We start from the raw sequence: 230,686 nt of genomic DNA, 5'->3' as shown, positions 1-230,686 counted from the left end.
ATTATTGGCACGGTAGTTTTGCAAAGCTTAACCAGCTCACGTCTGGCGCGCTGGTTAGGCGTGCAACAACAAAAACCTCGAGGCGTACTGATTATCGGGGCCAACAGCGTTGCGCGCGCGGTCGCGCAGGCGTTGATTAAGCTGAAAATTCCCGTGATGGTGACAGACAGCAGTTGGGAATATTATCGTCAGGCCCGCATGGATGGTATCCCCGCCTATTACGGCCACGCTTACTCTGAACACGCAGAAAACTACCTCGACCTCAGCGATACGGCTCAGGTACTTGCCCTATCACCAAACCGGCATCAAAACGCGCTCGCGGTTTATCACTTCGGGCATATTTTTGGTGAGCGCAAAGTGTTTTCCATTCGTTCCAGCGCACAGCTCAAAGGCCGCAGCAACGGTGAAAGCAGCCGTTTCCGTCGTCATGAGATTTTGTTTAATCGCGAAGCGACCTATTCACGTTTGAGTACCTTGCTAAGCAAAGGCGCAGTGATCAAGGCGACCAAACTTAATGAAAACTTTGGCTGGGTGGAATATCTGGAAAAACATCAGGGAGTGATCCCCTTGTTCGCTCAAAAAGAAAATGGCGCCTTACAGCCGGTAAATGAAAATAGCGTTCCGGCGATGCCATGTACGCTAGTTGCATTAGTTCAGGACGATTCGGTCAGCATGTCAAACTAACATTTTATTAGCATGGCTTATCAGCTTACCGGTAGGCCATGCGCACAGCTAATAACAGAGTCATTCGCTATTAAATTATATTATTCAAGAAGATATAACTTAACATTCGCCGTTGTAACTTATTCCCGTTCAAATTGAAAATCGCTCATGTTAATGACATTGACATAACTTCAATAAGTCGCTATTTCTAAAAACCTACTTGTACATCACGTGTACAAGCCAGAAGAGGCGCGTTGCTCAGGTAGCGTATCAGAGGAGCCGGTTTCCATTGACGATACGCGAGGGGGTGTGACGCCGAGGCGCAGCAGCCCACCGGAGAAACTGCTACGTCGGCTACAAGGGCTGAATCCCTTGGGCTGTCACCTCGATTCTCTGTATTCCGGGGGATCGGCAAGGTGAGGCGCTTCTGGGTGTATCGTAGCTTTAATCCCTACGTCTGCTCCCGTATACCGCTCTCTCCTTGTGCCAAGGTAATGGAATTTCTAGCCCGATTAAGTGAATTAACGCGGGCTTCCCTGACACGAGGCTTACATGAATAATACCATCGTCGCAAAATTTGGCGGCACCAGCGTGGCTAACGCTGACGCGATGCAAAACAGTGCCAATATTGTTCTTTCTAATTCGAATGTGCGCGTGGTGGTGTTATCTGCCTCTGCGGGCGTCACCAATTTACTGGTAGAACTGGCTGACGGCTGCGATCAGGAGAAGCGTCATGGCGTCATCGACGAAATTCGCCGCATTCAGTACAACATCCTCGATACGTTGCATCAGCCAAACGTGCTGCGCGATGAGATTGACCGCATGCTAGAGAATATCACCATGCTGTCAGAAGCCGCTGCGCTGGCCACCTCGCCAGCCTTGACCGACGAATTAGTTAGTCATGGTGAACTCATGTCCACCCTGCTGTTCGTCGAGCTGCTTCGCCAACGTGATGTAAACGCCGAATGGTTCGACGTGCGAAAAATCATGCGTACAAACGATCGTTTTGGCCGCGCAGAACCAGACACCCACGCGCTGTACGAATTAGCACAACAGCAGTTGGTGCCACGCATACGGGAAGCGATCGTCATTACCCAAGGTTTCATTGGTAGCGAAGCCAAAGGCCGCACCACTACGCTTGGCCGCGGTGGCAGTGACTATACCGCAGCGCTGCTTGGTGAAGCGCTGAATGCCGCACGCGTTGATATCTGGACGGATGTTCCCGGCATCTACACTACCGATCCACGCATCGTGCCCGCCGCTCGCCGTATCAGCGAAATCGGTTTTTCTGAAGCTGCTGAGATGGCAACTTTCGGCGCGAAGGTTTTACATCCAGCAACCTTATTGCCCGCAGTACGTAGCGATATCCCGGTGTTCGTCGGCTCCAGTAAAGATCCTGCCGCTGGCGGAACATTAGTGTGCAATAAAACAGAACAGCCACCGCTGTTCCGCGCCCTTGCATTGCGCCGCAAACAAACATTGATGACGTTGCACAGCCTAAACATGCTCCACGCCCGAGGTTTCTTGGCTGAAGTGTTCGGCATTCTGGCACGTCACAATATTTCCGTGGATTTAATCACTACATCTGAAGTCAGCATCGCCCTAACGCTGGATACCACCGGTTCTTGCACCAGCGGAGCAAGCTTATTAACCACATCACTGTTAACCGAGCTGTCTTCTCTATGCCGCGTAGAAGTGGAAGAGAATCTGGCGCTGGTGGCATTGATTGGTAACAAACTCTCCTCAGCCTGCGGCGTTGGCAAAGAGGTGTTTGGTGTCATGGAGCCGTTCAATATTCGCATGATTTGCTACGGTGCTAGCAGCCATAACCTTTGCTTCCTCGTTCCCGGTGAAAATGCCGAGCATGTCGTGCGCGCACTCCACAGCAACCTTTTCGAGTAGAGGCTAAAAGCTGAGTTTATGTCGAAACGGTGTAAGGTTTCGACCGCCTGTCAGTAACGGTTTCACATGAAACTGATCGCGTAGGCGTCCGATAAGGGTATGCCTGAGCGCATACCCTTAACCCGCGCTCTTTTTTACAGAGTCGCTTGGCCGACCGGTCTCGGAGCACACATCCCTGTGTGCCCTCAACCTACCGCCATCATCCTTGATGGCGGTTCTATCATGCATTTCACGCACTGAAAATCTAAGGCCAAAGCCTTACCAACTGTTTTAAGTTCAAGTTTTGGAAGAAAGAGCCACGCCAACACGATGTTGGCGTGGAGTTTGGGGCGGCCATGAATGGCCGATACCAAACCGGAGCGGAGATGGCATCTTGGACAAAAGCGCGAGAGTCGAGAGGTTGCGCGCTAGCAACCTTTCGTCGGGAGCCTTAGGCAAAAGTCACATGCAAACTCGGGGTATATGGGCTACCGAAACCACCCCAGAGTCTCACAAAAGCGAAGATGCCTCGCTATTAATCCGCATCATACCCAAGATTAGGCGCCAGCCATCGTTCAACCTCGCTAACCGGCATTCCCTTACGTTGAGCATAGTCTTCAACCTGATCGCGTTGGATCTGTGCAACGGCAAAATATTTGCTCTCTGGATGACTAAAATACCAGCCAGAAACCGATGCCCCCGGCCACATCGCATAGGACTCAGTTAGCTTCATGCCAACGCTATTCTCTGCATCGAGTAGCGTCCAGATCGCCGCTTTTTCAGTATGTTCAGGGCAGGCAGGATAACCAGGCGCAGGGCGGATCCCTTGATAATTTTCACGGATCAACTCTTCGTTACTGAGATTTTCATTAGCAGCATAGCCCCAATGCACCTTACGCACTTTTTCATGCAGATATTCAGCAAAAGCCTCCGCCAAACGATCCGAAAGTGCTTTCACCATGATTTTGTTGTAATCATCGTGCTGCGCTTCATACGCATCGGCTAACGTATCTTCTTCGAGCCCACCGGTTACCGCGAACGCCCCGATGTAATCTGCTTTGCCGCTAGATTTAGGCGCCACGAAGTCAGCCAAACAATAGTTGGCGAAATCCGTTTTTTCCGTTTGCTGACGCAGATGATGCCCCGTAACCAACAGCTCGTTGCGGAACTCATTGCTATAGATTTCAACATCATCACCCACGCGATTAGCCGGGAATAGGCCATAAACCCCACGCGGATTCAGCTTACCGCTGCGAGCCAAATCATCGAGCATGGCATTAGCATCGGCAAATACACGTTTGGCTTCTTCACCCACCACCTCATCTTCCAAGATGCGCGGGTATTTTCCTGCCAGCGACCACGTCATAAAGAACGGCGTCCAATCAATATAATTGCGCAGCACATCAATGCTGGCCGTCACCTGATGTACACCCAAACGATGTGGAACAGGCGGCGTATAATCGGCCCAGTCCAGTGACATCGCGTTCTCGCGCGCGGCTTCCAGCGTCACCGGAGGCGTGCGCGGTTTCTTGCGTGCATGCTGAATACGCACGGTTTCATACTCTTTACGGGTTCGAGCAATAAAATCAGGCTTTTGCGTTGGCGATAGCAGCGCCGCAACTACGCCAACGGTACGTGACGCGTTCGAAACATAGGTCGTTGGGCCACTATAGTTCTGCTCTATTTTGACCGCCGTATGCGCCTTCGATGTGGTTGCACCGCCAATCAGCAACGGCAGATCGAAACCTTGGCGCTCCATCTCTTTGGCTACGTACACCATTTCATCCAGCGAAGGGGTAATAAGACCAGATAGCCCGATGATATCAACGTTTTGCTCACGAGCCGTTTTTAGAATTTTATCGCAAGGTACCATCACGCCAAGATCGATAATCTCGTAGTTGTTACACTGCAAAACGACGCCAACGATATTCTTACCAATGTCATGCACGTCGCCTTTGACGGTCGCCAACAGCACTTTTCCGGCCGATGTGCCTTTCTCTTTGCTCGCTTCAATGAACGGTTCGAGATAGGCCACGGCCTGCTTCATGACGCGGGCGGATTTAACCACCTGCGGCAAGAACATTTTTCCGTCACCAAACAGATCGCCGACCACATTCATCCCGTCCATCAGCGGACCTTCAATCACCTGAATGGGACGGTCGGCCTCAAGACGAGCTTCTTCGGTATCCAATTCAATAAATTCGGTAATACCTTTAACCAGAGAATATTCCAAACGCTTTTTCACTGGCCAGCCGCGCCATTCGGCCTGCGGTTTGGTGCTATCGTCGTCGCTTTTGCTACCACGATATTTTTCAGCCAGATCCAGCAAACGCTCAGTGCCATCTTCACGGCGGTTTAGGATCACATCTTCAACCGCATCGCGCAGATCCGCTGGAAGATCGTCGTAGATCGCCAACTGCCCAGCATTCACGATCCCCATGTCCATGCCGTTGCGGATCGCGTAATACAAGAACACGGCGTGAATTGCCTCACGAACCGGATCGTTACCACGGAAAGAGAATGAAACGTTGGAGACACCGCCAGAAATCAGCGCGTGCGGCAGTTCCGCTTTGATATCTGCGCAGGCTTCGATAAAGTCCACGGCATAGTTGTTGTGCTCTTCAATCCCGGTAGCAACCGCGAAAATATTGGGGTCAAAAATAATATCTTCTGGCGGGAAACCGACGGTTTCGGTCAGCAATTTATAAGCACGGCGGCAAATTTCAATCTTACGCTCGCGCGTATCCGCCTGTCCGACTTCATCAAACGCCATTACCACCATCGCCGCGCCGTAGCGGCGAACTTTGCGGGCATGTTCGATAAATTTTTCCTCGCCCTCTTTCATTGAGATCGAGTTAACAATGCCTTTGCCCTGAATGCATTTAAGACCTTTCTCGATCACCTCCCATTTAGAGGAATCGATCATAATCGGCACACGAGCAATATCTGGTTCACCGGCGATCAGGCTAAGGAAACGCACCATTGCCGCTTCTGCATCGAGCATCCCTTCATCCATATTGATGTCGATGATCTGTGCGCCGCTTTCAACCTGCTGTAGCGCAACTTCCAGCGCCTCAGCGTATTTATCTTCTTTAATCAGTCTCTTAAATTTTGCCGATCCGGTAACGTTAGTACGCTCACCCACGTTAACAAACAGCGTATTGGCATCAATGGTCAGCGGTTCTAACCCAGCTAAACGGCAGGCAACCGGAATATCGGGCAACACGCGTGGTTTTACGCCTTCGACGGCCTGACTGATCGCCGCAATGTGCGCCGGTGTGGTACCACAGCAACCACCGACAATGTTTAAGAATCCGGCCTGCGCCCATTCTGAAATGTGCTCAGCCATCTCTTGCGGGCCAAGATCGTATTCACCAAAGGCGTTAGGCAAACCCGCATTTGGATGCGCGGTAACGTAACATTCTGCGATACGCGAAAGCTCGGCCACATATTGGCGAAGCTCATCTGGACCTAAAGCGCAGTTGAGGCCGAAAGTCAGCGGTTTAACGTGGCGCAACGAGTTATAAAACGCTTCGGTAGTTTGACCTGACAGAGTACGCCCTGAAGCATCGGTAATGGTGCCGGAGATCATCACCGGCAGCGCGATCCCCATGGCCTCAAACTCGGTTTCCACCGCATAGATCGCGGCTTTCGCATTCAGCGTATCAAAGATGGTTTCGATCATGATCAGATCGACTCCGCCTTCCACCAACGCATGTGTTGATTCACGATAGGCTTCAACTAACTGATCAAACGAAATATTACGAAATGCGGGATCGTTAACATCAGGAGAAATGGAGGCGGTGCGGTTGGTCGGGCCAAGTACTCCAGCAACATAGCGCGGCTTGTCTGGTGTACGTGCGGTCCACTCATCGGCACATGCCCGCGCCAGACGCGCAGCTTCATAGTTTATTTCCGCCGACAGGGATTCCATGTGGTAATCCGCCATCGCAATGCGCGTGGAGTTGAAAGTGTTGGTTTCCAAAATATCAGCGCCAGCTTCGAGATACTCATAGTGTATCGCGCTGATAATGTCCGGCTGAGTGAGAACCAATAGGTCGTTATTGCCTTTTAGGTCACTTTGCCAATCGGCAAAGCGTTCGCCCCGGAAATCCTCTTCGGTTAACCGATAGCCCTGAATCATGGTTCCCATACCGCCATCCAGTACCAAAATCCTTTGGGAAAGCTGATGACGTAATCTTTCAACGATTGTGCTCACTGTTGCTCCTAGTCTTTCATTTACCCTGATATCACCTGTCTTTTCGTGCAGGTTTTTTATTCAAAAAAGTGACGTTTCCTCATCCTAACATAGGTTTCAGTTCTGTTGGCGGAGGCGATCTTGAGACTTTTTCAGGTGACTTTTGCGTGCGGCCTCTGACTTTGAACACGTCGGAGCAGTTAAAAACCACGATCGCATCCATAATGTCGAAAACGAAAATAGATTCCATTTTTATAACATTTTTTTAATACGAATTTGTTCAATAAAAATAATTATTTATGACTGTCTCAGGAGAGCACTCAAATGGCGACTACCGTGCCCTTAAAACGTGGCAAGAAACCACGTACCGCAACGCCAGCCACCACTCCCGCAGCCACCGGACAGGTTCAATCCTTACAGCGTGGATTGAGATTGTTGGAATTAATTGCCGAAGCACACGGCAGCGTGGCGCTCACCGATTTAGCCCAACAGGCAGGTTTGCCCAACTCAACGACACACCGCCTTTTGAGCACCATGCAGCAACAGGGATTCGTCCAGCAAGTCGGCGATCTTGGCCTGTGGACCATTGCCTCACACGCTTTCTTCGTAGGAAGTAGTTTTTTGCAGAGCCGCAATTTACTGGCCATTGTCCATCCGATTCTGCGCCGCTTAATGGAAGATTCAGGTGAAACCGTGAATCTGGCCGTGCTCGACGTGAGCGATTTTCAGGCGGTGATTATCGATCAGGTACAGTGCACGCAGCTGATGCGTATGTCTGCGCCGATTGGCGGCAAGCTGCCAATGCATGCTTCTGGTGCAGGGAAGGCGTTTTTGTCGACGGTCAGTGATACCCATCTGGTTGAGTTGCTGCATAAAAAGGGTTTGCACAGCTATACCCCGCACACCCGCAGCAATCCCAATAGCTTGAAGGAAGAGCTGGCGCATATTCGTAAGCAGGGGTTTTCTTTTGACGATGAAGAACATGCTCTCGGCCTGCGCTGTATTGCAGCCTGCATCTATGATGAACATCAGGAAGCCTTTGCTGCCATTTCTATTTCTGGCCCCGTTTCTCGTATCACCGACGACCGCGTGATCGAAATCGGTGCCTTAGTGATTAAAGCAGCAAAAGAAGTCACGCTAGCTTACGGCGGCAGGCATTCGTAATGCCTATGGGCTCCCCAATGGGAGCCCAATTAACCGATTATATCTTTTCAATTTCCACTAAATTGGTGTGCTGAGGGTTCCCTTTCGCCAACGGCGACGGGCGCATCGTCGTGAGGGTATTGATACAGCCGCCGTGATCGACTTTATCCCCCGTCATATCCGCCTGATGCCAAGCCCCCTGTCCCATGGCGCTAACGCCCGGCATAATTCGCGGCGTCACTTTCGCGTTAATCACCACCGTGCCACGCTTGTTGAACACGCGAACTTTATCGCCGTTTTGAATACCTCGTTTCTGGGCATCAATCGGGTTCATCCACACTTCTTGTCTACATGCAGCCTGCAACACATCAATGTTGCCGTAAGTTGAGTGAGTACGTGCCTTGTAATGGAAACCAAACATTTGCAGCGGATAGGTTTGCCGCAAAGCATCGTCCCAACCTTCAAACGTTGAGGCATAAACGGGTAAGGCGCTGATGGTTTCGTCTTTGTCCAAATGCCATGTGGCAGCGATCTCAGCTAATCGTTCAGAATAGATTTCAATTTTTCCCGACGGCGTTTTTAGCGGGTTGGCATCGGGATCTTCACGGAATTTTTTATACGCAACGAAGTGTCCATTTGGATCTTTTCGTTTATAAATCCCCTGCTGGCGCAGAGTTTCATATTCAGGTAATAACGGATCGCGTGCCTGCATTTTGGCATACAGATAGTGCAACCAATCTGACTGAGTACGCCCTTCGGTAAACGCCTGCTCAACGTCTGGCCCAAGCCGTTTGGCAATCTCAGACATCATTTCATAAATGCCTTTGCGCTCAAATTTGGCGCGGGTTGCCGGCTGGCTAAAAATCAGATAGCCCATGTTGCCCGCATAATCGTTTGGTACGATATCTTCTTGCTCGGTGGTCATGAGGTCAGGCAGTAAAATATCGGCATACTTAGCCGATGACGTCATGAAGTTTTCAATCACCACAATTTTTTCGCACAGCGAATCGTCCTGCAAGATCTCATGGGTTTGGTTGATGTCAGAATGCTGATTAACTAGCGTATTACCGGCATAGTTCCAGATGAACTTGATCGGAACATCCAGCTTATCTTTGCCCCGCACGCCGTCGCGCAGCGCCGTCATCTCAGGCCCACGGCGAATCGCATCAGTCCACGTAAATACGGAGATCGAGGTTTTTACCGGATTTGTTAGCACCGGCATCAGCTCAATGGTGATGAGATAGGTCGACTCACGCGCCCCGCTGTTACCACCGTTAATTCCTACGTTACCGGTTAAGATCGGCAGCATCGCAATGGCACGCGCGGTTTCTTCGCCGTTGGCCTGACGCTGAGGCCCCCATCCCTGACAGATATAAGCAGGCTTAGCGGTACCAATCTCCCGCGCCAGTTTGATGATACGATCGGCTGGGATACCGGTAATACGCGATGCCCATTCCGGCGTTTTCTCAACACCATCAGGCCCTTGGCCAAGAATATAGGCTTTGTAGTGTCCGTTTCTCGGAGCGCTCGCGGGCAAAGTATTCTCGTCATAGCCGACGCAGTAGCGATCTAAAAAGGGCTGATCGACCAAGTTTTCACTGATCAAGACATGCGCAATGCCACCCACCAACGCGGCGTCAGTGCCCGGACGGATCGGGATCCACTGATCTTCGCGCCCCGCGGCGGTATCGGTATAGCGCGGATCGATGACGATCATTTTGGCATTGGATATTTCTCGCGCCTGTTCGAGATGATAGGTGATCCCACCTCCGCTCATCCGCGTCTCTGCCGGATTATTGCCAAACATCACCACCAGCTTGGAGTTCACGATATCCGAGGTGCTGTTGCCGTCGTTGCTACCGTAGGTATATGGCATTGCCGCTGAAATTTGTGCGGTGCTGTAGCTGCCATAGTGGCTGAGATATCCACCATAGCAGTTCATCAAACGCCCGATAATCGAGGCATAGGGCGACGAGCGCGTCACATTACCGCCGATAACGCCGGTGGCGTAATTCTGATAAACCGCCTCATTACCATATTTTTCAACGGTGTATTTCAAACTTTGGGCAATTTCATCATAGGCCTCATCCCAAGTGATACGCTTGAATTTACCTTCTCCGCGTTTTCCAACGCGTTTCATTGGATATTTCAAACGCTCAGGATGATTCATCCGACGACGGATAGAACGCCCACGCAAACAAGCTCGGACCTGATGATCGCCATATTCATCTAAGCCGGTATTATCTGTTTCGACCCAATAGACTTCATCGTCACGCGTATGTAGGCGAAGCGCGCAGCGGCTACCGCAGTTTACCGAGCACATTCCCCACGTCACTTTATCAGCGGTCGTGCTCTGTGCTTCTTGGGCATAAACCGCTCGGCTAAAGGGCAGATTTAATGCCCCCGTTGCCAGTGCAAATCCACCTAAGGCACTCCCTTTAACCAAGGCTCGGCGCGTAATTGATATCCCTTCGAGATGGGTTTTTTCTTTATTATTCATTTTGATAATCCTTGTCCGTTCGATTGCTCAATCGGTTATAGCTATCAAATAAAATGCACGGGCAGCTTGGGATTTATCAAAGAGTGGATGTTTTTTGCAGCGAGAAAAGCAGAAGTGTGAGGCAAGATTGATTTGCAGAAATTTGCCCCTCCCTCGCAAGAGAGAGGCATTGCATTACTGAGCGGCGTTAACCACCAGTTGTCCAACGCTGCCGCGGGTTGCAAGCTCTAGCGTTTGGCTGTAGTAGATGAACGGGAAATGCTCCGATGAAGCCTGAGGGAAATAGACCATCAGAGAGACTTCGCCATCAACCCAAACGGTATCTTTCCAACCGCGATCTTCGACCATCGGCGGCGCATTATTGACGCTTTTCACCAAGAATTTGGCACCTTGAATATAGAAGGCCTGCGGCGTATCGGCGCGAACCGTCCAGCGTTCCCAGGTTCCCTGCTGCGCCTGAATATCGGTGCGATGCAGATCCCACGTTGCGCCGTTGATGCCCGGCTGCGAGGCGCTGCCTAAGCTAATGCTGCGCGTATTAACGACGCTGCCTTCCATCATGTCATCAGCCAACAAGCGCGTTGGTAAATTGTCAGTAACCAGCGGCAACAGCCCCGTAGGACGCAGCGTCAATACCGTGGTCGAGACGAGGATAGACGAAGGTTCGAACAAACCGCGCAGGCGGTCCATTATCCCTGCGGCAACGCCTGCGGTGATAGAGACTTCTTCGCCTTTCGACATGTCTACCAGCACTTCTCGGCGTTCACCCGGAGCAAGCGTCAGGCTGCTGGCAACAACCGGCGCAGGCATATAGCCCTGATCGCTGGCAATCACGCTGAACGGGCGGTTATCGCTCATCGTTAACGTATAACGACGAGCATTAGAGGCGTTCAGCAAGCGCAGACGAACCCAACCACGAGAAACTTCAACAAACGGCTCTTGCACACCGTTAACCAACAGCGTGTCGCCATAGAAACCACCCGATGAAGGCGCCTCATACTCTGGCGTACCAAAATTATCTAAGCGTTTATCTTGGATAATGACGGGGAAATCATCGACGCCATAATGATTCGGCAACGGAAGATTTTTGCTGTTTTCATCTTCAACCAGCCACATCCCAGCTAAGCCGTTATAGACATGCTCAGCCATGTGCTCTGGCGTATTGGCGTGATACCACAGAGTAGCGGCAGACTGGCGAATAGGTAGCACCGGCGACCAATCGACGTTAGGCGACATTAAACGCGCCGCGCCACCGCTTAACGCACCAGGAACCTGTAATCCACTGATTTCCATCGAAACAGGATCGGGCAGGCGGTTGCTGTAGATCAGCTTGACGTCATCACCGCTATAAACACGCACGGTTGGACCAAGATAGAGTCCATTAATACCCCATGCGCTAGCCTTACGGCCGCTCATGAAGGCCCAATGTGAGCGCTGTAGCGTTAGGAAGAGCGGCTGACCGCGTTTGGATTCCAGTAGAGGAGGAATGGGCAGCGAAACTTGCGATCCACTCGCATGCGCCCTCAGAGGCAATGCACCTGCACACAGTGCCAGACCCGAAGTCTGAATAAACCGACGTCGACTGAGTGACATAACTTCTCCATGAATTTGCTATGCAAACTGAAATTCCAAAGGGGGAATTCAGCATCAACGATTGAATTCAATCGTTTAAATAAGAAACCTGCCAAACGCTGGCAGGCCAAAATTATCGTATTTTAGGATCAGGACTTCGCTTCACGCATTTGGGCTTCACGCGCAGCAACTTCTGCGTTTAGCTCGTTAATTTTAGCTTCCATCAATGCGTGGCAGTGGGCCGAAAGTTCACGTACCTGATCTTTGCCGTACTGAGTCACATCGATTGGCGGCAACATTTCAACAATCACCAAACCGTTATTCCAACGATTAAGTTTAACTTTATCGTGGGTATTCGACGCACACACCGGAATAATCGGCACCCCAGCGGCAATAGCGGCATGGAAGGCACCGGTTTTGAACGGCATCAAACCACGACCACGGCTACGAGTACCTTCTGGGAACATCCAGAAAGAGATGGTTTTAGTGCGGAACTGATTTACCACCTGTGCAATCGTATTATGCGCTTTGGCGCGGTTCGCACGGTCAATCAGCAAATTGCCCGTCAACCAATAGAGTAGTCCAAAGAACGGAACCCAAATCAGGCTTTTCTTGCCAACGGTAACCGTATTGGTCTGCACGGCATTCGATATGGTGACCATATCGTAGTTGTTTTGATGGTTAGCAATATAAATGGAGTTGCCGTAGTTCTTTGCTTCTGCAGGAATACGCGTTTCCACTTTCAAACCAAACAGCGGTGACAAACGGCCAAACATGTGGCCAAACGTCGCCACGTGGCGTGGATTTCGTGGGCTAAATAAGCAATAAATACAACCAAAGATGCAGGCCAAAATACAGTACAGCGTGACCAGCACAATGCGAATGATGGATAACATAACAACCTCGTAAACATTTAGCCGGGGTTAGTATACCGACTTAGCTGCAAAACACACCGGAGATTACTGGGCGGCAGCATCAAAACCATTATTTTCAATGATAATTTTCCCCCATTAGCGCCCTCTTGTTAATGAGGAAATAAAACATTACGCGCCCGTTTTATCCTCCCCCTGCGAAGGGGGAGGCTGGAGGGGGTCTTACAACCCTTTACTCTTCGCTATCGCCCGGCCCCACTTTGAGCTGCTCTGGCATTTCCACATCAACGCGTTCGATACGTTGCAGGCCACGCGGTAACAGCGTGCCTTTACGTCCACGTTCAGCGCGGAATTTCTGCAATTCCTGTGGTTTCATTACCAGTTTACGCTTGCCAACATGCACCGTGATTGACGTTTGTGGTGGCAGTACAAACAGCCACGCCAGTTTATCTTCACCCGATGCGGCCTGCGCGGAAGGAATGGACACAATCTTATTGCCCTTGCCTTTCGATAGCTGCGGCAGATCGTTGACAGGGAACATCAACATACGGCCAGCCTGAGTGATCGCCAGCAGCATGTCGTCTGGTCCGTTAATTTCCAACGGTGGCAGCGCTTTGGCATTTTCAGGCAACGTAATCATAGCCTTACCCGCACGATTACGCGCAATCAAATCATTGAAGGTACATACGAAGCCATAGCCGGCATCCGACGCCATCAACAGTTTTTGGTCATCAGCGGCCATCAGCACTTGCTCAATGGTTGCGCCCGGCGGTGGTGTTAATTTACCGGTTAACGGTTCACCCTGCCCTCGAGCAGATGGCAACGTGGTTGGATCAAGCGCATAGCTGCGCCCCGTAGAGTCGATAAACACCACCGGCTGATTGCTCTTGCCACGCGCGGCGGCGCGGAAGCTATCACCGGCTTTGTAACTTAATCCCGTAGGATCGATATCATGGCCTTTCGCACTACGCACCCAACCGCCTTCCGATAGCACAATCGTCACCGGCTCAGATGGAATAAAGTCGTGCTCGCTCATAGCTTTCGCTTCTTCACGCTCCTGCAGCGGAGAACGGCGATCGTCGCCATACGCCTGTGCATCAGCCTGAATTTCTTTCTTAATCAGCGTATTCAGCTTACGTTCAGAAGCCAGCAATGCCTGCAGATGATCGCGCTCTTTGGCTAATTCGTCCTGCTCACCGCGAATTTTCACCTCTTCCAATTTGGCAAGGTGACGCAGTTTTAATTCCAGAATCGCTTCGGCCTGCGTTTCTGAAATCGCAAAGCGTTCAATCAGTTTCGGCTTGGGTTCATCCTCAGTACGAATGATGTGGATCACTTCATCAATATTGAGGAACGCCACCAGCAAACCTTCCAGAATGTGCAGGCGCTTCAACACTTTTTCCAAGCGATAGTTCAAGCGACGGCGTACGGTATCACGGCGATACGCTAACCATTCGGTCAGAATTTCAAGCAGGTTTTTGACCGCTGGACGATTGTCCAAGCCGATCATGTTCATGTTGATACGGTAGCTTTTTTCCAGATCGGTGGTAGCGAACAGATGCGTCATCACCTGATCCATATCCACGCGGTTAGAACGCGGCACAATCACCAAACGAGTTGGGTTTTCGTGATCGGATTCGTCACGTAAGTCCTCAACCATCGGCAATTTCTTCGCTCGCATTTGGCTGGCGATTTGCTCCAACACCTTAGCGCCTGAAGTCTGGTGCGGCAGCGCACTGATCACCACTTCGCCGTCTTCTTTTTTCCAGATCGCACGCATGCGTACTGAACCACGGCCGGTGCGATAGATCTTACGGATCTCCTCGCGCGGCGTGATGATTTCAGCTTCCGTTGGATAGTCAGGACCTTGAACATGTTCAAGGATATCGTCCAACGTCAGATTTGGTTTTTCGATCAAATCAACCAGCGCAGCGGCCAGCTCACGCACGTTGTGCGGAGGGATATCCGTTGCCATACCCACGGCAATACCCGTGGTGCCATTCAGCAAAATGTTTGGCAAACGCGCAGGCAGCGTTTTAGGCTCCTGCAGCGTGCCGTCAAAGTTTGGCGTGTAATCAACCGTTCCCTGACCCAGCTCGCCCAGCAGCACTTCGGCGTATTTAGACAGGCGAGATTCGGTGTAACGCATGGCGGCAAACGACTTCGGATCGTCCGGTGCCCCCCAGTTTCCCTGACCATCGACCAACGGATAACGATAGGAGAACGGCTGAGCCATCAAAACCATGGCTTCATAACAGGCGCTATCGCCATGCGGATGGTATTTACCCAGCACGTCACCGACGGTACGCGCTGATTTTTTAAATTTGGCGCTGTTGCTTAAGCCCAGCTCTGACATCGCATACACGATACGACGCTGTACCGGTTTTAATCCATCACCGATAAAAGGTAACGCCCTGTCCATGATGACGTACATGGAGTAGTTGAGATAGGCGTTCTCTGTAAATGTGTGCAGCGCTTGGCGCTCGCTGCCGTCATGGATCAGATCGCTCATTAATAATCCTCTGGCCGCCGCCCTAACTGAATATATAAAACAGTCCGCAGCGGGACTTCACGACTGTCTTGGTCTGTACATACTCTAAAGAATTCACGTAGCCAACGCACATGCAACTCGAAGTATGACGGGCATAATTGCCCGCGATAGTAACTCATCTTTTATAGGACTGTCACAGGGATATAGGATCGCCCTCTATCCATCATGCAATGCGATACCTCACAAAACCGATCTTCATCACAGATAGCAGCGTTTTAAAGTATCGCAAAGCATAAAAAAACGGGCCGCCAAGGCGACCCGTTATCAGGATGATAGGCGTACGGACTAAACGTCCAGATCGGCCATATCACCTTTTTCCTGCAACCAGTTACGACGATCTTCGGAACGTTTTTTCGCCAGCAACATATCCATCACCGCCATGGTCTGCGCGATGTCAGTGTCATCGATGGTGAGCTGTACCAATCGGCGCGTATTCGGATCGAGCGTAGTCTCACGCAGTTGGAGCGGGTTCATTTCACCCAGTCCTTTGAATCGCTGTACGTTCGGCTTACCTTTCTTGCGCTTGAGCTGTTCCAGCACGCCCGCTTTCTCTTCTTCATCCAGCGCGTAGTAAACTTCTTTGCCCAGATCGATACGGAACAACGGCGGCATCGCAACATACACATGCCCGCCGCGCACCAAGGCTTGGAAGTGGCGTACAAACAGCGCACACAGCAACGTGGCGATATGTAAACCGTCGGAGTCAGCATCCGCCAAGATACAGACTTTACCGTAGCGCAGCTGGCTGAGATCTTCACTATCAGGATCGATACCAATGGCAACGGAAATATCGTGCACTTCCTGAGAGGCCAGCACTTCGTCGGAAGAGACTTCCCACGTATTCAGAATTTTACCTTTCAGCGGCATGATCGCCTGATATTCACGGTCACGCGCCTGCTTGGCAGAGCCACCCGCGGAATCCCCTTCCACCAAGAAGAGCTCGGTGCGGGAAAGATCCTGCGCGGTACAGTCAGCTAATTTACCCGGCAGCGCTGGTCCACTGGTCAGCTTCTTACGGACAACCTTTTTCGCAGCACGCATACGGCGTTGAGCGCTAGAGATTGCCAGCTCTGCCAGTTGTTCCGCCACCTGTACGTTTTGGTTAAGCCAAACGCTGAAAGCATCCTTAACAATGGCAGAAACAAAAGCCGCGCACTGACGCGAAGACAGGCGTTCTTTGGTTTGTCCTGCAAACTGCGGATCCTGCATTTTCACCGAGAGCACATAAGCACAGCGCTCCCAGATGTCATCGGCTGATAGCTTCACGCCACGCGGCAACAGATTGCGGAATTCGCAGAATTCACGCATCGCGTCCAGCAACCCCTGACGCAGACCATTAACGTGCGTACCGCCTTGCATGGTTGGGATCAGGTTAACGTAGCTTTCGGTTAACAGCTCACCGCCTTCAGGCAGCCATAACAGCGCCCAGTCAACGGCTTCGGTATCACCTGAGAATGAACCGGTGAACGCCTGTTCTGGCAACGTAATCAAACCGTTAACGGCTTCCATCAGGTAGTCAGTCAGACCGTCCTGATAGCACCAACGCTGTTCGGTGTTATTCAGTTTGTCTTTAAAGACAATTTCAACGCCTGGGCACAATACTGCTTTAGCCTTCAGCAGATGGTTGAGGCGAGAAACTGAGAATCTTGGGCTATCGAAGAACTTTTCATCAGGCCAGAAATGCACGCTGGTGCCCGTATTACGTTTACCGCAGGTGCCGGTAACGTGCAGGTCTTCAACTTTGTCGCCGTTCTCGAACGCCATTTGGTACACCTGTCCGTCGCGGCGCACGGTGACCTCAACACGCTTAGAAAGGGCGTTAACTACCGAGATACCTACGCCGTGCAGACCGCCGGAGAACTGATAGTTTTTATTCGAGAATTTACCGCCTGCATGCAAACGACACAGGATCAGTTCAATAGCGGGGACACCCTCTTCAGGGTGAATATCCACTGGCATACCACGCCCGTCGTCAATCACTTCAAGTGATTGATCGGGATATAAAATGACCTCAACGCGAGATGCGTGGCCAGCCAGCGCCTCATCGACACTGTTATCTATGACTTCCTGACCCAAATGGTTTGGGCGCGTGGTATCGGTGTACATACCCGGACGACGGCGCACGGGTTCTAGGCCGCTGAGAACTTCAATAGAGTCAGCGTTATAGCTGGATTGAGTCATGGTATGAATCGTATAAGTCGTTAGTTAGCGTCGACCAAACGGCACACGCTGGTGTGTCGTTCAGTGGTGATAGACGTACCACGCAGAGTTACTCGGTGGTAAGCCCTAAAAAATCGACGATCTGTGGGAAGAATCGCTCGAAACCAACGAAGCTGTGTGAACCCTCAGGCTCAATGGTCTGACGGCATAACGCGTAGTAAGCCACAGCTTGTCGATAGTCCAGAACTTCATCACCGGTTTGCTGTAATAACCAGAGGAGATCTGGCGATTCCAATGGGTCAACCTGCATGACTTTCAGATCGTAAACGTGGCGAGACTCTAACACATATTGCTGGCCGGTGTAGGGATTCTCGTTTTGCCCTAAAAAGTCGATGAGCAGTTCATACGGCTTCACCGCAGGGTTCACAACAACCGCAGGCAAGGTAAAGCATTGTGAAAGCCACGTCGCGTAATAACCCCCTAAAGAAGAGCCCACCACGCCCAGCGGACGCCCCGCACGCGACATCACAATCTCCTCCAACATTTCAGCCGCATCGGAAGGATAAGGAGGAAGTTGAGGGATCAACATGGTGATTTCAGGATGGTGAACAGCAAGCCACTGCTTAAATGCGGTGGCCTTGGCGGAGCGAGGTGAACTGTTAAAACCGTGGAGATATAAAAGCGTGGGCATCATTAATAGCCGTCAGAGTCGAGATCCGGTCTGAATTCTGTACCTTCTAAGCGGTGCAGTTCAGTCGTGAGCGTCCCATCTGGATGTAGATCCAGATAACGCCAGCCGGGCGATAGAGTATCAATTGTGAAGTTAGTGCATAAAGGTTTGAACTGAATACAGGTCGACGGCGTAGCTAACAAACGACGCCCCTGCCATTCTAGATCCAAATCCTGATGAATATGTCCGCACAGCAACGTTTTCGCCAGAGGGTGATGTTGCAGAACCTCCCCTAGCATATGCGCATTGCGTAAACTGTGCTGATCGAGCCATGTGCAGCCAGAAGGCAGCGGATGGTGGTGGAGTAAAATCAACGAATGACGCGCTGGATACAGCGACAGAGTACGATCCAACCATTCGAGTTGATACTCGCTAAGTTCACCGTGGGGAACACCAAAAACTTGGCTATCAAGCAGGATAATCTGCCAATGATCGCCCAGCAGCATATGCTTAGCTGGATCCACGCCAGCATCAGCTAACGTATCGACCATCGCGGGTTGGAAATCATGATTGCCCGGCAGCCACAGACAGGTTTTATTCAGCGTTGCGATACCTTTTGCGAAATGCTGGTATGCCGCCACAGAGTGATCCTGCGCCAAATCTCCCGTTGCGACAACGATGTCATAAGGGCGGGATTGGGCATGGATCGCCTCTAGCACTGCGTGGTAGCTGCGGTAAGTATTAACGCCCAATAACGTCTCATGCTCACCCGCAAACAAATGCGTGTCTGTGATTTGTAAAATCCTAACCGGAGCCCCACGTGCTACGGTTAGTTGAAACAGGCTTTCCAAATGGTGTCCTTTGTGACTTTAGTCTGCCAAAAATCTGTAAAAATAATCATTGCGCTGGTTGTTAGGGCTCAGTGCAGTAAAACAGGCTCTAATATACGGGAATTGCCATAACACCGTGCGTTAGGCAATGGTGCAACCAATCCGCAAGAAACTGGTTAATTTGATGCTTTTCGTCGCGCTGATGCAACTTTTTATTCGGATAATCATAGCGTGCTTTGAACCGAGAGATCTGTTGGCTTGCACACACTTCCGCAACCATAGCGTCATGATACAGACGCACACTCATCGAAGGTAAGCCCCAAGGGCCCGGTGCTGGCTCCGTCTGGGTAATTTCAGCCATTGATGTATAGCGCGTCGATTCGATAATTTTTATCTGATAACTCGCACCGTTGACCCGATATCCCTGCGATTCACCCACTTCATCCTTGCGCGGCAGTAAACGGCGCAATTGCGCATAATTAGTCTCGCACAGTCTCATCATTAGAGGAAAGTCTGGGGAATAACGCTTTATCATATTAAGAATTCCACTCGCGGCGAAGCGACTCATGGTGCAACGCCAGCCACTGTAATGCAATAACCGATGCGGCATTGTCTATCACGCCCTCTTCTACCCAGCAATACGCTTGCTCACGGCTGACCACATGCACGCGAATATCCTCGTGCTCTTCAGGAAGCCCGTGAATACCCGATGCTTTTGCTGCGTCAATCTCACCGACCATAATCGACAAGCGCTCGCTGGTGCCGCCAGGACTCGCCAAATAGCTCAGCACAGGCTTACAACGTTGGACGTGGATCCCCGCTTCCTCCAGTGCCTCACGGCGCGCAACATCTTCCACTGACTCGCCGGGTTCAATCATTCCCGCCACCATTTCGAGCAGCCACGGCGTTTCGCTTGAGTCGTATGCCGGAATACGGATTTGCTCCACCAGCACCACTTCATCGCGTTTTGGATCGTAAGGAAGCAGCACCGCCGCATGGCCGCGTTCAAAAACTTCACGCACAACCTCACCGCTCATGCTGCCATCAAATAGACGATGCCGAAAACGATAGCGTTCTAGCGAAAAAAAGCCGCGGTAGAGTGATTCCCGTGCAATAATTTCAACATCATTTTGACCAAATGTGACGGGTGATGATTTATTTTCGCTCATACGGCTAAATTCCTAAATGTAGTGTGATTATTAGCATGGATATTATTGATTTAAGGTCAAAGTGAAAATACTCAATCACTTTACCCTTTATTTAGGTAAATTAAGGGGGATGGCACGTAAAGCCACGCTCCTTAAGATACGGTCTCTGTTAGAATCGGCGGCTATATGACTTTAGTCAGCGTTACAATAGCAACTTTGCTGCACAACAAGGAATGCAAATGAAGAAACTGCTCCCCCTTCTTATTGGCCTGAGCCTTGGTGGCTTTACCACGTTAAGCCATGCAGAAAACCTGCTGCAGGTATATCAGCAAGCCAAGGAAAGCAACCCAGATCTGCGTAAAGCTGCGGCAGATCGTGATGTGGCTTTTGAGAAGATTAATGAATCCCGCAGCCCGCTGTTACCTCAGCTCGGCTTGGGCGCAGACTATACCTATACCAATGGGATGCGTGATAACGACGGCTTGAACTCGAATAATTACGGCGCGTCGCTACAACTGACCCAAACTATTTTTGACATGTCTAAATGGCGTCAGCTGTCTTTGACTGAAAAACAGGCGGGTATCCAAGACGTCTCTTATCAGTCTTCAGAACAGACTTTGATGCTGAACTCTGCGACTGCTTACTTCAACGTACTGCGCGCGATTGACGCGTTGTCTTATATTGAAGCAAACAAAGAAGCGATTTATCGTCAGTTAGACCAAACCACCCAGCGTTTTAACGTAGGTCTGGTTGCTATCACCGACGTGCAGAACGCCCGCGCTCAATACGATCTCGTTTTAGCTAACGAAGTCACCGCGCGCAACGATCTGGATAACTCTCTGGAAGCACTGCGTCAGATTACCGGTCAGTACTACGGTCAGTTGGACTCTCTGAACGTTGATCGCTTCACCACCAGCAAGCCAGATAACGTTAACAGCCTGCTACAAGAAGCTGAAAAACGTAACCTGTCATTATTGAGTGCTCGCTTGAGCCAAGACTTGGCGCGTGAACAGATTAAATACGCACAGACAGGTTATATGCCAACGCTGGATCTGACCGCATCTTCTGGCGTGAGCAACACAGATTACAACAGCTTGTCCAATAGCCAAAAAGCCCAGAACTCAAACGGCGCTAGCAGCTATCAGGGCCAGAACACCATTGGTTTGCAGTTTAATCTGCCGTTGTACTCTGGCGGAGCGACTAACTCTCAGGTTCAACAAGCGCAATACAACTTTGTTGGCGCCAGTGAATCTCTGGAAAGCGCACACCGCAGCGTAATTCAAAACGTTCGTTCTTCCTTTAACAACATCTCCGCCTCTATCAGCGGCGTTGAAGCTTATCGTCAGGCTGTGATTTCGGCGCAAAGCTCTTTGGAAGCAACCGAAGCAGGTTATCAGGTGGGGACTCGTACCATCGTTGACGTGCTAAACGCGACGACTACGTTGTACAGCGCAAAAGAAAGCCTGTCTAACGCACGTTATGATTATCTGATCAGCCAGCTCAATATTAAATATGCCTTGGGTACGCTGAACCAGAACGATCTGATGGCCTTAAACGGCGGTCTAACCAAGCCTGTTTCTACCACGCCGGACACCATTGCTCCGCAGGGTAAAGATCAAGCGGCACAGGTTAACAGCGATTACAACACAGCCGCTTCAGCCCCTGTGGCTCAACCGGCTTCAGCATCAACCACAACATCTAGCAGCAGCAAAGGTAAAAACCCTTTCCGCAACTAATGTTAGACGTTTGATGTCGTTAATCAGAAGGGCGGATTTCCGCCCTTTTGTTTTTTTGAACCATAAGCCCCTGTTAGCATCTAGCTCACGGAATTTATTCCCCTTTCTCGCTTTAATAGCTGCATATCTTTAATTGATGGATTTTATGAGTGCAGCCAGATACTTCTCTCGACCGTTGGATCTATTTCTTCTCTCACGGCAATCTGCCAGAGACAATGCGTCCTGCACAGCCCATTTATCAATCATGGATCCGCTGCCAAAAGCTGATGCAGCCTATGCCGTGGAAAATGCCACATCGTGCCGCAGGCGCAACGTTACGCTCTATTTGCCAACGTAAAAACGATCTGCTGGTTCTGGGCCAGGCCGCATTGGAAGATGCCTACGAATATATGGAATCTCGCCCCTGCGTTTTGCAGATCCTAGACGAAAGCGGCTGTTTGCTTTGGCAGTGTGGGCACATCAAAACGCGCACGGCTCTCGCGGAGCTTGGGTTTGATATCGGCAGCTATTGGGCAGAGGGACACATCGGTACCAATGCACCTGCCTTAGCGATGCGCGATGGAAATCCGGTGCAGGTTCACGGCGACGAACATTTCAAGCAAGCCTTACGTGCGTGGCACTGCTGCGCAACGCCGGTCTACGACAACAGTGGCCGGCAAAGAGCGGTGATTGTCATCGCATGCCTGAATCACGACTATGCCGCCAGCGATTTGCCTTTAACATTGGCGATTGCCCGTGAGATCGGTAACTCACTGCACACGGATGCTCTGCTCTCGGAAACCAATCGCCACCTTAATGAACTATATGCTTTGCTAGACGGCGTGGAAGACGGCGTTTTAGCGTGGGATCACAACGGCTGCCTGCAATATCTTAACCATCGCGCCGCTGGCATCTTGCTATTAGATGAGCAAAACAGCCTCGGCCGTCCTCTTCCTTCATTGATCACGCTGCCTTCTCTACTTCAACACGCCATTGAGCAACGCCTGCCGCTCAATCATGTCGAGATGACGTTTGAAAGCCGTAAGCAGTTCATCGCAACGCTGATAACGTTGAAACCCGTGCCTGACGGTGAACACTGTGGATTCATTGCGTTACTACATCCGTTGGACCAGCTACGACGCCTGGTGAACCATCAGCTTGGCAAAGTCAGCCAAACCTTTGAACAAATGCCTGCGGCATCGTTAGATATGCGACGGTTACTGCGATATGGTCGCCAAGCTGCACGAGGCCAGCACCCTATTTTACTGCTGGGCGAAGAGGGCGTCGGTAAAGAGCTGTTAGCGCAGGCGATTCATAATGCCAGCGAACGGGCAAACGGTTCGTACATCGCCATAAACTGCCAAACGTTGGTGGAAGGTCAATTTGCCAAAGAACTGCTCGGCAGCGATGCAACCGAAACCGATTCGGGTTTACCCAGCAAATTTGAGCTGGCAAACGGCGGCACACTCTATCTGGAACAAATTGAATATTTGCCGCCTGAAATGCAGTCAGTACTGCTACAAATTATCAAAACCGGCGTACTTATGCGGCAGAACTCCAGCCGCGTCATTCCAGTCGACGTACGGATCATTGCCGCAACCGGCGCCAATTTGCCGCTGCTAGTGAAACAGGGTCGTTTCCGTCGTCAGCTGTTCTACACGCTGCAATCCTTCGAACTTCAGATCCCACCACTTCGCCAACGGCAATCCGATATTCCGCTGCTAGTGACTCACCATTTGAATACGCTAGGCCAGCACTTCCATTGTCGTTACCACATCGATGAAGCCGTGCTATCACAGCTTCGCGATTATCCTTGGCCAGGTAACGACCAGGAATTAAAAGGCGTCGTTGAGCGTGCCGCGATGATTTGCCAGCACAACCATATCCGCATGGCAGATTTACCCGAGCATTTGATGACGGAAAAGTTGGCGGTTGAGCCAGAGAGCCAGCTGCTTATGCCCGTGATGTCGTTGCAAGACGCCGAGCGTCAGGCGATTATCCGAGCAGCGCACGCCGCACAGGGTAAACCACATGATATGGCAAGAATGCTGGGGATTGGGCGTACTACGTTATGGCGCAAACTAAAACAATATCAGTTAGAGATGGACCAGTTTAAGAATGAGTGATGTGGTCAGGTTAAGACCCCCACCCAGCCTCCCCCTTTGCAGGGGGAGGGGCAGTTCGAGCTAATCTTAAACCTGTGAGCTATTTGCTCTGCCTCAGTAAGGAGAGAAGCAGATCGAGTGTGACGTTTAGGCTTGCTCAGCCTTTACTAACATATTCGCTTCATAAGCCTTGGCTTTTTTACGATCGAACTGGTGTTCCCATTTAGCAATTACCAGTACCGCTAAAGCATTACCCACTACGTTTAGCGCAGTACGTGCCATATCCAGAATACGGTCAACACCGGCAATGAACGCCAAACCTTCTAACGGTATACCCACGCTGCCGAGCGTAGCCAATAGCACCACAAATGAAACGCCTGGCACACCGGCAATACCTTTAGAGGTCACCATTAACGTCAGTACTAAAACGATTTCTTGGCCGATAGACAACTCAATGCCGTACAGCTGTGCAATGAAAATAGCCGCAATACTTTGATAAAGCGTAGAGCCATCCAGATTAAACGAGTAGCCGGTTGGTACCACGAAGCTAGTGATAGATTTTGGTGCACCGTAGGCTTCCATCTTCTCAATAATTCGCGGCAATACCGTTTCGGAACTCGCAGTGGAATAAGCCAAAATCAGCTCATCTTTGAGGATCTTAATTAAGGTCCAGATGCTGAACTTACACAGTTTGGCGACCGAGCCCAAAACGACTAATGCAAAGAAGATAATTGCAAAGTAAACCAGCACAACCAGCTTGGCGAGCGGTACCAAAGACGCAAAACCAAAGTTCGCGACGGTCACAGAAATCAGGCCAAATACCCCGATAGGCGCGTAGCGCATAATCATATGGGTCACTTTAAACATGCTTTCCGAAACGGCTTTGAACACCTTCAGCAGTGGCTCTTTGGTCTCTTTTGGCAGCGAAGACAAGCCCAGACCAAACAGCACTGAAAAGAAGATGATTGGCAAAATATCGCCTTTGGCCATCGACGCAAATAGGTTGGAAGGGATCAGCGCCAGAATGGTCGAAACCAGACTGTGCGAACCGCTTTGCACCTGTTCTGTCGTCTTTTCGTATTGCGAAATGTCGACGGTGGCTAGCGTTGACATATCAATGCCGTGCCCCGGTTGGAAGACGTTCGCCAGCGTAATCCCCACGATAATCGCCACCGTGGTGATCACTTCGAAGTAAATAATGGTTTTAAGACCGATACGGCCTAGTTTTTTGGCGTCACCAACGCCAGCGATACCCACGATAAGTGTCGAAATCACTATCGGGATAACAATCATCTTGATCAAACGAATAAAGATATCACCAGCAGGGCTCAGAATATTATTCACCAGCCAAACGCGAGACTCTTCCTGATTGTGCAAAACAGCGCCAACAATAATACCCAAAATTAATGCAGCGACGATTTGCCAAGCGAGCGTAAACTTAAATTTTTTCATTCCAGAAAATGTTCCTCAATTATAATAGAGCCTACCCAGCTTCTTATATTTATCTGCAGATGTAGTTTTATAGTCTAAAGGATTGACCTCGTTCCTATCACGACCTGTCCAACCGTGACCTATATTCTGTACCATTTTGCACGGGCTTTCCGCAAGCCAATATTAAATCGGAATGTACGCTGAAACCGCGTCAGAATAGACTTCCTCTAAAATAAAATCACAAATAACCAATTGTTATAAAAGAAAATATTAAATCAATACAACACAAAACACACGTGCATATCCGTGCGATTAATTATGCATATGTTTTAGTATAATTTTGAGCTGAAACGAATAATTAGTCGATAGATAGCGAGGTATTATGCACCATCATGGTGCAGTCATAGATATATTCCTACCTCATTATCTTTAATATGGAGAAAAAATAAACTTATCACACCCTATTTTCTATTCTCTGATAATTCTAATAATAGATTCTTCTCTTTATTTTCTTATGCCTCGATTATTAGCGGATATATTGTTACCCCACGTAATTTCATTCATTTTCTTATAATTGAGCACCACTCCATTTATCAATCTTAGATGAGCAAATACTAAGCCCACTCTTCTCTCTATCGCCTTGCTAGATATCAATATTTTTATTGCGTGATCAATCGCGCAAAAAAGACACAAATAGAGCGCGCAAAACAGATTTAACCTTATATTGACATAATATTAACATCCGCAAGGAGGATAACGATGAGCCAGATCCATAAACATTCGATTCCTGCAAACATTGCAGAACATACCCTGATTAATCCACAGATGTACCGTGAACTCTATCAACGTTCAGTTAGTGACCCCGATGGTTTTTGGGCCGAGTACGGAAAAATTGTTGATTGGATGAAGCCCTATAGCAAAGTAAAAAATACTTCATTCGATCCCGGACATATCAGCATTCGCTGGTTTGAAGACGGCACCTTGAACTTGGCAGCTAACTGCCTTGACCGCCATTTAGAAGAGCGCGGCAACCAAACGGCGATCATCTGGGAAGGTGATAACCCGCAGGAAAGCAAAACGGTTACCTATCGCGAACTGCATCACGATGTCTGTCGTTTCGGCAACGTGCTTAAAAAGCTCGGCGTGAAAAAAGGCGATGTAGTCGCCATCTATATGCCGATGGTGGTTGAAGCGGCGGTGGCGATGCTTGCATGCGCACGCATTGGTGCCATCCATTCCGTGATTTTTGGTGGTTTCTCTCCAGAGGCCGTTGCAGGACGCATTATCGATTCCAATTCAAAGGTGGTGATTACCGCCGATGAAGGCCTGCGTGCAGGCCGCCCTATTCCACTCAAGAAAAACGTCGATGACGCACTGAAAAACCCAAATGTTAAAAGCGTTGAACACGTGGTGGTCTTCAAACGCACTGGCAAGCAGGGGGAATGGAATGAGAAGCGCGATTTCTGGTGGCATGACCTGATTGAGCAGGTTGATGCTAATTGTCCAGCCGAAGAAATGAATGCCGAAGATCCGCTATTCATTTTATATACCTCTGGTTCAACCGGTAAGCCTAAGGGCGTGTTGCATACTACCGGTGGCTATTTGGTTTACGCCGCAACCACGTTCAAATATGTCTTTGACTATCATCCTGGCGATATCTATTGGTGCACCGCCGATGTGGGTTGGGTCACTGGTCATAGCTATCTGCTGTACGGCCCGCTTGCGAACGGTGCGATTACGTTGATGTTTGAAGGCGTACCTAACTATCCCGGCGTAAACCGTTTATCACAGGTCGTGGATAAGCATCAGGTAAACATTCTATACACTGCGCCGACCGCAATTCGCGCATTGATGGCGGAAGGCGACAAAGCAACCGAAGGCACACAGCGCACCTCTTTACGCATCATGGGGTCGGTGGGCGAACCTATTAACCCAGAAGCATGGGAATGGTACTTCAACAAAATCGGTAATGGGAAATGCCCGATTATGGACACTTGGTGGCAGACCGAAACCGGTGGTTTCATGATCACACCGCTACCGGGAGCCACCGAGCTTAAAGCAGGTTCCGCAACGCTGCCTTTCTTTGGTGTACAACCTGCATTGGTGGATAACAGCGGCGTACCGCAAGAAGGTGCCTGCGAAGGCAATCTGGTTATGGTTGATTCATGGCCGGGTCAGGCTCGCACATTATTCGGCGATCATGACCGCTATGAGCAAACCTATTTCTCCACCTTTAAGGGCATGTATTTCAGTGGGGATGGTGCACGTCGAGATGAAGATGGGTACTACTGGATCACCGGACGCGTTGATGACGTGCTCAACGTTTCAGGACACCGTTTGGGAACAGCTGAAATTGAGTCGGCTCTCGTCTCTCATCCAAAGATCGCAGAGGCTGCGGTGGTCGGCGTTCCGCATAATATTAAAGGACAGGCGATCTACGCTTACATCACGCTCAATCACGGAGAAGAGCCAACGCCAGAGCTCTATACCGAAGTGCGCAACTGGGTGCGTAAAGAGATTGGCCCGATAGCCACGCCGGATATTTTGCACTGGACTGATGCACTACCTAAAACCCGTTCTGGGAAAATTATGCGCCGCATTCTACGCAAGATTGCCGCCGGTGATACCAGCAACTTGGGGGATACCTCAACGCTGGCAGATCCGGGCGTTGTCGAGAAGTTGTTAGAAGAAAAACAATCAATGGAAGTTTCATCTTAATTAGTCGTATGACCTGTCGCCGCCTGAGCGCGGCAACGAGTTGACTTCATGGGCATATCCCCTCAAAAGGCTATGCCCACGGGGCAGCTTTTATTCAATCAATGCCTTACTAGGAGTCGCTCTGATGAATGATGCCATTTATCAAAGGATTGAAAATAACCCGCGCTTCAAGGAACTGGTGCAAAAACGTGAAAGATTCGCTTGGACACTTTCATGGATAATGATGATCCTGTATTTCGGCTTTATCCTACTCATCGCTTTTGCGCCCGGCTGGCTAGGGACACCGATATCTGAAGGTTCTAGCGTAACCCGTGGGATCCCTATCGGTATAGGCTTGATTGTGGTTTCTTTCCTGTTAACTGGTATCTATGTTATTCGGGCAAACGGCGAGTTTGATCGTCTCAACCATCAATTATTGCAGGAGGTTGAGCAATGAAATCTCGCCTTTTAACCCCGTTATTTTTAGCAATACTGCCTTTCTCCGGTCATGCCGCCGACGCCATTACGGGCGCAGTTGAAAGACAGCCGCTAAACATTCAAGCCATCATTATGTTTGTCATATTTGTTGGCGCGACGCTTTACATCACCTATTGGGCCTCCAAACGTACTCGTTCGCGTAAGGACTATTACACCGCGGGTGGCAACATTACCGGCTTGCAAAATGGCCTCGCTATGGCGGGTGACTTCATGTCAGCCGCATCCTTCTTAGGTATTTCCGCGCTGGTTTATACCTCTGGCTATGATGGACTGATTTACTCTTTAGGCTTCTTAGTTGGCTGGCCAATCATGCTGTTTCTGGTTGCAGAACGCCTGCGTAATTTAGGGCGTTATACCTTTGCCGATGTGGCTTCTTATCGTCTTAAACAAAAACCGATTAGAACACTTTCAGCCTGTGGATCGCTGGTGGTTGTTGCCCTCTATTTGATTGCACAAATGGTGGGTGCCGGAAAGCTTATCGAGCTGCTGTTTGGCCTGAACTACCATGTCGCCGTCGTTTTAGTCGGTGTGCTTATGGTGATGTATGTACTCTTTGGCGGCATGCTGGCGACAACCTGGGTACAAATCATTAAGGCAGTTCTACTACTGGCTGGCGCATCTTTCATGGCCATCATGGTGATGAAATCAGTCGGTTTCAGCTTCAACACGCTGTTCAATCAAGCGATGGAAGTTAATCCCAAAGGCCCCGCGATTATGCGACCCGGCGGATTGGTTTCGGATCCCATCAGTGCATTGTCTCTTGGCTTAGCCTTGATGTTCGGCACCGCAGGTTTGCCTCATATTTTGATGCGTTTCTTTACCGTTAGCGATGCGAAAGAGGCTCGTAAGAGCGTGTTCTATGCCACCGGTTTTATGGGGTACTTCTATTTTCTAACCTTCATCATCGGTTTTGGCGCTATCGTATTAGTCGGCTCGAATCCTGCCTTTAAAGATGCAGCAGGCGCACTGATCGGTGGTACCAACATGGCAGCGGTTCACTTAGCCGATGCTGTAGGAGGAAGTTTCTTCCTTGGTTTCATCTCTGCAGTCGCCTTTGCCACTATTCTGGCGGTAGTTGCAGGACTGACGCTAGCCGGAGCATCTGCGGTATCTCATGATCTCTATGCCAACGTATTTAAACAAGGTACAGCAACCGAACGTGATGAGCTGAAAGTCTCAAAAATCACCGTATTGGTGCTTGGACTTGTGGCTATTGGTTTAGGTATTTTGTTCGAGAATCAAAATATCGCCTTCATGGTCGGCTTAGCATTTTCTATTGCCGCTAGCTGTAACTTCCCAATACTTATCCTTTCAATGTATTGGTCAAAGCTCACTACAAGAGGTGCGATGGTCGGAGGCTGGTTAGGTCTGTTGACCGCGGTGATACTGATGATTTTGGGGCCAACGATTTGGGTCAAAGTGCTCGGCCATGCTGCTCCAATCTATCCCTATGAATATCCGGCGTTATTCTCAATGGCCGCCGCTTTTATTGGGACATGGCTATTTTCTATCACGGATAATTCAGAAGCTGCAGTGCAAGAACGCGGACGTTTCTACTCACAGTTTGTGCGCTCACAAACGGGTGTAGGGATCTCACAGGGCACGTCTCATTAATCTATTAGGGCTCTTCGGAGCCCTATTATCAAAATCACTCCATATCTTGCCGCTGATCAAATACCTCTCTAGCCTCCGTGTCGCTCATTGTCCTATCGCTGGAAAATACAACTAATCCATTGTTAACAAAAGCAAACCTAGCGGTTATCTCTTTTAATACACGTTCTTCAACCTGTGATAATCCTCCATGATTCATTTCAAACGCATGTACTAATAAATCGCAGTATAGGCCAGGAAACAATATACGAAGTAGGCTAGAAAGTAGGCCTGGGCGACTAAGGAATTTGTTGGTTCTAGACATTACTTGGCTGCTGAGCTCACGTACTAGCTTCTCTGCCTCAAAGAAGTTACCAACGAGTAAACGCTCTGTCGTAAATGCCGCGGAACCTGACACTTCCCGCTGTGTATCAACGTTACGCACCGTCATTTTATTTTTACGAATTTGAACATAGATGAGAGCCATACAGCATATCCTTGCTTATTAAGCCTGCGCTAAAAATGCAGGATACAGGGTGAGAGAAAAAATAAAACTTACGATTGAATTTAGCTAAGGCGGGCAACCTTTAAGGTTATTTTGGGATTTATAAAAGCAAAAAACCCCAGTCTTTCGACTGAGGTTCTTTACTTGATTTAAAGCCTAGCAGTTTACGCTGGGCTTCCTGCCCAGCGCCCTTCGGGCCAACGCTTTGCGTTGTTCAACATCGTTCCCGACCATGTTGTCCTACTCTATCGAGACGCTTACCGACAAAATTCAAACAAAACAAAAAGGCCATCCTTTCGGATGGCCTATTCGTTTTATTTAAAGTCTGGCAGTTCCCTACTCTCGCATGGGGAGACCCCACACTACCATCGGCGCTACGGCGTTTCACTTCTGAGTTCGGCATGGGGTCAGGTGGGACCACCGCGCTGTTGCCGCCAGACAAATTCTTTTTAAGCCGAACATTAACCACTAATAAGAGTGGTGCTGATACCCAGAGTCGAACTGGGGACCTCACCCTTACCAAGGGTGCGCTCTACCAACTGAGCCATATCAGCACAACTAATTTGGAGCCTGGCAGTTCCCTACTCTCGCATGGGGAGACCCCACACTACCATCGGCGCTACGGCGTTTCACTTCTGAGTTCGGCATGGGGTCAGGTGGGACCACCGCGCTATCGCCGCCAGGCATATTCTGTTATTTGTACCGCTCTCTGTATTTCTACAGCTAGCCATACAAACCAATCTGTTCACAAGCCTACTCTTTGTGTTTTCGCGTCTCTGCGTCTTAAAACACCTTCGGTGTTGTAAGGTTAAGCCTCACGGATCATTAGTACTGGTTAGCTCAACGTATCGCTACGCTTACACACCCAGCCTATCAACGTCTTAGTCTTAAACGTTCCTTTAGGAGACTCAAGGTCTCAGGGAAGACTCATCTCGAGGCAAGTTTCGCGCTTAGATGCTTTCAGCGCTTATCTTTTCCGCATTTAGCTACCGGGCAATGCCATTGGCATGACAACCCGAACACCAGTGATGCGTCCACTCCGGTCCTCTCGTACTAGGAGCAGCCCCTCTCAATCTTCCAACGCCCACGGCAGATAGGGACCGAACTGTCTCACGACGTTCTAAACCCAGCTCGCGTACCACTTTAAATGGCGAACAGCCATACCCTTGGGACCTACTTCAGCCCCAGGATGTGATGAGCCGACATCGAGGTGCCAAACACCGCCGTCGATATGAACTCTTGGGCGGTATCAGCCTGTTATCCCCGGAGTACCTTTTATCCGTTGAGCGATGGCCCTTCCATTCAGAACCACCGGATCACTATGACCTACTTTCGTACCTGCTCGAGCCGTCACTCTCGCAGTCAAGCTAGCTTATGCCATTGCACTAACCTCACGATGTCCGACCGTGATTAGCTAACCTTCGTGCTCCTCCGTTACTCTTTAGGAGGAGACCGCCCCAGTCAAACTACCCACCAGACACTGTCCTCAATCCCGATTAGGGACCGGAGTTAGAACATCAAACATTAAAGGGTGGTATTTCAAGGTTGGCTCCACGCAGACTGGCGTCCACGCTTCAAAGCCTCCCACCTATCCTACACATCAAGGCTCAATGTTCAGTGTCAAGCTATAGTAAAGGTTCACGGGGTCTTTCCGTCTTGCCGCGGGTACACTGCATCTTCACAGCGAGTTCAATTTCACTGAGTCTCGGGTGGAGACAGCCTGGCCATCATTACGCCATTCGTGCAGGTCGGAACTTACCCGACAAGGAATTTCGCTACCTTAGGACCGTTATAGTTACGGCCGCCGTTTACTGGGGCTTCGATCAAGAGCTTCGCCTTGCGGCTGACCCCATCAATTAACCTTCCAGCACCGGGCAGGCGTCACACCGTATACGTCCACTTTCGTGTTTGCACAGTGCTGTGTTTTTATTAAACAGTTGCAGCCAGCTGGTATCTTCGACTGGCTTCAGCTCCATCCGCAAGGGACTTCACCTACGCGCCAGCGTGCCTTCTCCCGAAGTTACGGCACCATTTTGCCTAGTTCCTTCACCCGAGTTCTCTCAAGCGCCTTGGTATTCTCTACCTGACCACCTGTGTCGGTTTGGGGTACGATTCAATGTTACCTAGAGCTTAGAGGCTTTTCCTGGAAGCTTGGCATCAACTACTTCATCACCGTAGTGACTCGTCATCACGCCTCAGGGTTAATAAAAGCACGGATTTACCAATGCTTTCCCCCTACACGCTTAAACCGGGACAACCGTCGCCCGGATAGCCTAGCCTTCTCCGTCCCCCCTTCGCAGTAACACCGAGTACAGGAATATTAACCTGTTTCCCATCGACTACGCCTTTCGGCCTCGCCTTAGGGGTCGACTCACCCTGCCCCGATTAACGTTGGACAGGAACCCTTGGTCTTCCGGCGAGCGGGTTTTTCACCCGCTTTATCGTTACTTATGTCAGCATTCGCACTTCTGATACCTCCAGCAACCCTCACAGGCCACCTTCAACGGCTTACAGAACGCTCCCCTACCCAACAACACCTAAGTGTCGCTGCCGCAGCTTCGGTGCATAGTTTAGCCCCGTTACATCTTCCGCGCAGGCCGACTCGACCAGTGAGCTATTACGCTTTCTTTAAATGATGGCTGCTTCTAAGCCAACATCCTGGCTGTCTATGCCTTCCCACATCGTTTCCCACTTAACTATGACTTTGGGACCTTAGCTGGCGGTCTGGGTTGTTTCCCTCTTCACGACGGACGTTAGCACCCGCCGTGTGTCTCCCGTGATAACATTCTTCGGTATTCGTAGTTTGCATCGAGTTGGTAAGTCGGGATGACCCCCTAGTCGAAACAGTGCTCTACCCCCGAAGATGAGTTCACGAGGCGCTACCTAAATAGCTTTCGGGGAGAACCAGCTATCTCCCGGTTTGATTGGCCTTTCACCCCCAGCCACAAGTCATCCGCTAATTTTTCAACATTAGTCGGTTCGGTCCTCCAGTTAGTGTTACCCAACCTTCAACCTGCCCATGGCTAGATCACCGGGTTTCGGGTCTATACCTTGCAACTTGACGCCCAGTTAAGACTCGGTTTCCCTACGGCTCCCCTATTCGGTTAACCTTGCTACAAAATATAAGTCGCTGACCCATTATACAAAAGGTACGCAGTCACCCCATAAAAGAGGCTCCCACTGCTTGTACGTACACGGTTTCAGGTTCTATTTCACTCCCCTCGCCGGGGTTCTTTTCGCCTTTCCCTCACGGTACTGGTTCACTATCGGTCAGTCAGGAGTATTTAGCCTTGGAGGATGGTCCCCCCATATTCAGACAGGATGTCACGTGTCCCGCCCTACTCATCGAACTCACAACATATGCATTTTCAAGTACGGGGCTATCACCCTGTATCGCCGGACTTTCCAGACCGTTCCTCTGACACATACGCTGATTAAGGTTCTGGGCTGTTCCCCGTTCGCTCGCCGCTACTAGGGGAATCTCGGTTGATTTCTTTTCCTCAGGGTACTTAGATGTTTCAGTTCCCCTGGTTCGCTTCGTTAAGCTATGTATTCACTTAACGATAGTGTGACGAATCACACTGGGTTTCCCCATTCGGAAATCGTCGGTTATAACGCTTCATATCAGCTTACCGACGCTTATCGCAGATTAGCACGTCCTTCATCGCCTCTGACTGCCTAGGCATCCACCGTGTACGCTTAGTCACTTAACCTCACAACCCGAAGGTGTCTTTTTAGTGAACACGGTTACGAACCGGTTCAAGACAGCATTCAAGATTGCAAAAAATTGAGAGACTGCTTAATGCAAACTGTGTCAGTGTGTCTCACAGTTGCTTAAGCTTTCAAATTTCAGCTTGTTCCAGATTGTTAAAGAGCAATATCTTAAACACGACTTAATAAAGTCATCTTTAAGATATTCAGGTGATAATGTCTTTCACTCATTATCGGAATGGCGTCCCCAAGGGGATTCGAACCCCTGTTACAGCCGTGAAAGGGCAGTGTCCTAGGCCTCTAGACGATGGGGACACGAAAATACCGACAAAGCTTGCGCTTTCTCGTTTCGTATCAGCATGAGTCTTAAAACTCACAACATCAACAGGTGCTCTTGCTCATTAATTTCATCAGACAATCTGTGTGGACACTGCACTTAACGCTATCTTTAGGTAAGGAGGTGATCCAACCGCAGGTTCCCCTACGGTTACCTTGTTACGACTTCACCCCAGTCATGAATCACAAAGTGGTAAGCGCCCTCCCGAAGGTTAAGCTACCTACTTCTTTTGCAACCCACTCCCATGGTGTGACGGGCGGTGTGTACAAGGCCCGGGAACGTATTCACCGTAGCATTCTGATCTACGATTACTAGCGATTCCGACTTCATGGAGTCGAGTTGCAGACTCCAATCCGGACTACGACATACTTTATGAGGTCCGCTTGCTCTCGCGAGTTCGCTTCTCTTTGTATATGCCATTGTAGCACGTGTGTAGCCCTACTCGTAAGGGCCATGATGACTTGACGTCATCCCCACCTTCCTCCGGTTTATCACCGGCAGTCTCCTTTGAGTTCCCACCATTACGTGCTGGCAACAAAGGATAAGGGTTGCGCTCGTTGCGGGACTTAACCCAACATTTCACAACACGAGCTGACGACAGCCATGCAGCACCTGTCTCAGAGTTCCCGAAGGCACCAAAGCATCTCTGCTAAGTTCTCTGGATGTCAAGAGTAGGTAAGGTTCTTCGCGTTGCATCGAATTAAACCACATGCTCCACCGCTTGTGCGGGCCCCCGTCAATTCATTTGAGTTTTAACCTTGCGGCCGTACTCCCCAGGCGGTCGACTTAACGCGTTAGCTCCGGAAGCCACGCCTCAAGGGCACAACCTCCAAGTCGACATCGTTTACAGCGTGGACTACCAGGGTATCTAATCCTGTTTGCTCCCCACGCTTTCGCACCTGAGCGTCAGTCTTTGTCCAGGGGGCCGCCTTCGCCACCGGTATTCCTCCAGATCTCTACGCATTTCACCGCTACACCTGGAATTCTACCCCCCTCTACAAGACTCTAGCTGACCAGTTTCAAATGCAGTTCCCAAGTTAAGCTCGGGGATTTCACATCTGACTTAATCAACCGCCTGCGTGCGCTTTACGCCCAGTAATTCCGATTAACGCTTGCACCCTCCGTATTACCGCGGCTGCTGGCACGGAGTTAGCCGGTGCTTCTTCTGCGAGTAACGTCAATCACTGTGGTTATTAACCACAATGCCTTCCTCCTCGCTGAAAGTACTTTACAACCCGAAGGCCTTCTTCATACACGCGGCATGGCTGCATCAGGCTTGCGCCCATTGTGCAATATTCCCCACTGCTGCCTCCCGTAGGAGTCTGGACCGTGTCTCAGTTCCAGTGTGGCTGGTCATCCTCTCAGACCAGCTAGAGATCGTCGCCTAGGTGAGCCATTACCCCACCTACTAGCTAATCCCATCTGGGCACATCTGATGGCGTGAGGCCCGAAGGTCCCCCACTTTGGTCCGAAGACATCATGCGGTATTAGCTACCGTTTCCAGTAGTTATCCCCCTCCATCAGGCAGTTTCCCAGACATTACTCACCCGTCCGCCGCTCGTCACCCAGAGAGCAAGCTCTCTTGTGCTACCGCTCGACTTGCATGTGTTAGGCCTGCCGCCAGCGTTCAATCTGAGCCATGATCAAACTCTTCAATTAAAAGCTTGATTTGCTTAAACAAGTTAAGCGATGCTCGAAAATTAACTTTCGTAATAATTCACTAAATGAATTACTGCTTGGTCACTCTTCAAGACTTTAATATTTTATCGTCCGAGGACGTTAGATATTGTCTTGTGAGTGCCCACACAGATTGTCTGATAAATTGTTAAAGAGCAGTGAGTTAGGAGACTAAGCTTGCTAACTCGAGGTGGCGTATAATACGCTTTCCTCTTTCAGAGTCAACCCTAAATTTCAGGATTTTTTCTCTTGCGATTTCTTATCGAAACCGCCGATACGGTGTGAAGTGATTCACATGTTCCGTGTCGATGGAGGCGCATTATAGGGAGTTCTCGCGGGCTGACAACCCTTAATTTCCATTAAATTGATCGTTTGCTGCATTCCACAGCAAAACCCCGCTTTATACCCATTTGTTCACAAGTTTATCCACAGAACGATATTGGTGACAAATTTGACGAGCATCACGCAAACGTTTTCGTTACAATCTGGATGCGTTAAAATCTTTCGACCTCTTCCAACGAAGGGGCGTTATTTGAATAAAACAGGCATGCCGTATTCACATAACGCTCTTTATATTGCGATTCCATAGCCGAGGGATATAACTACCATGCATTCCAGTTCACAAAACACGAGCTCAGCTTCCGCTAACCGTCCGATTCGCCGTGCGCTGCTCAGCGTATCTGATAAAGCCGGTATTGTTGAGTTTGCTCAAGCGCTCAGTTCTCGTGGCGTTGAGCTGCTTTCAACTGGCGGTACTGCCCGCCTGTTAGCGGAAGCAGGTTTACCCGTGACCGAGGTTTCTGATTACACCGGATTCCCCGAAATGATGGATGGCCGAGTTAAGACTTTGCATCCCAAAGTACATGGCGGGATTCTTGGCCGTCGCGGCCAAGACGATGACATTATGGCTCACCACGATATTAAGCCCATCGATATGGTCGTTGTGAACCTTTATCCCTTCGCTCAGACCGTAGCTCGCCCAGATTGCTCTTTAGCCGACGCCGTTGAGAATATCGATATCGGTGGACCAACCATGGTGCGCTCGGCAGCCAAGAATCATAAAGACGTTGCGATTGTAGTTAATAATCGTGACTTCGATGCCATCATTAATGAGATGGATAGCAACGAGGGTTCTTTAACTCACGCGACGCGTTTCGATTTGGCGATTAAGGCATTCGAGCACACTGCTGCCTACGATGGCATGATCGCGAATTACTTTGGAACGATGGTTCCTCCTTATTATGGTAATACTGAAGAACCTTCTGGCCGCTTCCCTCGCACGCTGAATCTTAGCTATATAAAGAAACAAGATATGCGTTACGGAGAAAACAGCCATCAGGATGCGGCCTTCTATATAGAAGAGAATGTCACTGAAGCTTCTGTTGCTACCGCTAATCAGCTTCAAGGCAAAGCGCTCTCTTACAACAACATTGCCGATACCGATGCAGCATTAGAATGTGTGAAAGAGTTTAGTGAGCCCGCTTGTGTGATCGTGAAGCATGCTAACCCATGCGGTGTTGCCGTTGGTGGTTCTATTTTAGATGCCTACGAGCGCGCTTATAAAACCGACCCAACCTCTGCCTTTGGCGGCATCATTGCCTTTAACCGCGAACTCGACGCCGAAACTGCTCAGGCGATTATTAGTCGTCAGTTTGTCGAAGTCATTATTGCCCCACATATCAGCGAACCTGCGCTTGAGCTGCTGGCAGCCAAACAAAACGTGCGCGTCTTAGCCTGTGGTGAGTGGAATGCGCGCCAAAATGGATTGGATTTCAAACGCGTTAACGGCGGCTTACTGGTTCAGGACCGCGATTTAGGCATGGTAAAAGAATCCGACCTGCGCATAGTCACCACTCGCCAACCAACCGAACAGGAAATGCGTGATGCGTTGTTCTGCTGGAAAGTAGCCAAATTTGTGAAATCCAACGCCATCGTTTATGCCCGAGACAAAATGACCATCGGCATTGGTGCTGGCCAGATGAGCCGCGTGTACTCTGCCAAAATCGCCGGAATCAAAGCCGCTGACGAAGGATTAGAAGTCGCGGGTTCCGTAATGGCATCAGATGCCTTCTTCCCATTCCGCGACGGTATTGATGCTGCGGCATCCGTCGGCATCACCTGCGTTATTCAGCCAGGGGGTTCTATTCGTGATGATGAAGTCATCGCCGCTGCGAATGAGCACGGGATCGCCATGATCTTCACGGATATGCGTCATTTCCGTCATTAATCATTTTTCTCTTTATTAATCTCTTCTGTTTTTCGTGCGCCTGCGGGCGCACCTTTTGAGGTGAGCGCATGAATATCCTGATTATCGGTAACGGCGGCCGTGAGCACGCACTAGCATGGAAAGCGGCTCAATCGCCGCTGGCAGATAAAGTCTACGTAGCCCCAGGTAATGCGGGGACAGCACTGGAGCCAGCCCTAGAAAACGTCGATATCTCAGCAACCGATATCAACGCTCTTTTGGCATTTGCCCAGAGCCATGATATTGGCCTAACGATAGTTGGCCCTGAAGCACCGCTAGTTATTGGCGTCGTTGATGCGTTCCAAGCTGCGGGGCTGAAGATTTTCGGCCCATCACAGGCAGCAGCCCAGTTAGAAGGATCAAAAGCCTTCACTAAAGATTTCTTGGCCCGCCATCGCATTCCCACAGGCCAGTATCGTAATTTTACCGACGTTGAGCCCGCGATTAGCTATATCCGTAGCCAAGGCGCGCCAATCGTTATCAAGGCAGACGGCCTAGCCGCTGGTAAAGGCGTGATTGTTGCAATGACGCTAGAAGAAGCAGAAGCCGCGGTGCACGATATGTTGGCAGGCAACGCATTCGGCGACGCAGGCCATCGCATCGTCGTTGAAGAGTTTCTCGACGGCGAAGAAGCGAGCTTTATCGTCATGGTTGACGGAAAGAACGTGCTACCAATGGCGACCAGCCAAGATCATAAACGAGTCGGCGATGGCGATACGGGACCAAATACCGGCGGCATGGGTGCATATTCACCGGCACCGGTGGTAACCGATGAGATCCACCAGCGCGTTATGGATGAAGTCATCTGGCCAACGGTACATGGCATGGCGAAAGAGGGTAACCCATACACTGGTTTTCTTTACGCAGGCCTGATGATTTCAGCCCAAGGTGAGCCAAAAGTTATCGAATTTAACTGTCGATTTGGCGACCCTGAAACTCAGCCTATCATGCTACGTATGAAATCAGACTTAGTAGAACTTTGCCTAGCCGGTGCTGAAGGTAAATTAAACGAGAAAGAGTCACTGTGGGATGAACGTGATGCGCTAGGCGTCGTGATCGCTGCAGGAGGATATCCTGGAGATTATCGAACCGGTGATGTCATTCATGGCCTGCCGTCGGTTTCAGCAGAGGGCGAAAAAGTTTTCCATGCTGGCACCCAAATGCAGGGCAACGATGTGGTGACTCATGGCGGGCGCGTATTGTGCGTCACTGCCTTAGGACATGGAATCGAGCAAGCGCAGAAAAATGCATATCAGCTAGCAAAACAGGTCGGCTGGAAAGAGAGTTTCTATCGTCAGGATATTGGCTACCGGGCTATTGGGCGCGGTCGTTAATCACACCAAGACCGAGGATCATTAAGGTGGTTCTCGGTTTTCTTTACAGCGTATCTACCGTCGGTTCCCAACTGCAAAAATCTTCATTGGCTGCCAGCAATAACTGCCGGCCTTCCGGCGCATCAAGCCATGCAATCCCGAGAGGCTGAGACGAGCGTGCGGCGCGACTTTCTATCCAATTCAGCTGCCACGCTTCTAGCTTCAGGGATTGAGTTTCCCCTGCACAGCTAGTGAACTGACCATTCTGCCAACGGCCTTGGATGAGGTTAACTTTGCCGACTCGCAGTGCTTCTGATATCTCAACCATATGGCGGGACTGATACTGGCTACGGGCTATATCGTCAGACGTGAGTAACTGCCGCTGATTGCCAATCTGGCGCTGCATAAAGCTTATTTCGCTCTTCTCATCTAAACGAAGCTCAAGAACATTTTGCTCATTGCCCTGCACGGTTTGCCGTACTAGGTTCAATTTGCCATCCTGATAAGCGTAATAGCTGACTACTGTGCCTTTCCCTTGCAAGGGACTATAGACACTCATAATAGCCGTTGGCTGATGATTAGCGTTGTCTTTGCGCCAAATGCGCATCATGCCTTGATCGGCGATATAACCAGTTGCGGTAAAGCGAGGGGAATCGTTTTGCGTACTGCAACCAGAGAGCGTCACAGAAAGCCCTGCCGCGATCAGTAATGCCGCCACAGGCTTACAGATGAACAAAAGGGGCGTCAACGCCCCCCTGTTTACTTCTTTCACAAACAGGCTGTGAATCACGCGGTCTTATTTAACTGCGTCTTTCAGAGCTTTACCAGAAACGAACGCTGGTACGTTTGCTGCTGCAATTTTGATTTCCATACCAGTTTGCGGGTTGCGGCCAGTGCGCTCGTTACGATGATTCACTTTAAAAGTACCGAAACCAACCAATTGTACTGCATCACCGTCTTTCAGAGACTCGGTAATCGCTGCCAGAGTAGATTCCAGAGCTGCCTTAGCCTGAGTTTTAGACAGGTCAGCTTTTTCCGCGATTACATCAATCAGTTGAGTCTTGTTCATAAGTTATCCTTACAGTGTGTTTATCGTTTGCAAAGCATCGAGTGCGACGGATATGCCGATTGACAGCACTCTCCTGCATACACGCACCGATAGCCACTTTTTTTACGCCCCCCAAATGTAGAACAACCGGGGTACGAATGTGAAGCCTTAAGGGACGACAAATCAGGTGTTAAATCACGTTTTGCCGTCTTATTGCGCTAAATTTACACCGATATTACTGACACCTGCCTCACGCAGGTCAGATCTTAATCCTTTGATGAGCTCTAAATCGCGCTCCTCGCATTCAACGAGCAGGCGGAAAATCTCCCATTGGATGTCTAACTCATCTTGCATTGCTGGTAATTCTTTCAGCTCTTCATCGGTCATTTCGCGACCGGCCTGAGTCATTTCCAGCATGCCGACGGTACGCAGTGATGTTTCACTGACCGTAATCGCATGTTCTAGCATCTCACCGCTTAAACGGGAGTGCACAGCTTCACCCAACGCAATACAAGCGTCAATCGCAGGGTAAACACCGTAAATATCATAGTCGTCAGCTGACGGAATTGCCTCTTCCAGTTTTTCTAACTGGTTGTCGAAATTCACTTTAGCGTCTTTTACCGTCAATGTTTCCCAAATCAGATCCAAAATTCGGCGGTAAACCATAGGATCGCCAAATCCGGTTTGCAGGCAGAATGCCTGATAATTTGGGTACATACGTTCACACAAACTGGCGATGAACGTAAGATGTTGCCAGCTTTCCAGCTTTTCTAGCCGTTTGTGAATCGGGTTACGCAGCATGCTAAGTCTCTTAGAGAAAAGTAAGTCTCTGAAAAATAATTCCGGCGCAGTGTAACTGAAAAATCAAGAGATCCCTATATCTACACGCGATTATCAGAATCTTGGAGTAACCAGCGTTGAAAAGCTGGTCGATTAGAGGCGATGGCATCCGCCCAACGCGTGGGTTCAGGTAAGCGATAACCACGCATACAGCTTTGAATAAACGCTAAAGCTGTAGGCAAACTGATGCGATGCCCCGGTGATATAAACAGCGGGTTACAGCGTGCTTTACTGCGCCAAACCCAACCAATTTGCTCTTGTTTGTCATTAAGCGGCTGCAAGGCCCCTACGGTATCATCTAAAGGGGCAAACTGGCCGCACAAGCGACTTTTAGCAACGCCGATAGTGGGAACATCCGCGAGCAAGCCAAAATGGCTAGCAACACCTAAGCGACGCGGATGCGCAATCCCCTGCCCATCGACCACCACCAGCTGTGGCCGATGTTGCAGCATACCCCACGCTTTGAGCAACGCAGGATATTCACGAAACGAAAGAAAACCGGGGATATAGGGCATTTGGGTTTCGATACGTGCGATCTGGTATTCCACCAGCTCAAGAGAGGGATAACGTAACACCGCGATAGCCGCTCGCGTGACGTCGCCCCCCTGCTCAAAACCCACATCAGCACCGGCGATAAGTGTCGGTTGTTCAAATCCTAGATCGTCGCTACGGACAATCTGACTCGCCTTTTCCACCTGCTCTTCGCGCAGTGCCTGCATATCCATGCTTTAAGTCCTATCGATGATACTTCGCTGAAAGCCGATGAACAGCCTCAACAAACGTTCCTGCATTCTCTGGTGGCACATCTTGATGAATGCCATGGCCAAGATTGAATACGTGGCCAGTCCCTTCCCCGAAACCTTCCAGAATAGTCGAGACTTCCTGCTCAATTCGGGCCGCAGGCGCATACAGCATGGAAGGATCCATATTGCCTTGCAGTGCAACTTTGTCACCGACACGGCGACGAGCATCGGCGATGTCCGTGCTCCAATCCAAGCCTAGCGCATCACAGCCGGTTGCAGCCATAGCTTCTAGCCACTGACCACCACCTTTGGTGAATAGCGTCACTGGAACACGACGACCGTCATTTTCACGGATCAGACCATCAACGATTTTATGCATGTAGTGTAGTGAGAACAGGCGATAGTCACGGCCTGTCAGCACACCACCCCAAGTATCAAAAATCATGACTGACTGAGCGCCAGCGCGGATCTGCGCGTTAAGGTACAAGATCACGCTATCGGCCAGTTTATCCAGCAGCAGATGCAACGTTGCTGGCTCGGCATACATCATCTTTTTAATTTTAGTGAAAGCTTTGCTACTGCCGCCTTCCACCATATAGGTCGCGAGCGTCCACGGACTTCCAGAGAAGCCAATCAGAGGAACCTGTCCATCCAGATTTTTACGGATGGTGCGCACCGCGTTCATCACATACCCTAGTTCATCTTCAGGGTCGGGAACGGGCAGTTTTTCCACATCAGCTTTACAGGTAATCGGCGACGAGAAACGAGGGCCTTCTCCCGTTTCAAAATAGAGCCCAAGCCCCATCGCATCAGGTATGGTCAAGATGTCTGAAAATAGAATTGCCGCATCTAGCGCATAACGGCGCAGCGGTTGAAGTGTGACTTCACAGGCTAACTCAGCATTTTTGCACAAAGACATAAAATCACCGGCCTGAGCACGGGTGGCTTTATATTCTGGCAAATAACGTCCGGCCTGACGCATCATCCATACCGGTGTTATGTCTACAGGCTGGCGCAATAGTGCGCGCAGGTAGCGGTCGTTCTTCAGTTCAGTCATCCTTTGGCTCCCTAAATAATCTCATCGCATTGTAGCATGCGTTATTCGCCTTCTGTCTCTTCTCGACAAAGTGCCACGGTATCTTCGATTAAACGCCGTGCTACAGTACCTGCAGGCGGCAGTTGAGGTAGATTGTCATAGCGATACCAGCCCGCATTCAATAACTCTTTTGGATCGTGTTTAAGTTCTCCGCCTGCGTAATCTGCCATGAAAGCCACCATCAATGAGTGCGGGAACGGCCATGGCTGAGAAGCAACATAACGCAGATTTTTAATTTGAACGTGGCTCTCTTCCATAATTTCACGCGCGGCGGCCTGCTCAAGCGTTTCGCCTACCTCAACAAAACCTGCCAATACGGTATGTATGCCGTTCCGATGACGTTTATGCTGTGCCAAAAGGATTTCATTACCGCGGCGAATAGCCACGATAATGCACGGCGCAATTTGCGGATAATAACGCTGGCGGCAGTTAGGACACATACTTGCCCACTCTGAACGGCTGGAGTACATCTCATGTCCGCAATAGCCGCAAAACGTATGGGAGCGGAAAAACTCGGCCAGTTGGACACCACGGCCAACAAGCTGGAAAAGGCCACGATCAACGTCAATCAGTTGGCGAACTGACACCATATCTTGCCGACGAGCATCTTCTATTAACCACATGGGATGCCCCTCCCACTCGCCAATTTGGTGCGCCGATTTGGTGCTTAATTGCCATTGCAGGGCAGAACCAAAAGGCAAATCTCCACGGGGTAGCCAGACCTTGCCTTCATGGCTAATCACCCACCAGCCGGTGTCATCATCTTTTAACTGTTGTTCCATATCTTTGACATTAAACCTCTGCTAATCTGGCATTCGATTGTTGCTAATTTGTAACATTTACCTCATGGAGTTGAATATATGCTCAACCGTCTCGAACATCTGACTCAACGCGTAGGTGGTAGTAATGAATTAATCGACCAATGGTTGCAAGCCCGCAAGCAACTACTCGTGGCCTATTGTGCACTGGTTGGTATTAAACCAAATAAAGAAAAGCATACCCCGCTCAATGAAAAAGCGCTGGAGAACTTCTGCCACAATCTGGTTGATTATCTCTCAGCCGGCCATTTCCATGTTTACGATCGTATCGTAGAGCTGGTTGGCGGCGATGACAGTCCGCACATGGCAGTAACAAAAAAAATCTATCCCGCGTTACACGATAATACCAAGCTAATTATGGCGTTCCACGATCGCTTTACCGATGACGAACTGAGCGAAGAAGAGTGTTTAGCTCTCCATGACGCCCTTTCACACATCGGGGAAACGCTAGCCGCCCGTTTTGCCTTAGAAGACAACCTGATCCAAATTGCCTATGACATCTGGCAGGCCAATACGCCCGCTGCGGATAATGATGATTCATTGGCGCGCCCAGCATAACGCCTGAAAGTAGCATAGACATTACAGCTTAGTTAACAGCTTGCAGTTTTGCTCTCCCGCTCCTACACTGGGCACTCTTGTCGGAGTGCCTAGTAAGCGGGATCCTTTCCCACTTCAGGCTGAGACCGTTAATTCGGGATCCGCGGAACCTGATCGGGTTAATACCCGCGAAGGGAACAAGAGTAATCCTTTGCACCCACCAGCATTTTTCTATCGCTGATGGGGTGCCTGCTATCTATTACTCCCTCCGAGCTCCAGACAAGCAATTCTCCAACTTGATTTTTAATCATTGTTAAACCAGAACACTGGTAGGAATTTGCTATGTCTATGAATAAAAAAGAAACCACCCAAGCCCCGCTTTCTCGCCGTGAACAGCGCGCACAGGCTCAGGCTTTTATCGATCATCTTCGCGGTGAAGCCTATCCTAACTCCCAACGCATCTACCTAACCGGCTCGCGTGAGGATATTCGCGTGCCGATGCGCGAGATCCAGCTTAGCCCAACGCTGCTCGGTGGCAGCAAAGATAACCCACAGTATGAGCCCAACGAGCCGATTCCGGTTTACGATACAGCGGGCCCTTACGGCGATCCCAATGCCGATTTAGACGTGCGCAATGGCCTAAAGCCGCTTCGTCACCAATGGATTGCCGAGCGAGCTGATACCGAGCTACTAAATCAGCTGAGCTCCGCCTATACCCAACAACGCTTAGCCGATGACGGACTCGATCATTTACGCTTCGACAATCTGCCGCAGCCACGTCGTGCGAAAACAGGCAAGTGTGTAACGCAGCTTCATTACGCACGTCAGGGGATCGTCACGCCAGAAATGGAATTCATCGCTATCCGTGAAAACATGGGCCGCGAACGTATTCGTGGCGACGTGCTGCGTCAGCAACATCCTGGGCAAAATTTTGGCGCGCTGCTGCCAGAAGATATCACGGCCGAATTTGTCCGCAGCGAAGTTGCCGCCGGACGCGCCATTATCCCTTCTAATATCAATCATCCCGAATCAGAACCCATGATAATTGGCCGTAATTTCTTGGTGAAGGTGAATGCGAATATCGGTAACTCCGCCGTGACCTCTTCGATTGAAGAAGAAGTAGAAAAGCTAGTTTGGTCAACCCGTTGGGGCGCTGATACCGTTATGGACCTGTCCACTGGCCGCTATATTCATGAGACTCGCGAATGGATTTTACGCAACAGCCCAGTGCCAATCGGCACCGTTCCGATCTATCAAGCATTAGAAAAAGTGAACGGAATTGCCGAAAACCTCAACTGGGAAATCTTTCGCGATACGCTGCTAGAACAGGCAGAACAAGGCGTTGACTATTTTACCATTCACGCCGGTGTGCTGTTACGCTACGTACCAATGACGGCCAAACGCCTTACCGGGATCGTCTCTCGTGGCGGCTCCATCATGGCCAAATGGTGCCTTTCGCATCATAAAGAAAACTTCCTCTTCGAGCGCTTCCGTGAAATTTGCCAAATCTGCGCAGCCTATGATGTGGCGCTATCATTGGGCGATGGACTGCGTCCGGGTTCGATTCAAGATGCTAACGACGAAGCTCAATTTGCAGAACTCCATACGCTCGGCGAACTCACCAAAATTGCGTGGGAATATGATGTTCAAGTCATGATCGAAGGTCCAGGGCATGTGCCAATGCAGATGATCCGCCGCAACATGACCGAAGAGCTAGAGCACTGCCACGAAGCCCCTTTTTATACGCTGGGGCCACTGACAACGGATATTGCTCCGGGTTATGACCATTTCACCTCTGGGATCGGCGCCGCCATGATTGGCTGGTTCGGTTGTGCCATGCTCTGCTATGTCACCCCGAAAGAGCATTTGGGATTACCCAACAAAGAAGACGTCAAACAAGGTCTCATCACTTACAAGATCGCAGCGCATGCCGCCGATCTTGCCAAAGGGCATCCGGGCGCTCAGATCCGCGATAATGCCATGTCAAAAGCCCGCTTTGAATTCCGCTGGGAAGACCAGTTCAATCTGGCGTTAGATCCTCATACGGCAAGAGCCTATCACGACGAAACGCTGCCGCAAGAATCAGGCAAAGTGGCACATTTCTGCTCAATGTGTGGGCCAAAATTCTGCTCAATGAAGATCTCTCAGGAAGTGCGTGACTATGCTGCAAAACAGGAGGGATTAGCTCAACCGGTTGAAGTGGGTATGGCACAGATGTCTGAAGCCTTTCGTGCGAAAGGTAGCGAGATCTATCACACCGCCAGCAATCTACAAACGGAGAAAAGCTAATGACTCAATTATCCTTCCCAACTACCGAACAGCGCCTTGGTCTTTATCCCGTCGTCGATAGCGTTGAATGGATTGAGCGCCTGCTCAAAGCTGGCGTACGCACGATCCAGTTACGAATTAAAGATCAACCTGAACAAGCGGTAGAATCTGATATCGCTCACGCCATTGCCTTAGGCCGACACTATCAGGCACGTTTATTTATTAATGATTATTGGCAACTCGCCATTAAACATCGTGCTTACGGCGTCCACCTAGGCCAAGAAGATCTGGATATCGCCGATCTTCAAGCAATCAGCGACGCGCAGCTTCGTTTAGGACTCTCCACACATGACGATGCCGAAATGGATCGTGCTCTGTCTTATCGCCCTTCCTATATCGCATTAGGGCACATATTTCCCACCCAAACCAAAGTGATGCCTTCTGAACCGCAAGGACTTATCGATCTTAAACGGCAGGTTGCCCGTATTCCTGATTATTCCACCGTCGCTATCGGCGGGATCAGCATCAATCGCGTTCCGGCAGTGCTGGAATGTGGCGTGGGCAGCGTTGCCGTAGTCAGCGCCATTACGCAGGCACCGGACTGGCTGGCAGCTACTGATACTTTGCTACAGCTTATTGAGAATCGGAGAGCCAACGATGCTTAGCGATCACGATTTTATGCGCTATAGCCGCCAGCTGCTGCTCGAAGAAATTGGCTCTCAGGGGCAGGAAAATCTCAGCAAGGCTAGCGTCTTAATTGTTGGATTGGGTGGATTAGGCGCTCCGGCCGCCATGTACTTGGCGGCCGCAGGCGTCGGCAAGATCCTTCTCGCTGACGACGATCGTCTGCATATCAGCAATCTCCAGCGCCAGATCCTATATACCACCCGCGATCTAGATCATTCTAAAGCGGAAACAGCAAAGCAACGCCTACAGGATCTGAATCCTCAGGTGGAGTTCATCACCCTATCTGAACGCTTAGCCGGTGATGTTCTTCGGGAGGCTGTGGCACAAGTTGATTTAATCCTCGACTGTAGCGACAACATGCCTACGCGTCAGGCGGTAAATTCCACCTGCGTGTCCCAAAATAAGCCGTTGATCAGCGGCAGTGCCGTGGGATTTGGCGGACAACTCATGGTCATTGAACCGCCGTTTGCACAGGGCTGTTATCGATGCCTATGGCCAGATGACGTGGAGCCACAGCGCAATTGCCGTAATGCTGGCGTACTTGGCCCAGTTGTTGGCGTGATCGGTACACTCCAAGCACTAGAAGCCATCAAGATGCTCGCCGGTATGCCTTCTGCTTTAGCGGGAAAACTGCGGCTTTTCGATGGGCGTCAGCAAAGCTGGCGTACGTTTGGCCTGAAACGCGCTCCTGCCTGCCCAGTATGCGGAGCACATAGCCTATGAAGATCACCGTCAACGATGAAAAAATAGCGCTCGATACTCCCACCAGCATCGAGGATTTACTGATACAACTAGGCCGACACCAGCAAGGTACCGCGCTGGCGCTTAATCAAACGATTCTCCCCCGCGAGCACTGGGCAACACAGCAGCTTGCCGAAGGAGATGACGTTGTGGTGTTCCAAGCTATTGCTGGAGGTTGAGATGTTACAGATTGCAGATAAAACGTTTTCTTCACGCCTTTTTACCGGAACCGGAAAGTTTTCTTCAGCGGAAAAAATGCTCGCAGCGCTGAATGAGTCTGGCTCTCAGCTCATTACGATGGCTATGAAACGCGTTGATCTTAAAAGTGGCAACGACGCCATTCTTGCTCCGCTTCGCAAACTTAATGCCAACCTGCTGCCCAATACTTCTGGAGCCAAAACTGCCGAAGAGGCCGTATTTGCGGCTAAGCTGGCTCGCGAGGCGCTAGGGACTCACTGGGTGAAACTTGAAATTCATCCCGACGTTCGCTATTTGCTACCAGACCCAATAGAAACCCTCAAAGCAGCAGAAATATTAGTGAAGGCAGGTTTTGTCGTTCTACCGTATTGCGGTGCCGATCCTGTTTTGTGCAAGCGTTTAGAGGAAGTCGGCTGTGCCGCCGTCATGCCACTTGGTGCACCTATTGGTTCTAATCAAGGAATTATTACCCGAGAATTTCTGCAAATCATCATTGAGCAAACGAAGATCCCAGTGATTGTCGATGCTGGGATTGGCGCCCCCAGCCATGCCAGCGCAGCGATGGAACTGGGCGCAGACGCCGTTTTGGTTAACACCGCTATCGCTGTTGCTCGTGATCCCGTGGCGATGGCAAAAGCTTTTAGGCTCGCCGTTGAGGCTGGCAGGATTGCTTACCAAAGCGGTTTGGGTTCTCCAAGCCATCATGCCAACGCCACCAGCCCACTGACCGGGTTTTTGCATTCATCGAAACTGGAGGTTTAGATTGTGGAAACCTTCACACAACGCTGGCAACAGCTGAACTGGGATGATATCGGGCTAAGAATCAACGGCAAAACGAATACCGATGTTGAACGTGCATTAATGGCCGTACGGCCCGATCGTGAAGATATGTTAGCTCTGCTATCACCGGCAGCAGCTCGCTATCTCGAACCGATGGCGCACAAAGCACAGCAGCTTACACGCCAACGCTTCGGCAACACGGTAGGGTTTTATGTTCCCCTTTATCTCTCAAATCTGTGCGCTAACGATTGCACCTATTGCGGCTTCTCCATGAGTAACCGCCTTAAGCGCAAAACGCTGAATGAAGCTGAGATAGAACGTGAATGTGAAGCCATTCGCTCTATGGGATTTGACAGTCTTTTGCTAGTCACCGGCGAGCATCAGGCAAAAGTCGGGATGGATTATTTCCGCCAACATTTACCTAAAATCCGGCGTCATTTCAGTTCGCTAATGATGGAAGTTCAGCCATTGGCACAGGAAGAATATGCAGAGCTCAAAACGCTAGGGTTAGACGGCGTGATGGTCTATCAAGAAACCTATCATCCCTCGGTCTACGCTCAACATCACTTAAAAGGAAATAAGCAGGATTTCTTTTGGCGACTTGAAACTCCCGATCGTTTAGGCAAAGCGGGGATCGACAAAATCGGGATAGGTGCACTCATTGGGCTATCGGATAATTGGCGAACCGACTGTTTTATGGTCGCGGAGCATTTAACGTGGCTCCAACAAACCTATTGGCAGAGCCGATACTCTATTTCGTTTCCGCGTTTACGCCCGTGTACCGGCGGCATTGAACCGGCATCAATTATGGATGAAGCTCAGCTGGTGCAAACCATCTGCGCATTTCGTATTTTTGCCCCCGAGATTGAGCTATCCCTTTCTACGCGTGAATCTCCTGAATTCAGGGATAACGTCGTGCCACTCGCCATCAATAACGTCAGCGCATTTTCAAAAACCCAGCCTGGAGGCTATGCAGATAATCATCCAGAACTCGAGCAGTTCACACCTCACGACGGACGAACCCCTACGCAGGTTGCAGCATCGTTGGTTTCATCAGGGCTACAGCCGGTGTGGAAAGACTGGGATGGATATTTGGGAAGAGCACCGCAGGTTTAATGGCAACGCTGCAACAAAAGGTGTTTATCAATAGCGTGCATTCCAGTTCAAAAACTATCGGGTAGAAATAGAAATTAGGCAGCATAAAGTACATCCACTGATGCAGCTTAAGCATTAGTCAGAGCTGATTCATCCCTCTAAGCTCTGCTGACCAAAACAGGCTAGCCGGGTCTCCGAAGCTCGGTTAGCCTGCCTCTTCTAAAGATACTTTCTAAATTTCAGACATAAAAAAACCGCTCCCGAAGGAGCGGTTTTTATTAGGCACGAATCAACGATTACTCGTCGTCGCCACGCATGCTTGCGTTCAGCAACTCTGCCAAGTTAGCAGTTGCTTCTTCCGCACTCACCTGTGGAGCAACAGGAGCTTCGCCCTGAGCTTTACGGCGAGCACGATCCTGATGATAAGCGTAACCAGTACCAGCTGGGATCAGACGACCCACGATTACGTTTTCTTTCAGGCCGCGCAGTTCATCACGCTTACCAGCAACGGCAGCTTCGGTCAGAACGCGAGTCGTTTCCTGGAACGAAGCCGCAGAGATGAAGGACTCAGTCGCCAGGGAAGCTTTGGTGATACCCAGCAGGTCACGGCTGAATGTTGCCGCAATCTTGCCGTTCGCTTCCAACTCACGGTTCGCGATTTTAACGCGAGAGAACTCAACCTGTTCGCCTTCCAGGAACTCAGAGCTACCAGCGCTATCGATGGTTGCTTTACGCAGCATCTGACGCACGATGACTTCGATGTGTTTATCGTTAATCTTAACGCCTTGCAGACGGTAAACGTCCTGCACTTCGTTGGTGATGTAACGAGTCACAGCATGAACGCCACGCAGACGCAGAATGTCATGCGGAGATTCTGGACCATCGGAAACCACGTCACCGCGTTCTACACGTTCGCCTTCGAACACGTTCAGCTGACGCCATTTCGGAATCATCTCTTCGTACGGTTCGCTACCATCCAGCGGAGTAATTACCAGACGACGTTTACCTTTGGTTTCTTTACCGAAGGAAATGACACCCGTAATTTCTGCCAAGATCGCAGGTTCTTTCGGACGACGTGCTTCGAACAGGTCAGCAACGCGTGGCAGACCACCGGTAATATCCTTGGTACCGCCGGATTCCTGAGGAATACGCGCCAAGGTGTCACCCGCATGGATCTGAGTACCATCTTCCAACTGAACGATCGCTTTACCTGGCAGGAAGTATTGAGCAGCCATATCGGTGCCTGGGATCAATACATCGTCGCCTTTAGCGTCAACGATTTTCAGTGCTGGACGCAGATCTTTACCGCTGCCGGTACGCTCTGCAGAATCCAGAACAACCAGAGAAGACAAACCGGTCAGTTCGTCGGTCTGGCGGGTAATGGTCTGAGTATCGATGATGTCAGTGAAACGGATGAAACCGCTAACTTCTGAAACAACCGGCATGGTATGCGGGTCCCAGTTAGCTACAGTTTCGCCGCCGTTGACTTCAGCGCCATCACCTTTAGCCATAACAGAGCCGTAAGGCACTTTATAGCTTTCTTTAGTACGGCCGAATTCGTCGATCAGTTTCAGCTCGGTATTACGAGAGGTAATAACCAGCTTCTTATCGCTATTCAGAACGAACTTAGCGTTGTTCAGTTTCAGATGACCTTTGTTTTTCACCTGAATGCTGGACTCTGCTGCCGCACGAGATGCCGCACCACCGATGTGGAACGTACGCATCGTCAGCTGTGTACCAGGTTCACCGATGGACTGTGCCGCGATAACCCCGATTGCCTCACCCTTGTTGATGATGTGGCCACGAGCCAAGTCACGACCGTAGCAGTGTGCACACACACCGAAGTCGGTTTCACAGCTAACAACGGAACGAACCTTGATGATGTCAACGGAGTGTTCTTCTAACAGATCACACCATTTTTCATTCAGCAGGGTGTTACGTGGAACCAGAATATCTGCGGTGCCTGGCTTCAGAACTTCTTCAGCCGTTACACGACCCAATACGCGATCGCGCAGTGGCTCTTTAACGTCACCACCTTCGATAACCGGAGTCATCACGATGCCGTTGTGGGTACCACAGTCATCTTCGATAACGACCAAGTCTTGCGCTACGTCTACCAGACGACGAGTCAGGTAACCGGAGTTCGCAGTTTTCAGTGCGGTATCCGCCAAGCCTTTACGAGCACCGTGAGTAGAGATGAAGTACTGGAGTACGTTCAGACCTTCACGGAAGTTCGCGGTGATTGGCGTTTCGATGATGGAGCCATCTGGCTTAGCCATCAGACCACGCATACCGGCCAGCTGACGAATCTGCGCAGCAGAGCCACGAGCACCGGAGTCGGCCATCATAAAGATACTGTTGAAGGAAACCTGACGCTCTTCCTCACCCTTGCTGTTAATAACCAGCTCGGTAGACAGGTTTTCCATCATCGCTTTAGCAACACGTTCGTTGGCCGCAGCCCAAATATCGATGACTTTGTTGTAACGTTCGCCCGCGGTAACCAGACCAGACTGGAACTGTTCCTGAATCTCAGCAACTTCTGCTTCGGCTTCAGAAATGATTTCCACTTTCTTCTCTGGAATAACCATATCATCGATACCAACGGAAGCACCTGAACGCGCAGCGTAGGCAAAACCGGTGTACATGATTTGGTCAGCAAAGATAACGGTCGGTTTCAAGCCCAGAATGCGGTAACAAGTGTTCAGCATCTTGGAGATCGCTTTTTTACCCAGCGGCTGGTTAACGATGCTGTATGGCAGGCCCTGAGGCACAATCATCCACAGAATCGCACGACCAACGGTGGTGTCGATCAAACCGGTACTTGTTACCCATTCGCCTTCTGCATTTTTCTCGGTTTGCGTAATACGCACTTTAACGCGAGCATGCAGAGAAGCCAGACCAGCGCGATAAATACGCTCTGCTTCTTTAGGGCCACTCAGAACCATGCCTTCGCCTTTAGCGTTAACACAGTCACGAGTCATGTAATACAGACCCAATACAACGTCCTGAGAAGGAACGATGATTGGCTCGCCGTTCGCAGGTGACAGGATGTTGTTGGTAGACATCATCAACGCACGCGCTTCCAGCTGGGCTTCCAGCGTCAACGGTACGTGAACAGCCATCTGGTCACCATCGAAGTCGGCGTTATATGCCGCACAAACCAGCGGGTGAAGCTGAATAGCTTTACCTTCGATCAGTAACGGTTCAAATGCCTGGATACCCAAACGGTGCAGTGTTGGTGCACGGTTCAGCATCACTGGGTGTTCGCGGATAACTTCGTCTAGGATATCCCAAACGACAGCTTCTTCGCGCTCAACCATTTTCTTCGCAGCTTTAATGGTGGTAGCAAGACCACGCAGTTCCAGCTTGCCGTAGATGAACGGCTTGAACAGCTCCAACGCCATTTTTTTAGGCAGACCGCACTGATGCAGACGCAGGTATGGACCTACGGTGATTACAGAACGACCGGAGTAGTCAACACGTTTACCCAACAGGTTCTGACGGAAACGACCCTGCTTACCTTTGATCATATCGGCCAAAGATTTCAGAGGACGTTTGTTTGAACCGGTGATCGCACGGCCGCGACGACCGTTATCCAACAGGGCGTCAACCGCTTCCTGAAGCATACGTTTTTCGTTGCGTACGATGATGTCCGGCGCAGCCAGATCCAGCAGACGTTTCAGACGGTTGTTACGGTTAATGACGCGACGATACAGATCGTTCAGGTCAGAAGTTGCGAAACGACCACCGTCCAGCGGTACCAATGGGCGCAGATCTGGCGGCAGAACCGGCAGAACTGTCAGGATCATCCACTCTGGTTTGTTACCAGACTGAACGAACGCTTCCAGCAGCTTGATGCGCTTAGTCAGTTTTTTACGTTTGGTTTCGGAGTTGGTTTCGTTCAACTCTTCGCGCAGCTGTTCGCATTCCGCTTCCAGATCCATGTTTTTCAACAGACCTTGGATAGCTTCAGCACCCATCTTCGCGTCGAATTCGTCACCGAACTCTTCCAGAGCGTCCAGATACTGCTCTTCAGTCAGGATCTGACGACGCTCCAGATTGGTCATGCCGCCTTCAACAACGACATAAGACTCAAAATACAGAACGCGTTCAATATCACGCAGCGGCATATCTAACAGCAAGCCGATACGGGATGGCAGTGATTTCAGGAACCAGATGTGTGCAGTCGGAGAAGCCAGTTCGATATGGCCCATACGCTCACGACGTACTTTAGTCTGAGTAACTTCAACACCACATTTTTCGCAGATAACACCGCGGTGTTTTAAACGCTTGTACTTACCGCACAGGCATTCGTAATCTTTTACCGGCCCAAAGATACGGGCGCAGAAAAGGCCGTCACGTTCTGGTTTGAACGTACGGTAGTTAATGGTTTCCGGCTTCTTAACTTCGCCGAAAGACCAAGAACGGATCATGTCTGGCGAGGCCAGAGCAATTTTGATCGCGTCAAACTCTTCGGTCTTAGTTTGAGCTTTCAGAAACTTCAGTAAGTCTTTCACGGATTGGCTCCTGTCGGAGTTAGACCTGTTGGGCACTCGGATACCACCCAAATGCCCCTGTGACCAGTGCAACCACTGACTAAGCGCCCTGCTTTCACAGGGCGCCTAGCGGCTGGTGTTACTTGCAATTCGAATGAACGAATTACTCGTCTTCCAGCTCAATGTTAATACCGAGCGAGCGGATTTCTTTCAACAATACGTTGAAGGATTCCGGCATGCCTGGTTCCATACGGTGGTCGCCATCCACGATGTTTTTGTACATCTTGGTACGGCCGTTTACATCGTCGGACTTGACGGTCAGCATTTCCTGCAGCGTGTAGGCAGCGCCATACGCTTCCAGTGCCCATACTTCCATCTCACCGAAGCGCTGACCACCGAACTGAGCTTTACCACCCAGCGGCTGCTGAGTAACTAAGCTGTAAGAACCGGTAGAACGCGCATGCATTTTGTCATCAACCAAGTGGTTCAGTTTCAGCATATACATGTAGCCGACAGTAACCTGACGCTCAAACTGCTCGCCGGTACGGCCATCAAACAGCGTGATCTGACCAGAGGTAGGAATGCCACCTAATGTCAGAAGCTCTTTGATTTCTTTCTCTTTCGCACCATCGAAGACTGGTGTTGCGATTGGCAGACCTTTTTTCAGGTTCTCAGCCAGACGCATAACTTCGTCATCGGTAAAGGTGTTCAGATCAACGGTCTGACGCGTGTTATCGCCCAGATCGTAGGCTTTCTGAATGAACTCACGAAGTTTGGTCACTTCCTGCTGCTGCTTCAGCATGGCGTTAATTTTCTCACCAATACCTTTTGCAGCCATACCCAAGTGGGTTTCCAGGATCTGACCGATGTTCATACGTGATGGTACGCCCAGCGGGTTCAGTACGATGTCAACCGGAGTACCGTTTTCATCGTAAGGCATATCTTCGATCGGGTTGATCTTAGAGATAACACCCTTGTTACCGTGGCGGCCTGCCATCTTGTCACCAGGCTGGATCTGACGTTTAACAGCCAGATAAACCTTAACAATTTTCAGTACGCCTGGAGCCAGATCGTCGCCCTGAGTGATCTTACGACGCTTAGCATCCAGTTTCTTCTCGAAATCAGATTTCAGTTCGTCGTACTGCTCAGCCAACTGCTCGAGCTGGTTCTGTTTAGCTTCATCAGCCAGACCCAGTTCTAACCAGCGGTCGCGTGGCAGCTTAGCCAATTTCTCAGCTTCAACACCACCAGATACCAGCACGTCATGGATACGGGCAAACAAGCCAGCTTCCAAGATCTGCAGTTCTTCAGTCAGGTCTTTCTTAGCCTGCTTCAGCTGCATCTCTTCGATTTCAAGCGCACGTTTGTCTTTTTCTACGCCGTCGCGAGTAAAGACCTGTACGTCGATAACGGTACCAGAAACGCTGTTTGGAACGCGCAGAGAAGAATCTTTAACATCAGATGCTTTCTCACCGAAGATAGCGCGCAGTAGTTTCTCTTCTGGAGTCAGCTGAGTTTCGCCTTTAGGCGTTACTTTACCAACCAGAATGTCACCACCTTTCACTTCTGCACCGATATAAACGATACCGGATTCATCCAGTTTAGAGAGCGCAGCTTCACCCACGTTAGGGATGTCAGCGGTGATCTCTTCAGGCCCCAGTTTGGTGTCACGAGACACACAAGCCAGTTCCTGGATGTGGATAGAAGTAAAGCGATCTTCCTGTACAACACGCTCAGACACCAAGATGGAGTCTTCGAAGTTGTAACCGTTCCATGGCATGAATGCCACGCGCATGTTCTGACCCAGAGCCAATTCACCCAGATCGGTAGACGGGCCGTCAGCCAGCACGTCGCCACGTTCAATTGGTTCGCCCAGATTGACACACGGCATCTGGCTGATGCAGGTGTTCTGGTTAGAACGGGTGTATTTGGTCAGGTTATAAATATCAATGCCTGCTTCGCCCGGGTACATCTCATCTTCGTTAACTTTGATAACGATACGAGAAGCATCCACGTACTGGATCACACCACCACGTTTAGCAACAGCGGTAACACCGGAGTCAACGGCTACAGCACGTTCCATACCAGTACCAACCAGCGGCTTATCAGCACGCAGAGTTGGAACGGCCTGACGTTGCATGTTCGCACCCATCAATGCACGGTTGGCGTCATCGTGTTCCAAGAACGGGATCAGGGAAGCACCGACAGAAACCACCTGCTGGGTGGAAACGTCCATGTAGTCAACCTGATCGCGGCTGAACAAGCTTGATTCGCCTTTGCTACGGCAAGTAACCAGATCTTCTACAAAGCGGCCTTCGTCGTCCAAGTTGGAGTTCGCCTGAGCGATGACGTAGTTGCCTTCTTCAATAGCAGACAGGTAATGAATCTCATCAGTTACAATTCCATCACGAACGCGGCGGTATGGAGTTTCCAAGAAGCCGTATTCGTTAGTCTGTGCATAAACAGACAGGGAGTTGATCAGACCGATGTTTGGACCTTCAGGCGTTTCGATTGGACATACACGACCGTAGTGAGTCGGATGAACGTCTCGAACTTCAAAGCCTGCGCGCTCACGAGTCAAACCACCTGGGCCCAACGCGGAGATACGACGCTTATGCGTAATTTCTGACAGCGGGTTGTTTTGGTCCATGAACTGAGACAGCTGGCTGGAACCAAAGAACTCTTTAACGGCTGCAGAAATTGGCTTGGCGTTGATCATGTCCTGAGGCATCAGCATATCGAGGTCGCCCAGAGACAGACGCTCTTTAACTGCACGCTCAACACGTACCAGACCCACACGGAACTGGTTCTCAGCCATTTCGCCCACGGAACGGATACGACGGTTACCCAAGTGGTCGATATCGTCCACTTCGCCTTTACCGTTACGGATATCGATGAGTTTACGCATCACTTCAATGATGTCGTCTTTGCTCAGGATACCGGAGCCTTCAATCTCTTCACGCAGCAGAGAACGGTTGAACTTCATACGACCAACCGCAGACAGATCATAGCGGTCTTCGGAGAAGAACAGGTTCTCGAACAGGTTTTCAGCTGCTTCGCGTGTTGGTGGCTCACCAGGACGCATCATGCGATAGATTTCAACCAGCGCGCTTAAGCGGTCGCTAGTTGGATCGACGCGAATGGTCTCAGAAATATAAGCACCGTGATCCAAGTCATTGGTGAACAGCGTTTCGATACGCTTGTAACCCGCTTGGCTCAGCTTAGCCAGCAGATCCAGTGACAGCTCCATGTTGGCTGCACAGATCAGCTCACCGGTATTTTCGTCGATGAAATCTTTAGCGACGACTTTACCAGCAATGTACTCAACTGGAACTTCGATCAGCGTAATGCCGTCTTTTTCCAATTGGCGAATGTGGCGTGCGGTAATACGGCGGCCTTTTTCAACATAGACCTTGCCGTCAGCTTCGATATCGAAGGACGCAGTTTCGCCACGCAGACGTTCTGGAACTAACTCCATCTGCAGTTTATTGTCACGAATCTCGAAGACAACTTTGTCGAAGAACAGGTCAAGGATCTGTTCAGTCGTAAAGTTCAATGCGCGCAGAATAATGGTCGCAGGTAATTTACGGCGACGGTCAATACGCACAAACAGGTTGTCTTTCGGATCGAATTCGAAATCTAACCATGAACCACGGTAAGGGATGATACGTGCGTTATACAGCACTTTACCCGATGAATGGGTTTTACCCTTATCGCTGTCAAAGAACACGCCTGGGCTACGGTGTAACTGAGATACGATTACGCGCTCAGTACCGTTGATAACGAAGGTACCGTTATCAGTCATGAGTGGAATTTCACCCATGTAGACTTCTTGTTCTTTGATGTCTTTAACGGTGCCTTCCGGCGCCTCACGCTCGTAAATCACCAGACGCAGTTTAACGCGCAGCGGAGCGGAGTAAGTTACGCCACGGATCTGGCATTCTTTAACATCGAATACCGGCTCACCGAGACGATAGCTGACATACTGCAGCTCGGAATTACCACTGTAACTCTGGATTGGGAATACGGAACGGAATGCTGCTTCCAGACCGTGCTGCCCTTCCGGATCTTGCTCGATAAATTTCTGGAACGAGTCAAGCTGGATAGAAAGGAGATAAGGTATGTCCAAAACTTGTGGACGCTTACCAAAATCCTTACGAATACGTTTTTTCTCGGTATAGGAGTAAACCATAGGGTTCCTCAGCTCGCTGATCAGTGACCCACTCTGTCCGTCCTAGTAGGACAGTTCATGCAACACCATTTTGTGACCGAAAGGCAGAAACACCTTTCGCAATACTTGTTTCTATCACTCTTAAACCATTTCGTTACGCTTTACTTCGGAACTCCCAAAGTGGAAAGCCGCAATATATTAAGTCGAAGATAGAAACAAGTATTGAGGGAATACTAGTGGCCAAACAGTGTGAAATACCACGAGCATCCTTTACAGCGCAAAAAGGCTGGTGACCAAAAAGTCACCAGCCATCAGCCTAATTGCTTAGGCTGCTACCAAAAGAGTTGGCTTATTTAACTTCAACTTCAGCGCCAGCTTCTTCCAGAGATTTTTTCAGGCCTTCAGCGTCATCTTTGCTAACGCCTTCTTTCAGTGTAGCTGGTGCAGATTCAACCAGATCTTTAGCTTCTTTCAAGCCCAGACCAGTTGCGCCACGTACAGCTTTGATCACTGCAACTTTGTTAGCGCCAACAGCTTTCAGAATAACGTCAAATTCAGTTTTTTCTTCAGCAGCTTCAGCTGGACCCGCAGCAACAGCTACAGCTGCAGCAGCAGAAACACCGAACTTCTCTTCCATCATGGAGATCAGTTCAACAACGTCCATTACAGACATTTCGGAAACTGCATTCAAGATATCGTCTTTAGAGATAGACATAAAAATTGTTCCTAAAATTCAGAAATAGATTATACGTAAGCAAACGCGTTAGAAAAGAAAGGCTGATTAAGCAGCTTCTTTCTGATCGCGCAGAGCAGCGAGAGTGCGAACCAATTTGCCTGCAGAGGCTTCTTTCATGGCTGCCATCAGGCGTGCGATTGCTTCTTCGTAAGTTGGCAGAGTTGCCAGGCGGTCGATCTGAGCCGCTGGAATCAACTCACCTTCAAAGGCTGCAGCTTTAACCTCAAATTTTGCATTCGCTTTCGCGAAATCTTTGAACAGACGAGCAGCTGCGCCCGGGTGTTCCATAGAAAATGCAACTAAGGTTGGACCAACAAACGTGTCTTTCAGGCATTCGAATGGAGTGCCTTCAACGATGCGACGCATCAAGGTGTTGCGAACAACACGCATGTAAACGCCAGCTTCACGACCTGCTTTACGCAGTTCAGTCATCTTATCTACTGTTACGCCACGAGAGTCAGCAATAACAGCAGAGTGCGCGCCTTTGGCTACTTCGATGACTTCAGCAACAATCGCTTGTTTGTCTTGAAGATTTAATGCCATTAGCTTTAGCTCCTGGATTTTGGCCGGGGAGGATTCCCCGGAACTCACATCACCTAAAACCGAAAACGGTCTAGGCGTTAAATACGGTGAGCAGAATCCAGTAATCAAAAGATTTTTTAGGTTCTGTCACCGTCTACGCAGGACGATTAAGCATCTTTCGATGCACCTGCGGTCTTGGACGGAGGTCTGGATAAGGCCAGACTCCAACCGAAAATTCGTTCGCTTTATATTCATTAAAGAATGCGCGGGCGTCAGATTTTATACAAATCTCGCGCCCGCGTAAAGCGAAAACGCAATTAGCTATTCTCTGAGAGAATTAGTTAGCTACTGCGGTCAGGCTACCCTGTTCGATTGCTACGCCAGCACCCATGGTGGTGGACAGGCTGATTTTCTTGATGAAAACGCCTTTAGCAGTCGCAGGTTTAGCTTTCTTCAGAGCAACCAGCAGAGCTTCCAAGTTTTCTTTCAACTGGTTAGAGTCGAAATCAACTTTGCCGATGGTGCTGTGAATGATGCCGTTTTTGTCGTTACGATAACGAACCTGACCTGCTTTAGCATTCTTAACTGCTTCAGCAACGTTAGGAGTTACAGTACCAACTTTAGGGTTTGGCATCAGGCCACGTGGACCCAGAACCTGACCCAACTGGCCAACAACGCGCATTGCATCTGGAGATGCGATAACAACGTCGAAGTTCATTTCGCCTTTTTTGATCTGGTCAGCCAGATCTTCCATACCTACCAGTTCTGCGCCTGCAGCTTTAGCAGCTTCAGCGTTCGCACCCTGAGCAAATACAGCAACGCGTACTGAACGACCGGTGCCGTGTGGCAGAACGGTAGCACCACGTACGTTTTGGTCAGATTTACGAGCATCGATGCCAAGGTTGACAGCAACGTCAACGCTTTCAACGAATTTAGCAGTGGCCAGCTCTTTTAACAGAGCAACGGCTTCGGTGATGTCATATTGTTTAGTAACATCAACTTTGTCACGGATCACGCGCATGCGCTTGGTCAGCTTAGCCATTTCTTAGTCCTCCACTACCAGGCCCATGGAACGAGCAGTACCTTCGATGGAGCGAATCATCGCTTCAACGTCAGAACCAGTCATGTCCGCAGCTTTGGTTTCTGCGATTTCACGAACCTGAGCACTCGTTACTTTACCTACTTTGTCTTTGTTCGGCTTGCCAGAACCAGACTTGATACCAGCTGCTTTCTTCAGCAGTACTGCTGCTGGAGGCGTTTTGGTAACGAAGGTGAAAGAACGGTCAGAATAAACGGTAATAACAACAGGGATCGGCAGACCTTTTTCAATGCTGTCAGTCTTAGCATTGAACGCCTTACAGAATTCCATGATGTTAACGCCTTGCTGACCCAGAGCTGGACCAACTGGCGGACTTGGGTTTGCCATACCGGCTGCAACTTGCAGCTTAACGTAGGCTTGTACTTTCTTGGCCATGGTAAATATCCTCGATTGGGTGATAACGCCTCAAAAAGGCTCCCCGTTATTTGCAAAACGTTTACACGCGATACATCCGAAAATGTGGTGCGCATAAAAACAAAAGGCGCGAAATTGTAGTTCAATTTCGCGCCTCTGGCAATCAGCAATCATAGCGATCGCTTAATTTTTTATCAGCCTTTTTCTACCTGGCTAAAGTCTAGCTCTACTGGGGTCGCACGACCAAAGATAGAAACAGAAACTTTCAGGCGGCTTTTTTCGTAGTCAACTTCTTCAACCACACCGTTAAAGTCGGCAAATGGACCATCGCTGACGCGAACCATTTCGCCTGGCTCGAACAGAGTTTTCGGACGAGGCTTATCACCAACCTGCTGCAGACGGTTCATGATAGCATCAACTTCTTTGTCACTGATTGGCGCTGGACGATCAGAAGTTCCGCCGATGAAGCCCATCACACGCGGCACGCTACGCACTAAGTGCCAGCTGGCATCTTCCATTACCATCTGAACTAACACGTAACCAGGGAAAAATTTACGTTCGCTTTTGCGACGTTGCCCGCCACGGATTTCGACAACTTCTTCTGTCGGAACCATGACTTCACCGAACAACTCTTCCATGTTGTGCAGTTTAATGTGCTCGCGCAGCGATTGGGCTACACGGCCTTCAAAACCGGAAAACGCCTGAACGACGTACCAACGCTTTTTAGGGGCTTCAGACATCTTAGAACCTCAGGCCAGTAATAAACGAAACTAAACGGACCAGAATACCATCCAGTCCCCACAGAATCAGTGACATGACGGCGGTGACCGCAGCCACGATCAATGTTGTGTGCAACGTTTCCTGACGCGTTGGCCAGATGACCTTGCGCATTTCGGTACGCGCTTCACGGGCAAATGCCACGGTAGCCTTACCTTGAGTTGTCAATAATGCTACGGCACCAGCAATTGCGATAATCACGACTACAGCCATCGCGCGCAGTGGCAGACTCACATCACGGTAAAGGAAGTTACCTACGATGGCCACGATCAGCAGCACGGCGACAACCAGCCATTTTAGCGCTTGTAGGCCGCGCCCGCTCCCTTGAGCATCGGTATTCGCACTCATAAACCAACCTGTCACTAGATTGTGAAAAACAACTTCGCCCCGCAACGCGAGGCAAACCAAACCGAATGGGTATCTTACAAGAAACAAACGCGATAAGCGCGGTTACCTCTTCAAAGAAAGAGCGAGATCAGATAAATGATCCGCTATTCGGCACGATACGCCGTACTATCAGAGCCCATCTCACCTGTAATTATGACGCTAAAACTACTGATGAGATAGGTTCTAGTATCACTAGCGTAGAAAAAGGGCATCAAATGATGCCCTTTTATCGCGTGTCGCGTCAAATCTTATTCGATGACTTTAGCAACAACACCTGCACCAACGGTACGGCCACCTTCGCGGATTGCGAAACGCAGACCATCATCCATTGCGATTGGGTGGATCAGGTTAACAATCATCTGAATGTTATCACCTGGCATTACCATTTCTACGCCTTCTGGCAGTTCGATGGTACCGGTCACGTCAGTTGTACGGAAGTAGAACTGTGGACGGTAGCCTTTGAAGAACGGAGTATGACGGCCGCCTTCATCTTTGCTCAGAATATAAACTTCTGACTCGAACTTGGTGTGTGGCTTGATGGTACCTGGTTTAGCCAGAACCTGACCACGTTCGATGTCTTCACGCTTGATACCACGCAGCAGAACACCAACGTTCTCGCCTGCACGACCTTCGTCCAGCAGTTTACGGAACATTTCAACGCCGGTACAAGTTGATTTAACGGTATCTTTGATACCAACGATCTCAACTTCTTCACCAACTTTAACGATACCGCGCTCTACACGACCGGTAACAACAGTACCACGGCCAGAGATAGAGAATACGTCTTCGATTGGCAGCAGGAATGGCTTGTCGATAGCACGTTCTGGTTCTGGGATGTAAGAATCCAGAGTTTCAGCCAGTTCTACGATCTTAGCTTCCCACTCAGCTTCGCCTTCCAGCGCTTTCAGAGCAGAACCACGGATGATTGGAGTATCATCACCTGGGAAGTCGTACTGAGACAGAAGTTCACGAACTTCCATTTCTACCAGTTCCAGCAGCTCTTCATCATCAACCATGTCGCATTTGTTCAGGAATACGATGATGAAAGGAACGCCAACCTGACGACCCAGCAGGATGTGCTCACGAGTCTGAGGCATAGGGCCGTCAGTCGCAGCAACAACCAGGATAGCGCCGTCCATCTGTGCAGCACCGGTGATCATGTTTTTAACGTAGTCAGCATGCCCTGGGCAGTCAACGTGCGCGTAGTGACGTGACGGGGTGTCATATTCAACGTGAGAAGTGTTGATGGTGATACCACGAGCTTTTTCTTCTGGCGCGTTATCGATCTGGTCGAATGCACGTGCAGAACCACCGTAGGTTTTAGCCAGAACGGTAGTGATTGCAGCGGTCAGCGTTGTTTTACCATGGTCAACGTGGCCGATAGTACCGACGTTAACGTGCGGTTTTGTACGTTCAAACTTTTCTTTAGACATCGATTGTCCCTCTAAGACACGGATAAATCGGTGATATCACCACATCAACCAAGCAAATGATTTGTATGCACTAGCTGAATATTTTACAGAATGAAATCAGAGGAGGAGAAAAGAAGTGGTGCTGATACCCAGAGTCGAACTGGGGACCTCACCCTTACCAAGGGTGCGCTCTACCAACTGAGCCATATCAGCAATACTTGGAGCGGGCAGCGGGAATCGAACCCGCATCATCAGCTTGGAAGGCTGAGGTAATAGCCATTATACGATGCCCGCATCCTAGAACTCGGCTACCTGATTGTTCTGTAGAGTTTTGTATCGATGAAGTGAGATCTTCACTGATACATTTTGAGATGTAGGATTAAACCACACCTCAGGCCCTATCTCTAAGGCGAATAAATGGTGGTGGGGGAAGGATTCGAACCTTCGAAGTCTGAGACGGCAGATTTACAGTCTGCTCCCTTTGGCCGCTCGGGAACCCCACCACTTGGTGTTGCTTTTACTTGATGGTGCCGGCTACCGGAATCGAACTGGTGACCTACTGATTACAAGTCAGTTGCTCTACCAACTGAGCTAAGCCGGCATCAAGTGGGTCGCATTCTAGGTAGTGTTCGTGCTCTATGCAACAAAAAAATTCAACTTTGCGCACCTTCGGTCAGAAAACAGTCAAAAACGTCTTTTAGACAGTTCAATTGCTCATTAAATAGCAAGATTTTAGTCCCTGCAGGCCGCTTCGCATCATTCAACATCTCGTGTTTCACAGCCACGGCAGCGTGATCAAAAACAAAGGTTTTGATCACAGTCACACTTTTCTGGTGCATTCATTTTATGGCTTCTGCACCAATGCAAAGCAAAAGCTACACTTATCAGGCTGACTCCCCCACGTAATGAGCAGATCTGCGTCTTGGCCTGCTCTTTGCTTATACCAAGTCATGAAACGTTTGGAGGAATCATCTATGAAGATTGTGCTGATTAACGATGCTACTTTGCCAGTATACCGCAGCGAACTTGCTCTGCTTCTAACGGATGCGGTCGCTAACGGTGCCTCTTTAGGGTATGACACGCAGATTGATCATTATGACGCTGAATGCTACTTCCATAGCCTGCGGCCCCTGATTGCCAAAGGAGAGCTGTTATTGTGGATAGCCCGTGATGAGCATCGTGTGATTGGTACAGTGCAGCTTTCTCTTTGCCAGAAGCCTAATGGTCGCAACCGGGCTGAAATTCAAAAACTCATGGTCCACAGCAGCGCACGCCGCTTAGGGGTTGCGCACCAGCTGATTGTCACGCTTGAAAAGTCAGCTATGCAGGCACATCGAGGCTTACTCTATTTAGATACTCAAGCGGGATCGGCAGCTGAAGCGTTCTATCGAACCGAAGGTTATCGATGCATGGGGGAGATCCCTGACTATGCCTGCACCCCCGACGGTCAATATCACCCTACTGCTATCTACTACAAACGCCTCTTCGCCGTTGCCCAACCGGCAAAAGCCAGCTAAGTTCTCCTAGCGGTGGCACATTTATTTTTAGCCTCCGCTTTTTTCCTTTCTTACATTCCTCTCATCTCTTGATTGCATTACAACCATTACGTAGATTGAGTCAAAGTTTTAAAAAAAAACACTGCGACAATAACGAAGCTGATTATAATGTGCAGCTCGTTATCCATCTGGAGTTGGCGTCTGTCGCCGTTCCCGACCCGCGCTAACAGGCAGAATTGGGCATATGAAGAAAGATCAATCTTTGGCGACACCGTATCTACAGTTTAGTCGCCAACAATGGGCTGCACTGCGTAACTCCGTTCCATTAACGCTGACGGAAGAACAAATTGCTAATCTAAAGGGTATTAACGAAGATCTTTCGTTAGAAGAAGTTGCTCAAATCTATCTGCCACTTTCTCGCCTACTTAATTTCTATTTCAGCTCAAACGTTCGCCGCCAAGCCGTTCTCGAACAGTTTTTAGGCACTAATGGCCCGCGCATCCCTTATATCATTGGGATTGCCGGTAGCGTAGCCGTTGGGAAAAGTACTACGGCTCGCGTATTACAGGCGCTATTGAGCCGTTGGCCAGAGCACCGTAAAGTTGAACTACTGACAACCGATGGTTTCCTGCATCCTAATAAAGTGCTGCAAGAACGCGGTTTGATGAAGAAAAAAGGATTCCCACAATCGTACGATATTCAAAATCTCGTGCGCTTTGTTTCTGAGATTAAATCTGGAGCTCCACGAGTCACCGCTCCGCAATATTCTCATTTGATCTACGATATTATTCCGGACAGCTGCAAGGTCATTGAGCAGCCGGATATACTTATTTTAGAAGGATTGAATGTTCTGCAAAGCGGCATGGATTATCCACACGATCCACACCGTGTTTTCGTGTCTGACTTCGTAGATTTCTCAATTTATGTAGATGCGCCAGAAGATTTACTACAAGGCTGGTATATCAATCGATTCTTGAAATTCCGCCAAGGTGCATTTTCCAATCCAGACTCATACTTCCATCACTACTCTCAGTTACCAGAATCAGAAGCTGTTGAAATAGCGACAAATCTATGGAAAGAAATCAATGGATTGAACTTAACACAGAACATCCTTCCGACCCGTGAACGCGCTAGCCTGATCATGACTAAGGGTGGAAATCACGCCGTTGAAAGCGTGCGTCTGCGTAAATAATCCATTGAGATTTGCTAGAAAGAGGGCATCATTTCTGATGCCCTCTTGGTTATGCGCCACGCAGTGAAATCTCACCACCGATGAATGGCGTCACTTCACCTTCTCGGTCTAGAAGCAGCGCTCCCTGAGCGTCGATACCTCGAGCAATCCCGTAAATTTTTTGCTCACCAATCAGAAGATTAACTGGACGGTCAATAAAATTATCAAGCTCACGCCAGCGCTCGACAAAAGGAGCCAAACCGCGTGTTTCAAAATCAATCAAGGTATCACGCAGTCGCTTCAATAAACGGGCAACTAATTCGTTGCGATTGATTTTAACGCCGGCTTCCTGAAGATTAATCCACTGTTGATTAACTATCGAAGTATCAGGAGAACGCATAGATAAGTTGATGCCAGCGCCAATAACAATATTTGCAGCATCACCGGTTTTCCCTGTCAATTCGACGAGGATACCCGCTAACTTCTTATCATTGAGATAAAGATCGTTTGGCCACTTCACCTTCACATCTGGAGCACCAAGCTCTCGCAACACTTCAGCCATCACGATCCCAATCACCAAACTTAAGCCCATAGCCGCCGCAGGGCCTTGTTCTAAACGCCAGAACATTGAGAGGTAAAGGTTAGCACCAAAAGGTGAAAACCAGTGTCGACCACGACGACCACGACCCGCTTGCTGATATTCAGCTACACATGCATCGCCAGAACGCAGTTCGTGTATACGATCGAGTAGATACTGGTTAGTGGAGTCAACCACGGGGAGTACCGTTACGCCACCTTCGGGTAGCTGTTTTGTAATCTCTTGCTCATCAAGCAGCTGCATCGGCGATGGTAGGCTGTAACCTTTACCTGGAACCGTGAAAACATCGATTCCCCAATCACGGATTGTCTGGATATGCTTATTGACGCCCGCTCGGCTCATTCCCATCAGCTCACCAAGGTATTCCCCTGAATGAAACTCACCATCAGAGAGAATATTGATTAAGCGTAAGGGAACGCTGATATCTTTCATGACAAAACCTCAACCGCATTAACTTCACCAGTAGCCGATATAAAACGAACCTCAGGTTCTAGCCACACATCAAATTTCTCTGCAACTCTGTTGCGTACAGCTTGCGCTAGCATAGCAACGTCAGCACTCGTAGCATGATCTTTATTAATTAAAACCAATGCCTGCTTCTGATGTACCGCGGCTCCACCAACCTGAAACCCTTTAAGGTCACAGCGGTCGATAAGCCAACCAGCAGCAAGCTTCATATCACCCGATGCTTGTGGGTACATAGGGGCATCAGGGAATATCGCTTTAATCTGCGCTGCAACGGCTGCCGTCACGACCGGGTTTTTGAAGAAACTACCCGCATTACCCGTTTCATGTGGATCAGGCAGTTTTGTCTTTCGCATATGGCAAACTGAATCAAAGACCTGCTTCGGCGTTACCGTTTCACGAGGCAGCAGGGTTAAATCACCATAGTTCAATACTGGCTGCCACAGCTTCTCTAGACGGACACCTACAGCGATAATCGCGTAGCCATCGCGGTAGTTGTGCTTGAAAATACTTTCCCGATAGCCAAAGTGACATTCATCAGCGGTTAAACGAAAGACTTCATTCGTGCGTAAATTCAATACATCGACGTAATCACAAACTCTTTGGAATTCGATCCCATAAGCACCAATATTTTGAATGGGTGCAGAGCCCGCGCATCCTGGGATCAACGCAAGGTTTTCAAGACCAGACATGCCCTGTTCCAGTGAATATTTCACCAGCTCATGCCAATTCTCTCCCGCCCCCACATGAAGTCGCCAGCTATCACGGTCTTCCGTAATAGTGATACCTTTAATACGATTCAGTAGTATGGTTCCAGAAAAGTCCTCTAGAAATAATACGTTACTGCCCTCACCCAAGATCAAAACAGGATCATGTCGATCGACTGCTATGCGCCAGAATTCCGCTAAAGAATCCGGTGATGTGGCAACAATAATATCTTTGGCTTTGGCGTTAATTCCAAATGTAGTGAATTTGGTAAGCGATGCACGGCTATTAGACATGAAACAAGGATCTCATCCTGACTAAACTACGCTTAGTCTAACCGATCCTTCTTTGAATTTTTGGATAAATAGATGTGTAGCCAGAAGAGAATAAAAGTGGCGGCATTATCTTATACCGCCGTTAATTGCACCTCAGCGCTAAAGTGCGTTTGCTACCTCAGTTAATTGTGCTGCTGTACTCTTTAAACCTGCCCCCGATAAATACCAAAGATCAGGCGTCAGATAAACGATCTTTCCATTTTTAAAGGCCGATGTAGAACGCAGATTGTCATCTTCAAATTTTGCTTTATCCAACGGTGTTTTGCCAATAGCCGCGCTGCGGTCCACAATGAAAATAATATCCGGATTTGTCTGAGCGATGTCGTGCGTTGTTAACGGCACGCGCTTCTTATTATTATTATCTGATTTTGGCAGGGTAACCTTTGCCGGTTTCATCCCTAATACATCAAAAACAATAGGTTGGTGAGTCACGCCAAAATTGCCATTGTTATGTATCAACGTTAAAGCAGTAAGATTCTCCGGCGCTTTATCAGACTTTATAGACGCTATTTGATGAGATAAAGCCTCGATATAACGAGCAACGTCATCTTTTTTATCAAATATCTGGCCTAATAATTCCGCATTTGTCTTCACGGATGCAAAATATGTATTCTGATCAGTAGCTAAACTAATCGTTGGCGCGATAGCGGAAAGCGCCTCATATGAATTGCCTTGACGGCCTGTGATAATAATCAAATCAGGCTGTAACAGTGCAATCGCGTTTAAATCAGGGTCTTTCATTCCCCCAACTTCAGTGATTGAAGATGATACTTTACCTTTTATATAGCTAGGTATTGATTTTGGCAAACCAACGACGTGGCTTGTCAGCCCTAGCTCTTCCAGTGAATCATAGGTACCAAAATCAAACAGAATCACACGCTGTGGGTTCTTATGGATTTGAGTGACGCCAGCAGCGTGTGTAATGCTCAATGTGTCTGCTGTCGATGCAGTTACATGAGCGACCACAGTCTTTGTCGGCTCTTTTGCTACTGAACAATAACTGGTAAACGACAAAATAGAGGAAATAATAGCCAGAGAAATATTTTTCATAATGCGCATCCAAGCGGAAATAAGAGATTCGCATTCTAGATAGAGCAGGAAATATGTCAATGCAATTGATAATTAATATCAATAATAACTAGGCATTTATTCTTTTCAAATTCCCATAGCAAAAAACCCCAGTCTTTCGACTGAGGTTCTTTACTTTATTTAAAGCCTGGCAGTTCCCTACTCTCGCATGGGGAGACCCCACACTACCATCGGCGCTACGGCGTTTCACTTCTGAGTTCGGCATGGGGTCAGGTGGGACCACCGCGCTATCGCCGCCAGGCATATTCTGTTATTTGTACCGCTCTCTGTATTTCTACAGCTAGCCATACAAACCAATCTGTTCACAAGCCTACTCTTTGTGTTTTCGCGTCTCTGCGTCTTAAAACACCTTCGGTGTTGTAAGGTTAAGCCTCACGGATCATTAGTACTGGTTAGCTCAACGTATCGCTACGCTTACACACCCAGCCTATCAACGTCTTAGTCTTAAACGTTCCTTTAGGAGACTCAAGGTCTCAGGGAAGACTCATCTCGAGGCAAGTTTCGCGCTTAGATGCTTTCAGCGCTTATCTTTTCCGCATTTAGCTACCGGGCAATGCCATTGGCATGACAACCCGAACACCAGTGATGCGTCCACTCCGGTCCTCTCGTACTAGGAGCAGCCCCTCTCAATCTTCCAACGCCCACGGCAGATAGGGACCGAACTGTCTCACGACGTTCTAAACCCAGCTCGCGTACCACTTTAAATGGCGAACAGCCATACCCTTGGGACCTACTTCAGCCCCAGGATGTGATGAGCCGACATCGAGGTGCCAAACACCGCCGTCGATATGAACTCTTGGGCGGTATCAGCCTGTTATCCCCGGAGTACCTTTTATCCGTTGAGCGATGGCCCTTCCATTCAGAACCACCGGATCACTATGACCTACTTTCGTACCTGCTCGAGCCGTCACTCTCGCAGTCAAGCTAGCTTATGCCATTGCACTAACCTCACGATGTCCGACCGTGATTAGCTAACCTTCGTGCTCCTCCGTTACTCTTTAGGAGGAGACCGCCCCAGTCAAACTACCCACCAGACACTGTCCTCAATCCCGATTAGGGACCGGAGTTAGAACATCAAACATTAAAGGGTGGTATTTCAAGGTTGGCTCCACGCAGACTGGCGTCCACGCTTCAAAGCCTCCCACCTATCCTACACATCAAGGCTCAATGTTCAGTGTCAAGCTATAGTAAAGGTTCACGGGGTCTTTCCGTCTTGCCGCGGGTACACTGCATCTTCACAGCGAGTTCAATTTCACTGAGTCTCGGGTGGAGACAGCCTGGCCATCATTACGCCATTCGTGCAGGTCGGAACTTACCCGACAAGGAATTTCGCTACCTTAGGACCGTTATAGTTACGGCCGCCGTTTACTGGGGCTTCGATCAAGAGCTTCGCCTTGCGGCTGACCCCATCAATTAACCTTCCAGCACCGGGCAGGCGTCACACCGTATACGTCCACTTTCGTGTTTGCACAGTGCTGTGTTTTTATTAAACAGTTGCAGCCAGCTGGTATCTTCGACTGGCTTCAGCTCCATCCGCAAGGGACTTCACCTACGCGCCAGCGTGCCTTCTCCCGAAGTTACGGCACCATTTTGCCTAGTTCCTTCACCCGAGTTCTCTCAAGCGCCTTGGTATTCTCTACCTGACCACCTGTGTCGGTTTGGGGTACGATTCAATGTTACCTAGAGCTTAGAGGCTTTTCCTGGAAGCTTGGCATCAACTACTTCATCACCGTAGTGACTCGTCATCACGCCTCAGGGTTAATAAAAGCACGGATTTACCAATGCTTTCCCCCTACACGCTTAAACCGGGACAACCGTCGCCCGGATAGCCTAGCCTTCTCCGTCCCCCCTTCGCAGTAACACCGAGTACAGGAATATTAACCTGTTTCCCATCGACTACGCCTTTCGGCCTCGCCTTAGGGGTCGACTCACCCTGCCCCGATTAACGTTGGACAGGAACCCTTGGTCTTCCGGCGAGCGGGTTTTTCACCCGCTTTATCGTTACTTATGTCAGCATTCGCACTTCTGATACCTCCAGCAACCCTCACAGGCCACCTTCAACGGCTTACAGAACGCTCCCCTACCCAACAACACCTAAGTGTCGCTGCCGCAGCTTCGGTGCATAGTTTAGCCCCGTTACATCTTCCGCGCAGGCCGACTCGACCAGTGAGCTATTACGCTTTCTTTAAATGATGGCTGCTTCTAAGCCAACATCCTGGCTGTCTATGCCTTCCCACATCGTTTCCCACTTAACTATGACTTTGGGACCTTAGCTGGCGGTCTGGGTTGTTTCCCTCTTCACGACGGACGTTAGCACCCGCCGTGTGTCTCCCGTGATAACATTCTTCGGTATTCGTAGTTTGCATCGAGTTGGTAAGTCGGGATGACCCCCTAGTCGAAACAGTGCTCTACCCCCGAAGATGAGTTCACGAGGCGCTACCTAAATAGCTTTCGGGGAGAACCAGCTATCTCCCGGTTTGATTGGCCTTTCACCCCCAGCCACAAGTCATCCGCTAATTTTTCAACATTAGTCGGTTCGGTCCTCCAGTTAGTGTTACCCAACCTTCAACCTGCCCATGGCTAGATCACCGGGTTTCGGGTCTATACCTTGCAACTTGACGCCCAGTTAAGACTCGGTTTCCCTACGGCTCCCCTATTCGGTTAACCTTGCTACAAAATATAAGTCGCTGACCCATTATACAAAAGGTACGCAGTCACCCCATAAAAGAGGCTCCCACTGCTTGTACGTACACGGTTTCAGGTTCTATTTCACTCCCCTCGCCGGGGTTCTTTTCGCCTTTCCCTCACGGTACTGGTTCACTATCGGTCAGTCAGGAGTATTTAGCCTTGGAGGATGGTCCCCCCATATTCAGACAGGATGTCACGTGTCCCGCCCTACTCATCGAACTCACAACATATGCATTTTCAAGTACGGGGCTATCACCCTGTATCGCCGGACTTTCCAGACCGTTCCTCTGACACATACGCTGATTAAGGTTCTGGGCTGTTCCCCGTTCGCTCGCCGCTACTAGGGGAATCTCGGTTGATTTCTTTTCCTCAGGGTACTTAGATGTTTCAGTTCCCCTGGTTCGCTTCGTTAAGCTATGTATTCACTTAACGATAGTGTGACGAATCACACTGGGTTTCCCCATTCGGAAATCGTCGGTTATAACGCTTCATATCAGCTTACCGACGCTTATCGCAGATTAGCACGTCCTTCATCGCCTCTGACTGCCTAGGCATCCACCGTGTACGCTTAGTCACTTAACCTCACAACCCGAAGGTGTCTTTTTAGTGAACGCGGTTACGAACCGGTTCAAGACAGCATTCAAGATTGCAAAAAATTGAGAGACTGCTTAATGCTAACTGTGTCAGTGTGTCTCACAGTTGCTTAAGCTTTCAAATTTCAGCTTGTTCCAGATTGTTAAAGAGCAATATCTTAAACACGACTTAATAAAGTCATCTTTAAGATATTCAGGTGATAATGTCTTTCACTCATTATCGGAATGGCGTCCCCAAGGGGATTCGAACCCCTGTTACAGCCGTGAAAGGGCAGTGTCCTAGGCCTCTAGACGATGGGGACACGAAAATACCGACAAAGCTTTCACTTTCTCGTTTCGTATCAGCATGAGTCTTAAAACTCACAACATCAACAGGTGCTCTTGCTCATTAATTTCATCAGACAATCTGTGTGGACACTGCACTTAACGCTATCTTTAGGTAAGGAGGTGATCCAACCGCAGGTTCCCCTACGGTTACCTTGTTACGACTTCACCCCAGTCATGAATCACAAAGTGGTAAGCGCCCTCCCGAAGGTTAAGCTACCTACTTCTTTTGCAACCCACTCCCATGGTGTGACGGGCGGTGTGTACAAGGCCCGGGAACGTATTCACCGTAGCATTCTGATCTACGATTACTAGCGATTCCGACTTCATGGAGTCGAGTTGCAGACTCCAATCCGGACTACGACATACTTTATGAGGTCCGCTTGCTCTCGCGAGTTCGCTTCTCTTTGTATATGCCATTGTAGCACGTGTGTAGCCCTACTCGTAAGGGCCATGATGACTTGACGTCATCCCCACCTTCCTCCGGTTTATCACCGGCAGTCTCCTTTGAGTTCCCACCATTACGTGCTGGCAACAAAGGATAAGGGTTGCGCTCGTTGCGGGACTTAACCCAACATTTCACAACACGAGCTGACGACAGCCATGCAGCACCTGTCTCAGAGTTCCCGAAGGCACCAAAGCATCTCTGCTAAGTTCTCTGGATGTCAAGAGTAGGTAAGGTTCTTCGCGTTGCATCGAATTAAACCACATGCTCCACCGCTTGTGCGGGCCCCCGTCAATTCATTTGAGTTTTAACCTTGCGGCCGTACTCCCCAGGCGGTCGACTTAACGCGTTAGCTCCGGAAGCCACGCCTCAAGGGCACAACCTCCAAGTCGACATCGTTTACAGCGTGGACTACCAGGGTATCTAATCCTGTTTGCTCCCCACGCTTTCGCACCTGAGCGTCAGTCTTTGTCCAGGGGGCCGCCTTCGCCACCGGTATTCCTCCAGATCTCTACGCATTTCACCGCTACACCTGGAATTCTACCCCCCTCTACAAGACTCTAGCTGACCAGTTTCAAATGCAGTTCCCAAGTTAAGCTCGGGGATTTCACATCTGACTTAATCAACCGCCTGCGTGCGCTTTACGCCCAGTAATTCCGATTAACGCTTGCACCCTCCGTATTACCGCGGCTGCTGGCACGGAGTTAGCCGGTGCTTCTTCTGCGAGTAACGTCAATCACTGTGGTTATTAACCACAATGCCTTCCTCCTCGCTGAAAGTACTTTACAACCCGAAGGCCTTCTTCATACACGCGGCATGGCTGCATCAGGCTTGCGCCCATTGTGCAATATTCCCCACTGCTGCCTCCCGTAGGAGTCTGGACCGTGTCTCAGTTCCAGTGTGGCTGGTCATCCTCTCAGACCAGCTAGAGATCGTCGCCTAGGTGAGCCATTACCCCACCTACTAGCTAATCCCATCTGGGCACATCTGATGGCGTGAGGCCCGAAGGTCCCCCACTTTGGTCCGAAGACATCATGCGGTATTAGCTACCGTTTCCAGTAGTTATCCCCCTCCATCAGGCAGTTTCCCAGACATTACTCACCCGTCCGCCGCTCGTCACCCAGAGAGCAAGCTCTCTTGTGCTACCGCTCGACTTGCATGTGTTAGGCCTGCCGCCAGCGTTCAATCTGAGCCATGATCAAACTCTTCAATTAAAAGCTTGATTTGCTTAAACAAGTTAAGCGATGCTCGAAAATTAACTTTCGTAATAATTCACTAAATGAATTACTGCTTGGTCACTCTTCAAGACTTTAATATTTTATCGTCCGAGGACGTTAGATATTGTCTTGTGAGTGCCCACACAGATTGTCTGATAAATTGTTAAAGAGCAGCGAATTGCGAACATTCGTTCCAGCAACTCGGGAGGTGAATATTACGCTTTCCTCCTGAAGAGTCAAGCTTTTTTCTTTTCAGAAATTCGCATTACTGCGATGCTTTTCTCTTCCTCACCGAGCGACGTTTGCGTCGTTGTTCCCGGTCAGTGGTGGCGCATTATAGGGACTTCTGAACGACTGACAAGTGTTTATTTGAAAATAATTACTGACCGCGTAATTTATCAACAAAAGTTGTGTTTTGTGATGATTATCGCACCACACTGCTGGTTAAACGGACAAATCCCTGTGCAAAGCGCTCTACATCCTGCCAATCCGTATATTCAACTTCTTTAGTCGTATCCGTTTCCCCACCGGTCATTTTCATAATAAGTTTGATCATAAACTTATCTAGCCAACCATATCGTGGATAACGCAGCGCCCCAGCAAACACCGAACATAGTTTTGGCTGCCAAGGCGTAGCAAGCAAGAACTTACGCGTATACGCATTGGTCTGTGGAGTTCTCTTCTCAGGTTTACGGGCCGTGAGGTTTACCGCAAAGAAAGCACTCGGCATTGTATTTAACTGAGCAGTATTCATTTTGGTGAACTGATATAGCGCACGTTGAAAATGTCCGTAGCGAACCGATGCACCAATCACGATCGCCTGGTAGTTGGCAAGATCGATATCCATCGAGATTGCCAAATCTTGCACATCGCACATCGTCGTTTCAGATAACGCTGAAGCGATATAAGAGGCGATAGCTTTTGTCTGTCCATCTTGGCTTGAATAAAGCACTAATGTTTTCTTCATAGCTTACGGCCTCTGGCATTATCCATAATTAATCGTGAATACTTTAGTTACGCCAAAACGTTGGCGTAAACAGCACTAATAAGGTGAAGACTTCTAATCGACCAAACAGCATGGTGACGACCAACACCCATTTAGCCGCATCATTCATAGAGGTAAAGTTATCCGCAACCACCCCTAACCCTGGTCCGAGGTTGTTCAATGTAGCGACCACGGCAGCAAACGCAGAGAAATCATCAACCCCTGTCGCGATAATCGCAAGCATACTAATGATGAAGACTAATGCGTAGGCGGAGAAGAATCCCCACACCGCTTCAAGGATACGCTCTGGCAAAGCTCGGCTGCCTAACTTGATGGTGTAAACCGCATTAGGATGCACCAATCGCTTGAGTTCACGAGATCCCTGCAAGAACAGCAGCAGGATACGGATGACTTTCAGCCCCCCGCCCGTTGAACCCGCACAGCCGCCTATGAATGCGGAACATAATAGAAGCACAGGAAGGAATAACGGCCAGTGCGCAATGCTGTCAGTGGTAAACCCAGCGGTTGTCGCCATTGAAACCACTTGGAAAAATGCCTGATTCACCGTTTGCAGCCCAGTTTGATAAACGTTATGCCACCACAGAACAAGGGTGCAGATCGCCACCAGCGTCAACTGAACAAAAATGAACATACGGAACTCAGGATCGCGCCAATACACTTTCAAGCTTCGCCCGCTAAGGAGCGCAAAGTGCAAGCTGAAGTTACAACCGGAAATCAGTAGGAACACAGCAATAATGGTATTGATGGTAGGACTGTTGAAATAGCCTATGCTGGCATCGTGTGTGGAGAATCCCCCAATCGCGATAGTCGAGAAGCTATGAGAAATGGCGTCGAAGACATCCATCCCCGCCCCCCACAACGCCACGGCACACGCAACGGTCAGCAAAACGTAGATAAACCATAATGTTTTGGCCGTTTCAGCAATACGTGGGCGCATCTTATTATCTTTTAGCGGCCCCGGCATTTCAGCACGATAGAGCTGTAATCCGCCGACACCTAAAATAGGCAAAATAGCGACGGCCAAGACGATGATCCCCATACCGCCAAGCCATTGCAGCATTTGTCGATAGAATAAAATAGCTTTAGGGAGGTTATCTAAACCAACAAGAGTCGTTGCCCCCGTGGTCGTTAATCCTGAGAAAGATTCAAAGAAGGCGTCCGTCACGCTGAGGTTCGGGCGCTCTGAAAACAGGAAAGGCAATGCCCCAACGCTGCCCAACACCGTCCAGAACAGCACGACTATCAAAAAACCTTCACGCGGTTTTAACTCATGTTTTTGCTTACGCTGTGGCCACCACAGCAAAGTACCAATCGTTAGCGCAACAAAGAAAGTTTGAGTAAACGCCCGGCCTGCACCGTCACGATAAATCAGGGCAACAAGCCCCGGGATGATCATAGTTCCAGAGAACAATATGACGAGTAAACCGACGATGCGGATAATGGCACGAAAATGCATTCGGGCACGTTCCTTGCTCAATTAAAGAGTAATAAGTACAACAAAAAAGATAATGCGGGGGATTATTACGAAGTCTGATGTAATTGCAATGAGCCACGGCTCATGTTGCGTAACTTTTCAGCGACGTCTTCTACAACCAGCACAGGCAAACTCACCGTCAGCAGCACATCAACAGCATAATCACTCTGCAAGATCTCACCCCCAACCTGCGCTATAACGGCTTCAACTTGGGTCAATAAGCCATAGTCACACTGCAAAGTATACTCAGCCTGCGGCACTTTACGCTCTACTGGCAAAAGTTTTAATGCTTGCTGAACACCGCCACCGTAGGCTTTAACCAAACCACCGGTTCCCAATCGGATGCCGCCATAATAACGCACAACGACCGCCGTGATTTCACCAATATGACTGCCCATCAGTTGAGCAAGCATTGGCTTTCCCGCCGTTCCCGACGGCTCACCGTCATCTGAGAAACCTAACTGTTGAGAATCATCCGGTGCACCGGCAACAAACGCCCAGCAATGATGACGCGCATCAGGATGCTCGGATTTCACCTGAGTGACAAAAGCTTTTGCCGCTTCGCTACCCGTCGTATGTGCCAACAAGGTAATGAAGCGGCTTTTTTTGATTTCCTCGCTGAAGCTCAGCGCCTCAGCGGGAATAAGATAAGGCTGACTCATTAATCCAAATGCAGATCGCGCGTCATATTTTCCACTGATTTCTCATGGAAAATTACGTTATCTTCAATACGGATCCCGCCGTAAGGGCGGAAAGCATCAATGCGAGCCCAATCAAAGTGCTGACTAAACTTCCCTTCTTTCCACGGCGCGAGCAGTGAATCAATAAAGTACAGGCCAGGTTCGATAGTCATCACCATACCCGGTTCCATGATGCGCGTGCAGCGCAGGAATGGATACATTTCTGGCGCAGCCAGATGGGTACCATTTTCATCCTGCATAAAACCTGCGACATCATGGACCTGTAGCCCAAGCGGATGCCCCAAGCCATGCGGTAGGAATGGACATGTCAGCCCTTGCTCCACGGCAGCTTCTTCACTGATATCTTTCAGGATATGGTGTTTTTTGAGCAATTTTGCCAAACGCTGATGCATTTGCAGATGGTAATCCGTGTAACGTACACCACATTTCAGCGTCGCAATCAGCGCCAGTTGCTCTTTATTCATGTCGCTGACCAACGCTGCAAAGTCGCTATCGCTTTTAGCCGCATAGGTACGCGTTAAATCCGCCGCATAGCCGTTATATTCCGCACCCGCATCAAGCAAGAAGCTACGGACTTCAGAAGGCAACTTATGTTGTAACGTAGTGTAGTGCAGAACCGCAGCATGCTCATTCAGCGCCACGATATTGTCGTACGGTACATCAGTATCACGATGTCCTGTTGCCGTCAGATATGCCTGATTGATATCAAACTCACTCATACCCGACTGGAATGCTTCTAGTGCTGCTTGATGCCCAACTACCGCCGTCTTTTGCGCTTCACGCATACACGCTTGTTCATAGCCGGTTTTGTATGCGCGATGGTAGTGCAGATAATCTAGCACCGCCTGCGGGTTAATATTTTCAGCTTTAATACCCAAAGACTGCGCACGCTGCGGAACATAGCCGATATAGGCAACACGCTCGCGCGCACTTGGCAACAGCTGTGCGATGTCATCTGCTTTACGCAAAGCGGTCATTTCTACATGAGAAGTCCAAAACGCTTCGGGCAGTGGTTCAACGCTATACCAGTAATCAACAGGAGAATAGAACCAAAGCTTCGGCTTATTTACCCCGTCTACCCACAGCCAGCAATTAGGTACTTGAGTCACCGGCACCCAGGCTTTGAACTGAGGATTCACCTTAAACGGATAATCACGATCGTCTAAGAACAACGATAACAACTCACCAGAATGAATCAATAACCCATCCAGTTGACTACGCGCTAAAACCTCACGGGTGCGCTGCTGCAGCGTTTCCATGTGTTCAGAATACAACGAAGCTAGTGTTTCCATGTAAATGACCCTTTGCCCACAACGAATTTTTCCATCTTATCACAGCACTCCTTAAAAACAGGAAGTTGGCAAAAGCCCCATTCAACTCTCTGTGATCAAGTTTGCAAATGCGCAATGTTTTGTTTGCAAAAAATTAACATTAAAACCACACTTCAAAGCATCTGGTCATACCAGATCAACTGCGCTGATTCAGGAGATCACGATGCTCTACCAAGGCGAAAACCTACATGTAAACTGGCTCGAAGACGGCATTGCCGAGCTGGTATTTGACGCTCCAGCCGCCATTAACAAGCTGGATACCAAAACTGTTGCCAGCTTAGGCGCAGCTCTAGACGTGCTTGAAAAACAGCCGCAGCTGCGTGGTCTATTGGTGCGCTCAACCAAAGCCGCTTTTATCGTTGGCGCAGATATCACCGAGTTTTTATCTCTATTTGCGGCTCCAGCAGAAAAACTCACGGAGTGGCTCAACTTCGCTAATAGCGTATTTAACCGTTTAGAAGATTTACCCGTGCCCACCATTACCGCCGTAAATGGCTATGCGCTGGGCGGTGGTTGTGAGTGTGTATTAGCCACCGATTTTCGCATCGCCACGCCGGACGTTCGCATTGGCCTGCCTGAAACTAAGCTAGGAATTATGCCTGGCTTTGGCGGTTCGGTACGTTTGCCGCGCCTGCTCGGTGCGGATAGCGCACTGGAGATCATTGCCGCCGGTAAAGATATTGGTGCCGAACAAGCCCTAAAAGTTGGTTTAGTCGATGCCGTAGTATCGCAAGATAAACTGGTCAGCGGCGCACTTAAAATGTTGCACCAAGCCATCGATGGCCAACTTGACTGGAAAGCACAGCGCCAGCCAAAACTTGAACCGTTAAAACTCAGCCCGATTGAATCGCTGATGAGCTTCACCACGGCCAAAGGCATGGTGATGCAAACCGCAGGGAAACATTATCCTGCGCCTATCACCGCGGTAAAAACCATTGAAGCCGCTGCTGGTTTAAAACGTGCCGAAGCGCTCAAACTTGAAACTGCCAGCTTTGTGCCATTAACCCGCACTACTCAAGCTCGTGCGCTGGTTGGGATTTTCCTCAACGATCAGTTTGTGAAAGGCAAAGCAAAGAAACTTGCCCAGTCTGGACAAGTTCCCTCGCAGGCCGTGGTGCTCGGTGCTGGTATTATGGGAGGCGGCATTGCCTATCAATCTGCGCTCAAAGGTACGCCAGTGTTAATGAAAGACATCAGTGAAAAATCGCTGGTGCTCGGTATGAACGAAGCCGGAAAACTCCTCAACAAACAGCTCGAACGTGGGAAGATCAACGGCCTGAAAATGGCGCAGATCCTTTCCACAATCCAACCAACGCTGAACTACGCGGGTATTGAGCAAGCGCAAATCGTGGTTGAGGCCGTAGTTGAAAACCCAAAAATTAAGGCGGCCGTATTAGCGGAAGCTGAATCATTGATTAAACCAGACGCGGTTCTGGCTTCGAATACGTCCACCATCCCTATCGATCAGTTAGCCGCCTCGCTGCAACGTCCTGAAAACTTCTGCGGTATGCACTTCTTTAACCCAGTACATCGCATGCCATTGGTTGAGATCATTCGCGGCGCTAAAACCTCCGATCAAACGATTGGTACCGTTGTGGCTTATGCCACCAAAATGGGCAAAACACCGATCGTAGTAAATGATTGCCCTGGTTTCTTCGTCAACCGCGTGTTGTTCCCTTACTTCGCCGGTTTTAGCCTGCTGTTGCGCGACGGGGCTGATTTCCGCCAAGTGGATAAAGTGATGGAGAAACAGTTTGGCTGGCCAATGGGCCCTGCTTATCTGCTCGACGTCGTCGGCATCGACACGGCACATCATGCTCAAGCGGTTATGGCTCAAGGTTTCCCGCAGCGTATGGGCAAAAACTATCGCGATGCAGTGGATGTGATGTTTGATGCACAGCGCTTTGGTCAGAAAAATGCCGTAGGCTTCTATCGTTACGAGCAGGACAGCAAAGGCAAACCACGCAAAGTGCAAGATGAGCAAACTGCGGCTCTGTTAGCAGAGGTGGCACCATCTAACGAACAGTTCAGTGATGAAGAGATCATCGCTCGGATGATGATCCCGATGATCAACGAAGTCGTTCGCTGCTTCGAAGAGAAAATCGTGGCAAGCCCTGCAGAAGCAGATATGGCGCTGGTCTATGGCATTGGTTTCCCTCCGTTCCACGGTGGCGCATTCCGCTATCTGGACACCATTGGCACCACGCAATATGTCGAAATGGCCCAGCGTTATCAGCATTTAGGCGAACTGTATCAGGTGCCAGCGGGCCTACGAGCCAAAGCAGAAACCAACGCGACCTATTATCCAGCAGCGGCACCGATTGAGACCGATGCAACGATGGCCTCCAGCGCCACTCAACAGGCTTAAGGAAGGAATCATGGAAAACCGTTCAATTGAAAACGTGGTGGTTATTGATGCCGTCCGTACGCCGATGGGCCGCTCGAAAGGCGGCGCATATCGTCAGGTTCGAGCCGAAGATCTTTCGGCGCATCTGATGCGTTCGCTACTTAGCCGCAACCCAAACGTTGATGCAAAAGAGATCGACGATATTTACTGGGGCTGCGTACAACAAACGTTGGAACAAGGCTTTAATATTGCACGTAATGCCGCGCTGTTGGCTGAACTGCCACATAGCGTACCAGCGACGACGGTTAACCGTCTGTGCGGTTCATCGATGCAGGCGATTCACGATGCCGCTCGCGCCATTATGATCGGCGACGCACAAATTAGTCTGATTGGCGGCGTTGAGCATATGGGCCACGTGCCGATGAGCCACGGCGTTGATTTCCACCCAGGCCTAAGCCGCACCGTTGCCAAAGCGGCAGGGATGATGGGGCTGACCGCGGAAATGCTGGCGAAAATGCACAAAATCAGCCGTGAAATGCAGGACGAATTTGCCGCTCGCTCGCATCAGCGTGCCTATGCCGCCACAACCTCTGGCGCATTTAAAAACGAGATCGTCCCTACTGCAGGTCACGATGCCGACGGCGTATTGAAAATGCTGTTTAATGATGAAGTCATTCGCCCTGAAACCACCGTCGCCAACTTGGCAGCGCTAAGGCCCGCCTTCGATCCGGTAAATGGTACCGTCACGGCAGGCACCTCCTCAGCACTTTCCGATGGTGCATCGGCGATGCTGCTGATGAGCGAGTCACGCGCCAAATCGTTGGGCTTAAAACCACGCGCACGCATCCGTTCAATGGCCGTAGTGGGCTGCGATCCTTCCATTATGGGATATGGCCCTGTGCCCGCTACACAGCTCGCCTTAAAGCGTGCAGGACTGAGCATCTCAGATATCGGGCAGTTTGAATTGAACGAGGCGTTTGCCGCTCAGACCTTACCATGTCTAAAAGATCTTGGGCTGCTGGATGTGTTAGATGAAAAGGTGAATCTTAACGGCGGGGCAATCGCCTTAGGCCATCCACTCGGCTGTTCCGGTTCACGTATCTCAACCACACTGCTGAATCTGATGGAGCGCCGTGACGTACAGTTTGGTCTGGCAACCATGTGTATTGGTTTAGGTCAGGGTATTGCGACCGTATTCGAGCGGGTATAAATAGTTTAGTTGCCGTACTTCCCGCCTGTCAGGGGCGGGTTTTTTATTTCTGGCAGAACATCATCTGCTAGCAGTCGATACACCCTACTAGCAGATGCGTTATATCAGATGAACGCAAACGCATCGCCAAACATATGCTCTACTTTGGCTTCACGTTCGGCGCAAAAACGCTCACGCGCAATCTTCGCCATTTCAAAACGCCCAGCGATGTAGATATCGTATTCTGCCAGCGAGCCGTAGTCTTGCAAAACTGCACTCAAAACGGTACCGGTTCGGCCGTTCCAGCCCTCTTCAGGCTGTTCAACCACCGGGATAACCTTCAGCTGTGGGTGTTTTTCTTGCAGCGCTTCTAACTCAGCCAGATCGTACAAATACTTGGATTCACGTCCACCCCAATAAATCGCGATTTCACGATTAGGCTGCTGTGCCAGCGCCATCATCAGAATAGAGCGAGTGTAGGAGAATCCGGTACCACCGGCGATCAACACTAATGGACGATCGCCCTCTTCGCGCAGCCAAGCTTCGCCGTGAGGGATATCAACATTCACCACACGATCTTTCAGGATGCGATCCATTACCGCCATCGCATAGAGATTGATCTCTGAAGCGCCGATATGCAGTTCGATAAAATCCTTTTCCAATGGCGTTGAAGCCATAGAGAACGGACGCTTGTCACGCTCATCCATTTCAACCATCAAATACTGGCCTGCGCGAAACGAAACCGGTGCTTCCGGCACTAAGCGAACGCGATAAACCGTATCGGTGATAGCCTCAACGGAAGTGACTTTACAGCTCAACGTTGTCATGTAGTTACTCTATCGGATAAAGGGTTTTGCATAACCAGACAGCCGCCGTTAATTAGGCTTGCGGCTATTCTTAGCGTCAGTATGGTTATCTTCCAGAATTGCCAGTTCATCCCAGATGGCATCAATCCGCGTGCGGACTTTTTCATCCATAACAATGGGGCGTCCCCATTCGCGTTGTGTTTCACCCGGCCATTTGTTGGTGGCATCCAGTCCCATTTTGGAACCCAGCCCCGACACCGGTGAAGCGAAATCAAGATAATCTATCGGTGTATTTTCAATCATCACCGTATCACGCGCGGGATCCATTCGAGTAGTGATAGCCCAAATAACGTCGTTCCAATCTCGAGCATTGATATCGTCATCACAAACAATGACAAATTTGGTGTACATAAATTGGCGTAAAAACGACCAGACGCCCATCATCACGCGCTTGGCATGACCGGCGTACTGTTTCTTCATCGTGACGACCGCCATTCGATATGAACACCCTTCCGGCGGCAGATAGAAATCCACTATTTCCGGGAACTGCTTTTGCAGAATAGGCACAAAAACTTCGTTTAATGCCAGTCCCATCACCGCAGGTTCATCCGGTGGACGTCCGGTATAGGTCGAATGATAGATAGGATCACGACGCTGGGTAATATGCGTCACGGTAAAGACGGGGAAATTATCGATTTCATTGTAATAACCCGTGTGGTCGCCATAAGGTCCTTCTGGCGCCATCTCACCCGGCTCGATATAGCCTTCCAACACAATTTCAGCGCTGGCAGGCACTTCCAGATCGTTAGAAATACATTTAACGACCTCGCTCTTATTGCCGCGTAATAATCCTGCAAACGCATATTCAGAAAGCGTATCCGGCACTGGCGTCACCGCGCCGAGTATTGTCGCTGGATCGGCGCCTAAAGCCACGGACACCGGGAAGCGTTCACCTGGATGAGCTTGGCACCACTCTTGGAAATCAAGCGCACCGCCGCGATGAGACAGCCAGCGCATAATGACTTTATTCTTGCCCAGAACCTGCTGGCGATAGATGCCAAGGTTCTGCCGCTCTTTATGCGGGCCACGGGTCACCGTCAGCCCCCACGAAATCAGCGGTGCTGCGTCTTCAGGCCAGCAATGCATAACCGGAATACGACCTAAATCTACATCGTCTCCCTGCCAAATAAGTTCTTGGCACGGCGCAGTGCTCAGCCGTTTCGTCGGCATATTCAGAACCTGTTTAAACTGAGGCAGTTTATCAAACAGATCGCGAAACCCCTTTGGCGGCTCTGGTTCTTTTAAAAATGCCAACAGCTTACCGACTTCACGCAACGCGCTAACATCTTCCTGTCCCATACCTAAGGCGACACGCTTTGCTGTACCAAACAGGTTGCACAAAACAGGAATGTCATATCCCTTAGGATTTTCAAACAGCAACGCCGGGCCACCGGCACGCAAAGTGCGGTCCGCAATTTCTGTCATTTCCAGATAAGGATCGATTGGCTGGCTGATGCGTTTTAGCTCACCTCTCTGTTCCAGCAAAGAGAGGAATTCGCGCAAGTCACGGTATTTCATAGCTTTCTTATTGGGCTGGTGAAGAACCCATTATAAGCGTTCTTCACTCTGGTTGCTGCACTTTTGTTACAAGCAGGTAACTAATTGCTTTAATAAGCATTATCATTCGATAGGCTGCCCGCAACAAACGGAATATCTTTGTTCATTGACGGTTAACAGCAGCGAAAAGGCACCATATCGGCCAATGCTTGTGTATCAAAATACTCATGAGTTTCTTGATTGTGACGGAATACTTTAAATCCCTGAGCTTTCACGCTGTAGTATTCCAGCTCATCACCAGAGACATGCAGCAAGCTACCTTCACGTAACGCAATTACATATTCACTTGGATTCACCGCACAAAACTCGGCAATACGCTCGTCGCGCGTTTCCCCCATATGACCACTCAGGTGGGCATCGATGTAGTGCGGGTTGATCTGAACAGGGAACAAACCTAGCGCAGGCAGTACCACGCTATTGCGCACCGGCATATCGTTGGTGGTTCGAATGCTTGGCGTTGCCACGTTACAACCGGCACTCCAGCCGATATAGGGGATCTCACGTTCACGTACCGCGCGCTGAATCGGCACAATTAGGCCATTCTCATGCAGCATTTGGTTCAGCAGCCAGGTATTACCGCCGCTCACCAGAATACATTCAGCCTCTTCAATGGCTTTAACCGGATCGTCAAAATGATGCAGGCTTGTCACTTGAATACCTAATGAGTTTTCTAACTCTGCGGCACGCGCGTCGTAGTTACCGCGGATCACAGCATAGGGCACCAGTACCGCAGAACGTATCTTCTTGCTTAGCAGCATGGACTGAATGGGTCCTTTTGCATAACCCAGCAATTCAGATTCACCGGAAACCTTACCGTTACTCAGTAAAAACAACTCCATGGGAATTTCTCCTAGCATTGAGAATGATTTTATTGCGCTTTATCACGCCGAAACCACACCTAACCCGAATGGTTATATAGGGCGATATTTATAACTAATAATTATGGTCAACGCTGTGATCTTCTGCCTGAAGTGGCAAAAAATGTAAAACCTCGGCGTAAGCAATAGCAGATACTCGCTATAAATAGCTGAAACTGTCTATCAATCCGACCTTTTGCTATGCTCTGGGTAAGTCATTAAATCGTAGGTTGTTATGGAATCGTGGTATCTGCTGTATTGCAAAAGAGGTCAACTAGAGCGTGCGAAAGAGCATCTAACGCGTCAGGAAATTCCCTGCTTTACTCCAATGATTACGTTGGAGAAAATCGTTCGCGGCAAACGTACACAGGTGAAGGAACCCATGTTCCCTAACTACATGTTTATCGAGCTCGACCCTGAAAGAGTCCATACCACCACGGTACAATCTACGCGCGGTGTCAGCCATTTCGTTCGATTTGGATCTCTACCGGTCACCATTCCTTTTAAGGTTATCAAGCAATTGATGACGGCGCCCCCAACTGAATGCATTGACCCTGATACCCCAGCGCCCGGCGATACCGTAGTGATCACCAGCGGAGCGTTTGAAGGTTTTGAAGCCATTTACACCGAAGCCGATGGCGAAAAACGAGCCATTCTATTGCTTAACCTGCTCAATAAACCTGTACAGCAAAGCGTTGAGAATACGGATTTCGAAAAACGTTAAACAAAAAAACCGCCGTGAGATATCAACGGCGGTTCTTGTCTTCTTCAAATCAAACAATGATTAGCGATTCATTTCTGCGTCATGCAGCCACTGAGCAACACGCTTGGCGAAATAAGTCAGCACGCCGTCGGCGCCCGCGCGCTTGAAGCAAATCAGAGATTCCATAATGGCTGGTTTTTCTTGCAACCAGCCATTTTGGATTGCGGCCATATGCATCGCATACTCACCGGAAACCTGATAGGCAAAAGTCGGCACACCGAAGGTGTCTTTCACACGACGCACCATATCCAGATATGGCATACCCGGTTTTACCATCACCATATCCGCGCCCTCTTGCAGATCCTGAGCAACTTCCTGCAAGGCTTCATCGCTATTGGCTGGATCCATCTGATAGGTTTTCTTATTACCCCCTTTCAGATTGCCAGAAGAGCCCAATGCATCACGGAATGGGCCGTAGTAGCAAGATGCATATTTAGCGGAGTACGCCATGATCTGGGTATTGACCATCTGCTGGGCTTCGAGCTGATCGCGAATGGCGCCAATACGCCCATCCATCATATCGCTCGGTGCAATAATTTCAGCGCCGGCTTCGGCATGAGAGAGTGCCTGACGCACCAGAATCTCTTTAGTGATGTCGTTAATAACGTAGCCATCAGCGTCAATAACCCCATCCTGACCATGAGTGGTATAAGGGTCTAACGCCACATCGGTCAGCAAACCAAGTTCAGGAACCGCATCTTTCAGCGCACGAACGGCGCGCTGCACCAGCCCATCAGGGTTATAAGCTTCCTCTGCGTGCAGTGATTTTTTGTCTGTGCCAATAACCGGGAACAGCGACAATACCGGTACGCCCAGTTTGGCGATCGCTTCTGCTTCTTTGATCAGCAGATCGATCGTCATACGGTGCACCCCCGGCATTGAGGAAACTTCTTCCTGATGATTCTTGCCTTCCATGACAAACACGGGGTAAATCAGATCGTCTACGGTCAGAACGTTTTCAGCAACTAAACGACGGCTGAAATCATGGCGACGAACACGACGCAGACGACGGCCTGGGAAGGCCCCTGGAAATGCATAGCTCACGTTATTCTCCTTACTCATTCCAGCCGAAAAAGTTGGCGGGCATTATTTTCAGTAACCTGCTTTAACCACTCCACATCCTGCTGACGCCAGCCAGCGACCTGTGAAACGATGTGCGGTAAGAAACAGGGTTCATTACGTCGCGATTTAGGTTTGTTTTCTAAGTCACGCGGCAGTAAATAGGGGGCGTCCGTTTCAAGCAATAGACGCTCGGCTGGGATCTCGGGCAGCATGGCGCGCAGCTCGAGACCACGTCGCTCATCACAAACCCATCCGGTGATGCCGATATACAGCCCCAGATCCAAACATTCATGCAGCTCTTCACGGCTACCGGTAAAACAATGTACTACCGCGCCGGGTATTTTGGCTAACCACGGACGCAATAGAGCGATAAATTTTTCATGTGCCGAACGGCAATGCAAAAACAGCGGTTTGTTGAGCTCTGACGCTAACGCCAACTGGGCGGTAAAAGCCCGCTCTTGTTCATCTGGAGTCGAAAAGTTACGGTCAAAATCAAGACCACATTCTCCAACGGCGACCACTTCAGGCACAGCAGCCAACGCGGCGATTTCCTCGGCGCATTGGTTATTCCACGAACTGGCATTGTGCGGATGAACACCGGCCGTTGCCCAGCAGTAATTTGTATATTCCTGTGCCATGGTGATAGCACGTTTGCTCTCATGCACATCGGTACCGGTGATCAGCATAGCGTTCACCCCAGCCGTGCGTGCCCGCTCAACAACCAGAGGAACATCTTTGGCAAACTGACTGCTTGTTAAGTTAACGCCAATATCCAGCATGAAAGCACTCCAAAAACCATGTAAAGAGGCCGCCCTTTCGGCGGCCTCTGGCACTTATTGTGTCAGCCCTGTTTTGACTGCTCGTCGGTATCTTCTTCGTTTCCCTGATCCTCGTCACTGCGAGAACGACGTTTACCCACGTAGAACCGGGCGAAGAACACGCCGATTTCAAACAAGATACACATTGGGATCGCCAGCAGTGTTTGTGAGAACACGTCAGGCGGCGTGAGCAACATGCCCAGCACGAAGGCACCCACGATCACGTATGGGCGTTTCTGTTTTAACTCCGCTGGCGTAGTCACCCCGCTCCAGCACAGTAAAATAATGGCTACCGGAACCTCAAACGACACGCCAAACGCCATAAAGAGCGCCATAACGAAATCGAGATAATTATTGATATCCGTTGCGATTGTCACACCAATCGGTGCTGTTTTCGCGAAGAAACCAAACGCCAGTGGGAACACGATAAAGTAGGCAAACGCCATACCTAAATAGAACAAGAACGAGCTTGAAACCAGCAATGGCATCAGCAAACGGCGTTCATGCTTATAAAGGGCTGGAGCCACAAAAGCCCAAATTTGGAACAAAATCATCGGCGCAGAAACAAACACCGACACCATCATCGTTAGCTTAATCGGCGTAAAGAACGGCGATGCAACATCGGTGGCGATCATGCTAGCGCCCTGCGGCAGTTGCTTAATCAGCGGCGATGCAATCAGGTGGTAAATGTCGTTGGAAAAATAGACCAGCGCCAGGAATACCACCAGAATACAAATAATCGAATTTAAGAGTCGCTTACGTAGCTCGATTAAATGGCTAATCAGAGGCTGGGTATCATCAACGGCCATGCTTTAACGATCGCTTGTTGTAGAGTGAGAGGGAACAGGCTGCTCTGGCATTTTCACTGCTGGTTTTTCAGCATCGACCAAAGCGTCCTCTGTGGCTACCGGCTCAGCCGATGTTACATTGGTTGCTTCAACCTTGACGGCTTCGGCACGCTTGCGTTCATCTTCTCTTAAGCCTGCATCGACTTCGTCGTGAAACGCTTCAGGGTCTGTCACATCCGGTTTATGGATAGTTTCAGCAGCCTTTGTAACAGGCTCAGCAACCTGAGTCTGATAACTGCGCTTCATTGACTCTGCGGCTTCTTTTAGCTCATCCATTGAGGCTTTTAGCTCAGGGGTCAGATTCTGAAGACCAGCGCTTTCGGCTTTCTTCAAACTATCCTGCAGTTCCTGAAGCTTTAACTCTTGCGACAGTTCGTTCTGAACAGAGGCCGCAAGAGATCGCAGCGCCCTGATCCATCCGGCAACCGTACGCACTGCAACAGGCAAACGTTCAGGGCCTAGTACAACTAGACCTATCACCATTACCAGCAGCAGCTCACCAAACCCGATGTCAAACACGGCTTACACCTGCTCTTTGTTCTGGCTCTTAGATTCTTCTTTCTTCACTTCAGGCTGCTGCTCAGACAGAGACTTAAAGTCTGCATCCTGCGGTGCCGCAGTGCTGTTTGTGTTAGTCGACGGTGGAGTTTTATCCTCATCACCAATCGCCTTTTTAAAACCTTTGATTGACGCACCAAGATCGGAACCCAGAGTACGCAGCTTGTTAGTACCAAACAGCAGTACTACGATCACTGCAATAATCAACAACTGCCAAATACTGATACCACCCATTTTAATCACCTCTATTGATAGGGGTTATTCGTGCGCCGCATTATACGGTAGTCACGCAGAAATATTGAACTACTAACCAATAACAATTAACCAAAAGTATGCGCTAGGAACGATGAATTACTCGTTTTGGGTATCTACTGGCGGGTATAACGCCATCCAGCGATCCAAGCCACACATCCGCCAGCAATAACCCAAGCTGGCCAGACAGCAATTTTCGCGGCAACCAAAATCGTACCACTCAATAATAGTGTAGCGCCAATCCCAAACAAATATCGTGAACGTCCATGGCGATTACGTTGTTTATCGAGCTGTGTGAATACGCGATCGACGCTCTGCTGCAAGGCTTTATGCTGTTGCAGACTGTCATAGAACAGCTCTGGCAGTTCCGGCAGCTTTTCAGCCCAGAACGGCGCTTTCTCTTTCAAAGAACGAATAATCGCAGGTATACCCACCTGATCGCGCAGCCAGGTTTCTAAGAAAGGCTTGGCTGTGGTCCACAGATCTAACTGCGGATAAAGCTGACGCCCCAATCCTTCCACATACAGCAGTGTTTTTTGCAATAGAACCAACTGCGGCTGCACTTCCATGTTGAAGCGTCGCGCAGTATTGAACAGATTTAGCAGCACATGACCAAACGAGATTTCGGCCAATGGCTTTTCGAAAATAGGTTCACACACCGTACGAATAGCAAACTCAAAATCTTCAATGTTGGTATCACGCGGAACCCAACCTGAGTCAACGTGCAGCTCTGCAACCTTACGGTAATCACGATTGAAGAACGCAATGAAGTTTTCTGCCAGATAGCGTTTATCGTCTTTGTTCAAGCTGCCCACGATGCCGCAATCTATACCGATATACTGCGGATTCTCCGGGTGTTCATAGCTGACAAAAATATTGCCAGGGTGCATATCTGCATGGAAGAAACTATCGCGGAATACCTGAGTAAAGAAGACCTGCACACCGCGCTCGGCCAACAGTTTCATATTGGTGTTTTGCGCATGTAAAGCAGGCAAATCAGACACCGGAATACCGTAGATTCTCTCCATCACCAACACATTTTCACGGCAGTAATCAGAGTAAATCTCGGGAACATACAGCATTGGGCTGTCTTCGAAATTACGACGCAGCTGAATAGCGTTCGCCGCTTCTCGCAGCAAATTGAGCTCATCCAACAACGTTTTTTCGTATTCACGCACCACTTCACGCGGGCGTAAGCGACGGCCATCCGGCATCAGCTTCGGAACCCAACCCGCAAAACGGTACATCAGGCGCACGTCAGCTTTGATAATGGGCAGAATATCGGGGCGAATCACTTTCAGAACGATCTCGCGACCGTTTTCTTTTAATTTAGCCGTATGAACCTGAGCGATAGAAGCCGAAGCCAGCGCGTTTTGGTCGAAATCATCAAACCATTGCTCAAGCGGACCGCCCATTGAATCTTCAATTTGCTTGCGAGCAAGAGCACCATCAAAAGGCGCAACACGATCCTGAAGCAGCGCCAGTTGATCGGCGATCGTTGGCGGGAACAGGTCGCGTCGGGTCGACATCATCTGGCCAAACTTAATCCAAACCGGCCCTAACTCCTGTAATGCCAAACGCAGGCGTTCGCCTAGAGGCTTGTCTTTATGCTTGTTACGCATCCAAAACAGCAAATGCCTGCCCATGCGCAACGGCAAGGTAATGCGCATTTTCGGGATCAGTTCATCGAGGCCGTATGTGAGGAAAACACGAACAATCAAATAAAAGCGGCACAGTTCCGTTGGCGTCATACCTTGTCCTCAAGCTGTGAAAGTCGCTTATCCAGACTTTCCGTCTGACGATTGACGGCATCAACCTCGTCATTAAACCACGCTGCTTCTAATGCACCCGGAGCCACACGCCACTCTTCGGTCATCGCTTGGCCAATATACTGCTGTTGGCGTTTACAACCCGTGGCGATAAAGCTGGCGCCTTTACGCAAAAACTGGCTCATCCCCTGAGCAACAATATCGCCCGTGTACGGCGCTAGCAGCTCAGCAGGATCCCATTCAGCTAAATCCAGCAGGCCGATGAACTGCTGCACCACCTGAATATCGCCTTCTACGTTTAGATCACCGGAACGAATAAGCGCAGTCAGTTGCTGGCGATCGCGCAGTTCAGGTAACACGGATAACCTCGTCGTGACGCTGCAATCCGTGTTGTCTTCCCATGCGCCTAAAACATCCAAGCGGCTTTCACTAAAAGCCAAATAGAGCGGCGAGTTTATTTCATTGACGAAAACCCCCAGCACTTTACCTGTTAGGCGCTGACGAGCGCTGTTTAGCGCCCGATCGCGGTACAAGATTCGGTTGAGCGCCGTTTCAATCGCACCAGTCAATAATGGGTTTAGCAATGGGGTCAGCATAACGATCCTTCAGTTAAAACTTGTAACCACGATGTAGAGCAACAATCCCACCGGTTAAGTTGAAATACGTGGTGTTTTCAAAACCTGCGTCATCCATCATAGATTTCAGCGTTTCTTGATCGGGATGCATACGGATAGATTCTGCCAAATAGCGATAGCTTTCAGAATCATGGGCAACCAGCTCGCCGATTTTTGGCAAGATGTGGAATGAATAAGCATCATAGGCTTTATTCAGTGGCTCGAGTAATGGCTTAGAGAACTCCAGCACCAGCAAGCGTCCACCCGGCTTCAACACGCGATACATAGAGCGCAGCGCTTTATCTTTATCGGTCACGTTACGCAGGCCAAAAGCAATGGTAATGCAGTCAAAATGATTATCAGGGAACGGCAACGCTTCAGCGTTTGCTTGAACGTAGTTGATATTGCCGATCACGCCCAGATTGCGCAGTTTTTCGCGACCAATCTTCAACATGGAGTCGTTGATATCCGCCAGAACAACTTCGCCCTGCTCGCCCACAATGCGTGAAAATTTCGCTGCCAGATCGCCCGTACCACCGGCAAGATCAAGCACCTTTTGCCCACGACGAACGCCGCTGCAATCAATGGTAAAACGCTTCCAAACCCGATGGATGCCAAATGACATGAGATCATTCATCAAGTCGTATTTTGCCGCAACGGAGTGGAATACCTGAGCAACTTTGCTCGCTTTTTCAGTGGTGGCGACGGTTTTGAAACCGAAATGAGTGGTTTCCGGCGTTTGATCTACCATTTTTTCTTAGCCTGCTTTTAATCTGATTGATTGTGAATCTACGCGATTAAGCGCTGTTCGGTGGTGCGAACAGTGCTCGGCCTAGTCGAAGCAAGGAGCAGTGTTAATCATCGAGTCCGTTAGCGACTCTTATGGCAGGTTGCTGTGCAGCGTAATCCGCAGGTTCAGCAAACTCCTCATCTTCGGGTTCATTTTCCAGTCGGGCTTCTTCAGCAAGTGAAGGGCTAATTGGCCGTTTCACTTCCACTCCCAGAGTACGGAAACTCTCGACTTGTCCTATCAGATTACCACGGCCTTGCGCCAGTTTGTTCATTGCCTGACGATAACTTGCCTGTGACTTATCCAGACTCTGCCCAAGAGATTCCATATCATCAACGAATAAACGCATTTTGTCGTATAGCTTCGATGCACGTTCGGCGATCTTCTGCGCATTTTGGCTTTGATGTTCATAGCGCCACAAATTACTGATAGTACGCAACGCAACCAGTAAGGTCGTTGGACTAACCAGCATAATGTTATGTCGCAATGCTTCGCTAATCAGTTCTGGCTCGCGATCGATAGCAGCCAAGAAAGCAGGCTCGACGGGGATAAACATCAAGACATAATCCAGCGAACGCAACCCGGGGAGCTGCTGATAATCTTTACGCCCTAGCTGGCGAATATGTCCTTTAACCGAGGCGACATGTTCTTGCAAAGCGAGTTCTCTCACTGCGTCATCCTCGGCATTAAAGTAACGCTCATAAGCCACCAGCGACATCTTGGCATCAACCACCACGTCTTTACCCTGCGGAAGACGCACAATCACATCCGGCTGCATGCGGTTATTCACTCCAACCTGCACACTCACCTGCGTTTGATATTCATATCCTTCACGCAGGCCCGAGGCCTCTAAAACGCGGCTGAGTACCACCTCACCCCAGTTACCTTGCGTTTTATTGTCCCCTTTCAAGGCCTTGGTCAGGTTAACGGCTTCGCGCGCCATTTGCGCATTCAACTGCTGGAGATTGCGAATTTCATGAGCCAGCGTATGTCGCTCACGCGATTCTTGCCCAAAGCTCTCTTGAACCTGACGACGAAAACCATCGAGCTGTTCACGCAACGGGCTTAGCAAGCCATTCAGGCTTTGCCGATTTTGTTCTTCAACACGCTTTCCACTCTGCTCAAAAATACGGTTAGCGAGATTTTCAAACTGGGCACTCAGGCGCTGCTCGCTGTTAATCAGCAAGCGCTGCTTTTCTTCAGCCCCCAGTCGAGTTTCTTCTAAGCGAATCGTCACTTCGCGCAGTTCGGCCTCCTGCGCGCTGTTGACTTCGCGCAGAGCGCGAAGTTCTTGATTGAGTTGTTCATATTCATCACGCCAGATCGACTGTTGGTTTAACTTCTCCTGCGTCGCTGCAAATTGGCTATACAACGTGCGTAGTTCTTGTTCTTTTTCTCGCACCTGTTGTTCTTGCTGCTGGCGTTGCTGTATCAGCGTTTGCTGTTCTTGCTGAAGCTGCGTAATTTCCTGCTGATGCAGGCGCAAATCGCCTTCCAGCGTCAATCGATGCTGTTGCATACGCAAACTTGCCAGTAACCAACCCAGCAGCAGGCCGACAACGCCGCCCGCTAAACCATAAAATATGCTGGAATCCACCCTGCCTCCACCTTGATGACTTTTTCTGAACGTCACGGTAATAATATACTGTATGGATGTCCAGAGCGAGTAAGCAAAGTCTGCGAAGCAGTACGCAAAGTGCTATAAAACCCAGCGAAACTTAATCAAGCCAGCCGTTCAGCCATTGAATGCCAAAAGCGCCGGGAGCCAACATGGCGAATCCCCAAACGATGGCCGAGAGTAAATTTGCCAGTTGAAAATACCGCTTCGGCATCCCGCAAATCCCCGCCACCAGAGGAACAACGGCACGCAGTGGGCCAAAAAACCGGCCAATAAATACGCCCCAGGTTCCCCAGCGTTCAAAGAATGCATGTCCGCGCACCATCAAATGCGGATGACGAGAAAGCGGCCACATGTGCTCAACCTGATGCTGATAGCGATCGCCAAACCAGTATGAGACCCAATCGCCCATAAAAGCGCCGACGCTAGCGGCAATCCATAGTGGCCAGAATGCGATCCCGCTTTCTCCTACCAGCGCACCTAACCCAAGCAGAATTACCGTGGCGGGTAACAATAGTGACAAAAATGCCAGCGACTCGCCGAAAGCTAAAAAGAAAACAATCGGAATAGCCCAATGTTCATGGTTGCGAACAAATTCAACCACTACCTGAATAATGCTATCTAACGTCACGATGCCGTTCTCTTGATTAGGGTTGTCTTAGCAGGATACGGCATCAAAGCGGCGTTGTGGATTAACCAAAAATAAACGGCCGATAAATCGGCCGTTTAAGAGAGTAGTAAAACTTAATTATTTATGCTGTTGCCGCCGTCTGTTCAGCACGCAGTTCTTTTCCACGTACATCCCACAGTTCACGCCATTTACGCAGAGCAGAGATCAGGATAATCACACCCAGAACCATCATGATGATTGAGATGGTGCCGTTGAAGATGTTGTAACCTTTCGCCGCAGAGTTGAAATAGACGTTTTTAATCATCCAGTAACCGGCATAGTTTACGGTCACGAACAGATACGCTAACGGGATAACACAGGTCAGCATATACACGCGTTTGGTCGCCAAGCGCAGGATAATTGTTGCACCGATAATCAGACCAACAGAAGCCATCAACTGGTTGGACACACCAAACAACGCCCACACCGAGTTAATATCACCGGAGTTCAGCAGGTAGCCCCACAGCGCACAGGCGATGATAGAGCAGAAGATTGAACCTGGCAGCCAGTCAGTACGTTTCAGCGGAGCCCACAGGTCACCCAAGAAATCTTGCAGCAGGTAACGCGCAACACGAGTACCGGAATCAACCGCGGTCAGGATAAATACCGCTTCAAACATGATAACGAACTGGAAGAAGTAGGAGGCCAAATTGCTAAACCACGGCACACGAATAAAGATATCCGTCATACCTACCGCTAGCGTAACGGCACCACCGGTACGGCCATAAAGATCCAAACCAATCTCTTGGCTCAGTTTCGGCAAGTGAACCACTTCCATGCCTAACCCAGCCCACGCTTCTGCGCTAGAGTTAATCGCAAAGTAGTCAGCAGGATGCAGAGAGGTTGCTGCGATCAGCGCCATCACGCCAACTACGCACTCTGCCAGCATCGCACCAAAGCCAACCGGCAGGATATCGCTCCATTTGTCGATCTGTTTTGGCGTGGTGCCAGAACCGATAAACGCATGGAAGCCAGAGATGGCACCACAGGCGATGGTGATCGAAATGAACGGCCACACTGGGCCCGCAAGAACCGGGCCACCGCCGTGAATGAACTGAGTCACCGCAGGGAACTGGATTTCTGGGTTAATGAAGATAACGCCGATAACCAACGCGCCAAACACGCCGATTTTCATAAAGCTTGAAAGATAGCCGCGTGGTGTCAACAGCATCCACACCGGTAACGCCGTTGCGAAGAATGCATAGGCAGGCAGCAGCAGGCTTACCGTTGTGGCTTTAAACGTCAACCACTCGCCAAAAGTCGTATTTTGAATATGCGGGCCGAAGAATACGCAGGCCATAATAGCCGCGATACCCACGTAAGTTGCCCCCTTCATACTGCCGGTCACGCGCTCCCACAGACCCACGCCGATCGCGATAGGAATGGTCATGAATACGGCGAAAGTCCCCCAAGGGTTACGTTCCAACGCATGCACCACCACCATCGACAAACCTGCCATGGTAATTGTGATGATGAACAGCATGGCTAAACCAGTACACCAGCCCGCAATCGGACCCAGTTCAGATTTAGCCACTTCAGATAGGGATTTACCCTGATGTTTCATGGAAGCGAACAGCACTACGGTGTCATGCACCGCACCGCCGACGACACAACCAATCAGCAACCAGAGGAAGCCCGGCAGATAGCCGAACTGCGCAGCCAGAACCGGACCAACCAGAGGCCCCGCCGCGGCGATAGCCGCAAAGTGACTACCAAAGTTAACCCATTTTTTGGTAGGTACGTAATCTTTCCCGTCTTCAAAGGTATGTGATGGAGTCACTTCGTTATCATCTGCACGCAGTACCTTTTTTACGAAAAAGATACCGTATAAACGGTAGCAGATCGTAAGGATACACAGCGTAGCAATAACGAATGTAATTGCGTGTTGCATAGTTATTATCTCCTGAGGATTTCTCAGGCGCTAACATACTGGAGGGCTATTTGTGGAGGGGGTTGAATTTGGTTAAGCGGCGTTTTAGCTACGTAAGCGGTATGAAAAATGGATTGAGTGGAGCCGAAAGGCTCCACTTGCTTTAAATATCGGAGATTTACGGCTCAAGGAACTGTTGCTGAAGTTGTGATCGCACCTGCATATTTAACCCATATTCTTGTTCCAGCCAGCGATCAACCGTGCTGTATTTCTCTTTGATCGCATCCAACGCCGTGACCAAAAATTCCTCACGGGCAGACAGTACGTGAGAAAACTGCCCCAGCGCTTTTTCGTTCAATTTTATAGATAGGTAGTCCAGCATTTGGCTGCGGAATGGCGCTAGCGTGGTTTCGGTTAACAGATAATCTTCCATCACCGTTGCTTCATCGGCGCCTAAGGCAAACAGCACCAACGCGGAGCCTACGCCCGTTCTATCTTTACCTACCGCACAGTGCTGCACAATCGCGCCTTCCTCACCGCTTTGCAGCAAAGTGCTTAACAGCTGATAAGCATGGTTGCTGAATGGCAAACGGCGATAGAGTTCCAGCATAAATGCGTTTGCATCGAAAGATTCCAACGCTTCACTGGTGAGTTTCTCCAGATTAGCATTCACCTCAGTGCTCAGCGGATTGGCTGGCAAGTTGATATAGCGCACCGCGTCCCACAGCACATCAGGCTTGTTAGACACTTCATCGGCATCGCGATAGTCGAGGATATTTTTAATCGGCACATCTTGCAGGTAATTCAAATCTTTGTCCGTCAGGCGGTCTAACGCGCCCGAACGGAACAACTTACCACGCTTAACCCGACGCCCATCGGCAGCCAGATAGCCGCCCATGTCACGGAAATTAACGCCGCCTTCCAATGGGGCCAAGGAGGGATGCAAAAAAATAGTGGCTGTCATCATGACCTCTTATTATTTTAGATTATCACTCCCACCTTATCAGATTCAGTGAAAAACGGTGAAACACCGCCGCACTGAATCCCAAAAACCGACTGATTACTCAGGTTTATTCACACCACCATAGGCTGCAAACCACGCTAACATACGCTCCCAGCCGTCTTTCGCTGCCTCAGCGTTGTAGCTTGGGCGATAGTCAGCATAAAAGGCGTGGCCCGCCTGTGGATAAACAATAATCTCCGCCGTTGCGTTGGCCGCGCGCAGCGATTGACGCATAGTTTCCACCGTTTCTTGTGGAATACTGTCATCCAAACCACCGTATAGCCCTAACATCGGGGCGCTGAGCTCAGCGGCAACGTCTACGGGATGCTTAGGCGACGTTAGCGTTTTATCTCCCACGAAGCGCCCATACCACGCAACCCCCGCTTTAAGCTGCGGATTATGCGCACCATATAGCCACGTGATACGCCCACCCCAGCAGAATCCGGTGATATACAGACGACTAGCATCGCCACCGTGGCGAGCAGCCCAATGTGCCGCATGGTCTAAATCGCCCAGCACCTGTTTATCTGGCACTTTGCTGACGAGGTTTTGAAATAGCGTTGGAATATCGGTGTAATCGCTGGCTTCTCCCTGACGGAAATACAGCTCGGGGGCGATAGCCAAATAGCCCTGCTTGGCTAAACGACGGCAAACATCTTGAATATGCTCATGCACACCGAATATCTCCTGCACGACCAGCACAATCGGCAGCGGGCCATCGGCATGCAAGGGTTTAGCTAAATAAGCAGGAAGATCGTCTCCCTGAGAAGGGATCGTGGTAAAGCCGGCATGCAAACCTTCACTATCGGTATGAACGGTACTCTGGGCAATCGTGCCCGCAGCGGGGGAGAACGTGGATGGTGAGTTTACCAATGTGATGAGATCTTCAGTCTTCATGTAAAGCTCCCTGTCTGAATATATTGCAAGAATGTTAAGTATAAATAGCAATAATTTGTTTGCTTGAGAAGCAAACCCTCAATAATTGGAGTTACATCACTACAATAAGCAAACGCAGCCAGCACCGATGCAACTTCATGTATGACGGGTATAAACAATCGTCTGGAAAGCCAAGACAACACATTAGCACCCACCAAATAGCCGCTTGGCTGGCGAACACAAAGTAGGCATGCCACACTGTTGGCGGCGAAAAAAACGACTAACTCGCCACTTTATGTGACTTTAATCACAATTATTTGTCGTTCTTGTTATTGTTTCTTCATGCGTAGTGATTTGAGTCACGCATTTAGCCGATGAATTTCAGTAGAGTGCGTTTTTGTTCCTCCTTACAACTTATAGCAATGACAGAGGAGTCCGTATGTCTAAGTCTGATGTTTTCCACCTTGGCCTCGTAAAAAGCGATCTGAATGGCGCAACCTTGGCTATCGTTCCTGGTGATCCTGAGCGCGTAGAAAAAATTGCCAATTTGATGGATAACCCAGTTAAGCTGGCCTCACATCGCGAATTCACTTCTTGGCGTGCTGAGCTAGACGGCAAATCTGTCATCGTTTGCTCAACCGGTATTGGCGGCCCATCAACGTCTATCGCCGTTGAAGAGCTGGCACAGCTGGGTATTCGTACCTTCCTGCGCGTAGGCACCACTGGCGCAATTCAACCACACATCAACGTTGGCGATGTACTGGTTACCACCGGTTCCGTTCGCTTAGACGGTGCGAGCCTGCACTTTGCTCCAATGGAATTCCCAGCCGTTGCCGACTTTACCTGTACTACCGCTCTGGTAGACGCAGCTAAGGCCGTTGGCGCAACCACCCACATCGGTGTAACCGCCTCTTCTGACACCTTCTATCCGGGCCAAGAGCGCTACGACACCTTCTCTGGCCGCGTAGTGAGCCGCTTCAAAGGCTCAATGAAAGAGTGGCAGGAAATGGGCGTGATGAACTTCGAGATGGAATCAGCGACTTTGCTGACCATGTGTGCAAGCCAAGGCCTGCGTGCAGGTATGGTGGCGGGCGTTATCGTTAACCGCACCCAGCAAGAAATTCCAAATGCAGAAACGATGAAGAAAACAGAATCTCACGCGGTGAAAATCGTCGTTGAGGCCGCTCGTCGCCTGCTGTAGTCAGTAGATCTCCAATTTGAAAGGGAGGCGAAAGCTTCCCTTTTTTGATCCCAAAATAGCCCTTTCACAACGTCGCTGGAATGCTGCCCGCATATCCTTACCAAAGTGGAAAAAATCATTTTTCATTGTTGGCCTACGCGCCTAATCTTCGCCACCAAGTCACTTTTTCAGGCTATCTCTACTCACTTATTTTTAGTGCCATGAACGATACGCTTATTATTAGCCACCCTATGGCTAAACCACATTGGTCAAAGTGTACATAGTACATTTATAGGTGTACTATGTACCCCTACAAAGGAGCAGACTCCGTGAGTCACGCGCTTGAGTTTATTGAAACATCGATGTTTACGCGGCAAATCAAGCAGATTGCCACGGACGATGAATTAAAAGAGCTCCAAAAAGAACTGATTAGCTCTCCAAGCAAAGGTGACCTGATACAGAAAACAGGCGGCCTACGAAAGATCAGAATGGCGGCTGGCTCACAAGGATAAAGCGGTAGTACTCGTGTGATTTACTTTCTAGCGACTGAAGATATTATTTATCTGATCATGGCCTATCCCAAAAGCACCAAAGACAGCCTAACCGATACAGAAAAAGCAGAGTTGAAGAAACTAACGAAATTGCTGAAAGATGAGGTGTGATATGAGCTTTTTTGACGACCTAAAAACATCTCTGGAAGAGGCTGTCGACATTAAAAGTGGCCTTAAAGCCCCTACTCGGGTTACCCACTATGCTATCGCTGATGTAAAGGCGATAAGAGAGCAGCTTAACGTTTCGCAAAGCGAAATGGCAAAAGCTCTGGGAACCAGCGTTGATACCATCAAAAGTTGGGAAACGAAAAGGCGTAACCCAACGGGGCTGGCGGCAAAAGTGTTAGCGACCATTCAGGCTAATCCCGCGTTCTTCCGAGAACTTGCATCCCATTAGTCAGCGATATTTTTAGCCATATCCTTTATTCGAAGCTAGCGATGGATTGGCGGAATGAGTCCAAAATTTAAGACTCGCCCCGCCTTTATGTCGTTATCCGAGCGACAAACAACCAAACGCCCCTTGCCAGTCCTGCTCAAACTTCTCCACCGCCGCATCCACGGCTGGGGAAGCCAAGAATTGCTGCGCCACATCCAGCGGCAGCGTTATCGCCTCACAACCCGCTAATAAGCAATCCAAGGCCTGACGCGGTGTTTTAAAACTGGCCGCTAGCACTTTGGCATGCGGGGCATGCATCTCTAACAGAGACTGAAGCTCCTGCACCGTTTTAATCCCATCACCGCCCTGTGCATCAATACGATTCACATAAGGCGCGACGTAATCAGCGCCCGCCAGCGCGGCCAATAATCCTTGTGCGGCGCTATAAACCGCGGTACCCAGCGTTGGGATACCCAATGTTTTCAGCTGTTTAATTGCCGCCAGGCCTTCCTGTGTGACGGGGACCTTAACCACCAGCCCAGAAACCTGTCCCGCAAGCTGTTTAGCTTCTAACACCATCTGCTCAGCATTCCGCCCCATAACCTGCGCAAATAAAATCCCACCGCCCCCCAGCGCTTCTCTGAGCTGCGGCAAAACCTCCCAAACCGGCTGGCCTGCTTTGGCGACAATGCTTGGGTTAGTAGTCACTCCTTGCAATGGGAAAATACGTGCCAAACGTTTTACTTCTGCGATATCTGCGGTATCTAGATAGAGTTCCATAGCCTATTTCCTTAGATTAAATCTCTAGCTCACGAGCCAGTAAATTAGCCACATCGGTTGCCTCTTTAGCTTCAACCAGCGCCGAGCGAAACTCTTCATGCATAATGCGACGTGCCAGTCGAGAAAAGATCCGCATATGCTGATCGCCAGCGGCATGTTTGTTCAGCGTTAACATGATGATGTATTGGGCTTCCTCGTCTCCCCAAACCACAGGCTGTGGAAGCCGCGCAACGCTGATGGTGGACTGCTCAATATGCTCGGATTTGGTGTGTGGAATCGCGAAGCCAAAGCCTAGGCCGGTGGAAAACACAGCCTCTCTCGCCCACAGATCTGCCCCCAGCTTGCGTGGATAGCGGCACCGCCCCGCCAACAGCAGGTTATCAGTCATGCCTTTGATGACTTCCTCTTTACTGCGCCAATCATTACTTAACGAAATGCAGTCTGCGCTAATCAACGGTGCGTCTTGCTGAGTCATCCTGAATTGCGCCAACAAATGCTCTACCTCTAAAGACGTTCGGCAGGCCATCGCTTGATTGAGCAGCAAACGACACTCTCGGCTATCTAGCTGTGCAAGGCGCGCTTTGGTGGCAGGAATTGAAGGGGCGCTCATGCTAATTTCATCAAGCCCCAAGCCCAGGAGAAGCGGCAAAACTGAACCTTTCGCACCGAGCTCACCGCATAGCCCAATCCATTTACCCTGCCGATGCACTTCACGAACCGCATGATCAAGCGCACGTAAGAAGGCTGGGTTTAGGCTGTTATAGTGTTTCGTCACTTTGGCATTATCACGATCGACGGCGAGCAGATACTGGGTCAGGTCGTTACTGCCGATACTGAAGAAATCAATTTCCTCACAGCATTGATCGATAATAAACATCACCGACGGCACTTCTAGCATGATGCCAAGCGGGATCTTTTCATCGAAAGGGATCTGTTCAGCGCGTAAGTTTTGCTTCACTTCAGCCAGCTGATCTTTCACCCATAAAATCTCTTCCATAGAAGAAATCATCGGGATCATTATCTTGAGTGAACCATGTGCAGAGGCACGAAGGATCGAGCGCAGTTGGGTATGGAATAGAGAAATAAACTCCTGATAAATACGCACCGCGCGATAGCCAAGGAACGGGTTATTCTCTGCCGGGATCTTAAGATACTCTACGGGCTTATCGCCCCCGATATCCATGGTTCGCACAATGATGCTACGCCCATTCGCTCCCTCTAACGCTTGGCAATAAATATTGTAAAGTTCATTTTCTGAAGGCGCATGGGCACGATCCATATACAGCATTTCGGTTCGGAACAACCCCACCGATTCAGCACCGTTACCAAACGCTGGTACGGCCTCAATGGAATGGGCAATATTCGCGGCCACTTCCAAACGCACGCCGTCTGCGCTGCGCCCTTGTGCCGAAAGATAGGCTTGCTGCTGTTCACGAATGCGCGCTTGTACCTGCGCTTCCTGCTGATAATAGCGCTGTACTTCAGGCGACATCTCCACCGCGATCAGCCCTAAATCACCGTCAATCTGCACGTTTTGCTGCTCATAATCTGCAAGAGCATTGGCGTCAACGCCAACCAACGTGGGGATATTGAATGAGCGTGCCAAAATAACCGTATGCGACGTGCTACCACCGCTGTTCAACAGCAGGCCTTTCAATAGCGATTTATCCAGCTCTAAAAACTGACTTGGCGTCAGTTCGTCAGCCATACAAATACTGTTTTGCTGCAGGGATATTTGAGAAGGAAAACGCTGAGTACCATAAATTTGCTGTAAAAGCTGGAAGCACACATCGCGTACGTCTAACGCACGCTCTTGCAGATATTCACTGGCCGATGCGGCAAACTGCTGACAGAAATACTCACCGGCAGCCACGATAGCGTGGGCACAGCTAGCACCTTCAACAACCTGCTCTAATAGCTTGTTACGTAGGGAGTTATCACTTAATAACGAACGGTGAGCCTCAAGAACCGCGCTGGCCGTTCCACTATCATCCATCAATTGAAGATCCAAAGACTTCAATAGGCGACTTAGTCCGGCATCCAGCTCTCTTTGCTCTTCTTCCACACCGCGTGACGCAGGCAGCTCACCCAGACGATTAAAATCGATGCCAGATAAATGCACCAAAATTCCAGTCGCAATCCCACCGCAAACCGAACGCGCCCGCACAATTTTAGGATTTAGATTGGTCAAGGACTGCGGTAATACTTCCTCCTGCGTTTGCGCTATCTGTGGCAAAGGCGCATCACAGTGGGGGAATTCATTCTTAATAAAGGAAGATAGGCGCTCATGCGCCTGCTCAGCATCAGCGCCCTCAATCATGAGATGGCATTCATCACCGTGTAAAGTATCGGTACCAATCAGCGCCAAAGCGCTTTTGGCATTCCCTTTTCGTCCAGTGCGTAAATTGAGCCACTCAATATGCGCGGTGAACTGATTGCACAGCGTTTCGATATGGCTCGCCGGGCGGGCGTGAACACCGTTCGGCAATTCACAGGTAAATTTCAGCACTTGCGACATGGCACACTCTCCTGAGCTAACGCTTGATAATGCTAGACAGGATAGAAGTAGTGCGGCCCATGCGGATATGGGACAAAAATGCCAAACACTGGACAAATGTAATCACCCACCCAAAGTGAGATGCTGCTCACATCGCAAATTATCGCTAGATTCTCCGATTCATTCACCATAAGTTTGCGCCCGATCTCATTTTCAGTCACACCGTACAAATATCCAGTAAATGGCATTTTTCTCCACTGTCTGCCGAACTTCAGATTGCCTATTGTGGAGTCCAGTTTTGAGTCAGATCGGCCTTGATGGCCCATCCATGCATTCACTCTCTGTACTGGAGAACGCGATGAAAGAGTTGGTTCAGATACTTAAAAATACCCGCCAGCACTTAATGACTGGCGTCTCGCATATGATCCCTTTTGTCGTTGCCGGCGGCATTCTGCTTGCTGTCTCCGTCATGCTATACGGCAGAGGTGCCGTGCCCGATGCAGCGACCGATCCTAACTTAAAAAAGCTGTTTGATATCGGCGTTGCCGGTCTGACATTGATGGTGCCCTTTCTGGCTGCTTATATTGGTTACTCCATCGCAGACCGCTCTGCGCTGGCTCCCTGTGCCATCGGCGCATGGGTAGGCAATTCATTTGGTGCGGGCTTTTTCGGGGCCATCATCGCCGGGATTATCGGCGGCATCATCGTGTTTTATCTCAAGAAGATCCCTGTTCCCAAGATCCTGCGTTCGGTCATGCCTATCTTCGTTATTCCAATTATCGGCACTCTCCTCACTGCGGGGATCATGATGTGGGGATTAGGCGAACCCGTTGGTGCGCTCACCTCAGGCTTAACCCACTGGTTGCAAGGCATGCAGCAGGGCAGCATCGTCGTTCTCGCCGTTATCATGGGGCTCATGCTGGCTTTTGATATGGGTGGTCCCGTCAACAAAGTCGCCTACGCCTTCATGCTTATCTGCGTCGCCCAAGGTGTTTATAGCGTTGTAGCTATTGCCGCCGTAGCAATTGCTATTCCCCCTCTTGGATTAGGCTTTGCCACCCTGATTGGTCGCAAGTACTACAACGCAGAAGAAAAAGAAGCAGGCAAAGCTACGCTGCTCATGGGCTGCGTGGGCGTCACCGAAGGTGCCATTCCTTTTGCCGCCGCCGACCCATTGCGGGTGATCCCATCCATCATGATCGGCTCCGCCTGCGGTGCGGTAACCGCCGCATTGTTTGGTGCTCAGTGCTACGCCGGTTGGGGAGGGCTTATCGTTCTGCCTGTCGTTGAAGGAAAGCTTGGTTATATCGCCGCGCTGGCCGTTGGCATGGTGGTCACCGCGCTGTGCGTCAACTTATTAAAAAGTTTGGCCGCCAAAAAACAGGCCGTGCAAACAGAGAATCAAGAAGACGATTTAGATCTGGATTTTGAAATCAATTAATTCTGCTTTGAGGACATCATTATGACAAAGATTATCGCTGTAACCGCTTGCCCATCCGGTGTTGCCCATACATATATGGCGGCTGAAGCCTTAGAACGCGCAGCGAAAACTAAAGGCTGGGAATGCAAAGTTGAAACCCAAGGATCCATCGGATTAGAAAACGAATTAACGGCTGAAGACGTTGCATCTGCAGATATGGTGATCTTAACCAAAGACATCGGCATCAAGTTCGAGGAAAGATTCCAAGGTAAAACCATCGTGCGCGTCAACATCAGCGACGCGGTTAAACGCGCAGATGCCATCATGGGCAAAATAGAGTCACATATTTCACAAACGGCCTAATCGCTAGAACGGGTATGGTTTTTGAATCCATAACCGTTCCCCGCTGAATTCTCGGATCGGAGTCCACTATGACCGCTCGTATCGAACGCTTAAAAGCAGCGATGTTTGCTAACCCAAGAGAAATTTCTCTGGAGCGAGCCTTGCTCTATACCGCAAGCCACCAGCAAACAGAGGGTGAGCCAACGATTTTGCGCCGTGCTAAAGCCACTGCATACATACTCGATCATGTTGAGATCTCTATCCGAGCCGATGAGTTAATCGCGGGCAACCGCACCGTTAAACCACGCGCAGGGATCATGTCTCCTGAAATGGATCCCTATTGGCTTCTCAAAGAACTAGACCAATTCCCGACTCGCCCGCAGGATCGTTTCGAGATCTCAGACGCGGATAAAGCCATTTACCGCGAACAGCTATTCCCTTATTGGGAAAAATGCTCAATGAAAGACTTCATCAACGGGCAGATGGACGATGACGTTAAAGCTGCAGTAAAAACACAAATTTTCAGTATTAATCAAACTGACAAAGGGCAAGGGCACATCATCATTGACTACCCTCGTCTGCTGAAAAATGGCCTAGGCGCGCTGGTCAGCGAAATGCGTTTACTGATCTCAGAGCAACCTGATAACGCTTTTTATCAGGCTGCTTTTTTACTGCTAGAAGCCTCGCAGCGCCACATACTGCGTTATAGCGCGCTAGCGCAAGAAATGGCGTTGGCTTGCCCAGATGAGCGACGTCGCCAAGAACTCGTCAAATTGGCAGAAGTATCCAGCATCATTTCAGCGGAGCCTCCGCAGGACTTCTATCAGGCCTGTCAGCTGTTTTGGTATATGAACATCATTCTGCAATATGAGTCGAACGCTAGCTCACTTTCATTAGGGCGTTTTGACCAATATATGTTGCCCTTTTATCAATCTTCATTGAATCAAGGTGAAGATCCACTTTTCCTGCGCGAGCTATTGGAATCACTGTGGATCAAATGCAACGATATTGTGCTACTTCGCTCCACCTCAAGCGCACGCTATTTTGCCGGTTTTCCAACGGGTTACACTATCTTACTGGGTGGTCTGACGGAAACAGGCCGCAGCGCGGTCAACGTCTTATCGTTTTTATGCCTAGACGCATACCAAAACACTCAGCTTCCACAGCCCAATCTTGGCGTGCGCGTGAACGAATTAATCGACCGCCCTTTCCTGCTGAAAACCGCCGAAACTATTCGCATCGGCACCGGTATTCCCCAGATCTTCAACGATGAAGTCGTTGTTCCAGCGTTTTTGAATCGTGGCGTTTCGCTAGAAGACGCTCGAGATTATTCGGTGGTCGGCTGCGTAGAGCTCTCTATTCCGGGCAAAACCTACGGCTTGCATGACATAGCTATGTTTAATCTGCTCAAAGTCATGGAGATCGTTCTGCTCGAAAATGAAGGCAACGCCAATCTGCATTACGAAGACCTGCTGGAACAGATTCGCTGCAAAATTTGCTACTACGTAAAATTGATGGCCCAAGGCAGTAATATCTGCGATGTCGGCCATCGCGATTGGGCGCCGGTACCGCTGCTTTCATCCTTTATTAGTGACTGCCTAAGCAACGGTAAAGACATTACCGAAGGGGGGGCACGCTATAATTTCTCTGGTGTACAAGGCATTGGTATCGCAAACCTCAGCGACTCTCTACATGCCTTAAAAGGCATGGTTTTCGATCAACAGCGACTCAGTTTTGATGAGCTCATTGCAACGCTGAAGGCTAATTTTGCAACGCCGGAAGGCGAGAAAATCCGTGCCCGTCTGATCAATCGTTTCGAGAAGTACGGCAACGATATCGACGTGGTTGATAACATCAGCGCCGATTTACTGCGTTTTTACTGCAAAGAAGTTGAAACCTACCGCAACCCCCGTGGTGGGCAGTTCACGCCGGGTTCCTATACCGTTTCAGCGCACGTGCCGCTCGGTGCGGTGGTAGGCGCAACGCCTGATGGACGTTACGCAGGTGAGCAGCTCGCCGACGGCGGTTTATCGCCGATGCTCGGTCAAGATGCACAGGGGCCAACCGCGGTACTCAAATCGGTGAGCAAATTGGATAACTATCTGCTTTCAAACGGTACATTGCTGAACGTTAAATTCACTCCGTCTACGCTGGAAGGCCAATCAGGGCTGAACAAGCTCGCCGATTTTCTGGGTGCGTTCACTAAACTTAAGCTACAGCATATTCAATTTAACGTGGTGAATGCCGAGACATTACGTGCTGCACAGGCAAAACCACAAGATTACGCGGGGCTCGTGGTGCGCGTGGCTGGTTACAGCGCCTTCTTTGTTGAGCTGTCGAAGGAGATCCAAGATGACATCATTCGCCGTACGGCACATCAGCTCTAACCAGCCGACATCCGCTGGGCACTTGCCCAGCAATGTGGCGCGGATCTTTAATATCCAACGTTATTCGCTTAACGACGGTGGCGGGATCCGCACCGTCGTATTTTTCAAAGGTTGTCCACACACCTGCCCGTGGTGTGCAAACCCCGAATCAATCTCCAATCAAATACACATCGTACGTCGCGAAGCCAAGTGCCTGCACTGCCAGCCGTGTCTGAATAATGTCGATGAATGCCCAGCCACGGCGATGGAACGCATTGGCCACGATATCTCGCTCGACGATCTACTGAAAGAAGTACTGAAAGACGACGTATTTTTCCGCTCGTCTGGAGGGGGTGTCACCCTCTCTGGCGGCGAAGTACTAATGCAAGCGCCCTTCGCCCTACAACTTCTCACTCAGCTAAAATTTTTAGGTATTAATACCGCGATAGAAACCGCGGGCGATGCCAGCACCAATACGCTTCTAGCACTGGCCAAGCAGTGTGATTCCGTTCTGTTTGACCTAAAAATCATGGATACGGTGCGAGCGAAAAACCTGCTCAATATGCACCAGCCACGCGTGCTACGAAATTTCACTCGGCTAATTGAAGAAGGAATAACGCTCATCCCACGCGTACCGCTTATTCCCGGCTATACGCTAGGCGTGGACAATTTTCGGGCCATATTAGAATTCTTGGCGCCGTTCACACTACCTGAAATCCATTTGCTGCCGTTTCATCAGTTTGGCGAAGCCAAATATCGTCTGCTGAATCGCCCTTATAAAATGAACGATGTAGTGGCTCCTAGCGAGGCAGAGATCGAACCAATACGGCAACTCGCTATCAATGCTGGATATCGTGTTATAACGGGTGGGTAATGAGTGTGCTAGCGAGGATACTAAAATGACAATAAAACTGGTTGCGGTCACCGGATGTATTAGCGGCGTAGCTCATACCTATATGGCCGCAGAAAGATTAGAGAAAATTTGCCAACAAGAAAAATGGCAGGTAAAAATTGAAACTCAAGGCGCACTTGGTATTGAAAATCAGCTATCAGAGCATGACGTAGCCTCAGCGGATGTCGTCTTATTAATTGCCGATATTGAACTGGAAGGCGCTGAACGCTTTACCCATTGCCGCTGCGTCCACAGCAGTATCAACACGTTTCTCCGCTTTCCTGAGCGCACGCTAACAGCGGTGAAAAAGATCGTCACATCACCGCAGGAAACCCACATCAACATTCGCTAGATAGAACATTCTCTAGACCGTTTTGCTGCACCTTATCCAATAACTGACTCCGATACTGGCGACGATACTCCGAGGGAGAACGTTCAGTCGTTTTCCGAAACAGTCGACAAAAGTAGTTACTATCCACAAAACCGCACGCATGAGCGACTTCCTTCACTTTCATATCGTAGCGTTTCAGTAAATGCTTGGCCTGCTCAAGGCGCGTGTAGTTGAGATATTCATTAAAACCGACGCCCCCCGCTTTTTGGAATAAATGTGAAAGGTAATTAGGCGAAATATAAAATGCCTGCGCAACAGACTCACGGGTTAACGGATCGCGATAAAACTCATCAACATGCTGACGCACCGCGTCGAACAGCGCCTGACTACGCGATGCGGTCTGAACCTGACTGCCGAGCAAGTCTAAACAATGGCTGATCAATCCCTTCACGATGAAACGTGCTGTGTTTTGATCGCGCTGGTTCCAGGTCAGTTCGTTCAGCGCCTGCAATAAAAATGAGCCCACACGTGGGCCACGGCGCGCCACATTCTGCTTACCCAAATCCTGATACTGCTCACCGTTCCAGCGTAACAAACTAAAACCAAGCTGTTGCTTACCGAATAAAACGCTCAACGTGGTTACCGGCGTGCTCCATTCAGGGCTATTCCACCCCCCAGCCGGTACAAACAGGGCATCACCCGCTTGCAGAACATGCTCAGCCGAGCCGCCTTGCACGTCCTCCCATCTCATTTTTTGCTGGCCTTCCAACACCAGTTCTAAGCGTGGGAAATTAACCTGATATGCCAGTTCCGGTGCAGGTTGCTGATTACCCGTAAAATACACCTGTCCTTGCCGCTCAGGCTGCTGCATCCACAACGTCAGCGCATGGGTAAGTTCTCTCATCAGCATTGCATCCTTGATATCAATGGGTTTGATTCGTTTTTTGAGCATAACACAGACCATTTAGTGCCAAGAGGTTCTTTGGTTTGACCTTTTCATCACATGGCACATTATGTTAATGCTTTGTTGCAAATTGTTTGGTTTTATATTCTTAAGGAATGAGTAACTACAAATTCATTTCTCACAAACCTTCTTTGCTCATAACTAAAACACCCTATTCGGCAGGACATCACATCGTGTGATGGCCTCGTTATACGCAACAGCTCCATGACGGTTTGATTCATAGGTTTAGCTACGTACGGAGGCAAATTATGAGAAAAATCAGATACCATCACACCTTATTGGCTTCAGCGTTGCTGGTGTTTTCTGCGTCCAGTTTGGCGGAACAGCTGCCTAACTGCGAAAACGTTGTACGTCAGGCCAACGAACAGCTGATGCACCAATCTTCAGCAACCATCAATGATACTCAGGGTTTGAGCTCTTTAATCCGCCAAATCAATCAGCACCAAGAGCTACCCACTAGCTATGTCACCACCGACAAAGCAAAGCGATTTGGCTGGAGTGGAAATGCACAAGAATCTATTTGGGCGAGCAATTTGCTATTAGAAAACAAAAGTATCGGTGGGGATGCCTATGATAAAAGCCCAAACAATGCTAGCGAGCGCTGGTACAGTGCTGATGTCGATAGTCTGCGCGGATATCGCAGCGGTAAGCATTTAATTTATCAGCCAGCAAACGCAACTTACTATCTCACCACCAACGACGGCAGCTCCTTTGTCGCAATTCCTCAATGCCTGTAGCCTATGAGTCGGATGCTGCCTTGCGCAGCATCCGAAAATGAATCCCAAGAGTCTTCTCTTAAGTTTGATTTTAGGGGAACCGTAGGGATGGGGTCGTAGCAGCTTTAGCTGCCGGAGCGCCCCACCCTGCGGTAGCCCCGTGTATCTCGATTTACTAGACGACCTATAGAATCACTAACCCTACAAAATCTATACCTATTAAGCCGCAAGCTCACGCAGACGCTGCGCTGCTTTGACCATATTCGCCAATGACTGGCGCGTTTCTGGCCATGCACGGGTCTTCAAGCCACAGTCTGGGTTTACCCACAGACGCTCAGCCGGAATGTTTTGCGCGGCTTTACGTAATAGATCTTCAATCCACTCTACGCTCGGCACATTTGGCGAATGGATGTCATACACGCCAGGACCGATTTCGTTTGGATATTCGAACTCTTTAAATGCTTCCAGCAGATCCATATCAGAACGAGAGGTCTCTATGGTGATCACATCGGCATCCAGCGCCGCGATAGAATCCATGATGTCATTGAACTCGCAGTAACACATATGCGTGTGGATCTGGGTGTCGTCTTGTGCAACCGCCGCATTCAGTCGGAAAGCGTCAACCGCCCACTCCAAATAAGCCTGCCAATCGGAGCGACGCAGCGGTAAACCTTCACGCAGTGCCGGTTCATCAATCTGAATAATACCAATGCCCGCTTTTTCTAAATCTTCGACTTCGTCACGCAATGCCAACGCGATTTGCTTAGCGATGGTTTCACGCGTCACATCTTCACGCGGGAATGACCAGCAGAGGATCGTCACCGGCCCTGTCAGCATGCCTTTCACCGGTTTGTCCGTTAGCGACTGAGCGTATTTCGCCCACTCAACGGTAATCGCTTCAGGACGGCTAATATCACCAATAATAACCGGAGGTTTAACGCAGCGAGAACCGTAGCTCTGCACCCAGCCATTTTGGGTAAATACAAAGCCATCAAGATGCTCACCGAAATATTCCACCATGTCATTACGTTCGGCTTCACCATGCACCAACACGTCCAGACCTAAACGTTCCTGTTCGGCAATGGCCTGTTTGATGTGCTCGCTGATGCCCGTGCGGTAGTTGTTGCCATCAACGCGGCCTTGTTTGAAATCTAAACGCAGGCCCCGAATCTCCGTGGTTTGCGGGAATGAACCGATGGTTGTTGTTGGCCATGCCGGTAAATTGAAACGCTTACGCTGGGCTTCAGCACGCTGTTCATAAGGCTGGTTACGGGCGCTATCACGTGGCGTAATCGCCGCCAGACGTTGCTCCACCTGCGCGTTATGCACTCGTCGAGAGCTACGACGCGCACGGATCGGTGCGCTGTAATCCGCCAGAGCTTGCAGGTTCTCAGCAACCGGCTCGTTAATTGCCTGAGTTAATAGCGCCAGCTCAGCACATTTTTGCAGAGCAAACGCAAACCAGCTTTTCACCTCTTCGTCCAAACGTGTTTCCACGCTCAAATCAATCGGGCTATGCAGCAGGGAACATGAAGAACCCACCCAAATTTGACGCTGAGCCACCAGCGGCTGAATGCGCTCGAACCACTGGCTGACGTCAGCACGCCATACGTTACGGCCATTAATCGCACCGACCGATAACACCCACTCCTGCGGCAGCGCATTATGCAAGGCGTTCAGGTCATCTTTACCGTGTACCGCATCAACGTGCAGGCCTTGAACCGGCAACGAACGGATGGTTTCAAGATTATGACTGATCCCTTCGAAATAGGTGGTCAGCAACAGTTTCACCTGCCCCGTCAACGCTTGATAGGCTGGCTGATAAGCATCGAGCCATTCCTGCGGCAATTCGAGCACCAGCGCAGGCTCATCAATTTGTACCCATTCAATACCGCGATCTGCCAACGCTTTCAGAACCTGTTGGTAAACTGGCAAAATATCTTGCAGAAGGTCTAAGCGTTCAAACTGCGCGCCTTTGACCTTACCAAGCCACAGATAGGTGATTGGCCCGAGCAGCACTGGCTTGACGTTATGACCCAACGCCAACGCTTCATCCACTTCTTCTAACAACTGCGTCCATCCTAGAGAGAATTTCTGCCCCTGCGTGAATTCCGGCACCATGTAGTGATAGTTCGTGTTGAACCATTTGGTCATTTCAGCCGCAGCAGCAGGCTCGCCGCTTGGCGCACGTCCACGGCCGATACGGAAAAGCGTATCCAGATCGATTGAGCCGTCTGCATTTTGATGGCGAGCCGGTACGTTGCCCAGCAACAGACTGGTGGTTAGTACATGGTCATACCATGCAAAATCACCGACCGGCAGTAAATCAACGCCCGCTTGTTGCTGCTGTTGCCAATGGCGAGCACGCAGTTCTTTCCCCACGCTCAGCAGCTCGTCTTGAGAGATAGTGCCCGCCCAGTAACTTTCCTGTGCTTTTTTCAGTTCGCGACGCAGGCCGACACGCGGAAAACCTAAAGTGTGATTGATTACGCTCATTATTCTTACCCCATTATGTAGAGAGATATCACCGATATAGCCGCGCTCGGCGTCGGAATTATGGTGGCTATACTCTGAATAATTCTGTTTGAAGAACGGCGGAAAGTTTGTCAGTCCCTAGGAGGTAGATCGCGATGTCACTAGGGTGAACAAGTCTAACCAACGCATCAGCAACTTGAATTATGATGTGTATAGCCATCTAGATGTTTACACATCCATAATCCACAGGTACTGTATATCGAACAAGCGCAAATTATTCACACTCAAGGTGAAAGACTCTCATGATCGAACTGAAACACTTAAGGACGCTACAGGCTCTGAGAAATACGGGCTCGTTAGCCGCTGCGGCAGCGCAACTGCATCAAACGCAGTCCGCCCTTTCACATCAGTTCAGTGATTTAGAGGAACGTTTGGGCTATCGCTTATTTGTACGCAAAAGCCAGCCACTGCGTTTTACCGTGCAGGGTGAGATTATGTTGAGATTGGCAGAACAGGTTTTGCCGCAGATCCAACAGGCGTTGAAAGCCTGCAACGAGCCACACCAAAGTGCGCTGCGCATCGCCATCGAATGCCATAGCTGTATCCAATGGCTTACCCCAGCGCTAGATAAATTCCGTGAACACTGGCCGGATGTTTCCGTCGATTTCCACTCGGGCGTCACCTTCGATCCCCAACCGGCGCTGCAACAAGGTGAATTGGATCTGGTTATGACGTCAGACATCTTGCCGCGCAGCCATTTGCATTACACGCCGATGTTTGACTATGAGGTTCGGTTGGTGCTTTCACCCGATCATCCTTTGGCAGGTAAAGCTGAAATAACGCCGCAGGATTTAGCCGATGAAACGTTGCTGATTTATCCGGTGCAACGCCAACGCCTAGACGTATGGCGCCACTTCCTACAGCCAGCGGGGGTCACGCCTGCGCTGAAAAGTGTGGATAACACGCTGTTGCTGATTCAAATGGTTGCGGCGCGGATGGGCATTGCAGCACTACCGCATTGGGTAGTAGAAAATGTGGAACGCCAAGGCTTAGTTGTCACCAAGCCTCTCGGTGACGGTTTGTGGAGCCGTTTATACTCTGCGGTTCGCGACGGTGAGCAAAATCAGCCCGTTACCGAAGCCTTTATTGATTCCGCCCGCCGTCATGCCTGTGAGCATCTGCCGTTCGTACGCGATGCGCAGGTCTATCACGGCAAAGTCACCCGTGATGCTTTATCTCACGACGAACAATCCATCGACGGTGCACCCATAGAGAAAGCGCAATCACCGCGCCACCAGCAATCAGCCTGATCCAGTCCGGGTGCTGCTGCCAGATCGCCAGATTAACCAGCAGCCCCGCCGGGATCAGCACGTTATTCATGATGGCTAACGTACCGGCATCCACCTGCGTCGCCCCATAGTTCCACATGAAGTAGCCCATACCGGAAGCCCCCACGCCAAGCCAAATCAAAATCCCCCACTGTAATCCCGTGGTGGGCATCATCTGATGATGACCAAACAGCAGCCACGCCGGTAAAGCGATACAAAGCGCCCCCAAATAGAACCATGAAAACGCGTTGCGCTGCGGCATAGGGCTGATTTCCATCACGCGCTTATAGCCGACCTGACCTATCGCAAAACAAATATTAGCGCCCTGAATCAGAGCAAAACCGAGTAAAAACTGAGGGCTTAACGGGTTATAGCGAATAATCAGCGCCCCTAAAACCGCCAGCAGCGCGCTGAATAAATATCCCCAACGCAGCCGATTTCCCTGCATCAGATCGTAGATCAGCGTGACGTAAATCGGCGTCATGATGGTAAACAGCAGAACTTCTGGTACCGAGAGATACAAGAAAGACTGGTAGTAAAACAGGTACATCACTCCCAGCTGGCAGGCACCGAGCGCCATATACAGCAAAGCCTGTTTGGCTTGTACCCCACGCCAGCGCAAGAAGGGTAAAAAGACCAGCGCAGCAAGCGCCACTCGCACTAATACCGCAAACCAACCATCAACCTGACCGGCCAGATAAACCCCAATCAAGCTGAATGAAAATGCCCACAATACGGTGGTGAGAAGTAATAAAATCACGAAGTCTTTTGCCCATTGCAGATTTAGGCAGCAATTCTACTCAAGGACGCGCATGAATGTTGGGCGAAGTAGGTTTACAACTGAATAATTTTCAGCCATTCGTTCAAGAGGATTTAATATAATCGACAAAGGCACGCAAGCCGCAGGTCATGTATTGCCGACTCGGGTAGTACAGCTGAAATCCTGGCTGCTCCGGTAACCATTCGTCGAGCACGGAAACCAACTGGCCGCTTTCAAGATGAGATTTCACTTGGTCATAATACAAAAAGGCAATACCCGCCCCGAGCAAAGTGGCATCCAACATCGTATCTACGTCGTCCAAAATAATATTACCGTTGGGGGCGACCTCTAGCTTTCCTTCAGGCCCAACAAATTCCCAGTGGTAAGGCCGCCCGCTGGGAAAACGAAATATAACGCTCTGATGATCCACCAGTTCACGTGGGTGACTGGGTTTTCCATGCTGGGCGAAATAGTCCGGCGTAGCGACCACGACAAACTTAACCGGTGGGCCAATAGGAATGGCGATCATATCTTTTTCCACAATCGCACTGGGGCGAACTCCTGCGTCAAAGGCCTCTCCCACGATATCTGCCAGCTTATCATCGGTGGTGATTTCTACTTTGATATCAGGATACTGACGTGAAAAACCCACCACCAACGGAATCAAGAACAGCTTGGCTGCCACACGTGCAGCATTAATTTTTAATGTCCCCATGGGCAAATCACGAAAGCAGTTCACTTCATCAAGCATGGTATTGATTTCATCAAACGCGGGGCGCATTCGATCATATAAACTCTTGCCCGCTTCGGTCAGCGCAACGCTGCGTGTGGTGCGGTTGAATAGCCGGATTTTGAGCCGCTGCTCAAGCTGCTTAATCGCATGACTTATTGCAGAAGGTGACAAGCCAAGCTCATCTCCCGCCGCACGAAAGCTTTTATGCCGCGCCACAACGATGAACGGGGCAAAATCGGAAAAGTTCAGCCGCATTAGTGAAAATCCTTCATCAACCTATCTCAAATACTCACTTTTACACAATTATCTTTCCCTCGTAAAGTGTCAGCCACACCTTAAGAGATTGAGATAACTCCATGAAATCAGAGAAAATGTATATTGTATGGGCGCATCCTCGCGCTGACTCATTGACCGCGCATATTGTTGAGGCCATGCAAAGCCAAGCCGCCCATCATGCTATCGGCGTCACTACGCTCGACCTTTACCGCCGAGGGTTTAATCCTGTGCTAGGCGTTGAAGATGAGCCGGACTGGGAAAATCCAAATAAACAATACTCACCTGACGTGCATCAGCTGTATAGCGAACTGGAAGGTCACGACACGCTGGTGGTTGTCTTCCCACTGTGGTGGTACAGCTATCCGGCCATGATTAAAGGGTATATGGATCGCGTTTGGAACCATGGCCTAGCCTACGGCGGGAAAGGGTTTCCGGCGAAAAAAATTCGTTGGGTGGCGTTGGTTGGCGGCTCGCAATCAGGCTTTGTGAAATACGGTTGGGAAAAAAACATCACCGATTTTCTCATCAGCTGTGGCAGCTACTTAGGCGTTGAGGACACTAAAATTACTTTCCTCTACAACACCATAGGCGTTGAAGAAGACATTGCCGATCGCGAGAGTCATTACCAATCGCTGTTCGCTATCGCTCGCGAAGTGATTGACGAAACAGCAAATTAATCGGCTAAACATTGCAAAAAAGGGACGCACGCTTACGTCCCTTTAGCTTCATCTCTCTACTATTTTTGCGCGCTCAAATCCACGGCATCCTCAACTCTGGCATGAAGCGCCAAGGCTGGAAAATCACGGAAAGTATAGTATTTGGCAGGCGCAGGCAGTTGCTTCATAGAACGACCGGGCCAAAGCTGAAGTTCTCCCAAGGCTTGCATCTCCAAGCCTGCCCACTCGCTGGGAAGCTGTAAACGCAGCGGCTTTGCCTGCTCGCTAGGCACCGGCGTAGGAACGCGATCGTCTTCCGTTTGATAGTTACGTTTCAACACCAGAAATTTCTCCGGCACCGCACGATGACTATTCCACCAATTGCCATCCAGCATATCGAATTGAAAACGCGTGTCGTTGGCGTCAACCGCACCTAGACGATGCAACGCATCGGGCAGAATCGTTTGCATCGCCACATTAAACTGCGCTACCGAGGCCGTATGTCCCTGCAATATCAGCGACGTTGCCAAACGGGCGCCAACTAAGTTCGAATAGAGATCTTCCGGCGAAAAAGCAGAAATTCCCTCTGAAAATCCGGGAACAGATTCAAAACCATACCACTGAGCAATTTCGTGCCACGCGGCTACTTGGAACGCTAAATAGCTAGAGAGATAAGCAGCCAACGTAAAGCGCTCGGCTTCATCCTGCGGAGGCGTGAATGCAAACAGCGTGATTTTGCGTTTAGCAAGTTCTTGGCTGAGCTCGATCGTTTGCGCCTGACCCAGCTGCGGCCAAATATGGCTGAACAGATAGAGCGTCATATCCGCCGTATCACGCACATGCGCAATATCGATAAATCCACCCTGCGTGGTGTATAGCAAGCCATCTTGCTCGCTGCTGACCCCCATCAGATTGGCAACCGCACCAAACAGACTGTCGTTATAATGGTGCTCGCCTAACGAATCAGCTTCTACCACGTTATTGAGCTGATAAAAGGGCACGGGGATCCCCAGCGCCTGTGCTTTTAAGTTATAGCCAAAAGCACAGCACGGACGTAATCCATCGGGGGCAGAAAGTCGCTCAACCGTTGGCCACACACGCGTAGCGCTCTGCTGAGGCGCCGTTGATAGATCAGGCGTAATCGGCAATTTGACGTTCGCTGAGCAGGCAGATGTCAGCAAGATCAGACTCGATAATCCATATTTGAGTACAATGTTCAAAAGGCTTCCCCTACCTGAAAATAGAATCCCGTACTGCCTTTACCAACGCCAAGATCGAGACGAACGTTCATACGCGGCTTAAATTCAAAACGATAGCCCACGCCCACCGAAGGTAGCCATGCGCTTTGGCCTAAATCTCGCGTATTTGGCCCCATGGTGCCTGTCCCCAGCCAGCCAACAACACCATGACGCCAATCTAGCTTTCGTCGATATTCGATTTGCGTACTCACCACGTTTCGATCGCGGTAACGCCCTTCGTAATAACCACGCATCCGATTATTGCTGCCCAGCAACGGCAGCATATTCCATGGAACATCGCCCTGCGTGAAGCGACCATCAATCTCCCACGCCAGCACATTTTTGTCATCTAGCGCATGGTAAAGTGCATAGCGAGTATCCAAAGAATCAAAACGGGTATCACTGCCAAGCCCTGGAGCATAATAGGTATAGGTTAAATTCACTAACTGACCATGCCGGGGATTGGAAACAAAATCGCGGGTGTCGTAGGTAAACGTTGCGCTAGCGCCCGAGCTCAGCACCGAAGTACCCGCTTTTTCGCGCTCTAGCGTTCCGCGATCTTTATCTTGAATCGATGCGGCATGGACAGAAGAAAATGACCAGCCAAGACCTAAATAGGTGTTAGGCGCAATTCGGTAGAGCAGATCGGGCTTAGCGCTGAATTCCTGCGAGGTGTATTTCTGTTTATCGTCATTATTGCGGCCAGCACTAAATCCCGTTCCCCAATAGTAGGTCGGCATATCGTTGAGTGCGCCGCTGAGATAAAAGCGCCATGCATCGTCAGCAAAAAAGCTGTAGTTCTCTAAACCTAAGCCGAAAGCGCCGGTAGAACTGGCGAATCCGCTCAGCGAAAGCGTTGAGTTTTGGCTAACGTGATCGTGTTTGTCCGGACGATACATGCCAACTACGGCCATGCCTACGCCCAACCCTAACTCTGGCGTATAAAAGGGGCCCGGCATCACGCCCCAATCAATACCTTTATCAGGGTTAAACTGGTTGTCCGAACCGAGCCCTTTTAACCAGCCATCCACCTGCTGACGCGACGGCAGGAGATCTCCTGCCCGTGCAAAAGAAGAAATACTAAGGCAAGCCACGAGCCAAAGCCCGCCAACGCGACGCATTAGAAGCGGTACTCACCGGATACGAAGAAGCTATTACGTTCAGCAAAACCGATTTCAGTCAGGACATTGAAGTTGCGGGTAATCTCATACTGTGCCCCGACTAGAACGTTCCAAGGCGATTGCAGGTGCTGTTTGACGTCAAAGCGGCCTTTGCCGTCTTCATTTGCCAAATTCATCAACTGCTGCAACTCTGCAGGCATATTTAAATCATTCAGATTGCCTTTGAATTCTTGTTGCACATCCTGATACATCGTCCCAACCCAGACATTAAGCTTGCTTGGCCCCATATTCAGCATGTCAATGGCCGGCAGAGTGAAGCGGTAGCCTACGCGCGGAGAGGCCGTGAAGGCATCAATACTACCATCAAGAATATCAAAACGAGTCTGGGTATAGTTCAAATCCACCATACTGAACCAGTTGCCGTAGCCGCCCACCAGCGTCGTACCTGCGCCATAAGTGGTACCTTTGAAATCCAGTTTAAAATCAATATCTTTTAGTGTTCCATTCTGATTCATACCATGAATAACGCTAGATATGATTTTATTCAGCCCTTTAAAATTAGAAGGATCGGAATCCACCGAAACATTAGATAACGAGCTTCCCTTGGTATGCCCAATAATGCCGTAGACGTTCATAAAAGGCAGCACCCACGCATCCAACTTCATCGTCTCTGTTTTGCTTTTTTGACGAGTTTTACCCACTTTTATATCAAACAGATTAGAAGGAAACGCGATGAAATGGCTCCCTGTACCTAATCCCAATCCGCTGAAATTAATGCTATCAACATCAATGTTCTGGCGTATATTCATATAGTTGACGCTAACACCAAAAGGCTCAGGCAATTCATAGCCCAACGCTCTCGCCTCATCCCCCCAGAAAGGTAAGAAAGAAGATTCCTGTTTCGCGGCGCTCTTGTCATTCACCTGCTTGGTTGTCGCAAGACTTTGCTTTTTCGAATCGGTCACTTTTGATTTTGAGAGGAATTGTGGTGTTGATGCCTGATCGATAAGTGTTTGAGTTGCATCATCGCTCGCGGGCAGATCAGCAAAAGCAAAAGATGACATCATCGCTGCTGGAACCAGCGCTAGCAGAGTGGATTTCTTCATTTTTTTATTTGGCTTGTATTAAATTCGTGAATTGTTTGCTCGATTAAATACGAAAAACGAGTTAACTCGGACTAAAAACCGAGCGAGTATACCAATAAACTATGTGGGTATCGTAAGTCATAAAATGCGCATCGCGGCTAAAAAAGACTTTAGCCGCGATTTATTTTCTTGTAATAACAGGGCGTTATTACGTTACTTCGACTTTCTTAATAATCTTAAAGCATTCGCGGTAACCAAGGCCGTTGCGCCAGAATCCGCTAAAACGGCCAGCCATAACCCCGTCAATCCTAACAAGCTTGTCACCATAAACACCGCCTTTAGCCCCAGCGCAATGGTGATATTCTGTCGAATATTGGCATGTGTCGCGCGCGACAGCGCGATGATTTCCGGCAATCCGGTTAGGCGGTTATGCGTTAGCGCGGCATCAGCCGTTTCGAGCGCCACATCTGAGCCGCTACCCATTGCAATCCCAATACTCGCGGCCTTCATAGCAGGCGCATCGTTAATGCCGTCACCGACCATTGCCGTATCCGCTTTTTGGCTGAGCGCCGTTAAAGCATCCACCTTATCAGCAGGCAGCAGACCGGCGCGGAATTCAATCCCGAGCTTGCTGGCGATAGCCGCCGCTGCGCGCGGATTATCACCGGTTAGCATCACGCCGCTGATCCCCATCTGTTTCAACTGCGCCAAAGCCTCCACGGCGTCTGCGCGTAAGGTGTCACTTAATGCAATAACGCCAATAGGTTGCAGTGCTTGAATAACCACCACCACGGTTTTCCCCGCGCTTTCTAACGCATGGATCTGCGCAAGTGCATCTTCGCTCAAGGCATCCTGCGGCAGCTTAGTCGGCGCCATCACCTGAACCCGATCGCCATTAACCACGCCCTCAACCCCAACACCCGCCTTCGCCTGACGATCGTCGGCAGTTAGCATGGCTAATTTTTTATCAGCAACATTACGGACAATCGCCTGCGCCAAAGGATGATGCGAGCCCACTTCAACCGCAGCGGCTAACGTCAAAATCTGATCGGTGTTGATCCCTGACAAAGCAACAACGTCTGTTACCTGCGGCGTTCCCTGCGTCAGCGTTCCGGTTTTGTCGAAAGCAATGGTGGTAACCCTTCCCAGCTGTTCCAGCGCAGCCCCGCCTTTAATTAATGCACCACGGCGCGTTGCTGCGGCCAGACCCGAGGTAATGGCTGCCGGAGTCGAAATGACCAAGGCACATGGGCAGCCAATCAGTAACATAGTCAGGCCGCGATAAATCCAAGTATCCCAAGGCTGGGCAAACAACAGCGGCGGTACCAAAATTACCAACAGCGAGAACAACATAATCGCGGGCGTGTAATACCGGCTGAAGCGATCGAGGAAACGCTCAATAGGTGCTCGGCGCTCATCCGCTTCTTCAATCAGGTGAAGGATGCGGTCAATCGCATTATTGCCCGGTTCCGATACCACACGAAGCTGACATACGCGATCCACAACCAGCGACCCCGCGGCCACTTTCTCTCCACTTTGGCGTTCAACCGGCACCGACTCACCGGTCAATGCGCTTTCATCAAAGCTAATGCCATCCGCCAGCAACTCGGCATCTGCTGGCATACGTGCGCCCGGCGCAACTTCGATAATTTGCCCCGGCATCAGCGACGACACCGCAACCGTTCTACGCTTGCCGTTTTCAACCACGACGGCGTCTTCCGGCACCAGCGCCATAAGCGCCGTTACACCTTTACGTGCGCGGCTCGCGGCGTAAGACTCTAAGAGTTCGCCGATCATAAACAACAGCAGCACCATCGCGGCTTCTTCGGTCGCACCAATAAACAGTGCGCCAATTGCGGCAATGCTCATTAAGGTTTCAATCGCAAATGGCGTACCGCTACGCGTCAGGTTCCATGCCTGCCGAACCACCGGAGCCAAACCAACTAACGTGGTGGCAATAAAGGCGATACGGCCTAATGCTGGGCTAATCTGTTCAATGCCATAGCTGACGATCATCATGACCACTAACGAGATCAACAGACCGTATTCTTTCCAAAAACCATTTTCAGGCTGAGTTTTCGTGCCACCTGCACCAAGTAACACAAAACCGGCTTTTTCCACCGCAGCTTGTACTTTTTGGCTAACGTCATGCCCCGCATCAACAACCAGTTTTTCAGTGGCAAACAGCACGGCGGCGCGCTCCACGCCGGGAATGCCCCCCACCGCAGTTTCTATCTTTTTGGCACAGCTAGGACAATCCATACCGCGGATTTTCCAACTAAAACGCTGACTGCCTATCGGTGGTGGAGTGAGTGGAGGTGCCGAGGGGTGTTCGTCCTCATCATCGCCATCGTCGTGGCAATGACCGCCGCTACAACAGCTATCGCCCTCAGAAGAAGAGGAAGAAACCGAGCTGCCATGGCTATCTTGCGATACAGTTTTATCAGAACAGCAACCATGTTGGGTTTTACTGTGGCTGTGACCGCAGCCGCATGAAGAACTTGCATGGTTATGACTATGCTCGTGTGTAGGGTCGGTTCCATGTGAATGGTGAATGTGCTCAGACATGCTGACCTCCGTAAGGTTATCCGCTAAACGGAAAAGAGAAATAATCGAGATTTAATAGCAGTCTACACCTTGGAGTCCACTCCAGAGTCAAGGATTTAAATGAGAAAAATTCTTGTTTTTCACGCATCCTAAATCCAATTTCTGGTTTTAAATCTAGAACTTGTTCTGATTTTTTGAACAGAGGGATGAGTTTTTTACGCTTTCATATTATCGGCTTAGGTCTAAACTAGATTTCAACAACAAGAGCCTGATTGGCTGGCTCATAGGAGATTTTGATTATGATTTATATCCGTAAAGCAAATGACCGTGGTCACGCAAATCATGGTTGGCTGGACAGCTGGCACTCATTTTCTTTCGCCGATTATTACGATCCAGACTTCATGGGTTTTTCCGCATTACGCGTAATTAACGACGATAAAATCGCGGCGGGTGAAGGTTTCCCAACCCATCCACATAAAGATATGGAAATCCTGACTTATGTAATGGAAGGGGCAGTTGCTCACCAAGACAGCATGGGCAACAAAGAACAGGTTAACGCCGGTGAGTTTCAGATCATGAGCGCCGGTACCGGTATTCGCCATTCTGAATTTAATGCTCATCAGGATCGCGATTTACACCTGTATCAGATTTGGATCATTCCAGATCAGAAAAACCTGACGCCGCGCTACGAGCAGAAAGCGTTTGATGTTCCACAGGGTCGCCAGTTGGTGCTGTCTCCCGATGCTCGTGATGGATCGCTGAAAGTGTTCCAAGACATGACGCTCACTCGCTGGGCGCTGTTGAAAGACGAACAAAGCGTCTATCAGATGCAGGCCGATCGCCGCGTTTGGATTCAGGTAGTTAAAGGCAATGTCTCTATCAACGGTCAGCACGTCAGCACCGCAGACGGTGTCGCAATTTGGGACGAAGCAGCTATTTCGATCCATGCAGACGAAAAAGCAGAAATTCTGTTGTTTGATTTGCCACCGGTGTAATTGAAAACGTCAGCGTAATAAATAAGAAATAACTCACAGGCCACTGATTATAGTGGCCTTTTTATTCTATCCAGAAAATTAACTTTTCCTTAATTATCAATTAATTTTAATAAATCCCCATCAGGTTATAAATTAACCCGAAAACACATCCACAGGTAAAACTCGCTCTTGTGTTTCATGTTCATACTGGATATCGACACAAACTGGAAAAGATATAGCGCAGTTTGAAATCGCCTAAAAATGGTTCATGACAAACTATGTCACCATTCGATCTGGCTGCAAGATATATGTTTTCGCGATTGTACTGAGCTATTTATTTGCTCTTAACCAAAGCAAAAATAGTTTTGGCGTCATGTATCTGGTCAACGGAAAATAATGTAAGGACACTTCACGATGAAAAATGGATTGTATTTTTCGTGCCAAATTGGTGGGTTACCCACGAATACTTTTGATGTAGCAGAGTTTCATTTAAACGAAAAACTCTCAGAGCTATTTGAGCTAACCCTAACGCTGGTTAGCCATAACGCGAATATTAATATTGATGACTTACTGCTTTTACCTGCGTCATTAACAATAACAGTTAATGATATAAAGCAACGAACAATAACCGGGATCGTGGCTCGTGCTGAGCATGGCGATAGCGGATTTCGACGCACGTTTTATACATTAACGATACGTCCCGAAATGTGGACGATGACGCTTAACCAAGAAAGCCGGATTTACCATCAGCGTTCGGTACCCCAAATTTTAACCGAGCTACTACAGCAAAATCAGGTTAAAGCCACCTGTGTTCAATTAAAAGACCCACATCAAACGCGTGAATTCGTGACTCAAAAAAGAGAGTCGGACTATCAATTTTTTTGCCGTCTTGCATCCGAAGAGGGGCTTATTTTTTGGTTCGATACCGAAGGAATGCAGTATGGCGACACTCATTTAGCAATGCCAGGTACCGATTTATTATTCTATAACCCACATCCTAAAACCGCTATGGATGGCGATATTATCCACAGCTTGCGGTTTGGTGCCTCAATGCGCCCGGGCAAAACGGCGCATAAAGATCGCAACTACCACATTCCAGATTACTTCTTAGAGCATTCAGCCGAGGCGGAAAACGCCTCAAATAGCCATACGGTTTTTGAAAGCTATGGTCGCTTTCAAAAAGATGCCGAAGCAGCGCCTATGGTGAAATATCGGCTTGAACAAATTCGTTCAAACAGCCGAACTGGGCATGCGCAATCTAACTGCATCCGCCTGATGCCGGGCTACATGTTCAGGATCACTGAACACCCACTCCAAACCATGAACGACCTTTGGCAAATAACGGCCATTGAACACCACGGAAAAATGCCTGAAGCGTTAGAAGAAGAAGATAATCAAGGCGGCACCACATTAACCAATAGTTTCAGCTTTATGACCGGAAAAGCAGACTGGCGGGCACCTTTCATCTTCAAACCACAGGCTGATGGAGATGAAGTTGCTGAAGTCGTTGGTCCTAAAGGGGAAGAAATTTATGTAGACGCAGATGGTGCCGTTAAAGTGTTTTTTCATTGGAATCGCTACGACGCTGAAGATGACAAAGCATCATGCTGGGTTCGTGTTGCTCAGGGATGGAACGGCAATGGATTTGGTTTCCTTGCAACGCCTCGCATTGGCCAAGAAGTCATTGTTTCTTATCTCAATGGTGATATCGATCGCCCCATCATCACGGGGTGTACCTACAACGGCAATAATCGCCCACCGCTAAATTTGCCCGCAGAAAAAACAAAAACCACGTTTAAAACCAAAACGCACAAAGGCGACGGTTTTAACGAGCTTCGCTTCGAAGATGAAGCGGGCCGTGAGGAGGTCTACATCCATGCCCAGAAAGACATGAATACTGACGTTCTCAACAACCGCAGCACGACCGTTGACGCCAATCATACCGAGCATGTGAAAAAGAATCAGGCCGTTACCGTTGATAAAAACCAGATAACAACGGTGAAAAAAAACCAAATTATTCATGTGCATAAAAATGAAATGGAAACGGTAAACATCGCTAAAAAAGAGACGATTGGCGTTGCCAAAATTCTCAGCGTAGGTTCCCTCTATCAAACCGTTGTCGGCGGCATTATGAACACCTCTGTCGCGCTGATTGAAGCACTGCAGGTTGGAATCATGAAATCCCTAACCGTGGGGAAAAACTATACCGCGAAGATTGGTAAAAAAATGACGGTCAGCGTCGGTGAGCGTAAAACCGAAAGCGCTGGCAAGGTGTCGGTCTACTCTGCAGGAGAGCATCTGGAGCTTTCCTGCGGCGGCGCAAGAATTGTTCTGACCAAAGAAGGAAATATCCACTTCATTGGAAACACCATTAATCTTCAGTCTTCACTTGCCTTAAGCGGCGATTCGACGCTGATTAACTGGAATTGCGGAGCCACATTGTCGCCTCCAGAGCTGCCTAAGGACACTGACCCCGGTGGTTTCGATGGCGTAATGGGTGGTGGCGGCGGCGGTGGTGGGCCAAGCGGCGCCGGTGGACCAGGATGCTACTAAATGCAGTCGATACTAAGGAAGGTATAACATGATCGGATTACCCGCAGCGCGTCAAACAGACGAAACTACGATCGGCGGCCCTATCACGCAGGGTTCGTTAGGCGTGTTGATTGGCGCACCCAGCGGCGTGGCCTGTTCGACCTGTCCCAATGGACAAAAAGTCGGTAAGCCCGTCAACCCGTTATTGGGCGCCAAGGTCCTCTCCGCCGAAACCGACGTCACCTTACCGGCCACGGTGCCTTTTATCCTGTCCCGCAGCTACAGCAGCTACCAAACCGATACCCCAGCGCCCGTGGGCTTGCTCGGCCCCGGCTGGCAGTTGCCCAGCGGTATCAGCCTGCTGGTGACCAAAACCGGCCTTATCCTCAACGATAACGGCGGGCGCAGCCTGCATTTCAACACGCTCGCCGTTGGTGAGGCGCATTTCAGCCGCAGCGAATCCCTGTGGCTGGTACGCGGCGGCCTGCTTGAGCGCGATAAAAACCATCCCCTGGCGATGCTCTGGCATACCCTGCCCGAATCGTGGCGATTAAATTCACACCTGTATTTGTGCACCGCTGACGCTCTCGGCCCGTGGTGGGTGTTCGGTATTTCGGAAGACGAAGGCCGCACCGCACTCCCTGCCCCGCTGTCCGCGCGGCGTTTTTTGCGCGGCATGCGTGACCGTTTTGGGCAGGAGCTGCAATACTTTTACGCCGGTACTGACCTATTTTCCGGCGTCATTACCGAGGTCGAGGACAGCGTAGGCCGGCGTTATCGGCTGGAGCACCAGCATATCGCCGAGGCGGTCTGTACGCAGCGCGGCGGCTGGGGGCGTGACAACGGCGTTCGCCTGTCGGCAGTGTTTTTGGTGCATGACCCTGATTTTCCCGATGCGCCCGCCGAGCCGCTGGTGCGTTACGAGTACACCCCGCGCGGTGAGCTGCAAACCGTGTATGACCGCAGCGGACAGGCCATTCGCCAGTTCGCCTATCACCCCGATTTGCTCGGACGCATGACCGCCCACCGTTATCTGGGCCGTCCCGTCAGCTGCTATACCTACGATGCTCAGGGCCGCGCCGTGACCCAAAGCAACCCCAACGGGCTGGATTATCAGTTCGATTATGCCGCCGAGAGCACCACGGTGGCCGACAGTCTGGGGCGTCGTGAAACCTACTATTACACCGGCGAGAAAGGCCTTAAACGGGTGGTGAAGCGCACATTCGCTGACGGTAGTGAAAGCCACAACGAGGTGGCGGGCTATCTGCTGATGGCGCAAACCGATGCGCTGGGGCGAAAAACTGCTTTCACCCACGATATTACCACCAGTCAGCTCACCAGCATCGTCGCCCCCGACGGCAACCGCACCCGCTTTGGCTATAATCTCCACGGTTTACTGACTCAAACGATACTGCCCGATGACCGTCGCCTCACACGTAGCTATGACGCGCTTGGCCGCCTGACCGCAGAAAGTGACGCCCTTAACCGCACCGTGCGCTATGCCTATGCCGACGAGGCCAGCTCGCAGCCCTGTACGATTACCGATGCTGGCGGCGGAGAGAAACACCTGACGTGGACGCGCACCGGCCAATTGGCCTGCTACACCGACTGCTCGGGCAACACCACCGAATACCGCTATGACCGCTGGGGGCAGCGCAGTGAGATTTGCCGCCCCACAGGCCTCACTTTACGTTATGCGTACGATATCCGTGGACGTCTGACCGCCACGGAAAACAACGCAGGTGAACGCACCCAGTATCACTACAATCCCGCGGGTGATTTAATCACGCTGACCGAGCCCGACGGCAGCCAAACCGTGATGACCTACGATGACAACGGCCGTTTGCTCACGCGCACCCACGGCGGTGCCACCCAGCAGTTTACCTATGACGCCGCCGACCGACTGATTGCGCTCACTAATGAAAATGATGCCCAGATGCGTTTTACCTATGACGCGATGGACAGATTGGTGGAAGAAGTGGGCTTTGACGGACGGGTTCAGCGCTATCGCTACAACGCGGCTGGGGAATTAATAGAAAGCGACGATGCCGGCCTGATAACCCAGTGGCAGCATGATATTTTGGGGCGATTAGTCAGCCGCACCCACAATACCGAAGATGCCGAAAGTGACATAGCGCGCTGGGAATATAACCTCGACGGCCAGCTAATAGCCGCGCATCACGTCAGCGAAGGCTACCCCGTCAGCGTGTTGTTTGAACGCAACCTGTCCGGGCAAATTAACCAAGAGCAGCAGATTGTCAGCGCCCCTGACGGCAGTATTTTGTGGCAGCACCGCATCCAGCATCGTTATGATGCCAACAGCGCCCTGCTGTTCACCACGCCCGACGGCCTACCCACCCTGCACTGGCACACCTACGGCCCCGGCCACCTGCTCGGCGTAGCGCTCGGCGAGCAAAGTCTGTTGGAATTTGACCGCGATACCTTACACCGAGAAACGCAGCGCCGCTTTGGCGAAAGTATCTTAGAGACAAGCTATACCGAGGTCGGACGGCTGCACAGCCTCACGCTCAGTACCCCCAACGCCGACCCGCGCGCACAGGAATACCGCTATACGTCGCGTGGCCAGCTGAGCGATATTGTCAGCCCATTTTCATCGCAGCACTATGGGTATGACGCCGCCGGCCGCCTCATCCACGAGCGCAGCGCCCACCGCCACACCGACTACCACCTTGACCTCGCGGGCAACCGGCTCATCAACCGCTACATGCCCGAGGCCTTTATGGCCGACATGCGCCATCCGGGTAATCGCCTGAGCGAAGATGCGCACTTTTATTATCAGTACGATGCCCACGGCAATCTTACTCAAAAAACCCGCAAACGCGACGCGGGCGAAGTGCATCACTACCGCTACGACCGCAGCCATCGCCTCGTCAGCTACCTCTGCGCGCAAGACGGCGAAGCCCTGCGCGGCGGCCGCTACTGCTACGACCCATTAGGGCGGCGCATCGGTAAACAGGTCATGCAGCGCAACCAGCCCAAGCACATCAGCTGGTTTGGCTGGGACGGCGACAAACTGGTGCTCACCGAACGCGATGGCACCCGCATTCACACGGTCTATTTGCCCCACAGCTTTGTGCCCCTGCTGCGTTTTGAAGGCGATAAGCCGCCGACAATCACCCCGTTGGCCGATAAACTCGAGCTGGAAGTGGGTATCACCCTGCCGCCCGATTTCAAGCAAACCCTGCACCATATTGAGCTAGCGCTGCGCGCCAACCGCCTCAGCACGGAGCAACACGCGTGGCTCAATCAGGTTCAGCTCAGCCCGGAATATCTGGCCACCCTGCTCGACCCACTGCCGGATACGCCCTACGCCGCCCAGCTGTACGACTGCAACCACCTCGGCACACCGCAGCAGCTCATCAACCTCAACGGCGATATCGACTGGTCCATCACGCTGGACGCCTGGGGCAATGCGCTCAGTGAAGAAAATCCGCATCAGCTGCACCAGCCAATCAGAATGCAGGGGCAGCAATACGATGAAGAGTCCGGCCTACACTACAACCGCCATCGCTATTACGATCCGACGATAGGCCGGTATATTACTCAGGATCCGATTGGGTTGGATGGGGGAATGAGTTTTTATTCCTATCCTGTGAACCCGTTGCAATTTATAGATCCATTGGGGTTGGAACTAACTACAGAACAGCAAAATGCAATTCAATCCGCAGCTGAAGATTGGTCAAAATCTAATGTTCCATATCGCTCTGGTGGCACTACAAAAACAGGAGCTGATTGTTCAGGTGCAATTTCATCAATATATAAACAAGCAGGTATAGATATAGGTCGATTAACTAGCGGTCAATTTACTCACGATCCTCGCTTTATTCCCGTTAATGGGGAACCTACTTTAGGTGACGTCGGGCATTATCCCGGGCATGTTGTATTATATGGTGGAAGCGCTACTGGAGTAAAAGGGAGAGATGTATGGAGCGCTTCTCATACCGGAGGCCCAGTGTTTAGAGCAAGCGATAAAAAATGGTTTGGAACACCTACTTGGTATCGATATTCAGCAGGAACAGGAACAGGAACAGGAACAGGAACAGGAACAGGAACAGGAACAGGAACAGGAACAGGAACAAAGTTAACATGTGGTTCATATGGAATACGTGATAAAAATGGGCAATGTAATGAACTTTTTTGAATGGGTTGTAATAAAACATATCATGAAAATTTTAAGATGAGGAATGCATGATTAAATTTATATTATTATATTTATCATTATGTAACTGTGCATATGCAAACTCACCATGCACTCAAATGATTAAAAGTTTAAATATAACGCAAAAAAAACAATTGGAAATAGATATTTCCAGACAAGCACACATAGAAAAAGCGAACATACTTAGAGTATTTAAAGATAAAGACTGGCTAATTATGTATGCCGACACATATGTTTCAGATGAAACGTTTTTTTTCTATGATGAAGATATATACAATAAGAAAACCCTCATCACAGAATGGAGCGGTGGAGCAATCCCTGCGGAAGAGGGTGATATACAAAATTGGGTTAAAATAAATGCAAAGGGAATTCCTGATAAATTAACAAAATGCTTTTCATGGTATGCCACTTTCGGTCGAAATTAATTAATACAATGAGGAATCAGGCATACATTATGACCACCATCGTTATTACGATCCGACGTTAGACCGGTATATTACTCACGATCCGATCGGGTTGGATGATGGATGAATATATATACCCTCATAACCCACTACAGATGGTTGATCCTCTCGGGTTAAATCCAGCAGCAGGAGCACTTGCTGGTGGGGCTGTCGGTGGACCAGTAGGAGCTGTAATAGGCGGGCTTATAGGACTTGCTGTAACTTGGGCATTATTTTCGTTAGCAAAATCTGGCTCCGGGTCAGGCACTGAGGATTCAAATTCAAAGCTGGATGAGTTCAAAGATACCGAATACAAAAGAGCAAAAAGTTTTTGTGATAAAAAACCAGAAAAAGGGAACAGTGATTGCGCATCACTATCCAAGGCTATTGATCATGCTAAATTGTGTGCAAGTTTATATGAAAGTTGGGATAATAAATGGTTCCCCGGTCGACATGATATAAAAATACAAGAAAGAAAAAATAGAATTAAAATTTTATCTGAACAGCATCGTAAGGAGTGCACAAATAAATGAATGATGACCTTAAATTAGAAAATTTATTTTTGAAATATCAGGATCATCCAGATTTTTATGGTGCAAAAATTACTAATGTGGACCAAAAATCTATCGATGACGACACAATGTTGCATATGGCAGCCAGAGCAGGATCAATTGAGGATATTGAAACACTCATTTCTGGTGGAGCTAACATAGATGCGATTGGTGATTTAGGGAATACACCATTACATCAGGCAGCAATGTTTGGACAACTAAAATCAATTGTTATTCTTTTGAAGCTTAAGGCGAAAACAACAATTAGAAATGAATTCAACCAAATCCCTGCTGATGTTGCCAGAGTTAATGGTTATCATGAATTATGGGAGTTAATAAAAGACTTTCATCCTATTACAACTTACCCAGTCCGTAGGAAGAAGAAAAAATGACAAACCATCAGTGGCAGATAACCACAAAGGGATAACATGGAGCTACTATGGTTAGTTCCTAATCTTAAATTAGACTCTGGTGCTAATTTCCTTTGACATATAGTTTTTGTTATACAGCATTAAATTTAGCACATTAATGAAAAATAGCACTTTGATTTTCTATCTGTATGGTTTATGTCTCAACATGCATATATTCAGCTAAATGCACGAATAGATATTATTAACTAGTAAGGTTTTGGTCGAAAAAATGAACGGCCTGTACGGTAATCTAGTGGAAAACGCTGCCATGTGAACGACCGTGAGTGCAGTTAATGACAAATTCACACTACAACGAACGTCCGATATTATCTGCATAATTACAGTGAGTGAGTTAGTTATGAAGAACTGTTTTAGATTCACGTCCCCCTGTCGAATAGCTGAGTACCGCTGAAATTGTCTGACAAACATGAATTTGCCTAGAGGATAAAAATTGAAAATAAATTCATTACTTTATTATATGCTTTTTTCTCTAAACGTTCCTGCTGCATCAGCAGGCTACCCACCTATCATCCCCATACACAAACAAGCTGAAATAACTTCAGAAAATACTGCCTTTGAATTTTACTTGTTATCTGAAGAAAAAATAAAGATATATGAATTTGTTTGTCGAGATGGCAGTTATTATGATGAAGCAGATTTCGGTAATTTCTCGGGATTTTATCAGTGTAAATTGATACAAATCATAAAGAACGGTCGTTTGGGGGCCGATGTACTAGCCCCTGACATAAGCTGGCGATCATCGGTAACACGTGCTCGTTTTGATGTGTCGTCGATTATTGGAGGATGTAAAAATCATCCAGAATATGGACATAAAAGAATATTTTTTGTTCAAGGAATGAAAGTCATTATTAACATCCACGATCTCAAACCTACAGCTGGCATGGTAAGTCTCTTTGAGAAGTATAAATTCACTCTTGATGTGGACATAAATAACTATCCATCATCGAGATCAGAATTCTCAGGATATGAGAAAGAGACGTGTACAGCTGAATATGAAAGGATCGATCAATCAGGGAATTATATTGATAAAGTAAAAATAATAAAACAAGATGAGTAATGCACAAGTTTTCTTAATACGGAGTGTAGCTCCCCCCAATCCGTGATCTACCCCACAGTTTTATCGCCATGAATGCTCATTCCGGAACCCCGCTCTCGCTTTGCTTCTTTCTTTATAGAAACCGGTTTCAAAAACCTATCCAATGTGGCTCTGCAAGTCGTCTTTTTGGCTCATGGGAGCTGCAAAACAACGAAAGCAGCCCTAATGCAAGGGCGAGCAAACGGGCCAATGAACTGGCGAGAAATTCATAATAGGAGCATTTATGACACATTCATTTCCAACAGGATTTTGGTGGGGTAGCGCCAGTTCGGCACCGCAGACAGAAGGTAATACGCTTGGCGGCGGTAAAAGCGCTACCGTGTGGGATCACTGGTTTGCCGAGCAGCCAAACCGTTTTCATCAAAACGTTGGTCCACAGGATACATCAACGTTTTACCAGCATTGGCGCGAGGATATCGCGCTGTTAAAACGCGTTGGACACAATAGCTTTCGCACCTCGATTTCATGGGCTCGTCTCATTCCCGAAGGTCGTGGGGCAGTCAATCCTGAAGCTGTCGCATTTTATAATCAGGTCATTGATGAAATGCTCGCTCAGGGCATTACGCCTTTTATCAACCTTTTCCATTTTGATATGCCCATGGCGATGCAGCAGATCGGCGGATGGGAAAATCGCGAAGTTGCAGACGCCTACGCGGAGTATGCCGATACCTGTTTCCGCCTGTTTGGTGACCGCGTTAAACACTGGTTTACCTTCAATGAGCCGGTCGTTCCGGTGGAAGGCGGTTATCTGTATGACTTCCACTACCCTAACGTGGTGGATTTCAAACGTGCGGCCACCGTGGCCTACCACACCATGATCGCGCACGCCCAGGCGGTGCAACGTTATCGCCAGCTGGATCAGGGCGGTGACATCGGCATCATTCTCAATCTCACGCCGTCATACCCTCGCTCTGAAAATCCTGCTGACGTCAAAGCGGCTAACATTGCCGATCTGATGTTTAATCGCAGCTTCCTAGACCCGGCGCTCTTAGGTAAATATCCTGATGAGTTAGTGGCTTTGCTGAAATCTCATCATCAGCTACCGGAGTGCCGCAGCGGTGACCGTGAGCTATTGGCTCAAGGCGTGGTCTCACTTTTAGGCATCAATTACTATCAGCCACGCCGTATTAAATGCCGCGACAGCCTAGTCAATCCTGATAGTCCATTTATGCCTGAATGGTTCTTTGAAAACTATGAAATGCCAGGCCGTAAAATGAACCCTCATCGTGGATGGGAAATTTATGAGAAAGGTATTTACGACATTCTGACCAATCTACGTACTGAATACGGCAATCCGCGCTGCTTTATTTCTGAAAATGGCATGGGCGTGGAGAATGAGCAGCGATTTATCGAGAATGGACAAGTCCAAGACGACTATCGCATTGAATTTGTGCGTGAACATCTGCAATGGGTGCATAAAGCGATTCAGGAAGGCAGCCAATGTTTGGGCTATCACATGTGGACATTTATTGATAACTGGTCTTGGTGTAACGCTTACAAAAACCGCTACGGCTTTATTCAGCTCGATCTCGCAACCCAAACCCGAAGCGTGAAAAAGAGTGGTGAATGGTTTGCGCAGGTTTCGCACGCGAATGGTTTTTAATGTGATTCTTCGGTAATTCACTGACATTGTTCATTGAAATCGCAGCTAAACGGCTGCGATTTCAGTCCACATTTGTTTTATGCGCCACATTGTTTTTTTGCTAAACTGTGTGCATTCGCCCGAACATTAGTTATTTCATTGAAAATGAAGAAAAAACGCCCTGTACTTCAAGATGTCGCAGATAAAGTTGGAGTGACGAAAATGACGGTTAGCCGTTATTTGCGCAACCCATCACAGGTATCTGCTGCACTTCAAACGAAAATTGCAGTGGCGCTGGACGAACTGGGCTACATCCCTAACCGCGCACCGGATATTCTTTCCAACTCTACCAGCCGCGCCATTGGCGTACTGCTTCCTTCTCTGACCAACCAAGTTTTCGCCGATGTAATTCGCGGAATCGAAAGCGTCACCGACGCACATGGTTATCAAACCATGCTGGCGCATTACGGTTATCGGCCAGAAAAAGAAGAAGAGCGTTTGCTTTCCCTGCTCTCATATAACGTTGATGGGCTGATCCTGTCTGAAAGAAACCACACCGCGCGCACGCGTAAAATGATCGAAGTATCGGGTGTACCGGTCGTCGAAATGATGGACTGCATTACGCCATGTATTGATACCGCGGTGGGATTCGACAACTTTGAAGCTGCTCGGCAGATGACTCAGGCCATTATCGATCGTGGCCATCGCAAAGTTGTTTATTTTGGTGCTCGTCAGGATGAGCGTACCGTCATCAAACAGCAGGGTTATGAGACGGCGATGCATCATGCCGGCCTGCAACCACGTAGCGTCATGATACCGCGCGGCTCTTCTTATTCGGTGGGCAGTGAACTGTTGCGCGAAGCGCTAGATCGCTATCCTGATATGGACAGTATTTTCTGTACCAACGATGACTTAGCGGCTGGTGCGGCTTTCGAGTGCCAACGCTTAGGTCTGCGTATTCCTCAAGATATGGCGATTGCCGGATTCCACGGCCACGATATCGGTCAGGTAATGACGCCTAAATTAGCCAGCGTACTGACACCGCGTGAGCGGATGGGTCAAATCGCGGCCGAACGGATGTTGTCTCGTCTACGTGGTGAAACCATTTCCTCTCAGATGGTCGATGTCGGCTTCACCTTACTTTATGGTGGCAGCATCTAATTACCCAGCAATCCCCCCCCTCATAATAGTTAATTCCCGTTAGTAACTGAGAGTAACCTCACAGTTATTGAAGCTACTTTGCCACAAATCTTGCTAATTATTATCGCTACTCAGACAATGTTACCCATAACAAGTTACCAGTAACATTGCATTTAGTGGATGGAAAACCGTCCCCTCTCTGGAGTAGAAATGAGCGATAAAAAACCACAACACCACGTTTTTATTCTGATGGGCGTATCTGGCAGCGGTAAATCTGCTGTAGCAACCTCTGTAGCCCAACAGCTCGGCGCAGGTTTTCTGGATGGCGACTTCTTGCACCCACGCGCCAATATCAAAAAAATGTCTGAAGGCCACGCGCTGAATGACGAAGACCGAACTCCATGGCTGAAAGCGGTTAATGACGCCATTTTCGCTATGCAGCGGACCAACGACGTCTCTTTGATCGTTTGCTCTGCGCTTAAAAAGCGCTACCGCGACATGCTGCGCGACGGTAACAAAAACGTTTCCTTTATTTACCTGAAAGGCGATTTCGATCTTATTGAAAGCCGTCTGCTGGCGCGTAAAGGCCACTTCTTTAAACCTCAGATGCTTGTTTCTCAATTTGAAGCGTTAGAAGAACCTACCAGCGTTGAGCAGGACGTTCACGCTGTCGACATCAGCCTCCCTCTGGACGGCGTTGTTGAAAACACAATTAAAACCATTAAATCTGTGATTTCTCAGGGGTCATAATGAGTACTTTTACTCTCGTATTTACCGCCGTAGGCTCGGTCCTACTGCTGCTGTTTTTAGTGATGAAAACCCGTATGCATGCCTTCGTTGCTCTGATGCTGGTTTCTATCGGCGCGGGCATTTTTTCCGGCATGCCGCTAGATGATATTGCCAAAACCATGGAAAAAGGCATGGGAGGAACATTAGGCTTCCTCGCCATCGTGGTTGCGTTGGGTGCCATGTTTGGCAAAATCCTGCATGAAACCGGCGCGTTAGATCAGATAGCCGCTAAGTTGCTAGATAGCTTTGGTGAAAAACGAGCGCACTATGCGCTGGGTATCGCCGGTCTAGTCTGTGCACTGCCGCTGTTCTTCGACGTAGCTATCGTATTGTTGATTGGCGTGGTGTTCGCCGTTGCCCGTCGTACAAATGGCAACGTTGTTAAACTGGCTATCCCACTGTTTGCCGGTGTTGCTGGCGCAGCGGCATTCTTGCTGCCGGGGCCAACACCGATGCTGCTGGCTTCCCAGATGGGCGCTGACTATGGCTGGATGATCCTGATTGGTCTGTGCGCAGCGATTCCGGGCATGATTTTAGCGGGTCCTCTGTTTGGTAACTTCATCAGTAAACACGTGACGCTGGCTCTGCCTGAAGATATCCAAGAGCCAAGCTTGGATAAGAGCAAACTGCCTTCTTTCGGTTTTAGTCTGGCGCTGGTTCTGTTCCCGCTGGTTCTAGTTGGTATGAAAACCATCGGTGCACGCTTTGTTGAAACCGGCACTGAACTGCACAAATGGCTGGAATTTATCGGTCACCCATTCACGGCAATTCTAATCGCCTGTCTGGTTGCGATTTATGGTCTGGCGATCCGTCGCGGCATGAGCAAAGAGAAAGTGATGGAAGTGTGTTCTGCGGCAATCCAGCCTGCGGGTATCATTCTTCTGGTTACCGGTGCCGGTGGCGTATTTAAACAGATTCTGGTGGATTCCGGCGTTGGCCCAGCGTTAGGTAATTCTCTGATTGGCGCAGGTCTGCCAATTGCGGTTGCCTGTTTCGTTCTCGCCGCTGCGGTGCGCGTGATTCAAGGTTCTGCTACCGTTGCCTGTTTAACCACCGTAGGTTTGGTTCTGCCGGTTATTGGCGAGCTGGGCTACAACGGCGCACAGATGGCGGCGCTTTCCATCTGTATCGCGGGGGGTTCTATCGTACTGAGCCACGTCAACGACTCCGGCTTCTGGCTGTTTGGTAAATTTACCGGCGCAACCGAAGCACAAACCCTGAAAACCTGGTCCGTGATGGAAACCATCTTAGGCACCACGGGCGCAGTTGTTGGTATGATCTTCTTCGCGGTGATGTAATTTTTACGAATACAAAAAAGGCGGCCTAATTAATCATTAGCCCGCCTTTTTTTATGTTCACTGAAGATAATTACGAACGAGAGAAAATCAGGTGCAAACCGAAGCCGATAAACAAGACGCCTGCGACGCCATCAATCCACTTGGCTAAACGCTGATAACCACGGCGCATCACCGGCAGCGCAAATACCGATGCTACAATGCTGAACCAAACAAAGGTTTCAGCCACAATCATCACGAACAGGCCAACGCGCTCTGGCGTACTCACATTGTCGCCGACGAACAGTGAAAACACCGAACCGAAATAAATCACCGCTTTTGGGTTCGACAGGTTAGTGAGAAAACCGCGCAGGAACGTTTTTCCACGAGCTGGCAGCGTGATACTTACCTCTTCGCCGCTGTCTAACTGGCCTTTTGCACGCGCAGACTTAAGGAGCTGATAGCCCATCCACGTCAGATATAAACCACCGCCCACGGTGATAATGCTATGCAGCCATGCCATTTTCATCAGCAGTAGATGAAGCCCCATCAGCGCAACTGCTGCCCAAATAACGATACCCAGTGTAATTCCCACTACGCCCTGCATTGCTTCAGAACGAGAACGGCTGACCGCCGTTTGGGAAACAAAAAAGAAATCAGGTCCGGGAGCCATTAAAGCCACCAGATGAACCAATGCCACCGTCAAAAACAACATCATCGGAGTTAACTCTTATAATTAGGGGGGAAATTCATGCTACCACTAAGTCTGTGAATAATTAAGGGAGCGATCACACCGGCAGCATTAAACGAAAACAAGCACCTTGCTCATTTTCATTAACCAACATGATATCGCCACCGTGCAGCTGCAGCATTCGTTTCACAATCATCAACCCCAATCCCCCCGAGGACTGGCGGCGCACGCCTGAGAGCAACGATGGACGCTCAAACAGCCCCGCTTTCAGCTCCTCTGGAATACCTACGCCGCTGTCGGTCAGTTGAACCCAAATTTGCCCTGCCTGATACCAAAGTCTCACCGCAATATTTCCCCCCTGCGGCGTATGGCGGATCGCATTATCCAACAGGTTGGTTAGCACGCGCTCCATCATATAAATATCGGCGTTGACCAGCGGTAAACCTTTGGCAATATCCGCAGTCAGTTTAATTTGGCGAGTTTCTGCCGCCAGCTCAAACTTCTGAAAAACATCCTGTAAAAGCTCGCTGAACGACATGCGTTCTTTCTGCGGTTTAACCGCGCCATATTCCAAACGAGCTAGCTCAAATAACTCCTGCGCTAGTCGCCCAACTTTAAGGCTTTGCGCTAAGGCAATGTCCAGATAACGCTTGCGATCCACTTCGCTTATACTTGCCGACTTCACCGATAGCGTCTCGAGATAGCCATGCAAAGAGGTCAACGGCGTGCGCAAATCATGTGAAATATTGGCAATAAATTCACGCCGTTGTTGATCCTGTTCTGCCAAGGTTTTCCACTGCTCGGCAATGCGCCTAGCCATCAAAACAAATGCACGCCGAAGCTGAGTCACTTCATCACTTTTTACATCAGCTTCGGGTACGCTCAGCGCCATAACACGAGCGTAATCCAGCCCTTCCTGCTCAAGTTTACTCACCTGGCGAGTAAGCTGACGCACCGGTTTTGTCACCCAGCGGAAAGCCAGCCAGCCGGCCAGTGAACCAAACAGCACAATCAATCCCATCGACCCCACGACGGTCCATACCGTCGAGCCAATGCGGGCATCATCCGTTAACCGAGCGTAATCCTCTCCCAGCAAAACAACGTACAAATAGCCTTCGGTTTTTCCCTCAACCTGTAGCGGTGCAACGCTAAAGACCTTTCGACCGTCGACACTACGCGGATCGTCGCCGTAAACCGGCATGCTTTGCCCCTGCATTAGCGCATTGATGGGTTGAAGACTCACATCACGACGTTTAATTCGCCCTTCTGGCGCCGCATCACCAATAATATGCCCCTGCTTATCAAGCAGATAAACTTCCACGCTCGGATTCACCGACATCAGCTGATCAAACAGCTTTTTTACCGAGGCAGGATTGAGTCCCTGCTCACCGAGCAACCGGTTATTCTCCGTAATATGCTGAGCAAGATTGACGGACAAACGTTGAATAACCTGCTGGCTATATTGCGTATTACTGCGTACCTGAAGCCAACCCGATACCGCACAGCAAGCGACCAGCAACAGCGCAAACACCAACGTTAAACGCTGGGATAAACTCAATCGATTCATTTAATTTCCCATGCTCGACGCCGTAAATTTATAGCCAGAGCCCCAAACGGTCAGAATATGCTGCGGCTCGGAAGGATCGGCTTCAATTTTTATGCGTAGCCGATTGATATGGGTGTTAACCGTATGTTCGTAGCCATCGTGCTGGTAGCCCCACACCTGATCGAGAAGCTGCAAACGAGAAAAAACTTTGTCGGGATTTTTAGCGAAAAAATACAGCAAATCAAACTCACGCGGCGTGAGATCGACAGGTTGTTGATCCTTCCAAACCGCTCGCGCTATAGGATCGATGATGAGCCCCGCAATTTCCAAACGCCCTGCATCCATCTGCAAATTACGGCTCATCGCTTCCTGACGGCGAAACAGCGCTTTAACGCGTGCTGCCAGCTCAATCATCGAAAACGGTTTGGCTAAATAGTCATCGGCGCCTAGCTCTAATCCCAGAACCCGGTGCACTTCACTGGAGCGGGCGCTAATCATAATAATCGGCGTATAACGCGTCATGCTGCGCGCGCGACGGCAGATATCAAGCCCATCAATACCCGGCAACATCAGATCTAAAATCAGCGCATCCCAACCGCCCTGCTCCAGCATCGCCATACCGACAATGCCATCAGCCGCGTGCTCTATGTGGTAGCCCTCATCACGCAGATGCAGCGCCAGTAAATCGGCAATATGCGCGTCATCTTCTACAATTAGAATTCGCTTCATTCCTTCCATCGCGTTCCGGCTCCACGTGCATTTTTATAATTAGTCTACACAGGGTTTGCGCCCTGAGTTATCACAAATAATTTATAACTCTGTGAGGCTTTGCTGAACAAGTGAACGCAATACTGGCCCTGACCCCATTTTCCATAAGGATCTGACCATGAGAAAAATTATTACGGTTGTTATGTGTAGCACTTTACTGATGGGCAGCGGATTCTCTTTCGCTGCTGATACAACAAGTACATCCGGCGATGGTATGCAGCAAGAGCCACATAAAATGGATCATATGAGTAAAAAACCGCAGGAAATGAAAAAACAGCACTTGGACGCGATGCAAAAAGGCGAAGCGCCTAAACAAGATGAAATGAGCAAAGATCAGATGGATAAGAAACCCATGAAGCAAGGCGATACGCTGAAGAAAACGAGTTCAGGGTATTAATTTACGACTAGGTAATATTGGCTCCCTAGCCAGCTTCCCCCTTAGCAGAGGAAGGGCCATTCGAGCTTATTCGGGACCCACTGCACAGTTCCCTCTCCTGCGAAGGAGAGGGTTAGACTGAGGTTATTTACATGCAGAATTATTTTAGCGGCGTGTAAATATCAAAACGGTGATTTTTGGTGGTGGTGGCCGCATGAGCCGACACATCGGCCAACGGCGGAGCATAATCAGGACGTTTTACCACGATACGTTTCGTCGCCAGTGCGCGAGCGGGTGCTAGTAATGCATCGGCATCCAAATCAGCGCCCACCAATGACTGGAACACCCGCATCTCTTTCTTCACTAGCGCACTTTTCTGTTTGTGCGGATACATCGGATCGAGATACACCACTTCTGGCGCAGGGCTAAGATCTTTCAACGCATCAATACTGGAGGCATGCAGCAAAGTCAGGCGTTCTTGCAGCCAGCCGCCGATTTCAGGATCTGCATAGCCACGCTGCAAACCATCGTCGAGCAATGCCGCCACCACGGGATGGCGCTCCAGCATACGCACATGACACCCTACCGACGCCAACACGTAGGCATCGCGCCCTAATCCTGCGGTCGCATCCACAACGCTCGGCACATAGCTACCTTTAATACCCACGGCTTTTGCCACCGCTTCACCACGGCCGCCGCCAAACTTGCGGCGATGCGCCATCGCACCGGCCACAAAATCGACAAAAATAGCGCCCAGCTTGGGTTCATCCAACTTGCGCAGTTCTAAATGCTCAGGCGTTAATACCAACGCCATTATCGCGTCAGGATCGTGAACCAATCCCCAGCGCTCGGCTAAATGAGATAAGGCGCCGCTATCGGCGCCCTCTTCTAACAATAACTGAATACTCAACGCATTAGCCCTTGATGCCGTAGTGACGCAGCATGGCATCAATTTTCGGCTCACGGCCACGGAAGTTTTTGAACAGGTTCATTGGCTCATCGGAACCACCCTGCGACAGGATGTTGTCCAAGAACGCACGGCCGGTATCTACGTTGAAAATACCCTCTTCCTCGAAGCGAGAGAACGCATCAGCAGACAGCAGCTCTGCCCACAGATAGCTGTAGTAACCCGCTGCGTAGCCACCAGCAAAGATATGGCTGAACGCATGTGGGAAACGGCCCCAGCTTGGTGACGGCATCACCGCTACTAGCGCTTTAACTTCTTTCAAAGTATCGAGAATACGAGCGCCTTGTGCAGGGTCGAACTCAGCATGCAGACGGAAATCAAACATCCCAAATTCTAGCTGGCGCAGGATAAACAGCGCGGCCTGATAGTTTTTCGCCGCCAACATTTTATCCAGCATTTCCTGAGGAAGCGGCTCATTGGTCTGGTAATGACCCGAGATAAAGGCCAGCGCTTCCGGCTCCCAGCACCAGTTTTCCATAAATTGACTTGGCAACTCGACGGCATCCCATGGCACACCGTTGATCCCTGAAACGCCTGCGGTTTCAATCGTGGTCAGCATATGATGCAAGCCGTGACCGAACTCATGGAACAACGTGGTCACTTCGTTATGCGTAAACAACGCAGGCTTATCACCGATTGGACGGTTAAAGTTACAGGTCAAATAGGCAACCGGCTTCTGTAGGCTACCATCGGCACGACGTAGACGGCCTACACAGTCGTCCATCCACGCACCGCCTCGCTTATGCTCACGGGCATAAAGGTCGAGATAGAAACTACCACGCAGCTCACCGGTCGCATCATAAAGCTCGAAGAAACGAACCTCTGGATTCCATACGTCAATATCATGACGCTCTTTAGCCGTGATACCGTAAATACGTTTCACCACCTCAAACAAACCGCTCAATACGCGCTGTTCAGGGAAGTAAGGGCGCAGCTGTTCATCGCTGATAGAGTACAGATGTTGTTTCTGTTTTTCGCTGTAGTAGGTGATATCCCACGCTTCCAGCTCGGTAACGTCAAAGTGCTGACGCGTAAACTCACGCAGTTCAGCCAGCTCTTGCGCGCCTTGAGGACGAGCTCGCTCGGCTAAGTCATTCAGAAATGCCAGAACCTGCTGTGGGTTTTCCGCCATTTTGGTTGCCAATGACTTATCAGCATAGGATTTAAAACCAAGCAGCTGAGCCAATTCGTGACGCAGTTGCAGAGTTTCAGCCATGATTTCGCTGTTATCCCACTGACCTGCGTTTGGCCCCTGATCGGATGCACGAGTGGTAAACGCCTGATACATCTCATGGCGCAGCTCGCGGTTGTCGGCATAGGTCATCACCGGCAGGTAGCTCGGGATATCTAGCGTTAACAGCCAGCCCTCTTTTTCTTTGGATTCAGCCAGCGCCTTCGCAGCCGCTAATGCACTTTCAGGCAGACCAGAAAGCTCTTTTTCATCAGTAATTAGCTTGCTCCAGCCCATGGTCGCATCCAATACGTTGTTACTGAATGCAGAACCCAATTCGGACAGACGCGCCATAATTTCACCATAGCGCTGCTGTTTTTCTTTCGGCAAACCAATACCAGACAGTTCGAAATCACGCAGTGAATTTTCTACCGCTTTCTTCTGCGGTTTAGTCAACGAAGCAAAACCCGCGCCGTCTTTCAGGCTGCGGTAGGCCTGATACAGCCCTTCATGCTGACCTACCCAAGTGCCGTATTCAGACAACAGCGGCAGGCACTGTTCGTAAGCTTCACGCAGCTCAGGGCTGTTTTGCACTGAATTCAAATGGCTGACCGGAGAAAAAATACGGCTCAGACGATCGTCAACCTCAGCCAGCGGCTGGCACAGATTATCCCACGTAAATGGCGCATCTTGCGCGACCACGCGCTCCACTTCGGCACGACAATCTGCCAATGCGTTTTTCACCGCAGGAACGATGTCCTCAGGTTTGATTTTAGAGAATGGTGGCAGTTCGAACGGCGTCAGTAACGGATTGGTCATAAGAAAGCGTCCTATATAGTTTTGCCATTAACAACAAAGGTTAACGGTCTTGGCCGCATCAGTGCGGCATATAAATCGACTTAGCCAGCCCCCCAATGCGTCGGGCAACCGGCATAAAAACGCTGTTTAGATCTAAGATGAGGTTAAGTGTAGCGAAAATCAATGGCTGGCGGGTTCAATCGCTTTGATAGGAGGCACCACAAGCAAAAATACATCTAGCGGCAAGAAACCTGTTCCATAACATTATTATCGTAAGTAATGGCAAAACCCGCAGGATAAGGGCTGGGTTGCTGCATTTTAAATGCTAATTGTTGGTGGGGGGACAATTGCCAAGACAGGTATTTTTCACTGATAAAATACCCGTCACTATTACCTAATAAATCAACTAACTGTGAGGCGTTCTTTGTGCATAAGTCGCTCTCAACAGCCAATCGCCACACCATTTCAAGTCGGTGCTCAGACAGCTTCCAGCGCTGCTGATCAAATGGGCTTGAGCCGTAGTGTTTAAGCTGTTCTAAGCTATTAGAATCCATACAACTACACAACGTGAGTACGAGAGCTATGATACTAAAAATGTACAAGCCTCCCTCCTTGGGCATAACATTCCTTGTCACACAATTATCTGCTTTAAGGATTCGCTCATCCCTTATCTGTATCACAAAACCAATATGCGATAATCCATAAAGTCTTTCATCGCCATACCGTTTATACTTAACCGTCACCTGCTGACATGCCGCGATGCCCGCAGCCCAAAAGAGCAGACTCGCTGTGCCTTGTCACGGTCTTAATTTACCTATCCTAATGATTTTATTTTAGTTATTAGAATATACGAAAGTTTAAACTCACTATGCTTAGTTATCGCCACAGTTTTCACGCCGGCAATCACGCCGATGTCCTCAAACACACCGTTCAGAGTTTGATTATTGAATCGCTGAAAGAAAAGGATAAGCCTTTCCTTTATCTGGATACGCATTCCGGCGCGGGGCGTTATCAGCTCAGTGGTGAGCATGCAGAAAAAACCGGTGAATACCTCGAAGGTATCGCGCGTATTTGGCAGCGCGACGATGTTCCTGCCGAGCTTGAAGCCTATCTGAGCGCGGTAAAACACTTTAACCGTGGCGAACAACTGCGTTACTACCCAGGTTCGCCATTAATTGCTCGCCAGCTGCTGCGCGACTTCGACAAAATCCATCTGACCGAGCTGCACCCAACGGATTTCCCGCTGCTGCGCAATGAATTCTCTAAAGATGAACGCGCAAAAGTGATGAAAGCCGATGGCTACCAGCAGCTCAAATCACAGCTTCCACCTTTGTCACGCCGTGGCTTCGTGTTGATCGATCCGCCGTATGAGATGAAAACCGATTATCAAGACGTGGTGAAAGGCATTCAGGAAGGCTATAAGCGTTTTGCCACCGGCGTCTATGCGCTGTGGTATCCCGTGGTGCTGCGTCAGCAAATCAAACGCATGACTCGCGATCTGCAAGACACCGGTATTCGTCGCATTTTACAAATCGAATTAGCGGTTCGCCCAGACAGCGACCAGCGCGGTATGACCGCTTCCGGAATGATTGTGATCAACCCACCGTGGAAGTTAGAACAACAGATGCGCGACGTCCTGCCTTGGCTGCATAAAGTGCTGGTGCCAGAAGGTACGGGTCATGCCAAAGTTGAATGGATTGTGCCGGAATAATTGAAGTCATTGCTGTCTGTCTCCCTTAGCAATATATATTAAGGGAGACAGAATTTAGCGCGTAAAACTACTCATCATCACCATCAACGTGCTCTCGGATCAGCGTCATAAACGGCGCACCAAAGCGATCCAGTTTACGCTGCCCCACGCCGTTAATGCTCAGCAATTCGCTAGCGCGAATCGGCATCTGCTCTGACATTTCTAGCAACGTTGCATCGTTAAATACCACGTATGGCGGGATATTCTCTTCGTCAGCAATCGCTTTGCGCAGCTTACGCAGCTTGGCAAACAGCTTGCGGTCATAGTTTCCGCCGTAGTTTTTGCTGGCATGGCTACTGCTGCTGCGTGATTTGAGATTGATGACGCGTGGAACGGCCAACTGAAGTGGAACTTCGCCGCGTAAAACCGGACGCGCCGATTCAGTCAACTGCAGCGCGGAATGCATCGCAATATTTTGCGTCACTAAGCCCAAATGAATAAGCTGGCGCAATACGCTGACCCAGTGTTCGGTCGTATGGTCGCGCCCCAGTCCATAGACTTTAAGCTTGTCGTGACCAAACTCGCGAATACGGGTGTTATTCGCCCCGCGCAGGATTTCAACGACATAGCCAATACCAAATCGCTGACCCACGCGAGCAATCGCGGACAGCGCCTTTTGCGCGTCCTCTAGCCCATCGTAGCGTTTTGGCGGATCGAGACAAATATCGCAGTTGCCACAGGATTCTTGCCGTCCTTCACCAAAGTAATTCAGCAACACTAAACGACGGCAGGTTTGCGCCTCAGCAAAAGCGTTCATTGCGTTTAGCTTATGGCGTTCAATCTCTTTCTGCTGCCCTTCAGGTTTTTCTTCTAAACAACGGCGCAGCCAAGCCATATCGGCAGGGTCATAAAGCAGAACGGCTTCAGCGGGTAAACCATCGCGCCCAGCGCGACCGGTTTCCTGATAGTAGGCTTCGATATTACGTGGAATATCAAAGTGCACCACAAAACGCACGTTGGGCTTGTTAATGCCCATGCCGAACGCAACCGTTGCCACCACAATCTGCAGATCGTCGCGTTGAAATGCTTCCTGCACCGAAGAACGATGTTCGTGATCGAGCCCTGCGTGATACGCCCCGACGCTAAAGCCTCGGCTTTGTAAACGCGCCGTGGTGTCTTCGACTTTGGCTCGGCTGTTACAGTAAATAATGCCCGATTTGCCGCGCTGTTCCTGTACGAAACGAATCAGTTGATCCAGCGGTTTAAATTTTTCGATCAGTGTGTAGCGGATGTTTGGGCGGTCAAAACTGCTAACCTGAACCAACGGATCGTTTAACGACAGCAAACGCTCAATGTCATTACGCGTGGCATCATCGGCGGTAGCCGTGAGCGCAATAACCGGGATCTCAGGGAAACGCTGCTTAATCAGACCTAATGCGCTGTATTCAGGACGGAAATCATGGCCCCACTGTGAAATACAGTGGGCTTCATCTACCGCCAATAATGCAGGTCGCCAGTGCGGAAGCTGATCGAGGAAGTTATCCATCATCAGTCGTTCTGGCGCAATATAGAGAAGCTTTATCGCCCCACTGCGACAGCCAGCGTATACCTCTTGCTGTTGTTCACGGTTCTGCGTGGAGTTCAGACAGGCCGCGCTAACGCCGTTCGCCTGTAGCTGATCGACCTGATCTTTCATCAAGGAAATCAAAGGAGAAACCACCAGCGTTAAGCCATCCATCACCAACGCAGGAATTTGATAACACAGAGACTTGCCGCCTCCGGTTGGCATCACAACCAGACAATCCCGTCCCGCGATCGCAGCATTGATGATAGTTTGCTGTCCAGGACGAAACTGCTGATACCCAAAAGTATCGCGCAAAACCTGTTCTGCCAGCATTTCTGCATTGATTACGGCTGCCGTTGCCACGCTGCTCCTCAACCAAAGGGGTGATAAATTAAGACCGGCGCTATTTTAGGCGTATGCACCGGTTTTGTCGTTAGCGGATATGCGTTGCGTGCAAATTACATGAAATCGTTGAGCATGATGCCCACGCCAAAACGGGTTTGATTGAAGTTGTAATCAATCATTGATTCACCGTAGCCGCTATACAACTGAGTGTAGAAGCGCAACGTTTTCGTCATCGGATAGCTCCATCCCAGCTCACCGCCGCCGTAACCGGTGTTCCAGTTATAGTGCCCTTTGGCCGTAAAGACGCTTTCTCCCCACTCATAGCCCACCTGCGCTTCGTAGTAACCCATGTATTTGGTGATATCAGGGTTATCATCTTTGCTGCTGCTTTCGGGAATGCGATACCACGGCTTAATCTGCGCTTGGAAGTTACCGTTTTGCGCCATCAAACGCGCATAAACACGGTTCCAGCTGCGCGACGTTGGATCAGAGCGTCCGTTAGACTGATGATTAAAGCCGGTTTCTATATCGCGAAGCGTCCAATCACCCAGCTGATAATCCGTTGCCCAGCCGACAAAAAGCTGTGGCTCGTAGTTGGTTTCACGGAACGGAGAAGATGCGCTACGGTTGAAAGCCTGCCACCACGCGCGCTGCGTATAAGACATCCCCAACACCGAGTTATCACCTGCAATTCCACGGATGATAGGGAACGCTAGGCTGAGCTGGAATTTAACTTCGTCTTTGCGTGCGTCATCGGCCCAAGAATAAGATTGAATGGCTTCTTTGTTTACATCGCTGGTTTCAGTGTAAAGCAGGTAATTCGTATCGTAAGGATAGAGCGTAAATGGGTTATCGTGTTCAACCAACATGTTCGCGATGATGCTGCCTTTCACCTGTGGCTTATCATGAACCTGCTTTATCGTTGCCTCTTCAGCCTGAACCGCAGCAGGAACCGCCAGCAGTCCCGCTAACATCATCCATCCCTTACGCATCGTTATTACCCCTAATAGTTACGCCATCAATGATTCAAAGGCGACATTCTACACGTTAGGGACTCGGCAGGAACGTTCATCATTCTTATTGGTGCTGGAACCAAACAATAATTAAGCATAATATCAACATAAAATTAACAATAATATTAACTTTCCACCTGCAAGAAGAAGGACAGAACCATGTCAGCCACGCTCCTCACGCGCGAATCTGCTAGCGCTCTCATTAGTGAAATCTTTGTTTACCACATGCCATTTAATCGAGCCTTAGGGCTAGAACTGCAGCGTTTTGAGGCTGACTATGCCGAACTAGTTTTTGATTCCAAAGAAATGCTGGTCGGCAACGCCCATCAGAAAATTTTGCACGGCGGCGTTATCGCATCGGTATTAGATGTTTGCGCAGGCCTGGTGTGCGTGGGGTCAGCCCTATTGCGCCATGACGAAATCACACAAGAAGAGTTGCTGGCAAGGCTGTCTAAAATGGGCACAATCGACATGCGAGTGGACTATCTACGCCCTGGGCGTGGTGAGCGCTTTGTGGCTAGCGGTAGCCTGTTAAGAGCGGGTAATAAAGTCGCGGTTGCGCGCGTTGAACTTCATAATGAATCCAACCTACATATTGCTTCAGCCACCGCCACGTATATGGTCGGCTAGGTAGCATTTTTTACCAGATTTCTATGAAATCTTGGGATAAGTTAGGCTTAATTGAATCATCTCTGTTACTACTATGAAACATTCCAGAAAAATACAGTAGACTCAGCGCCTATTCATTTTTTCGGAAGTGTTTCATGGATTCGCAACAAACTCGCCAAGGTATCTTGTTTGCTCTGGCCGCCTATTTCATCTGGGGTATCGCCCCCGCCTACTTTAAGCTGATTCAGCAGGTTCCACCCACCGAGATCCTGACCCACCGCGTGATCTGGTCATTCTTCTTTATGCTGATTTTGCTTTCGCTGACTAAAAATTGGTCTAAAGTGCGTGCGCTGGGCAAAACTCCCGGCAAGATTGGCCTGCTCGCGCTAAGCGCTTGTTTGATTGGCGGAAACTGGTTGCTGTTTATCTGGGCGGTGAATAATCACCATATGCTGGAGGCCAGCCTCGGATATTTCATCAACCCATTGGTTAACGTGTTGCTCGGCGTGGTTTTCCTCGGTGAACGCTTCCGACGGATGCAGTGGATTGCGCTGGCGCTGGCGGTCTGCGGTGTACTGATTCAGCTATGGAAATTTGGCTCGGTGCCCGTGATCTCGCTTGGGCTCGCCTTTAGTTTTGCATTTTACGGGCTGATTCGTAAGAAAATCGCGGTAGATGCTCAAACCGGTATGCTAATTGAAACCTTATGGTTGCTACCGATTGCGTCTATTTACCTGTTTGGCATTGCCGACAGTGCAACCAGCCATTTGAGTGCGAATCCAATGTCGCTCAACCTGCTGTTAGTAGCCGCAGGGATCGTAACCACTATTCCGTTGCTGTTCTTTACAGCCGCTGCAACGCGCCTACGCCTTTCTACGCTGGGATTCTTCCAATACCTTGGCCCAACGTTGATGTTTATTCTGGCGATTACCTTCTACAACGAGCAAATGACGCAGGATAAACTGGTGGCGTTCGGTTTTATTTGGGTGGCACTGCTGTTGTTTATTATGGATGCGCTGTATACGCAGAGAAAATTGCGCAGCTAAAGCAGACTTTCCTCCCCAGCGATGGGGAGGAAAAGAAGAGACAGATTAAAGCCAGTTTTTGCGCTTGAAGTATAAATACGGCGCAAGCCCCGCCAAAATCATCAAACCAATCGCCCCCGGATAACCGAACGACCATTTCAGCTCAGGCATGAACTCAAAGTTCATCCCGTAGCTTGATGCCACCAGCGTTGGCGGCAGGAACACCACCGATACCACCGAGAAGATCTTGATGATGCGGTTCTGTTCAATGTTGATAAAGCCCATTGCCGCCTGCATCAGGAAGTTAACTTTCTGGAACAGCGATTCATTGTGTGGCAGCAGGGATTCGATATCTCGCAGAACTTCGCGCGCCTGCTCCAACTGGCTGGCCGGTAAACGCGCCTTACGTACCAAGAAATTCAGCGCTCGCTGGGTATCCATCAAACACAGGCGAACTTTCCAACCGATATCTTCCAGTTCGGCCAGCGTCGAAAGAGCTTCATCATATTCGTCGCCCTGATGGCCTTCCATAATCACGCGGCTAAGCTTTTCCAGATCGCTGTAGATGTTTTCGATTTCATCTGCCAGCTGTTCGATTTTGGTTTCGAACAGATCGAGTAATAGCTCGTAAGCATTCCCATCAACCAACATCTGATTACGGGCACGCATACGATACAGGCGAAACGCCGGTAGTTCGCGCTCGCGCAGCGTATACAGGCGACCATCACGGATGGTAAATGCCACGGTGGAGTTACCGGCGTGATCTTCTGCATCTTCATAATAGAAGAAGGAGTGAATATGCAGGCCGTCTTCATCTTCAAAGAAACGTGCTGATGCTTCGATATCGTCCAGTTCTGGGCGAGTTGCCAGACTTTGACCTAGCTCATCTTGAACTCGTTGACGCTCATCTTCTTCAGGTTCGACTAAGTCGACCCATAGAGATGAAGTCAGATCTTCCGTGTCATCCAGCTCCAGACGGGATAAGCGGCTGTTGTCTAATCTAAATGCACTTAGCATGCTTTTAAACTCCGTTGCGGTGACATTAAGGATCACGCATGGAGCACAGGAAACAAACGAGGGGTAACGTCACCTAGCTGTTTCAGACCATATCAGATCTGACTCATAGCGACGTATAGAGGTCGCTGACAACCACGAAGGCTATCAGCATCAGTGGATAGCCTTAGAAGTTGTACCCGCTAACGGGTTCATTGAGCCAGTATCTACTGGGTGTGTCCAAGGCGTATGTCCTCACAGATAATAGTGCGCGCATGTTACGCCGATACGAAAAAGCCTGTCAACTGGCGTTGTGACTAATTCCAGAACATTATTCACTCAGGATGTTTTATACCAAAACATTTATGGGTTTTGCTTTCAGCAACCCTGCTGCAATCGCAAATGTAAGGTAAAAATCATATCGCTAGCTTGGCTCATCTATTACCTTATAGCAATGCATTCACCGATTAGACTTCACTATTCCTAAAATCAGGCACCCCCTATGAAACAAATCACGTTTGATGATCTGAAACAACAGAGCGCCACTGCGGCCAACGCCCCTCGTTTACGCGCTCACCGCAATTTCCACCCTGAATTAAGCGATCCGGTACAGCGTCTTGCCATCGCGATGGAGCCTGGAACCTACATCCGCCCGCATCGCCATCCGCATACTTTCGAGCTTTTACTACCGCTGAGCGGCCGCTTTGTGGTGCTGAATTTTGACGAACAAGGCGTGGTAACTCGTCGCGTAGTGTTGGGCGAGGAGTGCGTGGCTTTGGAGATGGATGCCGGAACTTGGCATTCGGTGTTGTCACTGGATCACGGCGGTGTGATTTTTGAAGTTAAACACGGTGGCTATCAGCCCGTAACCGAGCAGGATTCTGCGCCTTGGGCCCCCGCAGAGGGCGAGGCCGGCACTCAGGAACTGATGGAGTGGTATTCGCAGGCGCAGGTTGGGGATAAATATTCGTTGGCCGAATAAACCCTAAACTCTCCCCCTGCAAAGGGGGAGATTCGAAAGGGATATTAAACCGGAATTACATCGCCTCTAGCTTGGCATAAGCCGCAACCAGCCACTTAATACCTTCGCCCTGAAATGCAATCTGTAAGCGGCTATGCTCACCGCTGCCTTCCAGATTGATCACCGTACCTTCACCAAACGTAGCGTGCTTCACTCGCTGACCGAGTTTAAAACCGCTGTCATTGGCGCTGATTAGGGTTCCCATGCTGGCGTGTTTAACGGGGCGAGTAACGCTGGCCCGCAGGCGCACCTCTTCCACGCACTCTTCTGGCAATTCACCAATAAAGCGAGAGGGGCGGTGATAAACCTCTTTGCCATACAGACGGCGACTTTCCGCATAGGTGATCGTCAGTTTTCGCATCGCTCGCGTCACCCCAACGTAGGCCAAGCGGCGTTCTTCTTCCAAACGACCGCCTTCATCCAGCGACATTTGGCTTGGGAACATCCCCTCTTCCATCCCCACAATAAACACCTGCGGGAATTCCAGACCTTTCGCCGAGTGCAGCGTCATGAGCTGAACCGCATCTTGATAAGCGTCTGCCTGCCCTTCACCGGCTTCAAGCGCCGCATGTGACAGGAATGCCTGCAACGGCAGCAGGTCCTCGTCTTCATCCTCATAGCTGTACTGACGCGTAGCGGTCACCAGTTCCTCTAAGTTCTCAATACGCGTTTGGCCTTTTTCGCCCTTTTCTTGCTCATACATCTGACGCAGGCCAGAATCACGCACCACGCGGTCTGTCTGTACATGCAGCGGCATATCGGCCGTATCACTGGCTAAGGCATCAATCAGTTCGATAAAGCGCTGCAATGCGCCTGAGGCTCGCCCTGCAAACACTTTTTCTTGGATCAGTTCGTGTGTGGCCTGCCATAGCGTCAGTTGACGATCGCGTGCAGCTTGGCGAATAACGTCCAGCGTACGATCGCCAATGCCGCGCGTTGGCGTGTTAACCACTCGCTCATACGCCGCATCATCATTACGGTTAGAAATCAGGCGTAAATAAGCCAACGCATCTTTAATTTCCTGACGTTCGAAGAATCGTTGCCCGCCGTAAATGCGGTATGGCATCGCCACCTGTAACAGCGCCTCTTCCAATACACGTGATTGGGCGTTGCTACGATAAAGAATGGCGCAGTCGTTAAGAGAGCCGCCGTTGTCCTGCCACGCTTTAATGCGATTCACCACAAAACGCGATTCATCCAATTCATTAAACGCGCAGTAGAGCGAAATTTTTTCGCCGTCGCCGTCTTCGGTCCACAGCTTTTTACCCAAGCGCCCATCGTTGTTTTCAATTAAGGCGTTCGCGGCTTTCAGTATATTGCTGGTCGAGCGGTAGTTTTGCTCTAAGCGGATGGTCTCGGCACCGGGGAAATCATCCAGAAAACGTTGGATATTCTCAACCTGAGCGCCACGCCAGCCATAGATCGACTGATCGTCATCGCCAACAATCATCACTTTGCCGCTATTGCCCGCCAGCATCTGGATCCATGCGTACTGGATACGGTTGGTATCTTGGAATTCGTCTACCAGAATATTGGTGAAACGTTCGCGATAGTGATTGAGGATTTGAGGTTTATTGAGCCATAGCTCGTGCGCACGCAATAGCAGCTCGGCAAAATCCACCAGCCCCGCACGGTCACAGGCTTCTTGATAAGCCTGATAGACGCGCAGCCATGTCTGTTCTACCGGATTTCCGTAGCTTTCAATGTGCTGAGGGCGCAGACCATCATCTTTTTTGTTGTTGATGTACCACATGCCCTGACGCGGCGGCCACTGTTTCTCATCCAGATTCAATGCTTTAACGATGCGTTTGAGCAAACGCAGCTGGTCATCGCTATCAAGGATTTGGAAATCCTGCGGTAGATTGGCATCCAGATGATGGGCGCGCAGCAGACGATGCGCTAAACCGTGGAAAGTACCGATCCACATGCCACCTTGGCTAGTGCCAATCAGATGTTCGATACGGTGGCGCATTTCCGCCGCGGCTTTGTTGGTAAAGGTGACGGCCATAATCGAAAACGGCGAACAGTTTTCTACCGACAACAGCCACGCGATGCGATGCACCAATACGCGCGTCTTGCCGCTTCCGGCTCCAGCCAGCACCAGAAGATTACTGCGTGGCGCAGCAACGGCTTCGCGTTGTTTATCGTTAAGGCTGTTGAGCAGATCGGAAACGTCCATAGGCACCGTTTTAAAATGGGGAAACAGACGCGTCGCTAAACGCAATACGTCTTTTTCACTGGGAATTTATACAGATTATTGGAGATTATATCAGCGCGGTGAGCGAATCCAACCGTGAAATCTCAACGTGAGGTAACAAACGGCTATCTGAAGCAGTTGTTAGGCTGCGCTCACGGTCGTTGATCCAGCAGGCTTGCATGCCGCAGCGCACGGCTCCCGCCACATCGGTGGTGAGATCATCACCCACATGCAGAATATTTCCCATGGGAACGTTTAAGCGCTGCTGAGTGGCATGGTACATGTCGTTGTACGGTTTAGCGCGTCCGTCAGGGCCTGAGCGCAATATAAATGCAAAATAGTCCGCTAAACCAAACAGGCTAGGATCCGCATTACCGTTGGTAATTGCCGCCAACGGCGCTTTTTCCGCCAAGGCCTGCAGCGTTGTGTGCGTTGATTCCGGTACCGTGATTTGGCTTCGCCAGTAAGCAAAGTTTTCCATCGCAGAATCTGCGCCAGCGCAGGCTTGAGCGTGGTTAAAACCGTTTCGCATTAACGCCAGATGCACAGCCTGCCAGCGCCAAGCGGTGACGTCGTGATAAATTTCAGGATTTTCAGCCCGTAATTCAGCGCGCAAACGTTGCCAGTCGACGCTTTGCCAATCGCGCAGTGGTTCAAAGTTTTGCTGTAAAAACGCCAGAGACTCCCGCTCGGTACGCATAATCACAGGGTGATTATCATAAAGCGTATCGTCCAGATCGAAGGTAAAAGCCGCGATCGCATTAAGCGGGCGATAGAAATGAAGCGTAGAGCACATCAGGATTTTCCTCGTTTCGCGCGTGGATGCGCTGCATCATACACCTTCGCCAAATGTTGGAAATCGAGGTGGGTATAGATTTGGGTGGTAGTCAGATTCGCATGACCCAGCAGTTCTTGCACTGCACGCAGATCGCCACTGGATTCGAGCATATGCGTCGCAAAGGAGTGGCGGAGCTTATGCGGGTTAATATGGCTGGTGACGCCTTGTTTAACGCCCCATTCAGCAAAACGCTTTTGCACGCTTCGTACAGAAATACGCTTACCCAACTTAGATACAAAAACAGCGTCATCTACCGGATCGTAAATCTCACGCAGTGGCAGCCACTGTTCCAGCCAATGAATGGCAGTACGTCCAATCGGCAGCTTTCGCTCTTTGCTCCCCTTCCCCATCACCCACACTTCGCCCGAAGCCATATTCATGTGGCGACAGTCTAACCCTACCAATTCGGAAAGACGCAGACCCGCGCCATACATCACTTCCAGCATGGTGCGATCGCGTACGGCAAGGGGATCGTTCGCATCAATATCGAGCAAACGATTTACGTCATCAACGTCGAGATTTTTGGGTAAGTGACGAGCCTGTTTAGGTGCGCTAATGCCTTTCGCCGGATTAACCGACATCACACCTTGGCTCACCTGCCAGTCAATAAAGCTGCGTAGCGCCGACAAACGCAGGGCAAGGCTTGCAGCCTCAAGGCCTTTTCGCTTGCTACGCGCGATAATCATGCGCACTTGAGTTGCATCGAGTTGCCGCCAATCGCGTAAACCAGCAGGGGCAACAATCTCAATGATGGCCGTCAGTTGATGATGATAGCTTTCGATGGTGTGCGGGCTAAGCTGGCGCTCAACGCGCAAAAAGCGCAGGAATGCCTCAACCGGCAGTTCCAGCGCCTGAGTATCGCTGCTCATTGACGTTCAATCCAGCGGCTGATTAGCCCCGGCATCAGCAATGCGAGCTGATCAAGCAACACGGTGCCTTGGCCCTGCTGGTAGTGATGGCTATCGCGACTGCTGAAGATAATCAGGCCTAAGTCACCAAACTCACCCAGCAGAGAAAGCGCGACTGAACCAACCATTTTCGCCTGAGGCAAAACCAACAGTAGCTCGGGGCCATTCAGGGTGCCGAGATAGTGATTTTGGTTCCCCAAACGCTGAATTCGCATCATTTCAAATTCATTGCGCGATAAAGCTAAATGAGCAAAGTCAGAAGGCGCATTTAGATACCATTTGTCGCTAAACAAACGAATATTGGCACCGGCTAACCCAAGAGAGCGTGCCCAGCGGTTAAACCGTTGGAGGAAATCGGCAAGGCTTTCTGCGCCTGCAAGATGCCCTTGGAGCTCAAGTAGGCGATTAAACAGAACTTCATTGGCGCTGGCCTGTTCCATCAGCAGCGTGATCTCTTCTTCCAAATTGAAGATGTGCTGACGTTGTCGGTTCAGTTGCCATTCAACTAATGAAACAGCACCACGCACCGGATGAGGGATCTGCATCTGCTCAACATTGCGTGCATTACGAATGAAGAAGTCAGGGTTCTGTCGCAGATACTCCATCACCTGCGCGTCACTTAGCGCCAGATTATCCAATACCCGATCTTCGATGTCGCTCATAGTTGTCTATCGCTCACTCATAAACGTATGAATTACAGGTGTATAAACCCATCATAAACGTGGGTCGCGGGGCCCGTCATAAACAGTGGGTTATCAGGCCCTTTCCAGCGAATTTGCAAACGTCCGCCGGGAAGATCAACCTGAACGTTTTCATCCAGCAAGCCTTGCTGGATCCCCACGGCAACCGCCGCACAAGCGCCGCTGCCGCAGGCCTGAGTTTCACCTGCACCGCGTTCATACACCCGTAGTTTGATCTGATTACGGTTAATGACCTGCATGAAACCCACGTTAACGCGTTCAGGGAAGCGTTCATGGCTTTCAAGTACCGGGCCGATGGTTTCCACCAGCGCCGTTTCAACGTCATCAACCTGAAGCACGCAGTGGGGATTCCCCATCGATACCGCGCCGCACAGGATAGTATGTTCAGACGCGCGCATGATATAGGTCTTTTCCGCTTTCACGGCTTTGAATGGGATCTTAGACGGCTCGAAAATCGGCTCGCCCATATTCACCGTGACCAATTCGTCATCGCTGACCTTGAGCACCATCCGGCCATTTTGCGTGCTCACACGAATTTCACGTTTGTTGGTTAGCCCTTTCAAGCGTACGAAACGAGCAAAACAGCGCGCACCGTTACCACACTGCGCAACTTCGCTCCCATCGGCGTTGAAAATACGATAGTGAAAATCTAAATCAGGATCGTAGGGCGGTTCAACGATCAGCATCTGATCAAAACCTACGCCGTTATGTCGATCGGATAGACGGCGGATAAGCTCCGGCGAGAAGTATACGTTTTGTGTAACAGCATCAACGACCATGAAATCGTTGCCTAAACCGTGCATTTTAGAGAACTGCATAACTACCTCTCACTCTACGCCTTAACTTCCGTGGTCACCGAACTAACATCCTGACAGTTCTCGCTATCGTGGATTATTGGCCTTGCTCTACACCGGCAACATTAGACGGTGTATTCGCGCCCTGATTTGCAGCAGGCGCGTTAGTTTGTGTGTCTGGCTGGCTCTTCGACGCCGCAGGGGCATCAGCCGGAGGAAAGTATAAAGGCCCTTTCAAACCGCAACCAGCAAGGCCGAATAGGGAAACAGCCACCAAGGCCCAACGAAATTGTTTTTTCATGGTCATTACCATTTATTGTATTAATGCGTGTGAATCCTACCTATAAGCTCTCTATAATCGCAGTTGGACCCTGAAAAGCAATAGGAAATGATTATGAACGATACCGAGTTTCACCAGTTAGCAGATAAGCTGATGTTAAACATCGAAGAGGCCATTGACGCTTATGAAGGTGATGCCGACATCGACTATGAAACCAATGGCGGAGTGATGACGCTGACCTTCGAAAATGGCAGCAAAATCGTGATCAACCGTCAGGAGCCCTTGCATCAGGTATGGCTCGCCACGAAAGCTGGCGGTTACCACTTCAGCCTGCGTGATGATAGCTGGATTTGCGATCGCAGCGGAGAAGAGTTTTATGCTTTGCTGTCAACCGCATGCAGAGCACAGTCTGGCGAAGAAGATGTGGTAATTTCGGCATAAGCCGAAACGCGAACGGCATCAGCGCCCACTCCAACTCTCCGCTGAATAGGGAAGAATTGGAGTGGTGCTGTACTTAAGATTAATGCAGCTGGAACTGTTGCTTAAGCGGCGTACCGTCGTTGTCGTCATTGACGTTGCACTGTGGCAATACGTTGGTACGGAACGGCATCACCTGAGAACGACCATCGGCGTTGACGATCTGATAGAACTGCGGCAGGTTAAAGTTGATAAAGCTGGAACCGTAGGTGAAGCGGTCATGCGATGACGAATAGAAACGGCTAACGTCGCGCACCAGCTCCTCTTTGCTGCCTTCGCAGTGGTGATAAACTTCCACACGGTTGGTTTCATCCAGAATGTAGATGTTAAACCCGTCGTTATCCCCATCTTCAAAGAAGAATTGGATTATCCCTTCGCTGGCATAACCATCAACCACGGCTGGCAAATGCACCTGTTCGGTTTCCACCTGAATAGAAAGACCATGTAGCTTGTTATTAGAAATGGCGCCATAGAATTCAACCGCATTTTCCAATTTCTGCACCGATACGCTCAGACGTTCAAAGAACAATCCCCACGTTTGCCCCGCGACGCGTACGGCTTTAAAACGCCCCGGCTCTAAACGTGTGCTAGACAAGCGCAGGTCAATACACTCAGAAACCAGCTGTTGTAGACGGGTACGGATTAGCCCGCGCAAATGCTGGCTGTAGCACAAGACTTCAACGGATTCCGGCGGTGCGGCATCCTGATGCATTTTGCCTAAGATGGTTTTCAGCGCTTCTAATACCGCCTGTTCACCGCTGAAATGCAGGGTACGCACTTCATTCCACGAGTTGCGGTACAGCAGGTCGATACTGCCAACTAAGCATTGTTGCTGCTGACCAAAGCTAAAGACATCCAGTTTACGGAAATCAAAATGCACCACCTGATTGCGGAAAGCGGCCGTTGGATCATTTTCCAAGTTGACGATAATCGCCAAATGGCGGATCTCACACGGGCTGTATAAGGCCTTTGGCGATGGCGCAGGCAAGCGAATAGGGAAATGCTGCGATACATCATGCACCAGGCTCTGAAGCTTATTGATATCGCACAGGTTATTGTTGCTCTTGATGTGTAGCTTGGTATCAGCCGTCAACAATCCGTTAAAATAGGCCCACGCCACTAATTTGTTTAAGTAGCGGTTATATTCCAACGGCTGATGGCTAATGATGGTATCGATAGTCGGCGCTTGGTTATACAAGTACCAGCCGGTGCGGTTAGCACGGCCAATCGGCACATGAATAAACGTTAAGTTCTTTTCTGACAAATCCGGCGAAATTTGCGGGTTTACCAGCGTCACTTTACCCGGCAACGCTTCAAACGCAGCGTAAAGCTTACGGGTCAATACCCCGATATCTTGCGGGCTAGCGCTCACGCTTAGGTTATTACGGCGTGCGAAGCGAATGAGGTTGCGGTAGCTCTGCATCATCGCGTCTAACAACTCATTATGCGCTTCACGCACGCGTTCAATTTTCCAATTGGCGCGGTCATCAAGCACTTCGATACGCTCTTGACTCCAGCCCCAAGACTCAACCAGTTGGCTTAAAATCTCACGACGCCAGCCGACGCAGGCTCGGCTGCGCGATAACTTTTCACACACTTTGAGATAGAAGCAACGACGAGCCAGATCGAGACGCGCAGTATCATTGATTTGCTCAAGATAGTGCGTCACACGTTCCAGCATCATGCAGTAAGGATCGAGCCCGAAGGAAACAATTTCACCTTTATGTAAACGTTGTTTGATGGTGATCGCCAGCAGTTCAGCGTTGGGATATTCCCATGAGTAAGCTTCCAGCAACAACGTTTTCAGTACCGCTTTGTACGGCGAATCGATGCTTTTATAGAGTTGCCACAGGCTAGCGCCGAAGTATTCTTCAGCAGACAGCGAGCTTAGACCGCCAAGATCGAGCCATTCGTTTGGGGTAAGCGCGCCCTGCGAGTACAACGACATCACATATTCGTCGTAATGTGCTTCCTCTTCGCTTGGCACCATATTCCACAGAATACGTTTGCCGGCTAGGCGTACCGCGGTGCGATAGAATTCATCAAGCAACAGGATATGCTGGGTAGACCCACAGTCTTCCCCACCCAGACTGCCGCTTTCGTTATGACGAAAACGGTTTTCATCGATAAGGAAGAAGCTCACTTCAACGCCCAGCGACGCAGCCCATTTCTCCAGCTGTGTACATTTTTGCTGTAACCGATTGCGCTCTTCGCCATCTAACCAAGATTGGTGGCAAACCCAAATATCCAGATCCGAACTACAGCTTTGCCCAATAGAAGAGGTGCTTCCCATTGAGTAAACGCCAGTGATCGGCAATTGGCCTGGGTGATCTGCCGCGATGGAGCCCGGAGAACGAAGATCGATTTCATGTAAGTAGGTTTGCTGATTTTCATCAGGCGTGTAGAAACAAATGCCATGGGGAACGTTACCATCAAGGTAACCCGGCATCAGCGGATGGTGGTAATGCAATAGGGTTGGCAGCAGACTGTAAACCTGTTGAAAGGCCGGCCCCATGGCCGCTAAAGCGCGATCAACTCGAAGTTGATTTATCGCATCCAGTCTCTGTTTCAGTGTCTCGATGTAGAGGTACAAGACGTTTCGCCTGATTATTCCAGTGTCTGAGAGAAGCCTGTTTCCGAACCTTACCGTTTTTCTGGTAAGAAATGTTTTAATAAGAAATTGCTGGAAACGTGATCAATCTAACACCTTGCTGGTTGACCGTAAAGTATGTAAAGCCACACACTTATTGTAGCGCCTTTCTTGTCTTTGATCTTACCGACTATTTCATCCATTCTCCTTCCTGATTATTTTCCCGCCAAACAGCCATTAGGTTCCAGCGCTGCACGTTTGCGAACAAAATGATAGGATGAAGCATAGGATAAAAATGGATATTCACATGTTAGAAATAACCCCTCAGCCAAACCAGATCCTCCGTATCGCCACCCGACAAAGCCCGTTGGCGTTATGGCAAGCCTATTATGTGCGCGATCATCTGCAGGCCCATTGGCCGGATTTGACCGTGGAGCTGGTGCCTATGGTGACGCGTGGTGACGTTTTATTAGACACTCCGCTGGCAAAAGTTGGTGGCAAAGGTTTGTTCGTCAAGGAGTTGGAACTTGCTTTGCTCGATGGACGCGCCGATATTGCCGTTCACTCAATGAAAGATGTGCCGGTCGCTTTTCCTGAAGGTTTAGGGCTGGTGACTATCTGTGAGCGCGAAGATCCACGCGATGCTTTTGTGTCACCGAAGTATGCTCGACTTGAAGACCTGCCTGAAGGCAGCGTCGTGGGCACATCAAGCCTGCGCCGCCAGTGCCAGCTTAGAGAGATCCGCCCAGACCTTATCGTTCGCGATCTTCGCGGTAACGTGGGGACTCGATTAGCCAAGCTGGATAACGGTGACTACGATGCCATTATTCTGGCCGCTGCCGGTTTAAAACGCTTAGAGCTTGAAGAGCGTATCCGCTATGCATTACCACCAGAACAATCCTTGCCAGCCGTAGGCCAAGGCGCCGTCGGGATCGAATGTCGATTGGACGATGCAAAAACCCAAGCTTTGCTCGCACCGTTAAACGATAGCGATACCGCAACTCGAGTTATCGCCGAACGCGCCATGAACACGCGTTTAGAAGGTGGCTGCCAGGTTCCTATCGGCAGCTATTCAGAGCTTAATGGCGACGAAATATGGCTACGAGCGTTGGTGGGCAAGCCTGACGGTACTTTGATTATTCGAGGCGAACGCCGTGGGCCGCGCGCTCAGGCGGCTGAATTAGGTGTTTCTCTAGCAGAAGAACTGTTAGAGCGCGGCGCGCGTGAGATTTTAGACGACGTGTATCAAGGACAAACGCCACGATGAGCATCTTGGTAACTCGCCCATCACCTGCGGGTGAGGAATTAGTCAGTAGACTACGAACCCTAGGGCGAGCGGCCTATCATGTTCCATTAATCGACTTCACGCCGGGAACTGGCCTCGCTGCGCTACCAGATCTTCTGGCACAGCTTCAGCAAGGCGATTTAGTTTTTGTTCTATCGCAGCACGCAGTACGCTATGCGCATCCGTATCTACAACGATCCGCGATAGCATGGCCACGCGAACTCCACTATTTTGCCATTGGCCGCCCAACCGCGCTGCGTTTACATACAGCAACAGGCTTGCCGGTTGCTTACCCTCAGCCTCCCGAAACGTCTGAATCTTTGCTAATGCTGCCAGCACTGAGAGATATCGCAGGCAAGCAGGCATTAATTCTACGCGGCAACGGTGGACGAGAGCTGTTGGCAGAAACATTGACCCAACGCGGCGTGAGCGTAACACTGTCAGAATGCTACCAACGCTGTGCTATCCACTATAATGGTGCAGAGCAAAGCGCTCATTGGCAACGACAGGGCATTTCAACACTGGTCGTGACAAGTGGCGAAATGCTGCAACAACTGTATGATTTAGTTCCTGATTACGATCGGCAAATGTGGTTACTGCATTGCCGCTTGATTGTGGTTAGCGAACGGTTGGCTACCCTCGCCCAGGAATTGGGCTGGAAAGACATTCAGGTAGCTGAAAGTGCTGATAATGACGCGCTGATCCGCGCGCTACAATAACTGACTATGGGAAGTGCCAAGATGACGGAACCGACAACCCCACCTGAAAAGGTTGAGGAAACGAACACCGCGACTGAACACGAGATCCAGCCAGCATCCAATCTCAATAACAATACTTCTGGTGAGCAGGTCGCTAAAACTGTGAAAAAAGAATCCACAAAAGGGCCGGTGCTCGGTGCTATCGCTATCGTTATAGCGATAGCACTTGGTGCAGGCTTGTATTATCACGGCCAACAGCAAGTTCTGGCTCAACAAGCTGAAAACAATGAACTCAGCGACCAGCTGACCGCATTGCATAACGAACAGGCTCAGGAAAAACTGCGCATTAATGCGTTGATCAACCAGCAAAACAAAGCGCTTAGCGTGACCGATCAGTTGCAAACCTCACAGTCGCAGCAGCTAAAAGAGCTTGAAGCGAAAGTAGCCGCCATTTCCGGCAGCGATGCGAAAAACTGGCTGCTGGCTCAGGCTGACTTCCTCGTCAAGCTTGCGGGCCGCAAACTGTGGAGCGATCAGGATGTGACGACCGCAGGCGCATTGTTGAAAAGCGCAGATGAAAGCTTGGCTGAAATGAATGACCCAAGCCTGATTGACGTTCGCCGTGCCATTACCGAAGACATTGCCTCGCTGGCCAGCGTCAGTCAAATTGACTTCGACGGCATTATTCTCAAGCTGAATCAGCTATCTAACCAAGTTGACGATCTGCGTTTAGCGGATAACAACACCGACGAAGCGCCGATGGATGAAGACAATGGTGAAGTATCAAGCTCATTGACCGAATGGCGACAGAATCTGGTGAAAAGCTGGCATAACTTTATGTCGGAATTCATTACCGTACGCCGTCGTGACAGCAGTGCAGAACCTTTGCTGGCCCCAAATCAAGACGTCTATCTACGCGAAAATATTCGTTCTCGCCTTCTGGTTGCCGCACAGGCTGTTCCTCGTCATCAAAACGAGGTTTATCAACAGTCGCTTGAAACTGTCTCAACGTGGGTTCGTGCCTACTTCGACATGAACGATCCGACAACCAAAGCTTTCCTAAGCCAGTTGGATGAACTCAGCCAGCAGTCCATCAATATGGATGTTCCTACCGAGCTGAAAAGCCAGCCGTTGTTGGAAAAACTGATGCAAACCCGCGTGCGTAATTTGATGGCAACACCTTCAGTGCCAGCCGCTGCACCCGCAACGCAGGGGGAATAGACATGCTTAAAGTCTTATTGCTGTTTATTATCCTGATCGCTGGGATCGTCCTTGGGCCGATGTTTGCTGGTCATCAAGGCTATGTCCTCATTCAAACGGATACCTACAACATTGAAACCAGCGTCACATCGCTGGTGATCATGCTGATCCTACTGATCGTGGTTCTCTTCGCGATTGAATGGGTGCTACGCCGCGTATTCCGTACAGGTGCCCGCACTCGTGGTTGGTTCGTTGGCCGCAAGCGTACTCGCGCTCGCAAGCAAACACGTGAAGGCTTAATGAAGTTAGCCGAAGGTGATTACACTCAGGTTGAAAAACTACTTTCACGCAATGCCGACCACGCAGAGCAACCTGTCGTTAACTATTTGCTAGCCGCAGAAGCCGCGCAGCAACGCGGCGATGACCTACGTGTAAACCAGTATTTGGAACGTGCGTCAGAAGTTGCCGATAGCAACCAACTTCCAGTGGATATTACCCGTGTACGTATTCAATTGGCGCGTGGTGAAAATCATGCCGCACGTCACGGCGTGGATGCACTGCTTAACGTGGCTCCGCGCCACCCTGAGGTTCTTCGCTTAGCTGAACAGGCGTATGTGAAAACGCAGGCATATCAGTCATTGCTTGAGATCCTGCCGAGCTTGGCGAAAGCCAACGTGTATAACGACGAAGAGATCCAAAAGCTGCAACTTCAAGCTTACATTGGTCTAATGAACGAACGTATGGCCAACGGCGGTAGCCTCGAGCTGAAGAGTTGGTGGAATGACCAAAGTCGCAAAACTCGTCATGAAACAGCGCTGCAGGTGGCCATGATTGAGCATCTCATTGAATGCAACGATCACGATACCGCTCAGCAGATTTTGGTAGACGGCTTGAAACGTAAATTTGACGAACGTTTAGTACTGCTGATGCCGAAACTGAAATCAGGTAATCCTGAACAGTTGGAAAAACTGTTGAATCAGCAAATTAAGCAGCATGGCGCAAGCGCTCTGCTCAATAGCACCTTGGGACAACTCTTGATGCGCCATGGTGAATGGCAACAGGCAAGCGATGCGTTTCGTGCCGCGCTGAAGCAGCGCCCTGATGCCTATGACTATGCATGGCTGGCTGACGCACTTGATAAATTGCACCGTCCAGAAGAAGCGGCACAGATGCGACGTGACGGCTTGTTATTGACGCTCAAGCAAGAGCAGCCTGCAAATCCATCCTAAGAATTACTTCACTTCTTGAAAGCCCGCTATGCGGGCTTTTTTATTGCCATTTTTCGGCAAAAAAAAACACCTGCCAAAAGGCAAGTGTCTAAAAGGACAATCAGATCTTAGGACAACTGATTGGTGTCTCACTCAACGTTACGCCCGTAGCTTGATGAAGGGTCAAAACCACTATCATCAGAATCGGACAATAGACACCGTAAATTGGCTCTGCGTCATTCGGAGGTTTATGAAGCTTTCGCAAACATAAGGAGGTGAATGAGCATCTACAGGTTAGTTAATGCACATGGCATGCCAAGTTTTGGTTAAATGGAATTTAAACCGTCTTTTTCCACTATCCGCTAAGCCTGAAGCTTTATGCAGTACAGAGTTTTTGTAGTTGTTAGAGATTTTCAGCTGATTGAAAGCCCATATCATGATTCTAAGTAGTAGAACTCATTTTAAGTTCATAAACTGTCGCTTAAAAACGACATTGTTTCCGTGATTATTATTTATTCAATAAAATTAATAAGTTATAAGTCTCAATTCAGAGACATCACAGATAGCCTTTGTCGTGAATAGCCAACGAGTTAAAAATAGTTTTTTAAATCAACATGATAAAAAATAGAGGTATCACAGAGAGGTTCATGGGAAATGAAGCGAAAAAAGAAGAGGAATTTTAGACGAAAAAAAACCCCGCATTGCGGGGTCTTTCTCAAGAGTGGTCGGCGAGAGAGGATTCGAACCTCCGACCCACTGGTCCCAAACCAGTTGCGCTACCAAGCTGCGCTACTCGCCGATACAATTCTTTTCACCGATAATGCTAATTTCACATTATGGTTTTCTAGCTGTGTGAAAAAGATTTCTTTGTGAAAAATCATTTTCATAAATTGGTCGGCGAGAGAGGATTCGAACCTCCGACCCACTGGTCCCAAACCAGTTGCGCTACCAAGCTGCGCTACTCGCCGATAACTCTTTAAACTACCAAGAGTTCGTACTGCTAAATGACCTCAGTCATTTTACTACTCACAGATTTACCAATTCTAGATTGGTTGTGGTGCGAAGAGAGGGACTTGAACCCTCACGTCCGTAAGAACACTAACACCTGAAGCTAGCGCGTCTACCAATTCCGCCACCTTCGCAATGCCACTTAAATCTGGGGTGGCTAATGGGACTCGAACCCACGACAACTGGAATCACAATCCAGGGCTCTACCAACTGAGCTATAGCCACCATCAATTCTTCTAACGCGGTATCGTATTGTACTACATACTACCTCAATACCACCGCAGCTCTTGCACACAAAGCTTAATAAAAAGCTTTTTATAAAACTGGTGCGCCCGACAGGATTCGAACCTGAGACCTCTGCCTCCGGAGGGCAGCGCTCTATCCAGCTGAGCTACGGGCGCTTAGCGCCGTTGCGGGAACGGATATTACGGACTTGGTGCCATGCTGTCTAGTGCTTTTTGTCATAAATATTGCGTTTGATTAGACTTTGCGCATTCTGACGCAAAAGTCGACGCTTTACTCTACGACTTCTATCAAATCATCAGTGTTTATCAGCTATCGATGGATTTTCATCCACGAAGCAAGCGGTGAGCGAACATACCGATGATAGATAAAAGTGACAACAATAAGGGGCTAAAAGCCCCTTTAACCTATGGGCTATAGACGACCGCCGTAGTAATACCCTAAAAACTTAAGCAGTTTCAGCTGACGACGCCAACGTGTAGGCTGCGACAGCAGGCGATAAAGCCACTCCAAGCCAAGCTCTCGCCAGACTTTAGGCGCGCGCTTAACATGCCCAGTAAATACGTCATAGGTTCCGCCAACCCCCATATAAAGTGCATCAGGATAAACGCTACGGCAGTCGCGCATCAGGATTTCTTGTTTAGGCGAGCCCATGGCGACGGTCACAATCTTTGCGCCGCTCATCCGGATACGCTCAAACAGCGCGGCACGTTCTTCAGGCTTAAAGTAGCCATCTTGGCTACCCACGATATTTACGTTCCATTGCTGGCGCAGTTTAGCTTCAGTTTCGGCCAAGACTTCTGGTTTACCACCAATCAAGAATACCGGCGTTCCTCGCTCTCCGGCACGCTGCATCATGGCTTCCCACAAGTCGGCGCCCGCGACGCGACTTAAATTCGCGTTTGGATATTTGCGGCGTATCGCACGAACCATGCTGATGCCATCGCAATATTTATACTCCGCGGCCCCAATCAGCTCACGCAAAGGCTTATCTACCTCAGCGGTCATGACCTTTTCAGCATTGATGGCAACCAAGGTGCCTGTTTTGAGTTCCCCATCGTCAAATAGGTGCTCAAGAAAGTGTGGCATATCACGGAAGCCCCAAAGCTCAATACCCCTGATGTCATATTTAGGAATGGGGTTTGTCGTCTGCATGTTCATTATCCTTGTAATACCTTTTCAACCGGAGCCGCAGCCCGTGATGTTCGATTCCGGCGTACGTGTTGTCGAATCAACCCAGCACTATCAAATAGCCAATAAAGTAGTTTTGCGAGCAGTAAACACAGTCCAAAGATCAGGCAGAAGAACACCACACGTGAAACAAAGGAGTCCACACCCTCACGCGCCAGCACGATAATGTTAAATACCGCACCAAAACAAAATGCCTGCATCACTGCTGCTTTGTAGCGGTTTGGTTCTCGCTTGCCCTTTTCGTAGAGCCAATCGAACCACTTAATAATCATCCCCACTGCAACTGCGCCCAACGGGATAAATGCGACGCCGCCCATCACGACCAAAGAACCAATCAGCGTTGGCGAAATAGCTAAACCAGAATGATTGTTCAGCACTTCCCAAGTAAAATAGTTAGCTGTATTGAAGACTTGATCGGGGCGCCCCGGCCACATCCAACTTGGGATGAATACATAGAAGTCACGGATGATCGGAGCCAGTCCTTGGAATTCAATCTTGTCGTAATTCTGCAGCAATAAGCCTAAGTTTTCCCACGGCGAGAATGTATCTCGCGTGAGATATAAGAACGTATAAAACGCCTCATCGCCGCTAACGTTCATCCCGTAGCGTTTAAGCGCAAGCCAGAACATACCGACAATACCTAAAACCCCCGCAGCCACTAGCATCCACAGCGTGATCCAGCCGCGAACAATGCCGATAAATAAGAACAGCGCAAAGGCGATGATAATATTGGCGCGGGTTCCCCCGACGATCACATAGGTCAAAATACCAAATGCTACCGTGCTCACTAAAAAGAACAGCCACGCACGCTGATCCTTCTTGAGAAAATAAACCACCAGCATGGCGGGAATGAAGAAGTAGAAGAAGCGTTTAAGCGCTACTCCCGACACATCACTTGAAAAGATCTGGCTATATGAATGCAGCTTAAACAGCAAGAAGCCGTTGTTCATAAAGAACACGCCAACGGTGCCAATCGCAATCAATGCCAGCAGGATCCATGTCAAATGCGCTTCGACACGGTTAACACTGAACATCGAACGTTCAACGTTAGCCTTCTGGACCGGTCTTAGGCGGGTTTTATAAGTGACATAATAAATGGCATAAAATGCCGTTGCTGAAAGCTGGGCATAAAGCAGATATTCAACGGGAACAATCGTCACATCAAACCGGAATACCAGCATACAAGTCAGCGGAAACCCAAAGTAAAACGTCAGCAAAAACAGCAATGAAAAGAACACATTGAAGTTAAAACGTACGCGACGAAACTCTTTATAGGTCAAAAATAAAACGAAAACGACCGAGAAAAAGTAGACCAGCGAAAGCCCGCCTAATTGCGCCAGAGTCATACTTGCTCCCCTGCAGCAATCGCTAATGCTTGCTGCCAACCATCTATATAGTTTGGATTAAAGAACGCAATTTGGCCCTTATCGACCCCGTTCATCTGCCGCTGCGCTTCACGCACCACGCTTGGGTCTAGCGAATCAGCGTAAAACAGTACCGGTAAATGCTGCTCAGCCAGATCCTGCCAGAATGGATTCTGGCGGCTCAAAACAAACGGCACGCCAAACTGAATCAACAGGCACAAAGTCCCAATCCCCTGCTGGCGATTGAAAATGAAATAGCCCAAATCACAGCGGCGTAAAATATCGAGATAATCATCGAAAGCCACCTGTTCGGTCAGGAGCTGTACATTCTCCACAGGAAATAAACGCTCAGCCGCGTCTCTCACTTGAGCAATATAAGCCTCATTATTCGCCGGATAGCCCAGCGGGATAATGATGCGATTGTGGCCACCGAACTGCTCTTTGATGGATTTCAACGCTTCAATATGACGATTAGTTCGATCGCCCGAATTCCCAACTAAAATAGTCAGCGGGCCATCCGGTGCTTTTTGTGGATTTTCCAGCGTCAGCGCCGGATCCATGCGCGTAGGGAAATAGAGCAAAGAAGCGGGTACGCGAGGGTGACGCTGCTGGTAATGGATTAGATCACCACGCGTAGCAAATACGTGTCCAATTCTCCCCTGAGCCACTCGGCGTAGCAGATAGAAAAGACGGAATTTCCAGCTGGTTGCATCCTCGTACAGGTCTGCGCCCCAAACATGCCAAGCTACCTGCGAGGATTTGATTTTCCCCGTCAGTATCGCAATCCACAGCGTGGGATTAAATTGTCCGTGCATGAAGAAGCGTACAGAACGATCGGCTTGAGCTCGCTTAATGACCGCTTCAGCTAAGCTTTTTTTATCGGGCCAAACGGCAACGTCGAGTTTATCAAACGCGCTAAAAGCCGAAGCATCGCGCGCGGCAACCATAAAGCGCTGCGACTGTTCTACAGGTACGCGCTCACTCAGCACATCGTTAAAGAAGCGCAGCACGGTGAGGTTATGGTGTGGGATATCCGATCCCAGAACGTGAATCAGTGTCGTCATGCCCGTCTACGATAAATCAAGAATACAGATGTGCAGAGCAGGAAATAGACGATGTAAGTCGCCATATATGCCTGAGCTGCCCCAAGAGCGCCATGCTGCGGGATCAGCCAATGAGAGAACCCGGTTAGCAAGATGAACTGGCTAACTTCGGTCATGACATAAAAACGCAGCGATGCTTTGGCAATCACCAGATAGCCAAAAACATAAGATCCGACTTTCAATACATCGCCGACCAATTGCCAAGCAAAGAGATCGCGCATTGCCGTAAATTTATTGGAGAAGAGCAACCAAATGGCGAAATCGCGCAGCAACCATACGGTAAAACTCGCCACGGCCACAGCCGGTAATACAAACATGAGCGAGCGCGTAATTTCACGGCTGATTTCATGCTTACTCACCAAACGCGATAGCGTAGGCAATAGATAAACACTAAAGGATGCCGTGATAAACTGCAGGTAGGCATCTGAAATACTGCTAACGCCCTGCCAAATCCCCACTTCATCCCAGCTATAGTGCTGAGCCAGCAGATTTCGCATCATCACATAGGCCACCGGCAGCGTCACCGACGTGATGAGCGCCATGATGGTGAATTTGCCTAGGTGACTCGCAATGGCTTTATCCCAACCGAGACGAAAATAACTTAGCGGTATATGTTGGCGTTTAAACAGCATGAATGCCGCAGGGATCACCACTATGGCCGGAACTAGCGCCAACCCAGCTAATGCGCCAGGATAGCCACCAAACGCATAGCAGAGATAGTACGCCACCACGCCCAGCAAACTACCGCCGATAATCGATAGCGCGTTGCCACGTGCGTCACGGAAGCCTTTTAGTACCGCCATAAAAAAGTTGGCGTAGGCAATCCCCATCTGGATAAACGCCACGGCGCGAACTATTGGTTGATAGTCTGCGTGCCCGAATAACCCTACGCTTATAGGTTCAGCGGCTATCAGGAATACTATCGCCAGCAGGGTCGAGAACCCTAAAATCATGCTAGATGAGGTGCCAACGACCGCTTTTAAACGATCCGGCTGCTGATGGTATTCAGCGACGTATTTGGTAATACCGTTAAAAATACCCGCACCAGATAACACACCCAAAACGGTAACCATCTGGCGAAAGTTTCCGGCCTGCCCCACGCCACTCGGACCAAAAGAGACCGCTAGAAGTTTTACGACCAAAAGCCCTACCCCGATTTTTATCAGCGTAGAGCCTGCCGTCCAAAGAGATGCTTTTGCTAATGACATCAGCCGAAGAAACTCAGGATCGTATTGATTACCGTACGTTGGTTAACGTCAGACATATTATAGAACAGCGGCAGACGGGCTAAACGCTCGCTCTCTTTGGTGGTGAAGTTATTCTCACCAGCAAAATGACCAAAACGCTCACCTGCTGGGCATTCATGCAGCGGAATATAGTGGAATACCGACATGATTTCGGCTTCTTTCAGATAGCTGATAAACGCCGAGCGCTGCTCAATATCATTCAGTTTAAGGTAGAACATGTGCGCATTTTGCTGGCAATCATCAGGTACGGATGGCAGCTCAACTTTGCCCTTTTTAGCTAACGGTAAAAACGCATCATAATAATTCTGCCAAAGCTGCAAACGGCGCTGATTGATCTTCTCAGCGGCTTCCAACTGAGCCCATAAATAAGCGGCCTGAAGGTCAGACATCAAATAGCTAGAGCCAATATCACGCCAGGTATATTTATCGACGAGGCCACGGAAGAACTGGCTACGATTGGTGCCTTTTTCACGAATAATCTCCGCACGCTCAATCAGCGCCGGATCGTTAATCAGCGTTGCGCCGCCTTCACCACCGGCGGTGTAATTTTTGGTCTCATGGAAGCTAAAGCAACCAATATGGCCAATGGAGCCCAACGCTTTGCCCTTGTAAGTCGACATCACGCCCTGAGCGGCATCTTCCACCACAAACAGGTTATATTTTTTTGCCAACGCCATAATGGTGTCCATTTCACAGGCCACGCCCGCGTAGTGAACCGGCACAATCGCGCGAGTTTTATCCGTGATAGCAGCTTCAATTTTGCTTTCATCGATATTCATCGTATCTGGACGCAGATCGACAAATACGACCTTCGCGCCACGCAGCACAAACGCATTAGCCGTGGAAACAAAGGTAAAACTCGGCATGATGACTTCGTCGCCAGGCTGAATATCCAGCAGTAGCGCAGCCATTTCCAAAGAGGCAGTGCACGAAGGCGTCAGCAACACTTTAGCGCTGCCAAAGCGTTGTTCCATCCACTGCTGGCAACGACGGGTAAAACCACCGTCACCGCACAGCTTGCCGCTGCTCATCGCAGCCTGCATATACTCAAGTTCGGTCCCTACCACTGGAGGAGCATTAAATGGAATCATGTGTTCACCTGTATAGCCAGTAGGCCGTGCTTTCAATCACGGCACCGCTGCGGATATAAAGCCGTAAAGCCGGAATATTGCCAATTTGCGTTGCGACATGCAGGCGCGATAGGCTTTTATCCCGACACCAATTTTGTGCCAATAGCATTAACTGCTTGCCGACGCCCAGACCGGTAGACTCTGGCGCAACCGCCAGTAGACCAATTCTGGCCTCACCATTATCAAGAGCTCGCAAGGTGACAAAACCTGCGGGTTTCATCTGTGCATTCAGAACTAACAGACATTGGTGGTCAAAGGTGCCCAGCACGGCTTTTTCCACCCACTCGGCGTAAAAACGCGCGCTGTCGCCTGTTTGATACCAAGGCGCGCGGAAGCGGCTGAGCGCGAAAGCCTGAGCGGCCTGAGTTCGTAGCCAAGGTATCTCCTCAGCCGAGGCAATGCGGCTAGAAACAGCCATCGTCTGTGAATTAGCAGGTTCCGTGCCAAGTTGGTCTTCTTTTATCGAAAGAGAAAGATCAATCTCTCCCTCAACCAAACGAAAACCTAGGTTCGCTAAGTCATCCGCCAACGCAACTTGGTTGGCGGGAATTTTGGCCTGCACAATATCAAACGGCTGAAAATCAGCCGTTGTTAATAATGGAGCCGCCGTAGAAAAAGCTAACTTGGCGGTACGGAGATGAAAATATTCACTCTCCCACGCCAAGGGTTCAATACTAGCGTGGATGCACATGCAATCGACCCATTAAGTATTTGCCTTTCAATTTTCTTAAGAAAAAATTATTGCAGACCCAAGCGCTCACCGGCGTAAGATCCATCCTGCACGCGCTTCCACCACGACTCATTGGCCAGATACCATTGAACCGTTTTGCGGATGCCGCTTTCGAAGGTTTCTTGAGGTCGCCAACCAAGCTCACGCTCAATTTTGGCTGCATCAATGGCATAGCGCATATCGTGCCCAGGGCGATCGGTCACATAGGTAATTAAATCAGCATAGTGCTCAACGCCTTCTGGTTTATTAGGAACAAGCTCCTCCAGAAGAGTACAAACGGTTTTCACAACGTCGATATTTTTGCGTTCGTTATGACCACCGATGTTATATGTTTCGCCAATAGCACCTTCGGTAACCACCCGATACAACGCACGTGCATGATCTTCAACATAAAGCCAATCACGGATCTGGGCTCCATTGCCATAAACGGGTAATGGCTTGCCCGCTAATGCGTTGAGGATAATCAATGGAATTAGCTTCTCAGGGAAATGATACGGACCATAGTTGTTCGAGCAGTTGGTCACGATAGTCGGGAAACCATAGGTCCGTAACCAAGCGCGTACCAAGTGATCGCTGGATGCCTTGGAAGCCGAATATGGGCTACTTGGTGCATATGGCGTGGTTTCAGTGAAGAAATCATCGGTGCCATGCAGATCGCCATATACTTCGTCGGTTGAAATATGGTGGAAACGAAATGCTTCTTTACGCGATGCATCAAGCCCATTCCAGTACTGACGAGCGGCTTCTAACATCGTATAAGTACCGACGATGTTGGTTTCGATAAAATCGGCAGGGCCGTCAATAGAACGATCGACGTGGCTTTCAGCGGCCAGATGCATGACATAGTCGGGCTGATACTGCGCAAAAACGCGATCCAATTCGCTGCGGTTACAAATATCAACCTGTTCAAACGCATAGCGCTCGTTATCAGCTACAGGCGTGAGCGATTCCAAATTGCCGGCATAGGTCAGCTTATCAACCACCACGACACTGTTATTTGTGTCTGCAATAATATGTCGTACAACGGCGGAACCAATGAATCCAGCGCCGCCGGTTACAAGAATGCGCTTCACTTCCATACCCCTTTGGTGTCAACGATGTAGTCCTGAGCAACTTGCTCAGCAGGAATGGCTTTAAACTGTTTGTGATCGACCAACATCACGATGACATCCGCGTCACGCAGAGCATCATCAATAGCAGCCAGCTCGGCATGACCAATCAGTTTCTTCGGCAACTGCTCAATATTTGGCTCAACAACCAGCGTTTTACCCACGTGCCATTCGGAAATCATATGTGCAATTTCCATCGCAGGGCTTTCGCGTAAATCGTCAATGTCAGGCTTAAAGGCCAATCCAAAGCAGGCAATTTTGACTTCAGCGGCACGTTTGCCAGTTTGAGCTAAGCAATCAGCAACGGTAGCCTTAACGCGGTCAACCACCCACAGAGGTTTACCGTCATTAACCAAACGTGCGGTATGAATTAAACGTGCCTGTTGTGGATTCTGAGAAACGATAAACCAAGGGTCAACCGCGATGCAGTGTCCACCAACGCCTGGGCCTGGCTGCAAAATATTGACGCGAGGATGACGGTTGGCAAGGGCAATTAAATCCCAAACATTGATACCCTGAGTATCACAAATCAACGACAGCTCATTAGCGAAGGCAATATTCACATCACGGAAGCTATTTTCCGTTAACTTGCACATTTCAGCGGTGCGTGAGTTCGTTACTACGCATTCACCTTCGAGGAATATCTTATAAAGCTCGCTGGCCCGCGCGGAACATTTTGGCGTCATTCCACCAATCACACGGTCATTTTGGATAAGCTCAACCATCACTTTTCCCGGCAATACACGCTCAGGACAGTAGGCGATATTTACATCTGCCGCTTCCCCAGCTTGATGTGGGAAGGTTAAATCTGGGCGAGACTCAGCCAGCCAAGCAACCATTTGCTCAGTGGCACCGACGGGTGAAGTAGACTCAAGGATAACCAAGTCGCCTTTTTTCAACACCGGTGCAATAGATTTTGCCGCAGACTCCACATAAACCATATCGGGTTCATGATCGCCTTTAAATGGCGTAGGTACCGCGATCAGGAAAGCATCGGCAGCTTCGGGTTTGGTTACCGCACGTAGGAAGCCACCCTCAACGGCCTGTTTAACGACCTTGTCCAAGTCCGGCTCCACAATGTGGATAGCACCGCGATTAATAGTATCGACGGCGTGCTGGTTCACATCTACGCCAATCACTTTCTTCTGACGTGAGGAAAATGCGGCGGCTGTTGGTAAACCAATGTATCCCAAGCCAATAACAGAGATAGTTTCAAAACTCATAACGTCACCTGATGATTTTTTAGGGCTTCAAGGATGCGCTGACAGGCGTGTCCATCGCCATACGGGTTATGTGCACGGCTCATCGCATGATATTCCTCATCATCCGTGAGAAGCCGGCTTACTTGTTCTAATATATCTTGGGTATCTGTCCCGACGAGGCGCACAGTACCTGCGTCCACAGCTTCTGGACGTTCGGTCGTATCTCGCATCACCAACACGGGTTTACCCAGTGATGGTGCCTCTTCCTGAATACCACCAGAGTCTGTCAGGATCATATAGGCGTGATTCATGAGGTAGACAAAAGGCAAATAGTCTTGGGGATCGATAAGAATCACGTTATCAATCCCACGTAGAATACGATTAACGGGCTCGCTTACGTTCGGGTTTAAGTGCACTGGATAAACAACTTGCACATCAGGATGCGTGCGAGCGATCTCGGCTAATGCACTGCAAATACGTTCAAAACCGCCACCAAAGCTTTCTCGACGATGCCCGGTAACAAGAATCATCTTCTTGTTTTTATCCAAGAAAGGATAACGCTGGTCGAGGCTTTCTCTAAGCGCATCATCACTGAACACACGGTCGCGTACCCAAATCAAAGCATCAATAACGGTATTACCCGTTACAAAGATATTTTTATCGGAGATAGCTTCTCTAATCAGGTTCTGTTTGGAGGTTTCCGTTGGCGCAAAGTGGAACATGGCCATATGACCTGTCAGAGTACGGTTAGCCTCTTCCGGCCACGGTGAATAGAGATTTCCGGTGCGCAAGCCCGCCTCAACGTGACCAACGGGGATACGCTGGTAAAAGGCGGCTAGGCTTGCAGCCATCGTCGTCGTCGTATCACCATGCACTAATACGATGTCAGGCTTAAATTCTTCTAATACCGGCTTCAAACCTTCAAGAATACGACAGGTTATTTCACTTAACCCCTGACCTGGCTTCATAATATTGAGGTCATAATCAGGCACGATACTAAATAGATGTAATACTTGATCCAGCATCTCACGATGCTGAGCAGTTACGCACACTTTCGCTTCAAAGGCATTATCCTTTGCCAAAGCATGAACCAGTGGTGCCATTTTAATGGCTTCAGGACGGGTTCCAAATACAGTCAATACTTTCACTGTAGATCTCTTTTTATCAGTAAATTACGACCATTAGCCGTAGTTTGGGCACCTTTCGGTGCCCAATAGGATGAATTCAGATAACTTACGGACGGGTTCGCCTTACCAAGGCAACACCTGCACCAATTAAAGCGCCAATCGCTCCCCACATCACCAACATAAACCCACGGCGAGGGCTATCGCGTTTAACAGGCTCTTCTGGAGTACGCAGATAGCGATAGGTTTGGAATTTTCCATCCAGCGTTGGACCGACGTTTAAGGTGTTTAGCATGGCACGATTTTGATCATAGTCGAGATCATAGCTTGGCCCTGAGGCCTGTAATGCTTCTAATCGAGCCTGCAACATTGGACGCCCCAGCATGAACAAATCTGCCGCTGGAAGCTGCTCTGCAGGAGTATCGGTGCGTGAACTGCTGATCCCTTGCTGTTGAGCAATTTTCAAGCCTTGTTCCAGCCCTTTCACTTCGCGTTGGTAAATTGCAGAAGCGACTTCTTCCTGACGTTTAACCTGAGCTTTGAGTGAAATAGTACGAGCGGCCCACGCGCCTTGAATCTCTTCATTCAAGTGGCCAGCCGCTTGCTGGCTGGCAAAAGCAACGTACTGACGCAGCAGTTGATTGGCATCGGCTGCGGTTTCAGCAATTAACTTAACGCTGTCATTGGTTTTCTTCGCATCATCACGTGGTTGGAAAATGATGTTATTGACCAGTTCATCCAGTAGCGCGGCATCAGCTTTGGCATCACCCTCTTTACGCTCTTGGTAATACTTAGTCTGGAGCCAGAAATCACGACGTGTATCGTATGCTGCAAGTTGCATGATGAATTCATTGTAGGCTTCATCTGCAATAGTCGGCTCTTGCGCGGCACTAGCACCAATTCGCTGATCGAGATTACGCAAAAACTGCTGCTGAGAGTAATAGCCACCCAGCATGTTTACCGTCGGTCGATCGGTAATCGCGGTTGCGCTCCACTCTTGCTTCATCAGGAACGAAACCAGTATTGCTACGATAGCAAAGGCCGCGGCCATACCAATAATCCACGTCTTGCCCTGCCAAAGGGTGCGGCATAATCCGCGAATATCTAACTCGTTTTCAACGAGCATTTCGTTCTGATTCAACATTGTTTCAATACCCATCACTACATCAGGTTAAGCTTTTTTGCGCTGTGCTGCGTTACGGAGTCGTCGCTTCATACGCTTTATATAACGAGCAACACGCCACGCGCGTTTAATACAATACCCGTACATGAAAAATGCAAGCAAGAATAATGCCAACATTCCCCATTCAGGCATAAACGGTAGTCTTTCTCCCCAAACACCAATGGCAGCTAAAAGTGCAGCAGCAGCGGTAATAAGTACGAAAGCCTGACGAGAAGTAAAACCGGCACGCATAATTAAGTGGTGGATATGCTGTCGATCTGGAGAGAAGGGACTCATGCCTTTGCGAAGTCGACGATACATGATGGCAATCATATCCATCAGCGGGATCGCAATCATCCACAGCGCAGTCACTGGGTTCATCGGATGCGATTTACCTTGTGTGCTTTGCAGCAGGATCCAAATCACCGTAAAGCCTATTAAGGTGCTACCTGCATCACCCATGAAAACTTTATACCGACGCCCTAAAATACCGAGGTTTAACACGATATAAGGCAAAATCGCCGCAATAATGGCAAAACACCACAGAGCCAGATCGCCTTGATGATCCTGAAAAAGCAAAATCCCCATCGCGCCAAAGGTCACGCAGGATAAGCCCCCCAGCAAACCGTCAATCCCATCAACCATATTAAATGCATTGATCGCAGCCCATACAGCAAACAGCGTAACAACATAACCAAACGGCCCAAGGTTTAATTCCCAAGGGCCTAGCACATGGCCGAGCGTCATGAGATACAACCCGCCATACACCATCATTGCCACAGCAATCAGCGCTTGAACCGTGGCTCGGAATTTCACGCTGATATCGAAGCGATCATCCAAAGCCCCTACAAACACCAAAATACCGGCGCAAATTAGATAGAGTTTAGCGTGGGGTATGTAAGGCTGAAAAAAGAGGAAAGTAAAACAGATGCCCGCATAAACAGAAATACCACCGACCAAAGGAATTAACCCCTGATGGCGTTTGCGATAGTTAGGCTTATCAACTAATCCTACTTTTTTTGCGACTTTTCGAGCAAAAAACAAGAACGCAAATGAAAATAGGAAAATAAGGAAAAGGCTCATACTCATATCGAGTAAATTCACGGTTAACTGCTCTCTGTGTTTATTGCTAACAAAAGAATTAGTTTGCTAAACAATGCCATAAAATTTGGTATCGATGGATAGTACACCGTCACACATGCAATTCCCATGCGATAACACTTGAATTGCAGACCTAACGTGATGCAATCAAGCATTAAGAAGAATAGACGCCATCATCGCGGCGCTTAGTGTACTAACACCTATTTTAGTGAACAAGCGTATCCGCTAAATGAGAAAAACGCCATGTTATCTCTAACATGGCGTTTCCCCGAGTTTTCTGAAAATTAAGAGCGCTTCATCATATCGAAGAAATCGTCGTTCGTTTTCGTCATCGCAAGTTTATTGATGAGGAACTCCATCGCATCAATTTCGCCCATTGGGTGAATAATCTTGCGTAGGATCCACATTTTCTGCAGCTCTTCTGATGTGGTCAGAAGCTCTTCTTTACGCGTACCAGAGCGATTGTAGTCGATCGCTGGGAATACGCGTTTTTCTGCAATTTTGCGAGAAAGGTGCAGTTCCATGTTGCCGGTACCTTTAAATTCTTCATAGATAACTTCATCCATTTTAGAACCGGTATCTACCAGCGCGGTGGCGATAATGGTCAGGCTACCGCCCTCTTCTACGTTACGTGCAGCACCGAAGAAACGTTTTGGACGGTGCAGAGCGTTCGCATCCACACCACCAGTCAGTACTTTGCCTGATGCTGGAACCACGGTGTTATAAGCACGAGCCAGACGAGTAATGGAGTCAAGCAGGATGATCACGTCCTTCTTATGCTCAACTAGGCGTTTCGCCTTCTCGATAACCATTTCAGCAACCTGAACGTGGCGAGATGCTGGTTCGTCAAAGGTAGAAGCAATAACTTCACCTTTAACCAAACGCTGCATTTCGGTTACTTCTTCTGGACGCTCATCAATCAGCAGAACCATCAACGTACAATCTGGATGGTTGTAGGCGATGCTTTGTGCGATGTTTTGCAGCAGCATGGTTTTACCCGCTTTCGGCGGTGCCACGATGAGGCCACGCTGGCCGCGGCCAATAGGAGATGCCAGATCCAATACGCGCGCAGTCAAATCCTCGGTAGAACCGTTGCCGCGTTCCATACGAAGGCGAGAGTTTGCATGTAGAGGTGTAAGGTTTTCGAACAGGATTTTGCTGCGGGCGTTTTCAGGTTTGTCGTAGTTAACTTCGTTAACTTTCAACAGGGCAAAATAGCGCTCACCTTCTTTCGGTGGACGAATTTTACCGGAAATAGTATCGCCAGTGCGAAGGTTAAAGCGACGGATTTGACTTGGAGAAACGTAGATATCATCAGGGCCAGCAAGGTAGGAACTATCACCAGAACGGAGGAAACCAAATCCGTCCTGCAATATTTCTAGCACCCCGTCACCGAAGATGTCTTCGCCGCTTTTTGCATGTTGTTTCAGGATTGCAAAAATGATGTCCTGTTTACGCATACGGGCCAGATTCTCTAAGCCCATGTTTTCGCCAAGAGTGATTAGCTCTGAAACCGGCGTGTTCTTTAATTCGGTAAGATTCATAATGGTGGGTTCTTTAAACTCGGGGTATATCTCGAACGTATTGTGAATGGTATGACAGGGGTCATCCATGCCTGTTTGTGGACTTTCATAACACCCGATGTGGATTACAGCGCGGATAAATCGCACACATGAGAAAAGATTGCAGATCCAATTCGCGTGTACTCATTGATGATATGAAGGTGCCGTACGGTTTAAAACCTATGTTTTAGCTTGCTGCTCCCCTGCAGTGATGGCCGCAATACTTTGGAAAAGCCACACTATGGGGTTAAAACACAGAGGTCTCAAAACAGAATAAAACTTAGATTCTAACTTTATGATTCAAACTACAGGTATGTACTGTATTGCAGTGCGATTAAACTTAACACGCTTATTCGCGGACGTCTAGCGGTCAGTCGCAAGAAAACGACTAACCGCTAAACAACATCATAAAGAACGCATTATGATGATTACAGATTCGCGTCCAAGAACTCTTTCAATTGAGTCTTAGACAAAGCGCCGACCTTGGTTGCAGCCACTGCACCGTTTTTAAACAGCAACAGGGTTGGAATACCGCGGATACCAAACTTCGGCGCCGTAGCCGGGTTTTCATCGATGTTCAGTTTAGCAATGGTCAACTTGCCTTCGTATTCAGTCGCGATTTCATCCAAAATCGGAGCAATCATCTTGCATGGACCGCACCATTCTGCCCAGAAATCAACCAGAATCGGGCCTTCAGCTTTCAATACATCGGTATCAAAGCTATTGTCACTCAGGTGAACAATTTTATCGCTCATGTTCTACTCCACAGGATTAAGTCTGCCTTTATTGGTATAATCTTAACCTACTAGACCGATCACCTTCCAATAAAGGGTTGACTTTATTTCAACGGATACGCGTTCGTAAAGCAATACTTTCGTGAACGTCTTTCGTGAACATAGCGTTAACTGTTATTCTACGACACTATGAGCAAAACACACTTAACTGAACAGAAGTTCGCCGACTTCGCCCTGCACCCTACGGTGGTCAAAGCCCTTGAATCTAAAGGTTTTCATAACTGCACGCCTATTCAGGCACTCGCATTACCCCTGACAGTGAATGGGCGTGATGTTGCAGGTCAGGCGCAAACAGGCACCGGTAAGACGCTGGCTTTTTTAGCGTCAACTTTCCATTATTTACTTACTCACCCTGCCGCAGAGAACCGTAAAACCAATCAGCCAAGAGCGCTGATTATGGCTCCGACACGTGAGTTAGCCGTTCAGATCCACTCCGATGCTGAAGCTTTAGCGCATGAAACCGGTCTAAAATTAGGCTTGGCTTACGGCGGTGACGGCTATGATAAACAGCTTAAAGTGCTCGAAAGCGGTGTTGATATCCTGATCGGTACTACCGGTCGTCTTATCGACTATGCGAAACAGGGCCATATCGACCTAGCCTGTATTCAGGTAGTCGTTCTTGATGAAGCCGATCGTATGTTTGATCTGGGCTTTATCAAAGATATCCGCTGGCTATTCCGTCGCATGCCTGCGACCAATCAGCGCCTCAATATGATGTTCTCAGCCACGCTGTCATACCGCGTGCGTGAACTGGCTTTCGAGCACATGAACAACGCCGAATATATTGAAGTCGAGCCAGAACAAAAAACGGGTCACCGTATTAAAGAAGAGCTGTTCTATCCTTCTAATGAAGAAAAAATGCGTTTGCTACAAACGCTGATAGAAGAAGAGTGGCCAGATCGCTGCATTATTTTCGCCAATACCAAACACCGCTGTGAAGACATCTGGGGCCACTTAGCCGCAGACGGACATCGCGTTGGTTTGCTAACCGGTGATGTAGCGCAGAAAAAACGCCTGCGTATTCTTGATGATTTCACCAAAGGCAATCTAGACATTCTGGTTGCGACCGACGTTGCTGCACGTGGACTACATATTCCACTGGTCACACACGTCTTTAACTACGACTTACCTGATGACTGTGAAGACTACGTTCACCGTATTGGTCGTACGGGTCGTGCTGGGGAAAGCGGTTATTCCATCACGCTGGCGTGTGAAGAATACGTATTAAATTTACCGGCAATTGAAACCTATATTGAACATTCAATTCCGGTAAGTAAGTATAACAGCGATGCGTTGCTGACAGATTTACCTGCACCGAAGCGATTAACTCGCCCTCGGAGTAACAACGGCCAACGCCGTAGTTCAGGCCCGCGCCGTAACAACGGTTCGATGCGTCAAAGCCGTAAACGTACGAGTTAATTATTTATGCGCAGCTCCGCCTCATTGTATGCCGCTATTGATCTTGGTTCTAACAGCTTTCATATGCTGGTTGTGCGTGAGGTGGCGGGGAGTATTCAGGTACTCGCCCGAATTAAGCGCAAGGTACGTTTAGCTGCAGGTTTAGACAGCGAGAATATGCTCTCTGACGAAGCGATGCAGCGTGGTTGGCAATGCCTACGTTTGTTCTCTGAGCGTTTGCAGGACATTCCGCGTGAACAAATCAGGGTGGTAGCAACTGCGACGCTGCGTATTGCAAAAAATGCGCAGCAGTTCATCACCCAAGCAGAAGAAATCCTTGGCCGCCCAGTGCAGGTGATCAGCGGGGAAGAAGAAGCTCGCCTGATTTATCAAGGTGTGGCACATACCACTGGTGGTTCTGCACAACGTTTAGTTGTCGATATCGGCGGCGGCAGTACCGAGTTAGCAGCCGGCAAAGGCGCAACGGCAGATGTTCTTCACAGTTTGCCTATGGGCTGTGTGACATGGCTTGAGCGCTATTTTAGCGATCGCAACCTATCGCAGGAAAATTTCGACCGTGCGGGATCTGCCGCACACGAAATGATTTTACCGATAGCCGATAGCCTAAAGCAGCACGGCTGGCAGATTTGTGTTGGGGCATCAGGCACCGTTCAAGCGCTGCAAGAAATCATGGTTGCCCAGGGAATGGATGAACGTATCACCCTGAAAAAACTGCTGCAAATGCGTCAACGCGCGATCCAATGTGGGAAACTCGAAGAGCTTGAAATTGATGGCCTTACGCTAGAACGTGCGCTGGTTTTCCCGAGTGGATTATCTATTTTGATCGCGATTTTTGAAACGCTGGATATCGAAAGTATGACGTTATCCGGCGGCGCACTCCGCGAAGGATTAGTGTATGGCATGTTGGATCTACCGGTAGAGCAAGATATCCGAGCTCGTACTATCCGTAATATCCAACGACGCTACCTGCTTGATATTGAACAAGCAGAACGTGTTAGCCTGTTAGCTGAAAATTTTGTTCTGCAATTGTCCAAAGTCTGGCCAATCGATAGCCGTAGCGCAGAATTATTGCACTGGGCATGTCTGCTGCATGAAGTTGGTTTAAGCGTTGATTTTAAACAGTCAACGCAGCATGCCGCCTATCTCATCCGCAATATCGACTTGCCGGGTTTCACGCCTGCACAAAAGAAACTTCTGGCTGCTCTGCTGCAAAATCAAACCGGCACGCTAGATATGCAGGCACTCAACCAGCAAAATGCTGTCCCACAGGACATTGCACACCGGCTATGTCGCATTCTACGCTTGGCGATCATCTTTGCCAGCCGTCGCCGCGACGACACGATGCCACTTTTGAACATCAAGGCCGAAGGCGATACATTACACCTCGTCCTCCCTGCGGGTTGGCTACATGCCCATCCTCTGAGAGCCGAAAACCTGCATCAGGAAAGCCTGTGGCAAAGCTATGTGCATTGGACTCTACTCGTGGAAGAGATTGAGTAACATTGAATGTACAATGGCGATACTGAGGCTCTTTAAGCGATCAAGCTTTGAGAGCCTTTATTTTAGGTGAGCTCCAAAACCGCTAACGCACAAACCTACCCAATCTCGGCAAGCTTATTTTTAATGAGAGTCAACATTGAGGTTAACTGCTCAATATTTTCGTTGGAAACATCGCTGAAAATTGTATTCCAGCACTCATTAATTTTTGTATTAATTATGCTGTTTATGTTTTCACCCTTTGGAGTGATATCAAGCTGAACCTGCCGCATATCAGACTCTGACTTTTGACTCACTAGCAATCCTTGTTGCTCGAGTCGCCCAATGGAGCGAGTCAAATTTTGGTGCATTGTATCCAACAATTTTGCCAGCTCATTTTTTGAAATGCTGCCACTCTTTGCTAGCTGATCAAGAATAATGCGATCCACAAAAGTCACCCCGAGCTCATTTAAAATCGGCTCAAGTAGCTGTTGCCATTGCGTATGGTTCTCACGCAATAGGTCAGTCAATATGCCATAGTCTTTCCTCACATTATCTCCTATGCTCTAAGAAAGTAGAAAACAAAACCTGTCATCATAAGTTTGGCGCCGATACAGGCAAGAACCAAGTATGAAACTTTCTTGATTATATTCATAGTTGTTTCCCCAAGCCATTGACAGATAGGATCGGCAAAATGAAACATAAGACCTAAGATTAATGCAATAGTTAACGATGCAAAACTTACTGCGGTTCTATTCCCGGTTTCAGTTGTCATACTGATAACGATAGAAATCGCAGCGGGCCCAGCAATAATAGGAAAACAGAGTGGGACAATCGCTATATTCTTTAACGTGTTACATGAATCAACGCGACTATTTAATCCATTTAAAGAGCCTATAAGCAGAGATAAACCACCCGCTAATTGTAGTGCAGCCATATTAATACCAAAAACACTAAAAATATGAACGCCAAACCAAACAAAAACCAACAAAGTAATCGCGACAGCCAATGCTGTTTTTTTACCAATAGCTAAAACATCACTATTCGTCATATGGCTAGTGTAAGAAATAAAAAGAGCAAACATCGTTAATGGATTAATAATAACTAATAACGAAGATAAACTATGAAAATAAGGCAAAAGCATTATCCTTATCCTTTATTAAAATATGACAGTATGTTATATGTCTATTAAAAATAAAACATATCCAAAGTCAGCATATAACATACTGAGCATCATTTATGATTAGCGTGGCTTACAGTAAAATTGAGGAATACTTAATTTTTATATAAACATTAAGTTCAATTAAGTAGGTTCTTAACAATATCACCATTTTTTATAACCATAAGAACCTGATCTTTCTTATCTGAGAACACAGAAATATCCTCAAGTGGGTTATTATCTAGAACGATAAGATCTGCAAAAGCATGAACGTCGACAATGCCTAGTTTTCCTTTCATATTCAGGATCTCCGCATTAACATAGGTTGCAGAATGCAACGTATCAAACGCACTTTCTACTTGGCTACGCAGCTTAAACTCATCATATTGAAAATCTTGATAATCTCCTAATAAATCAGTACCAAGCCCAACTTTGACATTATATTTTCTTGCTAAATTGATAGATTTAATTGCTTGGCTCTGCACTTCTTCTAATTTTTCAATAACAGACGCAGGTATCCCAGAATCACTATCGTCTTTATTCATCATAAAGGCATTGTAAATAGATAGCGTTGGCACAAGATAAGCTTTGTTATTAAACATAGCTTGCGCAGATTCAGCATCTAATAAATTACCATGCTCAATTGTTTTCACACCAAGGTTAACGCAACGAATAATCGCCTGCGGTGTGTAAGCGTGAGCCATAACATAGCTGTGGAAACGTGTCGCTTCATCAACAATTGCGATAATTTCTTCATCAGAATATTGCAGGTTATCGATCTTATCCGTTGGCGATGAAATTCCTCCACCGGCCATCATTTTAATTTGCGATGCGCCAATCCTAAACTGTTCTCGGGCGGCTTGGCGTACAGCAGAAACACCATCGCATATCACCGAAATAGAAGAGCCAGTACAAAGACTGCATGCACAGGTCACCATTTCGCTTGAATTGTGTCGATAGTCGCCGTGTCCTCCTGTTTGTGACAGTGCTCTACCACTGATAAATAAACGAGGAGATAACACCACGCCCTCTTCTACCGCTGTTTTAATACCTACATCAGCACCACCGGCGTCGCGTACTGAAGTAAAACCACGATTGATCATATTCTTGAGGAAATGGAAGCTACGTGCATACATATAGCCTGGATATTCATAATCCTGGTTTAAATCAATTCGGCTAGCAGTAATATGAACGTGAGCATCAATAAGTCCAGGCATGACGTACTTACCTTGCAAGTCAATTACCTGAGTATTTTTATCTATTGCTTCTATATTTTTGGTTATGCTCTGTATAAAATTTCCATCAATAATGATATCTCCTGATTTTATCTCATTATTTTTTCCGTCAAAAATATTGGCATTCTTCAATAGAATTTTCATATTTATCTCGTAGGATTTTATTCATAATATGATTAAGTTCACGTTTGTGTTTCTTACCACGTAAAAAATCCTACTCCCACCATAAATAGAAAGCAATGCTTTGTATTTTATTTTTTGATTTTTGATTGCAAACAACACCTCCTCATTAAGAGGAGAGAGGTGATACGCAGAAGGCTTTATGCATGAAGATGATAGACCGCACGGTAGCTCGCGCGGTCCACTAATGATTCAAAGGGAAGCTCAGCCGCCGTTTTTAGCCTTCTCCATCATCGCGCGAATATTCGCTATGCTGGCCTGCCCTTTTTGCATTCTTTCCTGTGGGCTAACGACTTTGCGCTCAGTTTCCCAATTCAGATCGTCTTGCGGTAGCTCGAGCAAGAAACGGCTCGGCTCTGGACGCACTAATTCGCCGTATTGGCGACGTTCGCGGCACAGCGTAAACACCAGTTCTTTTTGCGCACGAGTAATGCCTACGTAGGCTAAGCGGCGCTCTTCATCGACATTGTCCTCATCGATGCTGCTCTGGTGTGGCAATAATCCCTCTTCCATCCCCACCAAATAAACGTATGGAAACTCAAGCCCTTTAGAGGCATGTAGCGTCATAAGCTGCACCTGATCTGCGTCATCTTCGCTTTCGCCACGCTCCATCATATCGCGCAGGGTAAAACGAGTGACGACCTGGGTCAGCGTCATGGGCTCATCAATATCGCTGCCATCCAGCATTTCCGTCATCCAGCTAAATAGCTGGTTAACGTTTTTCATCCTCATTTCAGCGGCTTTCGGGCTGGGTGATGTCTCAAACAGCCAACTTTCATAGTCAACGCCGTGAATAAGATCGCGCACCGCGGCGATAGGCTCACGCTCGGATAGCGTGGAGATTTCCTGCATCCAGTGGGTAAAACGCTGTAGCGATTCTAAGCCGCGCCCAGTCAGCGTTTGGCTCAGCCCAAAATCAAAGCTGGCGCGGAACAAACTGATGCCACGATGGTTAGCCCATTCACCGAGCTTTTGCAGCGTCGCAGGACCAATCTCACGCCGTGGGGTATTCACGATGCGTAAGAATGCGCTGTCATCGTCTGGATTCGTCAGCACGCGAAGATAAGCCAGCAGATCTTTAATTTCTGGACGCGAGAAGAACGACGTTCCGCCAGAGATACGATATGGAATACGGTTTTGCATCAGCATCTTTTCAAACACGCGTGACTGATGGTTACCACGATACAAAATCGCATAGTCGCTGTAGGAGGTTTTATTAATAAAGTGATGAGCGATTAGCTCACCCACCACGCGTTCAGCCTCGTGATCTTCATTATTTGCCGTAATAATTTTCAGCTCTTCGCCGTAGCCGAGCTCAGAAAAAAGCCGCTTTTCAAAAACATGCGGATTATTGGCGATCAAAATGTTGGCAGATTTCAAGATACGCTGAGATGAACGATAGTTCTGCTCCAGCTTTATCACCTGCAAAGCTGGAAAATCTTCTTTAAGCAGCACCAAGTTTTGCGGTCGAGCGCCGCGCCACGAGTAAATCGACTGATCGTCATCACCAACCACCGTAAAGCGCGCACGATTTCCCACCAGCAGTTTGACCAGCTCATACTGGCTGGTGTTGGTATCTTGATACTCATCCACCAGCAGATAACGAATACGTTGCTGCCAACGTTCGCGTACCTCTTCGTTGCTGCGCAGCAACAGCGTTGGCAATAGGATTAGGTCATCAAAATCCAGCACGTTGCAGGCTTTTAGCTGCGCGTCATACAGCTGATAACAGTGCACAAACAGCTTATCGCGCTCAGAAAATGCATGAGCCGCAGCCTGTTTGGGATCGATCAGATCGTTTTTCCAATTTGAGATCGTCGAAATCAGCTGCTTGAGAAGATCTTTGTCTTTCTCAATCCATTGCTCAGTCAAATCCGTCAGCAAAGCCAGCTGATCCTGATCGTCGAACAATGAGAAATTGGCTTTCATTCCCAATGCTTTGTATTCACGTTTGATAATTTCCAATCCCAACGTATGGAAAGTCGAAATCATCAGACCACGCGCTTCTTTACGCCCGAGCGTTTGCGCCACGCGCTCTTTCATCTCGCGAGCGGCTTTATTGGTAAACGTCACGGCGGCGATGTGGCGTGCTTGATAACCACATTCTCGGATCAGATGCGCAATTTTGTTGGTAATAACACGGGTCTTACCCGAACCGGCACCAGCCAGAACTAAACAAGGACCTGTAACAAATTCGACAGCCTGCTGCTGACCGGGATTTAAACGCATGGATGGATTAACCTGAATATGATGGCGACAAAATAACAACGAGTACGGGCGAATTGTAGCAGAAACCCAGCGGCGAAATTACACTCCGCGCGTTGGTTCCACCTTCAATGCGTTATACACCGAAGCACGAGAAATCCCCAGCTCATCAGCCACGATTTTCGCGGCTCCTCGCAGTTGTAAAAGACCAGATGTCGCTAAGTGACGAATCAAGACCTTACGCTGGGAAGCTGAAAGCGCCCGCGGTTGGCTCGACATCGCCGCCGCATAATCTTCAATGGCACGCTTCACATCTTTTGAACCAAAACTACTGCGTAAACTTTCCTGCGTCGGCGCCTGTTCGCTGTCCACCGACGTCAGCTGCGACAGCACTCGCTGAACGGAATCAAGCAGCGAAACATCCATATTCAGGCATAACGCCGCCACGTATTCGCCTTGGCTGTTACGCAAACCAATCGACGTACTTTTTGCCGGCCGCCCATCGGGAAATCGGTTACCGTAGTTTTGCACCACGTCTGGATACTGAGGATCACGTATACGTGCCAGCCCCATTTCCGTTGATGGGTCGCCGATTTTACGCCCTGAAAGAGGCTGTTCTATCGCCACGATGGAATGCAGGGGGTTACAGAGATCGTGCAGAACGACTTCGCAGGTTGGGGCAAACATTTCACCTAATGCCTTAGCGATTTTGGCCCCTTCACGCAGCAATAGCTGGTTTTCGCTTAAGGTTTCTATCGGGATCTCTTCATTATTTTTCATATAGCGCTTTCCTTTTTATTTTACTGATCGTATAAAATTATACAAAATGACAAGGCAAATTGCACCCCGAGGAGAAAATCATGCCCCTGTTACCCATGGCAGTTAGCGCAGATGATGTGCGTGAAGCTGCAAATATCATTAAAGCAGCAGCGCACCGCACGCCGGTTCTGACCTCTACTCAAGCCAACGCTTTAACCGGCGCAAACCTGTTTTTCAAGTGTGAAAACTACCAGCGTATTGGCGCATTTAAATTTCGCGGTGCTTATAACGCGATAAGTCATTTGACGCCGGAGCAGAAGAAAAACGGCGTTGTCGCATTCTCCTCAGGCAACCATGCTCAGGCGATGGCGTTAGCGGCTCGCGAGCTCAACGTTCCCGTCACTATTGTGATGCCACACGATGCGCCTGCGGCTAAACTCGCCGCCACACGCGGGTACGGCGCCGAAGTCATTATTTACAATCGCCAAACTGAAGATCGTGAAGCGATCGCCGCCGATCTGGCTGCAAAACGTGGTTTAAGTATTATTCCGCCCTACAACCATCCTCATGTTATTGCTGGCCAAGGTACCTCTGCGTTGGAATTATTCGAAGAGGTTGGCGATCTCGATTTCTTATTTGTCTGTACCGGCGGTGGTGGGCTGCTTTCTGGATGTGCCATCGCGGCAAATCACATGGCGCCAAACTGCCGTATCTTTGGCGTTGAGCCCGAAGCCGGCAATGACGTACAGCAATCACTGCGTACGGGGGAACGCGTGAGTATTGCAGTTCCCAATACCATCGCCGATGGCGCACAAACCCAATGTGTCGGCGAGCTCACCTTCCCGATCATTCGTAATTTTGTGGAAGATATTCTTACCGTTAGCGATCAGCAGCTCTGCGATCAAATGCGTTTCTTCATGGAAAGAATGAAAATCGTCGTTGAACCGACGGGGTGTTTAGCCGCTGCCGCTGCAATGAACGGTGCCATCGATATTCGCGGAGCACGCGTGGGGATTATCGTCAGCGGAGGCAACGTGGATGCTGGATCCTATGCTGATTTCCTCAAGCGCGGGAGCGACATATTATGAAAATCATCCATTCAGATCGGCTACCCACACCCGGTGGACATTATTCACCCGCAATCATTTCAGGCAACAATCTGTATATCTCTGGGCAGTTACCAATCTCACTCGCAAGCCCAAAGCCGCAGGGTGAATTAACTGAACAGGCACAGATCGTTTTTAACAATATCGACATTCTGTTAGAGACGGCAGGAATTAATAAACAGCATCTGGTGAATGTGCAGGTCTATCTCAGCGATGTCGCATTATGGCCAGAATTTAATCGACTTTATGCGCAGTGGATAGGCGATCACCGCCCCGCTCGTACCGTCGTGCCATGTTCTGCGCTGCATTACGGAGCACTGCTGGAAATGAGCGCCATTGCGGAAATAGCCCTAGGCTGAGTACACTAGGGAAAATTTCTCTAATGCCTTCATCTGGAGTATCCCCGATGGCTAAAAACGCGGCAGCATTGCACATCCTTGTAAAGGAAGAAAAACAGGCTCTGGATCTTCTTGAGCAGCTAAAAAACGGCGGCGATTTCGAGAAGCTAGCCAAGAAGCATTCAATCTGCCCGTCAGGCAAAAAAGGCGGTCATTTGGGTGAATTCCGTCAGGGTCAGATGGTTCCTGCGTTCGATAAAGTGGTGTTTTCCTGCCCGCTGCTGGAACCTTATGGTCCACTGCATACCCAGTTTGGCTACCACATCATCAAAGTGCTTTATCGTAACTAGTACGAATGTAAGCAATAAAAAAGGCGCCTAGGCGCCTTTTTTGCTATTTTTTTGCTATTTTTTGCTATATAGCGAAATTAACCTGCAACGGCAATGCGCTTCATATCTTTCATGTAGCCACGCAGTTTATGGCCGACGGCTTCAATTGGATGATTGCGAATCGCTTCGTTCACATCACGCAGTTGGGCATTATCCACCGCCGTTGTGGTACCTGCTGCTTTGCCTAAGTCGCCAGTTTGCAAAGACGCCATGAATTTCTCTTTCAGCAAAGGCACTGCCGCATTAGCAAACAGATAGTTACCGTATTCCGCAGTATCAGAGATAACCACGTTCATTTCATACAGACGTTTACGCGCGATGGTATTCGCGATCAGCGGCAGCTCGTGCAGCGATTCGTAATAAGCTGACTCTTCAATGATGCCTGAAGCCACCATGGTTTCAAACGCCAGCTCAACGCCTGCTTTTACCATCGCAATCATCAGAACGCCTTGGTCGAAGTAGTCCTGCTCGGCAATTTTGCCTTCAAACTGCGGTGCTGTTTCAAACGCGGTTTTACCCGTTTCTTCGCGCCAGGTCAGCAGTTTGATATCGTCTTCAGCCCAGTCAGCCATCATGCCACCCGAGAACGCGCCAGAAATGATGTCATCCATATGTTTTTGGAACAGCGGAGCCATAATTTCTTTCAGTTGTTCTGACAGCGCGTATGCGCGCAGCTTCGCAGGGTTGGATAAACGATCCATCATCAGCGTGATGCCGCCCTGTTTCAGCGCTTCAGTAATGGTTTCCCAACCGAACTGAACCAGTTTCTCAGCATAAGCAGGTTCGGTCCCTTCAGACACCAGCTTATCGAAGCACAACAGTGAACCCGCTTGTAACATGCCACACAGAATGGTTTGTTCGCCCATCAGGTCGGATTTTACTTCTGCAACGAAAGAAGACTCCAGAACACCAGCACGATGACCACCGGTTGCCGCAGCCCACGCTTTGGCAATCGCCATACCTTCGCCTTTAGGGTCGTTCTCTGGGTGAACAGCAATCAGAGTCGGTACACCAAAGCCGCGCTTGTATTCTTCACGTACTTCTGTTCCCGGACACTTCGGTGCCACCATCACAACGGTGATGTCCTTACGAATTTGCTCGCCAACTTCGACAATGTTAAAACCATGCGAATAGCCCAACGCCGCTCCGTCTTTCATCAAAGGCTGAACCGCTTTCACTACCGCAGAATGCTGTTTGTCTGGCGTCAGGTTAACCACCAGATCGGCCTGTGGGATCAACTCTTCGTAGGTACCCACTTTGAAGCCATTTTCAGTCGCCTTGCGCCATGATGCGCGCTTCTCTGCAATCGCCTCAGCACGCAATGCGTAGGCCACATCCAGACCAGAGTCACGCATGTTCAAACCTTGGTTTAAACCCTGCGCACCACAGCCAACGATCACCACTTTTTTACCTTTCAGGTATCCCGCTTCATCGGCAAATTCTTCGCGTCCCATAAAGCGACACTTACCCAGTTGCGCCAACTGCTGACGCAGGTTCAATGTGTTGAAATAATTAGCCATGGTTTGCTCCATTGTTTGGTTGTGTGACGTTGTGTTTTCGCTCAAAGGCGACGTCTGCAAGTTCATTATTTTTTACTTCCCCACCTGTCTATTGGGGAGGTTCTCATCGAGGAGAATGAATCCATCATATGATAGGATTTGTATTGCTTAAATTGATATATTACGAAGATGTCATTGCATTTCTTGCAACGTAATGAGCGGAAATCACCCATGGATCTTCGAGACTTAAAATTATTTCTTCATCTGGCTGACTCGCGCCATTTTGGCCGCACCGCACAGGCGGTACATGTGAGTCCTTCCACGCTTTCTCGCCAAATACAACGACTGGAAGATGAACTCGGGCAACCGCTCTTTCTGCGCGATAACCGCGATGTACGCCTTACCAGCGCAGGCGAGCAGCTCAAAACGTTTGCTCAGCAAACGCTGTTGCAATATCAGCAGTTGCGTAACGCTCTCGGTCAAACAGGCCCTGCACTAACCGGCGAACTGCGTCTGTTCTGCTCGGTGACCGCAGCCTATAGCCATTTACCTTCTGTCCTAGATCGCTTCCGAGCGTTACATCCGCTGGTTGAAATCAAGCTCACGACCGGCGACGCCGCCGATGCCGTCAGTAAAATACAGTCAGACGAAGCCGATCTCGGCATCGCTGGCCGACCAGAAACGCTGCCCACCAGCATTGAGTTCACCAAAATTGGTGAGATACCGCTGCGCTTGATTGCACCAGCGCTTCCGTGTCATGTCCGAACGCTAGCGCTCGTCGAACAGCCGGACTGGTCGCAAATTCCGTTTATCCTGCCGGAACATGGTCCGTCGCGTCAGCGAATAGACCTCTGGTTTCGCAGACAGAAAATCAGCAATCCGCAGATCTATGCCACCGTCTCTGGCCACGAAGCGATTGTGTCGATGGTCGCTCTTGGCTGTGGCATCGCACTGTTACCCGATGTGGTTTTAGATAACAGCCCAGAATCTATTCGCGCACGTATTACCGAACTCGACCACGTTGCGATGGTGGCACCTTTTGAACTCGGCGTTTGTGTACAGAAAAAACGCCTAGAGGAACCGCTCATTCATGCATTCTGGCAGCTGTTATAGCCACCAGAGCGCAATCGCCAATTAGCCTTTTAAGAAGAAACGAAACGCCGGATTATCTGTTTCATCGTGGCATTCATAGCCCAGTTCATGTAGGCGCGATTCGAAATTCGGATCGCTGTCTGCACGTTCAAACGCGGCAAGAACGCGCCCAAAATCAGTACCATGACTACGATAGTGGAAAAGAGAAATATTCCAATGGGTGCCCAAAGTGCTCAAAAACTTCAGCAATGCACCCGGCGACTCAGGAAATTCAAAGCTATAAAGACGCTCTTGTAGTGGCTTAGACGGGCGGCCTCCGACCATATAGCGGACGTGCAGCTTCGCCATTTCATCATCGGAAAGGTCTACAACCTGATACCCACCCTCTTGCAGCAGCGCCAAAATTTCCTGACGCTCCACCAAGCCGCGCGTTAAGCGTACGCCAACAAAAATGCAGGCATTATCCGCATCGGCGTAGCGGTAGTTAAACTCCGTTACCGCACGCCCGCCTAACAGCTGGCAAAACTTGAGGAAACTCCCCTGCTGCTCAGGAATGGTAACGGCCAACAGCGCTTCCCGCTGTTCACCTAATTCACAGCGTTCAGAAACGTAACGTAGGCCGTGGAAATTAAGATTCGCCCCTGACAGCACATGTGCCAAGCGTTCGCCCTGAATCTGATGCTGTTGAACATACTTTTTCAGCCCTGCCAGCGCCAAAGCGCCTGAGGGTTCTGCGACCGCACGCACATCTTCGAAAAGATCTTTTACCGCAGCGCAGATCGCATCACTATCCACGGTGATCACATCATCTAGATATTCACGGCACAGGCGGAAAGTCTCATCGCCGATGCGCTTAACCGCCACGCCTTCGGCAAATAACCCGACACGAGCTAAATCCACCGGATGACCCGCATCCAGCGCGGCACGCAGACAAGCAGAATCTTCAGCTTCAACGCCGATCACTTTGATCTGCGGCATCAGCTGTTTGATCAGCACGGCCACGCCGGCGGCTAAACCACCGCCGCCAACGGGGACAAACACACGATCCAGATGGGCATCCTGCTGCAATAGCTCCATGGCTAAAGTGCCTTGACCAGCGATAACCGCAGGGTGGTCAAAAGGAGGAACAAAAGTAAGATTTCTGGTTTTGGCTAATTCAATGGCATAGGCTTTGGCTTCATCAAAGTTCGCACCATACAGCACGGCCTCACCACCAAAACCTCGTACCGCGTCCACTTTAATGTCAGCGGTTGAAACCGGCATAACGATGGTAGATTTGATGCCTAAGCGTGAAGCAGAAAGCGCCACACCTTGTGCATGATTTCCCGCTGATGCAGTCACAACGCCGTGAGATTTCTGCTCTTCATCAAGGCCTGCGATCATCGCGTAAGCACCGCGCAGTTTGAAACTATGTACGGGCTGGCGATCTTCGCGTTTTACTAAAATGGTATTGCCGACGCGTTCAGACAGTTTCGTCATGGTCTGCAACGGAGTGACCTGCGCGACCTCGTAGACCGGCGCTCGAAGTACTGCGCGTAGGTATTCAGCCCCGCAGGGCTGGCTGGGAAGCACTTCTTTTTGCATATTTGCCGGAGAAGTCATGATTAGCCTCCCAACTTAGATTTATCACGCACAGCGCCACGGTCAGCACTGGTCGCCAACATCGCATAGGCTCGCAGCGCAAAGGATACCTGACGCTCGCGCGCTTTCGGTGTCCATGCTGCATCGCCACGCGCCAGCTCTTGCTCACGACGACTCGCCAGTTCGCTTTCGGCAACGTCTAATTTAATGTCGCGCTGTGGGATATTGATATCAACCATGTCACCGTCTTGCACCAAGGCGATGATGCCGCCGCTCGCCGCCTCCGGCGAAACGTGCCCGATCGACAAACCAGATGTGCCTCCAGAGAAGCGGCCATCGGTGATCAGGGCACAGCTTTTACCTAATCCCATCGATTTTAGATAGGTGGTTGGATACAGCATTTCTTGCATGCCTGGGCCGCCTTTCGGGCCTTCGTAACGAATAACCACCACGTCACCCGCCACCACTTTACCGCCTAAAATAGCCTCTACCGCCGCGTCTTGGCTTTCATATACTTTCGCTGGACCACGGAAAATCAGGCTCTCTTTTTCCACACCGGCGGTTTTCACGATGCAGCCATTTTCCGCGATATTGCCATACAACACGGCTAATCCACCGTCTTGGCTATAGGCAAATTCACGGGTTCGAATACAGCCTTCTTGGCGGTCAGTATCCAGAGAATCCCAGCGGCATTCTTGCGAAAAGGCTTTGGTGGTACGGACACCCGCAGGGCCTGCGGTATACATCTTTTTGACGCTTTCATCTTCTGTGACCATCACGTCGTAGGCAGCTAACGTTTCAGGCAACGTCATACCCAGTACGTTGTTCACCTCGCGATTCAACAGCCCCGCACGATCCAGCTCCCCCAAAATACCAATCACACCGCCTGCGCGATGCACATCTTCCATATGGTATTTCTGCGTACTTGGCGCCACTTTGCACAGATGAGGCACTTTGCGCGACAGGCGGTCAATATCCGTCATGGTGAAATCAACTTCACCTTCCTGAGCCGAAGCCAGCAGGTGCAGAACGGTATTGGTAGAACCACCCATAGCAATGTCTAACGTCATCGCATTCTCAAACGCCGCTTTGTTAGCGATATTGCGCGGCAGCACGCGGTCGTCATCTTGCTCGTAGTAGCGCTTGGTCAGGTCTACAATGCGTTTGCCTGCATTCAGGAACAGGTCTCTACGGTCTGCATGGGTCGCCAGCAGAGAACCATTGCCCGGTTGGGATAAGCCCAGCGCTTCGGTTAAACAGTTCATGGAGTTAGCGGTAAACATCCCAGAGCAGGAGCCACAGGTCGGGCACGCAGAGCGCTCAATTTGCTCGCTGTCAGCATCTGAGACGTTCGGGTTTGCACCCTGGATCATGGCATCCACCAGATCCAGTTTAATGATCTGGTCAGATAATTTGGTTTTACCCGCTTCCATCGGGCCACCGGAAACAAAGATCACCGGAATATTCAAACGCAGAGATGCCATCAGCATCCCTGGGGTGATTTTGTCGCAGTTGGAAATGCATACCATGGCATCAGCACAGTGCGCATTCACCATATACTCTACGGAGTCCGCAATGAGCTCACGCGAAGGCAGGGAATACAGCATCCCACCGTGTCCCATGGCAATGCCGTCATCCACCGCAATGGTATTGAATTCTTTGGCTACGCCGCCAGAAGCTTCGATCTGCTCTGCAACCAATTTGCCCAGATCGCGCAGATGAACATGGCCCGGCACGAACTGGGTAAACGAGTTAACTACGGCAATAATCGGCTTACCGAAATCCGCATCTGTCATTCCCGTTGCTCGCCATAATGCGCGAGCGCCCGCCATATTACGGCCATGTGTGGTTGTTGCGGAACGATACTTTGGCATGTTTAATTCACTCCAGCGTGAGCCTGTGTTCAGGCTTTTATCTATTTATGCGGGCGGGAACGAACCGCCCGACTTGTCCTCGTTATGTTCCGAGCTGCTGAGCATTTGTTGCCTGCAACCCGACATATTCCGAGGTTATATTTTGGTTAATACCCTATCTGTCACTTCAACTACTTCGCGTTAACTAAATCCAGCCAGCCCCACTGGTCTTCAGTTTTACCCGTGAACAGGCCGAAGAACGCTTCTTGAATCTGTTTGGTAATTGGGCCACAGCGACCAATTCCCACCTGAATGCCATCTACGCTACGTACCGGAGTAATTTCAGCGGCGGTGCCTGACATAAAGACTTCGTCTGCCAGATACAGAGATTCACGTGACATCACCTGCTCGCGAATTTCAAAACCGGCATTTTTCGCCAGCTTGATGATCGCATCACGCGTAATGCCCGGCAGTGCCGCCGACGTGAATGGCGGAGTGAAAATCACACCGTCTTTCACCATAAATAAGTTTTCACCCGCACCTTCAGATACATAGCCATGAACATCCAGAGCAATACCTTCCTGATAACCATGGCGGCGTGCTTCAGAACCCACCAACAGGGAAGAAAGATAGTTACCACCGGCTTTTGCCGCCGTTGGAATCGTATTCGGCGCAGCGCGATTCCATGAAGAAACCTGTGCATCGATGCCTTGATCCAGCGCATCAGCACCCAGATAGGCGCCCCATGGGAATGCAGCGATAATCACATCGGTGTTGTAACCTTCCGGTGGGTTAACGCCCATACCCACATCACCCACAAAGACCAATGGACGAATGTAAGCGCTGGTCAGATTGTTTTTGCGCAGGGTTTCGCGACAGGCTTCCATCAGTTCATCAACGCTGTAGGAAACAGGCATACGGTAGATTTTGGCGGAGTCGCGCAGACGCTGCATATGTTCGCGGTGACGGAAAACTGCAGGGCCGTTATTGGTGTCATAGCAGCGCACGCCTTCAAACACAGAAGTACCGTAATGCAGAGCATGAGACATAACGTGTACTTTAGCTTCTGCCCATGGAACCATCTCGCCATTGAACCAAATGTAATCCGCTTTCTTAGTGGTCATTCTTTTTTCCTTGTTGCGTCTGATGCGCGATATTTAATTAATATTATTCGTTTCTAGTGCCAGCGCAGACGGCTAACCGGCCGCTTGTTGGTGAGCCGCGTGCGGCTGCACTTCAACGCAAGCAACATCCATCAATTTACTCAACTGCGATGAAAGCAGGTTGATTGGACGCTGGCTAGACACCGTTAATTCAATGTTCACACTGTCTGAATCCAACATCTGAGCCATATTCATAGCACAAACTTGGAAGCCACGGTGACGGATAACGCGGAGTACCCGCTCTAAAACCTCTGGGCGGAAACGTGCCTGGATCGCTAATTGATGTTGCAAGGATGTTAACTGCATCATGATATTTTCTCCATCATAGATTCATTGCCTGCGCCCGGCGGAACTAAAGGCCAGACATTCTCTAATTCGTCGATGGAGACATGGAGCAGGTACGGACCTTCGCTGTTTAACAGCGCATCCAGTGCGGCGTCGACTTGATCTTTACGGGTAATACGCTGGCCTGCAATGCCAAAAGCACTGGCCAGCATTAAGAAATCAGGGTTATCGGATAAGTTGGTTTCGCTGTAGCGCCCGTCAAAAAACAGCTGCTGCCATTGACGCACCATGCCTAACCGCTGGTTATCCAGCAAAACTATTTTTACCGGCAGTTTTTTACGTTTGATGGTGCCTAATTCCTGCACGTTCATCATGAAAGAGCCATCGCCTGAGACGCAGATAACCATATCGTCTGGACGCGCCATTTGCGCACCGACAGCCGCAGGGACACCAAATCCCATGGTGCCTAAACCGCTCGAGGTAATGAAATTTTCTGGACGAGTAAACTGCATATGCTGTGCAGTCCACATTTGGTGCTGGCCTACATCGGTTGTCACAACCGCGTTGGCAGGCTTGCGGTCAGATAACTGTTTCAGAAACAGCGGGGCATAAATAGCCTGACCGGGATGATCGTAACGCCACGGATGCTCAGCCTTCAGGCTGATAACGTCATACTGCCATTCTCCGATGCTCAACGGCTGACTCAGCGCTGGCAGCATACGATTTAAATCGCCGCACAGCTCAACATGGGCCTGACGCAGCTTGCTCATCTCGGCAGGGTCGATATCCATATGAATAACTTTGGCATGAGGGGCAAAAGCATTAAGTTTGCCGGTGACGCGATCGTCAAAACGAGCGCCTACGGCAATCAATAAATCACATTGCTGCACGGCCAGATTCGCGGCCTTGGTGCCGTGCATGCCTAACATCCCTAAATAACATGGATGATGAGGATCTGGCGCTCCCAAGCCCTTTAACGTCACTACCGTAGGGATACCGGTTGCATTAACGAATTCACGCAATGCGGGAACTGCCTGTGCCATCCCAACGCCACCACCGGCATACAACATTGGTTTTTTAGCCTGAGCTAACAGCTCACGCGCCTGCATCAAGCCGGTTTCACAGGCAGGCATTAATTCGGCAACGGCAGACAAATGCGCAGCCAGCTCACCTTCGGCCAGCTGGATGTCTTTAGGGATATCGATTAAGACAGGGCCCGGACGCCCGCCCATCGCTACAGCAAAAGCTTCAGCCATGATGCCGGGCAAAGCATCCAATGACTCCACTAAGAAACTGTGTTTGGTACATGCCAATGACAGCCCCAAAACATCAATCTCTTGAAAAGCATCGGTACCAATCAGGGCAGAACCCACTTGCCCTGTGATGGCTACCACGGGAACAGAATCCAGCATGGCATCCGCTAGCCCCGTAATCAGGTTGGTTGCGCCAGGGCCTGAAGTGGCAATACACACCCCTGGTTTGCCCGTGGCGCGGGCATAGCCAATGGCGGCAATCACAGCGCCTTGCTCGTGGCGGCACAGTAGGTGTTCCACACCACCGTCATACAATGCATCGTATACCGGCATGATTGCGCCACCAGGGTAGCCGAAAACTTTATCAACACCCTGTGCACGCAACGCTTGTACTACCCACTGCGCTCCATTCATAGCTTAATTCCCCGCCCTTTTACTGGGACAACAGGATTTTATTCTGTTAGCCATTTGCTGTTCCCCATCACTTTTTCATTGCGAAAAAAAACCCCCGGACCTTTCGGTGCGGGGGTTCTCGTTTGATTCAGGCCTGATTTTTAAGCCTTTCTTCGTCCAAGTGCTGCCCCGCACGGTGGGATAATAATCACCACCACACTAATCACGACGAGGCTGAGTACTTGGACGAGAGTTTTCATAAATAGTTTTTTCTGTTGCCTTCTGAGCTAATGCTTAAAGAGTTATCACAGTTCTTTGCAGTCTGACAATAATTTTTTTGCGTAACCAATAAACAAAAACGGCTCAAATCACGTTCAAAGATATGATTTAAAATCATTTTATTGTGGTTTCCTCTGGCGAAATTTTTCTCCCTAAAGAGGCTCCTTGAGTATCTCGACCAAAAGAAATCAGCACAATAATTGCCACTGCAACACTGCCCGCAATAATCGCCATCGCCAAACCATAGTTCTGCCCATGACTTTCAGCAATCGTCGCCTGAAGCGTCGCGTTCACCGAAGCAATCAAGTTACCCAGTTGGTACACAAACCCTGGCAGTACCGCACGAGTATTGGCTGGAACTAGCTCATTAAGATAGGTAGGAATAACGCCCCAAGCCCCCTGCACCATGAACTGCATCAAGAATGCGCCAATGCCTAGCATGAGCGAGCCTCCAGAGAACGCCCACAAAGGAATAACGGGCAAGGCCAGTGTCGCCGCAATAATAATTGCTTTTTTACGACCTATTTTTTCAGACAATACGCCAAAGAACACACCGCCGATAATTGACGCGATATTGTAGCTAATAGCGATGATACTGACGGTTTTAGGATCGAAACCATGCTGAATTTTCAAAAAGGCCGGATACATATCTTGCGTACCGTGGCTGAAGAAATTGAACGCAGCCATTAATAAAACAAGATAAATACAAAGCTTCCAGTGACTCTTCAAAACGGGAAGAAGCGCAGTACTTTCTTTGCGCTCACGAGCCGCCAGCCAAACCGGTGATTCGGGTACTTTGAAGTAAATAAATGGCAATAAAATAATCGGGATAGCGCCAATCACAAACATGCCACGCCAGCCGACAATTTCAAACAATGAACCATATACCACCGCAGCCAGCAGATAGCCGAAGGGATAACCGGCCTGAAATATCCCGGACATTAATCCGCGTGAGCGGTCTGGTATAGTTTCCATCGCTAAAGATGATGCAACCCCCCAGATACCGCCCATAGCCACGCCATACAACACTCGAAGCACTAAGAACGTGGTCAAAGACGGTGCGGCGGCGGAGAGTAATTCGAAGATCGAAAAGAAGAGAATATTGACCATCAAGATCGGCCGACGACCATACTTCTCGGCCGCTCGACCAAACAGCAATGCACCAATAGGGCGAACGGCCAGCGTCAGCAGGATCGCCAGCGTCACTTCTTCCATGCCAACGTTAAAAGCCTTGGCAATATCACTGAGTAAAAATACGAGGATGAAAAAATCGAAGGCATCGAGCGTCCAACTAAGGAAGCTCGCAATAGCAACGTTACGCTGCTGGCTTGACCAACCAAACATAATGAATTCCCTACCGTAGAGTATGAGGCGTTTTTATTAGCATTTTTATTAGAGACAGCGACATAACCTGTTATTTGTTATGTAAGATGTCATTTTGTATTACTAATGTTAAATATAACCCTCTTGGCGACAGGGCCAAAATAATTAGCATGCTATCTTTGTTAAATATTGTATGTTAAATGTTAATTTTTGTTGCCAACACTAAATCCAGCTCGCAGTTTTAAGTCAACTATCCTGTTCAAGACAGCGAAATGCTGGAATCAATGACACAAAGCCAGTATCTCGTTCTGACACCATTTCCTATTCGTCACATGATGCCTCCAACATGGAGGTGACTATGTCAGTGGCGATAATTAATACTCGTGCAGCAATCGGCGTGCAGGCACCCGCAGTGAGCGTTGAGGCGCACATTAGCACCGGTCTTCCCGGCTTTACGTTGGTAGGTCTACCTGAAGCGACGGTGAAAGAAGCTAAAGACCGCGTGAGAAGCGCCATCATAAATTGCGGTTTTACTTTCCCAGCAAAACGTATCACGGTGAATTTGGCTCCCGCAGATCTTCCCAAAGAGGGGGGACGTTACGATCTTCCCATCGCTATCGCCATTTTGATTGCTTCTGAGCAACTTAGCGCGACTTCTGTGGAAGGATTAGAGTTGCTAGGTGAACTAGGTCTTTCAGGCGCGCTACGGCGCATTCAGGGCGCGATACCAGCAGCCATGGCTGCTCAGCATCATCAACGCAAATTAATCGCGCCAGAGGAAAATGAGGAAGAGCTTGGCCTACTTGGAGAACAACAGCCCCACCTCATTGCCAATCATCTTCTTCAGGTTTGTGATTTCCTCAGCGGCGACTCAAAACTTCCACCACCGAAGGTGTCCCAACTATCATCCTTATCCCCAAATACGAAGGATATGCGGGATATTATTGGCCAAGAACAGGCGCGCAGAGCATTAGAAATCGCTGCCACTGGCGGGCATAACTTACTGTTATTGGGACCACCCGGAACCGGAAAAACCATGTTAGCCAGCCGTCTTAATAGCATATTGCCACCGTTAACCACCGAAGAAGCTTTAGAGAGCGCGGCGGTTGCCAGTTTGGTACATCAATCAACCACGGGGCAATCTTGCTATCAGCGGCCATTTAGGACCCCACATCACAGCGCTTCAATGGCAGCACTCATTGGAGGCGGATCTTTACCAAGACCCGGAGAAATTTCTCTCGCGCATAACGGCGTATTATTTTTAGATGAACTGCCTGAGTTTGAGCGGCGTGTACTGGATGCTCTGCGCGAGCCACTTGAGTCTGGTGAAGCCTGCATTTCTAGAGCACTCGCGAAAGTCATTTTTCCTGCAAAAGTACAATTAGTTGCTGCAATGAATCCAAGTCCGACAGGACATTACAAAGGTATTCATGCTCGTACACCGCCACAGCAGATACTCAAATATCTCTCTCGCTTATCAGGCCCCTTTTTAGATCGTTTTGACCTATCTATTGAGGTGCCTCTGTTACCCGCAGGCGTTCTTAGCATCCAAAAACGCATTGGAGAAAGCAGCGAGGTTATTCGCCAAAGAGTATGTTTAGCGCGAGAAAGACAGTATCAACGCTCAGGAAAGCTCAACGCACATTTGGCAGGGAAGGAGATGGACAGAGTATGCTCACTGTCTCAAGAAGATGCGGCATTTCTGGAACAAGCACTCGAGAAGATGGGATTGTCGGTAAGAGCTTGGCATCGAATACTAAAAGTTGCTCGCTCGATTGCCGATCTTGCACAAAGTGACAGCATCAACCGAGCTCATATTGCTGAAGCACTCAGCTACCGCTCCATGGACCGTTTAATCCAACATCTCCATCAGGCATTGCAATAAAAAACGGGGCCCAAAGGCCCCGAGTTTTTAGTCATCACTATCAGTATATTCTTCCACCGTATCCATCTGCGGTTTACCGCCAGATAAGGTGTGGAAACGCTTAGGACGACGAATGCGTGCAATATATTTCGACCAGATCTTCTCAGCTTCTGTCGCAGGCTGACGTTCACCGCGGCATACAGCGACAAAGAGCTGTTCTTCTTCGGTCTGTGGCTCACGAGTTCCTAAATCGAGCTCGTTAAACGCGTAACCGAAACGCTCAAGTACCTGAGCTTCTTTAATTGTGAAATCGCCGTGGCGTGAAAAACCACGAGGATAATGTTTATTGTCAAAAAAACGATGATTGGTGCTGAAGCTTTCCGCCATCTGACACACTCCTAAATTTTCTTATTGCTGTACCACTTATGGCGCGGAGTATTAGTTAGGCTTGACAACGTGTAAAACAAAACATTTAAATCATCATGATTAATATTTTTATTGGAGAGACAGTGGATAGCGAATTATTAAAAACCTTCTTAGAAGTGAGCAGAACAAGACACTTTGGTAAAGCCGCTGAAACCCTTTATCTAACACAATCAGCAGTTAGCTTTCGTATCCGTCAGCTTGAAACACAAGTTGGAGCGGATCTTTTCACTCGCCACCGCAACAATATTCAGCTAACCGAGGCAGGAGAACGACTCGTACCCTACGCAGAAAAACTAATGGAAACATGGCTATTGGCTAAAAAAGAAGTTCTCAAGAGCCGGCAGCACAAAGAATTATCGATTGGCGCTCCAGCAATGATGTGGGAATCGCTACTTATTTCCTGGCTATCAGGCGTCTATAAACATAAGCCCGAACTCTTGCTTGAAGCCCGTATTGGGCAAAGACATACTCATGTTCGACAGCTGCATGAGCGCCATCTAGACCTACTGATAACAACAGAAATCCCAAAGATGGAGGAGCTATCAACAGAAAAAGTTGGCGAGTTTACACTGCAACTTCTTACAACCGCAGGAGATACAGCAACCGACGATCTTCCCTATATTCGCTTAGAATGGGGGGCAGATTTTGCTCGTTTTGATGAACAGCTCACTAGCAACAATAATCCCCCGATTTTAACTACTAGCTCGATAGCGCTTGCCGAACAGGTCATGAACCAAGCAGGAGGAAGAGCATTTTTCCCAGCTCATTGGCATCCACATCACTTCCAAGTGGATAGTTCGCAGGAAGCCCTAACGCGACCAATATACGCCGTGTGGCTCCACAACAGTGACAGGAAAGAAGAGATTAAGTATTTAACGCAGTCGTTGATAAATTATCATCTAGAGCAGCCAAAGTAATTTTTTGGGCATTGTAGATGCGCCAGTGTTGGGGGCGATAGTATGAAATTGCCCCAACAACTTAGAACATTTATGTAGGCATTTTGGAATATTGCTGAAGGGAAAGTATTAATTTTAAGGCTTTTTTCTGCGCTAAAACGCAAAAAAGCCCTCCGCAAGCGGAAGGCTATTTGTATGGCAGGGGCGGAGAGACTCGAACTCGCGACACCCGGTTTTGGAGACCGGTGCTCTACCAACTGAGCTACGCCCCTAAAGAACGCTTACTATTATCCCTACATTCATCAAGCAGGCATAACATAAATAAGTGGCGGAACGGACGGGGCTCGAACCCGCGACCCCCTGCGTGACAGGCAGGTATTCTAACCAACTGAACTACCGCTCCACCGATTCTTTCTCTCACATCAGCATTCGTCTGATGTCAGTTTGTTCCTGTTATTTTCCGTGTCAGGGAAAAGGAACTAATTTAAAGCCTGAGCAGTTCCCTACTCTCGCATGGGGAGACCCCACACTACCATCGGCGCTACGGCGTTTCACTTCTGAGTTCGGCATGGGGTCAGGTGGGACCACCGCGCTATCGCCGCCAGGCATATTCTGTTATTTGTACCGCTCTCTGTATTTCTACAGCTAGCCATACAAACCAATCTGTTCACAAGCCTACTCTTTGTGTTTTCGCGTCTCTGCGTCTTAAAACACCTTCGGTGTTGTAAGGTTAAGCCTCACGGATCATTAGTACTGGTTAGCTCAACGTATCGCTACGCTTACACACCCAGCCTATCAACGTCTTAGTCTTAAACGTTCCTTTAGGAGACTCAAGGTCTCAGGGAAGACTCATCTCGAGGCAAGTTTCGCGCTTAGATGCTTTCAGCGCTTATCTTTTCCGCATTTAGCTACCGGGCAATGCCATTGGCATGACAACCCGAACACCAGTGATGCGTCCACTCCGGTCCTCTCGTACTAGGAGCAGCCCCTCTCAATCTTCCAACGCCCACGGCAGATAGGGACCGAACTGTCTCACGACGTTCTAAACCCAGCTCGCGTACCACTTTAAATGGCGAACAGCCATACCCTTGGGACCTACTTCAGCCCCAGGATGTGATGAGCCGACATCGAGGTGCCAAACACCGCCGTCGATATGAACTCTTGGGCGGTATCAGCCTGTTATCCCCGGAGTACCTTTTATCCGTTGAGCGATGGCCCTTCCATTCAGAACCACCGGATCACTATGACCTACTTTCGTACCTGCTCGAGCCGTCACTCTCGCAGTCAAGCTAGCTTATGCCATTGCACTAACCTCACGATGTCCGACCGTGATTAGCTAACCTTCGTGCTCCTCCGTTACTCTTTAGGAGGAGACCGCCCCAGTCAAACTACCCACCAGACACTGTCCTCAATCCCGATTAGGGACCGGAGTTAGAACATCAAACATTAAAGGGTGGTATTTCAAGGTTGGCTCCACGCAGACTGGCGTCCACGCTTCAAAGCCTCCCACCTATCCTACACATCAAGGCTCAATGTTCAGTGTCAAGCTATAGTAAAGGTTCACGGGGTCTTTCCGTCTTGCCGCGGGTACACTGCATCTTCACAGCGAGTTCAATTTCACTGAGTCTCGGGTGGAGACAGCCTGGCCATCATTACGCCATTCGTGCAGGTCGGAACTTACCCGACAAGGAATTTCGCTACCTTAGGACCGTTATAGTTACGGCCGCCGTTTACTGGGGCTTCGATCAAGAGCTTCGCCTTGCGGCTGACCCCATCAATTAACCTTCCAGCACCGGGCAGGCGTCACACCGTATACGTCCACTTTCGTGTTTGCACAGTGCTGTGTTTTTATTAAACAGTTGCAGCCAGCTGGTATCTTCGACTGGCTTCAGCTCCATCCGCAAGGGACTTCACCTACGCGCCAGCGTGCCTTCTCCCGAAGTTACGGCACCATTTTGCCTAGTTCCTTCACCCGAGTTCTCTCAAGCGCCTTGGTATTCTCTACCTGACCACCTGTGTCGGTTTGGGGTACGATTCAATGTTACCTAGAGCTTAGAGGCTTTTCCTGGAAGCTTGGCATCAACTACTTCATCACCGTAGTGACTCGTCATCACGCCTCAGGGTTGATAAAAGCACGGATTTACCAATGCTTTCCCCCTACACGCTTAAACCGGGACAACCGTCGCCCGGATAGCCTAGCCTTCTCCGTCCCCCCTTCGCAGTAACACCGAGTACAGGAATATTAACCTGTTTCCCATCGACTACGCCTTTCGGCCTCGCCTTAGGGGTCGACTCACCCTGCCCCGATTAACGTTGGACAGGAACCCTTGGTCTTCCGGCGAGCGGGTTTTTCACCCGCTTTATCGTTACTTATGTCAGCATTCGCACTTCTGATACCTCCAGCAACCCTCACAGGCCACCTTCAACGGCTTACAGAACGCTCCCCTACCCAACAACACCTAAGTGTCGCTGCCGCAGCTTCGGTGCATAGTTTAGCCCCGTTACATCTTCCGCGCAGGCCGACTCGACCAGTGAGCTATTACGCTTTCTTTAAATGATGGCTGCTTCTAAGCCAACATCCTGGCTGTCTATGCCTTCCCACATCGTTTCCCACTTAACTATGACTTTGGGACCTTAGCTGGCGGTCTGGGTTGTTTCCCTCTTCACGACGGACGTTAGCACCCGCCGTGTGTCTCCCGTGATAACATTCTTCGGTATTCGTAGTTTGCATCGAGTTGGTAAGTCGGGATGACCCCCTAGTCGAAACAGTGCTCTACCCCCGAAGATGAGTTCACGAGGCGCTACCTAAATAGCTTTCGGGGAGAACCAGCTATCTCCCGGTTTGATTGGCCTTTCACCCCCAGCCACAAGTCATCCGCTAATTTTTCAACATTAGTCGGTTCGGTCCTCCAGTTAGTGTTACCCAACCTTCAACCTGCCCATGGCTAGATCACCGGGTTTCGGGTCTATACCTTGCAACTTGACGCCCAGTTAAGACTCGGTTTCCCTACGGCTCCCCTATTCGGTTAACCTTGCTACAAAATATAAGTCGCTGACCCATTATACAAAAGGTACGCAGTCACCCCATAAAAGAGGCTCCCACTGCTTGTACGTACACGGTTTCAGGTTCTATTTCACTCCCCTCGCCGGGGTTCTTTTCGCCTTTCCCTCACGGTACTGGTTCACTATCGGTCAGTCAGGAGTATTTAGCCTTGGAGGATGGTCCCCCCATATTCAGACAGGATGTCACGTGTCCCGCCCTACTCATCGAACTCACAACATATGCATTTTCAAGTACGGGGCTATCACCCTGTATCGCCGGACTTTCCAGACCGTTCCTCTGACACATACGCTGATTAAGGTTCTGGGCTGTTCCCCGTTCGCTCGCCGCTACTAGGGGAATCTCGGTTGATTTCTTTTCCTCAGGGTACTTAGATGTTTCAGTTCCCCTGGTTCGCTTCGTTAAGCTATGTATTCACTTAACGATAGTGTGACGAATCACACTGGGTTTCCCCATTCGGAAATCGTCGGTTATAACGCTTCATATCAGCTTACCGACGCTTATCGCAGATTAGCACGTCCTTCATCGCCTCTGACTGCCTAGGCATCCACCGTGTACGCTTAGTCACTTAACCTCACAACCCGAAGGTGTCTTTTTAGTGAACGCGGTTACGAACCGGTTCAAGACAGCATTCAAGATTGCAAAAAATTGAGAGACTGCTTAATACAAACTGTGTCAGTGTGTCTCACAGTTGCTTAAGCTTTCAAATTTCAGCTTGTTCCAGATTGTTAAAGAGCAAAATACTTCGCAGCATACTGTTTCCAATACACTCTGAAGTATGTTTTTGAGACTGAATACTTATTATTTATCGTAAACAAAAGTAATGGTGGAGCTATGCGGGATCGAACCGCAGACCTCCTGCGTGCAAGGCAGGCGCTCTCCCAGCTGAGCTATAACCCCATACAGTCAACAGTTTACCTTTATACATTACCACTCATAGAAGAGTTTAATTCTTTCTCAGACAAGGCGGAGTCATGCAAAGTTTGCTGTTGCAAACGAGGCGTGACGACAACGCAGTATGAGTAAGAATTTGGTAGGCCTGAGTGGACTTGAACCACCGACCTCACCCTTATCAGGGGTGCGCTCTAACCACCTGAGCTACAAGCCTATATAAAGGTATTCTGCTCGTTATTCTTCATCAGACAATCTGTGTGGACACTGCACTTAACGCTATCTTTAGGTAAGGAGGTGATCCAACCGCAGGTTCCCCTACGGTTACCTTGTTACGACTTCACCCCAGTCATGAATCACAAAGTGGTAAGCGCCCTCCCGAAGGTTAAGCTACCTACTTCTTTTGCAACCCACTCCCATGGTGTGACGGGCGGTGTGTACAAGGCCCGGGAACGTATTCACCGTAGCATTCTGATCTACGATTACTAGCGATTCCGACTTCATGGAGTCGAGTTGCAGACTCCAATCCGGACTACGACATACTTTATGAGGTCCGCTTGCTCTCGCGAGTTCGCTTCTCTTTGTATATGCCATTGTAGCACGTGTGTAGCCCTACTCGTAAGGGCCATGATGACTTGACGTCATCCCCACCTTCCTCCGGTTTATCACCGGCAGTCTCCTTTGAGTTCCCGACATTACTCGCTGGCAACAAAGGATAAGGGTTGCGCTCGTTGCGGGACTTAACCCAACATTTCACAACACGAGCTGACGACAGCCATGCAGCACCTGTCTCAGAGTTCCCGAAGGCACTAAAGCATCTCTGCTAAATTCTCTGGATGTCAAGAGTAGGTAAGGTTCTTCGCGTTGCATCGAATTAAACCACATGCTCCACCGCTTGTGCGGGCCCCCGTCAATTCATTTGAGTTTTAACCTTGCGGCCGTACTCCCCAGGCGGTCGACTTAACGCGTTAGCTCCGGAAGCCACGCCTCAAGGGCACAACCTCCAAGTCGACATCGTTTACAGCGTGGACTACCAGGGTATCTAATCCTGTTTGCTCCCCACGCTTTCGCACCTGAGCGTCAGTCTTTGTCCAGGGGGCCGCCTTCGCCACCGGTATTCCTCCAGATCTCTACGCATTTCACCGCTACACCTGGAATTCTACCCCCCTCTACAAGACTCTAGCTGACCAGTTTCAAATGCAGTTCCCAAGTTAAGCTCGGGGATTTCACATCTGACTTAATCAACCGCCTGCGTGCGCTTTACGCCCAGTAATTCCGATTAACGCTTGCACCCTCCGTATTACCGCGGCTGCTGGCACGGAGTTAGCCGGTGCTTCTTCTGCGAGTAACGTCAATCACTGTGGTTATTAACCACAATGCCTTCCTCCTCGCTGAAAGTACTTTACAACCCGAAGGCCTTCTTCATACACGCGGCATGGCTGCATCAGGCTTGCGCCCATTGTGCAATATTCCCCACTGCTGCCTCCCGTAGGAGTCTGGACCGTGTCTCAGTTCCAGTGTGGCTGGTCATCCTCTCAGACCAGCTAGAGATCGTCGCCTAGGTGAGCCATTACCCCACCTACTAGCTAATCCCATCTGGGCACATCTGATGGCGTGAGGCCCGAAGGTCCCCCACTTTGGTCCGAAGACATCATGCGGTATTAGCTACCGTTTCCAGTAGTTATCCCCCTCCATCAGGCAGTTTCCCAGACATTACTCACCCGTCCGCCGCTCGTCACCCAGAGAGCAAGCTCTCTTGTGCTACCGCTCGACTTGCATGTGTTAGGCCTGCCGCCAGCGTTCAATCTGAGCCATGATCAAACTCTTCAATTAAAAGCTTGATTTGCTTAAACAAGTTAAGCGATGCTCGAAAATTAACTTTCGTAATAATTCAACTAAATGAATTACTGCTTGGTCACTCTTCAAGACTTTAATATTTTATCGTCCGAGGACGTTAGATATTGTCTTGTGAGTGCCCACACAGATTGTCTGATAAATTGTTAAAGAGCAGCGAATTGCGAACATTCGTTCCAGCAACTCGGGAGGTGCATATTACGCTTTCCTCCTGAAGAGTCAAGCTTTTTTCTTTTCAGAAATTCGCATTACTGCGATGCTTTTCTCTTCCTCACCGAGCGACGTTTGCGTCGTTGTTCCCGGTCAGTGGTGGCGCATTATAGGGACTTCTGAACGGCTGACAACCCCTAATTTAAAAAAACTTTTCAACCGCGCAAGTTTTCACCGAAAACCACATAAATGAGGATTAAATACTCAATTCTCGTAGTTCTGAGAAACCTAAACGATGCAATACAGGTAAAAGCGCATCGGTATCGCTATTTGTTTCTGTTGCATAGGCCAAATCGTTTTCCGTGCTCAGTGCGTTTTCCTGATTAGCAATCAGCCAAGCGACACGACGGGCTATTGCGGCACCTGAATCAACTAAACGAGTCCCTGTGGGTAATACCGCCGCCAGTTCTTCGCGCAGTAAAGGAAAATGCGTACATCCCAGAACCACCGTATCTGGCGGTTCGGCCATTGACAGCCAAGGTCGTAGTATTTTCTTTAGCACCGCAGGATCAATCTCTTCGCCATGTAACTTGGCCTCAGCCAATTCCACCAGCTCAGCCGAGCCCAGCATTTTGATGTTGCAGTCTTTCGCAAATCGAGCAACCAGATCGTGAGTATATGAACGCTGCACCGTCGCTCTCGTCGCTAACAAACCAACAACGCCGTTGCGCGTCAGCTTTGCCGCAGGTTTTATCGCAGGCACGACACCAACGATAGGGCAATTGAAGCGTTCGCGTAATGCGGGGAGCGTAATGGTGCTTGCGGTATTACAGGCGATGATAACAATAGAGAGAGTATGACGCTTTTGCACTTCGGCAACGATTTTGACAACGCGGTCGATAATAAACGCTTCGTCTTTTTCCCCATAGGGGAATCCCTGATTGTCGAATGCATATATATAGTGGAGATCCGGAAGCAAATCACGGATCTCTTGATATACAGATAACCCACCCACGCCGGAGTCAAAAACCAGCGCAGTGGGTTTAGAAGTCGCTACATCATTAGAAGGTGTAGCTACCGGAGAGATAATATTCTCTACCTGCGGTTTGGTAGCCATAAGCCGTTTCATAATCTTTATCTAACAGGTTGGCGATTCTACCACGAACTGTTAGATGAGACGTAACCGGATAAGAAGCTGAAATATCGACGGTGCTGTAGCTTGGTAATACCTGCTGCGTATTATTGTATTGGGACGTATTGTTATCGTAACGGCGACCATAATATTGATACGAAACATCCATATCGACATTAAACATGGTCCAGTCGAGCTGATATTTAGCCTGTCGTTTGGCGCGACGCGCTAATACTTCATCATTTTTATCATTACGCGGATCTAAATACTGCAAGGTAACCTGATGCGTGAAGATCCCGGTATCAACGCTGCCCGTCCACTCGACGCCTTTAATCGTGGCAGAGTCGATGTTGTCGTAGCTGCCCGCATAGGTGACAGGATCGGAATAATAGGTAATCAGATTTTCAATTTTGTAATGATACACAGACAGACGCCAATCAAGTGGCCCAGTCAGCCCTTCTAAACCTGCTTCCCACTGCTTCGACTCTTCAGGTTTTAAATTAGGATTGGAATCAATGCCGAAACGCGTTGAACCAAATTGCTGTCCCAATGACGGCGCCAAGAATCCAGTGCCATAAGACAATGTTGCACGATAGCCCGGCGTAAATTCCCAACCCGCTGCCGTTTGCCAAGTACCGTGCCAGCCGAACTGTTCATCTTTATCTTCACGTCCAGATGCCTCCAACGTGACATCTCCCAGTTTTTGCTGACCTGTAAGGTATAGCCCAGAATCATCACGTTTATAGCTGTCAGATTTACTGATATCTGAAGAAGTCAGACGCTGCTGCTGCCAATCCACACCCGCACTAATCTGCCCATGCTCTAGGCTATAGGTATTACCCCATTGAATATTACGCTGATCCATATCATCCAGCGTAGTGCCATCGTGATAGCGCCCATATTCACTGCTGTAATTATAAGCTTTTACTTTTTGGTAGCTGCCCGTTAACTGAGATGAATAAGCCCCAGACAAATAGCGCAGCCCCATATCATAAGTGTGATTGTAGGTTTCACTTTCGTTTGCGCTGTAAGCGGGGCTCGACGGTGGGCTACCAAGATCATAGTCACTATTGTTGGTGTAACCGTAGCCACGAGCAAAACCAGAAAACTCGTTGTTAAACTGGTGATCTATACCGCCCCAGAAAGTTTTGGTGCGATAGCCATCGTCATCATGATCGGGTTCGTACGTTGAACCCGGCTGCACGTTAAAGCCTTTGGTGCTTTCATAAGAGCCCGCCAACGTGACTTTGGTGTTATCACCGACTTTTTGACGCACGCTCCCATCGTACTGCTGGAATCCTTTAGAACCGACACCTGCATTTATCTGCGCGCCTTCCTTATCGGTTTGCGTGATGACGTTAATAACCCCCCCCATCGCACCCGAACCATACACGGCAGAGCGTGGGCCACGAATATATTCAACGCGTTGAACCAGCGAAATCGGGATTTGATTGAAATCAGCCGTGTTTGAAATTCCAGGACGAGCAATAGGAATGCCATCCACCAGCACAAGTACTTGGCTTGCGCTGGTCCCACGGATATACATCGATGCACTCTGTCCCATACCGCCATTTTGGGCGATATCGACGCCGGGTAAACGCCGCATTACGTCATTCAGCGTTTTAGCCTGCCAACGATCGATATCATCTCGAGTAACAACATCACTAGGCGCTAGCACGGTGGAAACTGGCTGAGGAAAACGGGAGGCGGTGACAATGACATCGTCATTATTATTTGCGGATGATGATGAAGGTGTTTCGTTAGAATCTTGCGCCCAGCCAGAGAAAGCCGTGACAGACAAAGCTGCCATCAGCGCATTTTTTTTTATAGTCATATAAGAGCATCCAAACTTAATTGGCAGGATGCCGCGAGCCGTGGCGTTAATTCGCGAAAACCACGTAAAGCGACGTGTACCGGCAGGTCTTCGGGCTTAGGATTTGTGTATCAACATGCATTGTTGAATACACACCGGGCGATGACTTCCCATCTGTAATGACAGTGTCAAAATATCGCCGTGACTTCCCCATACCGCTGCGCGTCAGCTCCGGATTCACACCGGATTCCCTTTTCACTCTCCACAGGAGACCGGGTCGCCATGCTAAGTGAAAACGTATTCAGAAGTCTAGACTTCTATGATTCGGATGTAGAATAAGTCACAGAGCTGGACATCATCATTCCATCGCCTACAATCGCCCCTCTATTATTATGCTAACGAGAAATGCCATGACGCCGAACACGCTGCCAACCGATCAATATGATGCCCAACTCACGGAAAAAATTACCCGACTGGCCAACATGATGACCCCGTTTGCGGCACCGGAGATTGAGGCATTTCGCTCGCCGGCCAGTCACTACCGCATGCGCGCTGAATTCCGCGTTTGGCATGATGAAGGCGATCTCTACCACATCATGTTTGATCAACAAACCAAACAGCGCATCCGCGTCGATCAGTTCCCTGCTGCAAGCGAGCTGATTAACCGTTTGATGAACGTGATGATGGATGAGCTAAAGCCAAACCACGTTCTGCGCTTTAAATTGTTCCAAATTGACTATCTGTCAACTATGAACAATAAAGTGGTGGTTTCTCTTCTTTATCACCGCAAACTGGATGATGAATGGAAAGTAGAGGCTGAAGCGCTTCGCGATCGCCTGCGCGCGCAAGGTTTTGACCTGCAGCTTATTGGCCGCGCCACCAAAACCAAAATCTGTTTCGATCAAGACTATGTTGATGAATGCCTGCCTGTTGCTGGCCGCAACATGATCTATCGTCAGGTAGAAAACAGCTTTACCCAGCCCAACGCGGCCGTAAACATTAAGATGCTTGAGTGGGCGCTTGACGTTACACAGGATTCCAAAGGCGATCTACTTGAGCTGTACTGTGGCAACGGCAATTTCTCCTTGGCGCTCGCGCGTAACTTTAATCGCGTGCTCGCAACAGAAATTGCCAAACCTTCCGTTGCTGCAGCGCAGTTCAACATCGCAGCCAACCACATTGAGAATGTACAAATCATTCGTATGGCGGCAGAAGATTTTACTCAGGCGATGAACGGCGTACGTGAGTTCAAACGTTTGGAAGGTATCGACCTCAAAGGTTATCAGTGCGAAACCATTTTTGTCGATCCACCGCGTAGCGGCTTGGATGACGACACCTTGCGCATGGTGCAGGCGTATCCACGGATACTTTATATCTCATGCAACCCTGAAACGCTTAGCGCAAACCTAGAAACGCTGAACGAAACTCATCGGGTCACACGCTTGGCGCTGTTCGATCAGTTTCCCTATACCCATCATATGGAATGCGGCGTGTTGTTGGAAAAACGCGATTAAAAACGATTCAGATTGAAACGCAAAAAGGCAGCCAATGGCTGCCTTTTCTATTTGAATGGTATCTCAGTGGCTCAACATCACTCAGGATCGTGAAAATCTTTTCCGCTATCAGGCTCGGCATTTTTCTTAAACGCCTTAATACGATAGGCAATCCAGAAAACCAACACAATACACAGGAGGGTTGGCATAAAGTTAGAGCCAATTTCTGGGTACTCAACGCGAACAATGGCGCTATACATCAGCAAACCAAGCAGAAAACACGAAGAGGAAAGCATCGGCATACCTTCAGGCATAGAGCAGTTCAGGTAGCGCTGATGCAGGCAATACACTGATAAAATCAGTGCCAGCAGGGGAAATACCGAAAATGATACGGCTGAGCTAAACAGTGCGGCAAAAGATCCGCTGATAGAAAGCCCCGCAACCAATGACAGAATCAACGTTCCCACATCTAAACGACTTTTAATCATGACCAACCCTATGCTTTAAATTTATTCCCGAGCATGCTGCTCTGCATTTTCATGCATATGCGCAATGTGTGCTTTCTCCTGCTCACGACGGTACCAATAATAAGCGCCCTTGGAAATCATCCGCAACTGTAAAACAAGACGTTCTTCCAACAAACGGCGGTGCTCCATATCAATATCTAACGCTTCGGCACCCGCGCTAAATACGATAGTCACCATCGCCTCCGCCTGTGCTTCAGTAAAACTGCGCGGCATGTGATTTTCGATTTCAAGGTAATCGGCAAGTTCCGCAATAAAGTGCTGAACCTCACGCTGCACCGCCGCGCGGAACGCAGCGGAAGTACCGGAACGTTCCCGTAAAAGCAGACGGAAAGCATTCGGATTATTGCCGATAAATTCCATAAAAGTTGCTACGGATGTGCGGATAACGCTGCCACCTTTGGCAATACGCTGACGGGCCTGACGCATTAACTGGCGCAGCATCAACCCACTTTCATCCACCATCGTTAACCCTAACTCATCCACGTCACGGAAATGGCGATAGAAAGACGTTGGGGCAATACCAGCTTCACGGGATACTTCACGCAGGCTCAAACTCGCAAAGCTCCGCTCAGCGCTTAGCTGATTAAAAGCCGCCTCGATCAGTGAACGACGAGTTCGTTCTTTTTGTTGCGCTCTGACGCCCATATTAATATCCGGTTAAATGTAAGTTTCTTTATTCCACCTTCGGCTATTTTTGATTCTGGCGCGGTGGTTTAACGCCACTATATCAAACTTTACCCCAACCACGCTTCTATGACCTGTGACATGTATAGCTAGGATGACAAAAACAAGGCGTGAATTGCCACGAAAAGCGTAGGGATGATTGGGGATGCGCGGTTATTATGTTAAGGTAACGTTGTATTTTTGTATAAGAAAGGCCTACCCTACATGCAACAGCACTATTCTTTTGATGCCATAGTCATTGGCTCAGGTCCCGGTGGTGAAGGCGCCGCCATGGGTCTGGTAAAACAGGGCGCGCGGGTTGCCGTCATAGAACGGCATTTTAGCGTTGGTGGCGGATGCACCCACTGGGGTACCATCCCCTCGAAAGCACTTCGCCACGCCGTTAGCCGCATTATCGAATTTAACCAAAATCCTCTCTATAGCGACAACTCCCGAATTCTTAAATCGACATTCCCTGATATTTTGCGTCATGCCGATAGCGTTATTAATCAGCAAACCCGCATGCGCCAAGGATTCTACGAGCGTAACCATTGTCAATTATTTTCCGGTGACGCCGAATTTATTGATGCCAATACCCTCAGCGTTAGCTACCCAGACGGCACGCGCGATACCTTAACCGCCGACAACATCATTATCGCCTGTGGTTCACGCCCGTATCATCCGTCTGGCGTCGATTTCAAGCATCCACGCATTTACGACAGCGACTCCATTCTGCAACTTAACCACGAACCGCAGCACATCATCATTTATGGTGCTGGCGTTATCGGCTGCGAATATGCGTCGATCTTCCGTGGATTAAGCGTGAAAGTGGACTTAGTGAATACCCGCGATCGCCTGCTTGCATTTCTCGATCAAGAAATGTCAGATGCGCTCTCTTACCACTTCTGGAATAACGGCGTTGTTATCCGCCACAACGAAGAGTTCGAGCAGATTGAAGGCGTTGAAGATGGCGTCATCATGCATCTCAAATCCGGTAAAAAAGTGAAAGCCGATTGCCTGCTGTACGCCAATGGCCGTACAGGGAATACCGATGCGCTGAAACTGGAAAATGTGGGACTTGAAGCCGATGGTCGTGGCCTTCTGAAGGTCAACAGCATGTACCAAACGGCTATTTCACATATCTACGCCGTAGGTGACGTCATTGGCTATCCGAGTTTGGCATCCGCAGCTTACGATCAAGGGCGTATCGCCGCTCAGGCCATTATGCAAGGCGAAGCCAACGTGCATCTGGTCGAAGATATTCCTACCGGCATTTACACCATTCCTGAAATCAGCTCCGTGGGTAAAACCGAGCAGGAACTAACGGCAATGAAGGTGCCGTATGAGGTGGGCCGTGCACAGTTTAAACATCTGGCTCGCGCACAAATCGCCGGAATGAGCGTGGGAAGTTTGAAGATCTTATTCCATCGCGAAACCAAGCAGATCCTAGGGATCCACTGCTTTGGCGAACGCGCGGCGGAGATCATTCACATCGGCCAAGCGATCATGGAACAGAAAGGAGAAGGTAATACCATCGAGTATTTCGTTAATACCACCTTCAACTATCCAACCATGGCCGAGGCCTACCGTGTGGCTGCGTTAAACGGGCTAAACCGCCTGTTTTAAAGCGTCGCACTGCTGTGCCATGACACCTTGCATATGCTCGCGGATCGCTTCCGCGAGCTGTTCATAGCGTGCGCGCAGCGGAGAGCCGGGACGATAAACTAACGCGATAGTCCGCTTCGGCTCAGGCTTATAACATTGCACATAGCAAATGCCGTCACGTTCACGCTCAGGTGGAACCGCTAATGCCGGCAGCAGCGTTATACCGCTCCCAGCGGCAACCATGTTGCGCAGCGTTTCTAGGCTAGTTGCACGGAAATGCGTATCTTCATCTGCCCCAGCTTGGAAACAGAATCCCATCGCCTGATCGCGCAGACAATGCCCGTCTTCCAGCATTAACAAATGCTCGCCGGCCAGTTCAGACATCGCAATTTTATCTTTGTCTGCCAGAGGATGGCCGCTATACACCGCCAGCTTCATCGGCTCATCAAACAATGGCACTTCAATAAATGCCTCTGTTTCTTTGACCAACGCCAAAATCGCGCAGTCCAACTTGCCGCTATCAAGCTGCGCTAACAATTGGTGGGTCTGCGCTTCGTGCAAATACATTTCCAGCTTAGGAAAAGTTTGGTGCAGCGTTGGGATAATCTGTGGCAGCAAATAAGGCGCAACCGTTGGGATCAATCCGATATGCAGCGGGCCGGACATCGCCTCACCCTGCTGGCTGGCCATCTCTTTAAGTACCTTAACCTCACGCAGAACCGTACGTGCCTGATCGACAAGTAATAACCCGGCTTGGGTGAACAGCACTTTGCGGCTAGTTCGCTCCAGAAGCATCACACCCAACTCATCTTCCAACTTACGGATTTGGCCACTCAGCGTAGGTTGGCTGACATGGCATGAGTCGGCGGCGCGACGAAAATGACGATGTTCAGACAACGCCACTAGGTATTCTAAATCTCGAATATTCATATTTATCCTCCGAGCCATGATAGCTCATGGCGATAAATAAGATAGCAATGAACGATTAGAACTATCAAGCCTAAGTGTGAATAATGTCCATCAACGAACGGCGACACGCCAGCATCAGTAATTTTTAATTTAATAATTAAAGGGTTAATCCATGTTTACTAGCCAAGAAGGTAAGAAAATTCCACAGGTAACTTTCCACACCCGTCAGGGCGACCAGTGGATTGACGTAACTACCGATGATCTGTTCAAAGACAAAACCGTTATCGTGTTTTCTCTGCCGGGCGCATTCACCCCAACCTGTTCATCAAGCCATCTGCCTCGTTACAACGAGCTGGCTCCAGTGTTCCATGAAAAAGGCGTCGACAGCATTCTGTGCGTTTCCGTTAATGACACCTTCGTGATGAATGCATGGAAAGCCGATCAAAAAGCAGAGCACATCACTTTCGTTCCAGACGGCAACGGTGAATTTACCAAAGGCATGAACATGCTGGTCGAAAAAGCCGATCTCGGCTTTGGCCCACGCTCATGGCGCTATTCCATGCTGGTTCGCAACGGCGTGGTTGAAAAAATGTTTGTTGAACCTAACAAGCCAGGCGACCCGTTTGAAGTATCTGATGCAGATACCATGCTGAAATATTTAGCACCCGATTTCAAAGTGCAGGCTTCCGTTTCCCTGTTTACCAAACCGGGCTGCCCATACTGCGCTAAAGCCAAACAAATGCTGCAAGACCGCGGTATCCAGTACGAAGAAATCGTGCTGGGTAAAGACGCTACCACCGTGAGTCTGCGCGCTGTGACTGGCCGTGCGACTGTTCCACAGGTTTACATCGGTGGACAACATATCGGTGGCAGCGATGACTTAGAAGTTTATCTGCAACAGGCATAATCACCTGCAAGTAGTCGTTATTATAAAAAAGTAAGCCAACATTTTGGCGGGCTCGTCCCGCCTTTTTTTCCGATTTCAGGAGATAGCTTCATGAAAGAACTCAGTGTTGACGTGGCCGTTATCGGCGGCGGTACAGCAGGCTTAGGTGCCTATCGCGCAGCAAAACTCTCTACACCCAGCGTTGTCATGATCGAAGGTGGCCCATTTGGCACAACCTGTGCTCGCGTTGGCTGTATGCCTTCCAAATTACTCATTGCCGCCGCAGAAGCCGTGCATCAAATCGAGCGCGCTCCCGGTTTTGGCATTCACCCTCAGGGTGAAATAAAAATTGATGGTCGCGAGGTCATGGCTCGCGTTAAACACGAACGCGACCGCTTCGTGGGTTTTGTGATGGAAGGCGTCATCAGTATTCCTGACAACGACAAAATTCTCGGCTACGCCCGTTTTATCGATGACAATACCCTACAAGTTGACGATCACACCCGCATCGTGGCAAAACGCATCGTTATCGCCACCGGTTCTCGCCCAACATGGCCGGCTCCGTGGAACGACCTCGGCGATCGCTTGATTATCAATGATGATGTATTCAACTGGGACGATCTGCCTGAATCCGTTGCAGTATTTGGCCCCGGCGTTATCGGTTTAGAGATCGGCCAAGCGCTTCATCGTCTCGGCGTGAAAGTGAAAGTCTTTGGCGTCGGCGGTGCCGTAGGCCCTCTAACAGACAGCGATGTACGCGATTATGCTCGCCGCGCTCTAGGCGAAGAGTTTTATCTCGATCCCGATGTGAAAGTCGAGATCATGCAGCGCGAAGGCGAGCGCGTGTTTATTCGCTATCAGGGTTTAGACGGTAAGCCACAAGAAATCATGGTGGACTACGTGCTGGCAGCCACCGGCCGCCGTCCAAATGTTGATAATCTCGCCATCGAAAACACCTCACTTGAGCTTGATGCACGCGGTGTTCCGGTCGCCGATCGACTGACCATGCAAACCAGCGTGCCGCATATCTTTATCGCTGGCGACGCAAGCAATCAGCTCCCGCTGTTACACGAAGCCAGCGATCAGGCTCGAATTGCCGGTGATAATGCGGGTAGCTTCCCAGAAGTTAAGCCGGGATTACGCCGGAGTTCGATTTCAGTGGTGTTCTCTGACCCGCAAATCGCCATGGTCGGTTCAACCTATCGTGAACTTAGCCAAAAATATGGTGCCTGCGGTTGCTTCGAGGTTGGCGAAGTCTCTTTCGAAAACCAAGGGCGTTCTCGCGTCATGCTGCGTAACAAAGGCTTACTGCATGTTTATGGCGAACAAGGAACGGGCAAATTCCTAGGTGCTGAAATGATGGGGCCGGCAGTTGAGCACATTGCGCATCTACTGGCATGGGCGCATCAGCAAGGCATGACCGTCGATCAAATGCTGGATATGCCGTTCTATCACCCAGTAATAGAAGAAGGCTTACGTACTGCATTGCGTGATTTGCAAAGCAAGCTGCGCATCGGCGGTAGCGAGACCGAGCGCTGTATGCGCTGTCCGGGTGAATAACTTCGCAAATTTCGCTGCAAAACCGGGCATTGCCCGGTTTTTTTGTATAGTGCATTCCTAACTTAATCACTTCCGCTTGCCCCATTCCCTAACTCAGACACACTCACTTTCATCAAAATAATGAGATTGATTTAGTATCAATAACGATACTATTATGGAGGCAGTGTGAAGGAGCTTGGCGATCTTGCTGAAGAGTTACGTACACATTTAACCAACCTGTCTTTTAATGAGCTGGTCAAAGTCTGCATTCTGCTGTTTGGCCCACCTCGGCAAAATGGTGGAAGCCACAAAGTCTTTCGCATGCCGTGGCAAGGCGACCCCAGAATAAATATTCAGGCCGGTAAAAATGGCAAAGCCAAGAGTTATCAAATTAGACAAGTAATTGCGGCAATAGAAAAATTGGAGCAGGCCTATCGTGACAACTCATAATCGCTTTACTGAGCACTACACATATCGCATTACGTGGTCTGAAGAAGATAACGAATTTGTCGGATTGTGCAGTGAATTCCCGTCACTGTCATGGTTAGCCGCCAGTCAACTGGAGGCCCTTGAGGGAATTATGGATCTGGTTTCCAGCGCGGTATCAGACATGTTAAGCAACGGTGAAATTCCGCCCGTGGCGCTGGCAGAGAAAAAATATAGCGGCAAGCTGGTATTACGTCTGGCTCCTGAACAACATCGACGCTTGGCCATTCTCGCTAATGAAGAAGGCGTAAGCCTCAATCGATATCTATGCGCTAAGCTTCTAGGATAAAAAAACCGGGCATTGCCCGGTTTTTCATTGGTACAACGGCTGAACTAAAGCAGGCGCTGTTTTGCCTCGGCAATCGCCTGAGCGACCTGATGCGGAGAAACACCACCTTTGGCACTGCGTTTATCCAGACAAGATTGCAGTGACAAAATAGGGTAAACGTCATCGCCGATCACGCTGCTGAATTTTTGCAGTTCGCTGAGGCTCAACGCCTCCAACGCTTTACCTTGCTTAATCGCTCCCACTACCGCTTCACCCACAATATGGTGGGCTTCACGGAACGGAACGCCTTTCGCCACAAGGTAATCAGCTAATTCTGTTGCGTTAGCATATCCTTGTTCCGCAGCTTCTTGGCAACGAGGACGCTTCACCTGAATACCATCCAGCACCAGCGCCGCCATATGCAGACAGTCCATCCACGTATCCAGTGCGTCGAATAGGCCTTCTTTATCTTCCTGCATATCTTTGTTGTAGGCCAAAGGCAGGCCTTTCAACGTCATCATCATGCCGGTCAACGCGCCCTGCACGCGACCACATTTGCCGCGAATCAGCTCTAATGCATCGGGATTTTTCTTCTGTGGCATCAACGATGAACCCGAAGTCACGCGATCGGACAGCTCAACAAAGTTCGCTTCACCGCTGTTGAAGAAGATCAGATCTTCCGCAAAGCGCGACAAATGCACCATACCGATGGACGCATTAGAAAGCAGTTCCAGCACATGGTCGCGGTCAGAAACGCTGTCCAAACTGTTACGCGTTGCGCTAGCAAAACCTAGCCATTCCGCCAACTGTTCACGATCGATTGGATAAGCTGTGCCCGCTAAAGCCCCACACCCAAGCGGGCTCACATCTAAACGTTTCAACGTATCGTGCAAACGGCTTTCGTCACGCGCCAGCATTTCGGCATACGCCAAGCACCAGTGAGCAAAAGTCACCGGCTGTGCACGTTGAAGATGGGTATAACCCGGCATCACCGCGTCCTGATTGGCTTCAGCCGTTACCACCAACGCTTGCTGCAACTGCTGAACGGCCAGTAACAACTCGCCGATCTCATTCTTGCACCACAGTTTCAGATCCGTCGCAACCTGATCGTTACGGCTACGCCCCGTGTGCAGTTTTTTACCTAAGTCGCCGACTTTATTAATCAGCTGCGTCTCAACCCAGCTGTGAATATCTTCTGCATCGCTGGCCAAAATCGCATTAGGATTCGCCTGAACCTCTTCCAGCAATACACCCAACGCGTCTTCCAGCGTCTGCTGTTCTTCCACCGTTAACACATTCACGGTAACCAGCGCCTTCGACCATGCCACCGAGCCGGTAATATCCTGCTCAGCCAATCGGTAATCAAACCGCAGTGAGTCATTAAATTGCTTAAACCGCTGGTCTGCCGCCTGACTGAACCGCCCGCCCCATAGTGCCATGTGATGCTCCGTTGAATTTTAGTGTTCTACTCATTATTACCCCACCCCAACCCTCCCCTTCACAGGGGAGGGAGCTGTCCGCAATCGTTGCTCGATCGGCTCCTCCCCCTGTGAAGGGGGAGGTTGGGAGGGGGAAGGCCTGCTATTATTTCTTCTCGTTCAGCGCACGAATACGTGATGACAACGAGAACAAGCGAATAAAGCCGCCCGCATGGCTGTGATCGTAAACGTCATCTTCGCCGAAGGTGGCAAATTCTTCGTTATACAGGCTGTTGCCAGATTTTTTCTGGATCGCCGTTGCCTGTCCTTTATACAACTTAATCACAACTTCACCATTCACATCTTTGGCGATGGAGTCTGCGGCAGCCTGAATGGACTCACGCAGCGGCGCAAACCAACGGCCATCGTAAACTACATAGGACATTTCCTGACCAAGCTGCTCACGCCATTTAAAGCAATCACGATCCAGAACCAACTGCTCTACGCCGCGCAGAGCCGCCATCATAATGGTGCCCCCTGGGGTTTCGTAGCAGCCACGGGATTTGATCCCTACCAAACGGTTTTCCACGATATCAATACGACCAATACCATGTTTTGCCCCCAACACATTCAGTGCTTCTAAGCAGGCAAACGGGCTCATTTTTTTGCCGTTAACCGCAACCACTTCGCCGTTTTCAACACCCACGGTCACTAGCTCTGACTCATTTGGCGCATCTTCAGGGGAATTCGTCCATACCCAGCAATCTTGGTTAGAGGCATTCCATGGGCTTTCAAGCACGCCGCCCTCGGTGGAAATATGCCAAGCGTTAGCATCGCGGCTATAGATTTTTTCCAACGATGCGGTGGTTGGAATGTCGCGAACTTTCAGATAGTCCAACAGCGCTTCACGCGAACGCAAATCCCACTCACGCCAAGGGGCAACCACTTTCAGCTGTGGAGCCAACGCGGTATAGGTGGTTTCGAAACGAACCTGATCGTTGCCTTTACCGGTCGCGCCGTGGCACAGCGCATCTGCGCCGAGTTTCAGGGCGAGTTCAACCTGCGCTTTGGCAATCAGCGGGCGCGCCATTGAGGTCCCTAACAAATAGGTTCCTTCGTACAGCGCACCGGTTTTCAGCACTGGGTAAACATAATCTTTGATGAATTCTTCACGCAGATCGGCGATATAACAAGCTGAAGCACCAGAGCGCAGCGCTTTTTCTTCCACGCCAACTAAGTCTTCACGCTCTTGGCCGATATCTGCCACGAATGCGATAACTTCACAGTCGCCGTAATTTTCTTTCAGCCAAGGAATGATTGCCGACGTATCCAAGCCGCCAGAGTAAGCCAGAACGATTTTGCTGATGCCTTGCGTTGCCATAGTCTTTTCCTTTATCTCAATAACTTAAAATTTTTTAATTAAATTAGGTCGTTATTACCCTAAATTGACGGGTAATTAATTCGCGAGAATTCTGGTGCCTACCGGCACGCCATTAAACAATGCCGGAAGTTTTTCGGCATGGCGCCAGCTTGCAATATCAACCGGCCTTCCCAGAGACCGAGCGGCATCAAGCGCAGCGTTTACTTTTACAATCATTCCATCGGTAATAATGCCTTGCACGATCAGCTGCTCTGCTTTGGCAGCCGTCATTTCTTCTATACGTTGCCCTTTGCCATCCAGAATACCGCTAACGTCTGACAGCAAAATCAAATCCGCGCCTAAGGTTGCCGCCAATGCGGTGGCGGCCTGATCGGCATTCACATTCATCAATTCGCCTTCTGCGGTGATCCCAACCGAGCTAATAATCGGTAAGTAGCCCGTTGCTAACAGCGTCGTGACCAGCGCCGGTGAACCCGCTTTCGCTTTGCCCACATGGCCGAGTTCTTCTGACAGTTGGCTCACTTCAACCATATCGCCATCGCCCAATGACAAACCCACCGCAGCAATTTTGTGTTTCTTGGCGCAGGCCAACAGCGTTTTGTTTGCTGTGCCAGCGAGCGCACCGGTAATAATGCCAATCTGGTCGGCTGGCGTTACACGCAGTCCGTTTTTCTTCACCACCGGCAAATTGAGCTGTTTCATGAGATCATCCACCAAACAGCCACCGCCATGAACAATCACCAGTGGTCGCTGATGGCTTTGGCGGTAAGCAACTAAAGCCTGAAACAAACGTTGCATCGCCTCTTCACTATCTAGCAGTACGCCACCTAACTTGATGATTAATGGATTGTTCATAGCAGTCTCTTTTTAAAGTTAACGTTTTGTCGTTACAGCAATGATTGGGTTTCATTAAATCCAAAGCGAATGTTCATACATTGCACCGCTTGAGCAGCAGCGCCTTTCAGTAAATTATCTTCGGCAGACACAATAATCAGATGCTCACCCTGAAGCGCAAAACCGATATCGCAGAACGGCGTTCCCGCCACGTTTTTAATCGCCGGAACACCTTTGTCATAGACGCGAACCAATGGCTTTTCTGCATAGGCCTGCTGGTAAGCAGCGCCGATCTGCTCAGCCGTTACACCCGCGGTTAACTTGCAGGTAATAGTGGCCAAAATTCCGCGCGGGAAATTGCCTAAGTGCGGGGTGAAAATCACCGGAGTTCCCAAATGGGTCGCTATTTCAGGCTGATGGCGATGAGTAAAAATGCCATAAGGCTGCAAACTCACTTCGCAAAAACTGGTCGTCATACTGGCTTTACGCCCTGCACCACTCACACCGCTAACGGCGTTGATAACCGGCCATTGGTTTAAATCGAGCAGACCCGCATCAATCAGCGGCTTTAATGCCAGCTGTGACGCCGTGGGATAGCAGCCGGGAACGGCCACCAGTTGCGCCTGTTTAATATCTTCGGCACGCCACTCCGCCAATCCATAAACTGCTTTATCGAGCCAGTCGGCATGCTGATGCGTAAATCCATAATAATTTTGGTAAAAATCAGCCTGATTCACCCGGTATGCGCCGGAAAGATCAAACACCACGCAGCCCATCTGTAAAAACTGAGGCGCTAGGTCATGGCTTACTTCATGCGCCGTAGCAAGAAAAACTACATCAACATCTTTTGCCATTACCGCCACATCGCTCATCGGCAACAACGGTAAATCAACAATGCCTTTCAGTTGAGGATGCAAATCAGAAAGCAACTTTCCCGCATCTGCACTTTGCGCTGAAACCGTTAAACCGGTTATGTTCATATGAGGATGGCGCTGCAGATAAGCGGCGAGTTCCGCGCCGGTATAACCGCTGGCTCCTACAATTAACCCGTTTAACGTAGACATGTATCGATTCCACCTTCTTAGTTTTTATGAAAGATTGTTGATCGGAAAAATTACATTTGGCGCTGCTCATCATAACTTTTACGGTTTCATTCGGCGAGCGCTTATTGTATTTTTATTCATAAATAATGCATGAATATTGATACTATCCTAACGAAAGGCTGTCAACAGTGAATATGAAATTACCGCCATTTATTGAGCTGTACCGTGCCCTGATCGCCACTCCATCCATTAGTGCAACGGACAGCGCGCTCGATCAAAGCAATGAAACATTAATCAACTTGCTTGCAGGATGGTTTAGCGATCTTGGC

The 230,686-nt window shown here is 49.5% G+C and carries 181 protein-coding genes, 16 tRNA genes, 10 rRNA genes, 1 pseudogene and 3 riboswitches (2 of these 211 cut by a window edge); of the genes and pseudogenes, 70 read left to right on the top strand and 138 right to left on the bottom strand.

Features of this window, described 5'->3' with window-relative positions:
* Positions 1 to 684: the 3' end of a cation:proton antiporter gene (locus tag AB3Y96_RS01580; protein WP_367298335.1), read on the top strand. It extends 1,119 nt beyond the left edge of the window; 684 of the gene's 1,803 nt are visible here — the last part of the coding sequence; its start codon lies off the left edge, out of view; the stop codon is at positions 682 to 684.
* Between the two features lie 215 nt (positions 685 to 899).
* A riboswitch (Lysine riboswitch) is annotated at positions 900 to 1,098 on the top strand.
* 117 nt (positions 1,099 to 1,215) lie between these two features.
* Positions 1,216 to 2,565, top strand: coding sequence for a lysine-sensitive aspartokinase 3 (gene lysC / locus AB3Y96_RS01575; RefSeq protein WP_367298334.1), 1,350 nt, complete (start codon positions 1,216 to 1,218; stop codon positions 2,563 to 2,565).
* Between the two features lie 514 nt (positions 2,566 to 3,079).
* Here the strand turns inward: lysC and metH are convergent.
* Positions 3,080 to 6,763: a methionine synthase gene (metH, locus tag AB3Y96_RS01570; RefSeq protein WP_072307066.1), complete on the bottom strand. Its 3,684-nt coding sequence runs from the start codon at positions 6,761 to 6,763 to the stop codon at positions 3,080 to 3,082.
* Between the two features lie 303 nt (positions 6,764 to 7,066).
* On the opposite strand from metH, the gene iclR reads away from it, so the two are divergent.
* A complete protein-coding gene (iclR, locus tag AB3Y96_RS01565) occupies positions 7,067 to 7,906 on the top strand; it encodes a glyoxylate bypass operon transcriptional repressor IclR (RefSeq protein ID WP_072307065.1) in 840 nt (279 codons plus the stop codon).
* A 37-nt stretch (positions 7,907 to 7,943) separates the two neighbouring features.
* Here the strand turns inward: iclR and ynfE are convergent, their stop codons facing one another.
* The 9 genes from ynfE to nudF form a co-directional block, all read right to left on the bottom strand.
* Positions 7,944 to 10,385, bottom strand: a complete 2,442-nt coding sequence (gene ynfE / locus AB3Y96_RS01560) for a selenate/tellurate reductase subunit YnfE (RefSeq protein ID WP_367298333.1) — start codon at positions 10,383 to 10,385, stop codon at positions 7,944 to 7,946.
* A 174-nt stretch (positions 10,386 to 10,559) separates the two neighbouring features.
* Positions 10,560 to 11,978 (bottom strand): cell division protein FtsP, encoded by a 1,419-nt coding sequence (gene ftsP / locus AB3Y96_RS01555; RefSeq protein WP_130984039.1) that lies wholly within the window; start codon positions 11,976 to 11,978, stop codon positions 10,560 to 10,562.
* Positions 11,979 to 12,106: 128 nt separating this feature from the next.
* Positions 12,107 to 12,853, bottom strand: coding sequence for a 1-acylglycerol-3-phosphate O-acyltransferase (locus AB3Y96_RS01550; protein WP_046457543.1), 747 nt, complete (start codon positions 12,851 to 12,853; stop codon positions 12,107 to 12,109).
* A gap of 208 nt (positions 12,854 to 13,061) precedes the next feature.
* The gene (gene parC / locus AB3Y96_RS01545) at positions 13,062 to 15,341 is read right to left on the bottom strand and encodes a DNA topoisomerase IV subunit A (protein WP_072307062.1); all 2,280 of its coding nucleotides are present in this window, start codon (positions 15,339 to 15,341) and stop codon (positions 13,062 to 13,064) included.
* Between the two features lie 324 nt (positions 15,342 to 15,665).
* Complete coding sequence (gene parE, locus AB3Y96_RS01540; RefSeq protein ID WP_040044745.1) at positions 15,666 to 17,561, bottom strand: DNA topoisomerase IV subunit B; 1,896 nt, start codon at positions 17,559 to 17,561, stop codon at positions 15,666 to 15,668.
* An 88-nt stretch (positions 17,562 to 17,649) separates the two neighbouring features.
* On the bottom strand, positions 17,650 to 18,231 hold the full coding sequence (gene yqiA, locus AB3Y96_RS01535) for an esterase YqiA (protein WP_040044744.1): 582 nt from the start codon (positions 18,229 to 18,231) through the stop codon (positions 17,650 to 17,652).
* A gap of 2 nt (positions 18,232 to 18,233) precedes the next feature.
* Positions 18,234 to 19,061, bottom strand: coding sequence for a 3',5'-cyclic-AMP phosphodiesterase (cpdA, locus tag AB3Y96_RS01530; protein WP_072307061.1), 828 nt, complete (start codon positions 19,059 to 19,061; stop codon positions 18,234 to 18,236).
* An 88-nt stretch (positions 19,062 to 19,149) separates the two neighbouring features.
* Positions 19,150 to 19,575 (bottom strand): DUF1249 family protein, encoded by a 426-nt coding sequence (locus AB3Y96_RS01525; protein ID WP_072307060.1) that lies wholly within the window; start codon positions 19,573 to 19,575, stop codon positions 19,150 to 19,152.
* 1 nt (position 19,576) lies between these two features.
* Positions 19,577 to 20,209: an ADP-ribose diphosphatase gene (nudF, locus tag AB3Y96_RS01520; RefSeq protein ID WP_367298332.1), complete on the bottom strand. Its 633-nt coding sequence runs from the start codon at positions 20,207 to 20,209 to the stop codon at positions 19,577 to 19,579.
* A 218-nt stretch (positions 20,210 to 20,427) separates the two neighbouring features.
* Between nudF and tolC the strand changes: the two genes are divergently transcribed.
* Positions 20,428 to 21,924 (top strand): outer membrane channel protein TolC, encoded by a 1,497-nt coding sequence (tolC, locus tag AB3Y96_RS01515; protein WP_072307058.1) that lies wholly within the window; start codon positions 20,428 to 20,430, stop codon positions 21,922 to 21,924.
* A 215-nt stretch (positions 21,925 to 22,139) separates the two neighbouring features.
* Entirely contained in the window at positions 22,140 to 24,029 is a 1,890-nt protein-coding gene (dhaR, locus tag AB3Y96_RS01510) for a dihydroxyacetone kinase operon transcriptional regulator DhaR (RefSeq protein ID WP_072307133.1), read from the top strand.
* A gap of 126 nt (positions 24,030 to 24,155) precedes the next feature.
* On the opposite strand, the gene gltP is transcribed toward dhaR, so the two are convergent.
* The gene (gene gltP, locus AB3Y96_RS01505) at positions 24,156 to 25,460 is read right to left on the bottom strand and encodes a glutamate/aspartate:proton symporter GltP (protein ID WP_072307057.1); all 1,305 of its coding nucleotides are present in this window, start codon (positions 25,458 to 25,460) and stop codon (positions 24,156 to 24,158) included.
* Between the two features lie 738 nt (positions 25,461 to 26,198).
* Here gltP and acs point away from each other — a divergent pair.
* The 3 genes from acs to actP all read left to right on the top strand — a co-directional run bounded on the left by acs (position 26,199) and on the right by actP (position 30,248).
* A complete protein-coding gene (gene acs / locus AB3Y96_RS01500; protein ID WP_072307056.1) occupies positions 26,199 to 28,157 on the top strand; it encodes an acetate--CoA ligase in 1,959 nt (652 codons plus the stop codon).
* 124 nt (positions 28,158 to 28,281) lie between these two features.
* Positions 28,282 to 28,593: a DUF485 domain-containing protein gene (locus tag AB3Y96_RS01495; RefSeq protein ID WP_040044737.1), complete on the top strand. Its 312-nt coding sequence runs from the start codon at positions 28,282 to 28,284 to the stop codon at positions 28,591 to 28,593.
* The gene (gene actP, locus AB3Y96_RS01490; protein WP_367298331.1) at positions 28,590 to 30,248 is read left to right on the top strand and encodes a cation/acetate symporter ActP; all 1,659 of its coding nucleotides are present in this window, start codon (positions 28,590 to 28,592) and stop codon (positions 30,246 to 30,248) included. The genes AB3Y96_RS01495 and actP overlap by 4 nt, the downstream gene beginning before the upstream one ends.
* Before the next feature lie 34 nt (positions 30,249 to 30,282).
* On the opposite strand, the gene AB3Y96_RS01485 is transcribed toward actP, so the two are convergent.
* The 7 genes from AB3Y96_RS01485 to AB3Y96_RS01455 all read right to left on the bottom strand — a co-directional run bounded on the left by AB3Y96_RS01485 (position 30,283) and on the right by AB3Y96_RS01455 (position 36,436).
* Entirely contained in the window at positions 30,283 to 30,711 is a 429-nt protein-coding gene (locus AB3Y96_RS01485) for a YjaA family stress response protein (RefSeq protein ID WP_367298330.1), read from the bottom strand.
* 341 nt (positions 30,712 to 31,052) lie between these two features.
* Positions 31,053 to 31,168, bottom strand: a 5S ribosomal RNA gene (gene rrf, locus AB3Y96_RS01480).
* Positions 31,169 to 31,207: 39 nt separating this feature from the next.
* Positions 31,208 to 31,283 (bottom strand) — tRNA-Thr (locus AB3Y96_RS01475).
* 14 nt (positions 31,284 to 31,297) lie between these two features.
* Positions 31,298 to 31,413: ribosomal RNA gene (gene rrf, locus AB3Y96_RS01470) — 5S ribosomal RNA — on the bottom strand.
* Positions 31,414 to 31,533: 120 nt separating this feature from the next.
* Positions 31,534 to 34,442 (bottom strand): 23S ribosomal RNA (locus AB3Y96_RS01465).
* 237 nt (positions 34,443 to 34,679) lie between these two features.
* Positions 34,680 to 34,755: transfer RNA gene (locus AB3Y96_RS01460), tRNA-Glu, on the bottom strand.
* 138 nt (positions 34,756 to 34,893) lie between these two features.
* A 16S ribosomal RNA gene (locus tag AB3Y96_RS01455) occupies positions 34,894 to 36,436 on the bottom strand.
* Together the 16S, 23S and 5S rRNA genes with 2 tRNA genes alongside form the textbook arrangement of a ribosomal RNA operon.
* A gap of 625 nt (positions 36,437 to 37,061) precedes the next feature.
* On the opposite strand from AB3Y96_RS01455, the gene purH reads away from it, so the two are divergent.
* Complete coding sequence (gene purH, locus AB3Y96_RS01450) at positions 37,062 to 38,681, top strand: bifunctional phosphoribosylaminoimidazolecarboxamide formyltransferase/IMP cyclohydrolase (RefSeq protein ID WP_367298329.1); 1,620 nt, start codon at positions 37,062 to 37,064, stop codon at positions 38,679 to 38,681.
* Positions 38,682 to 38,749: 68 nt separating this feature from the next.
* Positions 38,750 to 40,033, top strand: a complete 1,284-nt coding sequence (gene purD, locus AB3Y96_RS01445; RefSeq protein WP_072307047.1) for a phosphoribosylamine--glycine ligase — start codon at positions 38,750 to 38,752, stop codon at positions 40,031 to 40,033.
* A gap of 43 nt (positions 40,034 to 40,076) precedes the next feature.
* Here the strand turns inward: purD and AB3Y96_RS01440 are convergent, their stop codons facing one another.
* The 6 genes from AB3Y96_RS01440 to nudC all read right to left on the bottom strand — a co-directional run bounded on the left by AB3Y96_RS01440 (position 40,077) and on the right by nudC (position 44,521).
* Positions 40,077 to 40,760: a DUF1481 domain-containing protein gene (locus AB3Y96_RS01440; protein ID WP_211095799.1), complete on the bottom strand. Its 684-nt coding sequence runs from the start codon at positions 40,758 to 40,760 to the stop codon at positions 40,077 to 40,079.
* A 48-nt stretch (positions 40,761 to 40,808) separates the two neighbouring features.
* On the bottom strand, positions 40,809 to 41,081 hold the full coding sequence (gene hupA / locus AB3Y96_RS01435; RefSeq protein WP_025802812.1) for a nucleoid-associated protein HU-alpha: 273 nt from the start codon (positions 41,079 to 41,081) through the stop codon (positions 40,809 to 40,811).
* A gap of 189 nt (positions 41,082 to 41,270) precedes the next feature.
* Complete coding sequence (locus tag AB3Y96_RS01430; RefSeq protein ID WP_004089424.1) at positions 41,271 to 41,861, bottom strand: YjaG family protein; 591 nt, start codon at positions 41,859 to 41,861, stop codon at positions 41,271 to 41,273.
* Positions 41,862 to 41,941: 80 nt separating this feature from the next.
* On the bottom strand, positions 41,942 to 42,625 hold the full coding sequence (gene nfi / locus AB3Y96_RS01425; protein ID WP_367298328.1) for a deoxyribonuclease V: 684 nt from the start codon (positions 42,623 to 42,625) through the stop codon (positions 41,942 to 41,944).
* Between the two features lie 10 nt (positions 42,626 to 42,635).
* Positions 42,636 to 43,700 (bottom strand): uroporphyrinogen decarboxylase, encoded by a 1,065-nt coding sequence (gene hemE, locus AB3Y96_RS01420; protein ID WP_367298327.1) that lies wholly within the window; start codon positions 43,698 to 43,700, stop codon positions 42,636 to 42,638.
* A gap of 41 nt (positions 43,701 to 43,741) precedes the next feature.
* Positions 43,742 to 44,521 (bottom strand): NAD(+) diphosphatase, encoded by a 780-nt coding sequence (gene nudC, locus AB3Y96_RS01415; RefSeq protein ID WP_367298326.1) that lies wholly within the window; start codon positions 44,519 to 44,521, stop codon positions 43,742 to 43,744.
* A gap of 78 nt (positions 44,522 to 44,599) precedes the next feature.
* Between nudC and AB3Y96_RS01410 the strand changes: the two genes are divergently transcribed.
* The 7 genes from AB3Y96_RS01410 to thiH all read left to right on the top strand — a co-directional run bounded on the left by AB3Y96_RS01410 (position 44,600) and on the right by thiH (position 50,884).
* Positions 44,600 to 45,115 carry an Rsd/AlgQ family anti-sigma factor gene (locus AB3Y96_RS01410; protein WP_025802803.1) on the top strand — a complete coding sequence of 172 codons (516 nt, stop codon included), beginning with the start codon at positions 44,600 to 44,602 and terminating at the stop codon, positions 45,113 to 45,115.
* Between the two features lie 71 nt (positions 45,116 to 45,186).
* Positions 45,187 to 45,308: riboswitch (TPP riboswitch) on the top strand.
* A gap of 128 nt (positions 45,309 to 45,436) precedes the next feature.
* Positions 45,437 to 47,383, top strand: a complete 1,947-nt coding sequence (thiC, locus tag AB3Y96_RS01405) for a phosphomethylpyrimidine synthase ThiC (protein ID WP_367298325.1) — start codon at positions 45,437 to 45,439, stop codon at positions 47,381 to 47,383.
* Positions 47,383 to 48,027, top strand: a complete 645-nt coding sequence (gene thiE, locus AB3Y96_RS01400; protein ID WP_367298324.1) for a thiamine phosphate synthase — start codon at positions 47,383 to 47,385, stop codon at positions 48,025 to 48,027. The genes thiC and thiE overlap by 1 nt, the downstream gene beginning before the upstream one ends.
* The gene (locus tag AB3Y96_RS01395; protein ID WP_367298323.1) at positions 48,020 to 48,772 is read left to right on the top strand and encodes a ThiF family adenylyltransferase; all 753 of its coding nucleotides are present in this window, start codon (positions 48,020 to 48,022) and stop codon (positions 48,770 to 48,772) included. Before thiE ends, AB3Y96_RS01395 begins: the two co-directional genes overlap by 8 nt.
* Positions 48,769 to 48,969, top strand: coding sequence for a sulfur carrier protein ThiS (gene thiS / locus AB3Y96_RS01390; protein ID WP_072307039.1), 201 nt, complete (start codon positions 48,769 to 48,771; stop codon positions 48,967 to 48,969). The genes AB3Y96_RS01395 and thiS overlap by 4 nt, the downstream gene beginning before the upstream one ends.
* A 1-nt stretch (position 48,970) precedes the next feature.
* Positions 48,971 to 49,750 carry a thiazole synthase gene (locus AB3Y96_RS01385; protein WP_072307038.1) on the top strand — a complete coding sequence of 260 codons (780 nt, stop codon included), beginning with the start codon at positions 48,971 to 48,973 and terminating at the stop codon, positions 49,748 to 49,750.
* A gap of 3 nt (positions 49,751 to 49,753) precedes the next feature.
* Complete coding sequence (thiH, locus tag AB3Y96_RS01380; protein WP_367298322.1) at positions 49,754 to 50,884, top strand: 2-iminoacetate synthase ThiH; 1,131 nt, start codon at positions 49,754 to 49,756, stop codon at positions 50,882 to 50,884.
* Positions 50,885 to 51,159: 275 nt separating this feature from the next.
* Here thiH and rpoC read toward each other — a convergent pair whose 3' ends face one another.
* The 13 genes from rpoC to AB3Y96_RS01315 form a co-directional block, all read right to left on the bottom strand.
* Positions 51,160 to 55,380 (bottom strand): DNA-directed RNA polymerase subunit beta', encoded by a 4,221-nt coding sequence (gene rpoC, locus AB3Y96_RS01375; RefSeq protein ID WP_072307036.1) that lies wholly within the window; start codon positions 55,378 to 55,380, stop codon positions 51,160 to 51,162.
* A gap of 142 nt (positions 55,381 to 55,522) precedes the next feature.
* The gene (gene rpoB, locus AB3Y96_RS01370) at positions 55,523 to 59,551 is read right to left on the bottom strand and encodes a DNA-directed RNA polymerase subunit beta (protein ID WP_072307035.1); all 4,029 of its coding nucleotides are present in this window, start codon (positions 59,549 to 59,551) and stop codon (positions 55,523 to 55,525) included.
* Positions 59,552 to 59,879: 328 nt separating this feature from the next.
* Positions 59,880 to 60,245: a 50S ribosomal protein L7/L12 gene (gene rplL, locus AB3Y96_RS01365; RefSeq protein ID WP_025802785.1), complete on the bottom strand. Its 366-nt coding sequence runs from the start codon at positions 60,243 to 60,245 to the stop codon at positions 59,880 to 59,882.
* A gap of 66 nt (positions 60,246 to 60,311) precedes the next feature.
* Entirely contained in the window at positions 60,312 to 60,809 is a 498-nt protein-coding gene (rplJ, locus tag AB3Y96_RS01360) for a 50S ribosomal protein L10 (protein WP_025802783.1), read from the bottom strand.
* Positions 60,810 to 61,125: 316 nt separating this feature from the next.
* Positions 61,126 to 61,830 (bottom strand): 50S ribosomal protein L1, encoded by a 705-nt coding sequence (rplA, locus tag AB3Y96_RS01355; protein WP_025802781.1) that lies wholly within the window; start codon positions 61,828 to 61,830, stop codon positions 61,126 to 61,128.
* Between the two features lie 3 nt (positions 61,831 to 61,833).
* Positions 61,834 to 62,262 carry a 50S ribosomal protein L11 gene (gene rplK / locus AB3Y96_RS01350; protein ID WP_004089458.1) on the bottom strand — a complete coding sequence of 143 codons (429 nt, stop codon included), beginning with the start codon at positions 62,260 to 62,262 and terminating at the stop codon, positions 61,834 to 61,836.
* A gap of 173 nt (positions 62,263 to 62,435) precedes the next feature.
* A complete protein-coding gene (gene nusG / locus AB3Y96_RS01345; RefSeq protein WP_025802777.1) occupies positions 62,436 to 62,981 on the bottom strand; it encodes a transcription termination/antitermination protein NusG in 546 nt (181 codons plus the stop codon).
* Between the two features lies 1 nt (position 62,982).
* A complete protein-coding gene (secE, locus tag AB3Y96_RS01340) occupies positions 62,983 to 63,366 on the bottom strand; it encodes a preprotein translocase subunit SecE (RefSeq protein ID WP_025802775.1) in 384 nt (127 codons plus the stop codon).
* A 287-nt stretch (positions 63,367 to 63,653) separates the two neighbouring features.
* On the bottom strand, positions 63,654 to 64,838 hold the full coding sequence (gene tuf, locus AB3Y96_RS01335; RefSeq protein WP_367298321.1) for an elongation factor Tu: 1,185 nt from the start codon (positions 64,836 to 64,838) through the stop codon (positions 63,654 to 63,656).
* A gap of 116 nt (positions 64,839 to 64,954) precedes the next feature.
* Positions 64,955 to 65,030: transfer RNA gene (locus tag AB3Y96_RS01330), tRNA-Thr, on the bottom strand.
* A gap of 6 nt (positions 65,031 to 65,036) precedes the next feature.
* Positions 65,037 to 65,111, bottom strand: a tRNA-Gly gene (locus AB3Y96_RS01325).
* Positions 65,112 to 65,235: 124 nt separating this feature from the next.
* Positions 65,236 to 65,320 (bottom strand) — tRNA-Tyr (locus tag AB3Y96_RS01320).
* A gap of 22 nt (positions 65,321 to 65,342) precedes the next feature.
* Positions 65,343 to 65,418, bottom strand: a tRNA-Thr gene (locus AB3Y96_RS01315).
* A gap of 373 nt (positions 65,419 to 65,791) precedes the next feature.
* Between AB3Y96_RS01315 and AB3Y96_RS01310 the strand changes: the two genes are divergently transcribed.
* Positions 65,792 to 66,334, top strand: coding sequence for a GNAT family N-acetyltransferase (locus AB3Y96_RS01310; protein WP_367298320.1), 543 nt, complete (start codon positions 65,792 to 65,794; stop codon positions 66,332 to 66,334).
* Between the two features lie 223 nt (positions 66,335 to 66,557).
* Positions 66,558 to 67,505, top strand: a complete 948-nt coding sequence (gene coaA, locus AB3Y96_RS01305) for a type I pantothenate kinase (protein ID WP_025802684.1) — start codon at positions 66,558 to 66,560, stop codon at positions 67,503 to 67,505.
* Between the two features lie 49 nt (positions 67,506 to 67,554).
* On the opposite strand, the gene birA is transcribed toward coaA, so the two are convergent.
* The 11 genes from birA to pepQ all read right to left on the bottom strand — a co-directional run bounded on the left by birA (position 67,555) and on the right by pepQ (position 80,416).
* On the bottom strand, positions 67,555 to 68,514 hold the full coding sequence (gene birA, locus AB3Y96_RS01300; RefSeq protein WP_040047218.1) for a bifunctional biotin--[acetyl-CoA-carboxylase] ligase/biotin operon repressor BirA: 960 nt from the start codon (positions 68,512 to 68,514) through the stop codon (positions 67,555 to 67,557).
* Positions 68,511 to 69,548 carry a UDP-N-acetylmuramate dehydrogenase gene (murB, locus tag AB3Y96_RS01295; protein ID WP_367298319.1) on the bottom strand — a complete coding sequence of 346 codons (1,038 nt, stop codon included), beginning with the start codon at positions 69,546 to 69,548 and terminating at the stop codon, positions 68,511 to 68,513. The genes birA and murB overlap by 4 nt, the downstream gene beginning before the upstream one ends.
* Before the next feature lie 138 nt (positions 69,549 to 69,686).
* Entirely contained in the window at positions 69,687 to 70,637 is a 951-nt protein-coding gene (locus AB3Y96_RS01290) for a siderophore ABC transporter substrate-binding protein (protein ID WP_367298318.1), read from the bottom strand.
* 164 nt (positions 70,638 to 70,801) lie between these two features.
* Positions 70,802 to 70,917 (bottom strand): 5S ribosomal RNA (gene rrf, locus AB3Y96_RS01285).
* Positions 70,918 to 71,037: 120 nt separating this feature from the next.
* Positions 71,038 to 73,946, bottom strand: a 23S ribosomal RNA gene (locus AB3Y96_RS01280).
* 237 nt (positions 73,947 to 74,183) lie between these two features.
* Positions 74,184 to 74,259 (bottom strand) — tRNA-Glu (locus AB3Y96_RS01275).
* Between the two features lie 138 nt (positions 74,260 to 74,397).
* A 16S ribosomal RNA gene (locus AB3Y96_RS01270) occupies positions 74,398 to 75,940 on the bottom strand.
* Positions 75,941 to 76,367: 427 nt separating this feature from the next.
* Positions 76,368 to 76,910, bottom strand: a complete 543-nt coding sequence (gene hemG, locus AB3Y96_RS01265; RefSeq protein ID WP_072308875.1) for a menaquinone-dependent protoporphyrinogen IX dehydrogenase — start codon at positions 76,908 to 76,910, stop codon at positions 76,368 to 76,370.
* Positions 76,911 to 76,953: 43 nt separating this feature from the next.
* A complete protein-coding gene (gene trkH / locus AB3Y96_RS01260; RefSeq protein ID WP_072308873.1) occupies positions 76,954 to 78,405 on the bottom strand; it encodes a Trk system potassium transporter TrkH in 1,452 nt (483 codons plus the stop codon).
* A 65-nt stretch (positions 78,406 to 78,470) separates the two neighbouring features.
* Entirely contained in the window at positions 78,471 to 79,085 is a 615-nt protein-coding gene (locus tag AB3Y96_RS01255; RefSeq protein WP_072308872.1) for an IMPACT family protein, read from the bottom strand.
* Positions 79,085 to 80,416: a Xaa-Pro dipeptidase gene (gene pepQ, locus AB3Y96_RS01250; protein WP_367298317.1), complete on the bottom strand. Its 1,332-nt coding sequence runs from the start codon at positions 80,414 to 80,416 to the stop codon at positions 79,085 to 79,087. Before pepQ ends, AB3Y96_RS01255 begins: the two co-directional genes overlap by 1 nt.
* Positions 80,417 to 80,618: 202 nt before the next feature.
* Here pepQ and fadB point away from each other — a divergent pair, with 202 nt between their 5' ends.
* Positions 80,619 to 82,823: a fatty acid oxidation complex subunit alpha FadB gene (gene fadB, locus AB3Y96_RS01245; protein ID WP_367298316.1), complete on the top strand. Its 2,205-nt coding sequence runs from the start codon at positions 80,619 to 80,621 to the stop codon at positions 82,821 to 82,823.
* Positions 82,824 to 82,848: 25 nt separating this feature from the next.
* Positions 82,849 to 84,012 carry an acetyl-CoA C-acyltransferase FadA gene (gene fadA / locus AB3Y96_RS01240; protein WP_367300263.1) on the top strand — a complete coding sequence of 388 codons (1,164 nt, stop codon included), beginning with the start codon at positions 82,849 to 82,851 and terminating at the stop codon, positions 84,010 to 84,012.
* Positions 84,013 to 84,116: 104 nt separating this feature from the next.
* Here fadA and fre read toward each other — a convergent pair whose 3' ends face one another.
* From fre to pepE, 3 genes are all read right to left on the bottom strand, one after another.
* A complete protein-coding gene (fre, locus tag AB3Y96_RS01235) occupies positions 84,117 to 84,818 on the bottom strand; it encodes an NAD(P)H-flavin reductase (RefSeq protein WP_072308869.1) in 702 nt (233 codons plus the stop codon).
* A gap of 48 nt (positions 84,819 to 84,866) precedes the next feature.
* Positions 84,867 to 86,375, bottom strand: a complete 1,509-nt coding sequence (ubiD, locus tag AB3Y96_RS01230) for a 4-hydroxy-3-polyprenylbenzoate decarboxylase (protein WP_043490327.1) — start codon at positions 86,373 to 86,375, stop codon at positions 84,867 to 84,869.
* A 152-nt stretch (positions 86,376 to 86,527) separates the two neighbouring features.
* Positions 86,528 to 87,253: a dipeptidase PepE gene (gene pepE / locus AB3Y96_RS01225; protein WP_072308866.1), complete on the bottom strand. Its 726-nt coding sequence runs from the start codon at positions 87,251 to 87,253 to the stop codon at positions 86,528 to 86,530.
* A 253-nt stretch (positions 87,254 to 87,506) separates the two neighbouring features.
* On the opposite strand from pepE, the gene rfaH reads away from it, so the two are divergent.
* Complete coding sequence (gene rfaH, locus AB3Y96_RS01220; RefSeq protein WP_072308864.1) at positions 87,507 to 87,995, top strand: transcription/translation regulatory transformer protein RfaH; 489 nt, start codon at positions 87,507 to 87,509, stop codon at positions 87,993 to 87,995.
* Between the two features lie 60 nt (positions 87,996 to 88,055).
* On the opposite strand, the gene hemB is transcribed toward rfaH, so the two are convergent.
* From hemB to AB3Y96_RS01155, 13 genes are all read right to left on the bottom strand, one after another.
* On the bottom strand, positions 88,056 to 89,078 hold the full coding sequence (hemB, locus tag AB3Y96_RS01215; RefSeq protein ID WP_040047264.1) for a porphobilinogen synthase: 1,023 nt from the start codon (positions 89,076 to 89,078) through the stop codon (positions 88,056 to 88,058).
* A 14-nt stretch (positions 89,079 to 89,092) separates the two neighbouring features.
* A complete protein-coding gene (tatD, locus tag AB3Y96_RS01210; protein ID WP_367298315.1) occupies positions 89,093 to 89,875 on the bottom strand; it encodes a 3'-5' ssDNA/RNA exonuclease TatD in 783 nt (260 codons plus the stop codon).
* Between the two features lie 62 nt (positions 89,876 to 89,937).
* Positions 89,938 to 90,723 (bottom strand): Sec-independent protein translocase subunit TatC, encoded by a 786-nt coding sequence (gene tatC / locus AB3Y96_RS01205; protein WP_367298314.1) that lies wholly within the window; start codon positions 90,721 to 90,723, stop codon positions 89,938 to 89,940.
* Between the two features lie 3 nt (positions 90,724 to 90,726).
* Complete coding sequence (gene tatB, locus AB3Y96_RS01200; RefSeq protein WP_367298313.1) at positions 90,727 to 91,281, bottom strand: Sec-independent protein translocase protein TatB; 555 nt, start codon at positions 91,279 to 91,281, stop codon at positions 90,727 to 90,729.
* Between the two features lie 3 nt (positions 91,282 to 91,284).
* Positions 91,285 to 91,554 (bottom strand): Sec-independent protein translocase subunit TatA, encoded by a 270-nt coding sequence (gene tatA / locus AB3Y96_RS01195; protein WP_072308860.1) that lies wholly within the window; start codon positions 91,552 to 91,554, stop codon positions 91,285 to 91,287.
* Between the two features lie 134 nt (positions 91,555 to 91,688).
* Positions 91,689 to 93,323, bottom strand: a complete 1,635-nt coding sequence (gene ubiB / locus AB3Y96_RS01190) for a ubiquinone biosynthesis regulatory protein kinase UbiB (RefSeq protein ID WP_367298312.1) — start codon at positions 93,321 to 93,323, stop codon at positions 91,689 to 91,691.
* On the bottom strand, positions 93,320 to 93,937 hold the full coding sequence (locus tag AB3Y96_RS01185) for an SCP2 domain-containing protein (protein ID WP_072308857.1): 618 nt from the start codon (positions 93,935 to 93,937) through the stop codon (positions 93,320 to 93,322). The genes ubiB and AB3Y96_RS01185 overlap by 4 nt, the downstream gene beginning before the upstream one ends.
* A 13-nt stretch (positions 93,938 to 93,950) precedes the next feature.
* On the bottom strand, positions 93,951 to 94,706 hold the full coding sequence (ubiE, locus tag AB3Y96_RS01180; protein ID WP_040047270.1) for a bifunctional demethylmenaquinone methyltransferase/2-methoxy-6-polyprenyl-1,4-benzoquinol methylase UbiE: 756 nt from the start codon (positions 94,704 to 94,706) through the stop codon (positions 93,951 to 93,953).
* A 103-nt stretch (positions 94,707 to 94,809) separates the two neighbouring features.
* Positions 94,810 to 96,342: a DNA recombination protein RmuC gene (gene rmuC, locus AB3Y96_RS01175; RefSeq protein WP_072308856.1), complete on the bottom strand. Its 1,533-nt coding sequence runs from the start codon at positions 96,340 to 96,342 to the stop codon at positions 94,810 to 94,812.
* 121 nt (positions 96,343 to 96,463) lie between these two features.
* Entirely contained in the window at positions 96,464 to 96,994 is a 531-nt protein-coding gene (locus AB3Y96_RS01170) for a DedA family protein (RefSeq protein WP_367298311.1), read from the bottom strand.
* Between the two features lie 121 nt (positions 96,995 to 97,115).
* Positions 97,116 to 98,924, bottom strand: coding sequence for a carbon starvation protein A (locus tag AB3Y96_RS01165; protein ID WP_072308853.1), 1,809 nt, complete (start codon positions 98,922 to 98,924; stop codon positions 97,116 to 97,118).
* A gap of 157 nt (positions 98,925 to 99,081) precedes the next feature.
* Positions 99,082 to 99,867: a tyrosine-protein phosphatase gene (locus tag AB3Y96_RS01160; protein WP_367300262.1), complete on the bottom strand. Its 786-nt coding sequence runs from the start codon at positions 99,865 to 99,867 to the stop codon at positions 99,082 to 99,084.
* A gap of 96 nt (positions 99,868 to 99,963) precedes the next feature.
* Complete coding sequence (locus AB3Y96_RS01155) at positions 99,964 to 100,803, bottom strand: dienelactone hydrolase family protein (protein ID WP_367298310.1); 840 nt, start codon at positions 100,801 to 100,803, stop codon at positions 99,964 to 99,966.
* 418 nt (positions 100,804 to 101,221) lie between these two features.
* Between AB3Y96_RS01155 and udp the strand changes: the two genes are divergently transcribed.
* From udp to nadS, 3 genes and pseudogenes are all read left to right on the top strand, one after another.
* Positions 101,222 to 101,983 carry a uridine phosphorylase gene (gene udp / locus AB3Y96_RS01150; RefSeq protein WP_072308848.1) on the top strand — a complete coding sequence of 254 codons (762 nt, stop codon included), beginning with the start codon at positions 101,222 to 101,224 and terminating at the stop codon, positions 101,981 to 101,983.
* A 308-nt stretch (positions 101,984 to 102,291) separates the two neighbouring features.
* Positions 102,292 to 102,624: pseudogene (locus tag AB3Y96_RS01145) on the top strand (type II toxin-antitoxin system RelE/ParE family toxin).
* Between the two features lies 1 nt (position 102,625).
* Positions 102,626 to 102,910, top strand: coding sequence for a NadS family protein (gene nadS / locus AB3Y96_RS01140; RefSeq protein WP_072308846.1), 285 nt, complete (start codon positions 102,626 to 102,628; stop codon positions 102,908 to 102,910).
* A gap of 93 nt (positions 102,911 to 103,003) precedes the next feature.
* On the opposite strand, the gene fsa is transcribed toward nadS, so the two are convergent.
* Positions 103,004 to 103,669 carry a fructose-6-phosphate aldolase gene (fsa, locus tag AB3Y96_RS01135; RefSeq protein WP_367298309.1) on the bottom strand — a complete coding sequence of 222 codons (666 nt, stop codon included), beginning with the start codon at positions 103,667 to 103,669 and terminating at the stop codon, positions 103,004 to 103,006.
* 16 nt (positions 103,670 to 103,685) lie between these two features.
* Positions 103,686 to 106,187, bottom strand: a complete 2,502-nt coding sequence (gene ptsP / locus AB3Y96_RS01130; protein WP_367298308.1) for a phosphoenolpyruvate--protein phosphotransferase — start codon at positions 106,185 to 106,187, stop codon at positions 103,686 to 103,688.
* 337 nt (positions 106,188 to 106,524) lie between these two features.
* Here ptsP and AB3Y96_RS01125 point away from each other — a divergent pair, with 337 nt between their 5' ends.
* The 5 genes from AB3Y96_RS01125 to AB3Y96_RS01105 all read left to right on the top strand — a co-directional run bounded on the left by AB3Y96_RS01125 (position 106,525) and on the right by AB3Y96_RS01105 (position 111,538).
* Positions 106,525 to 107,607: a PTS fructose transporter subunit EIIC gene (locus tag AB3Y96_RS01125; protein WP_367300261.1), complete on the top strand. Its 1,083-nt coding sequence runs from the start codon at positions 106,525 to 106,527 to the stop codon at positions 107,605 to 107,607.
* 21 nt (positions 107,608 to 107,628) lie between these two features.
* A complete protein-coding gene (locus AB3Y96_RS01120) occupies positions 107,629 to 107,949 on the top strand; it encodes a PTS fructose-like transporter subunit IIB (protein WP_025802206.1) in 321 nt (106 codons plus the stop codon).
* A gap of 68 nt (positions 107,950 to 108,017) precedes the next feature.
* A complete protein-coding gene (locus tag AB3Y96_RS01115) occupies positions 108,018 to 110,315 on the top strand; it encodes a formate C-acetyltransferase (protein WP_367298307.1) in 2,298 nt (765 codons plus the stop codon).
* The gene (locus AB3Y96_RS01110) at positions 110,281 to 111,168 is read left to right on the top strand and encodes a [formate-C-acetyltransferase]-activating enzyme (RefSeq protein ID WP_367298306.1); all 888 of its coding nucleotides are present in this window, start codon (positions 110,281 to 110,283) and stop codon (positions 111,166 to 111,168) included. The genes AB3Y96_RS01115 and AB3Y96_RS01110 overlap by 35 nt, the downstream gene beginning before the upstream one ends.
* Before the next feature lie 25 nt (positions 111,169 to 111,193).
* Positions 111,194 to 111,538 carry a PTS fructose-like transporter subunit IIB gene (locus tag AB3Y96_RS01105; RefSeq protein WP_072308838.1) on the top strand — a complete coding sequence of 115 codons (345 nt, stop codon included), beginning with the start codon at positions 111,194 to 111,196 and terminating at the stop codon, positions 111,536 to 111,538.
* Here the strand turns inward: AB3Y96_RS01105 and AB3Y96_RS01100 are convergent.
* A complete protein-coding gene (locus tag AB3Y96_RS01100; RefSeq protein WP_247650322.1) occupies positions 111,525 to 112,388 on the bottom strand; it encodes a helix-turn-helix transcriptional regulator in 864 nt (287 codons plus the stop codon). The genes AB3Y96_RS01105 and AB3Y96_RS01100 overlap by 14 nt on opposite strands.
* A 341-nt stretch (positions 112,389 to 112,729) precedes the next feature.
* Here AB3Y96_RS01100 and AB3Y96_RS01095 point away from each other — a divergent pair, with 341 nt between their 5' ends.
* Positions 112,730 to 113,218 (top strand): hypothetical protein, encoded by a 489-nt coding sequence (locus AB3Y96_RS01095; RefSeq protein ID WP_081329577.1) that lies wholly within the window; start codon positions 112,730 to 112,732, stop codon positions 113,216 to 113,218.
* Between the two features lie 198 nt (positions 113,219 to 113,416).
* Here the strand turns inward: AB3Y96_RS01095 and metE are convergent, their stop codons facing one another.
* Positions 113,417 to 115,693, bottom strand: coding sequence for a 5-methyltetrahydropteroyltriglutamate--homocysteine S-methyltransferase (metE, locus tag AB3Y96_RS01090; protein WP_367298305.1), 2,277 nt, complete (start codon positions 115,691 to 115,693; stop codon positions 113,417 to 113,419).
* Positions 115,694 to 115,974: 281 nt separating this feature from the next.
* On the opposite strand from metE, the gene metR reads away from it, so the two are divergent.
* A complete protein-coding gene (metR, locus tag AB3Y96_RS01085) occupies positions 115,975 to 116,982 on the top strand; it encodes an HTH-type transcriptional regulator MetR (RefSeq protein ID WP_072308835.1) in 1,008 nt (335 codons plus the stop codon).
* Here metR and AB3Y96_RS01080 read toward each other — a convergent pair.
* Together AB3Y96_RS01080 and AB3Y96_RS01075 are read right to left on the bottom strand one after the other, a co-directional pair.
* Complete coding sequence (locus AB3Y96_RS01080) at positions 116,891 to 117,760, bottom strand: carboxylate/amino acid/amine transporter (protein ID WP_046360352.1); 870 nt, start codon at positions 117,758 to 117,760, stop codon at positions 116,891 to 116,893. The genes metR and AB3Y96_RS01080 overlap by 92 nt on opposite strands.
* Before the next feature lie 103 nt (positions 117,761 to 117,863).
* Positions 117,864 to 118,748, bottom strand: coding sequence for a LysR family transcriptional regulator (locus AB3Y96_RS01075; protein ID WP_367298304.1), 885 nt, complete (start codon positions 118,746 to 118,748; stop codon positions 117,864 to 117,866).
* Positions 118,749 to 118,849: 101 nt separating this feature from the next.
* On the opposite strand from AB3Y96_RS01075, the gene AB3Y96_RS01070 reads away from it, so the two are divergent.
* On the top strand, positions 118,850 to 119,446 hold the full coding sequence (locus tag AB3Y96_RS01070) for an NAD(P)H oxidoreductase (RefSeq protein WP_367298303.1): 597 nt from the start codon (positions 118,850 to 118,852) through the stop codon (positions 119,444 to 119,446).
* A gap of 59 nt (positions 119,447 to 119,505) precedes the next feature.
* Here the strand turns inward: AB3Y96_RS01070 and AB3Y96_RS01065 are convergent, their stop codons facing one another.
* The 4 genes from AB3Y96_RS01065 to AB3Y96_RS01050 all read right to left on the bottom strand — a co-directional run bounded on the left by AB3Y96_RS01065 (position 119,506) and on the right by AB3Y96_RS01050 (position 125,437).
* Positions 119,506 to 120,612 carry a DUF4056 domain-containing protein gene (locus AB3Y96_RS01065; RefSeq protein ID WP_367300260.1) on the bottom strand — a complete coding sequence of 369 codons (1,107 nt, stop codon included), beginning with the start codon at positions 120,610 to 120,612 and terminating at the stop codon, positions 119,506 to 119,508.
* 29 nt (positions 120,613 to 120,641) lie between these two features.
* The gene (locus tag AB3Y96_RS01060) at positions 120,642 to 121,784 is read right to left on the bottom strand and encodes a BamA/TamA family outer membrane protein (protein WP_072308832.1); all 1,143 of its coding nucleotides are present in this window, start codon (positions 121,782 to 121,784) and stop codon (positions 120,642 to 120,644) included.
* Entirely contained in the window at positions 121,784 to 122,890 is a 1,107-nt protein-coding gene (locus AB3Y96_RS01055; protein WP_367298302.1) for a hypothetical protein, read from the bottom strand. The genes AB3Y96_RS01060 and AB3Y96_RS01055 overlap by 1 nt, the downstream gene beginning before the upstream one ends.
* Before the next feature lie 192 nt (positions 122,891 to 123,082).
* Positions 123,083 to 125,437, bottom strand: a complete 2,355-nt coding sequence (locus tag AB3Y96_RS01050; RefSeq protein ID WP_367298301.1) for a zinc/cadmium/mercury/lead-transporting ATPase — start codon at positions 125,435 to 125,437, stop codon at positions 123,083 to 123,085.
* A gap of 278 nt (positions 125,438 to 125,715) precedes the next feature.
* Between AB3Y96_RS01050 and AB3Y96_RS01045 the strand changes: the two genes are divergently transcribed.
* The 12 genes from AB3Y96_RS01045 to gntU all read left to right on the top strand — a co-directional run bounded on the left by AB3Y96_RS01045 (position 125,716) and on the right by gntU (position 140,432).
* On the top strand, positions 125,716 to 126,411 hold the full coding sequence (locus AB3Y96_RS01045) for a pirin family protein (protein ID WP_072308829.1): 696 nt from the start codon (positions 125,716 to 125,718) through the stop codon (positions 126,409 to 126,411).
* 393 nt (positions 126,412 to 126,804) lie between these two features.
* Positions 126,805 to 128,943, top strand: a complete 2,139-nt coding sequence (gene tssI / locus AB3Y96_RS01040; protein ID WP_367298300.1) for a type VI secretion system tip protein TssI/VgrG — start codon at positions 126,805 to 126,807, stop codon at positions 128,941 to 128,943.
* Between the two features lie 28 nt (positions 128,944 to 128,971).
* Positions 128,972 to 133,084 (top strand): RHS repeat-associated core domain-containing protein, encoded by a 4,113-nt coding sequence (locus AB3Y96_RS01035; protein WP_367298299.1) that lies wholly within the window; start codon positions 128,972 to 128,974, stop codon positions 133,082 to 133,084.
* A gap of 47 nt (positions 133,085 to 133,131) precedes the next feature.
* The gene (locus AB3Y96_RS01030; protein ID WP_367298298.1) at positions 133,132 to 133,527 is read left to right on the top strand and encodes a hypothetical protein; all 396 of its coding nucleotides are present in this window, start codon (positions 133,132 to 133,134) and stop codon (positions 133,525 to 133,527) included.
* Positions 133,528 to 133,549: 22 nt separating this feature from the next.
* Positions 133,550 to 133,633, top strand: coding sequence for a hypothetical protein (locus tag AB3Y96_RS01025; RefSeq protein ID WP_367300259.1), 84 nt, complete (start codon positions 133,550 to 133,552; stop codon positions 133,631 to 133,633).
* Positions 133,623 to 134,078, top strand: coding sequence for a hypothetical protein (locus AB3Y96_RS01020; RefSeq protein WP_367298297.1), 456 nt, complete (start codon positions 133,623 to 133,625; stop codon positions 134,076 to 134,078). Before AB3Y96_RS01025 ends, AB3Y96_RS01020 begins: the two co-directional genes overlap by 11 nt.
* Complete coding sequence (locus tag AB3Y96_RS01015) at positions 134,075 to 134,488, top strand: ankyrin repeat domain-containing protein (RefSeq protein WP_130987531.1); 414 nt, start codon at positions 134,075 to 134,077, stop codon at positions 134,486 to 134,488. The genes AB3Y96_RS01020 and AB3Y96_RS01015 overlap by 4 nt, the downstream gene beginning before the upstream one ends.
* A gap of 469 nt (positions 134,489 to 134,957) precedes the next feature.
* The gene (locus AB3Y96_RS01010; protein ID WP_367298296.1) at positions 134,958 to 135,584 is read left to right on the top strand and encodes a hypothetical protein; all 627 of its coding nucleotides are present in this window, start codon (positions 134,958 to 134,960) and stop codon (positions 135,582 to 135,584) included.
* Positions 135,585 to 135,846: 262 nt separating this feature from the next.
* Complete coding sequence (locus AB3Y96_RS01005; protein WP_367298295.1) at positions 135,847 to 137,226, top strand: glycoside hydrolase family 1 protein; 1,380 nt, start codon at positions 135,847 to 135,849, stop codon at positions 137,224 to 137,226.
* A gap of 144 nt (positions 137,227 to 137,370) precedes the next feature.
* A complete protein-coding gene (gene gntR / locus AB3Y96_RS01000; RefSeq protein ID WP_072308825.1) occupies positions 137,371 to 138,366 on the top strand; it encodes a gluconate operon transcriptional repressor GntR in 996 nt (331 codons plus the stop codon).
* A 189-nt stretch (positions 138,367 to 138,555) separates the two neighbouring features.
* The gene (gntK, locus tag AB3Y96_RS00995) at positions 138,556 to 139,095 is read left to right on the top strand and encodes a gluconokinase (protein ID WP_040046672.1); all 540 of its coding nucleotides are present in this window, start codon (positions 138,556 to 138,558) and stop codon (positions 139,093 to 139,095) included.
* On the top strand, positions 139,095 to 140,432 hold the full coding sequence (gene gntU, locus AB3Y96_RS00990) for a gluconate transporter (protein ID WP_367298294.1): 1,338 nt from the start codon (positions 139,095 to 139,097) through the stop codon (positions 140,430 to 140,432). The genes gntK and gntU overlap by 1 nt, the downstream gene beginning before the upstream one ends.
* 70 nt (positions 140,433 to 140,502) lie before the next feature.
* On the opposite strand, the gene rhtC is transcribed toward gntU, so the two are convergent.
* The 3 genes from rhtC to AB3Y96_RS00975 all read right to left on the bottom strand — a co-directional run bounded on the left by rhtC (position 140,503) and on the right by AB3Y96_RS00975 (position 143,383).
* A complete protein-coding gene (gene rhtC, locus AB3Y96_RS00985) occupies positions 140,503 to 141,126 on the bottom strand; it encodes a threonine export protein RhtC (RefSeq protein ID WP_040046673.1) in 624 nt (207 codons plus the stop codon).
* 70 nt (positions 141,127 to 141,196) lie between these two features.
* Complete coding sequence (locus AB3Y96_RS00980; RefSeq protein ID WP_367298293.1) at positions 141,197 to 142,666, bottom strand: ATP-binding protein; 1,470 nt, start codon at positions 142,664 to 142,666, stop codon at positions 141,197 to 141,199.
* Complete coding sequence (locus AB3Y96_RS00975; protein WP_367298292.1) at positions 142,667 to 143,383, bottom strand: response regulator transcription factor; 717 nt, start codon at positions 143,381 to 143,383, stop codon at positions 142,667 to 142,669. It lies immediately after the preceding gene.
* Positions 143,384 to 143,531: 148 nt separating this feature from the next.
* Between AB3Y96_RS00975 and AB3Y96_RS00970 the strand changes: the two genes are divergently transcribed.
* Complete coding sequence (locus AB3Y96_RS00970; RefSeq protein ID WP_072308808.1) at positions 143,532 to 143,810, top strand: hypothetical protein; 279 nt, start codon at positions 143,532 to 143,534, stop codon at positions 143,808 to 143,810.
* Between the two features lie 139 nt (positions 143,811 to 143,949).
* Here the strand turns inward: AB3Y96_RS00970 and rsmJ are convergent, their stop codons facing one another.
* From rsmJ to AB3Y96_RS00955, 3 genes are all read right to left on the bottom strand, one after another.
* Positions 143,950 to 144,699, bottom strand: a complete 750-nt coding sequence (rsmJ, locus tag AB3Y96_RS00965) for a 16S rRNA (guanine(1516)-N(2))-methyltransferase RsmJ (RefSeq protein WP_367298291.1) — start codon at positions 144,697 to 144,699, stop codon at positions 143,950 to 143,952.
* Positions 144,700 to 144,703: 4 nt separating this feature from the next.
* Positions 144,704 to 146,746, bottom strand: coding sequence for an oligopeptidase A (prlC, locus tag AB3Y96_RS00960; protein WP_367298290.1), 2,043 nt, complete (start codon positions 146,744 to 146,746; stop codon positions 144,704 to 144,706).
* A 215-nt stretch (positions 146,747 to 146,961) separates the two neighbouring features.
* Positions 146,962 to 147,279 (bottom strand): hypothetical protein, encoded by a 318-nt coding sequence (locus AB3Y96_RS00955; protein ID WP_367298289.1) that lies wholly within the window; start codon positions 147,277 to 147,279, stop codon positions 146,962 to 146,964.
* A 314-nt stretch (positions 147,280 to 147,593) separates the two neighbouring features.
* Between AB3Y96_RS00955 and AB3Y96_RS00950 the strand changes: the two genes are divergently transcribed.
* Complete coding sequence (locus tag AB3Y96_RS00950) at positions 147,594 to 148,436, top strand: 23S rRNA (adenine(2030)-N(6))-methyltransferase RlmJ (protein WP_046458538.1); 843 nt, start codon at positions 147,594 to 147,596, stop codon at positions 148,434 to 148,436.
* A gap of 67 nt (positions 148,437 to 148,503) precedes the next feature.
* Here AB3Y96_RS00950 and recQ read toward each other — a convergent pair whose 3' ends face one another.
* On the bottom strand, positions 148,504 to 150,342 hold the full coding sequence (gene recQ / locus AB3Y96_RS00945) for an ATP-dependent DNA helicase RecQ (RefSeq protein ID WP_025802157.1): 1,839 nt from the start codon (positions 150,340 to 150,342) through the stop codon (positions 148,504 to 148,506).
* A 95-nt stretch (positions 150,343 to 150,437) separates the two neighbouring features.
* Positions 150,438 to 151,316, bottom strand: coding sequence for a phospholipase A (pldA, locus tag AB3Y96_RS00940; RefSeq protein ID WP_072308803.1), 879 nt, complete (start codon positions 151,314 to 151,316; stop codon positions 150,438 to 150,440).
* A gap of 180 nt (positions 151,317 to 151,496) precedes the next feature.
* Between pldA and AB3Y96_RS00935 the strand changes: the two genes are divergently transcribed.
* Positions 151,497 to 151,967, top strand: coding sequence for a thioesterase family protein (locus tag AB3Y96_RS00935; protein ID WP_025802154.1), 471 nt, complete (start codon positions 151,497 to 151,499; stop codon positions 151,965 to 151,967).
* A gap of 134 nt (positions 151,968 to 152,101) precedes the next feature.
* Positions 152,102 to 152,992 carry an EamA family transporter RarD gene (rarD, locus tag AB3Y96_RS00930; protein ID WP_072308802.1) on the top strand — a complete coding sequence of 297 codons (891 nt, stop codon included), beginning with the start codon at positions 152,102 to 152,104 and terminating at the stop codon, positions 152,990 to 152,992.
* Positions 152,993 to 153,037: 45 nt separating this feature from the next.
* On the opposite strand, the gene corA is transcribed toward rarD, so the two are convergent.
* Positions 153,038 to 153,988: a magnesium/cobalt transporter CorA gene (corA, locus tag AB3Y96_RS00925; protein WP_072308800.1), complete on the bottom strand. Its 951-nt coding sequence runs from the start codon at positions 153,986 to 153,988 to the stop codon at positions 153,038 to 153,040.
* A gap of 478 nt (positions 153,989 to 154,466) precedes the next feature.
* Between corA and AB3Y96_RS00920 the strand changes: the two genes are divergently transcribed.
* On the top strand, positions 154,467 to 154,946 hold the full coding sequence (locus AB3Y96_RS00920; protein ID WP_367298288.1) for a WbuC family cupin fold metalloprotein: 480 nt from the start codon (positions 154,467 to 154,469) through the stop codon (positions 154,944 to 154,946).
* Between the two features lie 55 nt (positions 154,947 to 155,001).
* On the opposite strand, the gene uvrD is transcribed toward AB3Y96_RS00920, so the two are convergent.
* The 6 genes from uvrD to AB3Y96_RS00890 form a co-directional block, all read right to left on the bottom strand.
* Entirely contained in the window at positions 155,002 to 157,164 is a 2,163-nt protein-coding gene (gene uvrD / locus AB3Y96_RS00915; protein WP_367298287.1) for a DNA helicase II, read from the bottom strand.
* Between the two features lie 85 nt (positions 157,165 to 157,249).
* Positions 157,250 to 157,978, bottom strand: coding sequence for a 5-amino-6-(5-phospho-D-ribitylamino)uracil phosphatase YigB (yigB, locus tag AB3Y96_RS00910; RefSeq protein ID WP_367298286.1), 729 nt, complete (start codon positions 157,976 to 157,978; stop codon positions 157,250 to 157,252).
* Positions 157,978 to 158,889, bottom strand: coding sequence for a tyrosine recombinase XerC (gene xerC, locus AB3Y96_RS00905; RefSeq protein WP_367298285.1), 912 nt, complete (start codon positions 158,887 to 158,889; stop codon positions 157,978 to 157,980). Before xerC ends, yigB begins: the two co-directional genes overlap by 1 nt.
* Positions 158,886 to 159,590, bottom strand: coding sequence for a DUF484 domain-containing protein (locus AB3Y96_RS00900; protein ID WP_072308794.1), 705 nt, complete (start codon positions 159,588 to 159,590; stop codon positions 158,886 to 158,888). Before AB3Y96_RS00900 ends, xerC begins: the two co-directional genes overlap by 4 nt.
* Positions 159,591 to 159,622: 32 nt before the next feature.
* Entirely contained in the window at positions 159,623 to 160,447 is an 825-nt protein-coding gene (dapF, locus tag AB3Y96_RS00895) for a diaminopimelate epimerase (RefSeq protein WP_046458544.1), read from the bottom strand.
* Between the two features lie 73 nt (positions 160,448 to 160,520).
* Positions 160,521 to 160,724, bottom strand: a complete 204-nt coding sequence (locus AB3Y96_RS00890; protein WP_063587548.1) for an LPS translocon maturation chaperone LptM — start codon at positions 160,722 to 160,724, stop codon at positions 160,521 to 160,523.
* A 93-nt stretch (positions 160,725 to 160,817) separates the two neighbouring features.
* Here AB3Y96_RS00890 and cyaY point away from each other — a divergent pair, with 93 nt between their 5' ends.
* Positions 160,818 to 161,144: an iron donor protein CyaY gene (gene cyaY / locus AB3Y96_RS00885; protein WP_061553062.1), complete on the top strand. Its 327-nt coding sequence runs from the start codon at positions 160,818 to 160,820 to the stop codon at positions 161,142 to 161,144.
* A 79-nt stretch (positions 161,145 to 161,223) separates the two neighbouring features.
* Here the strand turns inward: cyaY and AB3Y96_RS00880 are convergent, their stop codons facing one another.
* Positions 161,224 to 163,773, bottom strand: coding sequence for a class I adenylate cyclase (locus tag AB3Y96_RS00880; RefSeq protein WP_072308791.1), 2,550 nt, complete (start codon positions 163,771 to 163,773; stop codon positions 161,224 to 161,226).
* A 304-nt stretch (positions 163,774 to 164,077) separates the two neighbouring features.
* Between AB3Y96_RS00880 and hemC the strand changes: the two genes are divergently transcribed.
* The 4 genes from hemC to hemY are packed head-to-tail and all read left to right on the top strand — an operon-like array spanning position 164,078 to position 168,182.
* Positions 164,078 to 165,037 (top strand): hydroxymethylbilane synthase, encoded by a 960-nt coding sequence (gene hemC, locus AB3Y96_RS00875; protein WP_072308820.1) that lies wholly within the window; start codon positions 164,078 to 164,080, stop codon positions 165,035 to 165,037.
* Positions 165,034 to 165,774, top strand: a complete 741-nt coding sequence (gene hemD, locus AB3Y96_RS00870; RefSeq protein WP_072308790.1) for a uroporphyrinogen-III synthase — start codon at positions 165,034 to 165,036, stop codon at positions 165,772 to 165,774. Before hemC ends, hemD begins: the two co-directional genes overlap by 4 nt.
* 21 nt (positions 165,775 to 165,795) lie before the next feature.
* A complete protein-coding gene (hemX, locus tag AB3Y96_RS00865) occupies positions 165,796 to 166,974 on the top strand; it encodes a uroporphyrinogen-III C-methyltransferase (RefSeq protein ID WP_367298284.1) in 1,179 nt (392 codons plus the stop codon).
* Positions 166,975 to 166,976: 2 nt separating this feature from the next.
* Positions 166,977 to 168,182, top strand: a complete 1,206-nt coding sequence (hemY, locus tag AB3Y96_RS00860; RefSeq protein WP_072308788.1) for a protoheme IX biogenesis protein HemY — start codon at positions 166,977 to 166,979, stop codon at positions 168,180 to 168,182.
* Positions 168,183 to 168,883: 701 nt separating this feature from the next.
* Here the strand turns inward: hemY and AB3Y96_RS00855 are convergent.
* The 18 genes from AB3Y96_RS00855 to trxA all read right to left on the bottom strand — a co-directional run bounded on the left by AB3Y96_RS00855 (position 168,884) and on the right by trxA (position 184,192).
* Positions 168,884 to 168,960, bottom strand: a tRNA-Pro gene (locus tag AB3Y96_RS00855).
* Between the two features lie 92 nt (positions 168,961 to 169,052).
* Positions 169,053 to 169,129 (bottom strand) — tRNA-Pro (locus tag AB3Y96_RS00850).
* 87 nt (positions 169,130 to 169,216) lie between these two features.
* A tRNA-Leu gene (locus AB3Y96_RS00845) sits at positions 169,217 to 169,303 on the bottom strand.
* A gap of 15 nt (positions 169,304 to 169,318) precedes the next feature.
* Positions 169,319 to 169,394 (bottom strand) — tRNA-His (locus AB3Y96_RS00840).
* A 99-nt stretch (positions 169,395 to 169,493) separates the two neighbouring features.
* Positions 169,494 to 169,570 (bottom strand) — tRNA-Arg (locus AB3Y96_RS00835).
* Positions 169,571 to 169,826: 256 nt separating this feature from the next.
* On the bottom strand, positions 169,827 to 170,573 hold the full coding sequence (wecG, locus tag AB3Y96_RS00830; RefSeq protein WP_072308382.1) for a lipopolysaccharide N-acetylmannosaminouronosyltransferase: 747 nt from the start codon (positions 170,571 to 170,573) through the stop codon (positions 169,827 to 169,829).
* Complete coding sequence (wzyE, locus tag AB3Y96_RS00825; RefSeq protein ID WP_367298283.1) at positions 170,573 to 171,949, bottom strand: ECA oligosaccharide polymerase; 1,377 nt, start codon at positions 171,947 to 171,949, stop codon at positions 170,573 to 170,575. The genes wecG and wzyE overlap by 1 nt, the downstream gene beginning before the upstream one ends.
* Positions 171,946 to 173,031: a TDP-N-acetylfucosamine:lipid II N-acetylfucosaminyltransferase gene (locus AB3Y96_RS00820; protein WP_367298282.1), complete on the bottom strand. Its 1,086-nt coding sequence runs from the start codon at positions 173,029 to 173,031 to the stop codon at positions 171,946 to 171,948. The genes wzyE and AB3Y96_RS00820 overlap by 4 nt, the downstream gene beginning before the upstream one ends.
* A complete protein-coding gene (wzxE, locus tag AB3Y96_RS00815) occupies positions 173,028 to 174,278 on the bottom strand; it encodes a lipid III flippase WzxE (protein ID WP_072308379.1) in 1,251 nt (416 codons plus the stop codon). Before wzxE ends, AB3Y96_RS00820 begins: the two co-directional genes overlap by 4 nt.
* Complete coding sequence (rffA, locus tag AB3Y96_RS00810) at positions 174,278 to 175,408, bottom strand: dTDP-4-amino-4,6-dideoxygalactose transaminase (protein WP_367298281.1); 1,131 nt, start codon at positions 175,406 to 175,408, stop codon at positions 174,278 to 174,280. Before rffA ends, wzxE begins: the two co-directional genes overlap by 1 nt.
* Positions 175,409 to 175,412: 4 nt before the next feature.
* Positions 175,413 to 176,138 carry a dTDP-4-amino-4,6-dideoxy-D-galactose acyltransferase gene (gene rffC / locus AB3Y96_RS00805; protein WP_367298280.1) on the bottom strand — a complete coding sequence of 242 codons (726 nt, stop codon included), beginning with the start codon at positions 176,136 to 176,138 and terminating at the stop codon, positions 175,413 to 175,415.
* A 47-nt stretch (positions 176,139 to 176,185) separates the two neighbouring features.
* Positions 176,186 to 177,256, bottom strand: coding sequence for a dTDP-glucose 4,6-dehydratase (gene rffG / locus AB3Y96_RS00800; protein WP_367298279.1), 1,071 nt, complete (start codon positions 177,254 to 177,256; stop codon positions 176,186 to 176,188).
* On the bottom strand, positions 177,247 to 178,509 hold the full coding sequence (gene wecC / locus AB3Y96_RS00795; RefSeq protein ID WP_072308376.1) for a UDP-N-acetyl-D-mannosamine dehydrogenase: 1,263 nt from the start codon (positions 178,507 to 178,509) through the stop codon (positions 177,247 to 177,249). Before wecC ends, rffG begins: the two co-directional genes overlap by 10 nt.
* On the bottom strand, positions 178,506 to 179,636 hold the full coding sequence (wecB, locus tag AB3Y96_RS00790) for a non-hydrolyzing UDP-N-acetylglucosamine 2-epimerase (protein WP_367298278.1): 1,131 nt from the start codon (positions 179,634 to 179,636) through the stop codon (positions 178,506 to 178,508). The genes wecC and wecB overlap by 4 nt, the downstream gene beginning before the upstream one ends.
* An 85-nt stretch (positions 179,637 to 179,721) precedes the next feature.
* Positions 179,722 to 180,756 (bottom strand): ECA polysaccharide chain length modulation protein, encoded by a 1,035-nt coding sequence (gene wzzE, locus AB3Y96_RS00785; protein WP_367298277.1) that lies wholly within the window; start codon positions 180,754 to 180,756, stop codon positions 179,722 to 179,724.
* A 27-nt stretch (positions 180,757 to 180,783) separates the two neighbouring features.
* A complete protein-coding gene (wecA, locus tag AB3Y96_RS00780; protein ID WP_072308373.1) occupies positions 180,784 to 181,878 on the bottom strand; it encodes a UDP-N-acetylglucosamine--undecaprenyl-phosphate N-acetylglucosaminephosphotransferase in 1,095 nt (364 codons plus the stop codon).
* A gap of 281 nt (positions 181,879 to 182,159) precedes the next feature.
* Positions 182,160 to 183,419: a transcription termination factor Rho gene (gene rho, locus AB3Y96_RS00775; protein WP_008815829.1), complete on the bottom strand. Its 1,260-nt coding sequence runs from the start codon at positions 183,417 to 183,419 to the stop codon at positions 182,160 to 182,162.
* A 446-nt stretch (positions 183,420 to 183,865) separates the two neighbouring features.
* Positions 183,866 to 184,192: a thioredoxin TrxA gene (gene trxA / locus AB3Y96_RS00770; RefSeq protein ID WP_004089255.1), complete on the bottom strand. Its 327-nt coding sequence runs from the start codon at positions 184,190 to 184,192 to the stop codon at positions 183,866 to 183,868.
* A gap of 168 nt (positions 184,193 to 184,360) precedes the next feature.
* On the opposite strand from trxA, the gene rhlB reads away from it, so the two are divergent.
* Both rhlB and ppx read left to right on the top strand, forming a co-directional pair.
* On the top strand, positions 184,361 to 185,650 hold the full coding sequence (gene rhlB, locus AB3Y96_RS00765) for an ATP-dependent RNA helicase RhlB (RefSeq protein WP_025802099.1): 1,290 nt from the start codon (positions 184,361 to 184,363) through the stop codon (positions 185,648 to 185,650).
* Between the two features lie 6 nt (positions 185,651 to 185,656).
* Complete coding sequence (gene ppx, locus AB3Y96_RS00760) at positions 185,657 to 187,150, top strand: exopolyphosphatase (RefSeq protein ID WP_367298276.1); 1,494 nt, start codon at positions 185,657 to 185,659, stop codon at positions 187,148 to 187,150.
* A gap of 95 nt (positions 187,151 to 187,245) precedes the next feature.
* On the opposite strand, the gene AB3Y96_RS00755 is transcribed toward ppx, so the two are convergent.
* From AB3Y96_RS00755 to AB3Y96_RS00735, 5 genes are all read right to left on the bottom strand, one after another.
* Entirely contained in the window at positions 187,246 to 187,677 is a 432-nt protein-coding gene (locus AB3Y96_RS00755; RefSeq protein WP_072308371.1) for a MarR family winged helix-turn-helix transcriptional regulator, read from the bottom strand.
* An 8-nt stretch (positions 187,678 to 187,685) separates the two neighbouring features.
* Complete coding sequence (locus AB3Y96_RS00750; protein ID WP_367298275.1) at positions 187,686 to 188,270, bottom strand: MarC family protein; 585 nt, start codon at positions 188,268 to 188,270, stop codon at positions 187,686 to 187,688.
* 155 nt (positions 188,271 to 188,425) lie between these two features.
* Entirely contained in the window at positions 188,426 to 189,664 is a 1,239-nt protein-coding gene (locus AB3Y96_RS00745) for an amidohydrolase family protein (RefSeq protein ID WP_367298274.1), read from the bottom strand.
* Positions 189,665 to 189,904: 240 nt separating this feature from the next.
* The gene (gene rep, locus AB3Y96_RS00740) at positions 189,905 to 191,929 is read right to left on the bottom strand and encodes a DNA helicase Rep (RefSeq protein WP_072308368.1); all 2,025 of its coding nucleotides are present in this window, start codon (positions 191,927 to 191,929) and stop codon (positions 189,905 to 189,907) included.
* 78 nt (positions 191,930 to 192,007) lie between these two features.
* The gene (locus AB3Y96_RS00735) at positions 192,008 to 192,685 is read right to left on the bottom strand and encodes a transcriptional regulator (RefSeq protein ID WP_052439960.1); all 678 of its coding nucleotides are present in this window, start codon (positions 192,683 to 192,685) and stop codon (positions 192,008 to 192,010) included.
* An 80-nt stretch (positions 192,686 to 192,765) separates the two neighbouring features.
* Here AB3Y96_RS00735 and AB3Y96_RS00730 point away from each other — a divergent pair, with 80 nt between their 5' ends.
* From AB3Y96_RS00730 to ppiC, 3 genes are read left to right on the top strand one after another with little or no spacing between them, the layout of a single operon-like run.
* Positions 192,766 to 193,752: a threo-3-hydroxy-L-aspartate ammonia-lyase gene (locus tag AB3Y96_RS00730; RefSeq protein WP_367298273.1), complete on the top strand. Its 987-nt coding sequence runs from the start codon at positions 192,766 to 192,768 to the stop codon at positions 193,750 to 193,752.
* The gene (locus tag AB3Y96_RS00725; RefSeq protein WP_367298272.1) at positions 193,749 to 194,129 is read left to right on the top strand and encodes a RidA family protein; all 381 of its coding nucleotides are present in this window, start codon (positions 193,749 to 193,751) and stop codon (positions 194,127 to 194,129) included. Before AB3Y96_RS00730 ends, AB3Y96_RS00725 begins: the two co-directional genes overlap by 4 nt.
* 47 nt (positions 194,130 to 194,176) lie before the next feature.
* The gene (gene ppiC / locus AB3Y96_RS00720) at positions 194,177 to 194,458 is read left to right on the top strand and encodes a peptidylprolyl isomerase PpiC (RefSeq protein WP_025802081.1); all 282 of its coding nucleotides are present in this window, start codon (positions 194,177 to 194,179) and stop codon (positions 194,456 to 194,458) included.
* 77 nt (positions 194,459 to 194,535) lie between these two features.
* On the opposite strand, the gene ilvC is transcribed toward ppiC, so the two are convergent.
* Positions 194,536 to 196,017 (bottom strand): ketol-acid reductoisomerase, encoded by a 1,482-nt coding sequence (ilvC, locus tag AB3Y96_RS00715; RefSeq protein WP_025802079.1) that lies wholly within the window; start codon positions 196,015 to 196,017, stop codon positions 194,536 to 194,538.
* A gap of 210 nt (positions 196,018 to 196,227) precedes the next feature.
* On the opposite strand from ilvC, the gene ilvY reads away from it, so the two are divergent.
* Complete coding sequence (gene ilvY / locus AB3Y96_RS00710) at positions 196,228 to 197,109, top strand: HTH-type transcriptional activator IlvY (RefSeq protein ID WP_046450415.1); 882 nt, start codon at positions 196,228 to 196,230, stop codon at positions 197,107 to 197,109.
* A gap of 21 nt (positions 197,110 to 197,130) precedes the next feature.
* Here ilvY and ilvA read toward each other — a convergent pair whose 3' ends face one another.
* The 7 genes from ilvA to AB3Y96_RS00675 form a co-directional block, all read right to left on the bottom strand.
* The gene (ilvA, locus tag AB3Y96_RS00705) at positions 197,131 to 198,672 is read right to left on the bottom strand and encodes a threonine ammonia-lyase, biosynthetic (RefSeq protein ID WP_072308383.1); all 1,542 of its coding nucleotides are present in this window, start codon (positions 198,670 to 198,672) and stop codon (positions 197,131 to 197,133) included.
* Between the two features lie 20 nt (positions 198,673 to 198,692).
* Positions 198,693 to 200,543: a dihydroxy-acid dehydratase gene (gene ilvD / locus AB3Y96_RS00700; protein WP_367298271.1), complete on the bottom strand. Its 1,851-nt coding sequence runs from the start codon at positions 200,541 to 200,543 to the stop codon at positions 198,693 to 198,695.
* A gap of 170 nt (positions 200,544 to 200,713) precedes the next feature.
* Positions 200,714 to 201,646 (bottom strand): branched-chain amino acid transaminase, encoded by a 933-nt coding sequence (locus AB3Y96_RS00695; RefSeq protein WP_025802071.1) that lies wholly within the window; start codon positions 201,644 to 201,646, stop codon positions 200,714 to 200,716.
* Positions 201,647 to 201,718: 72 nt separating this feature from the next.
* Entirely contained in the window at positions 201,719 to 201,994 is a 276-nt protein-coding gene (ilvM, locus tag AB3Y96_RS00690) for an acetolactate synthase 2 small subunit (protein ID WP_080723891.1), read from the bottom strand.
* Positions 201,991 to 203,637, bottom strand: a complete 1,647-nt coding sequence (gene ilvG / locus AB3Y96_RS00685) for an acetolactate synthase 2 catalytic subunit (protein ID WP_367298270.1) — start codon at positions 203,635 to 203,637, stop codon at positions 201,991 to 201,993. Before ilvG ends, ilvM begins: the two co-directional genes overlap by 4 nt.
* A gap of 140 nt (positions 203,638 to 203,777) precedes the next feature.
* Positions 203,778 to 203,876: an ilv operon leader peptide gene (ilvL, locus tag AB3Y96_RS00680; RefSeq protein WP_071778685.1), complete on the bottom strand. Its 99-nt coding sequence runs from the start codon at positions 203,874 to 203,876 to the stop codon at positions 203,778 to 203,780.
* Positions 203,877 to 204,009: 133 nt separating this feature from the next.
* A complete protein-coding gene (locus tag AB3Y96_RS00675; RefSeq protein WP_072308363.1) occupies positions 204,010 to 205,239 on the bottom strand; it encodes an MFS transporter in 1,230 nt (409 codons plus the stop codon).
* Between the two features lie 337 nt (positions 205,240 to 205,576).
* Between AB3Y96_RS00675 and AB3Y96_RS00670 the strand changes: the two genes are divergently transcribed.
* Positions 205,577 to 207,103, top strand: a complete 1,527-nt coding sequence (locus AB3Y96_RS00670; protein ID WP_367298269.1) for a YifB family Mg chelatase-like AAA ATPase — start codon at positions 205,577 to 205,579, stop codon at positions 207,101 to 207,103.
* A 27-nt stretch (positions 207,104 to 207,130) separates the two neighbouring features.
* Here the strand turns inward: AB3Y96_RS00670 and AB3Y96_RS00665 are convergent, their stop codons facing one another.
* Positions 207,131 to 207,469 (bottom strand): DUF413 domain-containing protein, encoded by a 339-nt coding sequence (locus tag AB3Y96_RS00665; protein WP_025802063.1) that lies wholly within the window; start codon positions 207,467 to 207,469, stop codon positions 207,131 to 207,133.
* A gap of 122 nt (positions 207,470 to 207,591) precedes the next feature.
* On the opposite strand from AB3Y96_RS00665, the gene hdfR reads away from it, so the two are divergent.
* Entirely contained in the window at positions 207,592 to 208,425 is an 834-nt protein-coding gene (hdfR, locus tag AB3Y96_RS00660) for an HTH-type transcriptional regulator HdfR (RefSeq protein WP_168780250.1), read from the top strand.
* A 175-nt stretch (positions 208,426 to 208,600) separates the two neighbouring features.
* Here hdfR and AB3Y96_RS00655 read toward each other — a convergent pair.
* From AB3Y96_RS00655 to btuB, 9 genes are all read right to left on the bottom strand, one after another.
* Positions 208,601 to 208,676: transfer RNA gene (locus tag AB3Y96_RS00655), tRNA-Trp, on the bottom strand.
* A gap of 54 nt (positions 208,677 to 208,730) precedes the next feature.
* Positions 208,731 to 208,807 (bottom strand) — tRNA-Asp (locus AB3Y96_RS00650).
* 86 nt (positions 208,808 to 208,893) lie between these two features.
* Positions 208,894 to 209,010: ribosomal RNA gene (gene rrf / locus AB3Y96_RS00645) — 5S ribosomal RNA — on the bottom strand.
* A 120-nt stretch (positions 209,011 to 209,130) separates the two neighbouring features.
* A 23S ribosomal RNA gene (locus AB3Y96_RS00640) occupies positions 209,131 to 212,039 on the bottom strand.
* 250 nt (positions 212,040 to 212,289) lie between these two features.
* A tRNA-Ala gene (locus AB3Y96_RS00635) sits at positions 212,290 to 212,365 on the bottom strand.
* A 131-nt stretch (positions 212,366 to 212,496) separates the two neighbouring features.
* Positions 212,497 to 212,573, bottom strand: a tRNA-Ile gene (locus AB3Y96_RS00630).
* 73 nt (positions 212,574 to 212,646) lie between these two features.
* Positions 212,647 to 214,189, bottom strand: a 16S ribosomal RNA gene (locus tag AB3Y96_RS00625).
* Between the two features lie 427 nt (positions 214,190 to 214,616).
* Positions 214,617 to 215,477, bottom strand: a complete 861-nt coding sequence (gene murI / locus AB3Y96_RS00620) for a glutamate racemase (RefSeq protein ID WP_367298268.1) — start codon at positions 215,475 to 215,477, stop codon at positions 214,617 to 214,619.
* A complete protein-coding gene (btuB, locus tag AB3Y96_RS00615; RefSeq protein WP_367298267.1) occupies positions 215,422 to 217,326 on the bottom strand; it encodes a TonB-dependent vitamin B12 receptor BtuB in 1,905 nt (634 codons plus the stop codon). The genes murI and btuB overlap by 56 nt, the downstream gene beginning before the upstream one ends.
* A gap of 63 nt (positions 217,327 to 217,389) precedes the next feature.
* A riboswitch (cobalamin riboswitch) is annotated at positions 217,390 to 217,597 on the bottom strand.
* 118 nt (positions 217,598 to 217,715) lie between these two features.
* On the opposite strand from btuB, the gene trmA reads away from it, so the two are divergent.
* On the top strand, positions 217,716 to 218,819 hold the full coding sequence (gene trmA / locus AB3Y96_RS00610) for a tRNA (uridine(54)-C5)-methyltransferase TrmA (RefSeq protein ID WP_072308231.1): 1,104 nt from the start codon (positions 217,716 to 217,718) through the stop codon (positions 218,817 to 218,819).
* Positions 218,820 to 218,896: 77 nt separating this feature from the next.
* Here the strand turns inward: trmA and AB3Y96_RS00605 are convergent, their stop codons facing one another.
* Together AB3Y96_RS00605 and fabR are read right to left on the bottom strand one after the other, a co-directional pair.
* The gene (locus tag AB3Y96_RS00605) at positions 218,897 to 219,286 is read right to left on the bottom strand and encodes a YijD family membrane protein (protein ID WP_072308230.1); all 390 of its coding nucleotides are present in this window, start codon (positions 219,284 to 219,286) and stop codon (positions 218,897 to 218,899) included.
* A gap of 21 nt (positions 219,287 to 219,307) precedes the next feature.
* Positions 219,308 to 219,970, bottom strand: a complete 663-nt coding sequence (fabR, locus tag AB3Y96_RS00600) for an HTH-type transcriptional repressor FabR (protein WP_072308229.1) — start codon at positions 219,968 to 219,970, stop codon at positions 219,308 to 219,310.
* Positions 219,971 to 220,213: 243 nt separating this feature from the next.
* Between fabR and sthA the strand changes: the two genes are divergently transcribed.
* Positions 220,214 to 221,614 carry a Si-specific NAD(P)(+) transhydrogenase gene (gene sthA, locus AB3Y96_RS00595; RefSeq protein ID WP_025801452.1) on the top strand — a complete coding sequence of 467 codons (1,401 nt, stop codon included), beginning with the start codon at positions 220,214 to 220,216 and terminating at the stop codon, positions 221,612 to 221,614.
* Here the strand turns inward: sthA and oxyR are convergent.
* Positions 221,597 to 222,523, bottom strand: a complete 927-nt coding sequence (gene oxyR, locus AB3Y96_RS00590; protein ID WP_072308228.1) for a DNA-binding transcriptional regulator OxyR — start codon at positions 222,521 to 222,523, stop codon at positions 221,597 to 221,599. The two genes, sthA and oxyR, sit on opposite strands and share 18 nt — an antisense overlap.
* 151 nt (positions 222,524 to 222,674) lie before the next feature.
* Between oxyR and AB3Y96_RS00585 the strand changes: the two genes are divergently transcribed.
* The 4 genes from AB3Y96_RS00585 (at position 222,675) to AB3Y96_RS00570 (ending at position 225,702) form a co-directional block, all read left to right on the top strand.
* Positions 222,675 to 223,409, top strand: a complete 735-nt coding sequence (locus AB3Y96_RS00585; protein WP_025801454.1) for a glutathione peroxidase — start codon at positions 222,675 to 222,677, stop codon at positions 223,407 to 223,409.
* Positions 223,410 to 223,499: 90 nt separating this feature from the next.
* Positions 223,500 to 224,948, top strand: coding sequence for a dihydrolipoyl dehydrogenase (locus AB3Y96_RS00580; RefSeq protein ID WP_367298266.1), 1,449 nt, complete (start codon positions 223,500 to 223,502; stop codon positions 224,946 to 224,948).
* 165 nt (positions 224,949 to 225,113) lie between these two features.
* Positions 225,114 to 225,377, top strand: a complete 264-nt coding sequence (locus AB3Y96_RS00575) for a toxin HicA (protein ID WP_072308226.1) — start codon at positions 225,114 to 225,116, stop codon at positions 225,375 to 225,377.
* Positions 225,364 to 225,702 (top strand): type II toxin-antitoxin system HicB family antitoxin, encoded by a 339-nt coding sequence (locus tag AB3Y96_RS00570; RefSeq protein ID WP_072308225.1) that lies wholly within the window; start codon positions 225,364 to 225,366, stop codon positions 225,700 to 225,702. Before AB3Y96_RS00575 ends, AB3Y96_RS00570 begins: the two co-directional genes overlap by 14 nt.
* Positions 225,703 to 225,746: 44 nt before the next feature.
* Here the strand turns inward: AB3Y96_RS00570 and argH are convergent, their stop codons facing one another.
* The 4 genes from argH to argC all read right to left on the bottom strand — a co-directional run bounded on the left by argH (position 225,747) and on the right by argC (position 230,378).
* A complete protein-coding gene (argH, locus tag AB3Y96_RS00565) occupies positions 225,747 to 227,120 on the bottom strand; it encodes an argininosuccinate lyase (RefSeq protein ID WP_072308224.1) in 1,374 nt (457 codons plus the stop codon).
* Between the two features lie 145 nt (positions 227,121 to 227,265).
* Positions 227,266 to 228,480: an argininosuccinate synthase gene (locus tag AB3Y96_RS00560; protein ID WP_072308223.1), complete on the bottom strand. Its 1,215-nt coding sequence runs from the start codon at positions 228,478 to 228,480 to the stop codon at positions 227,266 to 227,268.
* A gap of 75 nt (positions 228,481 to 228,555) precedes the next feature.
* Positions 228,556 to 229,335, bottom strand: a complete 780-nt coding sequence (gene argB, locus AB3Y96_RS00555) for an acetylglutamate kinase (RefSeq protein WP_025801458.1) — start codon at positions 229,333 to 229,335, stop codon at positions 228,556 to 228,558.
* Positions 229,336 to 229,367: 32 nt separating this feature from the next.
* Complete coding sequence (gene argC, locus AB3Y96_RS00550; protein WP_367298265.1) at positions 229,368 to 230,378, bottom strand: N-acetyl-gamma-glutamyl-phosphate reductase; 1,011 nt, start codon at positions 230,376 to 230,378, stop codon at positions 229,368 to 229,370.
* Positions 230,379 to 230,545: 167 nt separating this feature from the next.
* Between argC and argE the strand changes: the two genes are divergently transcribed.
* A protein-coding gene (argE, locus tag AB3Y96_RS00545) for an acetylornithine deacetylase (RefSeq protein WP_367298264.1) crosses the window boundary here: on the top strand, positions 230,546 to 230,686 show its beginning. It continues 1,008 nt past the right edge of the window; the window shows 141 of its 1,149 coding nt (coding positions 1-141); its start codon is at positions 230,546 to 230,548; its stop codon lies off the right edge, out of view.

Source organism: Hafnia alvei (assembly GCF_964063325.1).
GTDB classification, from domain to species: domain Bacteria; phylum Pseudomonadota; class Gammaproteobacteria; order Enterobacterales; family Enterobacteriaceae; genus Hafnia; species Hafnia alvei_B.
The sequence above is the reverse complement of the archived record's forward strand: the minus strand, read 5'-3'. Positions and strand labels throughout refer to the sequence as shown.

Bases quoted from the DNA above. Each gene is read 5' to 3' on its own strand.
- lysC (WP_367298334.1), top strand. From the start codon at position 1,216: ATGAATAATACCATCGTCGCAAAATTTGGCGGCACCAGCGTGGCTAAC.
- iclR (WP_072307065.1), top strand. From the start codon at position 7,067: ATGGCGACTACCGTGCCCTTAAAACGTGGCAAGAAACCACGTACCGCA.
- ynfE (WP_367298333.1), bottom strand. From the start codon at position 10,385: ATGAATAATAAAGAAAAAACCCATCTCGAAGGGATATCAATTACGCGC.
- ftsP (WP_130984039.1), bottom strand. From the start codon at position 11,978: ATGTCACTCAGTCGACGTCGGTTTATTCAGACTTCGGGTCTGGCACTG.
- AB3Y96_RS01550 (WP_046457543.1), bottom strand. From the start codon at position 12,853: ATGTTATCCATCATTCGCATTGTGCTGGTCACGCTGTACTGTATTTTG.
- parC (WP_072307062.1), bottom strand. From the start codon at position 15,341: ATGAGCGATCTGATCCATGACGGCAGCGAGCGCCAAGCGCTGCACACA.
- parE (WP_040044745.1), bottom strand. From the start codon at position 17,561: ATGACTCAATCCAGCTATAACGCTGACTCTATTGAAGTTCTCAGCGGC.
- yqiA (WP_040044744.1), bottom strand. From the start codon at position 18,231: ATGCCCACGCTTTTATATCTCCACGGTTTTAACAGTTCACCTCGCTCC.
- AB3Y96_RS01525 (WP_072307060.1), bottom strand. From the start codon at position 19,575: ATGATAAAGCGTTATTCCCCAGACTTTCCTCTAATGATGAGACTGTGC.
- nudF (WP_367298332.1), bottom strand. From the start codon at position 20,209: ATGAGCGAAAATAAATCATCACCCGTCACATTTGGTCAAAATGATGTT.
- tolC (WP_072307058.1), top strand. From the start codon at position 20,428: ATGAAGAAACTGCTCCCCCTTCTTATTGGCCTGAGCCTTGGTGGCTTT.
- dhaR (WP_072307133.1), top strand. From the start codon at position 22,140: ATGCGTCCTGCACAGCCCATTTATCAATCATGGATCCGCTGCCAAAAG.
- gltP (WP_072307057.1), bottom strand. From the start codon at position 25,460: ATGAAAAAATTTAAGTTTACGCTCGCTTGGCAAATCGTCGCTGCATTA.
- acs (WP_072307056.1), top strand. From the start codon at position 26,199: ATGAGCCAGATCCATAAACATTCGATTCCTGCAAACATTGCAGAACAT.
- AB3Y96_RS01495 (WP_040044737.1), top strand. From the start codon at position 28,282: ATGAATGATGCCATTTATCAAAGGATTGAAAATAACCCGCGCTTCAAG.
- actP (WP_367298331.1), top strand. From the start codon at position 28,590: ATGAAATCTCGCCTTTTAACCCCGTTATTTTTAGCAATACTGCCTTTC.
- AB3Y96_RS01485 (WP_367298330.1), bottom strand. From the start codon at position 30,711: ATGGCTCTCATCTATGTTCAAATTCGTAAAAATAAAATGACGGTGCGT.
- purH (WP_367298329.1), top strand. From the start codon at position 37,062: ATGCATTCCAGTTCACAAAACACGAGCTCAGCTTCCGCTAACCGTCCG.
- purD (WP_072307047.1), top strand. From the start codon at position 38,750: ATGAATATCCTGATTATCGGTAACGGCGGCCGTGAGCACGCACTAGCA.
- hupA (WP_025802812.1), bottom strand. From the start codon at position 41,081: ATGAACAAGACTCAACTGATTGATGTAATCGCGGAAAAAGCTGACCTG.
- AB3Y96_RS01430 (WP_004089424.1), bottom strand. From the start codon at position 41,861: ATGCTGCGTAACCCGATTCACAAACGGCTAGAAAAGCTGGAAAGCTGG.
- nfi (WP_367298328.1), bottom strand. From the start codon at position 42,625: ATGGATATGCAGGCACTGCGCGAAGAGCAGGTGGAAAAGGCGAGTCAG.
- hemE (WP_367298327.1), bottom strand. From the start codon at position 43,700: ATGACTGAACTGAAGAACGACCGCTACCTGCGCGCACTATTGCGCCAG.
- nudC (WP_367298326.1), bottom strand. From the start codon at position 44,521: ATGGAACAACAGTTAAAAGATGATGACACCGGCTGGTGGGTGATTAGC.
- AB3Y96_RS01410 (WP_025802803.1), top strand. From the start codon at position 44,600: ATGCTCAACCGTCTCGAACATCTGACTCAACGCGTAGGTGGTAGTAAT.
- thiC (WP_367298325.1), top strand. From the start codon at position 45,437: ATGTCTATGAATAAAAAAGAAACCACCCAAGCCCCGCTTTCTCGCCGT.
- thiE (WP_367298324.1), top strand. From the start codon at position 47,383: ATGACTCAATTATCCTTCCCAACTACCGAACAGCGCCTTGGTCTTTAT.
- AB3Y96_RS01395 (WP_367298323.1), top strand. From the start codon at position 48,020: ATGCTTAGCGATCACGATTTTATGCGCTATAGCCGCCAGCTGCTGCTC.
- thiS (WP_072307039.1), top strand. From the start codon at position 48,769: ATGAAGATCACCGTCAACGATGAAAAAATAGCGCTCGATACTCCCACC.
- AB3Y96_RS01385 (WP_072307038.1), top strand. From the start codon at position 48,971: ATGTTACAGATTGCAGATAAAACGTTTTCTTCACGCCTTTTTACCGGA.
- rpoB (WP_072307035.1), bottom strand. From the start codon at position 59,551: ATGGTTTACTCCTATACCGAGAAAAAACGTATTCGTAAGGATTTTGGT.
- rplL (WP_025802785.1), bottom strand. From the start codon at position 60,245: ATGTCTATCTCTAAAGACGATATCTTGAATGCAGTTTCCGAAATGTCT.
- rplJ (WP_025802783.1), bottom strand. From the start codon at position 60,809: ATGGCATTAAATCTTCAAGACAAACAAGCGATTGTTGCTGAAGTCATC.
- rplA (WP_025802781.1), bottom strand. From the start codon at position 61,830: ATGGCTAAGCTGACCAAGCGCATGCGCGTGATCCGTGACAAAGTTGAT.
- rplK (WP_004089458.1), bottom strand. From the start codon at position 62,262: ATGGCCAAGAAAGTACAAGCCTACGTTAAGCTGCAAGTTGCAGCCGGT.
- nusG (WP_025802777.1), bottom strand. From the start codon at position 62,981: ATGTCTGAAGCCCCTAAAAAGCGTTGGTACGTCGTTCAGGCGTTTTCC.
- secE (WP_025802775.1), bottom strand. From the start codon at position 63,366: ATGAGTGCGAATACCGATGCTCAAGGGAGCGGGCGCGGCCTACAAGCG.
- tuf (WP_367298321.1), bottom strand. From the start codon at position 64,838: ATGTCTAAAGAAAAGTTTGAACGTACAAAACCGCACGTTAACGTCGGT.
- AB3Y96_RS01310 (WP_367298320.1), top strand. From the start codon at position 65,792: ATGAAGATTGTGCTGATTAACGATGCTACTTTGCCAGTATACCGCAGC.
- coaA (WP_025802684.1), top strand. From the start codon at position 66,558: ATGAAGAAAGATCAATCTTTGGCGACACCGTATCTACAGTTTAGTCGC.
- birA (WP_040047218.1), bottom strand. From the start codon at position 68,514: ATGAAAGATATCAGCGTTCCCTTACGCTTAATCAATATTCTCTCTGAT.
- murB (WP_367298319.1), bottom strand. From the start codon at position 69,548: ATGTCTAATAGCCGTGCATCGCTTACCAAATTCACTACATTTGGAATT.
- AB3Y96_RS01290 (WP_367298318.1), bottom strand. From the start codon at position 70,637: ATGAAAAATATTTCTCTGGCTATTATTTCCTCTATTTTGTCGTTTACC.
- hemG (WP_072308875.1), bottom strand. From the start codon at position 76,910: ATGAAGAAAACATTAGTGCTTTATTCAAGCCAAGATGGACAGACAAAA.
- trkH (WP_072308873.1), bottom strand. From the start codon at position 78,405: ATGCATTTTCGTGCCATTATCCGCATCGTCGGTTTACTCGTCATATTG.
- AB3Y96_RS01255 (WP_072308872.1), bottom strand. From the start codon at position 79,085: ATGAGTCAGCCTTATCTTATTCCCGCTGAGGCGCTGAGCTTCAGCGAG.
- pepQ (WP_367298317.1), bottom strand. From the start codon at position 80,416: ATGGAAACACTAGCTTCGTTGTATTCTGAACACATGGAAACGCTGCAG.
- fadB (WP_367298316.1), top strand. From the start codon at position 80,619: ATGCTCTACCAAGGCGAAAACCTACATGTAAACTGGCTCGAAGACGGC.
- fre (WP_072308869.1), bottom strand. From the start codon at position 84,818: ATGACAACGTTGAGCTGTAAAGTCACTTCCGTTGAGGCTATCACCGAT.
- ubiD (WP_043490327.1), bottom strand. From the start codon at position 86,375: ATGAAATACCGTGACTTGCGCGAATTCCTCTCTTTGCTGGAACAGAGA.
- pepE (WP_072308866.1), bottom strand. From the start codon at position 87,253: ATGGAGTTGTTTTTACTGAGTAACGGTAAGGTTTCCGGTGAATCTGAA.
- rfaH (WP_072308864.1), top strand. From the start codon at position 87,507: ATGGAATCGTGGTATCTGCTGTATTGCAAAAGAGGTCAACTAGAGCGT.
- tatD (WP_367298315.1), bottom strand. From the start codon at position 89,875: ATGCTGGATATTGGCGTTAACTTAACAAGCAGTCAGTTTGCCAAAGAT.
- tatC (WP_367298314.1), bottom strand. From the start codon at position 90,723: ATGGCCGTTGATGATACCCAGCCTCTGATTAGCCATTTAATCGAGCTA.
- tatA (WP_072308860.1), bottom strand. From the start codon at position 91,554: ATGGGTGGTATCAGTATTTGGCAGTTGTTGATTATTGCAGTGATCGTA.
- ubiB (WP_367298312.1), bottom strand. From the start codon at position 93,323: ATGACGCCAACGGAACTGTGCCGCTTTTATTTGATTGTTCGTGTTTTC.
- AB3Y96_RS01185 (WP_072308857.1), bottom strand. From the start codon at position 93,937: ATGCTGACCCCATTGCTAAACCCATTATTGACTGGTGCGATTGAAACG.
- ubiE (WP_040047270.1), bottom strand. From the start codon at position 94,706: ATGGTAGATCAAACGCCGGAAACCACTCATTTCGGTTTCAAAACCGTC.
- AB3Y96_RS01165 (WP_072308853.1), bottom strand. From the start codon at position 98,924: ATGCAACACGCAATTACATTCGTTATTGCTACGCTGTGTATCCTTACG.
- AB3Y96_RS01160 (WP_367300262.1), bottom strand. From the start codon at position 99,867: ATGACAGCCACTATTTTTTTGCATCCCTCCTTGGCCCCATTGGAAGGC.
- AB3Y96_RS01155 (WP_367298310.1), bottom strand. From the start codon at position 100,803: ATGAAGACTGAAGATCTCATCACATTGGTAAACTCACCATCCACGTTC.
- udp (WP_072308848.1), top strand. From the start codon at position 101,222: ATGTCTAAGTCTGATGTTTTCCACCTTGGCCTCGTAAAAAGCGATCTG.
- nadS (WP_072308846.1), top strand. From the start codon at position 102,626: ATGAGCTTTTTTGACGACCTAAAAACATCTCTGGAAGAGGCTGTCGAC.
- fsa (WP_367298309.1), bottom strand. From the start codon at position 103,669: ATGGAACTCTATCTAGATACCGCAGATATCGCAGAAGTAAAACGTTTG.
- ptsP (WP_367298308.1), bottom strand. From the start codon at position 106,187: ATGTCGCAAGTGCTGAAATTTACCTGTGAATTGCCGAACGGTGTTCAC.
- AB3Y96_RS01125 (WP_367300261.1), top strand. From the start codon at position 106,525: ATGAAAGAGTTGGTTCAGATACTTAAAAATACCCGCCAGCACTTAATG.
- AB3Y96_RS01120 (WP_025802206.1), top strand. From the start codon at position 107,629: ATGACAAAGATTATCGCTGTAACCGCTTGCCCATCCGGTGTTGCCCAT.
- AB3Y96_RS01115 (WP_367298307.1), top strand. From the start codon at position 108,018: ATGACCGCTCGTATCGAACGCTTAAAAGCAGCGATGTTTGCTAACCCA.
- AB3Y96_RS01110 (WP_367298306.1), top strand. From the start codon at position 110,281: ATGACATCATTCGCCGTACGGCACATCAGCTCTAACCAGCCGACATCC.
- AB3Y96_RS01105 (WP_072308838.1), top strand. From the start codon at position 111,194: ATGACAATAAAACTGGTTGCGGTCACCGGATGTATTAGCGGCGTAGCT.
- AB3Y96_RS01100 (WP_247650322.1), bottom strand. From the start codon at position 112,388: ATGCAGCAGCCTGAGCGGCAAGGACAGGTGTATTTTACGGGTAATCAG.
- AB3Y96_RS01095 (WP_081329577.1), top strand. From the start codon at position 112,730: ATGAGAAAAATCAGATACCATCACACCTTATTGGCTTCAGCGTTGCTG.
- metE (WP_367298305.1), bottom strand. From the start codon at position 115,693: ATGAGCGTAATCAATCACACTTTAGGTTTTCCGCGTGTCGGCCTGCGT.
- metR (WP_072308835.1), top strand. From the start codon at position 115,975: ATGATCGAACTGAAACACTTAAGGACGCTACAGGCTCTGAGAAATACG.
- AB3Y96_RS01075 (WP_367298304.1), bottom strand. From the start codon at position 118,748: ATGCGGCTGAACTTTTCCGATTTTGCCCCGTTCATCGTTGTGGCGCGG.
- AB3Y96_RS01070 (WP_367298303.1), top strand. From the start codon at position 118,850: ATGAAATCAGAGAAAATGTATATTGTATGGGCGCATCCTCGCGCTGAC.
- AB3Y96_RS01060 (WP_072308832.1), bottom strand. From the start codon at position 121,784: ATGCGTCGCGTTGGCGGGCTTTGGCTCGTGGCTTGCCTTAGTATTTCT.
- AB3Y96_RS01055 (WP_367298302.1), bottom strand. From the start codon at position 122,890: ATGAAGAAATCCACTCTGCTAGCGCTGGTTCCAGCAGCGATGATGTCA.
- AB3Y96_RS01050 (WP_367298301.1), bottom strand. From the start codon at position 125,437: ATGTCTGAGCACATTCACCATTCACATGGAACCGACCCTACACACGAG.
- AB3Y96_RS01045 (WP_072308829.1), top strand. From the start codon at position 125,716: ATGATTTATATCCGTAAAGCAAATGACCGTGGTCACGCAAATCATGGT.
- tssI (WP_367298300.1), top strand. From the start codon at position 126,805: ATGAAAAATGGATTGTATTTTTCGTGCCAAATTGGTGGGTTACCCACG.
- AB3Y96_RS01035 (WP_367298299.1), top strand. From the start codon at position 128,972: ATGATCGGATTACCCGCAGCGCGTCAAACAGACGAAACTACGATCGGC.
- AB3Y96_RS01030 (WP_367298298.1), top strand. From the start codon at position 133,132: ATGATTAAATTTATATTATTATATTTATCATTATGTAACTGTGCATAT.
- AB3Y96_RS01020 (WP_367298297.1), top strand. From the start codon at position 133,623: ATGATGGATGAATATATATACCCTCATAACCCACTACAGATGGTTGAT.
- AB3Y96_RS01015 (WP_130987531.1), top strand. From the start codon at position 134,075: ATGAATGATGACCTTAAATTAGAAAATTTATTTTTGAAATATCAGGAT.
- AB3Y96_RS01005 (WP_367298295.1), top strand. From the start codon at position 135,847: ATGACACATTCATTTCCAACAGGATTTTGGTGGGGTAGCGCCAGTTCG.
- gntR (WP_072308825.1), top strand. From the start codon at position 137,371: ATGAAGAAAAAACGCCCTGTACTTCAAGATGTCGCAGATAAAGTTGGA.
- gntK (WP_040046672.1), top strand. From the start codon at position 138,556: ATGAGCGATAAAAAACCACAACACCACGTTTTTATTCTGATGGGCGTA.
- gntU (WP_367298294.1), top strand. From the start codon at position 139,095: ATGAGTACTTTTACTCTCGTATTTACCGCCGTAGGCTCGGTCCTACTG.
- rhtC (WP_040046673.1), bottom strand. From the start codon at position 141,126: ATGATGTTGTTTTTGACGGTGGCATTGGTTCATCTGGTGGCTTTAATG.
- AB3Y96_RS00980 (WP_367298293.1), bottom strand. From the start codon at position 142,666: ATGAATCGATTGAGTTTATCCCAGCGTTTAACGTTGGTGTTTGCGCTG.
- AB3Y96_RS00975 (WP_367298292.1), bottom strand. From the start codon at position 143,383: ATGGAAGGAATGAAGCGAATTCTAATTGTAGAAGATGACGCGCATATT.
- AB3Y96_RS00970 (WP_072308808.1), top strand. From the start codon at position 143,532: ATGAGAAAAATTATTACGGTTGTTATGTGTAGCACTTTACTGATGGGC.
- prlC (WP_367298290.1), bottom strand. From the start codon at position 146,746: ATGACCAATCCGTTACTGACGCCGTTCGAACTGCCACCATTCTCTAAA.
- AB3Y96_RS00955 (WP_367298289.1), bottom strand. From the start codon at position 147,279: ATGGATTCTAATAGCTTAGAACAGCTTAAACACTACGGCTCAAGCCCA.
- AB3Y96_RS00950 (WP_046458538.1), top strand. From the start codon at position 147,594: ATGCTTAGTTATCGCCACAGTTTTCACGCCGGCAATCACGCCGATGTC.
- pldA (WP_072308803.1), bottom strand. From the start codon at position 151,316: ATGCGTAAGGGATGGATGATGTTAGCGGGACTGCTGGCGGTTCCTGCT.
- AB3Y96_RS00935 (WP_025802154.1), top strand. From the start codon at position 151,497: ATGTCAGCCACGCTCCTCACGCGCGAATCTGCTAGCGCTCTCATTAGT.
- rarD (WP_072308802.1), top strand. From the start codon at position 152,102: ATGGATTCGCAACAAACTCGCCAAGGTATCTTGTTTGCTCTGGCCGCC.
- corA (WP_072308800.1), bottom strand. From the start codon at position 153,988: ATGCTAAGTGCATTTAGATTAGACAACAGCCGCTTATCCCGTCTGGAG.
- AB3Y96_RS00920 (WP_367298288.1), top strand. From the start codon at position 154,467: ATGAAACAAATCACGTTTGATGATCTGAAACAACAGAGCGCCACTGCG.
- uvrD (WP_367298287.1), bottom strand. From the start codon at position 157,164: ATGGACGTTTCCGATCTGCTCAACAGCCTTAACGATAAACAACGCGAA.
- yigB (WP_367298286.1), bottom strand. From the start codon at position 157,978: ATGTGCTCTACGCTTCATTTCTATCGCCCGCTTAATGCGATCGCGGCT.
- xerC (WP_367298285.1), bottom strand. From the start codon at position 158,889: ATGAGCAGCGATACTCAGGCGCTGGAACTGCCGGTTGAGGCATTCCTG.
- AB3Y96_RS00900 (WP_072308794.1), bottom strand. From the start codon at position 159,590: ATGAGCGACATCGAAGATCGGGTATTGGATAATCTGGCGCTAAGTGAC.
- dapF (WP_046458544.1), bottom strand. From the start codon at position 160,447: ATGCAGTTCTCTAAAATGCACGGTTTAGGCAACGATTTCATGGTCGTT.
- AB3Y96_RS00890 (WP_063587548.1), bottom strand. From the start codon at position 160,724: ATGAAAAAACAATTTCGTTGGGCCTTGGTGGCTGTTTCCCTATTCGGC.
- cyaY (WP_061553062.1), top strand. From the start codon at position 160,818: ATGAACGATACCGAGTTTCACCAGTTAGCAGATAAGCTGATGTTAAAC.
- hemC (WP_072308820.1), top strand. From the start codon at position 164,078: ATGTTAGAAATAACCCCTCAGCCAAACCAGATCCTCCGTATCGCCACC.
- hemD (WP_072308790.1), top strand. From the start codon at position 165,034: ATGAGCATCTTGGTAACTCGCCCATCACCTGCGGGTGAGGAATTAGTC.
- hemX (WP_367298284.1), top strand. From the start codon at position 165,796: ATGACGGAACCGACAACCCCACCTGAAAAGGTTGAGGAAACGAACACC.
- hemY (WP_072308788.1), top strand. From the start codon at position 166,977: ATGCTTAAAGTCTTATTGCTGTTTATTATCCTGATCGCTGGGATCGTC.
- wecG (WP_072308382.1), bottom strand. From the start codon at position 170,573: ATGAACATGCAGACGACAAACCCCATTCCTAAATATGACATCAGGGGT.
- wzyE (WP_367298283.1), bottom strand. From the start codon at position 171,949: ATGACTCTGGCGCAATTAGGCGGGCTTTCGCTGGTCTACTTTTTCTCG.
- AB3Y96_RS00820 (WP_367298282.1), bottom strand. From the start codon at position 173,031: ATGACGACACTGATTCACGTTCTGGGATCGGATATCCCACACCATAAC.
- wzxE (WP_072308379.1), bottom strand. From the start codon at position 174,278: ATGTCATTAGCAAAAGCATCTCTTTGGACGGCAGGCTCTACGCTGATA.
- rffA (WP_367298281.1), bottom strand. From the start codon at position 175,408: ATGATTCCATTTAATGCTCCTCCAGTGGTAGGGACCGAACTTGAGTAT.
- rffC (WP_367298280.1), bottom strand. From the start codon at position 176,138: ATGTGCATCCACGCTAGTATTGAACCCTTGGCGTGGGAGAGTGAATAT.
- rffG (WP_367298279.1), bottom strand. From the start codon at position 177,256: ATGGAAGTGAAGCGCATTCTTGTAACCGGCGGCGCTGGATTCATTGGT.
- wecC (WP_072308376.1), bottom strand. From the start codon at position 178,509: ATGAGTTTTGAAACTATCTCTGTTATTGGCTTGGGATACATTGGTTTA.
- wzzE (WP_367298277.1), bottom strand. From the start codon at position 180,756: ATGTTGAATCAGAACGAAATGCTCGTTGAAAACGAGTTAGATATTCGC.
- rho (WP_008815829.1), bottom strand. From the start codon at position 183,419: ATGAATCTTACCGAATTAAAGAACACGCCGGTTTCAGAGCTAATCACT.
- trxA (WP_004089255.1), bottom strand. From the start codon at position 184,192: ATGAGCGATAAAATTGTTCACCTGAGTGACAATAGCTTTGATACCGAT.
- rhlB (WP_025802099.1), top strand. From the start codon at position 184,361: ATGAGCAAAACACACTTAACTGAACAGAAGTTCGCCGACTTCGCCCTG.
- ppx (WP_367298276.1), top strand. From the start codon at position 185,657: ATGCGCAGCTCCGCCTCATTGTATGCCGCTATTGATCTTGGTTCTAAC.
- AB3Y96_RS00750 (WP_367298275.1), bottom strand. From the start codon at position 188,270: ATGCTTTTGCCTTATTTTCATAGTTTATCTTCGTTATTAGTTATTATT.
- AB3Y96_RS00745 (WP_367298274.1), bottom strand. From the start codon at position 189,664: ATGAAAATTCTATTGAAGAATGCCAATATTTTTGACGGAAAAAATAAT.
- rep (WP_072308368.1), bottom strand. From the start codon at position 191,929: ATGCGTTTAAATCCCGGTCAGCAGCAGGCTGTCGAATTTGTTACAGGT.
- AB3Y96_RS00735 (WP_052439960.1), bottom strand. From the start codon at position 192,685: ATGAAAAATAATGAAGAGATCCCGATAGAAACCTTAAGCGAAAACCAG.
- AB3Y96_RS00730 (WP_367298273.1), top strand. From the start codon at position 192,766: ATGCCCCTGTTACCCATGGCAGTTAGCGCAGATGATGTGCGTGAAGCT.
- AB3Y96_RS00725 (WP_367298272.1), top strand. From the start codon at position 193,749: ATGAAAATCATCCATTCAGATCGGCTACCCACACCCGGTGGACATTAT.
- ppiC (WP_025802081.1), top strand. From the start codon at position 194,177: ATGGCTAAAAACGCGGCAGCATTGCACATCCTTGTAAAGGAAGAAAAA.
- ilvC (WP_025802079.1), bottom strand. From the start codon at position 196,017: ATGGCTAATTATTTCAACACATTGAACCTGCGTCAGCAGTTGGCGCAA.
- ilvY (WP_046450415.1), top strand. From the start codon at position 196,228: ATGGATCTTCGAGACTTAAAATTATTTCTTCATCTGGCTGACTCGCGC.
- ilvA (WP_072308383.1), bottom strand. From the start codon at position 198,672: ATGCAAAAAGAAGTGCTTCCCAGCCAGCCCTGCGGGGCTGAATACCTA.
- ilvD (WP_367298271.1), bottom strand. From the start codon at position 200,543: ATGCCAAAGTATCGTTCCGCAACAACCACACATGGCCGTAATATGGCG.
- AB3Y96_RS00695 (WP_025802071.1), bottom strand. From the start codon at position 201,646: ATGACCACTAAGAAAGCGGATTACATTTGGTTCAATGGCGAGATGGTT.
- ilvM (WP_080723891.1), bottom strand. From the start codon at position 201,994: ATGATGCAGTTAACATCCTTGCAACATCAATTAGCGATCCAGGCACGT.
- ilvG (WP_367298270.1), bottom strand. From the start codon at position 203,637: ATGAATGGAGCGCAGTGGGTAGTACAAGCGTTGCGTGCACAGGGTGTT.
- ilvL (WP_071778685.1), bottom strand. From the start codon at position 203,876: ATGAAAACTCTCGTCCAAGTACTCAGCCTCGTCGTGATTAGTGTGGTG.
- AB3Y96_RS00675 (WP_072308363.1), bottom strand. From the start codon at position 205,239: ATGTTTGGTTGGTCAAGCCAGCAGCGTAACGTTGCTATTGCGAGCTTC.
- AB3Y96_RS00670 (WP_367298269.1), top strand. From the start codon at position 205,577: ATGTCAGTGGCGATAATTAATACTCGTGCAGCAATCGGCGTGCAGGCA.
- AB3Y96_RS00665 (WP_025802063.1), bottom strand. From the start codon at position 207,469: ATGGCGGAAAGCTTCAGCACCAATCATCGTTTTTTTGACAATAAACAT.
- murI (WP_367298268.1), bottom strand. From the start codon at position 215,477: ATGGCTACCAAACCGCAGGTAGAGAATATTATCTCTCCGGTAGCTACA.
- btuB (WP_367298267.1), bottom strand. From the start codon at position 217,326: ATGACTATAAAAAAAAATGCGCTGATGGCAGCTTTGTCTGTCACGGCT.
- trmA (WP_072308231.1), top strand. From the start codon at position 217,716: ATGACGCCGAACACGCTGCCAACCGATCAATATGATGCCCAACTCACG.
- AB3Y96_RS00605 (WP_072308230.1), bottom strand. From the start codon at position 219,286: ATGATTAAAAGTCGTTTAGATGTGGGAACGTTGATTCTGTCATTGGTT.
- fabR (WP_072308229.1), bottom strand. From the start codon at position 219,970: ATGGGCGTCAGAGCGCAACAAAAAGAACGAACTCGTCGTTCACTGATC.
- sthA (WP_025801452.1), top strand. From the start codon at position 220,214: ATGCAACAGCACTATTCTTTTGATGCCATAGTCATTGGCTCAGGTCCC.
- oxyR (WP_072308228.1), bottom strand. From the start codon at position 222,523: ATGAATATTCGAGATTTAGAATACCTAGTGGCGTTGTCTGAACATCGT.
- AB3Y96_RS00585 (WP_025801454.1), top strand. From the start codon at position 222,675: ATGTTTACTAGCCAAGAAGGTAAGAAAATTCCACAGGTAACTTTCCAC.
- AB3Y96_RS00580 (WP_367298266.1), top strand. From the start codon at position 223,500: ATGAAAGAACTCAGTGTTGACGTGGCCGTTATCGGCGGCGGTACAGCA.
- argH (WP_072308224.1), bottom strand. From the start codon at position 227,120: ATGGCACTATGGGGCGGGCGGTTCAGTCAGGCGGCAGACCAGCGGTTT.
- AB3Y96_RS00560 (WP_072308223.1), bottom strand. From the start codon at position 228,480: ATGGCAACGCAAGGCATCAGCAAAATCGTTCTGGCTTACTCTGGCGGC.
- argB (WP_025801458.1), bottom strand. From the start codon at position 229,335: ATGAACAATCCATTAATCATCAAGTTAGGTGGCGTACTGCTAGATAGT.
- argC (WP_367298265.1), bottom strand. From the start codon at position 230,378: ATGTCTACGTTAAACGGGTTAATTGTAGGAGCCAGCGGTTATACCGGC.